Origin of the sequence: Streptomyces griseosporeus, assembly GCF_014656055.1 — a bacterium.
Taxonomy (GTDB): Bacteria; Actinomycetota; Actinomycetes; order Streptomycetales; family Streptomycetaceae; genus Streptomyces; species Streptomyces griseosporeus.
Genome location: NZ_BNBR01000009.1, coordinates 225,152 through 394,651, shown reverse-complemented (window position 1 = coordinate 394,651; position 169,500 = coordinate 225,152). Strand labels below are relative to the sequence as shown.

At 72.4% G+C, this 169,500-nt stretch carries 148 protein-coding genes and 1 tRNA gene (1 of these 149 running past the window's edge); 88 read left to right on the top strand and 61 right to left on the bottom strand.

Going from position 1 to position 169,500, the window contains the following annotated elements; genetic code table 11:
- The 14 genes from IE308_RS35150 to IE308_RS35085 all read left to right on the top strand — a co-directional run.
- The coding region (locus tag IE308_RS35150) for a peptidoglycan D,D-transpeptidase FtsI family protein (protein WP_190220980.1) at positions 1-1,900 on the top strand (1,900 nt) is incomplete at its 5' end.
- 199 nt (positions 1,901-2,099) lie between these two features.
- Positions 2,100-3,620: a UDP-N-acetylmuramoyl-L-alanyl-D-glutamate--2,6-diaminopimelate ligase gene (locus tag IE308_RS35145; protein ID WP_190220979.1), complete on the top strand. Its 1,521-nt coding sequence runs from the start codon at positions 2,100-2,102 to the stop codon at positions 3,618-3,620.
- A 4-nt stretch (positions 3,621-3,624) separates the two neighbouring features.
- Positions 3,625-5,040, top strand: a complete 1,416-nt coding sequence (locus tag IE308_RS35140; RefSeq protein WP_110627616.1) for a UDP-N-acetylmuramoyl-tripeptide--D-alanyl-D-alanine ligase — start codon at positions 3,625-3,627, stop codon at positions 5,038-5,040.
- Positions 5,040-6,110 (top strand): phospho-N-acetylmuramoyl-pentapeptide-transferase, encoded by a 1,071-nt coding sequence (gene mraY / locus IE308_RS35135; RefSeq protein WP_110636312.1) that lies wholly within the window; start codon positions 5,040-5,042, stop codon positions 6,108-6,110. The genes IE308_RS35140 and mraY overlap by 1 nt, the downstream gene beginning before the upstream one ends.
- Positions 6,092-7,525, top strand: a complete 1,434-nt coding sequence (murD, locus tag IE308_RS35130; RefSeq protein WP_190220978.1) for a UDP-N-acetylmuramoyl-L-alanine--D-glutamate ligase — start codon at positions 6,092-6,094, stop codon at positions 7,523-7,525. Before mraY ends, murD begins: the two co-directional genes overlap by 19 nt.
- A 20-nt stretch (positions 7,526-7,545) precedes the next feature.
- Positions 7,546-8,904 (top strand): putative lipid II flippase FtsW, encoded by a 1,359-nt coding sequence (gene ftsW / locus IE308_RS35125; protein ID WP_190220995.1) that lies wholly within the window; start codon positions 7,546-7,548, stop codon positions 8,902-8,904.
- A gap of 6 nt (positions 8,905-8,910) precedes the next feature.
- Positions 8,911-9,999 carry an undecaprenyldiphospho-muramoylpentapeptide beta-N-acetylglucosaminyltransferase gene (gene murG, locus IE308_RS35120; protein ID WP_110627614.1) on the top strand — a complete coding sequence of 363 codons (1,089 nt, stop codon included), beginning with the start codon at positions 8,911-8,913 and terminating at the stop codon, positions 9,997-9,999.
- Positions 10,000-10,025: 26 nt separating this feature from the next.
- Positions 10,026-10,829, top strand: a complete 804-nt coding sequence (locus tag IE308_RS35115; protein WP_190220977.1) for a cell division protein FtsQ/DivIB — start codon at positions 10,026-10,028, stop codon at positions 10,827-10,829.
- A gap of 289 nt (positions 10,830-11,118) precedes the next feature.
- Positions 11,119-12,321, top strand: coding sequence for a cell division protein FtsZ (gene ftsZ, locus IE308_RS35110; protein WP_110627612.1), 1,203 nt, complete (start codon positions 11,119-11,121; stop codon positions 12,319-12,321).
- A gap of 10 nt (positions 12,322-12,331) precedes the next feature.
- Positions 12,332-13,060, top strand: coding sequence for a peptidoglycan editing factor PgeF (gene pgeF, locus IE308_RS35105; RefSeq protein WP_110627611.1), 729 nt, complete (start codon positions 12,332-12,334; stop codon positions 13,058-13,060).
- 6 nt (positions 13,061-13,066) lie between these two features.
- Positions 13,067-13,786, top strand: a complete 720-nt coding sequence (locus IE308_RS35100; RefSeq protein ID WP_190220976.1) for a YggS family pyridoxal phosphate-dependent enzyme — start codon at positions 13,067-13,069, stop codon at positions 13,784-13,786.
- A 129-nt stretch (positions 13,787-13,915) separates the two neighbouring features.
- A complete protein-coding gene (locus tag IE308_RS35095) occupies positions 13,916-14,557 on the top strand; it encodes a cell division protein SepF (protein WP_110627609.1) in 642 nt (213 codons plus the stop codon).
- 50 nt (positions 14,558-14,607) lie between these two features.
- Positions 14,608-14,895: a YggT family protein gene (locus tag IE308_RS35090; protein ID WP_110627608.1), complete on the top strand. Its 288-nt coding sequence runs from the start codon at positions 14,608-14,610 to the stop codon at positions 14,893-14,895.
- A gap of 55 nt (positions 14,896-14,950) precedes the next feature.
- Positions 14,951-16,063, top strand: a complete 1,113-nt coding sequence (locus tag IE308_RS35085; protein ID WP_110627607.1) for a DivIVA domain-containing protein — start codon at positions 14,951-14,953, stop codon at positions 16,061-16,063.
- A gap of 164 nt (positions 16,064-16,227) precedes the next feature.
- On the opposite strand, the gene ileS is transcribed toward IE308_RS35085, so the two are convergent.
- Complete coding sequence (gene ileS, locus IE308_RS35080) at positions 16,228-19,374, bottom strand: isoleucine--tRNA ligase (protein WP_190220975.1); 3,147 nt, start codon at positions 19,372-19,374, stop codon at positions 16,228-16,230.
- Between the two features lie 607 nt (positions 19,375-19,981).
- On the opposite strand from ileS, the gene IE308_RS35075 reads away from it, so the two are divergent.
- From IE308_RS35075 to IE308_RS35050, 6 genes are all read left to right on the top strand, one after another.
- Positions 19,982-21,157 (top strand): TraR/DksA family transcriptional regulator, encoded by a 1,176-nt coding sequence (locus tag IE308_RS35075; protein WP_190220974.1) that lies wholly within the window; start codon positions 19,982-19,984, stop codon positions 21,155-21,157.
- A 67-nt stretch (positions 21,158-21,224) separates the two neighbouring features.
- On the top strand, positions 21,225-21,815 hold the full coding sequence (gene lspA / locus IE308_RS35070; RefSeq protein WP_110627604.1) for a signal peptidase II: 591 nt from the start codon (positions 21,225-21,227) through the stop codon (positions 21,813-21,815).
- Between the two features lie 76 nt (positions 21,816-21,891).
- Positions 21,892-22,836 (top strand): RluA family pseudouridine synthase, encoded by a 945-nt coding sequence (locus IE308_RS35065; protein WP_110627603.1) that lies wholly within the window; start codon positions 21,892-21,894, stop codon positions 22,834-22,836.
- Positions 22,833-23,303 carry a GNAT family N-acetyltransferase gene (locus IE308_RS35060; protein WP_110627602.1) on the top strand — a complete coding sequence of 157 codons (471 nt, stop codon included), beginning with the start codon at positions 22,833-22,835 and terminating at the stop codon, positions 23,301-23,303. The genes IE308_RS35065 and IE308_RS35060 overlap by 4 nt, the downstream gene beginning before the upstream one ends.
- Before the next feature lie 111 nt (positions 23,304-23,414).
- Positions 23,415-25,001 (top strand): Na+/H+ antiporter, encoded by a 1,587-nt coding sequence (locus IE308_RS35055; RefSeq protein ID WP_190220973.1) that lies wholly within the window; start codon positions 23,415-23,417, stop codon positions 24,999-25,001.
- A 41-nt stretch (positions 25,002-25,042) separates the two neighbouring features.
- Positions 25,043-25,783: an SDR family NAD(P)-dependent oxidoreductase gene (locus IE308_RS35050; RefSeq protein ID WP_190220972.1), complete on the top strand. Its 741-nt coding sequence runs from the start codon at positions 25,043-25,045 to the stop codon at positions 25,781-25,783.
- 11 nt (positions 25,784-25,794) lie between these two features.
- Here the strand turns inward: IE308_RS35050 and IE308_RS35045 are convergent, their stop codons facing one another.
- A complete protein-coding gene (locus IE308_RS35045; RefSeq protein WP_190220971.1) occupies positions 25,795-26,913 on the bottom strand; it encodes a mechanosensitive ion channel family protein in 1,119 nt (372 codons plus the stop codon).
- Between the two features lie 77 nt (positions 26,914-26,990).
- Here IE308_RS35045 and IE308_RS35040 point away from each other — a divergent pair, with 77 nt between their 5' ends.
- Positions 26,991-27,563 (top strand): dienelactone hydrolase family protein, encoded by a 573-nt coding sequence (locus IE308_RS35040; protein ID WP_110627598.1) that lies wholly within the window; start codon positions 26,991-26,993, stop codon positions 27,561-27,563.
- Between the two features lies 1 nt (position 27,564).
- Here IE308_RS35040 and IE308_RS35035 read toward each other — a convergent pair whose 3' ends face one another.
- From IE308_RS35035 to IE308_RS35015, 5 genes are all read right to left on the bottom strand, one after another.
- The gene (locus IE308_RS35035) at positions 27,565-28,521 is read right to left on the bottom strand and encodes a zinc metalloprotease (protein WP_229909361.1); all 957 of its coding nucleotides are present in this window, start codon (positions 28,519-28,521) and stop codon (positions 27,565-27,567) included.
- Between the two features lie 286 nt (positions 28,522-28,807).
- Positions 28,808-30,478 carry an alkaline phosphatase D family protein gene (locus tag IE308_RS35030; protein WP_190220970.1) on the bottom strand — a complete coding sequence of 557 codons (1,671 nt, stop codon included), beginning with the start codon at positions 30,476-30,478 and terminating at the stop codon, positions 28,808-28,810.
- A 91-nt stretch (positions 30,479-30,569) separates the two neighbouring features.
- Positions 30,570-31,382: a DsbA family protein gene (locus IE308_RS35025; RefSeq protein ID WP_110636309.1), complete on the bottom strand. Its 813-nt coding sequence runs from the start codon at positions 31,380-31,382 to the stop codon at positions 30,570-30,572.
- A gap of 110 nt (positions 31,383-31,492) precedes the next feature.
- On the bottom strand, positions 31,493-32,188 hold the full coding sequence (locus IE308_RS35020) for a hypothetical protein (protein WP_190220969.1): 696 nt from the start codon (positions 32,186-32,188) through the stop codon (positions 31,493-31,495).
- 69 nt (positions 32,189-32,257) lie between these two features.
- A complete protein-coding gene (locus tag IE308_RS35015; protein WP_190220968.1) occupies positions 32,258-33,592 on the bottom strand; it encodes a DUF2252 domain-containing protein in 1,335 nt (444 codons plus the stop codon).
- Positions 33,593-33,762: 170 nt separating this feature from the next.
- On the opposite strand from IE308_RS35015, the gene dnaE reads away from it, so the two are divergent.
- Positions 33,763-37,302 (top strand): DNA polymerase III subunit alpha, encoded by a 3,540-nt coding sequence (gene dnaE / locus IE308_RS35010; protein WP_110627593.1) that lies wholly within the window; start codon positions 33,763-33,765, stop codon positions 37,300-37,302.
- Positions 37,303-37,395: 93 nt separating this feature from the next.
- Here the strand turns inward: dnaE and IE308_RS35005 are convergent, their stop codons facing one another.
- The gene (locus IE308_RS35005) at positions 37,396-37,563 is read right to left on the bottom strand and encodes a hypothetical protein (RefSeq protein WP_190220967.1); all 168 of its coding nucleotides are present in this window, start codon (positions 37,561-37,563) and stop codon (positions 37,396-37,398) included.
- A 223-nt stretch (positions 37,564-37,786) separates the two neighbouring features.
- On the opposite strand from IE308_RS35005, the gene IE308_RS35000 reads away from it, so the two are divergent.
- The 4 genes from IE308_RS35000 to IE308_RS34985 all read left to right on the top strand — a co-directional run bounded on the left by IE308_RS35000 (position 37,787) and on the right by IE308_RS34985 (position 41,629).
- Positions 37,787-39,004, top strand: a complete 1,218-nt coding sequence (locus IE308_RS35000; RefSeq protein ID WP_190220966.1) for an NYN domain-containing protein — start codon at positions 37,787-37,789, stop codon at positions 39,002-39,004.
- Positions 39,005-39,134: 130 nt separating this feature from the next.
- Entirely contained in the window at positions 39,135-40,109 is a 975-nt protein-coding gene (locus IE308_RS34995; RefSeq protein ID WP_190220994.1) for an ABC transporter ATP-binding protein, read from the top strand.
- 31 nt (positions 40,110-40,140) lie between these two features.
- The gene (locus IE308_RS34990) at positions 40,141-40,962 is read left to right on the top strand and encodes an ABC transporter permease (RefSeq protein ID WP_190220965.1); all 822 of its coding nucleotides are present in this window, start codon (positions 40,141-40,143) and stop codon (positions 40,960-40,962) included.
- 34 nt (positions 40,963-40,996) lie between these two features.
- On the top strand, positions 40,997-41,629 hold the full coding sequence (locus tag IE308_RS34985; protein ID WP_162655488.1) for an AAA family ATPase: 633 nt from the start codon (positions 40,997-40,999) through the stop codon (positions 41,627-41,629).
- 510 nt (positions 41,630-42,139) lie between these two features.
- Here IE308_RS34985 and ybaK read toward each other — a convergent pair.
- The 4 genes from ybaK to IE308_RS34965 all read right to left on the bottom strand — a co-directional run bounded on the left by ybaK (position 42,140) and on the right by IE308_RS34965 (position 46,206).
- Complete coding sequence (ybaK, locus tag IE308_RS34980; RefSeq protein WP_190220964.1) at positions 42,140-42,655, bottom strand: Cys-tRNA(Pro) deacylase; 516 nt, start codon at positions 42,653-42,655, stop codon at positions 42,140-42,142.
- 16 nt (positions 42,656-42,671) lie between these two features.
- Complete coding sequence (locus tag IE308_RS34975) at positions 42,672-43,412, bottom strand: LON peptidase substrate-binding domain-containing protein (protein WP_190220963.1); 741 nt, start codon at positions 43,410-43,412, stop codon at positions 42,672-42,674.
- A gap of 11 nt (positions 43,413-43,423) precedes the next feature.
- Positions 43,424-44,518 (bottom strand): hypothetical protein, encoded by a 1,095-nt coding sequence (locus IE308_RS34970; RefSeq protein ID WP_190220962.1) that lies wholly within the window; start codon positions 44,516-44,518, stop codon positions 43,424-43,426.
- Positions 44,519-44,628: 110 nt separating this feature from the next.
- Positions 44,629-46,206: an oxidoreductase gene (locus IE308_RS34965; RefSeq protein ID WP_190220961.1), complete on the bottom strand. Its 1,578-nt coding sequence runs from the start codon at positions 46,204-46,206 to the stop codon at positions 44,629-44,631.
- A gap of 181 nt (positions 46,207-46,387) precedes the next feature.
- Here IE308_RS34965 and hisD point away from each other — a divergent pair, with 181 nt between their 5' ends.
- The 8 genes from hisD to hisF are packed head-to-tail and all read left to right on the top strand — an operon-like array spanning position 46,388 to position 52,112.
- Positions 46,388-47,713, top strand: a complete 1,326-nt coding sequence (gene hisD, locus IE308_RS34960) for a histidinol dehydrogenase (RefSeq protein ID WP_190220960.1) — start codon at positions 46,388-46,390, stop codon at positions 47,711-47,713.
- Complete coding sequence (locus IE308_RS34955) at positions 47,710-48,819, top strand: histidinol-phosphate transaminase (RefSeq protein ID WP_110627584.1); 1,110 nt, start codon at positions 47,710-47,712, stop codon at positions 48,817-48,819. The genes hisD and IE308_RS34955 overlap by 4 nt, the downstream gene beginning before the upstream one ends.
- Positions 48,816-49,409 (top strand): imidazoleglycerol-phosphate dehydratase HisB, encoded by a 594-nt coding sequence (hisB, locus tag IE308_RS34950; RefSeq protein ID WP_110627583.1) that lies wholly within the window; start codon positions 48,816-48,818, stop codon positions 49,407-49,409. The genes IE308_RS34955 and hisB overlap by 4 nt, the downstream gene beginning before the upstream one ends.
- A gap of 3 nt (positions 49,410-49,412) precedes the next feature.
- Positions 49,413-49,577 carry a CG2302 family histidine operon protein gene (locus IE308_RS34945; RefSeq protein WP_190220959.1) on the top strand — a complete coding sequence of 55 codons (165 nt, stop codon included), beginning with the start codon at positions 49,413-49,415 and terminating at the stop codon, positions 49,575-49,577.
- Positions 49,577-50,218, top strand: coding sequence for an imidazole glycerol phosphate synthase subunit HisH (gene hisH, locus IE308_RS34940; RefSeq protein ID WP_110627582.1), 642 nt, complete (start codon positions 49,577-49,579; stop codon positions 50,216-50,218). Before IE308_RS34945 ends, hisH begins: the two co-directional genes overlap by 1 nt.
- A complete protein-coding gene (gene priA, locus IE308_RS34935; protein ID WP_110627581.1) occupies positions 50,215-50,940 on the top strand; it encodes a bifunctional 1-(5-phosphoribosyl)-5-((5-phosphoribosylamino)methylideneamino)imidazole-4-carboxamide isomerase/phosphoribosylanthranilate isomerase PriA in 726 nt (241 codons plus the stop codon). Before hisH ends, priA begins: the two co-directional genes overlap by 4 nt.
- Positions 50,937-51,341: a RidA family protein gene (locus IE308_RS34930; protein ID WP_110627580.1), complete on the top strand. Its 405-nt coding sequence runs from the start codon at positions 50,937-50,939 to the stop codon at positions 51,339-51,341. The genes priA and IE308_RS34930 overlap by 4 nt, the downstream gene beginning before the upstream one ends.
- A 15-nt stretch (positions 51,342-51,356) precedes the next feature.
- Positions 51,357-52,112 (top strand): imidazole glycerol phosphate synthase subunit HisF, encoded by a 756-nt coding sequence (hisF, locus tag IE308_RS34925; protein ID WP_110627579.1) that lies wholly within the window; start codon positions 51,357-51,359, stop codon positions 52,110-52,112.
- Between the two features lie 16 nt (positions 52,113-52,128).
- On the opposite strand, the gene IE308_RS34920 is transcribed toward hisF, so the two are convergent.
- Positions 52,129-52,764: a TIGR03085 family metal-binding protein gene (locus IE308_RS34920; RefSeq protein WP_110627578.1), complete on the bottom strand. Its 636-nt coding sequence runs from the start codon at positions 52,762-52,764 to the stop codon at positions 52,129-52,131.
- Positions 52,765-52,882: 118 nt separating this feature from the next.
- Here IE308_RS34920 and hisI point away from each other — a divergent pair, with 118 nt between their 5' ends.
- The 11 genes from hisI to lgt all read left to right on the top strand — a co-directional run bounded on the left by hisI (position 52,883) and on the right by lgt (position 61,744).
- The gene (gene hisI / locus IE308_RS34915) at positions 52,883-53,284 is read left to right on the top strand and encodes a phosphoribosyl-AMP cyclohydrolase (RefSeq protein ID WP_110636303.1); all 402 of its coding nucleotides are present in this window, start codon (positions 52,883-52,885) and stop codon (positions 53,282-53,284) included.
- 11 nt (positions 53,285-53,295) lie between these two features.
- Positions 53,296-54,774 carry an anthranilate synthase component I gene (locus tag IE308_RS34910; RefSeq protein WP_190220957.1) on the top strand — a complete coding sequence of 493 codons (1,479 nt, stop codon included), beginning with the start codon at positions 53,296-53,298 and terminating at the stop codon, positions 54,772-54,774.
- A 79-nt stretch (positions 54,775-54,853) separates the two neighbouring features.
- Complete coding sequence (locus IE308_RS34905) at positions 54,854-55,498, top strand: TIGR02234 family membrane protein (protein ID WP_110627576.1); 645 nt, start codon at positions 54,854-54,856, stop codon at positions 55,496-55,498.
- A 135-nt stretch (positions 55,499-55,633) separates the two neighbouring features.
- Positions 55,634-55,894 (top strand): HGxxPAAW family protein, encoded by a 261-nt coding sequence (locus IE308_RS34900; protein WP_110627575.1) that lies wholly within the window; start codon positions 55,634-55,636, stop codon positions 55,892-55,894.
- Between the two features lie 80 nt (positions 55,895-55,974).
- Positions 55,975-56,421: a DUF2752 domain-containing protein gene (locus IE308_RS34895; RefSeq protein WP_190220956.1), complete on the top strand. Its 447-nt coding sequence runs from the start codon at positions 55,975-55,977 to the stop codon at positions 56,419-56,421.
- 120 nt (positions 56,422-56,541) lie between these two features.
- Positions 56,542-57,351 (top strand): indole-3-glycerol phosphate synthase TrpC, encoded by an 810-nt coding sequence (gene trpC / locus IE308_RS34890; protein WP_110627573.1) that lies wholly within the window; start codon positions 56,542-56,544, stop codon positions 57,349-57,351.
- A gap of 21 nt (positions 57,352-57,372) precedes the next feature.
- The gene (trpM, locus tag IE308_RS37525) at positions 57,373-57,585 is read left to right on the top strand and encodes a tryptophan biosynthesis modulator TrpM (RefSeq protein WP_373314667.1); all 213 of its coding nucleotides are present in this window, start codon (positions 57,373-57,375) and stop codon (positions 57,583-57,585) included.
- A 69-nt stretch (positions 57,586-57,654) separates the two neighbouring features.
- Positions 57,655-58,938: a tryptophan synthase subunit beta gene (trpB, locus tag IE308_RS34885; RefSeq protein WP_110627571.1), complete on the top strand. Its 1,284-nt coding sequence runs from the start codon at positions 57,655-57,657 to the stop codon at positions 58,936-58,938.
- On the top strand, positions 58,935-59,753 hold the full coding sequence (gene trpA, locus IE308_RS34880; protein WP_190220955.1) for a tryptophan synthase subunit alpha: 819 nt from the start codon (positions 58,935-58,937) through the stop codon (positions 59,751-59,753). The genes trpB and trpA overlap by 4 nt, the downstream gene beginning before the upstream one ends.
- A gap of 99 nt (positions 59,754-59,852) precedes the next feature.
- A complete protein-coding gene (locus IE308_RS34875) occupies positions 59,853-60,626 on the top strand; it encodes a DsbA family protein (RefSeq protein WP_110627569.1) in 774 nt (257 codons plus the stop codon).
- 95 nt (positions 60,627-60,721) lie between these two features.
- Complete coding sequence (gene lgt, locus IE308_RS34870; RefSeq protein WP_190220954.1) at positions 60,722-61,744, top strand: prolipoprotein diacylglyceryl transferase; 1,023 nt, start codon at positions 60,722-60,724, stop codon at positions 61,742-61,744.
- A gap of 86 nt (positions 61,745-61,830) precedes the next feature.
- On the opposite strand, the gene IE308_RS34865 is transcribed toward lgt, so the two are convergent.
- The 7 genes from IE308_RS34865 to IE308_RS34835 form a co-directional block, all read right to left on the bottom strand.
- The gene (locus IE308_RS34865) at positions 61,831-62,691 is read right to left on the bottom strand and encodes an HpcH/HpaI aldolase/citrate lyase family protein (RefSeq protein ID WP_229909359.1); all 861 of its coding nucleotides are present in this window, start codon (positions 62,689-62,691) and stop codon (positions 61,831-61,833) included.
- 140 nt (positions 62,692-62,831) lie between these two features.
- Positions 62,832-64,022 (bottom strand): CaiB/BaiF CoA transferase family protein, encoded by a 1,191-nt coding sequence (locus IE308_RS34860; protein WP_190220953.1) that lies wholly within the window; start codon positions 64,020-64,022, stop codon positions 62,832-62,834.
- Positions 64,019-64,912 (bottom strand): ribokinase, encoded by an 894-nt coding sequence (gene rbsK, locus IE308_RS34855; RefSeq protein WP_110627565.1) that lies wholly within the window; start codon positions 64,910-64,912, stop codon positions 64,019-64,021. Before rbsK ends, IE308_RS34860 begins: the two co-directional genes overlap by 4 nt.
- Positions 64,909-66,270 (bottom strand): ADP-ribosylglycohydrolase family protein, encoded by a 1,362-nt coding sequence (locus IE308_RS34850; RefSeq protein WP_190220952.1) that lies wholly within the window; start codon positions 66,268-66,270, stop codon positions 64,909-64,911. Before IE308_RS34850 ends, rbsK begins: the two co-directional genes overlap by 4 nt.
- Positions 66,258-67,421 (bottom strand): ADP-ribosylglycohydrolase family protein, encoded by a 1,164-nt coding sequence (locus IE308_RS34845; protein ID WP_190220951.1) that lies wholly within the window; start codon positions 67,419-67,421, stop codon positions 66,258-66,260. The genes IE308_RS34850 and IE308_RS34845 overlap by 13 nt, the downstream gene beginning before the upstream one ends.
- Positions 67,422-67,429: 8 nt before the next feature.
- On the bottom strand, positions 67,430-68,545 hold the full coding sequence (locus tag IE308_RS34840) for an ADP-ribosylglycohydrolase family protein (RefSeq protein ID WP_190220950.1): 1,116 nt from the start codon (positions 68,543-68,545) through the stop codon (positions 67,430-67,432).
- Positions 68,542-69,726, bottom strand: coding sequence for an ADP-ribosylglycohydrolase family protein (locus IE308_RS34835; protein WP_229909358.1), 1,185 nt, complete (start codon positions 69,724-69,726; stop codon positions 68,542-68,544). Before IE308_RS34835 ends, IE308_RS34840 begins: the two co-directional genes overlap by 4 nt.
- Positions 69,727-69,985: 259 nt before the next feature.
- Here IE308_RS34835 and IE308_RS34830 point away from each other — a divergent pair, with 259 nt between their 5' ends.
- The 3 genes from IE308_RS34830 (at position 69,986) to IE308_RS34820 (ending at position 77,168) form a co-directional block, all read left to right on the top strand.
- Entirely contained in the window at positions 69,986-70,717 is a 732-nt protein-coding gene (locus IE308_RS34830) for a VIT1/CCC1 transporter family protein (protein WP_110627561.1), read from the top strand.
- Between the two features lie 402 nt (positions 70,718-71,119).
- Positions 71,120-75,712, top strand: a complete 4,593-nt coding sequence (gltB, locus tag IE308_RS34825) for a glutamate synthase large subunit (protein WP_190220992.1) — start codon at positions 71,120-71,122, stop codon at positions 75,710-75,712.
- Complete coding sequence (locus IE308_RS34820; RefSeq protein WP_110627559.1) at positions 75,705-77,168, top strand: glutamate synthase subunit beta; 1,464 nt, start codon at positions 75,705-75,707, stop codon at positions 77,166-77,168. Before gltB ends, IE308_RS34820 begins: the two co-directional genes overlap by 8 nt.
- 103 nt (positions 77,169-77,271) lie before the next feature.
- Here the strand turns inward: IE308_RS34820 and IE308_RS34815 are convergent, their stop codons facing one another.
- Together IE308_RS34815 and IE308_RS34810 are read right to left on the bottom strand one after the other, a co-directional pair.
- Positions 77,272-78,177, bottom strand: coding sequence for a chitosanase (locus tag IE308_RS34815; protein WP_190220949.1), 906 nt, complete (start codon positions 78,175-78,177; stop codon positions 77,272-77,274).
- 19 nt (positions 78,178-78,196) lie between these two features.
- Positions 78,197-79,159, bottom strand: a complete 963-nt coding sequence (locus tag IE308_RS34810; protein ID WP_229909356.1) for a rhomboid family intramembrane serine protease — start codon at positions 79,157-79,159, stop codon at positions 78,197-78,199.
- A gap of 151 nt (positions 79,160-79,310) precedes the next feature.
- Between IE308_RS34810 and IE308_RS34805 the strand changes: the two genes are divergently transcribed.
- Both IE308_RS34805 and qcrB read left to right on the top strand, forming a co-directional pair.
- Positions 79,311-80,036, top strand: a complete 726-nt coding sequence (locus tag IE308_RS34805) for a vWA domain-containing protein (RefSeq protein WP_190220947.1) — start codon at positions 79,311-79,313, stop codon at positions 80,034-80,036.
- 90 nt (positions 80,037-80,126) lie between these two features.
- Positions 80,127-81,776: a cytochrome bc1 complex cytochrome b subunit gene (gene qcrB / locus IE308_RS34800; RefSeq protein ID WP_190220946.1), complete on the top strand. Its 1,650-nt coding sequence runs from the start codon at positions 80,127-80,129 to the stop codon at positions 81,774-81,776.
- A gap of 28 nt (positions 81,777-81,804) precedes the next feature.
- Here the strand turns inward: qcrB and IE308_RS34795 are convergent, their stop codons facing one another.
- Entirely contained in the window at positions 81,805-82,275 is a 471-nt protein-coding gene (locus IE308_RS34795; RefSeq protein WP_190220945.1) for a MarR family winged helix-turn-helix transcriptional regulator, read from the bottom strand.
- 143 nt (positions 82,276-82,418) lie between these two features.
- Here IE308_RS34795 and IE308_RS34790 point away from each other — a divergent pair, with 143 nt between their 5' ends.
- A complete protein-coding gene (locus tag IE308_RS34790) occupies positions 82,419-83,858 on the top strand; it encodes an MFS transporter (RefSeq protein WP_190220944.1) in 1,440 nt (479 codons plus the stop codon).
- Between the two features lie 57 nt (positions 83,859-83,915).
- Here the strand turns inward: IE308_RS34790 and IE308_RS34785 are convergent, their stop codons facing one another.
- The 6 genes from IE308_RS34785 to IE308_RS34760 form a co-directional block, all read right to left on the bottom strand.
- Positions 83,916-84,896, bottom strand: a complete 981-nt coding sequence (locus IE308_RS34785; RefSeq protein WP_190220943.1) for a hydroxyacid dehydrogenase — start codon at positions 84,894-84,896, stop codon at positions 83,916-83,918.
- 35 nt (positions 84,897-84,931) lie between these two features.
- Positions 84,932-85,843, bottom strand: coding sequence for a carbohydrate ABC transporter permease (locus IE308_RS34780; protein ID WP_190220942.1), 912 nt, complete (start codon positions 85,841-85,843; stop codon positions 84,932-84,934).
- A gap of 2 nt (positions 85,844-85,845) precedes the next feature.
- A complete protein-coding gene (locus tag IE308_RS34775) occupies positions 85,846-86,757 on the bottom strand; it encodes a carbohydrate ABC transporter permease (RefSeq protein ID WP_190220941.1) in 912 nt (303 codons plus the stop codon).
- Between the two features lie 81 nt (positions 86,758-86,838).
- On the bottom strand, positions 86,839-88,149 hold the full coding sequence (locus IE308_RS34770; RefSeq protein ID WP_190220940.1) for an ABC transporter substrate-binding protein: 1,311 nt from the start codon (positions 88,147-88,149) through the stop codon (positions 86,839-86,841).
- Between the two features lie 153 nt (positions 88,150-88,302).
- Positions 88,303-90,081 (bottom strand): glycoside hydrolase family 35 protein, encoded by a 1,779-nt coding sequence (locus IE308_RS34765; protein ID WP_190220939.1) that lies wholly within the window; start codon positions 90,079-90,081, stop codon positions 88,303-88,305.
- Positions 90,082-90,140: 59 nt separating this feature from the next.
- The gene (locus IE308_RS34760; RefSeq protein ID WP_190220938.1) at positions 90,141-91,199 is read right to left on the bottom strand and encodes a LacI family DNA-binding transcriptional regulator; all 1,059 of its coding nucleotides are present in this window, start codon (positions 91,197-91,199) and stop codon (positions 90,141-90,143) included.
- A gap of 250 nt (positions 91,200-91,449) precedes the next feature.
- Here IE308_RS34760 and IE308_RS34755 point away from each other — a divergent pair, with 250 nt between their 5' ends.
- Positions 91,450-93,846, top strand: coding sequence for a polysaccharide lyase 8 family protein (locus IE308_RS34755; protein ID WP_229909353.1), 2,397 nt, complete (start codon positions 91,450-91,452; stop codon positions 93,844-93,846).
- A gap of 129 nt (positions 93,847-93,975) precedes the next feature.
- Here IE308_RS34755 and IE308_RS34750 read toward each other — a convergent pair whose 3' ends face one another.
- Positions 93,976-94,872 carry a hypothetical protein gene (locus IE308_RS34750; RefSeq protein WP_110627545.1) on the bottom strand — a complete coding sequence of 299 codons (897 nt, stop codon included), beginning with the start codon at positions 94,870-94,872 and terminating at the stop codon, positions 93,976-93,978.
- 143 nt (positions 94,873-95,015) lie between these two features.
- Here IE308_RS34750 and IE308_RS34745 point away from each other — a divergent pair, with 143 nt between their 5' ends.
- From IE308_RS34745 to IE308_RS34725, 5 genes are all read left to right on the top strand, one after another.
- Positions 95,016-95,456, top strand: coding sequence for a chorismate mutase (locus IE308_RS34745; RefSeq protein WP_229909352.1), 441 nt, complete (start codon positions 95,016-95,018; stop codon positions 95,454-95,456).
- Positions 95,457-95,597: 141 nt separating this feature from the next.
- Positions 95,598-96,134, top strand: coding sequence for a response regulator (locus IE308_RS34740; protein WP_110627452.1), 537 nt, complete (start codon positions 95,598-95,600; stop codon positions 96,132-96,134).
- A gap of 47 nt (positions 96,135-96,181) precedes the next feature.
- Entirely contained in the window at positions 96,182-98,674 is a 2,493-nt protein-coding gene (gene pepN / locus IE308_RS34735) for an aminopeptidase N (protein ID WP_190220936.1), read from the top strand.
- Between the two features lie 426 nt (positions 98,675-99,100).
- Positions 99,101-100,471 (top strand): pyridoxal phosphate-dependent decarboxylase family protein, encoded by a 1,371-nt coding sequence (locus IE308_RS34730; protein WP_190220935.1) that lies wholly within the window; start codon positions 99,101-99,103, stop codon positions 100,469-100,471.
- Positions 100,468-101,877, top strand: coding sequence for a lysine N(6)-hydroxylase/L-ornithine N(5)-oxygenase family protein (locus IE308_RS34725; RefSeq protein WP_190220934.1), 1,410 nt, complete (start codon positions 100,468-100,470; stop codon positions 101,875-101,877). The genes IE308_RS34730 and IE308_RS34725 overlap by 4 nt, the downstream gene beginning before the upstream one ends.
- 53 nt (positions 101,878-101,930) lie before the next feature.
- Here IE308_RS34725 and IE308_RS34720 read toward each other — a convergent pair whose 3' ends face one another.
- A complete protein-coding gene (locus IE308_RS34720; RefSeq protein ID WP_190220933.1) occupies positions 101,931-103,739 on the bottom strand; it encodes a bifunctional metallophosphatase/5'-nucleotidase in 1,809 nt (602 codons plus the stop codon).
- Positions 103,740-103,890: 151 nt separating this feature from the next.
- On the opposite strand from IE308_RS34720, the gene IE308_RS34715 reads away from it, so the two are divergent.
- Entirely contained in the window at positions 103,891-104,592 is a 702-nt protein-coding gene (locus IE308_RS34715; RefSeq protein WP_190220932.1) for an SIMPL domain-containing protein, read from the top strand.
- Positions 104,593-104,747: 155 nt separating this feature from the next.
- A complete protein-coding gene (pyk, locus tag IE308_RS34710) occupies positions 104,748-106,184 on the top strand; it encodes a pyruvate kinase (protein WP_190220931.1) in 1,437 nt (478 codons plus the stop codon).
- Between the two features lie 3 nt (positions 106,185-106,187).
- Here pyk and IE308_RS34705 read toward each other — a convergent pair whose 3' ends face one another.
- Positions 106,188-106,967 (bottom strand): helix-turn-helix domain-containing protein, encoded by a 780-nt coding sequence (locus IE308_RS34705; protein ID WP_190220930.1) that lies wholly within the window; start codon positions 106,965-106,967, stop codon positions 106,188-106,190.
- Between the two features lie 105 nt (positions 106,968-107,072).
- Positions 107,073-107,145 (bottom strand) — tRNA-Leu (locus IE308_RS34700).
- A gap of 100 nt (positions 107,146-107,245) precedes the next feature.
- Here IE308_RS34700 and IE308_RS34695 point away from each other — a divergent pair.
- The 5 genes from IE308_RS34695 (at position 107,246) to IE308_RS34675 (ending at position 114,161) form a co-directional block, all read left to right on the top strand.
- A complete protein-coding gene (locus IE308_RS34695; protein ID WP_110627444.1) occupies positions 107,246-107,902 on the top strand; it encodes an ANTAR domain-containing response regulator in 657 nt (218 codons plus the stop codon).
- A 114-nt stretch (positions 107,903-108,016) separates the two neighbouring features.
- On the top strand, positions 108,017-108,433 hold the full coding sequence (locus tag IE308_RS34690) for an SseB family protein (protein ID WP_110627443.1): 417 nt from the start codon (positions 108,017-108,019) through the stop codon (positions 108,431-108,433).
- On the top strand, positions 108,430-109,083 hold the full coding sequence (locus tag IE308_RS34685) for a hypothetical protein (RefSeq protein WP_110627442.1): 654 nt from the start codon (positions 108,430-108,432) through the stop codon (positions 109,081-109,083). Before IE308_RS34690 ends, IE308_RS34685 begins: the two co-directional genes overlap by 4 nt.
- A gap of 2 nt (positions 109,084-109,085) precedes the next feature.
- Entirely contained in the window at positions 109,086-113,804 is a 4,719-nt protein-coding gene (locus tag IE308_RS34680; protein ID WP_190220929.1) for a putative T7SS-secreted protein, read from the top strand.
- Between the two features lie 21 nt (positions 113,805-113,825).
- Positions 113,826-114,161: a hypothetical protein gene (locus IE308_RS34675; protein WP_110627440.1), complete on the top strand. Its 336-nt coding sequence runs from the start codon at positions 113,826-113,828 to the stop codon at positions 114,159-114,161.
- A gap of 77 nt (positions 114,162-114,238) precedes the next feature.
- On the opposite strand, the gene IE308_RS34670 is transcribed toward IE308_RS34675, so the two are convergent.
- From IE308_RS34670 to IE308_RS34635, 8 genes are all read right to left on the bottom strand, one after another.
- Positions 114,239-114,955 (bottom strand): ABC transporter ATP-binding protein, encoded by a 717-nt coding sequence (locus IE308_RS34670; protein ID WP_190220928.1) that lies wholly within the window; start codon positions 114,953-114,955, stop codon positions 114,239-114,241.
- Entirely contained in the window at positions 114,952-115,818 is an 867-nt protein-coding gene (locus tag IE308_RS34665; protein WP_110627438.1) for an ABC transporter ATP-binding protein, read from the bottom strand. Before IE308_RS34665 ends, IE308_RS34670 begins: the two co-directional genes overlap by 4 nt.
- Positions 115,819-115,824: 6 nt before the next feature.
- Positions 115,825-117,621: a branched-chain amino acid ABC transporter permease gene (locus IE308_RS34660; RefSeq protein ID WP_110636280.1), complete on the bottom strand. Its 1,797-nt coding sequence runs from the start codon at positions 117,619-117,621 to the stop codon at positions 115,825-115,827.
- Positions 117,622-117,626: 5 nt separating this feature from the next.
- Complete coding sequence (locus tag IE308_RS34655) at positions 117,627-118,556, bottom strand: branched-chain amino acid ABC transporter permease (RefSeq protein WP_110627437.1); 930 nt, start codon at positions 118,554-118,556, stop codon at positions 117,627-117,629.
- A gap of 127 nt (positions 118,557-118,683) precedes the next feature.
- On the bottom strand, positions 118,684-119,907 hold the full coding sequence (locus IE308_RS34650; protein WP_190220927.1) for a branched-chain amino acid ABC transporter substrate-binding protein: 1,224 nt from the start codon (positions 119,905-119,907) through the stop codon (positions 118,684-118,686).
- A 282-nt stretch (positions 119,908-120,189) separates the two neighbouring features.
- Entirely contained in the window at positions 120,190-120,807 is a 618-nt protein-coding gene (locus tag IE308_RS34645) for a Tat pathway signal sequence domain protein (protein ID WP_190220926.1), read from the bottom strand.
- Between the two features lie 332 nt (positions 120,808-121,139).
- Positions 121,140-121,628: a PaaI family thioesterase gene (locus IE308_RS34640; RefSeq protein ID WP_190220925.1), complete on the bottom strand. Its 489-nt coding sequence runs from the start codon at positions 121,626-121,628 to the stop codon at positions 121,140-121,142.
- Positions 121,629-121,727: 99 nt separating this feature from the next.
- Entirely contained in the window at positions 121,728-124,007 is a 2,280-nt protein-coding gene (locus IE308_RS34635; RefSeq protein ID WP_190220924.1) for an FdhF/YdeP family oxidoreductase, read from the bottom strand.
- 354 nt (positions 124,008-124,361) lie between these two features.
- On the opposite strand from IE308_RS34635, the gene polA reads away from it, so the two are divergent.
- Positions 124,362-127,088: a DNA polymerase I gene (polA, locus tag IE308_RS34630; protein WP_190220923.1), complete on the top strand. Its 2,727-nt coding sequence runs from the start codon at positions 124,362-124,364 to the stop codon at positions 127,086-127,088.
- A gap of 383 nt (positions 127,089-127,471) precedes the next feature.
- Positions 127,472-127,894, top strand: coding sequence for a hypothetical protein (locus IE308_RS34625; protein ID WP_190220922.1), 423 nt, complete (start codon positions 127,472-127,474; stop codon positions 127,892-127,894).
- On the opposite strand, the gene IE308_RS34620 is transcribed toward IE308_RS34625, so the two are convergent.
- A complete protein-coding gene (locus tag IE308_RS34620; protein ID WP_190220921.1) occupies positions 127,854-128,717 on the bottom strand; it encodes a DUF4184 family protein in 864 nt (287 codons plus the stop codon). The genes IE308_RS34625 and IE308_RS34620 overlap by 41 nt on opposite strands.
- A gap of 417 nt (positions 128,718-129,134) precedes the next feature.
- On the opposite strand from IE308_RS34620, the gene IE308_RS34615 reads away from it, so the two are divergent.
- Entirely contained in the window at positions 129,135-130,910 is a 1,776-nt protein-coding gene (locus IE308_RS34615) for a lytic transglycosylase domain-containing protein (protein WP_190220920.1), read from the top strand.
- 101 nt (positions 130,911-131,011) lie between these two features.
- Here IE308_RS34615 and hrpB read toward each other — a convergent pair whose 3' ends face one another.
- Complete coding sequence (gene hrpB, locus IE308_RS34610; protein WP_190220919.1) at positions 131,012-133,588, bottom strand: ATP-dependent helicase HrpB; 2,577 nt, start codon at positions 133,586-133,588, stop codon at positions 131,012-131,014.
- 97 nt (positions 133,589-133,685) lie between these two features.
- Complete coding sequence (locus tag IE308_RS34605) at positions 133,686-134,657, bottom strand: class I SAM-dependent methyltransferase (RefSeq protein ID WP_308440135.1); 972 nt, start codon at positions 134,655-134,657, stop codon at positions 133,686-133,688.
- 231 nt (positions 134,658-134,888) lie between these two features.
- On the opposite strand from IE308_RS34605, the gene rpsA reads away from it, so the two are divergent.
- From rpsA to IE308_RS34585, 4 genes are all read left to right on the top strand, one after another.
- A complete protein-coding gene (rpsA, locus tag IE308_RS34600; protein ID WP_110627427.1) occupies positions 134,889-136,382 on the top strand; it encodes a 30S ribosomal protein S1 in 1,494 nt (497 codons plus the stop codon).
- A gap of 185 nt (positions 136,383-136,567) precedes the next feature.
- On the top strand, positions 136,568-137,506 hold the full coding sequence (locus tag IE308_RS34595) for a PAC2 family protein (RefSeq protein WP_110627426.1): 939 nt from the start codon (positions 136,568-136,570) through the stop codon (positions 137,504-137,506).
- Between the two features lie 63 nt (positions 137,507-137,569).
- Complete coding sequence (gene coaE, locus IE308_RS34590; RefSeq protein WP_110627425.1) at positions 137,570-138,202, top strand: dephospho-CoA kinase; 633 nt, start codon at positions 137,570-137,572, stop codon at positions 138,200-138,202.
- A 50-nt stretch (positions 138,203-138,252) separates the two neighbouring features.
- Entirely contained in the window at positions 138,253-138,633 is a 381-nt protein-coding gene (locus IE308_RS34585) for a tetratricopeptide repeat protein (protein ID WP_110627424.1), read from the top strand.
- 49 nt (positions 138,634-138,682) lie between these two features.
- Here IE308_RS34585 and IE308_RS34580 read toward each other — a convergent pair whose 3' ends face one another.
- Positions 138,683-138,955, bottom strand: a complete 273-nt coding sequence (locus IE308_RS34580; RefSeq protein WP_110636271.1) for a DUF6343 family protein — start codon at positions 138,953-138,955, stop codon at positions 138,683-138,685.
- A 110-nt stretch (positions 138,956-139,065) separates the two neighbouring features.
- Here IE308_RS34580 and IE308_RS34575 point away from each other — a divergent pair, with 110 nt between their 5' ends.
- From IE308_RS34575 to IE308_RS34565, 3 genes are all read left to right on the top strand, one after another.
- Positions 139,066-139,968 (top strand): acyltransferase domain-containing protein, encoded by a 903-nt coding sequence (locus IE308_RS34575; RefSeq protein ID WP_190220918.1) that lies wholly within the window; start codon positions 139,066-139,068, stop codon positions 139,966-139,968.
- 88 nt (positions 139,969-140,056) lie between these two features.
- Positions 140,057-140,752 carry a class I SAM-dependent methyltransferase gene (locus IE308_RS34570; protein WP_190220917.1) on the top strand — a complete coding sequence of 232 codons (696 nt, stop codon included), beginning with the start codon at positions 140,057-140,059 and terminating at the stop codon, positions 140,750-140,752.
- A gap of 123 nt (positions 140,753-140,875) precedes the next feature.
- Entirely contained in the window at positions 140,876-141,370 is a 495-nt protein-coding gene (locus IE308_RS34565) for a DoxX family protein (RefSeq protein WP_190220916.1), read from the top strand.
- A gap of 4 nt (positions 141,371-141,374) precedes the next feature.
- Here the strand turns inward: IE308_RS34565 and IE308_RS34560 are convergent, their stop codons facing one another.
- Positions 141,375-141,998: an RNA-binding S4 domain-containing protein gene (locus IE308_RS34560; RefSeq protein WP_373314671.1), complete on the bottom strand. Its 624-nt coding sequence runs from the start codon at positions 141,996-141,998 to the stop codon at positions 141,375-141,377.
- A 121-nt stretch (positions 141,999-142,119) separates the two neighbouring features.
- Between IE308_RS34560 and IE308_RS34555 the strand changes: the two genes are divergently transcribed.
- Entirely contained in the window at positions 142,120-142,854 is a 735-nt protein-coding gene (locus IE308_RS34555; protein WP_190220915.1) for a uracil-DNA glycosylase, read from the top strand.
- An 88-nt stretch (positions 142,855-142,942) separates the two neighbouring features.
- On the opposite strand, the gene IE308_RS34550 is transcribed toward IE308_RS34555, so the two are convergent.
- The 3 genes from IE308_RS34550 to IE308_RS34540 all read right to left on the bottom strand — a co-directional run bounded on the left by IE308_RS34550 (position 142,943) and on the right by IE308_RS34540 (position 144,705).
- The gene (locus IE308_RS34550; protein WP_110627421.1) at positions 142,943-143,425 is read right to left on the bottom strand and encodes a GNAT family N-acetyltransferase; all 483 of its coding nucleotides are present in this window, start codon (positions 143,423-143,425) and stop codon (positions 142,943-142,945) included.
- Complete coding sequence (locus tag IE308_RS34545) at positions 143,422-143,835, bottom strand: RidA family protein (protein ID WP_190220914.1); 414 nt, start codon at positions 143,833-143,835, stop codon at positions 143,422-143,424. Before IE308_RS34545 ends, IE308_RS34550 begins: the two co-directional genes overlap by 4 nt.
- A gap of 192 nt (positions 143,836-144,027) precedes the next feature.
- Positions 144,028-144,705: a hypothetical protein gene (locus IE308_RS34540; protein ID WP_229909346.1), complete on the bottom strand. Its 678-nt coding sequence runs from the start codon at positions 144,703-144,705 to the stop codon at positions 144,028-144,030.
- Positions 144,706-144,942: 237 nt separating this feature from the next.
- On the opposite strand from IE308_RS34540, the gene IE308_RS34535 reads away from it, so the two are divergent.
- A complete protein-coding gene (locus tag IE308_RS34535) occupies positions 144,943-146,841 on the top strand; it encodes an FUSC family protein (protein WP_190220913.1) in 1,899 nt (632 codons plus the stop codon).
- A gap of 59 nt (positions 146,842-146,900) precedes the next feature.
- Here IE308_RS34535 and IE308_RS34530 read toward each other — a convergent pair whose 3' ends face one another.
- Positions 146,901-147,869: an endonuclease/exonuclease/phosphatase family protein gene (locus IE308_RS34530; RefSeq protein ID WP_190220912.1), complete on the bottom strand. Its 969-nt coding sequence runs from the start codon at positions 147,867-147,869 to the stop codon at positions 146,901-146,903.
- Between the two features lie 165 nt (positions 147,870-148,034).
- Between IE308_RS34530 and IE308_RS34525 the strand changes: the two genes are divergently transcribed.
- From IE308_RS34525 to IE308_RS34515, 3 genes are all read left to right on the top strand, one after another.
- Complete coding sequence (locus IE308_RS34525) at positions 148,035-149,414, top strand: amidohydrolase (RefSeq protein WP_190220911.1); 1,380 nt, start codon at positions 148,035-148,037, stop codon at positions 149,412-149,414.
- 97 nt (positions 149,415-149,511) lie between these two features.
- Positions 149,512-150,201, top strand: a complete 690-nt coding sequence (locus IE308_RS34520) for a DUF899 domain-containing protein (RefSeq protein ID WP_110627416.1) — start codon at positions 149,512-149,514, stop codon at positions 150,199-150,201.
- Positions 150,202-150,358: 157 nt separating this feature from the next.
- Complete coding sequence (locus tag IE308_RS34515) at positions 150,359-150,532, top strand: DUF8839 family protein (RefSeq protein ID WP_190220910.1); 174 nt, start codon at positions 150,359-150,361, stop codon at positions 150,530-150,532.
- 253 nt (positions 150,533-150,785) lie between these two features.
- Here IE308_RS34515 and IE308_RS34510 read toward each other — a convergent pair whose 3' ends face one another.
- Together IE308_RS34510 and IE308_RS34505 are read right to left on the bottom strand one after the other, a co-directional pair.
- A complete protein-coding gene (locus IE308_RS34510) occupies positions 150,786-151,187 on the bottom strand; it encodes a hypothetical protein (protein ID WP_190220909.1) in 402 nt (133 codons plus the stop codon).
- Positions 151,188-151,219: 32 nt separating this feature from the next.
- On the bottom strand, positions 151,220-151,984 hold the full coding sequence (locus IE308_RS34505; RefSeq protein WP_373314665.1) for an ATP-binding protein: 765 nt from the start codon (positions 151,982-151,984) through the stop codon (positions 151,220-151,222).
- Positions 151,985-152,224: 240 nt separating this feature from the next.
- Between IE308_RS34505 and IE308_RS34500 the strand changes: the two genes are divergently transcribed.
- Together IE308_RS34500 and IE308_RS34495 are read left to right on the top strand one after the other, a co-directional pair.
- Complete coding sequence (locus IE308_RS34500) at positions 152,225-153,085, top strand: Sco1979 family transcriptional regulator (RefSeq protein WP_190220907.1); 861 nt, start codon at positions 152,225-152,227, stop codon at positions 153,083-153,085.
- The gene (locus IE308_RS34495; RefSeq protein WP_110627414.1) at positions 153,086-153,361 is read left to right on the top strand and encodes a DUF397 domain-containing protein; all 276 of its coding nucleotides are present in this window, start codon (positions 153,086-153,088) and stop codon (positions 153,359-153,361) included.
- Positions 153,362-153,417: 56 nt separating this feature from the next.
- Here the strand turns inward: IE308_RS34495 and pdxR are convergent, their stop codons facing one another.
- On the bottom strand, positions 153,418-154,887 hold the full coding sequence (gene pdxR / locus IE308_RS34490; RefSeq protein ID WP_190220906.1) for a MocR-like pyridoxine biosynthesis transcription factor PdxR: 1,470 nt from the start codon (positions 154,885-154,887) through the stop codon (positions 153,418-153,420).
- A 47-nt stretch (positions 154,888-154,934) separates the two neighbouring features.
- Between pdxR and IE308_RS34485 the strand changes: the two genes are divergently transcribed.
- Positions 154,935-155,486, top strand: a complete 552-nt coding sequence (locus IE308_RS34485; protein WP_190220905.1) for a carboxymuconolactone decarboxylase family protein — start codon at positions 154,935-154,937, stop codon at positions 155,484-155,486.
- A gap of 33 nt (positions 155,487-155,519) precedes the next feature.
- On the opposite strand, the gene IE308_RS34480 is transcribed toward IE308_RS34485, so the two are convergent.
- The 3 genes from IE308_RS34480 to IE308_RS34470 all read right to left on the bottom strand — a co-directional run bounded on the left by IE308_RS34480 (position 155,520) and on the right by IE308_RS34470 (position 158,508).
- Entirely contained in the window at positions 155,520-157,007 is a 1,488-nt protein-coding gene (locus IE308_RS34480; RefSeq protein WP_190220904.1) for a glutamate synthase subunit beta, read from the bottom strand.
- Positions 157,008-157,173: 166 nt separating this feature from the next.
- A complete protein-coding gene (locus tag IE308_RS34475; protein WP_190220903.1) occupies positions 157,174-157,653 on the bottom strand; it encodes an anthrone oxygenase family protein in 480 nt (159 codons plus the stop codon).
- A gap of 144 nt (positions 157,654-157,797) precedes the next feature.
- The gene (locus IE308_RS34470; RefSeq protein WP_190220902.1) at positions 157,798-158,508 is read right to left on the bottom strand and encodes a DUF2293 domain-containing protein; all 711 of its coding nucleotides are present in this window, start codon (positions 158,506-158,508) and stop codon (positions 157,798-157,800) included.
- A gap of 233 nt (positions 158,509-158,741) precedes the next feature.
- Here IE308_RS34470 and IE308_RS34465 point away from each other — a divergent pair, with 233 nt between their 5' ends.
- Together IE308_RS34465 and IE308_RS34460 are read left to right on the top strand one after the other, a co-directional pair.
- Positions 158,742-159,383: a nucleoside/nucleotide kinase family protein gene (locus IE308_RS34465; protein ID WP_190220901.1), complete on the top strand. Its 642-nt coding sequence runs from the start codon at positions 158,742-158,744 to the stop codon at positions 159,381-159,383.
- Positions 159,384-159,502: 119 nt separating this feature from the next.
- A complete protein-coding gene (locus IE308_RS34460; protein ID WP_110627407.1) occupies positions 159,503-159,937 on the top strand; it encodes a CBS domain-containing protein in 435 nt (144 codons plus the stop codon).
- Positions 159,938-159,965: 28 nt separating this feature from the next.
- On the opposite strand, the gene IE308_RS34455 is transcribed toward IE308_RS34460, so the two are convergent.
- The gene (locus tag IE308_RS34455) at positions 159,966-161,087 is read right to left on the bottom strand and encodes a magnesium and cobalt transport protein CorA (RefSeq protein WP_190220900.1); all 1,122 of its coding nucleotides are present in this window, start codon (positions 161,085-161,087) and stop codon (positions 159,966-159,968) included.
- A gap of 211 nt (positions 161,088-161,298) precedes the next feature.
- Here IE308_RS34455 and IE308_RS34450 point away from each other — a divergent pair, with 211 nt between their 5' ends.
- On the top strand, positions 161,299-162,093 hold the full coding sequence (locus IE308_RS34450) for a methyltransferase domain-containing protein (RefSeq protein ID WP_190220899.1): 795 nt from the start codon (positions 161,299-161,301) through the stop codon (positions 162,091-162,093).
- A 30-nt stretch (positions 162,094-162,123) separates the two neighbouring features.
- On the opposite strand, the gene IE308_RS34445 is transcribed toward IE308_RS34450, so the two are convergent.
- The 4 genes from IE308_RS34445 to IE308_RS34430 form a co-directional block, all read right to left on the bottom strand.
- The gene (locus IE308_RS34445; protein WP_190220989.1) at positions 162,124-163,050 is read right to left on the bottom strand and encodes a carbohydrate kinase family protein; all 927 of its coding nucleotides are present in this window, start codon (positions 163,048-163,050) and stop codon (positions 162,124-162,126) included.
- Entirely contained in the window at positions 163,035-163,943 is a 909-nt protein-coding gene (locus tag IE308_RS34440) for a pseudouridine-5'-phosphate glycosidase (protein WP_190220898.1), read from the bottom strand. The genes IE308_RS34445 and IE308_RS34440 overlap by 16 nt, the downstream gene beginning before the upstream one ends.
- Before the next feature lie 144 nt (positions 163,944-164,087).
- Positions 164,088-164,642: a methylated-DNA--[protein]-cysteine S-methyltransferase gene (locus IE308_RS34435; protein ID WP_190220897.1), complete on the bottom strand. Its 555-nt coding sequence runs from the start codon at positions 164,640-164,642 to the stop codon at positions 164,088-164,090.
- Positions 164,643-164,715: 73 nt separating this feature from the next.
- On the bottom strand, positions 164,716-165,591 hold the full coding sequence (locus tag IE308_RS34430) for a glycerophosphodiester phosphodiesterase (protein WP_190220896.1): 876 nt from the start codon (positions 165,589-165,591) through the stop codon (positions 164,716-164,718).
- 279 nt (positions 165,592-165,870) lie between these two features.
- On the opposite strand from IE308_RS34430, the gene IE308_RS34425 reads away from it, so the two are divergent.
- The 3 genes from IE308_RS34425 to IE308_RS34415 all read left to right on the top strand — a co-directional run.
- Entirely contained in the window at positions 165,871-166,734 is an 864-nt protein-coding gene (locus IE308_RS34425) for an MHYT domain-containing protein (protein ID WP_190220895.1), read from the top strand.
- 39 nt (positions 166,735-166,773) lie between these two features.
- Positions 166,774-168,927 carry an excinuclease ABC subunit UvrB gene (uvrB, locus tag IE308_RS34420; RefSeq protein ID WP_190220894.1) on the top strand — a complete coding sequence of 718 codons (2,154 nt, stop codon included), beginning with the start codon at positions 166,774-166,776 and terminating at the stop codon, positions 168,925-168,927.
- A gap of 163 nt (positions 168,928-169,090) precedes the next feature.
- Positions 169,091-169,500: the 5' portion of a TerD family protein gene (locus IE308_RS34415; RefSeq protein ID WP_110627398.1), read on the top strand. The gene runs 169 nt beyond the window's last position; the window shows 410 of its 579 coding nt (coding positions 1-410); it begins with the start codon at positions 169,091-169,093; the stop codon falls past the right edge of the window.

Here is a 169,500-nt window from a genome sequence, read left to right as displayed (position 1 = left end):
CCGCCCGCAGCGCCCGGGCCCCGGCGCCCGCCCGTCCCGCCGCCCCGCGCCGGCCCGGCCCGCCGCCTCCGGGCGCCCGCTGCGGCTCGGCAGCCCGCGGCCGCGGCTGCGCATGGTCGGCCTGGCGCTGACCCTGGTGATGTCCGCCTTCGTGGTCCGCCTGCTTCAGGTGCAGGCCGTCGACGCGAGCACGTACGCCGCCAAGGCCGAGCAGAACCGGTACGTCGTGCACACCCTGGCCGCCGAGCGCGGCGGGATCACCGACCGCACCGGCGTCGCCCTCGCGACCAGCGTGGACGCGTACGACATCACGGCCGACCCGACGATGTTCACCCGCAAGCAGCTGAAGATCGACGACGGTCCGGAGCAGGCCGCCGCGCTGCTCGCGCCCATCCTCGGCCAGGACCAGGCCGACCTTGTGGCGAAGCTGCGGCCCAAGGACAGGAACTTGCGCTACGTGCGCCTCGCGCTCAGCCGCACCCCGCAGGTGTGGACGCAGATCAAGGACCTCAAGCTCGCCCTCGCCACCAAGTCCGAGACCGACAAGAGCACGGTGAACGTGCTCGCCGGGGTCTTCGCCGACCCCAGCAGCAAGCGGGTCTACCCCAACGGCGACCTCGCCGCCGGGATACTGGGCTGGGTCAACGCCGAGGGCGTGGGCGGCGGCGGCATCGAGCAGCAGCTGAACAAGACCCTCGCCGGCAAGGACGGCAAGATCCGCTACGCCCAGTCCGGCGGCCGCCAGGTGCCCACCGCGGGCTCCACCGAGACGCCGGCCGTGCCCGGCAGCGACGTCGAGCTGACCATCGACCGCGACATCCAGTGGGCGGCGCAGAACGCCATCGCCGAGCAGGTGAAGAAGTCCAAGGCGGACCGCGGCTACGTCATCGTCCAGGACACCCGCACCGGCGAGATCCTCGCCATGGCCAACTCGCCCGGCTTCGACCCCGGCGACCTGGCCCACGCGGACCCCACGGCGCTGGGCAACGCGGCGCTCCAGGACGCCTACGAGCCCGGCTCCACCGCCAAGGTGATGTCGATGGCCGCCGTCCTGGAGGAGAACGCGGCGACCCCGCTGACCCACGTCGTCGTCCCCAACCGGCTGCACCGCGGCGACCGGCTCTTCCAGGACGACGTCGACCACGCCACCTGGTACCTCACGCTCAACGGCGTGCTCGCCAAGTCCTCGAACATCGGCACCATCCTGGCCACCGGCCAGCTCGGCAAGACGCAGTCCGAGGCGAACCGGGTCCTCTACTCCTACCTGCGCAAGTTCGGCATCGGCAGCTACACCGGCCTCGACTTCCCCGGCGAGACCAGGGGCATCCTGGCGGCGCCGGACAAGTGGTCGACCTCGCAGCAGTACACGATCCCTTTCGGCCAGGGCGTGTCCATCAACGCGATGCAGGCGGCGTCCGTGTACTCGACGATCGCCAACGGCGGCGTCCGCGTCGAACCCACCCTGGTGCGCGGCACGAAGGGGCCCGACGGCCGCTTCACGCCGGCCCCGACCCCCAAGAAGACGCGGGTGGTCAGCGCGAAGACCGCGAAGACGCTCGCCCAGATGCTGGAGTCGGTCGTCGACGACGAGGAGGGCACCGGCGCCAAGGCGCGCATCCCCGGCTACCGCGTCGCGGGCAAGACCGGTACGGCCAACCGTGTGGATCCGGCCACCGGCAAGTACCACGGCTACACCTCGTCGTTCGCCGGATTCGCCCCCGCCGACCAACCGCGCGTCACCGTCTACTGCGCCATCCAGAACGCCACCTCGGGCAGCTACTTCGGCGGTCAGATCTGTGGACCTGTCTACAAGCAGGTGATGGAGTTCGCCCTGAAGACGCTCCAGGTCCCGCCGACCGGGGCCAAGCCCGCGAACCTGCCCGTGGCCTACCAGCCCTGACCCGACCGTCCCGACCCCTCCGACCCGAACAAGCCCTGATCAGCGCGACCAGCCAGGAACACCCGTGACCATGATCACCCCCGAGCCCGGGAACCAGGGCACCCCCGGCCCCTCACTTCGCCCGCAGGCGGGTACGCCCGGTACGCTCACCGCCGTGCCACACGCTGATCAGTCCCAAACCACCCAGAAGGGCCAACCCGTGACATATCCGGGACCGCCCCGGCCGGTGCAGGTCTCCGCCACACCCCTCGCGGAGCTGGCCGACCAGCTGGGTGTCACCGCGCCGCAGAGCACCGCCGAGGTCACGGGCATCACCCATGACTCGCGCGCCGTCCGCCCCGGCGACCTGTACGCCGCGCTGCCGGGCGCCCGCGCGCACGGCGCCGACTTCGTCACCCAGGCCGCCGGCCTGGGCGCGGTCGCCGTGCTCACCGACCCCTCGGGCGCCGACCGCGCCGCCGCCACCGGCCTGCCGGTGCTGGTCGTGGACGACCCGCGCGGGCGGATGGGCGAGCTGGCGGCCACGATCTACGGTCACCCGGGCCGCGATCTGCTCCAGATCGGCATCACCGGCACCTCCGGCAAGACCACCACCGCCTACCTGGTGGAAGGCGGCCTGCGGACGGCACGGGCCACCGGCCTCATCGGCACGGTCGAGATGCGCATCGGCGACGAGCGCATCAAGTCCGAGCGCACCACGCCCGAAGCCACCGACCTGCAGGCCCTGTTCGCGGTCATGCGCGAACGCGGTGTCGAGGCGGTCGCCATGGAGGTCTCCAGCCACGCGCTGGTCCTCGGCCGCGTCGACGGCTGCGTCTTCGACATCGGCGTCTTCACCAACCTCAGCCCGGAACACATGGAGTTCCACTCCGACATGGAGGACTACTTCCGGGCCAAGGCGCAGCTGTTCACACCGCGGCGCAGCAAACGCGGCGTGGTCAACCTCGACGACGAGTACGGCCGCCGGCTCGCCCGCGAGGCGACCGTCCCGGTCGTCACCTACTCCGCCGAGGGCCACCCCGACGCCGACTGGCGCGCCGAGGACGTCGTGGTCGGCCCGATGGACTCGACGTTCACCGTGCTCGGCCCCGACAGGGTGCGGGTGCGCGCCAAGTCCCCGCTGCCCGGCCCGTTCAACGTGGCGAACACCCTCGCCGCGATCGTCGCCCTCGCCACGGCCGGCCTCGACCCGCAGGCCGCCGCCGACGGTGTCGCCGCCGTGCCGGGCGTGCCGGGCCGGCTGGAACGGGTGGACGCCGGGCAGCCGTACCTCGCGGTCGTCGACTACGCCCACAAGACCGACGCCGTCGAGTCGGTGCTCAAGGCCCTGCGCAAGGTCACCAAGGGCCGGCTGCACGTCGTCCTCGGCTGCGGCGGCGACCGGGACCAGACCAAGCGCGCCCCGATGGGCGCCGCCGTGGCGCGGCTCGCCGACACCGCCGTACTCACCTCCGACAACCCCCGCTCCGAGGACCCGCTCGCGATCCTCGCCACGATGCTCCAGGGCGCGGCGTCCGTGCCCGCGCACCAGCGCGGCGAGGTCGTCCTCTTCGAGGACCGGGCCGCCGCGATCGCCGCGGCCGTCGCCCGCGCGCACCCCGGGGACACCGTGCTCGTCGCGGGCAAGGGCCACGAGCAGGGCCAGGACATCGCCGGGGTGGTCCGTCCCTTCGACGACCGCCAGGTGCTTCGCGAAGCTATCCAGAAGACCCAGGGATGAACTTGTGATCGCCCTCTCCCTCGCCGAGATCGCAGCAGTCGTCGGCGGGCAGACGTACGACATACCGGATCCGTCGGTGCAGGTCACCGGGCCGGTCGTCCGGGACTCCCGTGAGGTGGTGCCCGGCAGCCTCTTCGTCGCGTTCCGCGGCGAGCGCGTGGACGGCCACGACTTCGCGCCGGCGGTCGTGGCGGCGGGCGCGGCGGCCGTGCTGGCCTCGCGACCGGTCGGCGTGCCCGCGATCGTCGTCGAGGACGTCCAGACGGCCCTCGGCGCGCTCGCCCGGCACGTCGTGACGAAGCTCGGCGCCACCCTCGTCGGCCTGACCGGCTCGGCCGGCAAGACCAGCACCAAGGACCTCATCGCCCAGGTGCTGCAGCGCAAGGCGCCGACCGTCTTCACGCCGGGCTCGCTCAACAACGAGATCGGGCTGCCGCTGACCGCCCTGTCCGCCACCGAGGAGACGAAGTTCCTCGTGCTGGAGATGGGCGCGCGCGGCATCGGGCACATCCGCTACCTCACCGAGCTGACCCCGCCGCGGATCGGCCTCGTCCTCAACGTCGGCTCCGCCCACATCGGCGAGTTCGGCGGCCGCGAGCAGATCGCGCAGGCCAAGGGCGAGCTGGTGGAGTCGCTGCCGTCCGCCGCGGAAGGGGGAGTCGCGGTCCTCAACGCCGACGACCCCTACGTGCGCGCCATGGCCTCCCGTACGAAGGCGAAGGTGGTCCTCTTCGGCGAGGCCGACGAAGCGGACGTACGCGCCGAGAACGTACGACTCACGGACAGCGGACAGCCCGCCTTCAGGCTTCACACACCCTCCGGTGCAAGCGATGTGACCATGCGCCTGTACGGTGAGCACCACGTGTCGAACGCGCTCGCCGCGGCCGCCGTCGCCCATGAGCTGGGCATGTCCGCGGAAGAGATCGCCACCGCGCTCTCCGAGGCGGGATCCCTCTCCCGGTGGCGCATGGAGGTCACCGAGCGCCCGGACGGCGTGACCATCGTCAACGACGCCTACAACGCCAACCCCGAGTCCATGAAGGCCGCTCTGCGCGCGCTGGTGGCCATGGGCAAGGGACGGCGGACCTGGGCGGTGCTCGGCAAGATGGCCGAGCTCGGGGACGAGGCGCTCGCCGAGCACGACGCGGTCGGACGGCTCGCCGTCCGGCTCAACGTCAGCAAGCTCGTCGCGGTCGGCGGCAGGGAAGCCGCATGGCTGCAACTGGGCGCATATAACGAGGGTTCGTGGGGTGAGGAGTCGGTGCACGTGTCCGACGCACAGGCGGCGGTCGACCTGTTGCGCAGCGAATTGCGCCCGGGAGACGTCGTACTCGTGAAGGCGTCCCGGTCGGTCGGGCTCGAGAGCGTGGCGCAGGCGCTGCTCGAGACCGGTGCCGAGGGTGAGGTCGCTGCCCGATGATGAAGCAGGTCCTGTTCTCAGGTGTCATCGGTCTGTTCCTGACCCTGGTCGGCACCCCGCTGCTGATCAAGCTGCTCGCGCGCAAGGGGTACGGCCAGTACATCCGCGACGACGGCCCGCGCGAGCACGCCAGCAAGCGCGGTACGCCGACCATGGGCGGTATCGCGTTCATCCTGGCGACGGTCGCCGCGTACTTCCTGAGCAAGGTCATCACCGGCTACCCGCCCACCTACTCGGGTGTGCTCGTGCTCGGCCTGATGGTGGGCATGGGCCTGGTCGGCTTCCTCGACGACTACATCAAGATCGTCAAGCGGCGTTCGCTCGGTCTGCGCGCCAAGGCGAAGATGGCCGGACAGCTGATCGTCGGCATCGCCTTCGCGGTGCTCGCCCTGCAGTTCCAGGACGCCCGCGGCAACACCCCGGCCTCCACCAAGCTGTCCTTCATCACCGACTTCGGCTGGACTATCGGCCCGGTGCTGTTCGTCGTCTGGGCGCTGTTCATGATCCTGGCGATGTCCAACGGCGTGAACCTCACCGACGGCCTGGACGGTCTGGCCACCGGCGCCTCCGTGCTCGTCTTCGGCGCCTACACCTTCATCGGCGTCTGGCAGTTCCAGGAGTCCTGCGCCAACGCGCTGACCCTGACCAACCCGGGCGCCTGCTACGAGGTGCGCGACCCGCTGGACCTCGCCGTCGTCGCCTCCGCGCTGATGGGTGCCTGCCTGGGCTTCCTGTGGTGGAACACCTCCCCGGCCAAGATCTTCATGGGCGACACCGGTTCGCTCGCGCTCGGCGGCGTTCTCACCGGCCTCGCGATCTGCTCGCGCACCGAGCTGCTGCTCGCCATCATGGGCGGCCTGTTCGTGCTGATCACCATGTCGGTGGTCATCCAGGTCGGCTCCTTCCGCCTGACCGGCAAGCGCGTCTTCCGGATGGCGCCGCTCCAGCACCACTTCGAACTCAAGGGCTGGTCCGAGGTCCTGGTCGTGGTCCGCTTCTGGATCATCCAGGGCATCTGCGTGATCGTCGGACTGGGCCTCTTCTACGCAGGATGGGCAGCGGACAAGTGACCTCCACGGTGTCCCCGGACTTCCAGGGCAAGCACGTCACCGTCGCCGGGCTCGGCGTCTCCGGCGTTCCGGCCGCGAAGGTGCTGCACGCGCGCGGGGCGGTCGTCACGGTCGTCAACGACGGCGACGACGCACGCGCGCGTGAGCAGGCGGCGGAACTGGAGGCGCTCGGCGTCACCGTCCGCCTCGGCGACGGCGACACCCTGCCCGAGGGCACCGAACTCATCGTCACCGCGCCCGGCTGGAAGCCGACGAAGCCGCTCTTCCAGGCGGCGGCGAAGGCCGGCATCGAGGTGTGGGGCGACGTCGAACTCGCCTGGCGGCTGCGCGGCCCGGACGCCGCGCCCTGGCTGTGCGTGACCGGCACCAACGGCAAGACGACCACCGTCCAGATGCTCGCCTCGATCCTGCGGGCCGCCGGACTGCGCACCGCCGCCGTCGGCAACATCGGCGTCTCCCTGCTGGACGCGGTCCTCGGCGACGAGCCGTACGACGTCCTCGCCGTCGAACTCTCCAGCTACCAGCTGCACTGGGCGCCCTCCCTGCGCGCCCACTCCGCGGCCGTGCTCAACCTCGCCCCGGACCACCTCGACTGGCACGGCTCCATGGAGGCCTACGCCGCCGACAAGGGCCGTATCTACGAGGGCAATCGCGTCGCCTGCGTCTACAACGTGGCCGACAAGGCCACCGAGGACCTGGTGCGCGAGGCCGACGTCGAGGAGGGCTGCCGGGCGATCGGCTTCACCCTCGGCACCCCGGGCCCGTCCCAACTCGGCGTCGTCGACGGCATCCTGGTCGACCGCGCCTTCGTCGAGAACCGGCAGAAGAACGCGCAGGAGCTGGCCGAGGTCTCCGACGTCAACCCGCCCGCCCCGCACAACATCGCCAACGCCCTTGCGGCGGCGGCCCTCGCGCGGGCCTTCGGCGTCCCGCCGCAGGCCGTGCGGGACGGGCTGCGGGCCTTCCGGCCGGACGCCCACCGCATCGCGCACGTCGCCGACGTCGACGGCGTGGCCTACGTCGACGACTCCAAGGCCACCAACACGCACGCCGCGGAAGCCTCGTTGGCGGCCTACGAGTCGATCGTGTGGATCGCCGGCGGCCTGGCCAAGGGCGCCACCTTCGACGAACTCGTCGCCAAGTCGGCGAAGCGGCTGCGCGGTGTGGTCCTGATCGGCGCCGACCGTGCCCTGATCCGGGAAGCCCTCGCGCGACACGCCCCGGAGGTACCCGTCGTCGACCTCGACCGGACCGACACTGGGGCGATGCTCCAGGCCGTCCAGGAGGCGCGGCGGCTGGCCGCCCCCGGCGACACGGTGCTGCTCGCCCCCGCCTGTGCCTCCATGGACATGTTCACCAACTACACCAAGCGCGGTGACGCGTTCGCGGAGGCGGTTCGCGAACTCGGCTCGTGACCGACGCAGCGGAGGCGCTGATGCCCAGTAGCCGTACCGGCCGGCCGCCCGTGCAGCAGCGGGCCGTCAGACGTCCCGCCGCCCCCCGGGCGCCGCGCGAGAACCCGGTCCGCCGGCTGCACACCCGGGCCCGCCGGGCCTGGGACCGGCCGCTGACCGCGTACTACCTGATCCTCGGCGGCAGCCTGCTGATCACCGTGCTCGGCCTGGTGATGGTCTACTCGGCCTCCCAGATCACCGCGCTGCAGATGTCGCTGCCCGGCTCCTACTTCTTCCGCAAGCAGCTGCTGGCCGCCGTCATCGGCGGCATCCTGCTGTACTCAGCCTCGCGGATGCCCGTGAAGCTGCACCGGGCGCTGGCCTACCCCATCCTCGCCGGTGCCGTCTTCCTGATGGCGCTGGTGCAGGTGCCGGGGATAGGGATGGCGGTCAACGGCAACCAGAACTGGATCTCGCTCGGCGGCTCCTTCCAGATCCAGCCCAGCGAGTTCGGCAAGCTCGCGCTCGTGCTGTGGGGCGCCGACCTGATGGCCCGCAAGCAGGACAAGAAGCTGCTGAACCAGTGGAAGCACATGCTGGTGCCGCTGGTGCCGGTCGCGTTCCTGCTGCTCGGGCTGATCATGCTCGGCGGCGACATGGGTACGGCGATCATCCTCACCGCTATCCTGTTCGGCCTGCTGTGGCTGGCGGGGGCGCCCACCCGGCTCTTCGTCGGCGTGCTGTCGGTCGCCTCCCTGATCGGTGTGATCCTGATCAAGACCAGCCCCAACCGGATGGCCCGGCTCGCCTGCATCGGCGCCACCGAGCCGCGCTCCGGGGGCGCCGACTGCTGGCAGGCCGTGCACGGCATCTACGCCCTCGCCTCCGGCGGAATCTTCGGATCCGGGCTCGGTGCGAGTGTGGAAAAATGGGGTGAACTCCCCGAAGCGCACACCGACTTCATCTTCGCCGTCACCGGTGAGGAACTGGGCCTGGCGGGGACGCTGTCGGTGCTCGCCCTGTTCGCGGCTCTAGGCTATGCGGGTATCCGCGTGGCCGGACGCACGGAGGACCCCTTCGTGAGGTATGCCGCGGGAGGCGTGACCACCTGGATCACCGCCCAGTCGGTGATCAACATCGGTGCGGTGCTCGGCCTGCTGCCGATCGCCGGTGTCCCGCTCCCGCTGTTCTCCTACGGAGGGTCCGCCCTGCTGCCGACCATGTTCGCCATCGGGCTGCTGATCGCCTTCGCGCGCGACGAGCCCGGTGCGCGGGCGGCGCTTGCGATGCGGCAACCGCGCTTTGGTAGAAAGCGGGGGGCCGGGGGCTCTGCGGGGCCCAGGAGATGGAACACGATGCGACGGCGCGTCTCGGCGGCGCGTTCGTCCGGAGAGCGGTGAATTTCGGTGCATGTCGTACTCGCCGGCGGGGGCACCGCGGGCCACATCGAGCCCGCGCTCGCCCTCGCGGACGCCCTGCGCAGGCAGGACCCCACCGTGGGGATCACGGCCCTGGGCACGGAGCGCGGTCTGGAGACCCGGCTCGTCCCGGAGCGCGGCTACGAGCTGGCGCTGATCCCGGCCGTACCGCTGCCGCGCAAGCCCACCCCCGAGCTGATCACCGTCCCGGGCCGGCTGCGCGGCACGATCAAGGCCGCCGAGCAGATCCTGGAGCGCACCAAGGCGGACGTCGTGGTCGGCTTCGGCGGTTACGTCGCCCTGCCCGGCTACCTGGCCGCCAAGCGCCTCGGTGTGCCCATCGTGATCCACGAGGCCAACGCCCGGCCGGGCCTGGCCAACAAGATCGGCTCGCGGTACGCGGCCCGGGTCGCCGTCTCCACCCCGGACAGCAAGCTGCGCGACGCCCGCTACATCGGCATCCCGCTGCGCCGTTCCATCGCCACGCTGGACCGGGCGGCGGTGCGTCCCGAGGCCCGCGCCGCCTTCGGGCTGGACCCCAACCTGCCCACGCTGCTGGTCACGGGCGGCTCACAGGGCGCCCGCCGGCTCAACGAGGTCGTCCAGCAGGTCGCGCCCTGGCTGCAGCAGGCCGGGATCCAGATCCTGCACGCGGTCGGCCCGAAGAACGAACTGCCGCAGGTCCACCAGATGCCGGGAATGCCCCCCTACATCCCGGTAAGTTACCTGGACCGGATGGACCTCGCGTACGCCGCGGCCGACATGATGCTCTGCCGCGCGGGCGCGATGACCGTCGCCGAACTCTCCGCCGTCGGACTCCCGGCCGCCTACGTCCCGCTGCCCATCGGCAACGGCGAACAGCGGCTGAACGCCCAGCCGGTGGTGAAGGCCGGCGGCGGCCTCCTCGTCGACGACGCGGACCTGACGCCGGAGTGGGTGCAGCAGAACGTCCTTCCCGTGCTGGCCGACCCGCACCGGCTGTACCAGATGTCCCGCGCCGCCGCCGAGTTCGGCCGCCGGGACGCCGACGAGCTGCTCGTCGGCATGGTGTACGAGGCGATCGCCTCGCGCCGCTAGGACCGTATGACGAAAGGGCAGGGGCTGTGGCCGGACCCACCACCGCCGAGCGCGGTGCACGCCAGCAGGAGTCGTCCGGCCCGCCCCTCGTCCGCCGGTTCCGGAGACTGGGGCCGCGACGGCTTCGTACGATCATCATCCTCGCGCTGGTCCTGCTGTTCCTCGGACCCGGCACCGTCTGGGCGTTGTACGGCTCGACGTGGCTGCGCGTGGAGCGGGTCTCGGTCTCCGGCACCCGCGTCCTCACCCCCGCCCAGGTGCGCGAGGCGGCCGACGTGCCCGTCGGCGCGCCGCTGATTTCCGTCGACACCGACGGGATCGAGGCACGACTGCGCCGGAAATTGCCCCGAATCGACACAGTTGATGTGGTCCGGTCCTGGCCGCACGGAATCGGGCTGAAAGTGGTCGAGCGCACTCCGGTTCTGCTGGTGGAAAAGGGCGGAAAGTTCGTGGAAGTGGACGACGAAGGCGTCCGTTTCGCCACGGTTTCTGACGCCCCGAAAGGTGTGCCGCTGCTCGAATTGGCCGTGACGCGCTCGGGATCGGCCGCCGCGAGCCTGCGCCGCTTCGGCATGGACCGGCTGGTGCGCGAGGCGGTCGCGGTCGCCGGCGCCCTCCCGCCCGCCGTGGCCCATCGGACCCGCCTGGTCAAGGTCCGTTCCTTCGACGACATCTCGCTGGAGTTGGGCGACGGCCGCACGGTGGAGTGGGGCAGCGCCGAGAAGGGCCGCGCCAAGGCCCGTACCCTCACCGCGCTGATGAAAGCGGCACCCGGTGCGGACCACTTCGACGTGAGCGTCCCCACCGCCCCCGCGTCATCGGGGAGTTGACGCACATCAGCGCAGGCCAGCACCCTGGTTGGGCACCGCTACGGCTGATCACATAGGGTGAAAAGAAAAACGGGAGGTTCGGCGTGTTCGTTGAACGTGCGCCACTTGTCGACTTAGTGTCCTGTTCAGAAGACTTCAGCGAACAGACACACTGGTAACCCTAAACTTCAGCGTTAGGGTTCGGGTCGGCGATTCGGACCGTCCCATTCGGCATCAGTCGACGGAGCGCGGGCGCGCAGCGCGCACCAGCGAACCGGCGACACGTAACTCGAGGCGAGAGGCCTTCGACGTGGCAGCACCGCAGAACTACCTCGCAGTCATCAAAGTCATCGGTGTCGGCGGCGGTGGTGTCAATGCCATCAACCGGATGATCGAGGTCGGTCTCAAGGGCGTCGAGTTCATCGCCATCAACACCGACGCACAGGCGCTGTTGATGAGCGACGCCGACGTCAAGCTCGACGTCGGCCGCGAACTCACCCGCGGACTCGGCGCCGGAGCCAATCCGGCCGTCGGCCGCAAGGCCGCCGAGGATCACCGCGAGGAGATCGAGGAGGTCCTCAAGGGGGCCGACATGGTCTTCGTGACGGCCGGTGAAGGCGGCGGCACCGGCACCGGCGGCGCGCCCGTCGTGGCCAACATCGCGCGCTCCCTCGGCGCCCTCACCATCGGCGTGGTCACGCGCCCGTTCACCTTCGAGGGGCGGCGCCGCGCGAACCAGGCGGAGGACGGCATCGCCGAGCTCCGCGAAGAGGTCGACACCCTCATCGTCATCCCCAACGACCGGCTGCTGTCCATCTCGGACCGCCAGGTCTCGGTCCTGGACGCCTTCAAGTCGGCTGACCAGGTCCTGCTCTCCGGTGTCCAGGGCATCACCGACCTCATCACCACCCCCGGCCTCATCAACCTCGACTTCGCCGACGTCAAGTCGGTCATGTCCGAGGCCGGTTCGGCCCTCATGGGCATCGGCTCGGCCCGCGGCGACGACCGCGCGGTGGCCGCGGCCGAAATGGCGATCTCCTCGCCGCTGCTGGAGGCGTCCATCGACGGCGCCCGCGGCGTCCTGCTCTCCATCTCCGGCGGCTCCGACCTCGGCCTGTTCGAGATCAACGAGGCCGCCCAGCTGGTCAGCGAGGCCGCCCACCCCGAGGCCAACATCATCTTCGGCGCGGTCATCGACGACGCCCTCGGCGACGAGGTCCGGGTCACCGTGATCGCGGCCGGCTTCGACGGCGGCCAGCCCCCGGCCCGCCGGGACACCGTCCTCGGCTCGGCCTCCTCCTCCGCGCCCCGCCGCGAGGAGCCCGCCCCGGTCCGGCAGCCCGAGACCCGCCCGACCTTCGGCTCGCTCGGCAGCGTGACCCCGAAGGAGGAGCCGGAGCCCGCGCCCGCTCCCGAGCCCGCGGCCGACATCCCGGTCGCCCCGCCCATCCCGCAGACGCGCTACTCGGACAGCGCGGCCGAGGAGCTGGACGTACCGGACTTCCTGAAGTGATCCTTCTGACGTGATAGGACAGCGCGAGAGCGTGAGCGGCGCGCACTTCGCCTTCACCGACCGGTGGGGCGGGGTGAGCGCCGCTCCGTATGAGGAGCTCAACCTCGGCGGGGCGGTCGGTGACGACCCCGGCGCCGTGACGGCCAACCGGGAGCTGGCGGCCAAGTCGCTCGGGCTCGACCCGGCCCGGGTGGTCTGGATGAACCAGGTGCACGGCAATGACGTCGCGGTGGTCGACGGGCCGTGGGGGGAGGACCCGGTACCGCGGGTCGACGCGATCGTCACCGCCCGGCGCGGTCTCGCCCTCGCCGTCCTCACCGCCGACTGCACCCCGGTCCTGCTCGCCGACCCGGTCGCCGGCGTCGCCGCCGCGGCCCACGCGGGCCGGCCCGGCATGGTCGCCGGGGTCGTCCCCGCCGCCGTACGCGCGATGATGGACCTGGGTGCCGACCCGTCCCGGATCGTCGCCCGCACCGGACCCGCGGTGTGCGGCCGGTGCTACGAGGTGCCCGGGGAGATGCGCGCCGAGGTCGCCGCCGTCGAGCCGGCGGCGCACGCCGAGACGAGCTGGGGCACGCCGGCGGTCGATGTGACTGCCGGGGTGCACGCGCAGCTCGCACGGCTCGGGGTGCACGACCGGGAGCAGTCGCCGGTGTGCACGCGGGAGTCGGGCGACCACTTCTCGTACCGCCGCGACCGCACCACGGGGCGGCTCGCAGGCTACGTCTGGCTGGACTGATAGGGCATGACGGACCGTAAGGACGAACTCGCCGGAAACCTGGCGAAGGTGGAACAGCGCATCGCCGACGCGTGCGCGGCCGCGGGGCGCGCCCGCGACGAGGTGACCCTGATCGTGGTCACCAAGACCTACCCGGCGAGCGATGTGCGGATCCTGTCGGAACTCGGTGTGCGGCACGTGGCCGAGAACCGGGACCAGGACGCCGCCCCCAAGGCCGCCGCGTGCGCGGATCTGCCCCTTGCCTGGCATTTCGTGGGTCAGTTGCAGACCAACAAGGTGCGCTCGGTGGTCGGTTATGCCGATGTCGTGCAGTCCGTCGACCGTTCCCGGCTGGTCACCGCCCTGTCCAAGGAGGCGGTGAAGGCCGGGCGCGAGATCGGCTGCCTCCTCCAGGTCGCGCTCGACGCGGGGGTGAGCGGCCGGGGCGAGCGGGGCGGGGTGGCCCCCGGGGGAATCGAAGAGTTGGCCGACCTCGTCGCCGGCTCGCCGGGGCTGCGGCTCGACGGTCTGATGACCGTCGCCCCCCTCACCGGTGAGTACGCGGGGCGCCAACGGGCTGCGTTCGAGCGGTTGATGGATTTGTCGACTGACCTGCGCCGGGCCCATCCGGCTGCGAACATGGTCTCGGCAGGGATGAGTGCGGACCTCGAGGACGCCGTGGCGGCCGGGGCGACACATGTGCGCGTCGGCACCGCGGTACTCGGAGTCCGCCCCAGGCTCGGGTAACGTCGCCAAGAAGTCGGACCACAGCAGAAAATATGGTCATTACCGCCGAAAGGCGCGCAGAAGGACCACGTGGATCGCAGGCACTTGGCAGTCGTCAGCCGATCCACCACAGAGCGGAGGACTCAGAGCATGGCCGGCGCGATGCGCAAGATGGCGGTCTACCTCGGCCTCGTGGAGGACGATGGGTACGACGGCCGGGGGTTCGACCCCGATGACGACTTCGAGCCCGAACTGGACCCGGAGCCCGAGCGGGACCACCGTCGCCACGAGGTGTCCCACCAGTCGCACGGCGCACATCAGTCCCAAAGGGACGAAGAGGTACGTATCGTGCAGCCGCCCGCGCCCCGGGAGCCGGTGGCCCGGTCCGCTTCGCTACCCGCGGAATCCGGACGCCCGGCGCGCATCGCGCCCGTGGCATCCATCACACAAGAACGTCAGTCCCTGGAGAAGAACGCACCGGTGATCATGCCCAAGGTCGTGTCCGAACGAGAGCCTTACCGGATCACCACGCTTCACCCGCGGACCTACAACGAGGCCCGTACCATCGGGGAACACTTCCGTGAGGGCACCCCGGTGATCATGAATCTGACTGAGATGGATGACACAGACGCGAAGCGACTTGTCGACTTTGCGGCCGGTTTGGTGTTTGGTCTTCACGGCAGCATCGAGCGGGTGACGCAGAAGGTGTTCCTGTTGTCGCCTGCTAACGTCGATGTCACGGCGGAGGACAAGGCCCGCATCGCAGAAGGCGGGTTCTTCAACCAGAGCTGAGACGCACGACCGGAACGCAGTACGAAACAGGGGAGAGGGAAGCACCAACCATGAGCGTGTTCGCGCAGGTGATCTACATCGCGCTGATGGTCTTCCTCATCGTGCTCATCTTCCGGTTGGTCATGGACTACGTGTTCCAGTTCGCCCGCTCGTGGCAACCCGGCAAGGCGATGGTGGTCGTCCTGGAGGCCACCTACACTGTCACCGATCCACCGCTGAAGCTTCTGCGGCGGTTCATCCCGCCGCTGCGTCTCGGGGGCGTGGCGCTCGACCTGTCCTTCTTCGTACTGATGATCATCGTCTACATCCTGATCTCGATCGCGCAGAGCTTCGTGTGATGAGGGTGGACGATACGGTCTTGCCGACTGCCGATGACTACGTTGAGGTGAAGAGATGCCGTTGACCCCCGAGGACGTGCGGAACAAGCAGTTCACGACCGTCCGCCTCCGAGAAGGCTATGACGAGGATGAGGTCGATGCCTTCCTCGACGAGGTCGAAGCCGAACTGACGCGCCTGCTCCGGGAGAACGAGGACCTGCGCGCCAAGCTGGCCGCGGCCACGCGCGCTGCTGCCCAGAACCAGCAGAACATGCGCAAGCCTCCGGAGCCTCAGGATCAGCAGCAGCAGGGCATGCGAGGTCCGGGCGCCCCGGTGCCCGCCGGGATATCGGGCCCGCCGCAGCAGCAGATGGGCGGCCCCATGGGAGGCCCGCCCCAGCTGCCGAGCGGTGCCCCGCAGCTGCCCGCCGGTCCCGGTGGTCAGGGCGGTCCGCAGGGTCCCGGCCCGATGGGTCAGGGTCCGATGGGCCAGGGCCCGATGGGCGGCCAGCCGCCCATGCAGCAGCAGATGGGTGGCCCGATGGGCGGCCCCATGGGCGGTCCGATGGGCGGCCCCGGTCAGGGCCCCGGCGGCGACAGCGCCGCCCGTGTCCTCTCGCTGGCCCAGCAGACCGCCGACCAGGCGATCGCCGAGGCCCGCTCCGAGGCCAACAAGATCGTGGGTGAGGCGCGTTCGCGTGCCGAGGGTCTGGAGCGGGACGCCCGCGCCAAGGCCGACGCGCTGGAGCGGGACGCGCAGGAGAAGCACCGCGTCGCCATGGGCTCCCTGGAGTCCGCGCGCGCCACGCTGGAGCGCAAGGTCGAGGACCTGCGCGGCTTCGAGCGCGAGTACCGCACGCGTCTGAAGTCGTACCTGGAGTCGCAGCTGCGTCAGCTGGAGACCCAGGCCGACGACTCCCTCGCCCCGCCGCGCACCCCCGCGACGGCCTCCCTCCCGCCGTCCCCGGCGCCCTCGATGGCCCCGGCCGGCGCGAGCAGCCCGTCGTACGGCGGCAACCAGACCATGGGCGGCTCGCCGGCCCCCTCTGCCCCGTCCTACGGCGGCCAGCAGCAGATGAGCCCGGCGATGACCCAGCCGATGGCGCCGGTGCGGCCGCAGGGTCCGTCCCCGATGGGCCAGGCGCCGTCCCCGATGCGCGGCTTCCTCATCGACGAGGACGACAACTGAGCACCGCGAGCGGTGTGTAGTACGCCATAGGCGTCGGCAGCGTCACAGGGCGGGGCCCCTGGACTTCGGTCCGGGGGCCCCGCCCTGTTTTACGCGGGTTGCGGACGAAAGAAGGGCCCGGCCTCCCCGCGGGGAGACCGGGCCCCTTCCCGGTTCTGCGGCGCTCAGACCTTCCGCAGCCGGAAGGTCAGCGACAGCCCCTCGTCGGTGAACGGCTCACCGAAGCCGTCGTCGCCCTCGCCCTGCGCGAAGTCCGTCGCCAGCACCTCGTCGGCGATCAGCGCGCTGTGCTCGGCCAGCGCGGCGACCGTCGCCGGGTCGGTGGCCGTCCACCGCAGGGCGATCCGGTCGGCCACGTCCAGGCCGCTGTTCTTGCGGGCCTCCTGGATCAGGCGGATCGCGTCACGGGCCAGGCCCGCCTGCCGCAGCTCCTCCGTGATCTCCAGGTCGAGCGCGACCGTCGCGCCGGAGTCGGAGGCGACCGACCAGCCCTCGCGCGGCGTCTCGGTGATGATCACCTCGTCCGGGGCCAGCTCGACCGTCTCGCCGTCGACCTCGACCGTCGCCCTGCCCTCGCGCAGCGCGAGGGACAGCGCGGCGGCGTCGGCGCCCGCGATGGCCTTGGCCACGTCCTGGACCCGCTTGCCGAACCGCTTGCCCAGCGCCCGGAAGTTGGCCTTCGCCGTGGTGTCGACCAGGCTGCCGCCGACCTCGCTCAGCGACGCCAGCGCCTCGACGTTCAGCTCCTCCGTGATCTGCGCGTGCAGCTCGGGGGAGAGGGTCTCGAAACCGGTGGCCGCGATGAGCGCGCGCCTGAGCGGCTGACGCGTCTTGACGCCGGACTCCGCGCGCGTGGCGCGGCCCAGCTCGACGAGCCGGCGCACCAGCACCATCTGCTTCGACAGCTCCGGGTCGATCGCGCCGAGGTCGGCCTCCGGCCAGGACGCCAGGTGCACCGACTCGGGCGCGCCCGGCGACACCGGCACGATCAGGTCCTGCCACACCCGCTCGGTGATGAACGGGGTGATCGGCGCCATCAGCTTGGTGACGGTCTCCAGCACCTCGTGCAGCGTGCGCAGCGCCGCCTTGTCGCCCTGCCAGAACCGGCGGCGCGAACGGCGCACGTACCAGTTCGACAGGTCGTCGACGAACGCCGACAGCAGCTTGCCGGCGCGCTGGGTGTCGTACGCCTCCAGCGCCTGCGTCACCTGGTCGGTGAGCGCGTGCAGCTCGCTCAGCAGCCAGCGGTCCAGCAGCGGGCGGTCGGCCGGGGCCGGGTCGGCCTCGCTCGGCGCCCACGCGGATGTGCGCGCGTACAGGGCCTGGAAGGCGACCGTGTTCCAGTAGGTGAGGAGCGTCTTGCGGACGACCTCCTGGATGGTGGTGTGGCCCACGCGGCGCGCCGCCCACGGGGAACCGCCGGCCGCCATGAACCAGCGGACCGCGTCCGCGCCGTGCTGGTCCATCAGCGGGATCGGCTGCAGGATGTTGCCCAGGTGCTTGGACATCTTGCGGCCGTCCTCGGCGAGGATGTGACCGAGGCAGACCACGTTCTCGTACGACGACTTGTCGAAGACGAGCGTGCCGACGGCCATCAGCGTGTAGAACCAGCCGCGGGTCTGGTCGATCGCCTCGGAGATGAACTGCGCCGGGTACCGGCTCTCGAACAGCTCCTTGTTTTTGTACGGGTAGCCCCACTGCGCGAACGGCATCGAACCGGAGTCGTACCAGGCGTCGATGACCTCCGGCACGCGCACCGCCTGAAGCGTGCAGCCTTCGTGGGTGCAGGTGAAGGTGACGTCGTCGATGTACGGGCGGTGCGGGTCGAGGCCGGACTGGTCGGTGCCGGTCAGCTCGGTCAGCTCCGTGCGGGAGCCGACGCAGGTGAGGTGGCCCTCCTCGCAGCGCCAGATCGGCAGCGGGGTGCCCCAGAAGCGGTTGCGGGACAGCGCCCAGTCGATGTTGTTGGTCAGCCAGTCGCCGTAGCGGCCGTGCTTGACCGTCTCCGGGAACCAGTTGGTCTTCTCGTTCTCCGCGAGGAGGCGGTCCTTGATCGCGGTGGTGCGGATGTACCAGGACGGCTGCGCGTAGTAGAGGAGCGCGGTGTGGCAGCGCCAGCAGTGCGGGTAGCTGTGCTCGTACGGCAGGTGCTTGAAGAGCAGGCCGCGCTCGCCGAGGTCCGCGGTGAGCTTCTCGTCGGCCTTCTTGAAGAAGATCCCGCCGACCAGCGGCACGTCCTCGGCGAAGGTGCCGTCCTGGCGGACCGGGTTGACCAGCGGCAGGTCGTACGCCTTGCAGACGCGCAGGTCGTCCTCACCGAAGGCGGGGGACTGGTGGACCAGACCCGTGCCGTCCTCGGTGGTCACGTACTCGGCGTTGACCACGAAGTGCGCCGGAGCCGGGAACTCCACCAGCTCGAACGGTCGTTGGTAGGTCCAGCGCTCCATCTCGGCGCCGGTGAAGGTCTGGCCCGTGGTCTCCCAGCCCTCGCCGAGCGCCTTGCCGACCAGCGGCTCGGCGACGACGAGCTTCTCCTCGCCGTTCGTCGCGACGACGTAGGTGACCTCGGGGTGCGCGGCGACGGCGGTGTTGGACACCAGGGTCCAGGGGGTGGTCGTCCACACCAGGAGGGCGGCCTCGCCCGCGAGCGGACCGGAGGTGAGCGGGAAACGGACGTAGACGGACGGGTCGACGACCGTCTCGTAGCCCTGCGCCAGCTCGTGGTCGGACAGGCCGGTGCCGCACCGCGGACACCAGGGCGCGACGCGGTGGTCCTGGACCAGCAGGCCCTTGTTGAAGATCTCCTTCAGCGACCACCACACGGACTCCACGTACTCGGGGTCCATGGTCCGGTAGGCGTCGTCGAGGTCGACCCAGTAGCCCATGCGGGTCGTCAGCTCGGCGAAGGCGTCGGTGTGCCGGGTCACGGACTCGCGGCACTTGGCGTTGAACTCGGCGATGCCGTACGCCTCGATGTCCTGCTTGCCGGAGAAGCCCAGCTCCTTCTCGACCGCCAGCTCCACCGGGAGGCCGTGGCAGTCCCAGCCGGCCTTGCGGCCCACGTGGTAGCCGCGCATGGTGCGGAAGCGGGGGAAGACGTCCTTGAAGACGCGCGCCTCGATGTGGTGGGCGCCGGGCATGCCGTTGGCGGTGGGCGGGCCCTCGTAGAACACCCACTCGGGGCGGCCCTGGGACTGCTCCAGGCTCTTGGCAAAGATCTTCTGCTCGCGCCAGAACTCGAGCACCGCGTGCTCGAGCGCGGGCAGGTCGACCTGGGCGGGCACCTGGCGGTACGTCGGCGCTGTCGTCATCAGCGATCTTCCTCCGGCGGACTTGCTGCCTTCCGTCGGAGGGACGAGAGCTGTGTCGTGCCTTGCGCCGGTCGGTTCGGCGCGCTCCCGCGGTACCACCCTCCTTGGCCCTCCGGTGTGCCGTACACACCGGTGAGCCCCCTCATTGGGGTCGCGATGCCGGTTCTACTCACCGGGGCGCTGGGCCCTGCGGCTTTCTTCCGGCGGCTCCGGGGTGATCTTCACGTCGCGCTCGCCCCCGGGCTCACACCGTCCCCGGGTCGCTCTGGGCTGCGTACGCCGCTACTCGTCCCCATCCACGCTTTTCGCTCCGCCCAGTGTACGGCGCCGCGGGGGCAGCGGCGGACCGGTTTTCCGGTGCCGGGGACCGGGCGGCGGGCGGGGCGGGGGATGCCCCGAATGGGCAGGTGCGCGGCTTCCGGTTCGGGGACGGCCGGCGGGGCGGCATACCCGGCGGGGAGCTGGGCACAACGCATGCAGGCTCTGCGCGTGTCGTGCGCGAGGCGGGCGAATCGGGCGGTGTGCCCCGTTGCCGCGGGACTCGAGTCGATTTATCGTCCCAGCACGATTCGCGAGCAAGATCACAATATGTGAAGGGGCCGCGGCCATGGTGGCGAAGAAGACCGCCGTACAGCAGTCGGCGTCCGGCAGTTCCACACGTGCCGGTGCCGCCGGCGGCGGTGGTGCGGCCAAGGATGCCGGCGCGAAGAAGAGCACGCGGGAGGGGGCGGCGGCGCGGGCGGCGAAGCCGGTGAAGACGGCGAGGACGGTGGGCAGGGCCGTTGGCGGGGCGGTCGCGAAGAAGACCGCCGCGGAGACTCCGGCTGACGCGGGCGGGACGAGGGCCCCCGCCAGGAAGTCGGCCGAAGCGGGGAAGAAGACGGCCGTGAAGAAGGCCCCGGCGAAGAAGAGCGCGGCGGAGAAGACCGCCGCAGCCGGGAAGAAGACGGCGGCCCCGGCCAAGAAGGCTCCGGCGGAGAAGGCCGTGGCCAAGAAGGCCGTGGCGAAGAAGGCACCGGCCAAGAAGGCTGTGGCCAAGAAGACCGCGGCCAAGAAGACCGCGGCCAAGAAGACCGCGGCCGAGACGGCTGCGGCCAAGGAGAGCACGGCCGGGCAGGTGGCCCCCGCCAAGAAGAGCGCGGCGGTGAGAACCGCCGCGAAGCGCGCCCCGGCGGGCGGCGTCGGGAAGGGCTCCGGCGGGAAGGCATCGGCGGAGAAGAGCGGCGCCGCGCAGGGCACCGGCGCGCAGGGCACGGTTGACACAGCGGGTGCGGCGCAGGCCGCCGAGCAGACGGGAGCCACGACGGTGGTTGCGAAGAAGACTCCTGGCACGGCCACGGCGGCCACCACCGCCGTGCCCAAGGCACGTGTCGCCGCGGCGGAGCCCGGCGAGCTCGCTGTGCGCCCCGGCGAGGATCCCTGGACCCCGGAGGAGGTCGAGGAGGCCCGCGCCGAGCTGCTGGCCGAGGCCACCCGCCTGCGGGACGAGATCGCCTCGTCGGAGGCGTCGCTGGTGGGGCTGATGCGGGACTCCGGGGACGGGGCCGGCGACGACCAGGCCGACACCGGGACCAAGAACATCACGCGTGAGCACGAGATGGCGCTCGCAGCCAACGCGCGCGAGATGCTGGAGCAGACCGAGCGCGCCCTGGAACGGCTGGACGCGGGTACCTACGGCCTGTGCGAGAACTGCGGCAACCCCATCGGCAAGGCCCGCATGCAGGCCTTCCCGCGGGCGACCCTGTGCGTGGAGTGCAAGCAGAAGCAGGAACGCCGGTACTGAGCAGGTGGGCGTGTCGGGGCGTGCCGTACTCTCGTCTCCAGTCAGGCACCTAGGTTGAGGGACTCACGTGGCAGAGGCGGAGCGCATCATCGGTACGCCGGACACCCCTGGTGACAGCGGCGCGACGGCGGCCGGAGCGGGGGAACAGGGCGCGGCGGCCGAGCGGCCGCGCGGCAGGCGGCGGATCGCCGTGCTGTTCGCGGTGGCCGCCTTCGCGTACGCCGTCGACCTGGTCAGCAAGATGCTCGTGGTGGCCCGGCTTGAGCACCACCAGCCGATCCAGCTCCTCGGGGACTGGCTGGAGCTGAACGCGCTGCGCAACCCGGGTGCCGCCTTCGGCTTCGGGCAGGCCTTCACGGTCATCTTCACGGTGATCGCGGCGGCCGTGATCGTGGTGATCGTCCGCCTCGCGCGCAAGCTGTACAGCCTGCCCTGGGCGATCGCGCTGGGCCTGCTGCTGGGCGGCGCGCTCGGCAACCTCACCGACCGGATCTTCCGCTCGCCCGGCATCTTCAAGGGCGAGGTCGTCGACTTCATCGCGCCCAAGCACTTCGCCGTGTTCAACCTCGCCGACTCGGCGATCGTGTGCGGCGGCATCCTGATCGTGCTGCTGTCCTTCCGGGGCCTCGACCCGGACGGCACCGTCCACAAGGACTGAGCCCGGGCCGAGCGCGGCCACCGGGTTTTCCACAGGCTCGTTCGGCCGCGTCTCACCCGTCCGGCATACTCGACGGGTGAGCACGATTCCCGAGATCCGTACCCTGCCCGTGCCCGACGGCCTGGAGGGCGAGCGCGTCGACGCCGCCATCTCCCGCATGTTCGGCTTCTCCCGTACCAAGGCAGCGGAGCTGGCCGCGGCGGGCAAGGTGCTGGTCGACGGCACGGTGGTCGGCAAGTCCGAGCGCGTGCACGGCGGGGCCTGGCTGGAGGTCGAGATGCCCCAGGCGCCCGCGCCGGTGCAGGTCGTCGCCGAGCCGGTCGAGGGCATGGAGATCGTGCACGACGACGAGGACGTGGTCGTGATCGTCAAGCCCGTCGGCGTCGCCGCCCACCCCAGCCCCGGCTGGACCGGCCCGACCGTCATCGGCGGACTGGCCGCCGCCGGCTACCGCATCTCCACCTCCGGCGCCGCCGAGCGCCAGGGCATCGTGCACCGCCTGGACGTCGGCACCTCGGGCCTGATGGTGGTCGCCAAGTCGGAGTACGCGTACACGTCGCTGAAGCGCCAGTTCAAGGAGCGCACGGTCGACAAGCGCTACCACACGCTGGTCCAGGGCCACCCCGACCCGACCAGCGGCACCATCGACGCGCCCATCGGCCGCCACCCCAACCACGACTACAAGTGGGCGGTCACCGCCGAGGGCAAGCCCTCCGTCACGCACTACGACCTCATCGAGGCCTTCCGCGCCGCGTCCCTGCTCGACGTGAAGCTGGAGACCGGCCGCACCCACCAGATCCGCGTCCACATGGCCGCCCACCGCCACCCGTGCGTGGGCGACCTCACCTACGGCGCCGACCCCACCCTCGCCAAGCGGCTGCGCATCACCCGCCAGTGGCTGCACGCCGTGCGGCTCGGCTTCGAGCACCCCGGCACCGGCGAGTGGGTCGAGTACGCCAGCGACTACCCCGAGGACCTCCAGAAGGCCCTGGACCAGGTGCGCGAGGAGACATACGGATGACCCCGCGCGCGTACACGGTGCGGGTCGCCGAGGACCCCGCCGACCGCGAGCTGTGCTTCGCGCTGCGCAAGGAGGTCTTCGTCGCCGAGCAGGGCGTCCCCGAGGACATCGAGTACGACGAGCACGACGCCGGCGCGGTCCATGTGCTGGCCGTCGCCGAGGACGGGGTACCGCTCGGCACCGGCCGGCTGCTGCACGGCGCGGCAGCGCTCGCGCAGGGCACCGGCGATCCGTCCGTGGGCTCGCTCGGCCGGCTCGCCGTGGCCCGCGAGGCGCGCGGGCTGGGCGTCGGCGCGGCCCTCGTGCGGGCCATCGAGGAGGCGGCCCGCGCCCGTGGCCTGACCGCGGTCGACCTGCACGCGCAGACCCACGCCCTCGGGTTCTACGAGCGGCTGGGGTACGCCCCGTACGGCGAGGAGTACCTGGAGGCGGGCATCCCGCACCAGGGCATGCGGCGCCCCCTGTAGGCGCCGACTGCGAGAGCCGGTGGCCGTCGGCGTCGCAGGCGTCGGCCGGGCCGGGCCCATGGCAGGCTGGAGGTCTGCCGTCGGACCGTCGACCCTCCCGGAGCGCTGACCGTGGACCAGCTGGCCCTGCTGTTCGTGCTGCTGCTCGGGGCCGTGGTGAGCGTCCCGGTCGGGGACCGGCTACGGCTGCCCGCGCCGGTGCTGATGACCCTGCTCGGCATCCTCCTCGCCGTCCTGGACTTCGTGCCGAACGTCGAGATCCCGCCCGACCTGATCCTGCCGCTGCTGCTGCCCCCGCTGCTCTACGCGGCGGTACGGCGCACGTCCTGGCGGCAGTTCGCGGCCAACGTCCGGCCGATCTTCCTGCTGGCCGTGGCGCTGGTGCTGGTCACCACCGCCTGCGTGGCCGCCGTCGCGCACGCGATCGTGCCGGGGCTGACCGTCGCCGCCGCCGTCGCGCTCGGCGCGCTGGTCGCGCCGCCCGACCCGGTCGCGGCGACCGCCGTCGCCGGACAGCTCGGACTGCCGCGCCGGCTGGTCTCCATCCTGGAGGGCGAGGGCCTGTTCAACGACGTGACGGCCATCGTGCTCTACAACGTCGCCATCGCCGCCGTGGTCAGCGGCACCTTCTCGCCCTGGGAGGCCGGCCTCGACCTGCTGCTGTCCGCGGTGGTCGCGCTGGGCGTGGGCCTCGCGCTCGGCTGGGGCGCCAACAAGCTGCTCGACCTGCTCGGCGACCCCACCCTGCAGATCGGCCTGACCCTGCTCGTGCCGTACGCCTCGTACGTCCTCAGCGAGGAGCTGCACGGCTCCGGGGTGCTCGCCGTGCTGGTCACCGCGCTGTTCCTGGCCGAGTACGCCACCGACCCCGACGACGTGATGACCCGGCTCGCCGGGCACACCTTCTGGGACATCGTCGACACGCTCGTCACCGGCGTCGCCTTCGGGCTGATCGGACTGGAGCTGCACAACGCGATCCGCACCGCTCGGGGACGCTGGGAGGAGATGCTCGGCTGGGCCGGCGCCATCGTCGCCACCGTGGTCGTCGTACGGCTGGTGTGGCTGCTGCCGGCGACCTGGCTGACCAAGCGGCTGCACGCCCGGCGGGACATCGACGAGGAGATCCCGACGAGCTGGCGGGAGACCGTGATCATGTGGTGGTCCGGGATGCGCGGGGTGGCCTCGGTGGCGCTGGCCCTGGCCGTGCCGCTCACCACCGAGGAGAACGCCCCGTTCCCCGACCGGAACGAGATCGTGTTCATCGCGTTCGGCGTGATCATGGCGACGCTGGTGCTGCAGGGGCTGACCCTGCCGACACTGGTGCACTGGCTCGGCGTGGAGGCCGACACCGAACGCGAGAAGGCCTTCGAGAAGGAGCTGGCGGTGCGGGCGGCCAAGGCGGCCAAGCGGCGCCTGAAGGAGATCGAGGAGGTCGAGGAACTGCCGGACGAGCTGTCCGAGCAGATGCTGCGCCGGGCCTTCGAGATCGGGGTGCGGATCAGCCCCGAGATCGGCGAGGACGAGCGCCGCGAGGCCCACGAGAAGCGGGTGCGCCGCCTGAAGCGGGTGCGGCGGATCCAGGGCGAGATGCTCAGCGCGGCCCGGCACGAGGTGCTGTCCGCGCGCAACGAGCCGGGCGCGGACCCCGAGGTGGTCGACCGGGTGCTGCGCCACCTGGACGTGCGCAGTCTGCGCTGAAAACCGCTGCCCGCACGGCCGTCCGACCGTAGGGTTGGATCATGGCTCGCAATGTGGTGATCAGTGGTGGCGGCACGGGCATCGGACTGGCGGCGGCGCACGCCTTCGCCGCGGACGGGGACCGGGTGCTGCTGCTCGGCCGCCGTGCCGAGGTCCTGGAGAAGGCGGGGGTGCCGGGCGCCCTCACCCGTGCCGCGGATCTCTCCGAACCCGATGACGTAAGGGGCGTGGCCCGGTTCGTCGCCCAGGAGCTGGGGACCGTGGACGTGCTGATCCACAGCGCGGGCGGTGCCGGGTACCTGGAGCCGGCGAGCGGCAGCGACGACCCGCTCGACACCGTCGCCTACGACTGGACCCTGAACTTCCGCATCAACACGCTCACCGCGGTGCTGCTCACCGAGGCCCTGAAGGCCCGGCTCGCCGAGCCCGGCGGCCGGGTGCTCTTCCTCAGCTCCATCGCCGCCTACCGCGGCTCGGGCAGCGGGGCGTACGCGGCCGCCAAGGCCGCCCTGCACCCGTACGCCCACGACCTGGCCCGCGAGCTGGGCCCGCGCGGCGTCACCGTGAACGTGGTCGCGCCCGGGTACATCGAGGACACCGAGTTCTTCGGGGACGCGATGACCGAGGAGCGGCGGGCGCAGCGCATCGCCGAGACCTCCACCGGACGCGCGGGGACGCCCGGGGACGTGGCCGCCACCCTGCACTGGCTGGCCTCCCCGGGCGCCGGGCACATCACCTCTCAGATCATCCAGGTCAACGGCGGCGCCGAGCGCGGCCACTGACCCGGCCGTGGCTACCCCCGTCCGGTGCGCGGCGTCTCATGGGCGCGGCGGGGCATGCCGTCCGGTGAGGTCCGCGCATGCGGCACACCGGGCGGCTGGGCCGCGTCGGCGGTGTTGACGCGGGGCAGCGCGTAGGGGTGCCGTTCGCACAGCCAGCGGATCATCTGCTCGCGCACCGTGACCCGTACCGTCCAGATGTCGTCGGCGTCCTTCGCCGTGACCAGGGCGCGCACCTGGACGGTGTTCGGGGTGGAGTCGGTGACCGCGAGGCCGTAGTCGCGGCCGTCCCAGGCCGGGCACTCGCGCAGGATGTCGCGCAGCTTCTCGCGCATCGCCTCGACGGGCGCCGAGTGGTCCAGGTGCCAGAAGACGGTGCCGGTCATCTGCGGGGTGCCGCGCGACCAATTCTCGAACGGCTTGGACGTGAAGTACGACACCGGCATGGTGATCCGGCGCTCGTCCCAGGTCCGCACGGTCAGGAAGGTCAGCGTGATCTCCTCGACGGTGCCCCACTCGCCGTCCACGACCACGGTGTCCCCGATGCGGACCATGTCCCCGAAGGCGATCTGCAGCCCCGCGAACATGTTGCTCAGCGTCGACTGGGCGGCCACACCGGCGACGATGCCGAGGATGCCGGCCGAGGCCAGCAGCGAGGCGCCGGCCGCGCGCATCTCGGGGAAGGTCAGCAGCATCGAGGCGACGGCGACCACCCCGACGACCGCCGAGACCACGCGCATGATCAGCGTGACCTGGGTGCGCACCCGGCGGACCCGGGCGGGGTCGCTGTGCATCCGGGCGTGGGCGTAGCGGCTGTAGGACGACTCGACGATCGCGGCCGCGATCCGGATCACCAGCCACGCCGCGGAGCCGATCAGCACCAGGGTCAGCGTCTGTGCGACGCCGACCCGGTGCTTCGGCAGCACCCCGGCCTCCACGTAGGAGCCTCTGAGCAGGGCGGCGCAGAGCACCAGCTGGTAAGGGATGCGGCCGCGGCGCAACAGCCCCCACAGCGGTGTGTGGGGGTTCCTGGCGTCGGCCTTCTGCAGCAGCTTGTCCGTGGCCCAGCCGATGGCGAGGGTGAGGACGACCGAGCCGCCGATGACGATCAGCGGGCGGAGTACGTTCTCCATGCCTCCGAACCTAACCGGCCCCGGCGGGTGACGAACATGTGAGTTATCGGACGCGGTGGGTACGGCACCATGGGCTCATGAACATCATGCTCTTTCACTCGACCTATGGACTGCGTCCCGCGGTGCGCGCCGCCGCCGACCGGCTGCGGGAGGCCGGGCACGAGGTGTGGACGCCGGACCTCTTCGAAGGTGAGACGTTCGACACGGTCGAGGCGGGCATGGCGTACAAGGAGGAGATCGGCAAGGACGAGCTGCTGAAGCGGGCCGTGCTGGCCGCCGCGCCCTACTCGGAGCGCGGCCTGGTCTACGCCGGGTTCTCGCTCGGCGCCTCGATCGCGCAGACCCTCGCCCTCGGCGACGACAAGGCGCGCGGGCTGCTGCTGCTCCACGGCACGTCCGACCTCGCGCCGAACGCGCGGGTGGACGAGCTGCCGGTGCAGCTGCACGTGGCCGAGCCGGACCCGTTCGAGACGGACGACTGGCTGAGCGCCTGGTACCTGCAGATGGGCCGCGCGGGCGCCGACGTGGAGGTGTACCGCTACGCCGGGGCCGGCCACCTCTACACCGACCCCGGCCTTCCCGACTACGACGCCGAGGCGGCCGAGGCCACCTGGCGGGTGGCGCTCGGCTTCCTCGACTCGCTCAGCTGACTCAGCCGGCGGCCCGGTAGGCGGCCCAGCTCTGCTGCATGCGCGTCACCTGGCCCGCGGTGAACTGGTACATGCAGGAGTCGTACGTGTAGTCCATGAAGTTGTGGATCGGGTCCACGCCCGGCTTGTTGGTGCAGGTGTCACGGCCGGTCGGGCACTGGTAGGCCGCGCTCTTCTCGGCCGGGGTGTCGTCGACGTAGTCGCCGTTGCCGCTGCAGCCGCCCTGGAAGGTGTGGTACAGGCCCATCCAGTGGCCGACCTCGTGGGTGGCGGTGTCGCCCTCGTTGTAGTTGGCGGCGGAGCCGCCCGGCAGCGAGGCGTCCAGGATGACGACGCCGTCCATGGACGGGCTGGACTTGTAGGAGCTGGGGAAGGTGGCCCAGCCGAGCAGGCCGCCGCCGAGGTTGGCGGTGTAGATGTTCAGGGCGTTCGCGCCGCCCTTGCGCAGGGCGGTCTTCATCGCCTTCTCCTCGGCGGAGCCGGAGGAGAGGTTGTACCAGGCGGCGTTGTCCGTGTAGTCGGTGCCGGCCAGCGTGAACTGGAAGCCGGAGTCGTTGTTGCCGGTGCCCTGGCCCGCGTAGGCCGCGTTCAGCACGTTCATCTGGGAGCTGATGGCGGAGGAGCTGAGCTGGCCCTTCGTACCGTCGTGGATGACGTGGAAGTAGACCGGGACGGTGGCGGAGGCCGCCAGTGAGGAAACGCTTCTGCCGTTGGAGCGCAGCTGGTCGAGCTTCTTCTTCAGGTCGGCGTCCATGGCCTGGGCGCGGGCCTCGGTGACCTCGTTGGGCTCGGCGATGTGCGCGCCGGCCGCCGGGCGGGCCTCGCGGGCGGTCGCGGGGGCGGTGTCGGCGCACGCGGTGTCGGCGGGAGCGGCCGTGGCGACGCCCGTGGGCGCCGACAGCGGGGAGAGCATCAGGGTTCCGGCCACGGCGGCGGCGCCGAGAAGGCGTCTGCGCATGAGGGGAGATATCCGGGCAAGCGCACGCATGCTTGTCTCCTGGTGGAGGCGGTGGGGAGAACGGCCGAGGGTTCTTCCTGGCCGTCGCCCGGAGATTACGTGGACATGCCCAGGCGGGAAGAGCAGTGATCAGGCCAGATCGGCTCATAGGGATACCCCTGTACCGGGGCGGGAGGTGTGTCCGGATTCGACCGCGGATCACACCTCCCCCACGGCGGCGTGACAAGAAGTCAGCCGTTCAATGAAGCCGTCGTGGTGGCCGAAAATCGACCCTCACGCACAGCTGTCACACAGGGTCGTACGTCCGCTCGACCTTCTGCGTGCCGCTGCGGGTGCGGTACGAACGCGCCCAGGACGAGGTCGCGTTGCGGTCGGCGCGGTCGGACAGGACGTAGAAGTCCATCTGCGCCCGCTCGGCGGTGATGTCGAGGACGCCGTAGCCGTGGCGGTCGGTGTCGACCCAGTGGACGTGCCGGTTGGCGGCGCGGATCACCGGCGAGGCGAGCGCCGAGATCGTGCCTTCCGGGGCCTTCACGTAGTCGTTGAGATTGTCCGAGGTCATCGAGGTGACCACGAACTCCGTGGCCGCCGAGGCCGACAGCGGGTACGTCCCCGCGTCCACCGGCACGTCGTTCGCCCACGCCATGTGGATGTCGCCGGTGAGGAAGACGGTGTTGCGGATGGCGTGGGAACGCAGGTGCGCCAGCAGTTCGCGCCGGTCGTCGGTGTAGCCGTCCCACTGGTCGGTGTTGATGGCCAGGCCCTCCTTGGGCAGGCCGAGCAGCTCCGCGAGCGGCCGCAGCAGCTCCGCCGAGAGCGAGCCGATCGCGAACGGCGCGATCATCACCGAGTTGCCGACCAGCCGCCAGGTGGTGTCCGAGGCCGCGAGCCCTGCCTTCAGCCAGTCGAGCTGGGCCCGCCCGGTCAGCGTGCGCTCCGGGTCGTCGACCGAGCCGCTGCCGGTCGAGGCCTGCTGCGAGCGGAAGGAGCGCAGGTCCAGCAGCGACAGGTCGGCCAGCTTGCCGAAGCGCAGCCGCCGGTAGGTGGTGCCGGCGATCGCCGGACGCACCGGCATCCACTCGAAGTAGGCCTGCTTGGCCGCGGCCTGACGGGCCGACCAGGCGCCCTCGGCACCCTCGGTGTGGTTGACCGCGCCGCCCGACCAGGCGTTGTCGGCGAACTCGTGGTCGTCCCAGATCGCGACGACGGGCGCCACGGCGTGCAGCGCCTGCAGGTCCGGGTCGGTCTTGTACTTCCCGTGCCGGGTCCGGTAGTCGGCGAGGGTGAGGATCTCGTGCGCGGGCGCGTGCGGCCGCACGACGGTGCCGCCCGCCGCGTACTCGCCGGACTTGTACTCGTAGATGTAGTCGCCGAGATGCAGCCACGCGTCCAGGTCGCCGCGGGCGGCGAGATGGCGGTACGGCGCGAAGTAGCCGGCCTCCCAGTTGGCGCAGGAGACCACGCCGAAGCGCAGGTTCGCCACGGCCGCGTCGCTCGCGGGCGCGGTGCGGGTGCGGCCGACGGGGGAGTCGGTGCCGCCGGCCGAGAAGCGGAAGAAGTAGTCGGTGGCCGGGGCGAGGCCGCGCACGTCCGCCTTGACGGTGTGGTCGGAGGCGGCCGTCGCGGTGACGGAGCCCTTGGCGACGATGTCCGTCAGCGCCCGGTCACGGGCGACGACCCACTCCACGGGGGTGTCCGGGCCGGCGCCCGAGCCGGGTATCGCCTCGGCGGTGGGCGTCACCCGGGTCCACAGCAGGATGCCGTCCGGCAGCGGGTCGCCCGAGGCGACACCGTGCAGGAAGGCGGGTGCCTGGTCGGCGGCGCGGGCCGGGATCGCGGCCGCGAGCGGTCCGGCCAGGACGGCACCCGCCGCCGCGGCCTTGACGACCGTACGGCGGCGGGGCGGAAGGGAGGTGGTGTCTCCCTGCGATGTGGTTGATCTGTATCGACTGGTCACGGCCGATCAGGTTACTGACCGGTATGGGCGTGGTGCGGGCGAACTCCGAAAGTTCGCCCGCTCTTTGACCGCCCGTCCGCGGCCGGCCGGTTCAGCCCTTGAGCGCCGCGTCCAGCGCCTTGGTGTACTCGGGCACCGTCATGGGGGCGTTCTTGCCATCCGAGCCGGTCAGCTTCTTGCCGTCCATCATCAGGGTGGGCGTGCCCCCCACACCGCTCTTGTCGAAGGTGGCGGACATGTCCAGCGCCCACTTGTCGTAGGTGCCGTTCTTCACGGCGTCCTGGAACTGCTTGTTGTTCTTCAGCGCGCCGACCGTGTTGGCGATCTCGATCAGGTAGTCGTCGCTCTTGAACTTGTCGTTCGTCTCCTCGGGGTGCCACTTCGCCGAGTACATCGCCGTCTTGTACTCCAGGAACGCCTCGGGGCTGACGTTCAGCGCCGCGCCCAGGGCGCTGAGGGCGTTCTTGGAGCCCTCGCCGGTCAGGTTGCCGTCGAGGAAGGTGGCGCCGACGTACTGGATCTTGAACTTGCCGGCGTCGAGGTCCTTCTTCACCGTCGTGCCGACGGTCTGCTCGAACTGGGCGCAGACCGGGCAGCGCGGGTCCTCGTACATGACCAGCGTCTTCTTGGCGGTGTCCTTGCCGATGACGACGGTGGTGCCGTTCTCGCCGGTGGTGTGGGCCGGCTTGACGAGCTTGTCGTCCTTCGCGGCCTCCCAGTAGCCGGGCTTGTTGGCCTGGACGACCAGGTAGCCGACGCCGCCGGCTATCGCGAGGACGCCCACGACCGAGCAGGCGACGATGACCTGCCGCTTGATCTTGGCGCGCTTGGCCTGCCGCTCGCGCTCGGCGCGCAGCCGCTCGCGGGCCGCCGTCTTGGCCGCCTGGCTGTTCCGCTTGCTCATGTCGGTGTTCTCCATGGGGACGCGCACACGGGGTGTGCGGGGATACGTGAGGGGGACTGCTGGTGCTCAGGGATGCCGGCACACGCGCACAGGGCACGCGCGCGTGCGGGTCAGGCGAAGGCGGCCGAGCGGGGCGGTCCGCGGCGTCCCGGGGAGTGCGCGAGGAGGGTGCCGCGGAGGGCGGCCGTACGGCGGACGGGCCGCGGCAGGCGGCGGGGCCGCCGAGGCGGCCGTACGGCCACGGAGGCGACCGCCAGCAGCAGCGGCCGGAACGCCGTGGCGCCCACCGCCCGCACCAGCTGCGCCAGTGCCCGTTCGCCCCGGCCCAGCCAGGCGGCGGCGAGCAGGCCCACGCTCACGTGCGCGGCGAGCAGCAGCCAGGCGGTGGCGGGGGAGGCGTGGGCCAGGACGGCCGTCGCGTCCGCGCCGGCGCCCGTGCCCGTCAGCCGGGCCAGCGGGGTGCCGACGCCGGTGCCGTCGCCGCACAGCACGTCCCAGCCGACCGAGCGCAGGGGCCCGGCGACGGGGCCGCCCGCCGGGCCGTAGCAGACGTGCTGACCGGTGGTGAAGACCGTGTCGGCCGCCAGTTCCAGCGGGATCAGCAGGGCGGCGATCCGGCCGAAGCCCCGCTCGCGGCCCGCGAGGGCGTACGCGAGGACGAAGACTCCGGTCGCGACGGCGGCCACCGTGTTCAGCGGCAGCGGGACCCGGGACAGCAGCACGTGCGACGCGGTGCTGAGCGTCACGACCAGTGCCGTGAACAGCGCCGCGCGAAGCGCTCTGAAAGGGGTCCCGGATATGTCCATAGCGAAAGGAGAGTGTGTCATGCGCGGTCGTAAGAGAGCCCTAAAGGGTCCCTGTGAGACCGCGGATCGTCACAGACCCGGAATGCGTCCGTTGCGGAACAGGTCCACGAAGATCTGGTGGTCGGCACGCGCGCGTGCGCCGTACGCGTGCGCGAAGTCCACCAGCAGGGGCGCGAAGCCCTCCTCGTCGGCCGCGATCGCCGCGTCGATGGCCCGCTCGGTGGAGAACGGCACCAGCGACTCGCCCGAGGTGTCGTCCGCCGCCGCGTGCATCGCGGCCGTCGCCCGGCCCAGGTCGGCGACGACCAGCGCGATCTCCTCCGGGTCGTCGATGTCGCCCCAGTCCAGGTCCACCGCGTACGGCGACACCTCGGCGACCAGCTGCCCCGCGCCGTCCAGCTCGGTCCAGCCCAGCCACGGGTCGGCGTGCGCCTGCAGGGCGCGCTGGGAGATCACCGTTCGGTGGCCCTCGTGCTGGAAGTAGTCACGGATCGCCGGGTCGGTCACATGCCGGGAGACGGCCGGGGTCTGGGCCTGCTTGATGTAGATCACCACATCGTTCTCCAGGGCGTCGCTGTGGCCCTCGAGAAGGATGTTGTACGACGGCAGGCCCGCCGAGCCGATGCCGATGCCGCGGCGGCCCACCACGTCCTTCACCCGGTAGGAGTCCGGGCGCGCCAGGGAGGTCTCCGGCAGCGTCTCCAGATAGCCGTCGAAGGCCGCCAGCACCTTGTACCGGGTGGCCGCGTCCAGCTCGATCGCGCCGCCGCCCGGCGCGAAGCGGCGCTCGAAGTCCCGGATCTCGGTCATCGAGTCCAGCAGCCCGAAGCGGGTCAGCGAACGGGCGTCGCGCAGCGCGTCCAGCAGCGGGCCCTGGGCGGTGTCCAGCGTGAACGGCGGCACCTCGTCGCTCTTGGCGCCGGTGGCCAGCAGGTGGATCCGCTCGCGGTACGCGCCCGCGTAGATCCGCACCAGCTCGCTGATCTGGTCGTCGCCGAGCGCCTTCGCGTACCCGATCAGGGCGATCGACGCCGAGAAGCGCTTCAGGTCCCAGGTGAAGGGGCCGACGTACGCCTCGTCGAAGTCGTTGACGTTGAAGATCAGGCGGCCGGTGGAGTCCATGTACGTGCCGAAGTTCTCCGCGTGCAGATCGCCGTGGATCCACACCCGCGAGGTGCGCTCGTCCAGGTAGGGGCCCCGCCCTATGCCGCCGCTGCCGCCGTCCAGGTCGTGGTAGAAGAGGCACGCCGTCCCCCGGTAGAAGGCGAACGCCGAGGCCGCCATCTTGCGGAACTTCACCCGGAACGCGGCCGGGTCGGCGGCCAGGAGCTCGCCGAAGGCGGTGTCGAAGACGGTGAGGATCTCCTCGCCGCGCTGCTCGTCGCTGAGCTGGGGTACCGACATCGCGGGGTGCCTCCTGGTGCAGTGCAAGTACGGCAGTGTCTCTGCCGTGTCCAACGCACGAAGGTACGCGCAGGTGCCCGCCCGGTGTCAGTGGTCCGGCATAGACTTCGACGCTGACCCCGGAACTGTCCCCCCACCCGTCGCCGAGTGTTTCCCCTGGAGGCCGCACCGTGTCGAAGCCGCCGTTCACGCACCTGCACGTCCACACCCAGTACTCGCTGCTGGACGGTGCCGCGCGGCTGAAGGACATGTTCAACGCCTGCAATGAGATGGGCATGACGCACATCGCCATGTCCGACCACGGCAACCTGCACGGCGCGTACGACTTCTTCCATACCGCGAAGAAGGCCGGAATCACCCCGATCATCGGGATCGAGGCGTATGTCGCCCCCGAGTCGCGGCGCAACAAGCGCAAGATCCTCTGGGGCCAGCCGCACCAGAAGCGCGACGACGTCTCCGGCTCCGGTGGCTACACCCACAAGACGATGTGGGCGGTGAACAGGACCGGCCTGCACAACCTCTTCCGGCTCTCCTCCGACGCCTACGCCGAGGGCTGGCTGCAGAAGTGGCCCCGGATGGACAAGGAGACCATCGCCCAGTGGTCCGAGGGCATCGTCGCCTCCACCGGCTGCCCCTCCGGCGAGGTGCAGACCCGGCTGCGCCTCGGCCACTTCGACGAGGCCCTCAAGGCCGCCGCCGACTACCAGGACATCTTCGGCAAGGACCGCTACTTCCTGGAGCTGATGGACCACGGCATCGAGATCGAGCGCCGGGTCCGCGACGGCCTGCTGGAGATCGGCAAGAAGCTCGGCATCCCCCCGCTGGTCACCAACGACTCCCACTACACCTACGCGCACGAGGCGGGCGCCCACGACGCCCTGCTGTGCATCCAGACCGGCAAGAACCTCTCCGACCCCGACCGCTTCAAGTTCGACGGCACGGGCTACTACCTGAAGTCCACGGACGAGATGTACGCCATCGACTCCTCGGACGCATGGCAGGAGGGCTGCGCCAACACGATCCTCGTCGCCGAGATGGTCGACACCGCCGGCATGTTCGAGAAGCGCGACCTCATGCCCAAGTTCGACATCCCCGAGGGCTACACCGAGGTCACCTGGTTCAAGGAAGAGGTCCGCCGCGGCATGGAGCGCCGCTACCCGGACGGCATCCCCGAGGACCGCCAGAAGCAGGCCGAGTACGAGATGGACACCATCATCTCGATGGGCTTCCCCGGGTACTTCCTCGTCGTCGCCGACTTCATCATGTGGGCCAAGAAGCAGGGCATCGCCGTCGGCCCCGGCCGAGGCTCCGCGGCCGGCTCGATCGTCGCCTACGCGCTCGGCATCACCGACCTCGACCCGATCCCGCACGGCCTGATCTTCGAGCGGTTCCTCAACCCCGAGCGCATCTCCATGCCCGATGTCGACATCGACTTCGACGAGCGCCGGCGCGTCGAGGTGATCCGGTACGTGACGGAGAAGTACGGCGCCGACAAGGTCGCCATGATCGGCACGTACGGCACCATCAAGGCGAAGAACGCCATCAAGGACTCCGCGCGCGTGCTGGGCTACCCGTACGCGATGGGCGACCGCATCACCAAGGCCATGCCCGCCGACGTCCTCGGCAAGGGCATCCCGCTCTCCGGCATCACCGACCCCAGCCACCCCCGCTACAGCGAGGCGGGCGAGGTCCGGGCGATGTACGAGAACGAGCCCGACGTGAAGAAGGTCATCGACACCGCGCGCGGCGTCGAGGGCCTGGTCCGGCAGATGGGTGTGCACGCCGCCGGCGTGATCATGTCCAGCGAGACCATCACCGAGCACGTCCCGGTCTGGGTCAGGCACACCGACGGCGTGACCATCACGCAGTGGGACTACCCGAGCTGTGAGTCGCTCGGCCTGCTGAAGATGGACTTCCTGGGCCTGCGCAACCTCACGATCATGGACGACGCCGTCAAGATGGTGAAGGCCAACAAGGGGATCGACATCGATCTCCTGGCCCTCCCGCTCGACGACCCCACGACCTTCGAACTGCTCCAGCGCGGCGACACCCTCGGCGTCTTCCAGTTCGACGGCGGGCCCATGCGTTCGCTGCTGCGGCTGATGAAGCCCGACAACTTCGAAGACATCTCCGCCGTGTCGGCCCTGTACCGGCCGGGCCCGATGGGCATGAACTCCCACACGAACTACGCGCTGCGCAAGAACGGGCAGCAGGAGATCACGCCGATCCACCCCGAGCTGGAGGAGCCGCTCAAGGAGGTCCTGGACGTCACCTACGGCCTGATCGTCTACCAGGAGCAGGTGCAGAAGGCCGCCCAGATCATCGCGGGCTACTCGCTCGGCGAGGCCGACATCCTCCGCCGCGTGATGGGCAAGAAGAAGCCCGAGGAGCTGGCGAAGAACTTCACCATCTTCCAGGCCGGCGCCCGCAAGAACGGCTACAGCGACGAGGCCATCCAGGCGCTGTGGGACGTGCTGGTCCCGTTCGCCGGCTACGCGTTCAACAAGGCCCACTCCGCCGCGTACGGCCTGGTCTCCTACTGGACGGCCTACCTCAAGGCGAACCACCCCGCCGAGTACATGGCCGCCCTGCTGACCTCCGTCAAGGACGACAAGGACAAGTCGGCGGTCTACCTCAACGAGTGCCGCCGCATGGGCATCCGCGTCCTGCCGCCGAACGTCAACGAGTCCGAGGCGAACTTCGCCGCCCAGGGCGACGACGTGATCCTCTTCGGCCTCTCCGCCGTGCGCAACGTCGGCACCAACGTCGTCGAGTCGATCATCAAGTGCCGCAAGGCCAAGGGGAAGTACACCTCCTTCCCCGACTACCTCGACAAGGTCGAGGCGGTCGTCTGCAACAAGCGCACCACGGAATCGCTCATCAAGGCCGGCGCGTTCGACTCCATGGGCCACACCCGCAAGGGCCTCATGGCGCAGTACGAACCGATGATCGACAACGTGGTCGCGGTCAAGCGCAAGGAGGCCGAGGGCCAGTTCGACCTCTTCGGCGGGATGGGCGAGGAGACCAGCAGCGAGCCCGGCTTCGGACTCGACGTCGAGTTCTCCACCGACGAATGGGACAAGACCTACCTCCTCGCCCAGGAGCGGGAGATGCTCGGCCTGTACGTCTCCGACCACCCGCTCTTCGGCCTGGAGCACGTCCTGTCCGACAAGGCCGACGCGGGCATCGCTCAGCTCACCGGCGGCGAGCACGCCGACGGCGCGGTCGTCACCATCGGCGGCATCATCTCGGGCCTGCAGCGCAAGATGACCAAGCAGGGCAACGCCTGGGCCATCGCCACCGTGGAGGACCTCGCGGGCTCCATCGAGTGCATGTTCTTCCCGGCGACCTACCAGCTGGTCTCCACCCAACTCGTCGAGGACGCGGTCGTGTTCGTCAAGGGCCGCCTCGACAAGCGGGAGGACGTGCCGCGGCTCGTCGCCATGGAGCTGATGGTCCCCGACCTGTCCAACGCGGGCACCAACGCGCCCGTGGTGCTCACCATCCCGGCCGTGAAGGTGACCCCGCCGATGGTCAGCCGCCTCGGCGAGATCCTCAGCCACCACAAGGGCGACAGCGAGGTCCGGATCAAGCTCCAGGGCCCGACGAAGACGACCGTGCTGCGCCTGGACCGGCACCGGGTCAAGCCCGACCCGGCCCTCTTCGGCGACCTCAAGGTGCTGCTCGGCCCGTCCTGCCTGGCGGGCTGACCCGAGGGGCCCGGTGACAGACGCGAGGGGCGCGACCCGGTACGGGCGCGCCCCTCGTGTGTGCCTGGGCCGCAACGGCCCCGTGTGCAGATGTCAGTTGTGGCCGAAGCGCTTCTGCCGGCCCTTGCGGGCTATCTCGGCGGGCGACACCGGCGCGCTGTGCTCTTCGGCCGGCGGCTCCATCGTCATCGTCTGCTCGGCGCCGCGCGACGCCCGCTGGGACTGCGACTGCTTACGGTCACGGTTCTTGTTCTTGGCCATGGGACTGCCTCCTGTGGGGGTTCTAGGGGCCAGGGCCGCGACCAGATTCACATAGGCTGCCACACAGCGCATTTCGGATAATTACCGTGTGTGACAGGGGTGGTCGGCACCCGCCGGACCGAAACGCCACGCCGAAGATCGAGTTCCGGCCGTTAACCTCCGCGCTGTCGGGCAGACTCGAAGGAAGCCCGAAGCCAAACCTCCCGGAAAGAGGGTGGATCGCGTGGACCGCTGCATCGTCCTGGTGGACGCCGGGTATCTGCTGGGGGCCGCCGCGAGTCTCCTCGCCGGGGAGCCCTCCCGGTCCCGGATCACCGTCGACCACACCGCCCTCATCCAGGGCCTGCGGGAACGCGCCGAATCGGACACCCAGCAGCCCCTGCTGCGCATCTACTGGTTCGACGGCGCCCCCGACCGCGTCCCGCAGCCCGAGCACCGCAGGCTGCGCGTGATGCCCCGGGTCACCGTCCGGCTCGGCGCCCTGACCCGCAGCGACGGCCGCTGGGCACAGAAGGGCGTGGACGCCGCCATGCACGCCGAGCTGACCGAGCTGGCCCGCAACCGCGCCTGCTCCGACATCGTCCTCGTCACGGGCGACGGCGACCTGCTGCCCGGCATGATGGCCGCCAAGGAACACGGCGTCGCCGTCCACCTGTGGGCCGTCCAGGCCGCCGACGGCGACTACAACCAGTCCGAGGACCTCGTCGCCGAGGCCGACGAGCGGCGCGTGCTGGACCGGGCGTGGATCACCAAGGCCGTACGCGCCAAGGAGACCTCCGGCGCCTGCGCACCCCCGCCCGCGCCCCGCCCCGAGATCGCCGCGATCCTCTCCGCCCCGCTCCCGGAGTCCGCGCTCGCCCCGAGCGCCCCCGAGCGGCCCGCCGAGGAACCCCGGCACCCGGTCCCGGCCGCCGCGCGGAACGGCTCGGCGGAGCGCGTCACCGTGGCCAAGGGCGTCCCGACCCCCAAGGACCTCGCCGAGCTGCGGGCCGGGGCGCAGCCCGTCCAGCAGCCCGCCACCGCCACCCTGCGCTGGTCCTCCGACAAGGGCTGGGTGGACCGGCCCGGCGTCCCCGCCGAGCCGCCCGAAGTGGCCGCCATGCCGACGCTCGCCCAGCTCACCACGGCCGAGCAGCGGTGGGCCGACCGCGAGGAGGACATCACCACCGTCGGCGGCGACCCCTACGAGGTCGGCCAGGTCTTCGCCCGCCGCTGGATGTCCCGACTGGGCGACCAGGGCCACCTCCAGCGGCTGTCCGGCATGTACCCGCGCATCCCGCACCGCATCGACGGCGAGCTGCTGCGCTACGCCGCCCGCTTCGGCCTGCTCGCCCACAAGGACGACCAGATCGACGAGCACGACCGCTACGCCATCCGGGCGGGCTTCTGGCGCGAGATCGACGTACGCACCGCGGCGGAGCACGCGCCCGCGGCGGAATGACGGGCGGGGGAGCGGGGACGGAAGCGGGGGCGGAAAGCCGCCCCAAAGGCGAGCAAAGCTTCCCGACCCCGTAGTCTCGTCCCTTGTGAGTACGCGCCCGGCCCCGACGATCCACACCCTGGACGATGTCGTGTGCGCCGTGCGCGGACTGACCAAGACCTACCCGGCCGTCCGCGCCCGCCGCGGAGCCCCCGGCACCCCCGCGGTCCGCGCCACGGACGACGTACGGCTGGACATCCGCCGGGGTGAGATCTTCGGCCTCCTCGGCCCGAACGGGGCCGGCAAGTCCACCCTGGTCCGCCAGCTGACCGGCCTCATGCGCCCCGACTCCGGCAGCGTGGAGATCCTCGGCCACGACATCGTCCGCCACCCTGAGCGGGCCGCCCGCATCCTCGCCTACCTGGGCCAGGAGTCCACCGCGCTGGACGAGCTGACCGTCTCCCTCGCCGCCGAGACCACCGGCCGGCTGCGCGGCCTGGACGCCCGGCGGGCCCGCGCGGAACGGGACGCCGTTCTCGACGAACTCGGCCTCACCCCGATCGCCGGCCGCCCGCTGAAGAAGCTCTCCGGCGGCCAGCGCCGCCTCGCCTGCTTCGCCACCGCGCTCGTCGGGGAGCGCCCCCTGCTGGTCCTGGACGAACCCACGACCGGCATGGACCCGGTGGCCCGCAGGGCCGTCTGGTCGGCGGTCGACCGCCGCCGGGCCGAACGCGGCACCACCGTCCTGCTCGTCACCCACAACGTCATCGAGGCCGAGACCGTCCTCGACCGCGTCGCCGTCCTCGACCAGGGCCGCGTCATCGCCTGCGACACTCCCGCCGGACTGAAGGAACAGGTCGCCGGCGAGGTCCGGGTGGAACTGGTCTGGCGCGAGAAGGCCCCCCTGGACGTCCCGGAAGTCGCCGCGCTGCGCGACCGCGCGACCGAGTCCGGCCGCCGCTGGACGCTCCGCCTGGCCCCCGAGGAGGCGCGTACGGTGGTCGCCACCGTCACCGGCGGTGCCGCCTTCGCCGCCCTCGACGACTTCACGCTGGCCACGCCCAGCCTGGAGGACGTGTACCTGGCCCTCGGGGGCGCCGCACGGCAGGGACTGGTCAAGGCATGAGCGCAGCCGTAGGGAAGAGGAGCAGCTCCAGGTGAGTGTCGTACCCGCCGAGGTCCTGCAGAGCAGCACCCGGGGCGTGCCGGAGCAGGCCCGCGGCGAGGCCGAGCTGGGCCCGCGCACGCGCCTGTGGCCCGCGCTCGGCGCCGTCTACCGGGCCCAGCTGTCCCGGGCCCGGGTGGCGAGGATCCCGCTCCTGTTCGTGGCGACGTTCCAGTCCATCGGCATCCTGATCATGATGCGCGGGGTGGTGGACGGCGGCAGCGAGGCCGAGTCGGTGGTGGCCGGCTCGGCGGTCCTGGTCGTGGCCTTCGTGGCACTGAACCTCCTCGCCCAGTACTTCGGCCAGCTCCGCGCGAGCGGCGGCCTCGACCACTACGCCACGCTGCCGGTGCCGCCCGCGGCGGTCGTGCTGGGCGCGGCGGCGGCCTACGCCTCCTTCACCGTGCCCGGCACGGTGATCACGGCGGTCTTCGGCTGCGTCCTCTTCGGCCTCCCCCTCACCCACCTGTGGGTGCTGGCGGCGGTGATCCCGCTGGCGGGCGCCGCGCTGTCCGGCCTCGGAGCGGCCTGCGGCCTGCTCGCCCCCCGCCCCGAACTGGCGACACTCCTCGGCCAGTTGGGCATGTCCGCGGCGCTGCTGCTGGGCGTCCTGCCGGCCGACCGCATGCCGGAGGCCGTCCGGCTGGCCCGCGACCTGCTGCCCTCGACGTACGGTGTCGAGGCGCTCGCCCGCACCTTCGGGGCACACCCGCACTGGGGGTACGTCCTCGGCGACCTGGCCGTCTGCGCCGGGGTCGGGGTGGCCTCGCTGGCCGTCGCGACCTGGGCCTACCGCCGGGCCGCCGTCCGGTGACGCGCCGCCGGGACGCACCTGGCACGATGTGGGGGTGACCGCACCGCTGACTCCGCCTCCGCATGACCAGTCCCAGCAGCCGGCGTCCGACGGATACGGATATCCGGCGCCGCACGTCGTCACGTACGGACAGGACGGGCCCGGGATGAAGACCGAACTGCGGGAGGCCGCCGTCGTGACGGTGGCCGTGACCGTGCTCGGGGCGCTGCTCGGGGTGCTGTGGTGGTGGCTGGCGCCGCACGTGCCGCGGGTCGGGGACGAGATGGACGGCAGCTGGGTCGTCTACGCCAAGGATCCCGAGGGCGAGCAGGCGATCGGGGTGGACGGAACGTTCACGCTGCTCGCGCTGGCATTCGGTGTGGTCAGCGCGGCGGCGGTCTTCGCGTGGCGGCGCCGGGGCGGGGTTCCGCTGGTGGTGGGGCTGGGCCTCGGCGGGCTGCTCGGCGCGGTGGTGGCGTGGCGGGTGGGCATGTGGCTCGGCCCGACGTCCGACCTGATCGCCCACGCGAAGGAGGTGGGCAAGGGGGTGACGTTCTCCGGCCCCCTGGAGCTGGGCGCGAAGGGCGCCCTCCTGGCCTGGCCCCTGGCGGCCCTCCTGGCCCACCTGGGCCTGACGGCCCTCTTCGGCCCCCGCGACCCGGACCTCTACGGCCCACCCCAGCCCTGACGCTGCCACTGCGCCCGACGCTACGGGTGTGACACGACCCGGAGCTGCAGCCGCCCCCGGCGCTGGTGCGGGCCGGGGGTGGGTCGCGCAGCCCGGCGCGACGGGGTGCCGCTGCGCCCACCCGTGCCGCCCCAGCGGCACGACTGCCCGCAGCTACGTCGGAGGGGCGTCCATGCGTGCGGCCGCCCGCAGCTAGGTCGGCGTGCGGCCCGCCGCTGCCGGGTGGGCGCCGGCCCAGCGGGGCGGCCTGCCGCAGCCACGGCGGGCGGTAGACGCGTACGGCGGGAAGGGGACGTGTCGGGGGGTGTCCGCCCGCAGCGGGCGCCGGAAAGAAGCGGCACGAATTTGACCGTACCCAGCGGCGCACCGAGGACGGACACCCCCCGGCGCGGCCCCGACCCACCCACCACCAGAGCGCGCTACATCAGCCACCCACAGCCCCGCGCGGGCCGCCGCAGGCATTCAGGGGCGCGGGGAACTGCGCGAGCAACCGCCCACCCACCCGCAGCGTCACCCGCGGCCGATCGGTGCCAGTGTCGCCGACGTGAGCTTTGCCAGGTCCTCCGGCGACAGTTCGACCTCCAGGCCCCGGCGGCCCGCCGAGACGCAGATCGTGGGGTGGGCCTTCGCCGAGTCGTCCAGGACCGTCGGCAGCTTCTTGCGCTGGCCCAGCGGGGAGATCCCGCCCCGCACGTACCCCGTCGTGCGTTCCGCGAGCGCCGGATCCGCCATCGCCGCCCGCTTACCCCCGACCGCCGCCGCCAGCGCCTTGAGGTCCAGCGACCCCGCCACCGGCACGACCGCCACGGTCAGCGTCCCGTCCACATCGGCGACCAGGGTCTTGAACACCCGCTCGGGGGACACCCCCATCGCCTCGGCCGCCTCCTCGCCGTACGAGGGGTGGTTCGGGTCGTGGTCGTAGGCGTGGACCGTATACGTCACGCCCGCCGCCGTCAGTGCCACCGTCGCGGGCGTACCCCCGGCCCCGGACCCGGCTTCACCCTGCTTCTTCGCCTTCTTCGCCATCCGAAATCCCCGAGCTTCAGTTCAGACTCGTCGGGCCGCGCGTCAGCTCCGACGCCGGCAGCGACGGCAGACTACGGATGATCGCCGTCTCCGCGCGAAGCAGTTTCAGCTCGTCCCGCAGCCGCGACGCCGTGTCCGGCGCCTGCAGCAGCCGCTGCTTCGTCGGCGTGTCCAGCATCATCGCCGCGGCGACGAGGTACGACACCACCGACGGCTCGTCCGGGAGCTCCGCCCCGGTCGACAGCGACCGCTCCCGCGCCCCGGCCAGCCGCTTCTGGTACTGGCGGAACGCCCGCAGCACCCCCTCGGCCAGCGCGGCAGCCTCCTCGCCGGGCTCCTCCTCCAGCGGTTCCAGCTCGGCGACCAGGAACGGCCCGCTCGCGTCGACCGACTTCAGGCGCACCCGCGTCGTCCCGGTCGCCAGCACCTCGAACGTGCCGTCGCTCCGCTCCCGTACCGTCGCCGCGTCGGCCACACAGCCCACGGCGTGGAAGGCCCGCACCGGATCCGGCCCGAACCCGGCCGTCGGCCCGCGCTGCGGCAGCGCGGTCGGCTCGGGCATCCCGGGCTCGCTCGGCGCGACCTCGTGGCCGTCGCGGATCGCCACGACGGCGAACCGGCGGGGCTCGTCCTCCGGGGTCTTCAGCAGCTCGCGCATCATGGCGCGATATCGCTCCTCGAAGACGTTCAGAGGGAGTACGAGCCCCGGGAACAGCACCGTGTTCAGGGGGAAGAGGGGCAGCCGGACGGTGGTCACGACGCAGAAGCCTAATGGCCGAGGGAGCGCACGGGTCCGCCGTGCCCCCTCAGCGGACGTTCCTCGGGCTCCCCGGACGCCCCGCGCAGCGCCTCCCGCACCCGCAGGAAGTGCCCGAGCGGATCCTCCGACACCCGCTCCCACGGGAAGGACGTCGCGTACGGCCCGGTCAGCCGCAGCTGCTCCAGCGCCTCCGCCCGGCGGGCCAGCCGCAGCAGCACGTACGCCAGCAGGTTGCGGATCTGCGCGGGCCACGGGTCGGCCGCCGGCAGCCGGGACGACAGCGCGACCGCCCGGTCGGCCGCCGCGTCGAGCCGCGCCCGGGGCACCTCGGGACCGCAGCCGTCGGTGAGGTAGGCGAAGACGGCCCGCACGGGCAGTGCCTGGACCAAAGCGTCCGCCGGCGCGTCCTGCGCGGCCGGCTCGGCGAAGTCGAGGCACTCGCGGTGGGCGCCGTGCCAGGAGGCGGCCAGGTACCGCAGGGCGGCCACATGGCAGCCGTAGTGGTGCGGGGCACGCCGTACCGCCGCCTCCCACAGCTCCTCGAAGTACCGGTGCCCGGCCCGTGCGCCGCGCGCGTGGTCCAGGGCCAGGCGCCAGGGCACCGGGTCGCGGTGGTCGCCGCCCGCCGCGGCGGTGATCAGCGGGCTGACCTGACGCAGCAGCTCGGCACGGGCGGGGGAGTCCCAGGCCCGGTCGACGGCCAGCTGCGCGCCGACGAGCAGGGCGCCCGGGTCGTCGGGCGCGGTGGCCGACCAGGTCCGGAACCAGTCGGGGCGGGAGCGGGCGAACGCGGCGAGGCGGCGTACGTACCGGTCGCGGTGCTCCCACTCGGCGTGCTCCGCGGTGGCGGCGAGCAGGGCCGCGGCCGGAGCGTGCTCTCCGCGGGCGGCCGCGACGAGCACCGGCCCGAGCCGGGCGTCGGGCGCGTCGAGCAGCACGTCGCCGTCGAAAGCACCCGATGCACCGGCAGCACCGGGGGCAACGGCAGCGCCAGACACACCGGCAGCACCGGAAGCACCGACCGCACCGGCGCCGCGCGCAGCGGTCCTGGCCGGTCGGCCCGAGCGGAGGAACGGGAGCAGCAGAGCCATGGTGTCGACCATTGAAAAGCCGCAGGTCGGGCGGGCGCCAGGGACTTCACCCAACCTGTGGAAAGTTGTACGACCTTGGGTCAAGGGACGGTAAAACCTCCCCACCCGCACACATATGCGCCTCAGTTCCGCCGCAACAGCCGCGTCGCCCCCGCCGCCACGGTCGTCGCCAGCACCCACCCCAGCATGATCATCACCGCGGCCAGCCACTGCCACCCGCCCCGCAGCTGCCACTGCCCGGCCTGCCCGAGGTCGATGACGGGCAGGAGCAGATCCAGGGTGAACAGAGCCGGATCCCACGCCGGATGCTCGCCGGGCTTGACCGGCGGATGCTCGGCGTGGGCGAAGGCCCAGGCGCCGGCCGCCCACAGCACCGCCATCCACACCGCGGCCCGCCCCGGCCGGTAGCCGTAGGCGACCGTCACGTCCTGGGCGTACCCCCACAGCTTGGCGGCGAGCGGCAGTGTCTCGCGGCGGCGCCGCTGCTTGGCGAGCAGCACCTCGCGCGCGTCCTCGTCCTCGCCCGCCGACCGCAGCACCGCGGCCAGCCGCTCGTACGGCTCCGGGTTGTACTCGGCGGTGGCCGCCGCGACCCACTCCAGCCGCGTGTCCAGCGGGAACGGGCCCTGCGGCACCAGGCTCTCGTAGGCGAAACCGCCCATGTGCAGGCTGCCGGGCCCCGGCCAGGCGCCGGCCCGGTCGACGAGGGTGCCGATCCGCGCCCCGGACAGCACGACCCGGCCGCGCTGCGGCCGCTCCCCGAGGAAGCGCAGCTCGGGCGTCTGCACCCGGCGCAGCGACAGCTCCTGCTCGTCGGTGAGCACGAACCCGGCCTGCTCGAAGTCGACGGCGTCCCCGAACCGCCCGTCGTCCAGCCGCACCCCGCCCCGGCACTCGAACCGCTGGATGCGCGTGCCCTGCGCCGGAGTGGTCCCGCTGAGCGCCTGCCCGCCGACGCCCGCCGGGGTCAGGTACAGGGTCCGCTCGACGGTCAGCTGGGGCGCGTTCAGTGCGAGCCGCGCGTACGGGTTGGCCAGCCGCGCCCCGCGCAGACTCAGCGACACGCCGACCGTCGCGCTGCGCAGGCTCACCTCGCCGTGCGACTCCAGCATCTCCGCCTGGAGGTCCTGCCCGACCGTCATGCCGTCGGCGGCGATCGACCGCCCGCTGCGGTCGCGGTGGACGACTGCCTGGTTGAGCATCAGGTCGGTGCCGATGTGCGCGTCGGTGAGCCGGATGCCGCCGAGGAACCGGCAGCGCGGCAGATGCAGGTCGCCCTCGGTGCGCACCCGGGCGGCCTCCAGCCGGGGCACCGAGCAGTCCACCAGCCGTACCGTCGTGAAGTGCGCCTCCGGCACCCGGATCTCCCGCTCGAAGCGGCAGCCGCGCATCTCGACGTACGGCGCGACCGTGCCGCCCGCCAGGTCCAGGGTGCCGCTGATCTGCACGCCGGCCAGCTTCAGCGAGGAGACCCGGCCGGCCAGCGCGGGCGGGCCGTCCAGCAGCAGCCAGGCGACGATCCGCGCCCGCACCGTCCGCTCGGGCCCCCAGGGGTGCCCGCCGTGCGGATCGTCCACCACCGGGTCCCCGGCGCTCAGGTCGTACAGGCTGCCGTTGCGGAACGCCTGCCACATGCCGGCCTCCGCCGCCGTCAGGTCGTCCGGCAGGTCCCCGGCGCGCAGGCCGGCCCCCTCGGTCACGTGCTTCCCTGCCTCCTCCGCTGCTCCCGGGTGCAACCGGTGTTCGTACACGTGTTCATGCCCGTTCTGTGACGCCCGGAACACCAGGGGTGAACGGGATCGTCCGCGGATCGTCCACGGCGTGTATCAGCCATTGATACGGCGGGACGGCCGCGGCCGAGGGTCTGAGAGAATTGAGACCGTGATCTCCCGAATCGATCTGCGCGGCGACGCCCTTCCCGAGGGCCCCGCCCTGCGCGACCTGCTGCCCCGAGCCGACTTCGACGTTCAGGCCGCACTGGAGAAGGTGCGTCCGATCTGCGAGGCCGTGCATCATCGTGGCGACGCGGCGCTGATCGACTTCGCGGAGAAGTTCGACGGGGTCAGGCTGGAGCAGGTGCGGGTCCCGGCCGAGGCGATCACCAAGGCCCTCGACGAGCTGGACCCGGCCGTGCGCGCGGCCCTGGAGGAGTCCGTCCGCCGCGCCCGCCTCGTCCACCGCGAGCAGCGCCGTACCACCCACACCACCCAGGTCGTGCTGGGCGGCACCGTGACCGAGAAGTGGGTACCGGTCGACCGCGTCGGGCTGTACGCGCCGGGCGGCCGGTCGGTCTACCCGTCGTCCGTCGTGATGAACGTCGTCCCCGCCCAGGAGGCGGGGGTCGGCTCCCTCGCGCTCGCCTCGCCCGCGCAGGCCGAGTTCGGCGGCCTGCCGCACCCCACGATCCTCGCGGCGTGCGCCCTCCTCGGCGTGGACGAGGTGTACGCCGCCGGCGGCGCCACGGCCGTCGCGATGTTCGCGTACGGCACCGAGTCATGCCCGCCCGCCAACATGGTCACCGGTCCCGGCAACATCTGGGTCGCCGCCGCCAAGCGCTACTTCACCGGCAAGATCGGCATCGACGCCGAGGCCGGCCCGACCGAGATCGCGATCCTCGCGGACGCCACGGCCGACCCGGCGCACGTCGCCGCCGACCTGATCAGCCAGGCCGAGCACGACCCGCTGGCCGCCGCCGTCCTCGTCACCGACTCCCCGGAGCTGGCCGACGCGGTCGAGCGCGAGCTGGAGCCGCAGGTCGCCGCGACCAAGCACATCGACGACCGCATCGTCCCCGCCCTGAAGGGCAAGCAGTCCGCGATCGTCCTGGTCGACGGCGTCGACGAGGGCCTGCGGGTGGTCGACGCGTACGGCGCCGAGCACCTGGAGATCCAGACCGCCGACGCGGCGGCCGTCGCCGACCGGGTCCGCAACGCGGGCGCGATCTTCATCGGCCCCTGGGCACCCGTCTCCCTCGGCGACTACGCGGCCGGCTCCAACCACGTTCTGCCCACCGGCGGCTGCGCCTGCCACTCCTCGGGCCTGTCCGTGCAGTCCTTCCTGCGCGGCATCCACATCGTCGACTACACCAGGGACGCCCTCGCCGAGGTCGCGCACCACGTGGTGACGCTGGCGGAGGCCGAGGACCTGCCCGCGCACGGCGCGGCGATCAAGGCGAGGTTCGACTGGAAGGTGCCGGAGAGCAAGTGAACACCCGGATCGACGATCTCCCCGTACGGGACGAGCTGCGCGGCAAGTCCCCCTACGGAGCGCCCCAGCTGGACGTCCCCGTACGGCTGAACACCAACGAGAACCCCTACCCGCTGCCCGAGCCGCTGGTCGAGCGGATCGCCGAGCGGGTCCGTGAGGCGGCCCGCCACCTCAACCGCTACCCGGACCGCGACGCCGTCGAGCTGCGCACCAGGCTCGCCGAGTACCTGACCCGCACCTCCGGGTACGAGGTCGCCCTGGCGAACGTATGGGCGGCCAACGGCTCCAACGAGGTCATCCAGCAGCTGCTGCAGACCTTCGGCGGCCCCGGCCGCACCGCGATCGGCTTCGAGCCGTCGTACTCGATGCACGCGCTCATCGCGCGCGGCACCGGCACCGGCTGGATCTCCGGGCCGCGCAACGACGACTTCACCATCGACCTCGCCGCCGCCCGGCGGGCGATCGCCGAGCAGCAGCCGGACGTCGTCTTCATCACCACCCCCAACAACCCCACCGGCACGGCCGTCCCGCCGGAGACCGTCGTCGCGCTGTACGAGGCCGCGCAGGCGGCCAAGCCGTCGATCGTGATCGCGGACGAGGCGTACATCGAGTTCAGCCACGGCGACTCGCTGCTGCCGCTGCTCCAGGGCCGGCCGCACCTGGTGATCTCCCGCACGATGTCCAAGGCGTTCGGCGCGGCCGGCCTGCGCCTCGGCTACCTCGCCGCGCACCCGGCCGTCGTCGACGCCGTCCAGCTGGTGCGGCTGCCGTACCACCTGTCGGCCGTCACCCAGGCGACCGCGCTGGCCGCCCTGGAGCACACCGACACCCTGCTCGGCTACGTCGAGCAGCTGAAGGCCGAACGGGACCGGCTGGTCGCCGAACTGCGGGCGATCGGCTACGAGGTGACCGCCTCGGACGCCAACTTCGTGCAGTTCGGCCGCTTCGCCGACGCCCACGAGGTCTGGCAGAAGATCCTCGACCGGGGCGTCCTGGTCCGGGACAACGGCGTACCGGGGTGGCTCAGGGTCACCGCCGGCACCCCGGAGGAGAACGACGCGTTCCTCGACGCGGTCCGTGAACTGAAGAAGGAGCAGAGCGCATGAACCGCGTGGGACGCATAGAGCGCACGACCAAGGAGACCTCGGTCCTGGTCGAGATCGACCTCGACGGCACCGGGAAGACCGACATCGCCACCGGCGTCGGCTTCTACGACCACATGCTCGACCAGCTCGGCCGGCACGGCCTGTTCGACCTGACCGTGAAGACCGACGGCGACCTGCACATCGACTCCCACCACACCATCGAGGACACCGCCCTCGCGCTGGGCGCCGCCTTCAAGCAGGCGCTCGGCGACAAGGTGGGCATCTACCGCTTCGGCAACTGCACGGTCCCGCTGGACGAGTCCCTCGCCCAGGTCACCGTCGACCTCTCCGGCCGCCCCTACCTCGTGCACACCGAGCCCGAGAACATGGCGCCGATGATCGGCGAGTACGACACCACGATGACCCGTCACATTCTGGAGTCCTTCGTCGCCCAGGCGCAGATCGCGCTGCACGTGCACGTGCCCTACGGGCGCAACGCCCACCACATCGTGGAGTGCCAGTTCAAGGCGCTGGCCCGGGCCCTGAGGTACGCCAGCGAGCGCGACCCGCGCGCCGCCGGCATCCTCCCCTCCACGAAGGGCGCCCTGTAACCGATGAACGGACTGTCCACGATCCTGATCGTCGTCGGCCTGTTCCTGGTCGGCGGGATCATCTCCTTCGTCAAGCAGCAGATGCCCCGCAGCCTCATCGTGCTGCTCTCCATCGGCGCGGCCATGTGCCTCGTCGCGGGCGTCATGCGGCTGGAGGTGTGGAACTGATGAGCACGCAGAAGAAGGTCGTCGTCTTCGACTACGGCTTCGGCAACGTGCGCTCCGCCGAGCGCGCCCTCGCCCGCACCGGCGCCGACGTCGAGATCACCCGCGACTTCGACACGGCCATGAACGCGGACGGCCTGCTCGTGCCGGGCGTCGGCGCCTTCGCCGCCTGCATGAAGGGCCTGAAGGACGCCCGCGGCGACTGGATCATCGACCGCCGCCTGTCCGGCGGCCGCCCGGTGATGGGCATCTGCGTCGGCATGCAGATCCTCTTCGCCCGCGGCATCGAGCACGGCGTCGAGGCCGAGGGCCTGGACGAGTGGCCCGGCACGGTCGAACCGCTCCAGGCCGAGATCGTGCCCCACATGGGCTGGAACACCGTCGAGGCCCCGGCCGGCTCGGAGCTGTTCGCCGGCCTGGACGCCGACGCCCGCTTCTACTTCGTGCACTCCTACGCCGTCCACGACTGGGCGCTGGAGGTGCACAACCCGGCGATGACCGCGCCCAAGGTCACCTGGTCGACGCACGGCAAGCCGTTCGTGGCCGCCGTGGAGAACGGCGCCCTGTGGGCCACGCAGTTCCACCCCGAGAAGTCCGGCGACGCCGGAGCCCAGCTCCTCACCAACTGGATCGGAACACTGTGAGCAAGCTCGAACTCCTCCCCGCCGTCGACGTCCGCGACGGCCAGGCCGTCCGCCTGGTGCACGGCGAGTCCGGCACGGAGACCTCCTACGGCTCCCCGCTGGAGGCCGCCCTCGCCTGGCAGCGCGCGGGCGCCGAGTGGCTGCACCTGGTCGACCTCGACGCCGCCTTCGGCACCGGCGACAACCGCGAGCTGATCGCCGAGGTCACCCGGGCCATGGACATCAAGGTGGAGCTGTCCGGCGGCATCCGCGACGACGCCTCCCTCGCCGCCGCGCTCGCCACCGGCTGCACCCGCGTCAACCTCGGCACGGCCGCCCTGGAGAGCCCCGAGTGGGTCGCCAAGGTCATCGCCGAGCACGGCGACAAGATCGCCGTCGGTCTCGACGTCCGCGGCACGACCCTGCGCGGCCGCGGCTGGACCCGCGACGGCGGCGACCTGTACGAGACGCTGGAGCGCCTCAACCAGGAGGGCTGCGCCCGCTACGTCGTCACCGACATCGCCAAGGACGGCACCCTCCAGGGCCCCAACCTGGAGCTGCTGAAGAACGTGTGCGCGGCGACCGACCGCCCGGTCGTGGCCTCCGGCGGGGTCTCCTCCCTGGACGACCTGCGCGCCATCGCCGGCCTCGTGCCGCTCGGTGTCGAGGGCGCCATCGTAGGGAAGGCGCTGTACGCGAAGGCGTTCACCCTGGAAGAGGCCTTGGAGGCTGTGTCGTCATGATGTCCGATGCCGTGCGGCGCGTGCAGAGCGGAAATCCCTGGGAAGAGACGTTCGGATTCGCGCGCGCCGTCGCGGCGGGCGACCGTGTGCTGGTGGCCGGCACGACCGCCTTCAAGGGCGACGTGCTGTACGGCGAGGGCGACCCGTACGAACAGGCCAAGGTGGCCTACACCAGCGCGCTGGAGGCGATCGCCGAGTTCGGTCTGGCACCGGAGTCGGTGGTCAGGACCAGGACGTATCTGACCCACGCGCGCGATGTCGACGCGGTGGGCCGGGCCCACAAGGAGCTGTTCGACTCCGTCCGCCCCGTCGCGACCGTGCTGGTCGTGGAGGGGTTCGTCGACCCGCGCATCCTGGTCTCGGTGGAACTGGAAGCGTACACAAGCGCTGAGAAGGTGTAGAGGAGCCGTGGATTCATGACCCTGGCGGTCCGAGTCATCCCCTGCCTGGACGTGGACAACGGCCGGGTCGTCAAGGGTGTCAACTTCCAGAACCTGCGCGACGCGGGCGACCCCGTCGAGATGGCCAAGGTGTACGACGCCGAGGGCGCCGACGAGCTGACGTTCCTGGACATCACCGCCTCGTCGGGCAACCGCGAGACGACGTACGACGTGGTGCGCCGCACCGCCGAGCAGGTGTTCATCCCGCTCACCGTCGGCGGCGGCGTCCGCACGGCCGAGGACGTGGACAAGCTGCTGCGCGCGGGCGCCGACAAGGTCGGCGTCAACACCGCGGCGATCGCCCGCCCCGACCTGATCCGCGAGATCGCCGAGCGGTTCGGCCGCCAGGTGCTGGTGCTGTCGGTGGACGCCCGCCGCACCGAGGCCGGCACCTTCGAGGTGACCACCCACGGCGGCCGCCGCGGCACCGGCATCGACGCCGTGGAGTGGGCGCACCGGGCGGCCGAGCTGGGCGCGGGCGAGATCCTGCTGAACTCCATGGACGCCGACGGCACCAAGGACGGCTACGACCTGGAGATGATCGCCGCCGTCCGCAAGCACGTCACGGTCCCGGTCATCGCCTCGGGCGGCGCCGGCAAGCTCGCCGACTTCCCGCCCGCTATCGAGGCGGGCGCGGACGCCGTCCTCGCGGCGTCCGTCTTCCACTTCGGCGACCTGCGCATCGGCCAGGTCAAGCAGACCCTGCGCGAGGCGGGCCACCCCGTACGGTGACGGCGGCGGCCGCCCCTCAGATGCCGAGCGCCTTCGCCTCGTGCAGCTTGGTGATGGCCTCCTCCTCGCCGTCCAGGTCCACCTTCGCGGCGCTCTGCCGGCCGTAGGAGAACAGCAGCAGTTCCGACGGCTCGCCGGTCACCGTGACGACCGGCGTGCCGCGGTGCGCGACCACCGTCTGGCCGTCCGGGCGGCGCAGCACCAGGCCCGTGGGGGCGCCGCGGCCCATCAGCCGGGCCGTGCGCTCCAGCCGCGACCACAGGGCGTCCTGGAAGACCGGGTCCAGCTCCCGCGGCGACCAGTCCTCCTGGGCGCGGCGCACGTCCTCCGTGTGGACGTAGAACTCGATCGTGTTCGACGCCTCGTCGAGCTGCTTCAGCTGGAACGGCGAGAAACGCGGCGGGCCCGTACGGATCAGCTGGATCAGCTCCTCGTACGGCTTGGCGGTGAACTCGTCCATCGCCTTGTCGAGACGGGAGGAGAGCTGCTTGATCAGCAGCCCGCCGGCGGCGTCCGGGCGGCGCTCGCGCACCACCACGTGCGCCGCGAGATCACGGGTCAGCCACCCCTCGCACAGCGTCGGGGCGTCCGGACCCGCGGTCTCCAGCAGGTCGGCGAGGAGCAGTCGTTCACGCTTGGCGAAGGTCGACATGGAGTCAGCCTACGACCGCGCCCCGGGTCCGCCCAGCGGCGCCGAGGAGCGGTCGGCGGCGGTCCGGCCTGTGGACACCGCCCCCTCGCCGCCCGTCCCGCGCGGCACAATGGCACCCATGACCACCAGCACGCCCCGTCAGCCCAGCCGGCTGGACCCCGAGATCGCCGCGCGCCTGAAGCGCAGCGCCGACGGGCTCCTCCCCGCCATCGCCCAGCAGTACGACACCGGCGAGGTGCTCATGCTCGGCTGGATGGACGACGAGGCGCTGCACCGCACCCTGACCACGGGCCGCTGCACCTACTGGTCCCGCAGCCGCCAGGAGTACTGGGTCAAGGGCGACACCTCCGGCCACTACCAGTGGGTGAAGTCCGTCGCCCTGGACTGCGACGCCGACACCGTGCTCGTGCGGGTCGACCAGGTCGGCGCCGCCTGCCACACCGGCGCGCGCACCTGCTTCGACGCCGACGTGCTGCTCAAGGACGGCGGGGATTCCGGCCCGGCCGCCGACGGTCAGTAAGGTCTGCCGCCATGGACCTCGAGACGTTCCGCAAGCTGGCCGGCGACCGCCGCGTCATTCCGGTCACCCGCAAGCTCCTCGCCGACGGCGACACCCCGGTGGGGCTCTACCGCAAGCTCGCCGCCGAGCGCCCCGGCACGTTCCTGCTGGAGTCCGCGGAGAACGGCCGCTCCTGGTCCCGCTACTCCTTCGTCGGCGTCCGCTCCGCCGCCACCCTCACCGTGCGCGACGGCGAGGCGCACTGGCTCGGCACCCCGCCCGTCGGCGTCCCCACGGCCGGCGACCCGCTCGCCGCCCTGCGCGCCACCCTCCAGGCCCTGCACACCCCCCACCAGGAGGGCCTGCCGCCCTTCACCGGCGGCATGGTCGGCTACCTCGGCTACGACATCGTCCGCCGCCTGGAGAAGATCGGCCCCGGCGAGCGCGACGACCTCAAGCTGCCCGAGCTGACCATGCTGCTCACCAGCGACCTCGCCGTCATGGACCACTGGGAGGGCTCGGTCCTGCTGATCGCCAACGCGATCAACCACAACGACCTCGACACCGGCGTCGACGAGGCCTGGGCCGACGCCGTCGCCCGCCTCGACGCCATGGAGGCCGACCTCACCCGGGCCGTCGCCCAGCCCCCGGCCGTCCTGCCGCCCTCCGAACTGCCCGAGTACACCGCCCTGTGGGGCGGTCCCGACTACCAGCGGGCCGTCGAGGACATCAAGGAACGCATCCGGGCCGGCGAGGCCTTCCAGGTCGTCCCCTCCCAGCGCTTCGAGACGCCGTGCACGGCGAGCGCGCTGGACGTCTACCGGGTCCTGCGGGCCACCAACCCCTCGCCGTACATGTACCTCTTCCGCTTCGAGGGGTTCGACGTCGTCGGCTCCTCACCCGAGGCGCTGGTCAAGGTCGAGGACGGGCGGGCCATGGTGCACCCCATCGCCGGCACCCGCTGGCGCGGCGCCACCCCGCAGGAGGACCAGGCCCTCGCCGACGAACTGCTCGCCGACCCCAAGGAGCGCGCCGAGCACCTCATGCTCGTCGACCTCGGCCGCAACGACCTGGGCCGGGTCTGCGAGCCGGGCTCCGTCGAGGTCGTCGACTTCATGTCCATCGAGCGGTACTCGCACGTCATGCACATCGTCTCCACGGTCACCGGCAAGGTCGCCGAGGGCCGCACCGCCTTCGACGTGCTGACGGCCTGCTTCCCCGCGGGCACCCTCTCCGGCGCGCCCAAGCCGCGCGCCATGCAGATCATCGACGAACTCGAACCCTCCCGCCGCGGCCTGTACGGCGGCTGCGTCGGCTACCTCGACTTCGCCGGCGACTCCGACACCGCCATCGCCATCCGCACCGCCCTGCTGCGCGACGGCACCGCCTACGTGCAGGCCGGCGCGGGCGTCGTCGCCGACTCCGACCCGGTCGCCGAGGACACCGAGTGCCGCAACAAGGCGGCGGCCGTCCTGCGCGCCGTCCACACCGCCAACCGCCTCGGCCGGTAGCCGCCGGCCGGGTCCCGCCGGGCAGTGGGGCGCGGATCACGTGGCCCCGGGTGACGGAACGCCCGGGGTTCGGGCGATAGTGGAGTACGTGACCGCCGTACCGCACCCCCGATCCGAAGCCGCCGCCCGGCCGGGCCGCCGCAGCCTCGCCGTCGCCCTGCTCTGCGGAGCGCTCGGCGCGGCCGTGGCGCTGCTCGCCACCCGCCAGCTCTGGGCGGAGGGCACCGCGACCGTGGCCGGCGGCGCCTTCCCCCTGACCGCCAAGGGAAGCGACGTCACCGGCGTCCCCGCGGCGCTCGCCATAGTGGGACTCGCCGCGCTCGTCGCCGTCTTCGCCGTCCGCCGGGCCGGCCGCTTCCTCGTCGCCGCCCTCCTCGCCCTCTCCGGCGCCGGCACCATCGCCGCCGCCCTGATCGGCGCCACCGACAGCGGCGCCCTCGACGACAAGGCCGCCGAGGCCTCCGGCGACACCTCCGCCACCGTCGGCGCCCTCACCCACACGGCCTGGCCGTACGTCGCCGCCGCCGGCGGCCTGCTGATCCTCCTGGCCGGCCTGCTCGCCCTGCGCTACGGCCGCCTGTGGCCCGCCATGTCCGGCCGGTACGAACGCTCCGGCGCTCCCCGTCGGCGCCGTACCGCACAGCCCGCCGACCCCGACCGGCCCGAGGAGCTGTGGAAGGCCCTGGACCGCGGCGAGGACCCCACCCGCCCCGATCCGGCGTGACCGACGCGCGGGAACCCCACCCCCGCGTCCCGCACGCGCGCGCGTACGGGACAATGGAGGCGGACTGAGCGTCGGGCTCGGACCCGTACGACACGTACACGCGTGACACGCGTACACGGCAATGAGGAGCAAGCAATGGCGGGCAGCAGCCACGGACACACCCCGGCCGCCTGGACCGGTGTCATCATCTCCTTCATCGGTTTCTGCGTCGCGGGCGCCTTCGTGGTGATGGCCGAGCCGGTGGGCTTCTGGGCCGGCATGGCCGTCGTCGTCCTCGGCGGCGTGGTCGGCGGCATCATGCGCACCATGGGCCTGGGCGCCCCGAAGGCCGAGCCGCTCGTGCGCTCCGAGCGGCCCACCGCCAACCGCGAGGCCGCCGTCTCCTCCCAGAGCTGACCGCGACGCCCGTGAGGGGCGGCCGGGCACGAGCGTGCCGGGCCGCCCCTCACGCGCGTCCGGGGCCCCGCACGGGCACAATGCCAGACGTGAACGCCGACAGCGGGACCACAGGGACCCACCCACCGGGCACCGTCCGGACACGGCTCGCCGCGCCGGTGACCGTCCTCGCGGCCGTCGCGGCCGCCTTCGCCTACGTCGGGGCGGTCGACCCCAACGAACCCGGCCACTACCCCGTCTGCCCGCTGCTGCGCACCACCGGCCTGTACTGCCCCGGCTGCGGCGGCCTGCGCAGCGCCCACGCCTTCGTCCACGGCGACCTGCTCACCGCGCTGCACGCCAACGCGGTCGCCGTCGCCGGCTACCTCGTCTTCGCCCTCGTGTGGACCGTCTGGGTGGTCCGCGCGGTCCGCGGCCGCCCGCTGCGGATCGACCTGCGCCCGGCGCCGCTGTGGACGCTCGGGGCGTTGCTGCTGGTCTTCACGGTCGTGCGGAACCTGCCGTTCGGCGGCTGGCTCCATCCGTGAGGCGGGACGGAATGTCCAGGTAGTGGGACCGGCGTCAACCGGATGCGAGGCCTGCGCCCTCCTCCGGATACCATCGCAGTGACCATTGGGTTTCCAACCGTCCGGAAGGGGGCCGCTCGCGTGAGTGTGCTCGACGAGATCATCGACGGAGTCCGTGCCGACCTCTCGGAGCGGCAGGCACGCGTCAGCCTCGACGAGCTCAAGGAGCGCGCGGCCAAGGCTCCCGCGGCCAAGGACGGCGTCGCCGCGCTGCGCGGCGACGGCGTGCGGGTGATCTGCGAGGTCAAGCGCTCCAGCCCGTCCAAGGGCGCCCTCGCCGCGATCGCCGACCCGGCCGGCCTCGCCGCCGACTACGAGGCGGGCGGCGCCGCCGTCATCTCCGTGCTGACCGAACAGCGCCGCTTCGGCGGCTCCCTCGCCGACCTGGAGGCCGTGCGCTCCCGGGTGGACATCCCGGTGCTGCGCAAGGACTTCATCGTCACGTCGTACCAGCTGTGGGAGGCCCGGGCGTACGGCGCCGACCTCGCGCTGCTGATCGTCGCCGCCCTCGACCAGCCGGCCCTGGAGTCGCTGATCGAGCGGGCCGTCTCCATCGGCCTGACCCCGCTCGTCGAGGTGCACGACGAGGACGAGGTCGAGCGTGCCGTCGACGCGGGCGCCAAGGTCATCGGCGTCAACGCGCGCAACCTCAAGACGCTGGAGGTCGACCGCGGCACCTTCGAGCGCGTCGCGCCGGAGATCCCCGACCACATCGTCAAGATCGCCGAGTCCGGCGTCCGCGGCCCGCACGACCTGATCGCCTACGCCAACGCCGGCGCCGACGCCGTCCTGGTCGGCGAGTCCCTGGTCACCGGCAAGGACCCCAAGGCGGCGGTGGCCGACCTGGTGGCCGCAGGCGAACACCCGGCACTGCGCCACGGCCGGGGCTGATCACCCGCTAGGCTGAGTGCGATGACTTTCCGGACCACTCTGACAGCCCGGGACCCGTACGCCCGCCTCGCGCGCGGCTGCCGGCCCCGGGGCTGCCGCGCGCCCGCCCGCAGGGTGCACGGCCGCAGGGTCCGTTACGTCATCGGAGACGAGCCCGGGCAGGTCAACGGCCGTCGATGGCAGCGCGCCCCCCAGGGGCGCGGGGAACTGCGCGACCAGCCACATCCGGCCTGAGGTCGCACGACAGGCTCCGCCCCCACGGCGATCAGTGTTTTCTCCACGCACTCACCGTGAGGTTCTGGCATGCCCAGCAATTTCTTCATCCCTGACCCGGAGGGTCAGGTCCCCAGCGCCGAGGGCTACTTCGGCGCCTTCGGCGGCAAGTTCATCCCGGAGGCCCTCGTCGCCGCCGTGGACGAGGTGGCCGTCGAGTACGACAAGGCCAAGAACGACCCCGAGTTCGCCAGGGAACTCGACGACCTCCTGGTCAACTACACCGGCCGCCCGTCAGCCCTGACAGAGGTCCCCCGCTTCGCCGAACACGCCGGAGGCTGCCGCGTGTTCCTCAAGCGCGAGGACCTCAACCACACCGGCTCCCACAAGATCAACAACGTGCTCGGCCAGGCCCTGCTCACCAAGCGCATGGGCAAGACCCGCGTCATCGCGGAGACCGGCGCCGGCCAGCACGGCGTCGCCACCGCCACCGCCTGCGCGCTGTTCGGCCTCGACTGCACGATCTACATGGGTGAGATCGACACCCAGCGGCAGGCCCTCAACGTCGCCCGCATGCGCATGCTGGGCGCCGAGGTCGTCGCCGTGAAGTCCGGCAGCCGCACCCTGAAGGACGCCATCAACGAGGCGTTCCGCGACTGGGTCGCCAACGTCGACCACACCCACTACCTGTTCGGCACCGTCGCCGGCCCGCACCCCTTCCCGGCGATGGTCCGCGACTTCCACCGCGTCATCGGCGTGGAGGCCCGCCGCCAGCTGCTGGAGCGGGCGGGCCGGCTGCCCGACGCGGCGATCGCCTGTGTCGGCGGCGGCTCCAACGCCATCGGCCTCTTCCACGCCTTCATCCCCGACGAGGGCGTCCGCCTCATCGGCTGCGAGCCGGCCGGCCACGGCATCGAGACCGGCGAGCACGCGGCCACCCTGACCGCGGGCGAGCCCGGCATCCTGCACGGCTCGCGCTCCTACGTCCTCCAGGACGACGAGGGCCAGATCACCGAGCCTTACTCCATCTCCGCCGGACTGGACTACCCCGGCATCGGCCCGGAGCACTCCTACCTCAAGGACTCCGGCCGCGGCGAGTACCGCGCGGTCACCGACGACGCCGCGATGCAGGCGCTGCGCCTGCTGTCGCGCACCGAGGGCATCATCCCGGCCATCGAGAGCGCGCACGCGCTGGCCGGCGCCCTGGAGGTCGGCCGGGAACTCGGCGAGGACGGGCTGATCGTGGTCAACCTGTCCGGCCGCGGCGACAAGGACATGGACACCGCCGCGCGCTACTTCGGGCTGTACGACACCGACGCGGAGGTGGCGGCGAACGAGGCCGACACGGCGGAGATCGAGGGGGACGCCAAGTGAGCGGGAACATCCAGCTGCTGTCGGACACGCTCGCCGCGGCGAAGGCCGAGGGCCGCTCCGCCCTCATCGCCTACCTGCCGGCCGGCTTCCCGACCGTCGACGGCGGCATCGACGCGATCAAGGCCGCCTTCGACGGCGGCGCCGACGTCGTCGAGGTCGGCCTGCCGCACAGCGACCCCGTCCTCGACGGCCCGGTCATCCAGACCGCCGACGACATCGCGCTGCGCGGCGGCGTGCGGATCGCCGACGTCATGCGGACGGTGCGCGAGGCCCACACGGCCACCGGCAAGCCCGTCCTCGTCATGACGTACTGGAACCCCATCGACCGCTACGGCGTCGAGCGGTTCACCGCCGAGCTGGCCGAGGCGGGCGGCGCGGGCTGCATCCTGCCCGACCTGCCCGTGCAGGAGTCCGCGCTGTGGCGGGAGCACGCCGAGAAGCACGGCCTGGCGACCGTGTTCGTCGTGGCGCCCAGCAGCAAGAACGCACGGCTCGCCGAGATCACCGCGGCGGGCAGCGGCTTCGTCTACGCCGCCTCGCTGATGGGCGTCACCGGCACCCGTGAGTCGGTCGGCGCGCAGGCCCAGGACCTCGTCGAGCGCACCCGGGCCACCGGCACCGCCCTGCCCGTCTGCGTCGGCCTCGGCGTCTCCAACGCGGCCCAGGCCGCCGAGGTCGCCGGCTTCGCCGACGGCGTGATCGTCGGCTCGGCCTTCGTCAAGCGGATGCTGGACGCGCCCGACCACGCGGCCGGCCTCGAAGCCGTCCGCGAGCTCGCGGGCGAGCTGGCGAAGGGCGTGCGCGGACAGGCCTGACGGACCGGAACCTTCCGGGGCATTTCCTGGCAGGTCACTCGAACGGGTGGACCTGTCGCCGGGGAGGCGCGCCGCGCCTCCCCGGTTCGTTTCCGGGGTGTGAGCGAGAAGAACCGAGAGGGAAAGCGCAGCGCCCGGGAGCGGCTGGCGGCGGAGCGCGAGAAGCAGAAGGCCGCCGAGAAGCGGCGGCGGGCACTGATCGTGGGCGCGACCGTCGTGTGCGTCCTCGGCCTGGCCGCGGTGATCGGCATCGTCGCCGCGAACTCCGGCAAGGACAGCGGTGACTCCGCGGGCAAGGTCGTCGCGCCCTCCGGGGCCGCCGGGCAGGATGCCCTGGCCATCCCGGTCGGCAAGGACAGCGCCAAGTCCACCCTGGTCATCTGGGAGGACTTCCGCTGCCCGGCCTGCAAGGCCTTCGAGACGGCGTACCGCAGCACCATCCACGAGCTGACCGGCGCGGGCCTGCTGAAGGCCGAGTACCACCTGGCCACGATCATCGACGGCAATATGCGCGGCTCCGGCTCCCGCACGGCGGCCAACGCGGCCGCGTGCGCCCAGGACGCCGGGAAGTTCACCCCGTACCACGACGTGCTGTACGAGAACCAGCCGGAGGAGACGGACGACGCCTTCGCCGACACCAAGACCCTGCTGGACCTGGCCAAGAAGGTCGACGGCCTCGACACGCCCGCCTTCCGCGCTTGCGTCGAGGACGGCAAGCACGACAGCTGGGTCGCCAAGTCCGCGCAGGCCTTCACCAAGAGCGGCTTCGGCGGCACGCCCACGGTCCTGCTCAACGGCAAGAACCTCCAGGACGTCCCGTCGATGACCCCGGCGAAGCTGAAGCAGATGGTGCAGGAGACGGCCAAGGGGTAAGGCGCCGGGCCGGGGTTTTCTCACCGCCCCGTTATGGACCCGTAGCCGGGCTGCCCGCCGTGGGTCCGGCCCGGCACGGTAGCGTCGACCTTGCCATGGAACTTGCCTACATTCCCAGCCCGTCGCGCGGGGTGCTGTACCTCGGGCCCATTCCGCTGCGCGGCTATGCCTTCTGCATCATCATCGGCGTCTTCGTTGCCGTCTGGCTCGGCAACAAGCGCTGGATCGCCCGGGGCGGGCGGGCCGGCACGGTGGCCGACATCGCGGTCTGGGCCGTCCCCTTCGGCCTGGTCGGCGGCCGGCTCTACCACGTGATCACGGACTACGAGCTGTACTTCAGCGAGGGCCGTGACTGGGTGGACGCCTTCAAGATCTGGGAGGGCGGCCTCGGCATCTGGGGCGCCATCGCGCTCGGCGCGCTGGGTGCCTGGATCGGCTGCCGGCGCCGCGGCATCCCGATGCCGGCGTACGCCGACGCCGTCGCGCCCGGCATCGCCTTCGCGCAGGCGATCGGCCGCTGGGGCAACTGGTTCAACCAGGAGCTGTACGGCCGGGAGACGGACCTGCCCTGGGCACTGCGCATCACCTCGTCCGCGGACGGCCGGGTGCCCGGCTTCTACCACCCGACGTTCCTGTACGAGTCGCTGTGGTGCGTCGGCGTCGCCCTGCTCGTCATCTGGGCCGACCGCCGCTTCAAGCTGGGCCACGGCCGGGCGTTCGCGCTGTACGTCGCGGCGTACTGCGCGGGCCGCTTCTGGATCGAGTACATGCGCGTCGACGACGCCCACCACATCCTCGGCCTGCGGCTGAACAACTGGACCGCGCTGGTCGTGTTCCTGCTGGCGGTGCTGTACATGGTGGTGTCGGCGAAGAAGCGGCCCGGCCGCGAGGCCGTGGTCGAGCCCGGCGCCTCCGACGACGCGACCGGCACGGAGCCCGCCGAGGCTGCCTCCGAGGCTTCCGACGCGCGCGGGGCCGACGGTGCCGAGGACGCCGAGGACAAGCCCGCCGGCAAGGCCGGGTCCGAGCCCGACGAGGCCGGAGCCGGCACCGCGGACGCGGTCGCGGCCGGCAGCGGTGAGGCGCGGGACGAGGCCGAGTCGGCCAAGAAGAGCTGACCGCCGGATCCACCGCCGGATCCACGGTGACGAAGGGCGCCCGGGGCTTTCCGGGCGCCCTTCGCCGTGCGCGGGGCGGGGCCGGCTCAGCGGCGGTGGGCCAGCGACAGCGTCCGCCGGGCCGCCACCACCACCGCCTCGTCCACGAAGCGGCCGTCCGCCAGGGCCTGGGCGCCCTGCTCGGCGGCAGCCGCCGCCACCACCGTCTCCGCCTGCTCGATCTCCTCCCGGGTGGGGAGGTAGGCGCGCTCGATCACCGGCAGCTGGCGCGGGTGGATCGCCGCGCGGCCCAGGAAGCCCAGGGCGCGGCCCCGCGCACAGCTCGCCGCCAGCCCCACCAGGTCGCGGGTGTCGGGGTGCACCGACTGCGGGGGAGGGGCCAGCCCGGCCGCCCGCGCCGCGACGACCACCCGGGAGCGCGGCCAGTCCAGCCCGGCGTCGTCCCGCACGCCCAGGTCGGCCCGCAGATCGGCCTCGCCGAGGGCGATCCCGCGCAGCGCCGGATGGGCGGTGGCGATGGCGTGGGCCAGCTCCACACCCAGGGCGGATTCCAGCAGCGCGTACAGGGCGGGCACCCCGCCGCCGACGGGGGCCGTGCGCTCGGCGACGCGGACGATCTGCGCGGGCGAGGTGACCTTCGGCAGCCGCAGCCCGGACACACCGGGCAGGGCGGCCACCGCGGCCAGGTCGGCGGCGGCGAGCGGGCCGTCCAGGTCGTTGACGCGGACGTGGACGGGCACCGGCTGCGGCTCGCCGAGCAGTTCGGCGGTGGCGGCGCGGGCGTACTCCTTGCGGTCCGGCGCGACCGCGTCCTCCAGGTCGACCACCACCACGTCGGCGCCGGCCCCCAGCGCCTTCACCACCGTGCGCGGCCGGTCCCCGGGGACGTACAACCAGGTCAGCGGGGGCGTGGCGGACCCGGTCGGCACATCGGCCGCCGTCGGCACACGGGACGCTCCCGGCGCCCCGGCCGCCGTCGGCCCACCGCATGTCCCCGGCACACCGGTCGCCGGGGGCACACCCGTCGCCCCCGGCACACCCGTCGCCCCCGGCACACCGGACGCCCCCTGCGCCCCGGACCCCCGTGTCATACCGCGCCCTCCGCGCGCAGTGCCGCCACGTCCGCCGCGCTCAGGCCCAGCTCGGCCAGGACGGCCTCGGTGTCCGCGCCGTGCGCCCGGCCGGCCCAGCGGATCGCGCCGGGGGTGTCGGAGAGCCGGAAGAGGACGTTCTGCATGCGCAGCGGGCCGAGGTCGGGGTCGTCGACGGTGGCGACGGTGCCGAGCGCCCGGTACTGCGGGTCGGCCACCACGTCCCGTACGTCCTGCACGGGTGCGATCGCGGCCTCCGCCTTGTCGAACTCGGCCAGCACCTCGTCCCGGCCGCGCGCGGCGATCCAGTCGCCGACCGCCGGGTCGAGGACGTCGGCGTGACGGGCGCGCTCGGCGCCGGTGGCGAACCAGGGTTCGTCGATCAGGTCGGGCCGGCCGACCAGCCGCATCACGCGCTCGGCCACGGACTGGGCCGAGGTGGAGACGGCCACCCAGGTGCCGTCGGCGGTGCGGTAGGTGTTGCGCGGGGCGTTGTTGGCGGAGCGGTTGCCGGTGCGTTCCTGGACGTGACCGAGCTGGTCGTACCAGGTGAGCTGGGGGCCGAGGACGGCCAGGATCGGCTCGATGAGGGCGAGGTCGACGACCTGGCCGCGCCCGGTGTGCGCGCGGGCCGTGAGCGCGGTCAGCACGGCGTACGCCGTCGCGAGGCCCGCGATGGAGTCGGCCAGCCCGAACGGCGGCAGCGTCGGGGGCGCGTCGGGTTCCCCGGTGACCGCGGCGAAGCCGCTCAGCGCCTCGGCGAGGGTGCCGAAGCCGGGGCGGTGGGCGCACGGCCCGAACTGGCCGAAGCCGGTGACACGGGCGAGGACGAGGCCCGGGTTGGCCGCGGACAGCTGCGGCCAGCCCAGGCCCCACTTCTCCAGGGTGCCGGGGCGGAAGTTCTCGATGACGACGTCGGCGCCGGCCGCCAGCCGCAGCAGGGTGTCCCGGCCGCCGGGCCGGGACAGGTCCAGGGTGATGGCGCGCTTGTTGCGGCCGAGGACCTTCCACCACAGGCCGATGCCGTCCTTGGCCGGGCCGTGCCCGCGTGAGGGGTCGGGTCTGGACGGGTGCTCGACCTTGACGACCTCCGCGCCGAAGTCGCCGAGCAGCGTGGCGGCCATGGGCCCGGCGAACAGCGTGGCGAGGTCGAGGACACGCAGTCCGGTGAGGGGGGCGGCGGTCATGCGGTGTACCTCGCCTCGATCTCGGAGCGGTACGGCATCGACGCCGACGCGCCCTCCCGCTGCACCGACAGGGCGGCCGCGGCGGCGGCCCAGGTCAGCGCCTCCCGTACGGGCCGCTCCTCGGCGAGTGCCACCGCGAGCGCGCCGACGAACGTGTCGCCCGCGCCGGTCGAGTCGACGGCGGTGACCCGCGGCGCGGGCACGGCGAGCGGCTCGGCGCCGCGGGTGACGTACAGGCAGCCGGCCGGGCCGAGGGTGACGACCACTTCCGGCACCTGCGCCAGCAGGGCGTCGGCCGCCGCGAACGGGTCGGGGACGCCGGTCAGGGCGGCGGCCTCGTGCTCGTTGGGCACCAGCAGGTCGACGCCGGAGAGCAGTTCGGGCGGCAGCGGGCGGGCCGGGGCCGGGGTGAGGACCGTCCGGACGCCGTGCGCGCGGGCGGTGCGGGCGCCGGCCAGGACGGCCGCCATGGGGATCTCCAGTTGGAGCAGCAGCGCGTCGGCGGAGGCGATCAGGCCCTCGTCGCCGGGGACGAGGTGGTCGACGGTGCCGTTGGCGCCGGGGATGACGACGATGGAGTTGCCGCCCTCGTCGTCGACGACGATGTGGGCCGTGCCGGACGGGCCCTCGACCGTGCGCAGGTGGTCGGTGTTCACGCCCGAGTGCTCCAGGCCGGTGCGCAGCCGGGTGCCGAAGGCGTCGTTGCCGACGGCGCCGATCATCGAGACGGTGGCGCCCGCGCGGGCCGCGGCGACGGCCTGGTTGGCGCCCTTGCCGCCGGGGATCGTGCGGAACTCCCGGCCCGTCACGGTCTCGCCGCGCTGCGGCGCCTTCTCGACGTAGGCGACGAGGTCCATGTTCGTGCTGCCGAGCACGACGATGTGCGTCATGGGCGGGACGCCTCCAGATGGGTCAGCTGGGCCAGGGTGTCGAAGCCGGTGCCGTCGAAGTCGCCGACGGATGTGGCGAGCCGGTTCTTCAGCGGGGCCGTCCAGCGGTCGGGGAGCGCGGCGGGCCGGCCGGCGAGGAGCCCGGCGACGCTGCCGGCGGTGGCGCCGTTGGAGTCGGTGTCCCAGCCGCCGGAGACGGCACGGCAGACGGAGCCGGTGAAGTCGCCGTCGGCGTGGGTGAGGGCGGCGGCGGTCAGGGCCGTGTTGGGGACGGCGTGGACCCAGTGGTGGGTGGGGGAGTAGGCGGTGTGCAGCGCGTCGACGACGGCGTCGAAGTCCGGGGTCGTCCGGGCGAGTTCGACGGCGTGGCGCACGGCCCGGGCCAGCCGGGAGCGGGGCGGGACCACCGTGAGGCCGGTGCGCAGGCAGGCGTGGACGTCGTGGGTGCCGCCGGCGGCGGCCGCGATGACGGCGGCGGCGAACATCGCCGCGTACACGCCGTTGGCGGTGTGGGTCAGGACGGCGTCGCGGTGCGCCTGTTCGGCGGCGGCGGCCGGGTCGCCCGGGTTGGTCCAGCCGTGCAGGTCGACGCGGATCAGCGCGCCGATCCACTCGCGGAAGGGGTTGCGGTGGCGGGCCGTGTGCGGGGGTTCGATGCCGGACAGCAGGTTGCGGTAGGCGACGCGTTCGGCGGTGAAGGTACGGCCGGCGGGCAGTTCGTCGAGCCATACGCGGGCGACGTCGGCGGTGGTGAAGTGCCGGCCGTGGCGTTGCAGGAGGAGCAGGTTGAGCAGCGGGTAGTTGAGGTCGTCGTCCTCGGGCATGCCGTCGATGGTCTCGGCGAGGGAGGTGGCGGCCGAGCGGCGGTTCCAGGGGTGGGCGTCGAGGAGGTCCTGCGGGACGCCCTTGGCGGTGAAGTACGTGGTGAGCGGCCAGTTGCCGGTGGCGGCGGCGAGCCGGCGGATGCCGTCCAGGGGCAGCTTCTCCACGGGCTTGCCCAGCAGGCATCCGACCGCCCGGCCGAGCCAGGCGGCCTCCAGCCGGGCGGCCGTGGTGGCGCGCGCGGGCGCGGGGGCCGGCCAGTCGGGGCACAGGGCCTTGATCCGCTCCAGCCCGGTCGGCTCGTCGTCCGCCAGCCGGCTGGGCAGGTCGGCCAGTTCGTCCAGCAGGTCCTCGGCGAGCTGCCGCAGGTAGCGGGAGGCCGGCCGCGCCGAGGCACCCGCGCGGGCCGGGGCGTCCGGGCCGCCCGCCGCCCGCCACCGCGCGGCGATCGCCTTCGGCTCGCGGCCGTCCAGCGCGGCCTGGCGCAGCTCGTGGCCGATCAGGTCCTCCGGCTGGACCCAGGTCAGTCGGAGCATCCGGCGCCTCCCAGGGCGGTGAAGGCCTGCTCGTGGGCGCGGCGCCGCCGCACGTCCCGTTCGAACACCTCCCGGGCCACCGCGGTCAGTGTGCGGCCCGGCTCCCACAGGTCGAGGCGGCTGGCCTCGGCGACCCGCTTGGACCAGTCGTCGGGGACCGGGGAGCCGAGGGCGCCGGTCAGGGCGCCGGCCATGGTGGCGATGGAGTCGCAGTCCCGGCCGTAGTTCACCGCGCCCAGCACGGCGTGGCGCAGATCGCCCCCCGCGATCAGCATCATGGCCAGCGCGACGGGCAGTTCCTCGATGGCGTGCAGCCGGGAGGGGCGGCGGGCGCCGAGGGAGGGGGCGCGGTAGTCGGGGCCGACCGTGTCGTACGGCGCGACCGCCTCCCGCAGCGGGACCAGCGCGGACTCGAAGTCGCCGTATTGTGCGGCCACTTCACAGGTCCGTTCGATCGCGGCGCGGGTGCCGTCCTTGGCCAGCGACAGGCAGGCGCCCACGACCGAGTCGGGGGTGGCGCCGGGCGTGGCCGCCGCCGCCACCGCCGCGGCGAACACGCCCGCCGCCTCACGGCCGTACGACGACTGGTGGGCGCCCGCGACGTCCAGTGCCTCGGTGTAGGCGGCGGCCGGGTGGGCCGCGTTGACCAGGCCGACCGGGGCCATGTACATCGCCGCACCGCAGTTGACGATGTTGCCGACGCCGGCCTCGCGGGGGTCGACATGGCCGTAGTGGATCCGGGCCACCAGCCATTTCTCGGCGAGGAAGACCCGCTGCAGGGGGAGAGCCTCCGCCTCCAGCTCCGGGATCCAGCGCGGGTTCGTCATCAGGTCCGGGACCAGGTGCTCGGCGATCGCGTACGCGTCGAGGTGGTCGCGGACCCGGTCGTAGACCCGGATCAGGGCGTGCGTCATCAAGGTGTCGTCGGTGACGTGGCCGTCGCCCTTGTGGTACGGCGCGAGGGGGCGGGCGGTGCGCCAGGCGTCGCCGTTCCACGGGCCGACGATGCCGTGGATCCGGCCGCCGTGGCGCTGGAGGATCTGGTCGGGGCTGTAGCCCTCCACGGGGCCGCCCAGGGCGTCGCCGACCGCCGCGCCGACCAGGGCACCGGTGATCCGGGCCTCCAGGGTTTCATCTCCTTTGGGCGTCATGCCCCGAATCATCCTCCTGGAAGGGCCGGTTGTACGGCTTCCAGGAGTCCGGCGAGTTCCACCAGGTCGGTGCCGGTGAGGCGGGGCAGGACGCAGCCGGAGAGGGTGCGGCAGGTCTCCCGCCAGGACGCGGGGATCGCGGCGCCGCCGCCGAGCGCGCCGGTCAGGGCGCCGGCCAGGGCGGGCGCCGAGTCCGCGACCCGGGACAGGCAGGCCGCCGCGGGGACCGCCTCCGCGATACGGCCCCGGGCGGCGGTGGCGAGGGCGAGGGCCACGGGGACGGTCTCGGCGGCGGCGATGCCGTAGCTGTAGACGTGGTCGACGATCTGGTGTTCCAGGGGCGGGACCAGGGCGAAGGCGCCCTCGGCGGTGCGGGCGAGGTGCAGGGCGTGGCGGGCGTTGCGGCCGATCTCCGTCTCCTCGGGGAGTTCGGCGAGGGCGGCGGTGACGCAGGCGTCCGGGTCCGCGCCGGTCAGGGCGAGGGACAGGGCCGCCGCCATGGCGCGGGCGCCGTGCACGCCGTCGCCGTCCTGGGTGTAGCGGGCGTCGAACTCGGCCAGGTCCGCGGCCTGTTCGGGGTCGCCGGGGTGGGCGATCGCGAGGACGCAGGCGCGGACGCAGGCCGCGTCGTCGAAGTAGTGCGGGTTGTCGTGGCCGGTCGCCGGCGGGCGCAGGCCGGTGGCGAGGTTGCCGAGGCCGGCGCGGACGGAGATGCGGGCGCGCAGGGGGAGGACCGCCGACTCCACCTCCGGGGCGCGGTCCGCGGCTGCGGAGACCTCGCTGGCTACGGCGTTCCAGGTCAGGTCGATCGCGGCGCGCATACGGCGGGCGCGGCTGAGGTCGCCGAGGGCGGTGTCGTCGCCGGCCCGCAGGACCGCCTCCGCGGCGAAGACCGCCCACTCGGCGTCGTCGGAGGGGCCGAGGCGGAGGGGTTCGGGGGGCTGGTTGAGGGCGATCGGGACGGGGAGGGTGGTGGTGGCGTTCTGCTCGGCGAAGGTGTCCAGCTCGCGGGTGAGGCGGCGGGTCCAGTCGGGCAGCCTCGCCGCGCGGTGCCGGGCGGCGGGCCATCCGGCGGCGTCGCCGGCGGCGAGCCCGAGGAGGAGTCCCTCGATACGGCGGCTCATGGGCGGGCCTCGGCTTCGGTGCCGGCGTCCACTGCGGCCACGACGGAGGTCGGCCCCACGGCACCGGCATCTGCCGCAGCCACCAGAGGGGTCGGCGCCACGGCACCGCCGTCTCCCGCAGCCACCAGGGGGCTCCGCCCCCTGGATTCCCGGTCCTTCGCCCACCCACCACCCGACACTGTCGGGAGAGAGGGCACCGCCACAAGCTCTGTCACCGCATCCGGCACCGTCGCCTCCCCCACCAGCAGATCCGCCACCTCCAGCACATGCCGGCCCCGCATCGCCGGCAGGCAGCTGCCCCGGCACGGGCCGATGGGCTCGGTCCAGTCGGCGGGGATGGCCGAGATGCCCTGGGTCGCTCCGGCGAGCGCGCCCGCCACCGCGGCCGTCGTGTCGGCGTCGCGGCCCATGTTGACGGCCGTCAGCACCGCCTCGCGGAAGTCACCGTCGGCCGCCGCGTACGCGCCGAAGGCCAGGGCGACGGCCTCCGGGGCGAGGTCGGTCCAGGGGTAGCCGCCGATGACGACGGCGGAGCGGACCGCGCGTTCGCCGCGGTGGGCGGCGGTCACCGCGCGGCGCAGGGAGCGCGCCGTCCAGGAGTCGTCCGGCACGACCGCGAGGGCCGCCGCGACCACCGAGGTCGGCGGGGCGCCCGCCATCGCCGCGGCGACCCCGGCCGCGACCGCCTGACCGCCGTAGATGCCCTCCCCGTCGTGGCTGACGGAGCCGTCGATCGCGACGAGCCGGGCCGCCTCGGCCGGGCGGCCCGCGGCGAAGACGCCGAAGGGGGCGGCCCGCATGGCGAGGCCGTCGCTCCAGGCGTGCCGGTGCTGCGCCGAGATGGGCGCGGCCAGGCCACGGCGCAGGTTCTCCAGGGTGCCGCGTTCGCTGAAGCCGGCCCCGCGGAAGCGGCCCTCGTCGCGGTCGGCGATCCACTCGTGCCAGGCCGCCTCCACCAGGGCGGGGGTGAGCGCGGCGCCGTACCGGGCGAGCAGCAGGCCCGAGAAGATCGCGTACTCGGTGTCGTCGGTACCGGCCGGCTTCTCGGCGACGTATCCGGTGATGCGGCCCCAGCGGGCGCGGATCTCGGAGGGCTTCAGGTTCTCGGCGGGGGCGCCGAGCGCGTCCCCCACGGCCAGGCCGAGCAGCGCGCCGCGGGCCCGCTCACGGATCGATGCCATGCGCCACCTCTCCTTCCAGGGCAGGCAGCCCTTTGCGGAACTGTCCCCGGTGCGGAGTGCCGCGCAGCCTCAGAGGTCCCAGCGTCACCCGTCCTGCATATGTGCAGTCAGGAACTCGGATGAGCGTCGGAGGGGAAAGTCGCAGGTTAGCCCAGCCTTTCCTTGCTGGCGAACGGGAATGCGGCGGCGTACATTTAGCGTTGTCGAAAGATAGAACGCGTCCAAACTTAGCTTTGCCTTAGCTTCCTGGGGGACTCCCGTGGCCATCATCGAGACCGAAGCCGCACTCCATGTCGCGCACCGCGACAACCACACGCACCGCGACGTCAACGGGGGCTGGCTGCGCCCCGCCGTCTTCGGTGCGATGGACGGCCTCGTCTCCAACCTCGCCCTCATGACGGGTGTGGCCGGTGGCTCCGTGGCCCAGCAGACCATCGTGCTGACCGGGCTCGCGGGTCTCGCCGCCGGCGCCTTCTCCATGGCCGCCGGCGAGTACACGTCCGTCGCCTCCCAGCGCGAGCTGGTCGAGGCGGAACTCGACGTGGAGCGGCGCGAACTGCGCAAGCACCCCGCGGACGAGGAGGCCGAACTCGCCGCGCTGTACGAGGCCCGGGGTGTCGAGCCGGAACTCGCCCGGGAAGTGGCCCGGCAGCTGTCCAAGGACCCCGAGCAGGCGCTGGAGATCCACGCCCGCGAGGAACTGGGCATCGACCCCGGCGACCTGCCCTCCCCGCTGGTCGCGGCCGTGTCGTCGTTCGGTTCGTTCGCGCTCGGCGCGCTGCTGCCGGTGCTGCCCTACCTGCTGGGGGCCACCGCGCTGTGGCCGGCCCTGCTGCTCGCCCTGTTCGGTCTCTTCGCCTGCGGTGCCGTCGTCGCCAAGGTGACCGCGCGGACCTGGTGGTACAGCGGTTTGCGTCAGCTTGCCCTGGGTGGTGCCGCCGCCGGTGTGACGTACGTCCTGGGCAGCCTGTTCGGAACGGCCGTAGGATGACGCGGCTGGTACTTATGCGATGGGCCGCATAAGTACCCCGTTACCCGTTGGTTTCGACTGGATGACCACCGGGCATGAGCCGTAAGCGCTGTGGGCAATGAGGCCTGCGGCGCACCCACGGGACGGGCGACGGCGCCCGCCCCGCTTTCGGGCCGACGGACATCGATCTGTCCGCGACGGCCCCCACATACTTTCCGCCACGGGGAAACGGGGTCACATCACCCCGCCACACCCCCCGCGGCGTCCGCATGCTGGAACGGAGTATCCGGTTCCCGAGAACCGCTCCATCATGTAACCTGCACGAAATTTTGCGCCCGGTTCATTCCGGGTGCTTCACATCGCAGAGGGCCAACGTCGTCCCTCGGCACTTGCACATGCCACATGACGACGACGGGAGAGCCGATGCGTACGCCGCGCCAGCCGTCCCAGCATTCCGCGAATGGCCAGAACTGGTCCTTCATGGATGCTCGCCCTGCTGCGCAGGGTATGTACGACCCCCGCAACGAGCGCGACGCCTGCGGCGTCGGCTTCGTCGCCACCCTCACCGGCGAGGCGTCCCACGCGCTGGTCGAGCAGGCCCTGACGGTCCTGCGCAACCTGGAGCACCGCGGTGCCACCGGCTCCGAGCCGGACTCCGGCGACGGCGCGGGCATCCTCTCCCAGGTCCCGGACGCCTTCTTCCGCGAGGTGGCCGGATTCGAGCTGCCCGCGGCCGGCGGTTACGCCGTCGGTATCGCCTTCCTGCCGGAGGAGGGCACCGAGGAGACCGTCGCGCAGATCGAGGCGATCGCCGCCGACGAGGGCCTGACCGTCCTCGGCTGGCGCGAGGTGCCCGTCGCGCCCGAACTGCTGGGCGCCACCGCCCGCTCGACGATGCCGGCCTTCCGCCAGATCTTCGTCACCGACGGCGCCAGCACCGGCATCGACCTGGACCGCAAGGCGTTCGTGCTGCGCAAGCGCGCCGAGCGCGAGGCGGGCGTGTACTTCCCGTCGCTGTCCGCGCGGACCATCGTCTACAAGGGCATGCTGACCACCGGCCAGCTGGAGCCCTTCTTCCCCGACCTGTCCGACCGCCGCTTCGCCTCCGCGATCGCGCTCGTGCACTCCCGGTTCTCCACGAACACCTTCCCGTCGTGGCCGCTCGCGCACCCCTACCGCTTCGTCGCCCACAACGGTGAGATCAACACCGTCAAGGGCAACCGCAACTGGATGCGCGCCCGCGAGTCCCAGCTCGTCTCCGACCTGTTCGGGGACAAGGAGCTGGACCGCCTCTTCCCCGTCTGTACGCCGGACGCCTCCGACTCCGCCTCCTTCGACGAGGTCCTGGAGCTGCTGCACCTCGGCGGCCGTTCGCTGCCGCACTCCGTGCTGATGATGATCCCGGAGGCGTGGGAGAACCACGACTCCATGGACCCGGCCCGGCGCGCCTTCTACCAGTACCACTCCACGATGATGGAGCCCTGGGACGGCCCGGCCTGCGTCACCTTCACCGACGGCACCCAGGTCGGCGCCGTCCTCGACCGCAACGGCCTGCGCCCCGGCCGCTACTGGGTCACCGACGACGGCCTCGTCGTCCTCGGCTCCGAGGTCGGCGTCCTCGACATCGACCCCGCGAAGGTCGTCCGCAAGGGCCGCCTGCAGCCCGGCAAGATGTTCCTCGTCGACACCGCCGAGCACCGCATCATCGAGGACGACGAGATCAAGGCGCAGCTCGCCGCCGCCGCTCCCTACGCCGAGTGGCTGGAGGCCGGCGAGATCGAGCTGAGCGACCTGCCCGAGCGCGAGCACATCGTCCACACCCACGCCTCGGTCACCCGCCGCCAGCAGACCTTCGGGTACACCGAGGAGGAGCTGCGCGTCATCCTCGCCCCGATGGCCCGCACCGGCGCCGAGCCGATCGGCTCCATGGGCACCGACTCGCCGATCGCCGCGCTCTCCGAGCGCCCCCGGCTGCTGTTCGACTACTTCACCCAGCTGTTCGCGCAGGTCACCAACCCGCCGCTGGACGCGATCCGCGAGGAGCTGGTCACCTCCCTGCGCTCGTCGCTGGGCCCCGAGGGCAACCTGCTGGAGCCGAACGCGGCCTCCTGCCGCTCGGTCACCCTGCCCTTCCCGGTCATCGACAACGACGAGCTGGCCAAGCTCATCCACATCAACGCAGACGGCGACATGCCCGGCTTCAAGGCCGCGACCCTGTCCGGCCTGTACCGGGTGCACGGCGGCGGCGACGCCCTGGCCGCCCGCATCGACGAGATCTGCGCCGAGGCCGACGCCGCCATCGAGAACGGCGCCCGCCTGATCGTCCTGTCGGACCGCCACTCCGACGCCGAGCACGCGCCGATCCCCTCGCTGCTGCTCACCGCGGCCGTACACCACCACCTCATCCGCACCAAGCAGCGCACCCAGGTGGGCCTGCTGGTCGAGGCCGGCGACGTCCGCGAGGTCCACCACGTGGCCCTGCTCATCGGCTACGGCGCCGCCGCGGTCAACCCGTACCTGGCCATGGAGTCGGTCGAGGACCTGCTGCGCGCGGGCACCTTCCTCGACGGCCTGGAGCCCGAGAAGGCCCTCAAGAACCTGATCTACGCCCTCGGCAAGGGCGTGCTGAAGGTCATGTCCAAGATGGGCATCTCCACCGTCGCCTCCTACCGCGGCGCCCAGGTCTTCGAGGCCGTCGGCCTGGACGAGGCCTTCGTCGAGAAGTACTTCAACGGCACCGCCACCAAGATCGGCGGCGTCGGCATCGACGTCATCGCCCAGGAGGTCGCCGCCCGCCACGCCAAGGCCTACCCGGCCTCCGGCATCGCTCCCGCGCACCGCGCGCTGGAGATCGGCGGCGAGTACCAGTGGCGCCGCGAGGGCGAGCCGCACCTGTTCGACCCGGAGACGGTCTTCCGCCTCCAGCACTCCACGCGCACCGGCCGCTACGACATCTTCAAGAAGTACACCGAGCGCGTGAACGAGCAGTCCGAGCGCCTGATGACGCTGCGCGGCCTGTTCGGCTTCAAGACCGGCCGCGGCCCCATCCCGATCGACGAGGTCGAGCCGGTCTCCGAGATCGTCAAGCGCTTCTCCACCGGCGCCATGTCGTACGGCTCCATCTCGCAGGAGGCGCACGAGACCCTCGCCATCGCCATGAACCAGCTGGGCGGCAAGTCCAACACCGGTGAGGGCGGCGAGGACCCGGAGCGCCTGTACGACCCGAAGCGGCGCAGCGCCATCAAGCAGGTCGCCTCCGGCCGCTTCGGCGTCACCTCCGAGTACCTGGTCAACGCGGACGACATTCAGATCAAGATGGCCCAGGGCGCCAAGCCCGGCGAGGGCGGCCAGCTGCCCGGCCACAAGGTCTACCCGTGGGTCGCCAAGACCCGTCACTCGACGCCGGGTGTCGGTCTGATCTCCCCGCCGCCGCACCACGACATCTACTCCATCGAGGACCTCGCCCAGCTCATCCACGACCTGAAGAACGCCAACCCGCAGGCCCGCATCCACGTGAAGCTGGTCTCCGAGGTCGGCGTCGGCACGGTCGCGGCGGGCGTGTCCAAGGCGCACGCGGACGTCGTGCTCATCTCCGGCCACGACGGCGGCACCGGCGCCTCCCCGCTGACCTCGCTCAAGCACGCGGGCGGCCCCTGGGAGCTGGGCCTCGCCGAGACCCAGCAGACGCTGCTGCTCAACGGCCTGCGCGACCGCATCGTCGTGCAGACCGACGGCCAGCTGAAGACCGGCCGTGACGTCGTCATCGCCGCGCTGCTCGGCGCCGAGGAGTTCGGTTTCGCGACCGCGCCGCTCGTCGTCTCCGGCTGCGTCATGATGCGCGTCTGCCACCTGGACACCTGCCCGGTCGGCATCGCCACCCAGAACCCGGTCCTGCGCGACCGCTTCTCCGGCAAGGCCGAGTACGTGGTGAACTTCTTCGAGTTCATCGCGCAGGAGGTCCGCGAGCTGCTGGCCGAGCTGGGCTTCCGCTCCATCGAGGAGGCCGTCGGCCACGCCGAGGTGCTGGACGTCGAGCGCGCGGTGGACCACTGGAAGGCGCAGGGCCTGGACCTGGAGCCGCTGTTCCACGTGCCCGAGCTGCCCGAGGGCGCGGTCCGCCACCAGGTCATCGCCCAGGACCACGGCCTGGAGAAGGCCCTGGACAACGAGCTGATCAAGCTGGCCGCGGACGCGCTGGCCGCCGAGAGCGCGACGGACGCACAGCCGGTCCGCGCCCAGGTCGCCATCCGCAACATCAACCGCACGGTCGGCACCATGCTCGGCCACGAGGTGACGAAGAAGTTCGGTGGCGCGGGCCTGCCCGACGACACCATCGACATCACCTTCACCGGCTCCGCCGGCCAGTCCTTCGGCGCCTTCGTCCCGCGCGGTGTCACGCTGCGCCTGGAGGGCGACGCGAACGACTACGTCGGCAAGGGCCTCTCCGGCGGCCGGATCGTGGTCCGCCCGGACCGGGCCGCCGACCACCTCGCCGAGTACAGCGTCATCGCCGGCAACACCATCGGCTACGGCGCCACCGGCGGCGAGATGTTCCTGCGCGGCAAGGTCGGCGAGCGCTTCTGCGTCCGCAACTCCGGCGCGCTGGTCGTCTCCGAGGGCGTGGGCGACCACGGCTGCGAGTACATGACCGGCGGTCACGCGGTCGTCCTCGGCGAGACCGGCCGCAACTTCGCGGCCGGCATGTCGGGCGGCGCCGCCTACGTGATCGACCTGGACCGCGACAACGTCAACGTCGGCAACCTGGACGCCGTACAGGCGCTGGACGAGGCCGACAAGCAGTGGCTGCACGATGTCGTCCGCCGCCACCAGGAGGAGACCGGCTCGACCGTGGCCGCGAAGCTCCTGGCCGAGTGGGACACGGCCGTCGAGCGCTTCAGCAAGATCATCCCCAGCACGTACAAGGCAGTGCTCGCCGCCAAGGACGCCGCCGAGCGAGCCGGTCTCTCCGAGTCCGAGACCCACGAGAAGATGATGGAGGCGGCGATCAATGGCTGACCCGAAGGGCTTCCTGAACCACGGGCGCGAGGTCGCCAAGTCCCGCCCCGTCGAGGAGCGCGTCAAGGACTGGAACGAGGTCTACGTCCCCGGCTCCCTGCTGCCGATCATCAGCAAGCAGGCCAGCCGCTGCATGGACTGCGGCATCCCGTTCTGCCACAACGGCTGTCCGCTCGGGAACCTCATCCCCGAGTGGAACGACTACGCCTACCGCGAGGACTGGTCGGCCGCGCAGGAGCGCCTGCACGCCACCAACAACTTCCCGGAGTTCACCGGCCGCCTGTGCCCGGCGCCCTGTGAGTCGGCGTGCGTGCTCGGCATCAACCAGCCGCCGGTGACCATCAAGAACGTCGAGGTCTCCATCATCGACAAGGCGTGGGAGACCGGGGACGTCGCCCCGCAGATCCCCGAGCGCCTGTCCGGCAAGACCGTCGCGGTCGTCGGCTCGGGCCCCGCGGGCCTGGCCGCCGCCCAGCAGCTGACCCGGGCCGGCCACACCGTCGCCGTCTACGAGCGCGCGGACCGCATCGGAGGCCTCCTCCGCTACGGCATCCCCGAGTTCAAGATGGAGAAGCGGCACATCAACCGCCGTATCGAGCAGATGCGCGCGGAGGGCACCCGCTTCCGCACCGGCATCGAGATCGGCCGCGACCTGAAGGCGACGGACCTGAAGAAGCGGTACGACGCCGTGGTCCTGGCCGTCGGCGCCACCACCGCCCGCGACCTGCCGGTCCCCGGCCGCGAGCTCAAGGGCATCTACCAGGCGATGGAGTACCTGCCCCTGGCGAACAAGGTCCAGGAGGGCGACTTCGTGGCGCCCCCGATCTCGGCCGAGGGCAAGCACGTCGTCGTCATCGGCGGCGGCGACACCGGCGCCGACTGCGTGGGCACCGCCCACCGCCAGGGCGCGGCCTCGGTGACGCAGCTGGAGATCATGCCCCGCCCGAACGACGACCGGGACAACGTCACCCAGCCGTGGCCGACCTTCCCGATGCTCTACAAGGTCACCAGCGCGCACGAGGAGGGCGGCGAGCGGGTCTACTCCGTCTCCACCACCCACTTCGAGGGCGACGAGGACGGCAACGTCCAGTGGCTGCACCTGACCGAGGTCGAGTTCGTCGGCGGCAAGCTCACCCCGAAGCCGGGCACCGAGCGCAAGATCCCCGCCCAGCTGGTCACCCTCGCCATGGGCTTCACCGGCACCGACCGGGAGAACGGCCTGGTGGAGCAGTTCGGCCTGGACCTCGACGAGCGCGGTAACATCGCCCGCGACGCCGACTTCCAGACGAACGTGCCGGGCGTGTTCGTCGCCGGTGACGCCGGCCGCGGCCAGTCCCTCATCGTGTGGGCGATCGCGGAGGGCCGCTCGGCCGCCCGCGGCGTCGACCGCTTCCTGACCGGGGCCAGCGACCTGCCGGCCCCGATCCGCCCGACGGACCGCGCGCTGGCGGTCTGACGGACAACCCAAGAACGTCCCGTACAAAGGCGTACGGAACACTGACGGCGCCTGCCACTGTCCCCGACCGGACCTGGCAGGCGCCGCCGCATGTCCCCGGTGCCTACGGCAAGCGGTACGTCTCCCCGTACACCGACCACACCAGCGGGGTGCGCAGGTCCAGGTTGCCGTCGGCCAGGAAGCGCCGCTGGGCCGTGTCGATGCGGGACGTGTCCAGGGTGGCCCGGCGCTGCTTCATCGCGGTGCGGCGCACGTCCAGGAACGCGTCGAGGTAGGCCTTCTCGTCGCCGCCCTCGGCCGGGGGCTTCGCCTTCTCCCGCGCGCGGTCGCGCAGCACGTAGAAGCCGTCCGCCTCGATGCCGGGGCCGTGGAAGACCATCGCGTCGTAGTACACGAACTGGCCCAGCGTGCCGAGGCCGTCGAGCTTGGCGAGGCGGACGGCCGGGTCGAAGTAGACCCGGTCGCGCTCGGTGTCCTGCGCCTCGCGGAACGCGGGCAGTCGCGCCTCGGCCTTCCACGCGGCCGGGAAGCCCGGGTCCAGGCCCTCGTGCGAGTCGCTGCCGTCGACCTTGCGCAGCGCGGGCAGGTACTTCTCCAGGCCGTTGCCCGGGTGGGCCCTGGTGTAGTTCTCCACCAGGGCGAGCAGATCGTGCGTGCCCGTGCAGAAGCCGATGATGCCGGCCGTGTAGCCGCAGCCGTCGCCGATGTCCTCCACCGAGCCGTAGGCGCCGCGCCAGTCCAGCGTGGAGTTCTCCGCGCTGGAGACGATCTTCTGGGCCAGTTCCTTCGCGGCGGGGGCGGCGAGCCCGGGCGGGGCGTCGGCGATCACCTGCTCGTCCTCGGACCGCTTCGAGGCGCCCGAGGCGCGCGCCTTGGCGTCCTTCAGCTCCTGGGAGACGGACGGGCCGTTCGCGGCGCCGGAGTCGGCGTCGTCGGGGCCGAGGACGTAGAACACCCCCATCGCCACGACGGGCACGGCGGCGAGGACCAGACAACCGATACGTTTCATCGCAGTCACCGCGGCCCGGTCAGGCCGCTCCTCCCGTCAGTCCGACAACCTTGCCCCACGCGCACAGCACGAGCAGCGCCAGCAGCGTTGCACAGGCCGCGGCCTGCACCAGCGCGCGCCGGCCGCTGCGGGGAGCGTACGCGTACGCCGCCGTGACCACGCCGCCGGCCAGCAGACCACCGAGGTGGCCCTGCCAGGAGGCGAAGCCCGCGGAGACCACCATCCACAGCAGCAGGCCCGCCATGTACCGGTTGACCGAGGCCATGTCCGCGCCGAGCCGGCGCGCCATCACGTAGTAGGCGGCACCCAGGCCGAACACGGCCCCCGAGGCGCCGACCGTGAGCTGCTCGGGGGCGATGAGCAGCACGAACACGGAGCTGCCGAGCGCCGACAGCAGATACAGCGCCAGATAGCGGACCCGGCCGAGCTGCGCCTCGACGACCCGGCCGAGGTTCCACAGCGCCACCATGTTCATCACGATGTGGACCACGCCGAACGGGGTGTCCGTCGCCGGCAGGTGCAGGAAGGCGCCGGTCAGCAGCCGGTACCACTCGCCGGCGACGACACCCTCGGGGCGCAGCAGGTCGGTGAGCGCCGGGTCGTAGAGGTAGTGCGTCCCGTCGGTGTCGACCAGATGGGCGCCCAGCATGCCGAACCGGTCCACGACGGCGGGCCGTACCAGCTCCGCCAGATACGCCAGCACGTTCAGGGCGATGAGCGTGTACGTCACCGCGGGCACCGCCGAGATACGGCCGCCGAAGGCCGTACGGGCCTGCCGCACCGAGCGCATGCCCTCCTTCACGCACTCCACGCACTGGTGGCCGACGGCCGCCTCGCGCATGCAGTCCGGGCAGATGTAGCGGTCGCAGCGGATGCAGCGGACGTATGTCTCCGCCTTGGGGTGGCGGTAGCAGGTCGTGACGGCGGGCGCGGGCGTCCCGGTGGACGCGGAGGGTTCAGCGGTGGACTCGGACGGTTCCACGGAGGCCGGCTCCTTGGCAGGTGGGGCGGGGGACGGTGAGCCGGTGGGGACGGCGGCGAACAAAATAGCGAACACCTGTGGAGTCGCTGAGCGCTGGGGTCCGTGTGCCGTAGTCTCGGCTGCCGGTGACGTGTGCGAAGGGGGAGGCCGCATGGCCGCGATCAGTCTGACCAAGGTGGAGGAGACCGCGCCCGCGCTGGTCAGCCTGTACAAGAGCGCCGGGGTCTCGCTGACCAAGCACGGGCTGGACGGCCTGCGGGCCGCCGTCTACCTCGTCGTCGACTACTCCGGCTCCATGAAGCCGTACTACGGCGACGGCAGTGTGCAGGCGCTCGCCGACCGGGTGCTCGGTCTGGCCGCGCACCTCGACGACGACGGGAGCGTGCCGGTCGTCTTCTTCTCCACCGACGTCGACGCGGTCACCGAGATCGCCCTCGCCGACCACCGGGGCAGCGTCGAGCGGATCGCCGCCGGTCTCGGCCACATGGGCAAGACCAGCTACCACCTCGCCATGGACGCCGTGATCGACCACTACCTCGACAGCGGCGCCAAGGAACCGGCCCTGGTCGTCTTCCAGACCGACGGCGGCCCGATCAACAAGCTCGCCGCCGAGCGGTACCTGTGCAAGGCGGCACCGCTCCCGCTGTTCTGGCAGTTCATCGGCTTCGGCGACCCGCACAGCAAGCAGTTCGACTTCCTGCGCAGGCTCGACGAGCTGGCCGTACCGGACAAGCGGGTCGTCGACAACGCCGGCTTCTTTCACGCGGGCGCCGACCCCGGGAAGGTCTCCGACGCCGAACTGTACGACCGCCTCGTGGGCGAGTTCCCGCAGTGGCTGGCGACGGCGCGGGCCCGGGGGATCGTCCGGCCGGCCTGAGCGGCGGTCACTCGCCCGGCCGCCTAGACCGTTGGCCCGGGCGCGTCCGCGTGCCACCCTGAGGGAGACCCCACGGGGAGGCGACGACGGATGGACGACGGCGCACGGCCGGTGGACGGACGCTCCGCGCGCCGGGGCGCGCCCGGACGCGGGGAACGGCTCGCCGACTGGGCGGACGGCCGGCTCGGCGTCTACGCCCTGGCCAAGTCCCAGATGCGCAAGGTGTTCCCGGACCACTGGTCCTTCATGCTGGGCGAGATCTGCCTCTACAGCTTCCTCGTCCTCATCCTCACCGGCGTCTGGCTCACCCTCTTCTTCGAGCCGAGCGCGGTCGACGTCACGTACCACGGCTCCTACGAGCCCCTCAACGGCGTGATCATGACCCGGGCGTACGAGTCGACGCTCGACATCAGCTTCGAGGTGCGCGGCGGGCTGCTCATCCGGCAGATCCACCACTGGGCGGCGCTGGTCTTCGTCACCGGCATGCTCGTGCACATGATGCGGGTGTTCTTCACCGGCGCCTTCCGCAAGCCCCGCGAGATGAACTGGCTGTTCGGCTGGACGCTGCTGATGCTCGGCATCATCACCGGCCTGACCGGCTACTCGCTCCCCGACGACCTGCTGTCCGGCACCGGCCTGCGCTTCGCCCACGGCGCGGTGCTGTCCGTGCCGATCGTCGGGACGTACCTGGACTTCTTCCTCTTCGGCGGCCAGTTCCCCGGAGAGGGCTTCATCTCGCGGCTCTACCCGGTCCACGTCCTGCTGCTGCCGGGGATCATGCTCGGCCTGGTGGTGGCCCATCTGATCCTGGTCTTCTACCACAAGCACACCCAGTACCCCGGCCCCGGCCGCGACCAGCGGACCGTGGTGGGCATGCCGTTCATGCCGGTCTACATGGCGAAGGCCGGCGGGTTCTTCTTCCTCGTCTTCGGCGTGCTGACGATCATGGGCGCCGTCGCGAGCATCAACCCGGTGTGGGCGTTCGGCCCCTACCGGCCGGACCTCGTCACCACCGGCGCCCAGCCCGACTGGTACCTCGGCTTCTCCGAGGGCCTGATCCGGGTGATGCCCGGCTGGGAGATCAACGCCTTCGGACACACCCTGGTCCTCGGGGTCTTCATCCCCTTCGCGCTGTTCCCGCTGGTCATGCTCGCCATCGGCGTCTACCCCTTCGTCGAGGCCTGGGTCACCGGCGACAAACGCGAGCACCACGTCCTCGACCGGCCGCGCAACGCCCCCGTGCGCACCGGGCTCGGCGTGGCCTGGCTGACGCTGTACGTGGTCCTGCTGATCGGCGGCGGCAACGACATCGTCGCCACCCATCTGCACCTGTCCATCAACCTGATCACCTGGTTCGTGCGGATCGCCGTGTTCGTCGCGCCGCCGCTCGCCTTCTTCGTCACCAAGCGGATGTGCCTCGGCCTGCAGCGCCGCGACCGTGACAAGGTGCTGCACGGCAGGGAGACCGGCACCATCAAGCGGCTGCCGAGCGGCGAGTACGTCGAGATCCACGAGCCCCTGACGCAGGCGCAGCTGTTCACCCTCACCCAGCACGAGCAGAGCCGGCCGTACGAGATCGGGCCGCTCGTCGACGCCAACGGGGTACGCCGGACGGTACGCCCCTCCCAGCGGGTGCGGGCCCGGCTGGCCCGGGTCATGTTCGGCGACCACAGCCACATCCCGAAGGTCACGCCCGAGGAGTACCGGGAGCAGCTGACCGCAGGGGAGGACCGGCACTGACGGCCGGGTCGCCTCCGTCGGCCCCGCCTCAGTCGGCGAGGCGGGCCGCGGCCTTGCGCTGGGCCTCGGCCATCACGGTCAGGAAGCGGATCACCGTCTCCAGTTCGTCCGTGCCGAACTGCTCGCACGTCTCGACGATGTCGCGCGCCCAGTCCTCGAAGAACACGGCGAGTTCCCCGATCCTCTCCCGGTTCAGCTCGACCAGGACGCGGCGCTTGTCGGTGGGGTGCGCGACGCGCCGTACGAACCCCTTGGCCTGGAGGCGGTCCACGAGGCCGGTGACGGACGCCGGTGCCAGTCCGGTCAGCCGCGCGAGGTCCTTGGCGGTGAGCGGCCCCTGCCGCTCCAGGTAGTCGAGCGTCTTCTCCTCGGTGGCGTTCAGGCCCTGCTTGGCCGCGACCGCCGAATGGAACATCACCGTGACGGCGCTGTGGGCGCGCCCCACCTCCATCAGCCGGGCCAGGGTCGCGGCCCGCCGTTCTTCCTCGCCCGTGGTCATGCGGCTCAGGCTAGCAAAAATTTCGTTCGGTCGAACTAACTACTTGCGGGCGCGGTCGTCCGAGTGCAACTATTTCGTTCGGTCGAACGAAATAAATCCACCTCTCTCCGATCGACCCCTCTCCGAGCCCTGGGGGACCTCCCATGACCACGCCTCTGACCGCCTCCCGCCCGCCCGCCGCACCGCGGCCCCACCCGCGCCGCTGGGCCGCCGCCGCCGTGATGATGGTGGCCGCCCTGATGGACCTGCTGGACGTCACCATCGTCAACGTGGCGATCCCGTCCGTCGGCCGCGACCTGCACGCCTCGCCCAGCGACCTGCAGTGGCTGGTCTCCGCCTACCTGCTCGGCTTCGGCGCCGCGCTGATCGTCTCCGGGCACCTCGGCGACCGCCTCGGCCGCCGCGCCCTCTTCCTCACCGGCACCGCCGGCTTCGGCCTGGCCAGCCTCGCCTGCGGCGTCGCCCAGACACCGGGCCAGCTGATCGCCGCCCGCGCCGTGCAGGGCGTCATGGCGGCCGTCCTGGTACCGCAGGTGCTCGGCTCCTTCCGCACCCTCTTCCACGGCAAGGAACGGGGCGCCGCCTTCGGGATGTACGGCGCCGTCGCCGGCTTCGCCTCCGCAGTGGGGCTGCTGCTGGGCGGCGTCCTGACCGACGCCGACCTGTTCGGCTGGGGCTGGCGGTCGGTGTTCCTGGTGAACGTGCCGGTCGCGGCCGCGACCTTCGCCGCGGGCCTGCTGCTCGTCCCCGCCACGAGGGAACGCTCCGCCGGCCGGCCCGACCTGCCGGGCAGCCTGCTGCTCGCCGCGGGTCTCGTCGCGATCGTGCTGCCACTGGTCCAGGGCCGGGAGAACGGCTGGCCGGTGTGGGGCTGGGCGTGCCTGACCGCCGGCGTGTGCGCGGTCGTCGCCCTCGGGGTCTACGAGGCACGGCGGCCCGCGGCCGGTACGACCCCGCTGCTGCCCGCCCGCGCCTTCCGCCTGCCCGCGTTCTCCGTCGGCGCCCTGGTCCAGCTGCTCTTCTCGGTCGGCATGCAGGGCTTCTTCCTGGTCTTCACCATCTGGCTGCAGGGCAGCGAGGGATACACGCCGATGCAGGCCGGCGTGCTGATGGTGGCCTTCTCCGCGGGCGGCTTCCTCACCGCCCCCGTCGCCGACACCCTCGCCGTCAGGTACGGCCGTACGGTCCTCGCCGCGGGGGCGCTGCTGATGGCCGGCGGGTTCGGCTGGGTGTGGGCCGCCGTCGAGGGCGCCGCCGCCGCGCACACCGGGGCCTGGCCGCTGGTGCCCGGTCTGCTGGTCGCCGGCGCCGGCCTCGGCTTCCTCGTCGTGCCGCTGGTCAACGTCGTCCTGTCCGCCGTGCCCGCCGACCTGGCCGGCGGGGCGTCAGGCATCTTCTCCACCGCCCAGCAGTTCGGCGGGGCGCTCGGCGCGGCCGTCTTCGGCACCCTGTTCTTCGGCCACGCCGACCAGGGGCTGACCGACGCGCTCACCTCGGTGATGCCGTGGGTGACGGCCGCCTTCCTGGTCTGCGCGGGGCTGTGCGTGGCGCTGCCGCGGCGGGCGGTGGCCCACCAGGAGTGAGCCGGCGCGGGGGAGGGGCGCGACCCCAGCGGGGCCCGCCCCTCCCTCTGCACGTGCTCAGGCCGAGCGGCCCAGGTGGTCCGCGTGCACCGGGTCGGCGTACGGCAGCCCGCGCGCGTATCGCTCCAGCTCGTCCAGCGCCGCCTGCGCCATCCGCCCCAGCTCGTTGCCGAGGGAGCCCGCGATGTGCGGGGTGAGCAGCACGTTGGGCAGGTCGTACAGGGGTGAGCCGGGCGGCAGGACCTCAGGGTCGGTGACGTCAAGGACCGCGTACAGGCGGCCCGAGACCAGCTCCTCGGTCAGCGCGGCCGTGTCGACGAGGGAGCCGCGCGCGGTGTTGACCAGCGTCGACCCGTCCGGCATGAGGGCGAGCCGGGCACGGTCGAACAGGTGCCGTGTCTCGGGCAGTTCGGGGGCGTGCACGGTGACCGTGTCGCTGGAGCGGGCCAGCGTGTCCAGGTCGACGCGGCGCACGCCGAGCCGCTCCGCCTCCGCGGCGTCCACGTACGGGTCGTACAGCAGCACCGTCAGGTCGTACGGCCGCAGCAGCTCGATGACCCGGCGGCCGATCCGGGAGGCACCCACCACGCCGACCGTACGGCGGTGGTTGCCGCCGTCGCCGATCACGTCCAGGGCGTTCACCCAGGCCCGCTTCTCCCGGTAGACGTGTGCCGCGTGCAGGACGCGCTTGCCGGAGAAGAGGATCGCGGCGACCGTGTACTCGGCCACCGGCAGGGCGTTGGCGCCGGCCGCCGAGGCGACCGTGAGGCCGCGTTCCCAGCACGCGCGCGTGATGTGGTGCTTCACCGAGCCCGCCGCGTGCACCACCGTCCGCAGCCGCGGCATCCGCGCCAGCGCCTTGCCCGTCAGCGGCGGGCAGCCCCAGCCCGTGAGCAGCACCTCGGCGGCCGCCAGCGGCCCGGCCGCCGCCGGGTCGGCGAAGTCCGCTACGGCCAGGGCGGGATCGGTGTCGGCGAGCGTGGTGAGCCGGTCGAGCGCGGCCCGGTCGAACAGGGCGTCACGGACCGGCGGATCCATGGCCAGCACGGTGCGCGGACGACGAGGCACAGGGGTCACTTGACGGCTCCCGCGGTCAGGCCGGAGCGCCAGTGGCGCTGCAGCGTGAGGAAGGCGACGGCGAGCGGCACGACCGACAGCAGGGAGCCCGTGACGACGAGCGCGTACAGCTGCGGCTCCTGCGGCAGCACGGCGTTCCAGCCGTACAGGCCGAGGCCCACCGGGTACAGGGACGAGTCGTTCAGCATCACCAGCGGCAGGAAGAAGTTGTTCCAGCTGCCGGTGAACGTGAACAGGAAGATCGTGACGAACGCCGGTGAGAGCATCGGCAGCGCCACCGACCGGAACACCCGCAGCTCACCCGCCCCGTCCATGCGGGCCGCCTCCAGCGTCTCCGCGGGCAGGTACGCCTCGGCGAACACCCGCGCCAGATAGACCCCGAACGGGTTGACCAGGCCCGGGATCAGCACCGCCCAGTAGGTGTTGACCAGCCCGGCCTCGGAGGCCAGCAGGTACATCGGCAGCGCGATCACGGTGGGCGGCACCAGGATGCCCAGCAGGACCAGGCCGTAGACCTTCTCCCGGCCGGGGAAGCCGTACACGGCGAACGCGTACCCCGCGAGCAGCGACACCAGGGTGGACGCCAGCGCGCCGGCGACCGAGTACAGCAGGCTGTTGAGCAGCCAGCGCCCGAACAGGCCGTCCTGGTACGCGAACAGGTCGGCGATGTTGGCGAACAGGCTGAAGGCGCCGAGCCGGAAGCCGGGCCGGCCGAACAGGTCGCCGTTGTTCTTCGTGGCGTTGACCAGCAGCCAGCTCAGCGGCATCAGCGTGTACAGCGCGACGATCGCCAGGACGGTGTTGACGGCCGCGCGGGAGGCCCAGGGGGCGGGCGCGGGCGCGGACGCGGTGGCCGGGGTCTTCGGGCGCACGGGTGCCGTGGGCGCGGCGGTGGTCTCGACGGCCATGCTCACGCCTCCTTCCAGCGGTTGCCGAGCCGGGTGATCACGAAGGACAGGGCGGCGCCCAGCACCGCGAGCAGCAGGGAGGCCGCGGCGGCCAGCCCGTAGTCGTGCCGGGTGAAGGCGGCCTGGTAGATGAACATCACCGGGCTCCAGTCGGGGGAGATCGCGGCGGAGCGGCTGCGCAGCACCTCCGGCTCGTTGAACAGCTGGATCGCGCCCACGGCCGTGAACAGGGTGGTCAGCACCACCGAGGAACGGATCATCGGCAGCTTCACCGACACCGCGGTGCGCAGCTGCCCGGCGCCGTCGACGACCGCGGCCTCCAGCGTCTCGCGCGGTACGGCCTGCAGCGCGGCGTAGAAGATCACCATGTTGTAGCCGATCCACTGCCAGGTCGCCGCGTTGGCCATGGCGAAGACGGCTCCGTCGGCGCCGAGGACGTCCCAGTCGGCGCCGAACGCGGACAGCAGGTCCAGGACGGGGCTGAGCCCGGGCGTGTAGAGGAAGCCCCAGATGATCGCGGCGATCAGGCCGGGTACGGCGTGCGGCAGGAAGTAGGCCAGCTGGAAGAACCGCTTGGCGCGGGCGAGGGCGGAGTCCAGCAGCAGGGCGAGGGCGAGCGCGCCGCCCACCATCACCGGGATGTAGACCGCGCAGTACAGCGCGATGTGCGCGAAGCCGCGGCGGAAGCCCGGGTCGTCCAGGGCGCGCAGGTAGTTGCCGGCACCGACGAAGAGGGTCTTCGTACCGCCGAAACCGAGTCCGGAGGCGGCCTGTTCACGGAACAGGCTCATCCAGAGCGCGTAGCCGATCGGCGCGAGCAGGGTGGCGGAGAAGAGGAGGAGGAACGGGGCGAGGAAGAGCACGGGAGCGGCGGTGTGCCGCCTGCGGCCGGGCCGGGGCGTCGCCGTGGCCATGGTCAGCTCCTGGGGGCCGGGCCCGGCCCCCTTCGGGAGCCGGACGGTCGGGGCGGGCGCTTCGCGGGCGTGGGCCCGCGGTCAGTCGGCGAGCTTGAGCCCGCGGTCGGTGACCGACTTCTCGGCGGCCCGCTGCGCCGCCTGGAACGCCGGCCAGAAGTCGCCGCTCTTCTGGGCCGTGCCGAGACCGCTCTGCAGGGACAGCGAGGTGGAGTTGTGCACCGGGCTCCACACCCAGTCCTTCGCGATCGTCGGCACCTGCGCGCCGGCCACCTGGTAGATGTCCTGGCCGCCGAAGAAGGAGGCGTCGAAGGAGTCCTTGGCGGTGGCGCGCAGCGTCTCGGCGGCGGGCAGGGCGCTGGAGGTGCCGGCCGCGAGGCGGGCCTTGACGGCCGCCGCGTCGGTGGTGGCCCAGGTGACGAACTCGGCGGCGGCCTTCGCCTTCTCCGTGTCCTTGGTGAGCGCGAAGGAGGAGCCGCCGACCGCGCCGGTGACGGGCGTGCCCCAGTTCGGCAGCGGTGCCTCGGCCCACTGGCCGGCCTGCTTCGGGTACGTCGTCCTGATGCCGCCCGCGCTCCAGGAGGCGCCGATCAGCGCGATCGCCCGGGAGTCGGTGACGGCCTTGGTGGCCTCGGGGCTCCACGCCTTGTGGTTGAGCACCAGATCGCCCGCGACGAGGTCCTTCCAGTAGTCGGCGACCTTCTTGGTGGCCGGGTCGGCGATGTCCACCGTCCAGGCGTCGCCGGTGGAGCCGTACCAGCGGGCGCCCGCCTGCTGGGCGAGGCCGGCCCAGGTGGCGACGTCGTCGCCCCAGAAGTCGAGGATGCGTGCCTCGCCGTGCGAGGCGGTCTTCACCCGCTGTGCGGCCCTCTTGAACTCGTCCCAGGTGGTGGGGACCGCGATGCCGTACTTCGCGAACAGGTCCTTGCGGTAGTACAGGGTCTGCGGGCCGACGTCGTAGGGCGCGGCCCAGGTTCTGCCGCCGAGGGTGACCAGGGTGCGCACGGCGTCGGGGGCGTAACCCTCGACGGTCTTGGCCAGTTCGTCGGTCGAGTCGCGCAGCAGGCCCTGGGTGACCAGGTCGGGCAGGGCCTGGTACTCGACGTTGACGACGTCGGGCGCGTTGCCCGCGGTGACGGCCTTGGCGAGCTTGTCGTAGCCGCCGTTCAGGCCGGCCGGGATCTCGGAGAAGCGCACCTGGACGGTCTTGTGCGTGCGGTTGAACTCGGCGGCCATCTCCTTGGTGCCCGGCATCCAGGACCAGTAGGTGATCTGCACGGGCTGTGCGGCGGTGCCGGTGCCCGCGTCGCCGCCGGAGCCGGAGCCGCCGCACGCGGTGGCGAGGAGAGCGAGGCCGGCCGCGGCGGCGGCGAGGGCGGGGGAGGACTTCATGGCTGACTCCTACGGAGCTGAGGGCCCGGCACGGGGCTCAGTGCGAATGACGCACATCTTTCGGCCACGAACGATCGGAGTCAATAGGAAACGAACAAGCAATCATCGTTGAGCGGATTTCGATCTGATCCTTGTTCGTTTGATGTTCGTTTCTCAGCCCAGATCCGGCTCCCGGCGTGTCTCCACGACCGCCGGGACCGTGCCGGTGTCCGCGTCCAGCTCCAGCACCACGATCTCGTTGCGGCCCGCCCGCAGCAGTGGCCAGGGCAGGTAGAGGGTGCGCTGCGGGCCCCGGGAGGACCAGTGGCGGCCCAGGCAGAAGCCGTTGACCCACACATAGCCCTTGCCCGCGCCGGGCAGCGCCAGATGGGCGTCGGCGGGCTCCGCGACGTCGAGGAACCCGCGCAGGAACACCGGGCCGCGCCCCGCCCCGCCCGCGCGCCCCCAGTCGAGCCGGCCGGGCGTGCCGTGTCCCAGCTCCACCGCCCGCGCCCGCCAGCCGTGCAGCAGCTGCTGGGTGTGCAGCACGCGCGCGACGCCCTTGCGTTCGCCGAGCCCGGCACCGTAGTTCACCCGGCCCATCGACTCCACCAGCAGCTCCACCCGCGCCCCCGCCTCCGGCACGGGGACGTCCGGGATCCGCTCAACGGCGTCCCGCTCCAGGGTGCCGGCGTGCACCCCGTCGACGTAGACGTGGGCCCGGTCGGCCAGCCCCCGCACCGACAGCGGATACGGCTGCCGGGGCCCCGGGATCCGCCCGGTGTACAGCACCAGCCCCTGTCCGATGCCCAGCTCCTCGAAGGACGGCGGCAGCGGGGCCCGGCGCTCGGGGCCTGCCGCCAGGTCGTCCAGCACGTCGAACAGCCGCAGCGACTCGGTCAGTTCCACCCGGGCCGGTGGCAGCAGCGGCGCGGGCGGCTCCGGCTCTGGCAGCGGACCGTCCGCGTAAGGCCTCAGCACCTCGCGGAAGGCGCGGAACTTCTCGGTGGCGGCGCCGCGTTCGTCGATCGGCGCGTCGTAGTCGTAGGAGGTCACCGTCGGCAGATAGTGCTCACCGGTCGCCGGGTCCTTGGTGTTGGCGCCCGCCCAGGTGGAGAAGTTCGTGCCGCCGTGCGCCATGTAGACGTTGACGGAGGCGCCCTCGGCGAGGATCTCCGCCAGCGTCCGCGCCGCGTCCCGCGGTTCCCGCACGACGTGCCCGGTGCCCCAGTGGTCGAACCAGCCGCACCAGAACTCCATGCACATCGCGGGATCCTTCGGCCGCAGCCGCTTGAGCGAGGCGAACGCCTCCCCGGCCCGGCTGCCGAAGTTCACGGTCGCCAGGCTGCCCGGCAGGGTGCCGCCGGTCAGGAAGAAGTCGTCCGGCCCGTCGGAGGTGAACAGCGGCACGTCGACGCCGCGCGAGCGCAGCCCCGCCGCCAGGTGCTCCAGATGGCCGGTGTCCGTGCCGTAGGAGCCGTACTCGTTCTCCACCTGCACCATCAGCACATTGCCGCCCCGCGTGACCTGGTGCGGGACGAGGACCGGAAGGAGCCGGTCGTACCAGCGGTCCACGTGCGCGAGATAGGCCTCGTCGGCGCAGCGCAGCGCCTTCACCTCGGGGTCGGCGAGCAGCCACCAGGGCAGCCCGCCGTTGTCCCACTCGGCGCAGATGTACGGCGACGGCCGCACGATCGCGTGCAGGCCCGCCTCGCGCGTGGCGTGCAGGAAGCGGTCCAGGTCGGCGATGCCGGTGAAGTCGTACGCACCGGGCCGGGGTTCGTGCAGGTTCCACGGCACGTACGTCTCCACCGTGTTCAGGCCCATGGCGCGCAGCATGCGCAGCCGGTGCGGCCACTGCTCGGGCAGCACCCGGAAGTAGTGCAGGGCGCCCGAGAGCAGGCGCAGCGGACGGCCGCCGAGGGAGAAGCCCTCGGACGTGATCTCGAACATGAGGGTTCTCCGGTGTCGGTGTGCGGAAAACGAGCAGCCAAGGGCGGGCCGGTGGCCGGCTACGAACTGGAGGCGCGCACATGCAGCTCCGGCAGGATCGCGATCCGGTGCCGGGGGCGGCCGGGGTCGGCCAGCCGGCGGGCGAGCAGCTCGACCGCGGCGGCGCCGACCGCGTGCTTGGGCGGGGCGACCGCGGTGAGCGGGATGTCGGCGAGGGCGGCGACCTCGTCGTCGTAGGCGACGAGCGCCATGCTGCCGGGCACCTCGACCCCGCGGGCGCGCAGCCGCTGCAGGACGACGATCGCGTCGTGGTCGTTGTGCACGATCGCCGCCTCAAGGCGGCCGGACGCCGCCGCGTCGGTGAACTCCGCCAGCACCTGCTCACGCCGCTTCGCGTCCCCGCCGGGGGGCGGCAGCCGGAACACCGGGGGCTCGGCGTCGAGCAGCCCCGCCGCCGCGAGACCGCTCCGGTAGCCCTCCAGGACCAGGGCGCTGTGCGGGCTGTCCTCCCGCAGCAGCAGCCCGATCAGCTCCCGGTCGGCGTCCGCGAGATGCCGTACGGCGATCCGCGCGCCGTAGACGTGGTCGGTGACGACCCGTTCGGCGCCGGTGACGTCGTCCTCCGGGCGCCGCTCCACCAGGACGTACGGCACCTGGAGGCCGGCCGGCCAGCCGCGCTCGCCGACCGGGCCGCACGGCGTGACGATCAGCCCGTCGATGCCGTCGGCGAGCATCCGCTCCGCCTGGGCGCGCTCCTCCTCGGGCTGGTACTGCGAGATGCCGAGGACCAGGCGGATCCCGCGCTCGGCCGCCGCCTCCCGGGCCCCCTTGATCACCTCGGGGTAGTAGTAGTCGGCGGCCGGGACGATCAGGCCGAACACCAGCTCGCGCCCGGCGGGGACGGCACGCTCCCGGTCCCGGGACGCCTCGGGTGCCGTCTCCGGCAGCACGGCCCCGCCGTGCACGCGCTCGACGAGCCCCCGCTCGGCCAGCGTCTCCACGTCACGGCGGACCGTGATGGGGGAGACGCCCAGCTCCGCGGCCAGGTCGCTGACGCGGACCGACCCGTGCTCGCGCAGGCTGTGGAGAATTTCCTGGTGCCTTTCCTCGGCGTGCACGTCGCCCGGCTCCCCTCGTCGGCGGTCCTGTTGCTGACCTGGAGTGTAGCGCTCGGCTGATCGGACGTGAACGTTTCTGCTCGAACAATCAAATGGACGAGTGAATGCGCGGATCGTTGCCGGTGTGTGTGCGCTCGTGCTAGAAACCGCTCACCACAGCGCGGAACCAGGCCTGACGACGCACCCCTTCCCCCTCCCCGGGAGCCTCCGCATGCGCTTTCCCCGCCCCCCGAGAACGAGCCCCCTGAGCATGACCCGCCGCACCCTCCTCCTCGCGGCCCTCGCCACCAGCGCCCCCCTCTCGCTCACCGCGACCGGCCCCGCCCACGCCGCCGACGCCTACGACACCCTCCGCCTGAAGTGGCGCGACCTCATCCTCGGCACCGGCTACGACGCCACCGCCGAGCCGTACGCGAGCCGCCTCACCACCCTCGGCGCCACCGCCGCCGACCTGCGCGCCGGCATGCGCCCGGCCACCGGATCCCTGTGGCCCGACCTGCCCTACGCCGACCCGGAACCCGACACCGACAGCGAGTCGTACACCTACTCCGGAAACCTCGGCACCAGCTACAACCGGCTGCGCACCCTCGCCGAGGCCTACGCCCAGCCCGGCACCGGCCTGACCGGAGACAGCGGCCTGCTCACCGACCTGCTCACCGGCCTCGACCACCTCCACACCGAGGCCTACAACGCCGGCCAGGCCCGCTACGGCAACTGGTGGAACTGGCAGATCGGCATCCCCCAGGCCCTGCTCGACATGAGCACCCTGCTGTACGACCACCTCGGCGCCACGCGCATCGCCGACTGGACCGCCGCCGTCGACCACTTCGTCCCCGACAGCGCCGTCTCCGCCTACTCGGGCACCTCCACCGGCGCCAACCGCGTCGACCTGTGCCGCGTCCTCGCCCTGCGCGGCGTCCTCGGCAAGAGCGCCGCCAAGACCGCCCTCGCCCGTGACGCGCTCAGCCCCGTCTTCCCGTACGTCACCAGCGGCGACGGCCTCTACGCCGACGGCAGCTTCATCCAGCACACCTACGTCCCCTACCCCGGCACCTACGGCGCCGTGATGCTCGGCGGGCTGTCCCTGCTCTTCGCCCTGCTGAACGGCTCCGAGTGGGAGGTCACCGACCCCGGCCGGCAGATCATCCTCGACTCGGTCGAGAAGGCCTACGCGCCGTTCCTGTTCAACGGCCTCGCCATGGACGGCGTGTCGGGGCGGGCGATCAGCCGCGGCGTGCAGAAGACCGACACCCGCGCGATCCTCCAGGACGACCATCTGCGCGGACACGCGATCATCGCCTGCGTCGCCCTGCTCGCCCAGAGCGCCTCGACGAGCGAACGCACACGCTGGGAGAGCATGATCAAGGGCTGGATCGCCCGCGCCTCCTACCGGCCCGTCCTCACCAGCGACGCCCTCTCCGTCGCCCAGCTCGCCCGCCTGAAGGCCATCGCCGACGGGCCGGCAACCGCCGCCCCCGAACCGACCGGCCACCGCCTCTTCCCCTGCATGGACCGCGCCGTGCACCGCAGGCCCGGCTGGGCCGCCGCCGTGTCCATGGCCTCGAACCGCATCACCCACTACGAGAACGGCAACGGCGAGAACCTGCGCGGCTGGCACACCGGCTCCGGAATGCTCTACTGGTGGGGCGCCGGCTTCGGCAACGGCCAGTACAGCGACAGCTTCTGGGCCACCGTCGACCCGATGCGGCTGCCCGGCACCACCGCCTCCCGCAAGCCCCTCACCGACGGCGAGGGCGGCGCCTGGGGCGCGCCCCGCCCCGACGTGCGCTGGGTCGGCGGCGCCACCGACGGCACGTACGCCGCCGTCGGCCAGTACCTCAAGGGCCTGTCCTCCACCCTGCTGGCGAAGAAGTCCTGGTTCTTCCTCGACGACGCGATCGTCTGCCTCGGCGCGGGCATCCACGGCCGCGACGGCACCGGCGTCGAGACGATCCTCGACAACCGCAACCTCGGCGCGAGCGGCACCCACGCCCTCACCGTCGACGGCACCGCCCAGCCCACCGCCCTCGGCACGAACGCCGTCCACCCCGGCGCCCGCTGGGCCCACATCGCCGGATTCGGCGGCTACGTCCTGCCCGGCGGCGCCGACCTGCACACCCTGCGCGAGGCCCGTACCGGCGCCTGGTCCGACATCAACACCGGCGGCACCACCACCCCCGTCACCCGCCGCTACCTCACCCTCTGGCTCGACCACGGCACCGACCCCACCTGGGCCGGCTACGCCTACGCCGTCCTGCCCGGGGCGAGCGCCGCGCAGACCGCCGCCCGCGCCGTCGACACCGGCCGGCTCACGATCCTCGCCAACACGAACGAGCAGCAGGGCGTGTATGTCCCCGCCCTCGGCCTCACCGGCGTCAACTTCTGGCTCGCCGGCACCGTCGGCGACGTCACCGTGAGCGCACCGGCGAGCGTGCTGATCCGGCAGAGCGGCGGCACGGCCACCGTCTGCGTCTCCGGCCCGCTGCGCGACGGCGCGAGCATCGACCTGACCTGGGACCGCGCGGTGTCCGCGGTGACGTCGTACGACCCGGCCGTGCAGGTGCTGGCGACCGGCGCGCGGCTCACCCTGCGGATCACCCCGGGCACCCTGGGCGCCGTACACACGGCGCAGGTCACGCTCGGCTGACGCACCTCACCGGTCGCACTCCGGCGCCGGCCGGCCGAGGCCCGGGCTCAGGTGTCGCACTCCAGCGCCGGCCGGCCGAGGCCCGGGCTCAGGTGTCGCACTCCAGCGCCGGCCGGCCGAGGCCCGGGCTCAGGTGTCGCACTCCAGCACCGTCCGGCACAGCCCGCACCGCGCCCGCACCCGGCCCCGCACCGGCACCCTGATCCGCTGGTGGCAGGTCGGGCACGGGAACGTCACCCGCAGCGGGCCGGGGCCCTCCGGCACGAAGGAGTACGGGGCGCCGTCCGCGACCGGCACACGCGCGTGGTCCTGCGCGTGCCGCCGGTCGCGCGCGTACCGGCGGCGCCCCGCCCACCCGGCCGCCGTCAGCGGCGGCTGCTGCCCGTCCCGCCGCGCCCGCTCCAGCCCGCGCGTGTACGCCGTGTACGCCTGCGGGCTGGTGAACCACGTCGACGGGTCCTCACCGAACGCCAGCGCCCGCTTCGCCAGCACGTACCCGAACTCCTCCGGCGTGAGGTACCCCAGCTTCTGCGAGGAGACCGCGTCCTCCCGGTAGGCGTCCAGCAGCAGCCAGCCCGCGCCCAGATACGTCGTCGCCGTGTCGGTGAGGATCTCGTTGTCCCGCGTCCCGGTGAACGCCAGGTCCAGCCGGTGCAGATACACATGCGTGATCTCGTGCGCCAGCGCCGCGCCGATGTCCCGCCGGTGCGTACGGAACCGGTCGTTCAGCTCCACGAAGTACTCCGGCCCCGCCGCGAGTTCGATGTTCGCCGCATGGGTCATCTCCCGGAACGACACGATCATCCGCGCGTCCGGCAACCGGAAGTGCCGCACCAGTTCCCGCGCCACCCGCTGGGCGCCCAGATAGAGATCGTCGGTGTCGCAGAACGCCACGTCGGCCGGCGCCACGCTCGTCGCGAACGTCCGCACGGTGTCGTACGACAGACGCCGGTACAGCGCCGTGACGGCGGCCCGCACCGTCTCCAGATGCGGGTACCCGTGCTCGACCGGTCCGCCGTTCGCCACGCCTGTACCCCCAAGACGCTCCGAGCCCGCTTCCACTGTACGCAGCCGTACCCGGCCCCGGGACGCCCGCCGCAGGTCATGTCCGGTTCCGGCCCGCGGACACGGAACGCCCGCCGACCGGCGACGCACTAGGGTGAACGGCCATGACCACCAGCAACACCGGTACCGGTGACGTCGACCCGGCCGTCCGCGCCGAGCTCGCCCGGCTCCGCGAGAGCATCGACAACATCGACGCCGCCGTCGTCCACATGCTCGCCGAGCGCTTCAAGTGCACCCAGCAGGTCGGCCACCTCAAGGCCGCCCACCAGCTGCCGCCGGCCGACCCCGAGCGCGAGGCCCGCCAGATCGCCCGGCTGCGCGCCCTGGCCGAAAGCGCCCACCTCGACCCGGCGTTCGCCGAGAAGTTCCTGAACTTCATCATCGCGGAGGTCATCCGCCACCACGAGCACATCGCCGACACCGCCGCCAACGGAACGCCCCCGGCCGACGGGCCCGCCCCGGCGGACGGCCCCGCCCCGGCGGACGGCTCCGCCCCGGCCGGCGGAACGACCCCCTCCGGCGACCGCACCCCCGCCACCGGCTGACCTGCGTGTACGCCAAAAGGGCGTGACAGCGCGGCTCCGGCGGGGCATGCTGCGACGTGCACAGCCGGTGAAAGTCGCGCCACACGCAGTCAGTGCGGCGGACCCGGCCGGCTGCCCCACCGCGGGAGGGACGGGCGGGCCATGCCGTCGGATGCCGAGATCCTCATCGTCGACGACCACCAGGGCACCCTGTACGCCCTGGAGAGCGCCCTCGCCCCGCTCGGCTACCCGCTGGGCCGCGCCACCAGCGGCGACGAGGCGCTCAAGCAGGTCCTGCGCGGCCGCGTCGGCCTCCTCGTGCTGGACCTGCGCGCCCCCGGCGCCGACGGCCTGGAGGTCGTCCGCTACCTGCGGCGCCTGGAACAGACCCAGCACATCCCCGTCGTCCTGCTCACCGGCTTCGGCGCCGACCAGGACCTCGCCGGCGCCGCCTACCGCCTCGGCGTCGCCGACCTGATCACCAAACCCGTCGACCCGTGGATCCTGCGCACCAAGATCCGCTACCTCTACGACGCGCACCGGCACCGCCTCGCCCTGGAGGCCGAGATCCGCGAACTGCGCGCCCTCGTCAAGGACCCCGGCCCCGCCGACCCGCCCGGCACCGCCGCCGCCCCGCCCACGCGGGTGCCGCTCCAGCGCGACCCCGGCACACCGGCGCCCGCGCACGAGGCGACATAGCGCACGTACCGATCCGCCCCTGTGCGACGCCGGGGCCATCAGGCAGCATGTCCTGCATGTCCGTACTGACGCGCGACGAAGCGCACACCCGTGCCCGGCTCCTCGACGTCCACCGCTACACGATCGACCTCGATCTGACCGGCGGCGACGACACCTTCGACTCCCGCACCACCATCCGGTTCACCGCACGGGCCGACGCTGACACGTTCGTCGAACTCAAGCCCGCCGAGCTGCACTCCGCCACCCTCGACGGCCGGCCCCTCGACCCCGACAGCCTCGACGGCAACCGCCTCCCGCTGAAGAACCTCACCGCCGGCGAGCACGAGCTGCAGCTGCACGCCACCATGCGCTACTCCCGCACCGGCGAGGGCATGCACCGCTTCACCGACCCCACCGACGGCGAGACCTACCTCTACACCCAGCTGTTCATGGAGGACGTCCAGCGCGTCTTCGCCGCCTTCGACCAGCCCGACCTCAAGGCCGTCTTCGACCTCACCGTCACCGCCCCCGACGGCTGGACCGTCCTCGCCAACGGCGTCACCGAACACCTCGGCGAGGGCCGCTGGAAGGCCGCGACCACCCCGCCCATCTCCACCTACCTCGTCGCCGTCGCCGCCGGCCCCTGGCACTCCGTGCGCACCGAACACCGCGGTCTGCCCTTCGGCATCCACTGCCGCCGCTCCCTCGCGCCCTACCTCGACGCCGACGCCGAGGAGATCCTCGGCATCACGCGCGCGTGCTACGACCGCTACCACGAGAAGTTCGAGGAGCCCTACCCCTTCGACTCCTACGACCAGGCCTTCGTGCCCGAGTTCAACGCGGGCGCCATGGAGAACCCCGGACTGGTCACCTTCCGCGACGAGTTCGTCTACCGCTCCGCCGTCACCGACACCGAACGCCAGACCCGCGCCATGGTCATCGCCCACGAGATGGCCCACATGTGGTTCGGCGACCTCGTCACCCTCAAGTGGTGGGACGACATCTGGCTGAACGAGTCCTTCGCCGAGTACATGGGCTACCAGACCCTCACCGAGGCCACCCGCTTCACCGACACCTGGACCGACTTCGGCGTCGTCCGCAAGGCCTGGGGCTACGACGCCGACCAGCGCCCCTCCACCCACCCCGTCGCCCCCGAACAGGTCGACGACACCGCCTCCGCGATGCTCAACTTCGACGGCATCTCCTACGCCAAGGGCGCCTCCGCCCTGCGGCAGCTCGTCACCTGGCTCGGCGAGAAGGACTTCCTCGCCGGCATCAACACCCACTTCGCCCGGCACAAGTTCGCCAACGCCACCCTCGCCGACTTCATCGACTCCCTCGCCGCGCACACCGAACGCGACGTGCACGCCTGGGCGGACGCGTGGCTGCGCACGACCGGCGTCGACACGCTCACCGCCTCCGTCGACGCCCGCCCCGGCACCTGGACCCTGGCCCTGCACCGCGAGGGCAGCCGCCCGCACCGCGCCACCATCGGCGTCTACGACCGCGACCTCAACGACGGCCGCACCCTGGTCCTGCGCGAGCAGTACGAGGCGGACGTCCCCCAGGACGCCCCCGAGGCCCGCCCCGGCGCCCGCCCCGCCCTCGTCGTCCCCAACGACCTCGACCACACCTACGCCAAGATCCGCCTGGACGAGCACTCCCTGGAGACCGCCCTGCGCGGCCTGTCCGGCATCCCCACACCACTCACCCGCGCGGTCGTCTGGAACAGCCTGCGCGACATGGTCCGCGACGGCGACCTCGCCCCCGCCGACTACCTGGCCACGGCCGGCGCCCACCTCCCCGAGGAGACCGACCTCGCCCTCGTCCAGGGCGTCCTCGGCTTCGCCCGCGCCCAGGTCGCCGACCGCTACGTCAGCCCCGAGGCGCGGCCCGCCGCCCTCGCCGGGCTGGCCGCCCTGTGCCGCGCCCTCATCCGCCGCACCGAGGACGGCGACCACCCCGGCCTGCGGCTGATCGCCGTACGCCACTACATCGACACCGCGGCCCAGCCGGACACCATCGCCGCCTGGCTCGCCGACGGCACCGTCCCCGGCGGTCCCGAACTCGACCCCGAGCTGCGCTGGCGCATCCTCGCCCGGCTCGCCGTCCTCGGCGCCACCGACGAGGCCGCCATCGCCGCCGAACTCGACCGCGACCCCAGCGCCTCCGGCCAGGAGGGCGCCGCCCGCTGCCGGGCCGCGCTGCCCGACGCGGACGCCAAGGCCCGCGCCTGGGAGGCGATGTTCGCCCGCGACGAGCTGTCCAACTACCTGTTCACCGCCACCGCCCAGGGCTTCTGGCAGCCCGAACAGGCCGGCCTCCTCGGCGACTACGTGCCCCGCTACTACCGGGACGCCGTCGCCCTCGCCGCCCGCCGCGGCCCCGCCATCGCCGAGGCCGCCGGACGCTGGGCCTTCCCCGCCCACGCCGTCGACGAGACCACCCTCCGCCTCGGCGAGGAGTGCCTGCGCGACGCCGACCCCATCCCCGCCCTGCGTCGCAAGCTCGCCGACCAACTCGACGACCTGGCCCGCGCGTTGCGCGTCCGGCAGGCGTGACACCCGGGGGCCGGCCGCCGCCCTGACCGTTCACGGCGACCGGCCCCCGTCCCCTCAACGCCCCACCCGGATGCGCAGCGTGAAGGTGACCACGCCCGGCATCACCCTGCGCGCACCGGCCGGGAGACCGTGATCCGGCCCGCAGCCCGCCCGTGACCGGCACCCGCCCCCCGCCGCGGCGGGCTGCGCCGAGAACGGCGCGGTTGTCATGGCACCGCTCATCCCCGTGCGCCCGTCTGCACATCGCGCCACCCGCCGGGCCCCCACACTCCGGTCGCCCATAGCCCCCAACCACACCCCCGCCCCAGCACCCCCCGCCGCCCCACCCCCGTACCCCTTTCGGGTTCCGTTCGTGCACTTTCCGGACGCGCCGCCGCAACCAGGGACAACCTGGAAACCCCGCCCCGCGCCGCCCCGGAGGCCCCGATGAGCACGCCGCCCCTCGCCTCAGGACCCCACGGTCCGAGCGCCCTGCGGCCCCTGCTCCACACCGTCCTCGACGCCCTCGCCGACGGCACCCGCGCCCGCGGCGGCCCCCTGCCCCCCGGCGGCCCCGAGCAGGTCACCGCACGGCTGCGGGACGCGGTGGGCGACCTCCTGCCCGAACAGGGCGACCCCGATGCCCTGCGCACGCTCGTCACCGCCCTCGCCGAGGGCGCCGCCGACCCCGCCGACCCGCTGTGCGCCGCGCACCTGCACTGCCCGCCCCTCGCCGTGGCCGTCGCCGCCGACCTCGCCGCCTCCGCCCTCAACCCCTCCCTCGACTCCTGGGACCAGGCCCCCGCCGCCTCCGCGCTGGAGGCCCTGCTCACCCGCACCCTCGCCCGGCAGGCCGGCCTCGCCGACGCCCTCGTCACCACCGGCGGCACCGAGTCCAACCAGCTCGCCCTCCTCCTCGCCCGCGAGATCCACGGCGCCGGCCTGCGCCTCGTGCACGGCGCGAACGCCCACCACTCCCTGCCCCGCGCCGCCTGGCTGCTCGGCCTGCCCGACCCCGTCGCCGTACCCACCCCCGCCGGCACCCTCGACCCGGTCGCCCTCGACGAGGCCCTGACCCGCCTGCCCGGGCCGCACCTCGTCGCCGCCACCGCCGGCACCACCGACGCCGGCCTCATCGACCCCCTCCCCGACATCGCCGCCCTGTGCGCCGCCCACGGCGCCCGCCTGCACATCGACGCCGCCTACGCCGGGCCCCTCCTCTTCAGCGACACCCACCGGGCCCGGCTGACCGGCCTCGACGCCGCCCACACCGTCACCCTCGACCTGCACAAACTCGGCTGGCAGCCCGTCGCCGCCGGCCTCCTCGCCGTCCGCGACCCCGCCGACCTCACCCCGCTCCAGCAGCGCGCCGACTACCTCAACGCCGACGACGACACCGACGCCGGCCTGCCCGACCTCCTCGGCCGCTCCCCGCGCACCAGCCGCCGCCCCGACGCCCTCAAGATCGCCGTCACCCTCAAGGCCCTCGGCCGCACCGGCCTCGGCGCCCTCGTCGACCAGGTCCTCGACCACGCCCGGCACCTCGCCGACCTCGTCGCCGCCGACCCCGCCCTGGACCTCTACGACCGGCCCGCCCTCAGCACCGTCCTCTTCCGCCCCGCCGGCGCCCCCGACACCACCGTCGCCGCGATACGCCTCCGCCTGCTCACCGACGGCCGCGCCGTCCTCGGCCGCGCCCGCCCCGACGGCCGCCTCTGGCTCAAGGCCACCCTCCTCAACCCCCACACCCGGCCCGCCGACCTCACCCGGCTCCTCGCCCACGTCACCGCACTCGCCGAAGGACACACCCCCGCATGACCACGCCCCCACGCCCCGAACCCGACGCCCCCCGCGACCTCGTCGGCATCGGCATCGGCCCCTTCAACCTCTCCCTCGCCGCCCTCGCCCACCCCCTCACCGAACTCGACACCGTCTTCTACGACCAGCGCCCCGGCTTCGACTGGCACCCCGGCCTCCTCATCGACGGCGCCACCGTCCAGGTCCCCTTCCTCGCCGACCTCGTCACCCTCGCCGACCCCACCAGCCGCTGGTCCTTCCTCAACTACCTCAGGACCCGCGACCGCCTCTTCCCCTTCTACTTCGCCGAGCGCTTCCACACCCACCGCGCCGAGTACGACGCCTACTGCCGCTGGGTCGCCGGCCACCTCCCCGCCCTGCACTTCCGCCACCAGGTCGACGCCGTCCGCTGGAACCCCGAACGCGACCTCTTCGAGGTCGACTACACCCAGCTCGACACCGACGGCGAGGCCGAGGCCCTCGGCCGCACCTACGCCCGCAACGTCGTCCTCGGCATCGGCACCGAACCCCACGTCCCCGACCCGCTGCGCCCCCTCGTCGACGCACCCGGCGTCCCCGTCCTGCACGCCGCCGACTACCTCGACCACCGCACCGCCCTCCTCGCCGCGGGCCACGTCACCGTCGTCGGCTCCGGACAGTCCGGCGCCGAGGTCTTCCTCGACCTGCTGCGCCACCGCCCCGCCGGCCGCGAAGGCCTCCACTGGATCGGCCGCACCCCCGCCTTCGCCCCCATGGAGTACTCCAAGCTCGGCCTGGAGCACTTCACCCCCGACTACACCCGCTACTTCCACGGCCTCACCGAGCCCGTGCGCGACCAGCTCGTCACCGCCCAGTGGCAGCTCCACAAGGGCATCGACGCCGGCACCCTCGCCGCCATCCACGACGAGCTGTACCGCCGCACCCTGCACGGCGGCTGGCCCGACGCCGTCCTCACCCCCGGCGTCCGCGTCCGCACCGCCGGACGCCTCGCCGCCACCCGGCTCGAACTCCACCTCGAACACATCGAGCAGGGCACCCGCTCCCGCCTCACCACCGACGCCGTCGTCCTCGCCACCGGCTACCGCGAACGCCCCCTCGGCCGCCTCCTCGCCGGACTCGACCCCTACCTGCGCCGCGACAGCGCCGACCGCCCGCGCGTCGACGAGCAGTTCCGCCTCGTCACCGACCCCGCCGTGACCGGAGCCGTGTACGTCCAGAACGCCGAACGCCACACCCACGGCGTCGGCGCCCCCGACCTCGGACTCGCCGCCTGGCGCAGCGCCACCATCCTCAACTCCCTCACCGGCAAGGACCCCTACCCCCTGCCCGACCGCACCGCCTTCACCACCTTCGGCCTGCAGGAGCAGCACCGGGTCCCCCCGGCCCGGCAGCCCCGCGCCCTCACCCCCCTCGTCGAAGGCCGCTGAAGCGCGAAAGGGCGGGCCGGCACCCGCCGACCCGCCCCCGGAGGACCGAAGTCCTAGAACACCGGCGTACCGTTCCGCGTCAGCTTCCAGTCCACCGACGCGAAGTCCTTCGGGTCCAGCACACCCTTCGCCGTCACCCACTCCGCGATCCGCGTCCGGATCTCCGTCGACTCCGACCACAGCTCCTTCGCCGACGCCACGAACGGGAAGGCACCGCCGCCGTTGGCGCGGTAGTTGTTCACCGCGAACACGAACTGCTGCGCGTCGTCCAGCGGAGCACCCTGGAACGTCAGGTTCTTGATCCGCGCACCGGGCGCCTGCGCGATGTCGATGTCGTACGACAGGCCCGACACATAGTCGTAGTTGTAGTCCGGACGGCCGTTCGCGTTCGTCAGCTTCTCCACGTCGACCACCGCGTCCGGCGCCGTCTGCACGAAGTACTCCGCCGAGTACTCCAGGTACGCCCGCAGCTGCGCACCCGTCATCAACTTCGCCACCAGCGTGTTGTCGTACACGTACAGGCTCGACAGATCCCGGATCGTCACCTCGCCCGCCGGGATCTCCGAGGTCCGCGAGAACGGCGACGCCTGCGCGATCACCGGCAGCGACGCGTACTCCGTCCCCGCCAGCGCCGCCTTCACGACGTCCTCCTGCACCTTGGTGATCAGATCGATGATCGGCGCGTCCTTGTACCGCGCCTCGACCGTCGTCAGCGTCGCCGTCGCCTTGCCGACCACCTGGTTGACGTACGCCACCACCTGCGCGTGCGCGTCCCCCAGCAGCCGCGTGATCGCCGGGTCGTCCGCCACCGCGTTGGAGTTCCGCAGCGACGCCGCCACCGACTCCACCTCCCAGCGGCCCCGCCGGAACACCAGCTCGATGTCGAACAGCGTCAGCCGCTCCGCGTAGCACAGCGGCTCCGACAGCACGACCGTCTTGCCCGTCTGCTCGTTGACGACCTTCAGCTCCGGGATCTCCACGTGCGCGTGCCCCACCAGGATCGCGTCGATCCCCGGCACCTGCCGCGCCACGTTCGCCGCCGCGTTCTCCACGTACGGCACCTGGTCACCGTACGACGACGTGCCCGAGGAACCCGAGTGCGCCGACACGATCACCACGTCCGCGCCCATCGACCGCAGCTTCGGCACCCACTTCGCCGCCTGCTCCTCCAGGCCCGGGAACGCCAGCTTGCCCTGCACGTACGCCTTGTCCCAGATCGCGATGCCCGGGTTCGTCAGCCCCAGCACCGCCACCTTCACCGGCCGGCCGCACCCCGGCACATGGAACGACTTCATGAAGTACGGCGGGAACGCCGGCCGCAGCGTCTTCGCGTCCACCGCGTTCGCGCCCAGCAGCGGGAAGTCGCACTGCGCCTCGAACTTGCGCAGCGTCTCGATGCCGTAGTTGAACTCGTGGTTCCCGAGCGCCACCGCGTCGTACCCGATCGCGTTCATCGCCTGCGCCATCGGGTGCACCGGACCGCCCTCGGCGGTGATCGGGTCCACCTTCGCGTAGTAGTACGTCAGCGGCGTGCCCTGGATCGTGTCACCCGCGTCCAGCAGCAGCGTGTTGCGCCGCCCCTTCTCCGCCCGGACCTGGTTCACCAGCGTCGAGATACGCGCCAGACCCTGCGCGTTGCCCGCCTTGTCCGCGTACTCCGCGTCCTTGAAGTAGTCCCAGTTGAAGACGTGCCCGTGCAGGTCCGTCGTCCCCATGACGGTCAGCGAGTACCGCTTCTCGGGCCGTCCCGGCCCCGTGGCCTCCGCGGCCTGCGCCACCGGAGCCGCCGCCGCACCCGCGACCGCCACCCCCGCCCCCGTCACGGCCGACTTCTTCAGGAACTTCCGGCGGTTCAACGGCATCTCTGCATCTCCTCACTGACGCGCGTAGATAACGCGCGTAGATTCTGGCCCGGCCACGGCCGACGGCAACAGGTCCCGCAGGTTGCGATTGAGTGACCCGTACGGCAATCTGACGGACCCTAACCACGCAACCCGTGACAGAGTGACCCGTATGGCCCCAGCCGACGACACTCCCGCGCCCCCCGCCCCCCACGGCACCCCCGAGGCCCCGCGCCTCGCCGTCCGCGGTGAGGCCCACCTCGACGCCGAACCCGAGATCGCCCGCATCGGCATCACGGTCACCGCCCGCGGCCGCGACCGCCGCGCCACCCTCGACGACCTCACCCGCCGCAACGCCACCGTGCTGGACCTCGTCAAGAGCTACGGCGAAGCAGTCGACCGCGTCGAGACCGGCGCCCTCACCGTCACCCCCCAGCTCACCCCGCACGGCCGCGGCGAACGCGTCCGCGCCCACCACGGCACGGTCCACCTCACCGCCGACCTCACCGACTTCACCGCGCTCGGCGAACTCACCGCACGCCTCGCCGACCTCGACCTCACCCGCGTCGACGGCCCCTGGTGGTCCCTGCGCCCCGACTCGCCCGCCCACCGCCTGGCCCGGCAACAGGCCGTCCACGAAGCCGTCCGGCGCGCCCGCGAATACGCCGAAGCCCTCGGCACCAGCCTCGCCTCCCTCGTGGAACTGGCCGACATCGGCGCCGAGGCCCCGGCCCACGCCCCCCGTATGCGCTCGATGGCGTACGCGGCCCCCGCCGAGGGCGCCGAGGCCGCCCCCCTCGACCTGGAACCGCAGCGCCAGCACGTCTACGCCGCGGTCAACGCGCGCTTCACGATGAGACCGCCGGTTCTCTAGAACACCCTGAACGGAAATTCGAAATTCCCGCCCGCATGCTCATCGGAGCACCCCTCCGCACAATTCAACACTTGTCAATAACCCTTCATCGAAAGGTTGTTGAGTAGTCACCCGGCACCAATTCGCTACCGATGGGTAAGCCATAGGCTCGGACCATGCGCCGAGCGAAAATCGTCTGCACCCTGGGCCCCGCCACCGACTCGTACGACCAGATCAAGGCCCTGGTCGACGCCGGAATGGACGTCGCCCGCTTCAACCTCAGCCACGGCACCCACGCCGAGCACGAGGAGCGCTACCACCGCGTACGCAAGGCGGCCGACGAAACCGGCCGCAGCGTCGGCATCCTCGCGGACCTTCAGGGCCCGAAGATCCGGCTCGGCCGCTTCACCGAAGGACCCGTACTCCTCGAACGCGGCGACACCTTCACCATCAGCGTGGAAGCGGACGCCGAAGGCAACCACGACCAGTGCGGTACGACCTACAGCGGCCTCGCCGCCGACGTCACCCCCGGCGAACGCATCCTCGTCGACGACGGCAAGGTCTGCCTGGAGGTCACCGAGATCGACGGCCCCCGCGTCCACACCCGCGTCGTCGAAGGCGGCATGGTCTCCGACCACAAGGGCCTCAACCTCCCCGGCGTCGCCGTCTCCGTCCCCGCCCTCTCCGACAAGGACGAGGACGACCTCCGCTGGGCCCTGCGCACCGGCTTCGACGTCATCGCCCTGTCCTTCGTCCGCTCCGGCCGCGACATCCAGGACGTCCACCGCATCATGGACGAGGAGGGCCGCCGCCTCCCCGTCATCGCCAAGGTCGAGAAACCGCAGGCCGTCGACGCCATCGACGACATCGTCGCCGCCTTCGACGGCATCATGGTCGCCCGCGGCGACCTCGGCGTCGAAATGCCGCTCGAACAGGTCCCCGTCGTCCAGAAACGCGCCATCAAACTGGCCCGGCGCAACGCCAAGCCCGTGATCGTGGCCACCCAGATGCTCGACTCCATGATCGAGAACTCCCGCCCCACCCGCGCCGAGGCGAGCGACGTGGCCAACGCGGTCCTCGACGGCACGGACGCGGTGATGCTCTCCGGCGAGACCAGCGTCGGCAAGTACGCCATCGAAACCGTCCGCACCATGTCCAAGATCGTCGAAGCGGCCGAGGAGGACATGCTCGCCAAGGGCCTCCCCGCCCTCACCGAGAACAACAAGCCCCGCACCCAGGGCGGCGCCGTCGCCCGCGCCGCGGCCGAGATGGGCGACTTCCTCGGCGCCCGGTTCCTCGTCGCCTTCACCCAGTCCGGCGACACGGCCCGCCGCCTCTCCCGCTACCGCTCCCCGATCCCCGTCCTCGCCTTCACCCCCGACCCCGCCACCCGCTCCCAGCTCAGCCTCACCTGGGGCGTGGAAACCTTCCTCGGCCCCCACGTCGACTCCACCGACGCGATGGTCGACCAGGTCGACGAGCTGCTCCTGAAATACGGCCGCTGCGCCCAGGGCGACACGGTCGTCATCACCGCCGGCTCACCCCCCGGAGTCTCCGGCTCCACGAACCTGGTCCGCGTCCACCACATCGGCGAGGACGACAGCCCGAAGTGACGGTCAGTACTTCGGCCCGACGTGGGCGTCCATGAGCGCGACGGAGGCCTTACGGGCGACGGACACATTCCACGGCGTCCCGTTGCGCGCGCAGTACGTCCACTCGACGCCCAGCTTGTCGAGCGTGCTGGTGTAGAGACCCCGGATGTCGGCCGACTTGTTGGTGAAGAGGTACCGCGGATACTCGTACCGCTTCCGCTCACCCCCGACGAGCCGGGTCGTCCAGTTGGTCACCCGGCACCCGTCGGAGTGGATCAGCCCACGGACGAACTCCCAGGGATGGGCGTCGACGATGTCCTGCTGCCAGGGTTCGAGGACGATGGGGCGCTCATGCTTCTTGCCGGGGCCGTGCTGGGGGAACATGCACGTCCAGTGCATGGTGTACGACTTCACCTCGACGCAGCCTTGTTTCCGGCGCTGCGACAGTCTGGGCAGCGGCATCACCTTCCGCATAGCGTCCTCGGCAGTGGCGATGAGCCCGGTCTGGGCGGCGTTGCAGAAGATGGAGAGGTGGTGCTGTTTGCGCTTCGAGATGATGTGGCCATCACCGAGGTAGGAGCCGAGCAGGTAGGCGTATGCAGGGCTGTCGAAGACACGCCCGGTGCACCTGGGGCAGTCCGTGGGCTGGGTATATGTCTCGCCACGCGCTCTGCGGTCCTCGCTGCGCCACCATCCGACGGTTCCACGCGGCACGTTCAGTTGCTCGGCGACCAAGCGATTGGGGACACCTTGGCGTAGCAATGCGATGGCATGGGCACGAATTGAGGGGCTGTGCTGCTCCATGGCAACACCGTGCGTTACTGCTCTTCCCTTTGCGCAGAGAAAAGCGGAAGATCACGCGAACGTGATCCTCCGTTTCACATACTGACCTTGGAATCCAAGGAAAAGTGCCCCGGGTCGGATTCGAACCGACGCTGAATGGGTTTTGAATCCATGGCCTCTACCGCTGGGCTACCGGGGCCCCTTCGAAATGAAGGTCAGCGGTCACCCGCCGTGTCACTACCTTACCGCAGCTAGGTAGGCTCTTGTCAGCAGCACCCTGCCCCGAACAAGGAGCCTCAGTGACCGCCCCCGAGTCGCCCCAGCCCGCAGACGTGACCGACGACGACAAGTCGCACGTTCCCCCGCTGACGACCCGTGTCGTCATCGCCGAGGACGAGGCCCTGATCCGGCTCGATCTCAAAGAGATGCTGGAGGAGGAGGGCTACTCCGTCGTCGGTGAGGCCGGGGACGGCGAGCAGGCCGTGGAGCTGGCCCGGGAGCACAAGCCGGACCTCGTGATCCTCGACGTGAAGATGCCCAAGCTCGACGGCATCTCCGCGGCGGAGAAGATCGCCGAGGAGCGTATCGCCCCGGTGCTGATGCTGACCGCCTTCTCGCAGCGCGACCTGGTGGAGCGGGCGAGGGACGCGGGCGCGATGGCGTACCTCGTGAAGCCGTTCAGCAAGAGTGACGTCGTACCGGCGATCGAGATGGCCGTGTCGCGGTTCACGGAGCTGAAGGAGCTGGAGAAGGAGGTCGCCGACCTCAGCCAGCGCCTGGAGACCCGCAAGCTCGTCGACCGGGCGAAGTCGATCCTGCAGACGGAGTACGGGCTGACGGAGCCGGCCGCGTTCCGGTGGATCCAGAAGACGTCGATGGACCGCCGTATGTCGATGCAGCAGGTCGCGGAGGCGGTCATCCAGGACGCGGAGGAGAAGAAGGCCGCCAAGGGCTGACCCCTGGCTCGCGCGCCCCGGCGTCCCTCACAGTTTCCGCACCAGAACCGACTGCCGCCTTCCGTACGTCCTGTCCTACGGTTTGACCTGTTACCGGACGGACGGGGAGGGACCGTGGGGCAGTCGGGGACGGCGCTTGCCGAGCAGATCGCGCGGCGGCGGGCGGGAGTGGGGGACGCTCGCGCGTTGGTGGGGGAGATGCGCAGGACGGTCCTGCTGGTGCCGTTGGCCGGCGGGGGCCTATGGACGGCGCATTCGGGCGGCGTGCGCTGGATCTGCGCGTTCACCGACGAGGCGGCGCTGGCCCGGTTCGCCGAGAGCCGTGCGCCGGGCGGCGGGCCCGTGGAGTACGCGGCGCTGCTGGGTGCCCGTCTGGTCGACGAGATCGTGCCGTCGCTGGGTGAGCCGGCGGGTGTGGCGGTGGACATCGCGACCGAGGGCGGTGCGATGTTCTTTCCGCCGGTGTCCGGGATCGTGCCGGATGCCGTGGCCGTCGGTGCGGGTCGCGGTGCGGAAGGGGGACGTGCGTGACGGGGGGCGGACCGGAGCTGCAGTTCGGCAAGGATGCCGTCGCGCAGTTCACGAAGGGCCTGGGCAGCACCATCGACCAGTTGGGCGAGGTCGGTGACAGTACGGGCTCCATCATGGGCAAGGGGTTCTCGGAGCTGGCGATGACCGGTATGGAGGCCGGGCATCACGGGCTGTCGACGGATTTCGAGGACTTCTGCGAGCGCTGGGAGTGGGGGGTGCGTGCCCTGGTCCACGACGCGAGTGAGATCGCGAACCGGCTGGGGCTCGCGGCGGGGACGCAGTGGGAGCACGACCAGTACGTCGAGGGCGCGTTGAAGGTGGGCGTGAACTCCGTGATGGGCGGCAACCCGCACGCGTCGGAGGAGGAGATCGCCCGGCAGGGCTGGGGCGAGGTGTTCACGCCGGACGCGCTGAATCCGGACTGGAGCGCGGAGTCGTTCGAGCGAGCCGGTGACGAGATGGCGCAGACGTGGAAGGACACGGGCCGGACGGTCCTCACCGAAGGGGAGGGCGGCCTGCGGTCGCAGGTGGTGCGGGACGCGCTCGGGATCTCCGACGGGGAGTGGAACCAGGCACTGGACGACACGTTCGGTCCGTCGCCCGAGGAGCGGGCGCGGCAGGAGCGGCAGGGCGGGGCCGGGGGTAACTGAGCGTGGGTATCGGGGATTTCCTCAGCGACATCACGCCCGACTCGGTGGAGGACGCCGTCGAGAAGGGCGTCGAGTGGGCGGGCAACCGGATCGAGGACGCGGGGAACTGGACCGCGGACCGGCTGGACGACGTCGGGTGGGAGTCGGGGGCCGACTGGGTGCGGGAGCAGTCCCGTTCGGTCGCGAACCGGATGGGCGCCGAGGTCGACGAGCTGGATCTGGGGCAGACCGAGGACAAGACGAAGCTCGTCTACGGCAGTGCGTCGAAGCTGCGGGAGACGGCGGAGCGACTGCGGGGTTTCCAGGGGGCGTTCGACAGCGTCGGTGACGGTCTGAAGGGTCTGGACTCCTCGCGGCTGAAGGGCGTGGCGGCGGAGACGCTGCGGACGGTGGTGGGGGACCAGCCGCGCAAGTGGTTCAACGGCGCCGACGCCTGTGAGGAGGCGGCCGCCGCGCTGGAGGCGTTCGCGGGCACGGTGGAGTGGGCGCAGGGGCAGGCGCAGGCGGCGATCGACCTGTGGAAGAAGGGCGTCAAGGCGTCCGAGGAGGCGGCGGACGCGCACCGCAGGAAGGTCGACGACTACAACAAGGCCGTCGACCGGTACAACGCGCAGCCGGCGGACCAGCGTGATCCGTCGTCGTTGCCGCCGCGTCCGGCGTCGACGTTCGACGATCCCGGCAAGGCGCTGATGGAGGAGGCGCAGGAGCTGCTGGCGCAGGCGCGCAAGCAGCGCAACGCGGCGGCTGAGGCCGCGCGGGGGAAGGTGCGCGCGGCGCGGGACCGGGCGCCGGAGAAGCCGTCGTACGCCGATCAGGTGGGGGACGGTTTCCAGGAGCTGCAGATCATGGGTGACCATGTCGGCGGTGGTCTGATCAAGGGCACGGCCGGCCTGGTGAACTTCGTGCGGAGTGTCAATCCGCTGGACCCGTACAACATCACGCACCCGGCGGAGTACGCCATGTCGCTGAACAGTCTGGCGGCCGGGCTGGTGGTGGCGGCGAACGACCCGCTGGGCACGGGCCGTCAGATGGTCAGTGACTTCATGAAGGACCCGGCGGAGGGGTTCGGCCGGCTGCTGCCGGATCTGGCGCTGACCGCGGCGACGGCCGGCGGGGGTGCCGCGGTGAAGGGGGTGCGGGTCGCCGAGGAGGCGGCGGACGCGGCGCGGGTGCGGCGGTTGCTCGACGACGTTCCGGAGGGGACGCACGGCCGTCCGGACTTCGAGCGGACGACGAAGGGGACGGACCCGGTCGACCTGGCGTCGGGGCGGATGTTCCTGGCGCAGACGGATGTGGAGCTGCCGGGCATCCTGCCGCTGCTGTTCACGCGGCGTACGGAGTCGGGGTGCGCGGTGGGCCGTTTCCTCGGGCCGTCGTGGGTGTCCACGGTGGACGAGCGGCTGGAGGTGGACGCGTGCGGGGTCGTGCATGTGACCGCGGACGGTCTGCTGGTGCCGTATCCGCATCCGGTGCCGGGGGTGGCGACGGGTCCGGGGTCGGGGACGGCGCGTGCGGTGCTGGCCCGGGACGTGGAGGGTGACTACACGCTGACGGACCCGGACTCGGGTGTGGTGCGTCGTTTCGCGGCGCCGGCGGGTGCGGAGCCGGGTGGGGACGGTACGGCCTGGCTGGTGGAGGTGGCCGACCGCAACGGCCACAGTGTGTCGGTGGACCGTGCGGAGGCGGGTCTGCCGCTGGCGCTGGTCCATTCGTCGGGGCGCCGGGTGGCGGTGACGACGGCCGGCGGTCGTATCACGGCGTTGTCGCTGGCGGGGGCCGGTGCGGGCGGTGCGGATGTGCCGTTGATGGCGTACGGCTACGAGGGCGGCGATCTGACGGCCGTGGTGAAGCCGTCGGGGGCGACGACGGCGTTCGTGTACGACGAGCGGCGGCGGGTCGTGGCGTGGGTCGACTCCAACGGGAGCCGGTACGACTACGTGTACGACGAGCGGGACCGGGTCGTCGCCGAGGGCGGTGAGGCCGGGCATGTGCAGATCACGCTGGCGTACACCGAGCCGGACGCGGTGACGGGGCTGCGCACGACGACGCTGACGACGGCCGAGGGCGCGGTGACGCGGCATGTGATCGGGCGTGGCTGCCGGGTGGTGGCGACGACGGATCCGCTGGGGAACACGACGCGGTTCTCGCACGACGCGCGGGGCAATCCGCTGACGCGGACGGATCCGCTGGGCCGTACCACGTCGTTCGGGTACGACGGGGAGGGCCGGCTGGTCCTGGTGCGGTATCCGGACGGCGCGGAGGTGCGGGCCGTGCGGGACGCGGCGGGCCGGCCGGTGGAGCTGTACGGGCCGGACGGGGCGCGGTGGCTGCAGGAGTTCGACGAGCGCGGCAACCGGGTCGCGTTGACCGACCCGGCGGGGCAGACGGTGCGCTGGTCGTACGACGGGGCCGGGCGGGTGACGTCGGTGACCGACGCGCTGGGCGCGGTGACGCGGGTGCGGTGCGACGCGGCGGGGCTGCCGGTGGAGGTCACGGATCCGGCCGGGGGTGTGACGCGGCTGGTGCGGGACGGGCTGGGCCGGCTGGTGGCGGTCACCGATCCGGTGGGCGGGGTGACGCGGCTGGCGTGGACGGCGGACGGGCGGCTGGCGCGGCGGGAGGCGCCGGGCGGGGTCACGGAGTCGTGGACGTACGACGGTGAGGGCAACTGTCTCAGCCACACCGATCCGGCCGGCGGGGTCTCGCGGTACGAGTACACGCACTTCGACCTGGTCAGCGCGCGGATCCGGCCGGACGGGGCGCGGTTCGAGTTCGCGTACGACGCCGGTCTGCGGCTCACGCGGGTCACCGATCCGCGGGGTCTGACGTGGTCGTACGCGTACGACGCGGCGGGCCGGCCGGTGGCGGAGACGGACTTCGACGGCCGTACCGTGCGGTGCCGTTTCGACGCGGCGGGACAGCTGGTGGAGCGGGTCGACGCCGGTGGCGGCACGGTGTCGTACGCGCACGACGAGCGGGGCCGGGTGGTCCGCAAGGAGGCCGGCGGGCGGGTCACCACGTATGTGTACGACCGGGCGGGGCGGCTGCTGCAGGCGTCGGGTCCGGACGGTGAGCTGGTGCGCCGGTACGACCGGGCGGGCCGGCTGAAGACGGAGCTGGTCGACGGGCGGGCGATGGACTTCGCGTACGACGCGGCCGGCCGGCGGGTGCGGCGTACGACGCCGTCCGGGCTGGTCACCACGTACGCCTATGACGCGGTGGGCCGGCCGGTGCGGATGGTCACGGGTGGTCGTGAGGTCGCGTTCGCCCATGACGCGGCGGGCCGGGAGCTGGAGCGGGTCTTCGGTGCGGGGCTGCGGCTGACGTCCGCGTGGGACGAGGCGGGTCGGCTGGCGGAGCAGCGGCTGGTGGCGGGCGAGCGTGAGGTGAACAGCCGGTCCTACGGGTACCGTGCGGACGGTCATCTGACGGAGGTGCTGGACGGGCTGTCCGGGGCGCGGACGTTCGATCTGGACCCGGTGGGCCGGGTCACCGCGGTGCACGGCCGGGGCTGGAGCGAGCGGTACGCGTACGACGGGTCGGGGAACCAGACGCGGGCGTCGTGGCCGGCGGCGCATCCCGGGCACGAGGCGGCCGGTGCGCGCGCGTACGAGGGCACCGTGCTGACGCGGGCCGGGGGTGTGCGGTTAGAGTACGACGCGGTGGGGCGGGTGGTGCTGCGGCAGCGGACGCGGCTGTCCCGCAAGCCCGACACGTGGCGGTACGAGTGGGACGCCGAGGACCGGCTGACGGGGGTGACGACGCCGGACGGCACGCGGTGGCGTTATGCCTACGATCCGCTGGGCCGCCGTACGGCGAAGCAGCGCCTCGGCGGTGACGGCGAGAGCGTCGTGGAGGAGGTCCGCTTCTCCTGGGACGGTACGACGCTGTGCGAGCAGACCACGGTGTCCGCGGAGCTGCCGAACCCGGTGGTGCTGACGTGGGACCACCGCGGGCTGGTGCCGCTGGCGCAGACGGAGCGGATCCTGGCGTCGGACCTGACGCAGGAGGAGGTCGACCGGCGGTTCTTCGCCATCGCGACGGACCTGGTGGGCGCGCCGACGGAGCTGGTGGACGAGGCAGGTGACATCGCCTGGCGGTCGCGGTCGACGCTGTGGGGGACCACGGCGTGGGCCCGGTCGAGCACGGCGTACACCCCGCTGCGTTTCCCGGGTCAGTACTACGACGCCGAGAGCGGGCTGCACTACAACCTGCACCGGCACTACGACCCGGAGACCGGCCGCTACACCTCGCCCGACCCGCTGGGGCTGGCGCCGGCGCCGAACCCGGTGGGGTACGTGCACAACCCGCACACCATGAGCGACCCGCTGGGCCTGTCGCCGTACCCGCAGGGCGGGGACGGGCCCAAGATCGGCGAGTACACGTCCAAGGGCGAGGGCCAGGACCTCAAGCGGTCGGCCATGGTCGGCGACGACCAGTGGCACTTCAACACCGGTCACGGCTACGACCGCGCGCACACGGGGCCGGGCGGGGTGCAGAACGACCTGCGGACGACCAACCTCAACCCGGATCAGATCGAGCAGGAGATCGTCTCGGACGTGTACCGGTACATGGACAACGGCGGGACCGTGCCGACGCCGGGGCCGGGGTTCTCGGGGCCGTTGGAGCGGTCGGTGCATATCGACGGGCACGATGTGGGGTACCGCGTCATCAAACGGCCCGACGGGGCCTATCAGCTCTCCACCTACTGGCTCAACTGATCACTGCTCGAGAAGGAAGTCATGTCCGATCTGATTGCCGCGTCCAGGGACCTCGGCCGGGTGCTCGACGAAGCCGGTGCCGAGAGCCGGCAGGTCCGGGACGCCGTCAGGGATTTCGTCGAGAAGGTCACGTTCGCGACCGCCGACGAGATCGTCGCGATGCTGCGGGAGGTGCTCGCCGAGGACTGGATGGCGCTGCCGCCGTGGGCGCGCAATCTCGCCTACCGGCTGGCCTGTCTGCAGCGTCCGGACGACGCTGAGCTGCTGCGGGAGGCCGCCGCGGACCTGCTGTGCTTCGGGCCGGACTGGGACGAGCAGGCGGAGGAGCTGAAGCGGAGGGCGGCGGAGCTGGAGTAGCCGCCTCCCGCACCCGGGAACGACACGGCCGCCGCCTCCCGTGGCCGGGAGGCGGCGGTCCGTGTGTGTGCGGTGGGTCAGTCCTCGCCGAGGTACGCCTTGCGGACGGACTCGTCGTGGAGGAGGTCCTGGCCGGTGCCGGACAGGACGATGTTGCCGACCTCCATGACATGGCCGCGGTCGGCGAGGGAGAGGGCCGCCTGGGCGTTCTGCTCGACCAGCAGAATCGTTGTGCCCTGCGACTTCAGCTCGGCGATGGTGGCCATGATCTTCTGCATCATGATCGGCGAGAGACCCATGGAGGGCTCGTCGAGCATGAGCAGCTTCGGCTGGGACATCAGCGCGCGCCCCATGGCGAGCATCTGCTGCTCACCGCCGGAGAGGGTGCCGGCGGCCTGGTTGCGGCGTTCGCCCAGGATGGGGAAGAGGTCGTAGGCCCGCTGGATGTCCTTCTCGATGCCTTCCTTGTCCTTGCGGAGGAACGCGCCGAGCTGGAGGTTCTCGAAGATCGTCAGGCGGGGGAAGATGTGCCGGCCCTCGGGGGAGTGGGCGAGGCCCAGAGCGACGATCTTGTGCGCGGGGACCCCGGTGAGCGGCTTGCCCTCGAAAAGGATCTTCCCGGAGGTGGGCTTCAGCAGACCGGAGAGCGTGCGCAGGGTGGTCGTCTTGCCGGCGCCGTTGGTGCCGATGAGGGTGACGACCTGGCCGGCCTCGACGCTGAAGGAGATGCCCTTGACGGCTTCGATCTTGCCGTAGGAGACCCGGAGGTCTTCGACCTCGAGGAGTGCGGTCACTTGGCCTCTCCCTTGGTGCTGGTGGTGCTGGGTGCGTCGCCGGACGTGCCGGTCCCGGCCTCGGTCACCTCGGTGGCCTCGGCCTCTCCGGGCTCGCCCTGGAAGGGCTCGCCCAGGTAGGCGGCGACGACACGCTCGTCGGCCTGGACGACGTCGGAGGTGCCCTCGACGAGCTTCTCGCCCTGGACGAGGACGGCGACGCGGTCGCAGAGGTTGAAGACGAAGCGCATGTCGTGCTCGATGAGCAGGACGGCGATGCCCTTGTCCCGGATGGCGAAGACGAGGTCCTCGGTGGCCCGGGTCTCCTGCGGGTTCATGCCGGCGGTGGGCTCGTCCAGCAGGAGCAGGCCCGGCTCGCTGGCGAGGGCACGGGCGATCTCCAGCTTGCGCTGCTCACCGTAGGGCAGGTTGCGGGCGAGGTGGTCGCGCTTGTCCGCGAGGCCGATGAACTCCAGGAGTTCCATCGCCCGTTCCTCGCTCGCCTTCTCGGCCTTCTTGAAGCCGGGGCCGCGCAGCAGGGCGGACCAGAGGCCTTCCTTGGTGCGGGTGTGCCGGCCGACGAGGACGTTCTCCAGGACCGTCATGTTGGCGAACAGGCGGATGTTCTGGAAGGTGCGCGCGATGCCGGCCTTGGTGACGAGGTGCGGCTTGGGCGGCAGGACCGTGCCCTTGTAGGAGACGGTGCCCTCGGTCGGGACGTACAGGCCGGTCAGGCAGTTGAAGAAGGTCGTCTTGCCGGCGCCGTTGGGCCCGATGAGGCCGACGATCTCGCCGGAGTTGACGGTGAAGTCGACCGAGCGGACGGCGGTCAGGCCGCCGAAGCGCATGGTGACGTCGCGTGCTTCGAGTACGGGTGTGGTCATGGTCGGTTACGCCCCCGCCTTGGTGACGGCCGGTTCGTCGGTCAGCGTCGTGGTTTCTGGTACGTCGAGTTGGCCGGTCTCGTGGAACTCCAGCTGGCGGCGGCGGTTGGCCACGATGCCCTCGGGGCGGAAGCGCATCAGCAGGATGAGCGCGATGCCGAAGGCGAGGAGCGACTTGTCCTGGAGGAAGACGAGCTTCTCCGGGATCAGGTAGAGCAGTGCCGCGCCGAGCAGGGGGCCCGCGACCGTGCCCATGCCGCCGAGGACGACCGCGGCGAGCAGGAACGCGGAGTTGGGCGGGGTGGAGCCGGCGAACTGGTACGGCGTCGGTACGACGCTGTAGGTGACGTGGGCGCTGACGGTGCCGGCGAGGCCGGCGAGGGAGGCGCCGAGGGCGAAGGCGATGAGCTTCACGCGGAAGCCGTTGATGCCCATGGCGGTGGCGGCGGTCTCGTCCTCGCGGATGGCGATCCAGGAGCGGCCGATGCGGGAGTCCGCGGCGCGGGTGTAGACGAGGACCACGATGGCCATGATCAGGACCATCAGCAGGTAGTAGTTGGCGAACCGGCCGAGGGTGAGGCCGCCGACGTCGTGCGCCTCGCCGAGGTTGAAGCCGAAGAGGCTCAGGTCGGGGATGGCGGCGATGCCGTTGGGGCCGTTGGTGATGTCCGGGCCGGAGGCGCCGTCCATGTTGTTGACGGCGATCCGGAAGATCTCTCCGAAGCCCAGGGTGACGATGGCCAGGTAGTCGCCGCGCAGCCGGAGCGTCGGGGCGCCGATGAGGACGCCGAAGACGAGGGAGGCGGCGGCGCCGGCCAGGGCGGCGGCCCAGAAGGGGAACTGGACGCCGGAGAAGCGGGAGAACTCGGACCCGGACACGAGGGCGGCGGTGTAGGCGCCGACGCCGAGGAAGGCGACGTAACCGAGGTCGAGGAGGCCGGCGAGGCCGACGACGATGTTCAGGCCGAGGGCGACGGTGCCGAAGATGAGGATGTTGACGCCGATGTTGGCGTAGTGGTCGTCGCTCTGCGTGAAGGGGAACGCGATCGCGGCGAGGAAGCCCATGGCCAGCGTGAAGCTGCGGTTGCGGGCGACGATCCGCGAGAAGCGGTCGAGGATTCCGGCGGTGTGCAGTGCCCACATGGCGAACGCGACGACGATGAGGTAGCCGACGAACAGCTCGCCGTACTCGGTGTCGATGCCGTAGGTGAAGACGCCGAGGCCGACGGCGGTCACGACGGTGATGACGGCGCGTTCGAGCCAGGGGGCGAGGGGCGCGGGGGCCGGGATGTGCTCGGCCTTGGCGACGTAGGCCTTCAGGTCGCTCTTGGTGCCGCCGGTGCGCTCCTGGGGGAGGGCGAGGGCGCCGAGGAGCGGCACGAGGGAGGCCACGGCGGCGATCCAGCCGCCCGGTTCCAGGTTGACGACGCCGCCCAGTTCCGCGCAGATCGCGATGACGGTGAACCAGGTGACGGCGAAGCCGCCGAGCGCGGTGAGGACCTGCGGCGCGTTGTTGCCGGCGGGCAGCAGCCAGCGCAGCCCGCGCACGCCGTACCCGGCCAGGGCGTACAGCGCGGTGAGGACACCGGCGACGAAGGTCAGCCACTGCAGGCCACCGGGGTAGCCGCTGATGGTGAGGTCGCCGGGGAACTCGGAGGTCCACGTCCAGGCCAGGAAGGCCGAGGCCGCGGTGGCGATGCCGCCGGCGAGCAGCAGGGCGCGGGCGGCCGCGAGGGGCAGCGGCAGCAGTCCGCGCGCGGGGGCGGCGGCCGGGGTCTCGGGTGTGGTCTTGGTCTCGGTCATGTGGATCACGCCCTGTCCGCGACGCGTTCGCCGAGCAGGCCCTGTGGCCTGACGAGCAGCACGATGATGAGCAGGCAGAAGGCCCAGACGTCCTTCCAGGAGCCGCCGCCGAAGAGGTGCATGCCGGGGATGTCGTCGATGTAGGCGGAGGCGAGGGTCTCGGCGATGCCGAGGACGACGCCGCCGAGCATGGCGCCGTAGATGTTGCCGATACCGCCGAGGACGGCCGCTGTGAAGGCCTTCAGGCCCATCAGGAAGCCCATGCGGTAGTCGACGTTGCCGTACTTCATGCCGTAGGCGAGGGCCGCGACGGCGGCGAAGAGGCCGCCGATGGCGAACGCGATGACGATGATGCGGTTGGTGTCGATGCCCATGAGCTGGGCGGTGTCCGGGTCCTGCGCGGTGGCCTGCATGGCGCGGCCGGTGCGGCTCTTGCGGACGAAGATCGCGAGGGCGGCCATGCAGATGACGGCGGCGCAGATGAGGAAGATGTCGGCGTCCTTGATGGTGACGGAGCCGATGTCGTGGGTGGTGTCGAGGCCGGGGAAGGCGCGCGCCTTGTCCGCCTCGGGGTAGAAGTTGCGGACGACTTCCTGCAGGGCCAGGGAGAGGCCGATGGCGGTGATGAGCGGTGCCAGGCGGGGTGCTCCGCGCAGCGGCCGGTAGGCGAAGCGTTCGGCTCCGACCGCGATGAGAACGGCGACGATGGCGCCGCCCAGCAGCATCAGCGGGACTGCGGCTGCCATGGGGGTGCCGTCGGGAAGTATGTAGAAGTAGACCGTGAGGGCGCCGAACGCTCCGGTCATGAAGATCTCGCCGTGCGCGAAGTTGATGAGCTGGACGATGCCGTACACCATCGTGTAGCCGATGGCGATCAGCCCGTACATCGAGCCTAGGAGCAGCCCGTTGGCCAGCTGCTGCGGCAGGGTGTTCACCGCGTGGCCTCCATGTCGCTATTGGTTGGGGTGTGCACTGTGGGTGCTGGTCTGTCCGGGTGTGGAAACGGGCCGCGCGGTCGGGGTCCTCCTGCCGCGCGGCCCGTGAGCGGTGGTGCGGGGTCGGTCAGTCGGCGGTGCCGGTCTTGGCGGCCTTCCACTTGCCCTTCTCGACCGCGTACACGGTGAGCTGCTTGTTGGTCGTGTCGCCGTACTCGTCGAAGGAGACCTTGCCGGTGAGGCCGTCGAAGTTGGACTTCTGGACCTCGTCGACGACCTTCGAGCGCAGGTCGTTGTTGTCGGTCGGCAGCTTGCCGCCGTTGGCGTCCTTGACGGCCTTCACAGCGCGGATGATGGCGCTGGCGGCGTCGTAGGAGTACGCGCCGTAGGCGCCGTAGTCGCCCTTGTAGCCCTTGGCCTTGTAGGTGGCGATGAAGTTCTTGGCCGCGGGCAGGGTGTCGGCGGGGACACCGATCGCGGTGGCGAGGTCGCCCTCGGAGGCCGCGCCGGCCGTCTCGATGTAGGTGCTGGCGAACATGCCGTCACCGCCGAACAGCGGGATCTTGACGCCGGCGCCCTTGAGCTGCTTCGTGATCAGCGACGACTCGTCGTACTGACCGCCGTAGTAGAGGATGTCGGCGCCGGAGTTCTTGATCTTGGTGACGAGGGAGCCGAAGTCCTTGTCGCCGGTGTTGATGTGGTCGGTCTGGACGACCGTGCCGCCCAGCTTCTTGAACTGTTCGGCGAAGATCTTGGCCAGACCCGCGCCGTAGGTCTGCTTGTCGTCGACGACGAAGGCCTTCTTCTTCTTGAGGTCGTTGAAGGCGTAGCCGGCGGCGAAGCTGCCCTGCAGTTCGTCGGTCGTGGCGGTGCGGAAGTACGTCTTGTACGGCCGCTTCTTGTCCGTCTGCCAGTTCTTGCCCTGGGTCAGCTCCGGGTTGGTGTTCGAGGGGGAGATCTGGACCATGTTGGCCGAGGCGAACACCTGCTGCATGGTCTGAGCGACGCCGGAGTTCAGCGGGCCGACGACGCCGACGACGCTCTTGTCGCCGGTCAGGGCCGTGGCGTTGGACTGTCCGGTGGCGGGCTGGGCCTTGTCGTCCAGGGCCTTGAGCTTGAATTTCACGCCCGGCACGAGGTTGTTCTTGTTGGCGTCGTCGACGGCGATCTGAGCGCCGTACTGGATGCCGAGACCGGTGGTGGAGTTCTCGCCGGACAGAGGGGCGTCGACGCCGATCGTCAGTGTGGTGGTGTTACCGCCGTCGCTCGAACCACCGCCGTTGTCGTCTCGGGAGCCGCAGGCGGTGAGAGTCAGAGCTCCGGTCGTGAGAACGGAGGTAAGAATCACCATGGAACGCTGTCGCACAATCAGTCCTTTCCGCAGGCTCGGCCGCCCTCTGCAGGGGCGGCGGGAGCCGCGCCGGTACCGAACTCCCGATGGAGCGGTGACTGGGCGTGACTCTAAGCGCGAGGAAGAACGTGGAGGAGGGTCTGACCAAGGCTGTGACGCTCTTGTTATGACACGAGGTAATGCAGAGCGGTACAGCGTGGGGGGTACAGCGGAATTCAGGCCGATTCGCCCGGTCCGCATAGTGAGAACCTGCAGGACTCGCGGCAGGTGCGTTCAGGTGTCTCAGCGGTTTTGGTGATGACCACTTTCGTTGCTGCAGGCGACTTGTAGGGCTTCCGAGAGGTCGCGCGCATAGCGCTCGCCCAGGATGAAACTGTGATCCTGTATTGCTTGCGGATTACGCAGGGTTACGTCCAGGAAAGGGAATCCGGCGTTCCTCGGTACTTTTCCGCATTCCGTGACATGCATGGTGATGGTGATCTTGCGGGGGGAACCTGCCCTTGTCCGGAAAGGGGGAGCCGGGCTCGCCGTCACCGTCAGGCCCGCGTAGGGCTGGGACACCCGGGTCACGCTGACCGGCGGCCCGGACCGCACGCTCACCAGCACGGAGAACCGGAACGCGTGGCTGCCGGCCGGGCGCGGGGCGGGCTGGTCGGCGGGGTAGGTCAGGGCGACGACCTGGATGGGATACGGCACCGGAGGGGGCGCCGGTGGCCGGGGCCGCGTGGCGTAGAGGTAACCGGCGCCGGCGAGGAGCAGGAGGGCGGCGAGGGTGAGGCGGAGGGGGCGAGAGTGGGGGAGGAGGTGTGTGGGGTGCGGGCGGCGCAAGATGCCGTCGGGACGGCGGCTCTCCGGGGCGAGGGTGCCGTCGCCCGGCTCGACCGGGCCGATCCCGCTCATGGCCCTGGCCCTGGCCCTGGCTCCGCGCCGGGCGAGGCCGGTTGCGGCGAGGCTGAGGGCTGCGGGGCTGCTGCCCATCCCATGTCCCGACGCTACGGCGGCAGGGGCGAGCGCACAACGGGCGGGACGGGGAAGGGCAGTTGGCGTCCGGCGGCGTCGGGTGCGCCCCGGGGCGGCCGGGCACGTTCGGCGATGGAGTCGGCCTGGGGCCGTTCAGTGCACGCGAGGTCGGCCGGGGCCGTTCGGCGCGCGGGAGGTCGCCCGGGCCCGTTCGGCGCGCGCCGGGGCGGGATCCGCTCGGCGCGCGCCGCGAGGGCGGAGGTGCGGTGCGGTCAGCCGGAGGCGCCGGCCTGCGCCGCGTCGCCGGGGTTGACGTCCCGCAGCAGGCAGGTCAGGCGGGCCGTGCACACGCGGCGGTCCTGCTCGTCGCTGATGACGATCTCGTACGTCGCCGTGGACCGTCCCCGGTGCACCGGCGTGGCGACGCCGGTGACCAGGCCGGAGCGGACCCCGCGGTGATGGGTGCAGTTCAGGTCGACACCCACGGCGATCTTGGTGCTGCCGCCGTGCAGCATGGAGCCGACCGAGCCGAGGGTCTCGGCCAGCACGGCGGAGGCCCCGCCGTGCAGCAGGCCGTAGGGCTGGGTGTTGCCCTCGACCGGCATGGTGCCGACGACGCGGTCCGGCGAGGCCTCCAGGATCTGCACGCCCATGCGCGTGCCGAGGTGGCCCGCGGAGAACAGGGCCTGCAGGTCGATGCCCAGGGCGGCGTACTCGTCGATGACCTCTTGCGGGAACTTCACGTGCTGCTGCTCGCCCATGGGGCCCGGCTCCGTTCGTCGAATCCGTCGATCTTTCGATCTGTCGGTCAGTCGGTCGTCCCGCGGGCACAGGGGCCGGCGGGTGACATAAGCAAACGCTCAGTCGGTGGCCGATTGTTCCAGACGGACGACGACGGACTTGCTGGCCGGGGTGTTGCTGGTGTCCGCGGTGGCGTCGAGCGGCACCAGCACGTTCGTCTCCGGGTAGTACGCCGCCGCGCAGCCCCGCGCGGTCGGGTAGTGCACGACACGGAAGCCGGGCGCCCGCCGCTCCACGCCGTCCTTCCACTCGCTGACCAGGTCGACGTACGACCCGTCGGCCACGCCCAGCGCCCGCGCGTCCTCGGGATGCACCAGCACCACCCGGCGCCCGCCCGTGATGCCCCGGTAGCGGTCGTCGAGGCCGTAGATCGTGGTGTTGTACTGGTCGTGCGAGCGCAGCGTCTGCAGCAGCAGCCGGCCCTCGGGCAGCTCCGGGTACTCCACGGGCGCCGCCGTGAAGTTGGCCTTGCCGGTGGCGGTGGGGAAGCGGCGCTCGTCGCGCGGGGCGTGCGGCAGGGTGAATCCGCCCGGCCGCGTCACGCGCGCGTTGAAGTCCTCGAAACCGGGGACCACCCGCGCGATGCGGTCCCTGATCGTGGCGTAGTCCTTCTCGAACTCCTCCCATGGCACCACGCTGCGCTCCCCGAGCACCCGGCGGGCCAGCCGGCACACGATCGCCGGCTCGGACAGCAGGTGCGGGCTCGCCGGCTCCAGCCGGCCGCGGGAGGCGTGCACCATGCCCATGGAGTCCTCGACGGTCACGAACTGCTCCCCGCTGCTCCGCACGTCGCGCTCGGTGCGCCCGAGGGTCGGCAGGATCAGCGCACGCGCGCCCGTGACGACGTGCGAGCGGTTCAGCTTCGTCGACACGTGCACGGTCAGGCGGGCGCGGCGCACCGCCGCCTCGGTGACCTCCGTGTCGGGGGTGGCGGAGACGAAGTTGCCGCCCATGGCGAAGAACACCTTCGCCTCGCCGTCCCGCAGCGCGCGGATCGCCCGGACCACGTCGTAGCCGTGCTCGCGCGGCGGGGCGAAGCCGAACTCCTTCTCCAGCGCGTCCAGGAAGGCGGGCGCGGGGCGTTCGAAGATGCCCATCGTCCGGTCGCCCTGCACGTTGGAGTGGCCGCGCACCGGGCACACACCCGCGCCCGGCCGGCCGACGTTGCCGCGCAGCAGCAGGAAGTTGACGACCTCGCGGATGGTCGGCACGGAGTGCTTGTGCTGGGTGAGCCCCATGGCCCAGCACACGATGGTCCGCTGCGAGGCGAGCACCATCTCCAGGGCCCGCTCGATCTCCGCGCGCGTGAGGCCGGTCGCGGTGAGCGTCTCGTCCCAGTCGGCGGCTCGGGCGACCCGCGCGAACTCCTCGTACCCGTGCGTGTGCTCGCGGACGAAGGTCTCGTCGACCGCGCCCTCGGTCTCGACGATCCTCTTGTTGAGGAGGCGGAAGAGGGCCTGGTCGCCGCCGATGCGGATCTGCAGGAACAGATCGGTGAGCGCGGCGCCGGCCGTGAGGCCCTTGGGGGTCTGCGGGTTCTTGAACCGCTCCAGGCCGGCCTCGGGCAGCGGGTTCACGCTGATGATCTTCGCGCCGTTCGCCTTCGCCTTCTCCAGGGCGGTGAGCATGCGCGGATGGTTGGTGCCGGGGTTCTGCCCGGCCACGATGATCAGGTCGGCCTTGTACAGGTCCTCCAGCAAAACGCTGCCCTTGCCGACGCCGATCGTCTCCGACAGCGCCGAGCCCGACGACTCGTGGCACATGTTGGAGCAGTCGGGCAGGTTGTTGGTGCCCAGCTCGCGCGCGAAGAGCTGGTAGAGGAACGCGGCCTCGTTGCTGGTGCGGCCGGAGGTGTAGAAGACGGCCTCGTCGGGGGAGCCGAGCGCGGCGATCTCCTCGGCGACGATGTCGAAGGCGCGCTCCCAGGTGACCGGCTCGTAGTGGTCGGAGCCCTCCGGCAGGTACATGGGGTGCGTCAGCCGGCCCTGCTGCCCCAGCCAGTAGCCGCTGCGGCCGGCGAGGTCGGTGACCGGGTGCGCGGCGAAGAACTCCGGGGTGACCCGGCGCAGGGTGGCCTCCTCGGCGACCGCCTTCGCGCCGTTCTCGCAGAACTCCGCCGTGTGCCGGTGCTCCGGCTCGGGCCAGGCGCAGCCCGGGCAGTCGAAGCCGTCCTTCTGGTTCACCCTGAGCAGGGTGAGCGCGGTGCGCTTCACGCCCATCTGCTGCCGGGCCATCCGCAGGGAGTGCGTGATGGCGGGCAGGCCGGCCGCCGCGTGCTGGGGCGCGCCGACCTCGGGCGCGTCCTGAACCGGATCGGCCTTCGGCGGCTTCGTCGCCATCGCAGCACTCCTTCGTCCGCATCTGTGAGGTACGTCTCCGATCCTCGCACGCGGCACTGACAGCCATCAGCCCCGGGCCTCCGCGGCCGGCGGCGGTGAGGGGCGCGCGTCCCCGCAGGTTCCGGCGGCGGGGCCCGCGGGTCCCTTCCCCCGGCCCGCACCTCCCCTCCTCCGTGCCCGCACTTCCCCTCCTCCCGTGCCGCTCCTCCCTCCTCCGTGCCCGCGCCTCCCTCCTCCGTGCCCGCTCCCCCCTCCTCCGTGCCCGCTCCCCCCTCCTCCCGTGCCGGCGCCTCCCCTCGCTCCGCGACCGGCGGTGGGGCTCGACTGTCAGTGGGCCGTGGCAGGATCGGGGGCGTGGCAGAGACAGCATCGAAGAAGACCGACAGCACCCCCGGCGCCGGCCGCCCGCGCCTGATGCTCATGGACGGGCACTCCCTGGCCTACCGCGCGTTCTTCGCGCTGCCCGCGGAGAACTTCACCACCGCGACGGGCCAGCCGACGAACGCGATCTACGGCTTCGCGTCGATGCTGGCCAACACCCTGCGTGACGAGGCGCCCACGCACTTCGCGGTGGCGTTCGACGTCTCCCGCAAGACCTGGCGGTCCGAGGAGTTCACCGAGTACAAGGCGAACCGCTCCAAGACCCCCGACGAGTTCAAGGGCCAGGTCGAGCTGATCGGCGAGCTGCTCGACGCCATGCACGCCCAGCGCTTCGCCGTCGACGGCTTCGAGGCCGACGACATCATCGCCACGCTCGCCACCCAGGCCGAGGCCGAGGGCTTCGAGGTGCTGATCGTCACCGGCGACCGGGACAACTTCCAGTTGATCACCGACAACGTCACGGTGCTGTACCCGACGAAGGGCGTCTCGGAGCTGACCCGGTTCACCCCGGAGAAGGTCTTCGAGAAGTACGGCTTGACGCCTGCCCAGTACCCGGACTTCGCGGCCCTGCGCGGCGACCCGTCCGACAACCTGCCCGGCATCCCCGGCGTCGGCGAGAAGACGGCCGCGAAGTGGATCAACCAGTTCGGCTCCTTCGCCGAGCTGGTCGAGCGGGTCGACGAGGTCAAGGGCAAGGCCGGACAGAACCTGCGCGACCACCTGGAAGCGGTCAAGCTCAACCGCCGCCTCACGGAGATGGTGCGCACGGTCGAACTGGACCGCACCGTCGCCGACCTGGAGCGCGCGCCGTACGACCGCAAGGCCGTCGCGATGATCCTGGACACCCTGGAGATCCGCAACCCGTCGCTGCGCGAGCGCCTGATGGCCGTCGACCCCGGCGCCGAGCAGGCCGAGACGACCCCGGTCGTCGCCGACGGCGTGACCGTCGACGGCACCGTCCTCGGCACGGGCGAGCTGGCCCCGTGGCTCGCCGAGCACGCGGGCGAGCCCCTGGGCGTGGCCACCGTCGACACCTGGGGCCTGGGCACCGGCTCCGTCGCCGAGGTCGCGCTCGCCGCGGCCGGCGGCGCCGCGGCCTGGTTCGACCCGGCGCAGCTGGACGAGGCCGACGAGACGGCGTTCGCGGCGTGGCTGGCCGACCCGGCGCGGCCCAAGGTCTTCCACAACGCCAAGGGCGCCATGCGCGTCTTCGCCGAGCACGGCTGGAGCGTCGACGGCGTCACCATGGACACCGCGCTCGCCGCCTACCTGGTCAAGCCGGGCCGCCGCTCCTTCGACCTGGACGCCCTGTCGATGGAGTACCTGCACCGCGAGCTGGCCCCCGCCGCCGCGGCCGACGGCCAGCTCGCCTTCGGCGCCGACGACGGCGCTGAGGCGGAGGCCCTGATGATCCAGGCCCGCGCGGTGCTCGACCTCGGCCAGGCCTTCGAGAGCAAGCTTGAAGAGGTCGGCGCCGCCGACCTGCTGCGCGACATGGAGCTGCCCACCTCCGCTCTGCTGGCCCGCATGGAGCGGCACGGCATCGCCGCCGACCGCACCCACCTGGAGGCCATGGAGCAGATGTTCGCGGGCGCCGTCCAGCAGGCGGTGAAGGAGGCCCACGCCGCGGCCGGGCACGAGTTCAACCTGGGCTCGCCCAAGCAGCTCCAGGAAGTCCTCTTCGGCGAGCTGGGCCTGCCCAAGACGAAGAAGACCAAGACGGGCTACACCACCGACGCCGACGCCCTGGCCTGGCTGGCCACGCAGACGGACAACGAACTGCCGGTGATCATGCTCCGGCACCGCGAGCAGGCCAAGCTGCGCGTCACCGTCGAGGGCCTGATCAAGACGATCGCGACGGACGGCCGTATCCACACGACGTTCAACCAGACCGTCGCGGCGACCGGCCGCCTGTCCTCCACCGACCCGAACCTGCAGAACATCCCGGTCCGCACCGACGAGGGCCGCGCCATCCGCCGCGGCTTCGTCGTCGGCGAGGGCTACGAGTCGCTGATGACCGCCGACTACAGCCAGATCGAGCTGCGCGTGATGGCCCACCTGTCGGAGGACGCGGGCCTGATCGAGGCGTTCACCTCCGGCGAGGACCTGCACACCACCGCCGCCTCCCAGGTGTTCGGCGTCGAACCCGCAGCCGTCGACGCCGAGATGCGCCGCAAGATCAAGGCGATGTCGTACGGCCTGGCCTACGGCCTGTCCGCGTTCGGCCTCTCCCAGCAGCTGAACATCGAGGCCGCCGAGGCGCGCGCGCTGATGGACGCCTACTTCGACCGCTTCGGCGGCGTGCGGGACTATCTGCGCCGGGTCGTCGACGAGGCGCGGGCCACGGGCTACACGGCGACGATCTTCGGCCGCCGCCGCTACCTGCCCGACCTCAACAGCGACAACCGGCAGCGCCGGGAGGCCGCCGAGCGCATGGCCCTCAACGCGCCGATCCAGGGCACGGCCGCCGACATCGTCAAGATCGCCATGCTCAAGGTCGACGCCGCGCTGCGGGAGGCGGACCTGAAGTCGCGCATGCTGCTCCAGGTGCACGACGAAATCGTCCTGGAGATCGCGCCCGGCGAGCGCGAGAAGGCCGAGGAACTGGTCCGCCGCGAGATGTCCAACGCCGTCGACCTCAGTGTCCCCCTGGGCGTCTCGGTCGGCGCGGGCCCGGACTGGGAGTCGGCGGCGCACTGACCCGCGCTGCCTGCGGCCAGGGGCTCCTCCGGCACGGAGTGCGCGGGGGAGCCCTCGGCGTGGGGGCGGGGCTGGTGTCGTTGCCCGAGTCGAGGTGGGTGCCGCTGCCGGTGCCCCTGCCGCCCCTGCCGGTGCCGGTGCTGGTGCTGGTGCCGGAGTCGAGGCGGCTGCCGCTGCCGCTGCCGCTGCCGGTGCCGGTGCCGGAGCCGAGGTCGAGGCCCATGCCCGTGCCGGTGATGGTGCGGGGCTGCGCGTCCGTGCGGTGGCGGGCTCCGCGTCCGCCGGCTGCGGTCTGCCGTGCCCGCCCAAGCCCCGCAAGGCCCGTCACCCGCCCGGCCCCCGCAGAAAGGCCCCCCGCGCCGCGCGCCCGCGAAGATGCGGGCATGGGTATACGCATGCTCCACCGCCGGACGGCACGAGCTCAGGCCCAGGAACCGGCTACGGCCCGCGCCGCCGCCGAAGCGGCCCTCTCCGCGTCGCTCCCCACAGTCCCGCCCTTCGCGGCGACCGCCAGTACCGCCCGCATCCCCGCCGACCCCGCCAGGGCCCTGGCCCGCCGGGCCGCCCGCCTGGGCCGCCGTATCGCCCGGCACGGACGCACCGTCCGCGGGGTCGTACGGCTCCCCGACGCCACCGCCTGGCGGGCCCGGGCGGACGTCGCCCTCGGGTACCTGGCCCTCCTGCTGGCCCGGCTGCCCCGGCCCCGCCCCACCCGCACCGTCACCGTGTTCGTGGCGACGCCCGCCACAGCGGCCGGCCCGGGGCTCAGTGAACGCCCGGACGGCTCCGGCCGGCCCCGGCACTGACCGCACTGACCGCGGCCCGCTCCCGCGGGGCGGGACGCCACAGCCGGACCCCCACGGCATACAGCAGCAGGCCGACGACCAGGCCCGCGCCCGCCCCGAAACACAGCGTCGGGATCAGTTCCCACGGCTTGGCGCTCGCGCCCCGGTAGTCCCACCAGCGCGAGGCCCGCTGCGCCGCCCCGGCCAGCGCACAACCCCCGACGACGGCCACCGCCAGCCACCGGTCGCGCGGCGTCAGCCAGGGCACCCCCACCGGCTCGGCCACGGGTGCCCGGCGCACCGCGCGGGTCACGAACACCGCGATGACGACGGCGGCGACGGCCGAACCGCCGTACTGCAGGTACCAGTACAGCGGTGAGCCCGCCACCTGACGGCCCAGCACGGGGAACAGCCGCATGCCCCACCGGTCGAGGTGGGTGAACGCGTCCCACACGACATGCGTCAGCGCGCCCAGCGCCGCCGAGACGTACCACCACAGCACTCCGGCCGGCCGGACCCGCGGGCGGGGCGCCCCGCACCGCAGCAGCGCCGCCCACCGCCCCTGCCGGGCCCGCGGCAGCAGCGCCACCAGCGGCTCGCGCACCAGCAGCCACAGCCCGACCAGCGCCCAGGCGATCACCACGTCGACGGTGAACACACCCGGGAAGGAGTGCGTGACGTCGCCGAACTCCATCGCCCCGGACACCGCGCTCGCCGCGTAGTACGTCATGTCGGGCGAGAACGACCCGGCGACGAGCACGGCCGGCACCAGCCGGCCGCGTCCGCTCCCGTCGGTGCGCACGGCGGGCAGCACGGCTGCCGCATGGCTCAGCGTGAACGGCAACAGGGCCCCCCGGGACGGACACCGGCCGGACCTCCCGGCCGTTGATCGGCGCCGTCCAGTATGCGCGACGCGGTTTCGCCCGCGGTTGCCCGAACACCATGTGGCCAACCGGTAAAAATCGGGCATGAACGGGTGTCCGGGCAAAGGAAGTTGTCGTAGGGTCACTGGGCGCCGTGCGAGGCAGCGCCGAAGGGACACGACCAGACCGGGGCGAACCGCGCAAGGCGCACGCGAACGAGCAACGTGCACAAGAACGTACATCGTGCACGAGAACGCACAACGCACAAGAGAAGAACGTAAACCCGTCACGAGGGCAACCAGCACGGCGGGTCGATCGTCACACCATGGCGAGCACGGCACACCGGGCACGGCAGACAACAGACGGACGCTCGGGCGTTCACGGGAGGGGTTCACTTCATGACGGCGCACTTCGGCAGCCGGCTGCGCAAGGGAGCGGTCACCACCACCGTGGCCGCACTGGCCGTGGCAGCGCTCACGGCGTCCCAGGCACCCGACGTCCTCGTCGAGGAGCAGGGCAGACCGACCACCACCGGCGCCCAGCCCACCCCGGACCTCCCCGCCGACGACACCGCCACCGGCAACTCGCGGTACTACACCGACCTGCCGCCGCTGAAGAGCCCCAACCCCGCGCCGACCACCGGCACCACACCGCCCGCGGCCGGGCAGACCGCCGGCGAGGCGGGCGTCCCCGCCACCGTCCTGGACGCCTACCAGAAGGCCGCGGCCGAACTCGCGCGCAGCAAGCCCGGCTGCAACATGCCCTGGGAACTCCTCGCGGCCATCGGCCAGGTGGAGTCCGGGCAGGCCCGCGGCGGCAAGGTCGACGCCAACGGCACCACGATCGGCAAGATCCTCGGCCCCAAGCTCAACGGCAACGGCTTCGCCCACATCCAGGACACCGACCACGGCGCCTACGACGGCGACACCACCGTCGACCGCGCCGTCGGCCCCATGCAGTTCATCCCGTCCACCTGGGCCTGGGCCGGCCGCGACGGCAACGGCGACGGCGTCGAGGACCCCAACAACATCTACGACGCCGCCCTCGCAGCCGGCCACTACCTGTGCCGCAACGACTGGGACATGGCCACCGACGGCGGCCTGCACGCGGCAATCCTCAGCTACAACAACTCCACCGAGTACCTGAACCTGGTCCTCACGTGGCTGGACTACTACCGCAAGGGCGCCCACGAGATCCCGGACGGCACCGGCCCCGTGCCCTCCCACCCCAGCGACGAGACCCCGTCCGGCGGCAGCACCCCGCCCGCGACTCCCTCCCCGTCGACATCGCCCCGGCCCGGCACGCCGCCCGCCGGCAACGGCAGCGCCTCGCCGAACCCGGGCACGCCCACGCCGCAGAAGCCGACCACCCCGGCCACCCCGAGCCCCACGCCCACGCCTCCCACCCCCACCGACACGGTGGACCACCTGGAGAACGCGGGCCCGGCCAAGCTCAGCGCGATGGCCGGCGACGCCTTCGCCCCGCGGATCAGCACCCGCGCCGAGACCGCCTCCGGAAGCCCCGTCGCCAAGGTGCGCATCCGCTTCACCATCGCCGGAGACACCGACACCACCTTCGCCGGGGGCGAGACGGTCGCCACGGTCATCACCAACAGCGCCGGCGTCGCGGTCGCGCCCGTCCTCCAGGCGGGCGAGAAGACCGGCGCCTTCACCGTCCGTGCCACCGTCGTGGGCCGGATCCTGCCGGGCGTGTCCTACGCGGCCGCCGTGACCGCGCGCGCCGCCGACACCCTCACCCGCACCGGCGACACGGCCCTGACCTGCACGCCCGGCGGCGAGTTCGCCGACCAGATCGAGGTGAAGGCCACCTACAAGGGCGCCGCCGCGGACCGGGTCGCCGCCACCGCCACCCTGATCAAGTCGGCCGACGACCCGACCGCCAACGACAAGGGCCCCTACTTCAAGGACGCCGACGGCAAGCCCGTCCGCACCCTCACCGCGCTGGAGACGGACGCCAACGGCCTGCTGAAGCTGCCCAAGCTGTACGCGGACGACACCACCGGCACCTTCCTGCTGCGCATCACCACCACCGGCGGTGCGACCCTCACCGTCGAACTGACCGTGGCCGCGGCGCAGACGTCCCCGAGCCCGAGCCCGTCGACCAGCCCCACGGAGTCGACCAGCCCGAGCCCGTCGGCTAGCCAGTCCGCCTGACACACCGTCGGCCTGACACCCCGTCCGGCCCGCCGAGCGCCCCTGCCGCCACCCGCCGGAGGGGCGCTCGCCGTCCGGCGCGGAGCGGGGCGCCCGCCGGCTCAGCGTCTGAGCCGCGCGTTGGTGTGCCGGGTCGGCTCCGCTGCCGCGGGGTCCTCCGGCCACGGATGCTTCGGATAGCGGCCCCGCAGATCCGCCCGCACGCCCCGGTAGCCGTCCCGCCAGAAAGAGGCCAGATCGGCCGTCACCGCCACGGGCCGCCCGGCGGGGGAGAGCAGATGGACCAGCACGGGCACGCCGGCCACCGACGGCGACTCGTGCAGACCGAACATCTCCTGCAACTTCACCGCCAGCACGGGCTGTTCCGGATCGCCGTAGTCGACGCGGATCCTGGACCCGCTCGGCACGGTGATCCGCTCCGGCGCCAGCTCGTCGAGCCGCCCCGCCTCCCCGGACGCCCAGGGCAGCAGCCGTCCGAGAGCCGCACCGGCGTCGATCCGCGCGAGATCGGCCCGCCGCCGCGCCCGGCCCAGCTCCGGCTCCAGCCACTCGTCCACGCGCGCGTACAGCGCCTCGTCCGACACGTCCGGCCACGGATCGCCGAGGTGCAGCCGCAGGAACGCCAGCCGCTGCCGCAGCGCCACCGCCTCCGGCGACCACCGCAGCATCCCGAGCCCTTCCTGCCGCAGCCCCTCCAGCAGCGCCTGCCGTACGAGCGCCGGGTCGGCGTCCGTGAGGGGCCGCACCGTCAGCTCGATCGCCCCCAGCCGCTCCACGCGCCGCGCCACCACGTCCCCGTCGGCCCAGCGCACCTCCTCCCGCTCCTCTGCCAGGGGCCCGGCGGCCGTGCGCGCGAGATCCTCGTCGATCGCCGCGGCGAGCCGCACCCGCGCGTGCCGGCTGCCCACCGGCCGGTCGGCCACGGCGACGGCGATCCACGGCGCGCCGCGCAGGACCGACCCCTCACCCAGGTCGGCCCGGGTCCCGGAAGCCAGCAGATACGACCCGCCGTCCAGCCGGGCGACCCGCTCGGGAAAGGCGAGCGCGGCGACGAGCCCCGCGACCCGGTCGACGGATCCCCCACCGTGCCCGTCCGGCCGACCGGCGGTGCCGGCCCCCTCCGGCCGACCTGTGCTGCCCGCCCCAGCGGCGGCGCGTCCCTCCGGCCTGCCGGCGCCCCCGGCCCCCACCTCCCCGAGAGCGGCCCGCAGACGCCGCACCTCGGCGCGCCACCGAGCGGAGTAGGCGTCACCCCCGCGCCGGGCGGCCCGCAGAGCGGCGGCCAGATCGTCGCCGTACTCCCGCGGGACCTCCTCCGACAGCAGCGCGACGACCTCGGCCCCCTCGCCGGAGGTGTCCAGCAGGGCCCGCCCCAGCCGGGGGTGCAGTCCCAGCCGCGTCAGACGCCTGCCCCGCTCCGTCGCCCGCCCGGCCGCGTCCACCGCCCCCACCGCCGTCAGCGCGGAGCGCGCCGCCGCCATCGCCCCGCCCGGCGGCGGGTCGAGCAGCGCCAGCCCGGCCGCGTCCGGGTCGCCCCAGCAGGCGGCCTGCAGGGCGAACGCGGTGAGGTCGGCCACCTTGATCTCCGGCGCCGGATACCGCGGCAGCCGCGCCTCCTCGGCCTGGTCCCAGCACCGGTACACCGTGCCCGGCGCCTCACGCCCGGCCCGCCCCGCCCGCTGGCGCCCCGCCGCCTGCGAGGCCCGTACCGTCGTCAGCGCGCTCAGCCCGCGCGCGTGGTCGACCCGCGGCTCCCGTGCCAGCCCCGCGTCGACGACCACCCGCACCCCCGGAACCGTCAGCGAGGACTCCGCCACCGACGTCGCCAGCACCACCCGGCGGCGCCCACCCGGCACCAGCACCGCGTCCTGCACCGCGGCCGGAGCCCGCCCGTGCACCTGGAGCACGTCCACGTCGCCCAGGTCCCCGAGCTGCCCCGCCACCCGCGCGATCTCGCCCACGCCCGGCAGGAAACACAGCACGTCCCCGGACCGCTCGGCCAGCGCCCGCCGCACCACCGACACCACATGCGCGAGCAGCGCCGGATCCACCCGCATCCCGTGCGGCGGCCGTACCGGACGCGCGGGCGGCGCCCACACCACCTCAACCGGATGCGACACGCCCCGCGCCTCGACCACCGGCGCCCCGCCCAGCAGCTCCGCCCAGCCCTCAGCGTCGGTCGTCGCCGACGCGGCCACCAGGCGCAGCTCCGGACGCAGCGCCTCACGCACGTCCCACAGGAACGCCGCCGCCGTGTCCGCGTCCAGATGCCGCTCGTGGCACTCGTCGAGCACCACCACGTCGACCCCCGCCAGCTCCTGGTCCCGCTGGAGCCGCTGGAGCAGGACACCGGTGGTCACGACCTCCACGCGCGTGTGCCGCCCCACCACGCGCTCGCCGCGGACGGTGTAGCCGATCCGGTCCCCGGCCTGCTCGCCCAGCAGCCAGGCCATCCGCCGGGCCGCCGCCCGCGCCGCGATCCGCCGTGGCTCGGCCACGACCACCCGCCGCGCCGGCCGCTCGTCCAGCAGCCCGGCCAGCGCCAGCGGCACCAGCGTCGTCTTGCCGGTGCCGGGCGGCGCGACCAGCACCGCGGCGCCGGGCGAGTCCAGGGCGTCGTACAGAGCGGGCAGGGCACTGCGCACCGGCAGCGCGTCCAGGGCGTCGTAACGGATCACGTCACCAGTGTCGTACGAGGGCACTCCGCCCCCGCCGGGCCTGTGGACAACCCCGAATCGAACGCCGCTCGCACGGAACGTCCCCTGGGCGCGCGCCTCAGTCCCGCTCGCACACGAAGATCGCCGTACCCGGGATGAGGTGCCCGCGCAGCGGCGACCAGCCGCCCCACTCCGAGGTGTTCCAGGCCGGCCACTCCGGCTCGACCAGGTCCACCAGCCGGAAGCCCGACGCCACCACGTCCCGGACGCGGTCGCCGAGCGTGCGGTGGTGTTCCACGTACACCGCGCGGCCCTCCTCGTCCTGCTCGACGTAGGGCGTGCGGTCGAAGTAGGAGGCCGAGACGCTCAGCCCCTCCGGGCCCGGCTCGTCCGGGAACGCCCAGCGGATCGGGTGGGTCACCGAGAAGACGAACCGCCCCCCGGGCCGCATCACCCGGCGCACCTCCCGCAGCACCTGCCGCGGATCGGCGACGAAGGGCAGCGCCCCGTACGCCGAGCACGCCAGGTCGAAGGAGGCGTCCGCGAAGGGCAGCGCGCCAGCGTCCGCGCACACCAGCGGGAAGCCGGCGCCGATGCGCAGCGCGTGCTGCAGCTGCCGGTGCGAGATGTCCAGGGCGACCGGGCGGGCACCCTGGGCGGCCAGCCAGCGCGCGCATTGGGCGGCGCCGGCGCCGATCTCCAGCACCTCCCGGCCCTTCAGCTCCTCCGCCGGGCCGAGCAGCTCGGCCTCCACCTCGTCCAGCCCCTCGGGGCCCCAGACGAACCGGTCGTCGCCGAGGAAGGTGCCGTGCTCGACCTGGTACTCGTCGGCGTTGCGGTCCCACCAGCCCCGGTTGGCCCGGACGCTCTCCGCGACGCCGGCCTCCCGCCGGGTCGCCTCGGGCTCGGCGTCCTGCTCGGCCGCTGTGAACGCTTCGGGCTCTTGGATGATCGGCTCCCTCGTCGTACTCTTCCGTCCAGCCGGCCCCGGTCGTGTCGGAGAAGGGACGCGGCAGGCCCGCGTGGCCTCAGAAGACACGATTTGTGCCGGGAATGCGGCGATCCGCCCCGGGTGTGCGGCTTCGCGCATTGACCCTGTCCGGCTGCCCCCGTATGCTACAAGTTGCGCTGCGGGCCTGCGCACCTCAGACGTAGCAGGCTGCGCTCGCATCTGTTGTATGTCCCCTCGGTTGTCGAGGCGCCACCGGGCACCCGGTGTCTGGATTGGCGCTTCCTTGGCTGTCCGGCTTCTGCAGAGCGAAACGGGCTCCGGCGTAGCAGTACCTACGACTTCAATGTCCGTACCGGAGCCCTTTCCCACATGACGAGCAGCACCGAGACCACCGCCACCACCCCGCAGGTAGCGGTCAACGACATCGGTAACGAGGAAGCCTTCCTCGCCGCGATCGACGAGACGATCAAGTACTTCAACGACGGCGACATCGTCGACGGCGTCATCGTGAAGGTCGACCGGGACGAGGTCCTGCTCGACATCGGTTACAAGACCGAAGGCGTTATCCCGAGCCGCGAGCTCTCGATCAAGCACGACGTCGACCCCAACGAGGTCGTCGCCGTCGGTGACGAGATCGAGGCCCTGGTCCTCCAGAAGGAGGACAAGGAAGGCCGCCTGATCCTCTCGAAGAAGCGCGCCCAGTACGAGCGTGCCTGGGGCACCATCGAGAAGATCAAGGAAGAGGACGGGATCGTCACCGGTACCGTCATCGAGGTCGTCAAGGGTGGTCTCATCCTCGACATCGGCCTCCGCGGCTTCCTCCCGGCCTCCCTGGTCGAGATGCGCCGTGTCCGCGACCTCCAGCCCTACGTGGGCAAGGAGCTCGAGGCCAAGATCATCGAGCTGGACAAGAACCGCAACAACGTGGTCCTGTCCCGCCGTGCCTGGCTGGAGCAGACCCAGTCCGAGGTCCGCCAGACGTTCCTCACGACCCTCCAGAAGGGTCAGGTCCGCTCCGGTGTGGTCTCCTCGATCGTCAACTTCGGTGCCTTCGTGGACCTGGGTGGCGTCGACGGTCTGGTCCACGTCTCCGAGCTGTCCTGGAAGCACATCGACCACCCCTCCGAGGTCGTCGAGGTCGGCCAGGAGGTCACCGTCGAGGTCCTCGACGTCGACATGGACCGCGAGCGCGTCTCCCTGTCGCTGAAGGCGACCCAGGAAGACCCGTGGCAGCAGTTCGCCCGCACCCACCAGATCGGCCAGGTCGTGCCCGGTAAGGTCACGAAGCTGGTTCCGTTCGGTGCGTTCGTCCGCGTGGACGAGGGCATCGAGGGTCTGGTCCACATCTCCGAGCTGGCCGAGCGCCACGTGGAGATCCCGGAGCAGGTCGTCCAGGTCAACGACGAGATCTTCGTCAAGGTCATCGACATCGACCTCGAGCGCCGCCGCATCAGCCTCTCGCTGAAGCAGGCCAACGAGTCCTTCGGTGCCGACCCGTCCGCGGTCGAGTTCGACCCGACCCTGTACGGCATGGCCGCGTCCTACGACGACCAGGGCAACTACATCTACCCCGAGGGCTTCGACCCGGAGACCAACGACTGGCTGCCGGGCTACGAGAAGCAGCGCGAGGAGTGGGAGCGCCAGTACGCCGAGGCGCAGTCCCGCTTCGAGCAGCACCAGCAGCAGGTCATCAAGTCCCGCGAGGCGGACGCCCAGGCCGCTGCCGAGGGTGGCGAGGCTGCCGCTCCGGCCGCCTCCGGTGGCGGTTCGTACTCCTCCGAGGGTGGCGACACCTCCGGCGCCCTGGCGTCGGACGAGGCGCTGGCTGCCCTGCGCGAGAAGCTGGCCGGCGGCCAGAGCTGACGCTCAACCGCTGAGGCCTAGCCGACCGCTTGGTCCATAGCCGAGGGACCGCACCCTTCCCGGGTGCGGTCCCTCGGTGTTTTCCGGCCCGGCCCCTCGACGTCTCCTGATCAAGAGCGCGGACCCGGGAATGCCCACGCCGCGCGCCTCGTTGTTCACTGTGAACACGAGGAGGAGCGGTCCAAGTGCTTGATCCGCAGGGTTTGTACGCATGGGAGCCGAAGGGCCTGGCTGTCGTCGACATGGCGCTCGCCCAGGAATCGGCCGGACTTGTCATGCTCTACCACTTCGACGGATACATCGACGCGGGCGAGACCGGCGACCAGATCGTCGACCGGCTCCTCGACTCGCTGCCCCACCAGGTCGTCGCCCGCTTCGACCACGACCGGCTCGTGGACTACCGCGCCCGCCGGCCGCTGCTGACCTTCCGCCGTGACCGCTGGACGGCGTACGACGAACCCGAGATCACCGTCCGGCTCGTCCAGGACGCCACCGGCGCGCCGTTCCTGCTGCTGTCCGGGCCCGAGCCGGACGTGGAGTGGGAGCGCTTCGCCGCCGCCGTGCGGCAGATCGTGGAGCGGCTCGGCGTGCGCCTGTCGGTCAACTTCCACGGCATCCCCATGGGCGTGCCGCACACCCGCCCGGTCGGCCTCACCCCGCACGGCAACCGTACGGACCTCGTCCCCGGGCACCGCAGCCCCTTCGACGAGGCCCAGGTGCCCGGCAGCGCCGAGGCGCTCGTCGAGTACCGCCTGATGGAGGCCGGCCACGACGTGCTGGGCGTCGCCGCGCACGTCCCGCACTACATCGCCCGGTCCCCGTACCCGGACGCGGCGCTGACCGTCCTGGAGGCCATCACCGCGGCCACCGGTCTGGTGCTGCCGTCCGTCGCGCACTCCCTGCGCACGGACGCCCACCGCACGCAGAACGAGATCGAACGCCAGATCCGCGAGGGCGACGAGGAGCTGACCGCCCTGGTGCAGGGCCTTGAGCACCAGTACGACGCCGCCGCGGGCGCCGAGAGCCGCGGCAACATGCTCGCCGAGCCCGTCGACATCCCGTCCGCGGACGAGATCGGGCGCGAGTTCGAGAAGTTCCTGGCGGAACGCGAGGGCGACAACTGAGCCCGCGCGAGCTCCCCGGCCCTGCCCCCGCCGCTGTCGGTGGCAGGGCCTAAGCTTCCGGTCATGCTGAAGGTGGGCCTGACCGGCGGGATCGGCGCCGGCAAGAGCGAGGTGTCCCGGCTGCTCGTCGAGTGCGGGGCCGTACTGATCGACGCGGACCGCATCGCGCGCGAGGTCGTCGCGCCCGGCACGCCCGGTCTCGCCGCCGTCGTCGACGCCTTCGGCGAGGAGATCCTCACCGAGGACGGCAGCCTGGACCGCCCCAGGCTGGGCTCCATCGTCTTCGCCGACCCGGACAAGCTCGCCGTCCTCAACGCGATCGTGCACCCCCTGGTGGGCGCCCGCTCCCGCGAACTGGAACAGGCCGCCGCCGAGGACGCCGTCGTCGTCCACGACGTCCCGCTCCTCACCGAGAACGGCCTCGCCCCGCTCTACGACGTCGTGGTCGTCGTCGACGCCGCCCCGCAGACCCAGCTCGACCGGCTGGTCCGGCTGCGCGGCATGACCGAGGAGGACGCACGCGCGCGGATGGCCGCGCAGGCCGACCGGGAGAAGCGCCGCGCGATCGCCGACATCGTGATCGACAACGACGTACCCCTGGAGCAGCTCCGGCAGCGGGTCCGCGAGGTGTGGGCGGAACTGCGGCGCAGAGCGCACGGTCAGGGCGCCGCCGCGCCGGCGCCCGGCGAGGAATAGGGGTACTCGGTCCAAGCGTTGAACCCCTGCAGCAAGGGAAGGATTTTTCCGTGCCCGAAATCAGCGGTTCGACCGGAGGTACTCCGGAGACACACGTCATCGACTACCGCGCGGCCGAACAACTGCTCGCCGCGCGCGACCCGCGGGGTGCGGTGAAGCTGCTCGACTCCGTCATCGCCGCGCACCCGGAGAACACCGCCGCCCGTCTGCTGCGCGCCCGCGCCTTCTTCGCCGCCGCGCAGCTGCGCCCCGCCGAGTTGGAGTTCTCCATCGTGCTGGAGCGCGAACCGGACAACGCGTACGCGCACTTCGCGCTCGCCCGCACCTACCAGCGCCAGGGCCGCGAGGACCAGGCCAGGCGCCATTTCCGTCTGGCGGCGGCGCTGGACCCGAACCCGCAGTACCTGAGGGCCGCCCGTTTCGACGACTGAGGTCCGGCTCCACAAGGACGTGCGACCCAACGGCCCGGGGTAGCGAGCGCTACGGGTAGCGATGGCGGTGCTCCGGCGGGCGGTACGGCGGGACGTCCGGCCCAGGCTGGAAGTGCGGGCCCTGCCGGATGTGCTTGAGGATCACCGCCAGGTCGACCGTGATCACCAGCCACAGCGCCCCGCACGCGGCAGCCCAGCCCGGCCGCCCGACCAGCGCGAACACGGCCGTGCCGAAGATCGCCCAGACCAGACCCCACAGGCTCAGCCACAACCTCATCCGCAGCGCGCTGCGCGCTGTCGTCGGCTCACTGCCCGTCCGCATCTCGACCACCCGCTCCTCTTTTGAACGTACTCTTCGCCGGAGACGTTCTCCACACCGGAAGAGCGGGCGCCCGACGGGCGTCCGGCACCGTCAGGCAGGGGGCTGTGCGCGTGTTCGGGGACGACGACGAACTGGCCGAGACGCTCTGCGATCTCGCCGTGCCGCACGAGGACATCAACACCGTCGTGCGGATGAGCCGGCGGGTGACCGACGACCCGGAGCTGCGGGCCGCCGTGGAGCGGTCGCTGGCGGTGCTCGTCGAGGGCATGGGGGAGATCCGGGACGGAGCCGAGCTGCCCGAGCTGGACTGGCCCTCGGGCCCGCTGCAGCGGTACTTCCCGCTGTACGTCCTGCTGGCGGCCCTGCCCGCCGTACGCGCCCACCACCGTGACCGGGCGATCCCGCCGGAGGTCGGCCGGCGCACCCTCGCGGACACCGGCCGCTGCCTGGCCGCCCACCGCAGGCGGTACGGCACGGGAGGCGTCCTGGCACCGCGCTGGCTGACCCTGCACTTCCGCGGCGAGCTGTACCAGCTGGGCCGGCTGCAGTTCCAGCGCGGCCGGATCGGCTCCTGGACCGGCGACTCCATCGCGGCGGCCGGCCTCCCGGTCGGCACCGGGTACTTCGGCCTCGGCCTGCACATCCCCGACTTCCTCGGGCCGCTGACGCCGCGGGCCGTGGACCGGTCCCTGGAGCTGGCCCGGGCCTTCTTCGCCCGCCACTACCCCGACGAGCCGTACCAGGTGGTGACGTGCGGCTCGTGGCTGCTCGACCCGCAGCTGAAGCGGTACCTGCCCGAGGGCTCCAACATCGTCCGCTTCCAGGAACGCTTCCACATCAGCCGGCTGCCCGACGAGCCGGAGGACGACGTGCCGGTCCGTTTCGTCTTCGGCGGTGCCCCGGACGCCGACGTGGAACGGCTGCCGCGCCGGACGGCTCTCGAACGGGCGGTGGTCGACCATCTGCGGGGCGGCGGGCACTGGTATGTCGGCCACGGGTGGTTCCGGCTGTGACGCCCCGACCACTGACGCCCCGACCACTCGAACGGGTGAACCCGTGGCGAGGGGGAACGGCCGTGCGGAAGCGGGCCGTTGGACGGGCATGGAGCTGAAGACGCGAGCGGGACATCAGGGGACGGGACCCGGGGCGATCACCCCGGACGGCTGCGCGGTCGAGCTGTACTCCCGGCTGCCGGCCGGGCCGGAGCCGGACATCATCGAGGCCGCCGTGCCGGCAGGCGCGAGCATGCTCGAACTGGGCAGCGGGGTGGGCCGCATGACCCATCCGCTGCTGGAGCGGGGCTTCACGGTCACCGCGGTCGACGAGTCCCCGGAGATGCTGGCCCGGGTGCGCGGGGCACGCACGATATGCAGTCCCATCGAGGACCTCGACCTGGGCGAGAGGTTCGACGTGGTGCTGCTTGCGTCGTTCCTCGTGCACGCCGCCGACCTGGACGTCCGACGCGGCCTGCTGCGCACGTGCGTTCGGCATGTGGCCGAGGACGGCTGTGTCCTGATCCAGCGGGAGGGCGAGGACTACCACAGCCGTGTACCGCGGGAGCGCCGCGACCCCCACGGCTTCACGGTACGGATCCTCTCCTCCGAGCCGGTCAACGAAGGCGTGCGCTCGGTCCACGCCGAGTACGTCTTTCCGGACGCCACCTGGACCCAGACGTTCCGTGCCCGGCCGCTGACGAAGGAACAGTTCGAGGAGGCGCTCGCCGAAGCGGGGCTGAGGGTCGACCGGTATCTCACGGAGGACCGGATATGGGTGCGGGCGGTGCCTGCGGCGGCATAGCGCGGCGGGGGCGGCGGACGGCCCGTCGGAGGCGATGACTTGGGCCGGCCGCGATGAGTTTCGGGGCGAGTGCCGGTCTACCTCTGTGACACCAGCATGGACCGCTTCCCGCAGGAGACCCCCATGTCCGAGACCACCGCTCCCGTCACCGCCTCTCCCGCCGCCACGGCTCCGGTCACGAGCGCTTCCGCCGCCTCGTCCCGTACGGCCGTCGCCGAGGCCGCCCCCACGCGGGGGCGCCGCGCCCGGGCCGCGCTGCGCGCAGTGCAGGTGCTGCTCGCTCTGTTCTTCGGGCTCGCGAGCGCTCTGCCGAAGCTGATCGCGCACCCGACCGCGGCGGAGGCCTTCGACAAGATCGGCTGGGGCAGCGCGGGCATGTACACCATCGGCGCACTGGAACTGGCCGGGGCGGTGGCGCTGCTCGTCCCGGTGCTCCAGTCCCTGGCGGCGACGGCCCTCAGCGGGCTGATGGTGGGCGCGTTCGTCGTCCAGCTCAGCGTCTTCGACGGGGAGAACGCGGCGACGCCGCTGATCCTGATGGTCCCGCTCGTCCTCATCGCCTGGGCCCGCCGGGGGCACAACGCGGAGCTGGTGGCGTGGCTGCGGCGGCAGGGGTGACCGGTCAGCGCCCTCCGGCCCGTCCCCGGCCACCGCTCGCCGGCCCCGGCCCCGGCCCAGCGCCGGGGCCGCCCGGCCAGCCGGGTGCGCCCAGGCCGCGCAGCCGTTCCAGCTCGCGGCGGTCGCGCTTGGTGGGGCGGCCCGCGCCGCGGTCGCGGATGCCGGCCGGGGCGACGGCCTCGCGCGGCGGGGGCGGCGGGCTGTTGTCGATGTAGCACTGGGCGGCCACGGGAGCGCCCACCCGCTTGCGGATCAGCCGCTTCACGACGACGACCCGCTCGCGGCCCTCGTTCCGCAGCCGTACCTCGTCGCCGATCCGGACCGAGTGCGCTGGCTTCACCCGCTCGCCGTTCACACGGACATGACCGCCCTTGCAGGCGGCGGAGCCGAGGGAGCGGGTCTTGACCAGGCGTACGGACCAGATCCAGCTGTCGATACGGACCGACTCGCCGTTCGCCGGAGCCGCGGCCTCGGCGGCGGCCACCGCGGCGGCGATCTTCGCGTCGTCGGGCTGACCGGCGTCCGTTCCAATGGTGCGAGTGCCCGTGCCGGCGTCGGTGCTGGTGGCAGTGCCCGTACCGGTGGTGGCGTCCCGGGCGGTGGAGGCGGCCGTGCCGGGCAGGTCCATGCCGGTGCGCTCGGGCTCGGGCGTGTCGTCCGTCGGGGGGTGGTCCGTACCTTCAGCAACCATGTCCCCGACCTTAGCTCCCCGCGCGGCACGCATCCGAGCGGTTTCCTACGGTGGAGACATGAGTGCCGCCCGTCCTTCCCCCGCAGGTCTTCCCGAGCTCGACCGGCGGGTCGCCGGATGCCGGGCCTGTCCCCGGCTCGTCGACTGGCGGGAGGAGGTGGCGCGCACGAAGCGGGCCGCGTTCGCCGACTGGACGTACTGGGGGCGGCCGGTGCCCGGGTTCGGGCCGGCGGACGCCCGGCTGCTGATCGTCGGCCTCGCCCCGGCGGCGCACGGCGGCAACCGGACCGGCCGGATGTTCACCGGAGACCGTTCCGGCGACGTGCTCTACCAGGCGCTGTACGACGTGGGGCTCGCCTCCCAGCCGACGTCGGTGAGCGCGGGTGACGGGCTGGAGCTGTACGGGGTCCGGGTCACGGCCCCGGTGCACTGCGCACCCCCGGCCAACCGGCCCACGCCCGAGGAGCGGGACACCTGCCGGCCGTGGCTCGTGCAGGAGCTGCGGCTGCTGCGGCCGACGCTGCGGGCGGTGGTGGTGCTCGGGGCGTTCGGCTGGCAGGCCGCGTTGCCCGCGTTCGCCGAGGCGGGCTGGGCGGTGCCCCGGCCCCGTCCGGCCTTCGCGCACGGCGCCCGGGCGGTGCTGGAGGGCCACGACGGCCTGGAGCTGTTCGGCTGCTTCCATGTGAGTCAGCGCAACACCTTCACCGGCCGGCTCACCCCCGACATGCTCCGGGACGTGCTGCGCACGGCGGCGCAAGCCGCGGGGCTGCCCCATCGCGAGGAGGGGCGGTGACAGGAGGGGCGGTGACAGTCACGGCGCTCACCGGAGGGCCCCGCTCCCGCGTCCCCGTCGTCCCGCCACCCCGCGCGATGGCGTGGCCTCACGGCGTCCAGACGTACCGCACGTCCGGTTCCCGTTCCTCGTTCCCGCTGCCGTCGGTGGACTCGACGGCGACGAAGCCGTGCCGCTCGTAGAACCGGTGGGCGGGTGTGTTCACCTGGAACGTCCACAACTCCAGGCCGCCGGGCCGGCGTTCCTTGGCGAGGGTGACGAAGCGGTCCCCGATGCCACGCCCCCGCCAGTCGGGGTCGAGGTACAGCTGGGAGAGCAGGGCGCCGTCGCCGAGCACCATCAGACCCACGATCCGCCGCCCGCCGCCGTCGGCTGCCTCGGCCACCCACGTCTCCCGGTGCGGCACGACCACGTCCCGCAGGTAGGCCCGCACCTCGTCGTCGGACCGGGGCCGGACGACCGTGGGCAGCGCGGCGGTGAACGACCGCAGATAGACATCGGCGAGGGCACCGGCGTCCGCGGGTACGGCCCGGCGCAGCGTGACGCCCGACGGCGCCTGTCCCGAACTCACCGGCTGTCACCCTCCGGTACGACGGCCGTGGCCGTGATCTCCACGAGCTGCCCGGGGTAGCCGAGGCAGGCCACCCCGAGCAGCGTCGAAGAGTGCGGCCCGGCGCTCAGCCCGGACGCCTCGACGACGTCCCACACGGCGGAGAGCACCGCGGTGTCGGCACTCACGACGTGCACGTCGGTCACCACGACGTGCTCCAAGTCGCTGCCGACGGCGCGCAGTTGCTCCCGCAGGTTGCGCAGCACCTGCTCGGCCTGCCGTACGGGGTCGCCGTCGCCGACCAGCTTCCCGTCGGCGTCGAGGGGCACCGAACCGGCGAGGAAGGCCAGCTTCGTGCCGGCCTCGACGACCGAGGCGTGCGAGTAGACGGGGGGTGGGAAGAGGCCGGGGACGGTGACGCGCCGGATCATGCGGGCGGCTCCTTGCGAGCGACGGATCGAGGGACGGCGGATCGATGGACGACTCATCGACTCATCGACTCAATGGCTCATCGACGGATCGATGGATCGGCGGCACAGCGTGCGCCGACCCCCGATCGTCCGTGAGAACCCGGCTCGCCCGCACCCGGTTTTCCGGGCCGCCGGGCCGAACGGCCCCCGGTCTCACGCGGGGTCCGACACCTGGCGCGCGCACTCCTCCGCGAGATCGGGGTACGTCTGCCGGATGGCCTCGTACACGCGCCGCCGCAGCAGCGCCTCGGCGCCCGCGCGGCCGGTGCCGCCGTCGAGCCCGTCCAGCAGCTCGTCGTAGCGAGTCAGCTGGTGGCGCAGGTAGGCCACCTTCCATCGGTCCAGCGTGCGGCGATCCAGGTCCTCGACGCCGGCCGGCTCCGCCGTCCGGTCCGGCCGCTCGTGCCTCTCCTCCTCCAGCGTCCGTTTCCGGTGCTCGACGGCCAGTGCCGTCAGCCGGTCGGGTGTCAGCCGGGGCACCTCGATCGGCTCGGCGACGATCCGGATCAGGACCTCGCGCCGCCTGCGGTAGGCCGCTGCCTTGGCCGTGACCGACCGGCGCGCCGCGGCCGCCGAAACGGCCCGGAACTCCTCACCGCGCTCCACCGCCTCCACCCGCTCCAGGCGGTACAGCCGGGTCCGCGGGGCCGCCGGGGAGACCGGGTTGGGGCGCAGCAGATCCGGTTCGCCGAGCAGCCGCCGCACCATGCCGGGCGTCCAGCCCCGGGCCCGCAGCCCGGCGACCGACACATGCCCCCGCGCCGTCTCGTCGCCCGCAGTAGTGCCGTACTCCGTCACAATGACCTCCCCCGTGATTACGCTGAGTGACACCTCCTTGATACAGCGCCCCACTGACAATCACCCCGGACGGCCCGACGCTGCCGGGCGCCCCGCCCCGCGCAGTGGCCTTGTGTTCATAAAGAACGCGCCCTCCCGCCCGACTGTCACACGCCTGAAATACGACCGTCCCTTCGCCTCCGTGTTCGTGATCTACGGTGGAACACACACCCCACCGCCCGGCCACCGTCGCCCGAAGGCACACCCCGCCCTCGTCCGGACAGGAGCCCCGTGTCGCGCCGCCCCCTTCTCGACCTTCCGCCCTGGCTCGCTCACGCGTTGCGCGCGCAGCGCGGGCCCGTGCCCTGGAGTGCGGTGGTGCGCGGTGCTCTGGCCGCCGGGCCGTTGCTGCTCGCCGCGCTGGTCCTCGGGCGGGTGTCGCTCGGTGTCGTCGCCGCCATCGCCGCCATGCTGGCCGGGATCAACGACCGGCCCGGCAGCCGGCGGGCGTCCGTCAAGCGGATCGGCGTGCCGGCGCTGGCCGGGGCCGTGGGCCTGTGCGCGGGGACGTATGCCGGGCAGTACGCCGGTCCCGTCCCGCTCACCCTCCTCCTCACCGCGCTCGGGCTGCTCGCGGGCGGGGTCAGCGCCGTCGGGCCCGTCGCCTCCGCGGCCGGTACGCAGGTGCTGGTCGCCGCCGCCATCGGGGCCGGGATGCCGTTGCCGGAGAGCGGCTGGCAGCGCGGGCTGGCCTTCCTCGCCGGTGCCGGCTGGCTGCTGGCGCTGCGGCTCGCGCTGCCGACGCCCGGGTCGGTCGGCGGCGACTTCCGGTTCGACGGCGAACGGGCGGCCGTCGCCCGCGTGTACGACGCGATCGCCGACCTGCTCGACGCCGCCGGCTCCGCGCACGCCGAGGACCGCCGCGCCGCCCTCACCGCCGCGCTCGATCAGGCGCAGGACGCCCTCACCGGGCCCCGGCTGCGCCGCTACGCCTCCTCCGCGGCCGAACGGCGCCTGCACGCCCAGTACGCCGCCGCCCTGCCGCTCGCCGAGGCGGCCACCGCCCTCGCCTGGGCCGGGGAGGCCGTCTCGCCGAGGGCGGCGGCCGGGCCCCGTCGGCTCGCCGCCGCCGTACGCGCGCAGTCGCCCACCGGGCCGCTGCCCGCGCCGGACCGTTCCGCCCCCGCGCTGCGCGCCCTCGACGACGCCCTGCTGCACGCCGCCGAGACCTTCGACCGTGGGGACGGCCGGCGGGACCTGCACACCCGGCGGCGTACCGCCCGGCAGCTGCTCGCGGCCGTCCTCGGTCGGGGCGGGCGCGAGTACGGGCTGCGGGTCGCCCTCTGCTTCGGCGCCGGAGTCGCCGCGGCTCAGGCGCTCCACCATGCCCGCTGGTACGGCCACCACAGCCACTGGTACTGGCTGCCCGCCACCGTCGTCTTCCTCGTCAAGCCCGACCTCGGGCCGCTCGCCTCCCGGGTGCTGTGCCGGGCCGCCGGGACCGTGCTGGGCGCACTCGTGTTCGCCGGGTTCGCCGCCGTACTGCCGCGGCCCGAGGGCCTCGTCGTCCTCGTCGCGGTGTGCGGGGCGCTGGTGCCGGTCGCCACGCGGCACTTCGCCGCGCAGACCGCCGTCGTCACCGTCCTCGTCCTCGCCCTGGTCATGGTGGGCGGCGAACCGCAGGCGTCCGCCGGACGCATCGGCGAGACCCTGCTGGCGTGCGCGATCGTGCTCGTCGTCGGGCATCTGCCGCTGCCCGGGCAGCGGGGCGGGGGAGTGCGCCAGCGGCTCACGGAGGCGGCGTCCGCCGCGTACGCCTACCTCACGCATGTACTCGGCGAGGCGGAGGCCGGGGCCGAGGCCGAGACCCAGGGCGGGGACCGTGCCCCGCGCTGGACCCTGCGCCGTGAGGCCTACCGGGCCCTCGCCGAGGCCCGTACGGCGATCGCGCTCTCCGCCGCCGAACTGCCCGCTCTCGCCCGGCACACGGCGGGCACCGACGAGGTCGCCACCCTGCTCGAACGCCTCGTCGACACGACGACCGCGTGCGCCGTCCACCTCGACGACACCGGACGGCTCACTCCCCGGCACACGCGGCACCTCGGCGAACTCCTCGACCAGTTGGAGGAGGCGCGGGAGCTGCTCGGGCCGACCGTCCCGGCCGCGCCCCGCCTGCCCGTCGCCGCATAGGGCCACGCCGGACCTTCGGATACCCCCACCCGGCAGACCGGAGCGGCCGCTGACGCCGCTCAGCCCCCCACCCGCACCCACACGGGCGCGTGGTCCGAGCCCGGCGCGCCTCTGCGCTCCGCCGGATCGGGGCCCACCGACGGCAGGACGGACGGGCCGGAGCCCGGCAGTCCCGTGCCCGCCCCGGTCAGCCGGTGGACCAGCCGGTGGCTGACCAGCACGTGGTCGATCAGCTCGCGGCGGCCGGAGTCGATCCGCGAGAACCGCTGTGCGGCGGGGATCAGCGGGGCGGTGTCCCACAGGCGCGCCGCGTCACCCCGGTCCGGCGTAGGGAAGCCGGGCGTGCCGATCTCCGAGCCGGGCGGGCCGAGCAGGATCTGCGTGGTGGCGGCCTGCACCTCGTCGTTCAGGTCGCCGAGCACCGCCACGTCCCGTTGCCGCCCGTCCCCGGCGAGCAGCTCGTCGGCGAGGGCCCGCAGCGCCGCGGCCTCGGCGGCCCGCCGGAACAGGGCGTAGGCGCCGTACCGCGCACGCTCGCCCTCGTCGTGCGGGAAGAACCGGGCGCCGCCGCCGGGGCCGTCCGGGTAGGACAGCAGCTTCGACTTCAGGTGCGCCACCGCCACCCGCAGCGGACCGGCCGCCGTCGCCGTCTCCACCGCGAGGAAACCGCGGCCCGCGCCGTCCTCGGTGAGCCCCGCGTCGTCCGCCTGCACCGGCCGCAGCAGGGCCGGGTACGCGCGCGTGTCGGCCAGCACCCGCAGCGGTGTACGGCTGAGGACGCCGACGCGGATGCCGCGGCTGTCCGCGTGCGCCGACAGCGTGACGTGCCAGCTCCCGTCGACCAGGCCCACCAGGTCGTCCAGCGCCTCGGGATCGCCGACCTCCTGCACGCCGAGGACCGCCGGGTCGAGTTCGGTGACCACCGCGGCGAGCCGGGCGAGTTTCGTGCCGTACGCCGCCTCGTCCTTCGGGCCGAACGGCCCGCCCGGCCGGTACAGGTTCTCGAGGTTCCAGGTGCCGAGGATCATGCCGGGCTCCTTCCAGAAGCCGAACGTCCCTGTGGACCCCGGAACCGGATGCGGGGACGCGTGTGGTGCGCTCAGGGTGCCCCCGCCTCGGGCCGTACGACAGAGACGTGACCGGATCCGCGGTTCGGCTCACCCGGAGCGACGACACCGCCGTACGTTGGGCCGATGACGACCTCTCCGCGGCCGGATGCAGGGACGACCGCCGACGCCGATCTTCTCGTCACCGGGTGCACCGTCCTCGTCCACGACGAGGAGGAACGGGTCGGCTTCCGCGAGGACGCCGCCGTGGTCGTCCGCGACGGGACGATCGAGGCCGTCGTGGCGGCCTCCAAGGCGGCCGGGATCACCGCCGCCGAGCGCATCGACGGCCGCGGCCAGGTCGCCCTGCCCGGACTGGTCAACTGCCACACTCACGCCCCGATGGTGGCCCTGCGCGGCATCGCCGAGGACCTGCCCACCGAGGAGTGGTTCAACGACGTCGTCTGGCCCGTCGAGTCCAACCTCACCCCGCGCGACATCGCCCTGGGCGCCCGGCTGGCCTGCGCGGAGATGATCCGCGGCGGCGTCACCTGCTTCGCCGACCACTACTTCGCCATGGACGCGGTCGCCGAGGCCGTGGCGGAGAGCGGGCTGCGCGCCCAGCTGGGCCAGGCCTACTTCTCCTCGCAGGGGCCGGGCGGCCGGGCGGAGTCCCTGGCGTTCGCGCTGCGGCACCGAGGCGGCGCGCGGGGCCGTATCACCACCGCCCTCGCTCCGCACGCCCCGTACACGGTGAACGACGCCGACCTCGCCGCCACCGCCGACCTCGCCCGCGCCCACGGCCTGCCCGTGCATCTGCACGCCGCCGAGAACCGCGCCCAGACCGAGGCGAGCCTGGAGCGGTACGGCCGCACCCCGATCGAGGTCCTCGACCGTGCCGGGCTGCTCGACACCGACCTGCTCATCGCCCACGGCACCGGCATCCTCGACCGCGACTTGCCGCTGCTGGAGCGCGCGTCCGGCCGGATCGCCGTGGCCACCGCGCCGCGCGGCTACCTCAAGTTCGCCTGGCCCACCACCACGCCCGTGCGCGCCCTGAACGCCATCGGGGTGCCGGTCGGGCTCGCCACGGACGGCGCCGCCTCCAACAACTCCCTCGACATGTGGGAGGCGATGGCCCTCACCGCGCTCGTCCAGAAGGCCGACCAGGGCGACCCCCGCTGGCTGACCTCCCGTCAGGCGCTGCACCACGCTACCGTGCAGAGCGCCCTCGCCGTCGGCCTCGGCGACAGCATCGGCCGTATCGCGCCCGGGCGGCGGGCCGACCTCGTCCTGGTCGACCTGACCGGGCCGCACACCCAGCCCGTCCACGACCTCGCCGCGACCCTCGTGCACAGCGCCCGCGCGTCGGACGTGCGGACGACGATCGTCGACGGCCGCGTCCTCATGCGCGACCGCGAGCTGCTCACCGTCGACGTGCCCGCCGTCGTACGGGAGTTGGCGGAGCGGCTGCCCGCCCTCGTCGACCGGGGGCACGGCCGCCGCATCCAGCGGTACGACACCTGAGGCGCGGAAGAGGCGGAAAAAATTTCCGCGCGGCAGCGATGAGTTCCGCTCCGCACTCCGGTCCACCCCCCGACGGACCGTTGCACAGGAGGGGCCGATGTCGCTTCCGGAGATCGTCTCGCGCGAACAGTGGCGCGCGGCGCGCGAGGCACTGCTGGAGAAGGAAAAGGCGGTGACACGCGCGCGTGACGCGCTCAACGCGGAGCGGCGCAGACTGCCCATGGTGGAGATCGAGGAGGAGTACGTCTTCGAGGGCGGCGACGGCAAGGCCACCCTGCTCGACCTGTTCGAGGGGCGGGACCAGCTGGTCGTCTACCACTTCATGTTCGCCCCCGAAGGGGACGCCGGCTGCCCCAGCTGTTCGGCCTTCCTCGACCAGATCGGACATCTCGCCCATCTCCACGCGCGCGGTACGTCGTTCGCCGCCGTCTCCCGGGCGCCGTACCCGAAGATCCTGCCGTTCAAGGCGCGGATGGGCTGGACGCTGCCCTGGTACTCCTCCTGCGGCAGCGACTTCAACCGGGACTTCGGCGTGACGCTGGAGCGTGAGGGAGCGCTGGTCGAACGGCCGGGACTGAGCTGCTTCCTGCGGGAGGGCGACCGGGTCTTCCACACCTACTCCACCTACGAGCGCGGCCTCGACGGACTCGGTTCGACCACCAGCCTGCTCGACCTCACCGCGCTGGGCCGGCAGGAGGAGTGGGAGGAACCCAAGGGGCGCTCGTCGGCTCTCGGGGCACCTGCGGGCAGTGAGCGGATCCGGTATCACGACGAGTACGACTTCTGACACGCCACGTGATCGTGATCTGCGTACGGTGATCGCCTCCTCACCTTGCGCAGTGAACGCGTGTCAACAATGTCTCAGTACCGTCACCGAGCGAGCCGTACGGCCTCCGGAGGGCGTTAACTCCTACCAGTACGACGCTTTCTGGAGGTGCAGGGTGGTGAACGGGCGAACAGTGCTCGAACGCTTTCCCGCAGGCGGGCCGCGTGGGTCGTGGCCGGCGGAGGAGTTCGCGCAGGCGCGGCGCCTGGAAGGGCTGCCCGCCGAGGTTGTCATGGACCTCGCGACGGACACGTTCCTGGTGATCGTCCGCGGCGGCGACGCCACGGAGTGATCGGGTCGCCCCTCGGCCATGAGGGGCGACAGTTCCTCCGCTGAGAGGGGCGACAGCGCCCAGGGCCTAGGCCGTGTCTTTCGGATCACCCCGGGGCCGCGGGGCTTGGCACGCACATCTGCCGCGTTGTCGTCGGTCGCCGACGCGCCGCGTCGACTCCCTCCTCCGCCTTGCAGCTGCACGCACCAAGCCCCGCTCACCGGCACCACGAAGGCACCGCGCCCCGGAGTCGGGCTGATCCGAAAGACACGGCCTAGGCGCTCACCGGCCGGGACCAGGTCGGGGCCGTCCCCGTCAGCCGGCACAGGGCCAGATAGAGCGGGATCGGGGGCGTGTACGGCACCGTGTCCTCCGGCCGGTGGATGAGACCGGGGACGTCCGGGGCGTCCGGGACCACGGCACCGATGGCATAGCGCGCGGGGGCGGGCCAGTCCAGCGCGTAGTCCGAGTCGGACGGGACGATCCACCACCAGTGCGCGGCGTCCGCGTACACACATCCCACGCGCGGCAGCCGGGGCAGCACCTGCTGTCCGAGCAGGGACGGCACCGCCACGGCATCGCAGCCCAGCGGGGCGGTCATGCCCTCGGGCACGGTGAGCCGGCGAGGGGAGTGCGCCGGATGCAGCCCGCGCCCGAGGCGTACGAGAGTGTTCATGCTGATCACCTGAGGGCGGCCGGGTTCGGCGCTCACGCCCGCTCGCCCCCTGCCGTGTGCCGCTGGTCCGTGTGGTGCCGGTTCGCCTGTTCCGCGGTGCCGGAGCTGCCGTCCTCGCCGGACTGTCCGGGCTGTCCGGACGGGCCGGATTGCCCGGACGTGCCGGAGTTCCCGTCGCCGTCCGAGCCGTCGCTGTCGTCGGTGCCGTCGTCCGCCGGGCCCGGCTTGGGGCGGGCGCCCCATCCCAGGTCGTTGCGCGGCTCCGCCGGCACGCCGGGTGTGTCGGCCTGGCGCGGCAGCTCCGCCCAGACGAGCAGCCCGGGCCCGTTCTCGTGCGCGCCCCAGGCGTGACAGAGGGCGTCGACGAGAAGCAGTCCCCTCCCGTGCTCCTCCTCGCCCCGCTGTCCCGCCGCGGTCGGCTGACCCGGCGCGCACCCCTCGTCACGCACGGCTATGCGCACCAGGTCGTCGTGGTCGTGCAGCTCGCACACCACCCTGCTGCTCGCGGTGTGCACGATCGCGTTGGTGACCAGCTCGGATATGACCAGAGCCGCCGTGTCGCAGGTGTCCTCGCACACCTCCCAGCCGGTCAGCCGGGCCCGCGTCAGGCGTCTGGCCTGCGCGGGAGAACCCGGATGGGCGGCCAGCTCGAAACGGAACCGGCGCCGGGTGGCGGCCCCGAAGGGCTCCGCTTCCGTGGGGGCACCGAGACCGAGGCGGTCTGCGGCGGCGTCTGTTCCTAAGGGCGCGGACGGAATCACGCTTGCCACTATCTCCCCGCCGTGAACACTTGGCAAGCGTCACTCTGAAAATTGCAGAGTGCTGTATGACGTAGTGAACGAGCGTGGCACACTGCTCGCACCAGCGTGTCGAGCGGCGCCAGTTGAGCCGTCGAGGATCCCCCAGGTCTTCGAACGAGTCTTCGAATGGCGCCGCTGGGCTGTCAGGATTCCCTTGTACGTCGCCCTGTTGCCCGGACGATGACCGGACAGGAGCAGGAAACCGCCCGGACCCCGGGCCCTTGGTGGAGGTGGAGCGTGAGCGAGCCGCGGTCCGCGCCGACGGTCGGCCAGGTCGTCCTCGGCCGGCGCCTGCTGGACCTGCGGGAACGTGCCGGGCTCAAGCGCGAGGAGGCGGCGAGGATCCTGCGCGTCGCCCCCGCCACCGTCCGCCGCATGGAGATGGCCGAGGTCGGGCTCAAGATCCCGTACCTCCAGCTGCTGCTGAAGGCCTACGGCGTCTCCGACGAGGAGGCCGAAGCCTTCGTGCAGCTCGCCGAGGAGGCCAACCGGCCGGGCTGGTGGCAGCGCTTCCACGACATCCTGCCCGGCTGGTTCTCCATGCACGTCAGCCTGGAGGGCGCGGCCGCCCTGATCCGCCAGTACGAGCCGCACTTCGTGCCCGGCCTGCTCCAGACCGAGGACTACGCGCGTGCCGTTCTGCGGTCCGGCGCCGTCGGCCAGACCAGCCCCGACGACATCGAGCGGCATGTCGCGCTGCGCATGCAGCGCCAGGAACTGCTCACCCGTCAGGACGCGCCACGCCTCTGGGTCGTCATGGACGAGACCGCGCTGCGCCGCCCGGCGGGCGGCCCCGAGGTGATGCGGGCCCAGATCGACAAGCTGCTCGACGCCATCGAACTGCCCCATGTCACCCTGCAGGTCGCCGAGTTCTCCGCGGGCCCGCACCCCGGGACGTACGGGCCGTTCGTCCTCTTCCGGTTCGCCATGCCGGAACTGCCGGACATGGTCTACAGCGAGTACCTGACCGGCGCCGTCTACCTCGACGCGCGCTCCGAGGTGGCGGCCCACCTGGAGGTCATGGACCGCATGGCGGCTCAGGCCGCCACGGCACACCGCACGAAGGAGATCCTGAAGGATCTCCGCAAGGAGTTGTGAATGGATCGCATCACGCCCCAGCCCAAGCCGAGGATCCGCGCCGAGCGGATCTACAACGGCATGCCTGCCCGGGAGCTGGGCAGCGAAGGCTGGCACAAGCCGTGGAGCGGCGGGAACGGAGGCAACTGCCTGGAGGCGATGAAGCTCGCCGACGGCCGGATCGCCGTCCGCCAGTCCACCGACCCCGACGGGCCGGCGCTGATCTACACCTCCGACGAGATGACCGCGTTCATCGAGGGTGCCAAGGCCGGGGAGGCCGACTTCCTGCTGTCCTGAGTCCACGCCCCTGCGTCGTGTTCAAGAACCTTGCCATGATGCTCAGTTGACCGATCTCACCTAAGGGGGCCGCCGGGAGGCTCCGGAGCGGGCGCGAATGCCGGGGCGTCCGGGGGCAGTACCCCGCACAGGGCGTCGACCGCCGCCGCGTACGCGTGCTCCGAGGGTGTCGCGTAGCCGACGACCAGCCCGTCCCGGGCCGGCATGACGGTGTCCGGGTGCCGGAACGCCGCCAGTCCGTCCAGGGCGACGCCCTGCCAGGCGGCCGCCTTGACCGCGGACCGCTCGGTGCCGGGCGGCAGCCGCAGCACCGCGTGGAGTCCGGCCGCAATGCCGGTGACCTCGATGTGCGGGGCGTGCGCGGCGAGCGCCGCGACCAGCCGGTCCCGGCGGGCGCGGTACCGCTGCCGCATACGCCGCACATGACGGTCGTACGCCCCGCACGACAGGAAGTCGGCCAGCGCCAGCTGGTCGAGGACGCTCGCCCAGGCCTCCCGCTCGCCCTTGGCCTCGACCACCGCGTCGGCGTACCGCCGCGGCAGCACCATCCAGCCCAGCCGCAGCGCGGGCGACAGGCTCTTGCTGACCGAGCCGATGTGGATCACGTGCTCCGGGTCGAGGCCCTGGAGCGCGCCGACGGGCTTGCGGTCGTAACGGAACTCGCCGTCGTAGTCGTCCTCCAGCACCACACCGCCACGCGCGCGTGCCCAGTCGATCACGGCGGTCCGCCGCGCGGCCTGGAGCGGGCCGCCGGTCGGGAACTGGTGCGCCGGCGTGAGCAGGACGGCCCGTTCACGCCCGAGGACATCCACGCGCGCCCCGTGCTCGTCCAGCGGCAGCGGCACCGTACGCACCCCGGCCGCGGCCAGCAGCCCGCGGTGGAAACCCAGGCCGTACGCCTCCACGGCCAGCGGCCCCCGCAGCACACCGCCCGCGCCCTGCCCGAACAGCAGCCGCAGCGCGTGCGCGAAACCGGAGCAGATCACGATCCGGTCCGGCTCCGCCCGCACCCCACGCGCGCGTGCCAGGTACTCGGCGAGCGCCTCCCGCAGCTCCCGCCGCCCGGCCGGATCCCCGGGCCCGAACACCTCGTTCGGCGCCCCCTGCAGCGCCCTCCGGTAGGAGGCGAGCCAGGCCGCCCGGGGGAACGCCGACGCGTCCGGGGTGCCCTGCCGCAGATCGTGCCGCGGTCCACGCGCGCGTGGAGGTGCCTTTACGGGCACCCGCTCGGCGTGTCGCGGCGGCGCCCCGCGCTCCGCCACGCGCGTGCCCGAGCCCTGACGCGCGGTCAGCCAGCCCTCCGCCACCAGCTCCGCGTACGCGTCGGCGACCGTGTTGCGGGCCACCCCGAGGTCCGCCGCGAGCGAGCGGTACGGCGGCAGGCGGGTGCCGGGAGCGAGCCGCCCGCCGCGTACGGCCTCCCGCAGCGCCCGGGTCAGCGCGGCCCGCCGCCCGCCCTGCCCGGACAGCTCCAGATGCAGGTCGGCGCCGATCGCCTCCGCCGAATTGACCCACGAATCCGCCATGGAATTGCACCCTACAGGCGGTCTTTCCGGCCCGTAGGTTGAAGGACATGACGACGCAGACCACGCAGACGACGCACGCGACGACCACGACCGGCACCTCGGCCGCCGCCTCCCCCTCTTCCTCCTCCGCGATCGCGGCCGCCGAGGCCGCGCGGACCCGACTGGACTTCGCCAAGTCCGCCCGGCCGGCCTTCCGCGCCCTGATCGGCTTCGACGCGGCCGCCCGCGAGGGCCTCGACCCCGCGCTCGTCGAGCTGATCCAGATCCGTGCCTCGCTCCTCAACCACTGCGCCTACTGCCTGCACATGCACACCAACGACGCCCGCAAGGCCGGCGAGAGCGAGGACCGGCTGCACCTGGTCGCCGCGTGGCGCGAGGCCCGGCATTTCTTCACCGCCAAGGAGCAGGCGGCCCTCGCCCTCACCGAGGCGGTGACCCTGGTCTCCGACGGCGGCGTCCCCGACTCCGTCTACGCCGAGGCCGCCGCCCACTTCGACGACCACGAACTGGCCCAGGTCCTCGCCCTCGTCTGCGCCATCAACACGTGGAACCGGGTGGCCCTGGCGACGGGGAAGGTGGCGGGGACCGACGAGAGGTGACCCGGAGGCGGCACGGTCCGCCGGGGGAGGGCGCTACACGGTCATCGGGCGGTCGTACGGCGAGATCGGCGCCGGCAGGCGTGAACGGCCCGTCAGATACCGGTCGACGGCCGCCGCCACCGCCCGTCCCTCCGCGATGGCCCACACGATCAGCGACTGCCCCCGGGCCGCGTCACCCGCGGCGAACACACCGGGCACGTTCGTGGCGAAGCCGGCGTCCCGGGCGAGCGTGCCGCGGGGTTCGAGCTCCAGGCCCAGCTGGTCGACGAGCCCGTCCGAGCGGTCCGGCCCCGAGAAGCCGAGGGCGATCAGCACGAGGTCGGCGGGGAGCGTCCGCTCGGTGCCCGGCACCGGCCGGCGCCCCGCGTCCACCTCCACCAGGTGCAGCCGGCGCACACGGCCCTCCGCGTCGCCGCCGAAGCGGAGCGTCGACGCCGCGAACAGGCGCGCGTCGGCGTCCGCGGCAGGCGCCGTCCCCAGGTCGCGCGCCTCCTCGTGCGCCGCCGACAGCCGGTAGAGCTTCGGGTACGTCGGCCAGGGCTCGGCGTCCTCGTCGCGCTCGGTGCCCGGCTGGGCGTAGATGTCCAGCTGGGTCACGGAGGCGGCGCCCTCGCGCACCGCGGTGCCCAGACAGTCGGCGCCGGTGTCACCGCCGCCCACGATGACGACGTGCTTCCCGGCGGCGGACAGCGGCGAGACCTCCAGGTCTCCCTCGCACACCCGGTTGGCCTGCGGCAGGTACTCCATGGCCTGGTGGACGCCTGCCAGCTCGCGGCCCGGCACGGGCAGTTCGCGCCAGGCGGTGGCCCCGGTGGCGACCACCACGGCGTCGTAGCGCGACCGCAGCTCCGCCGCGCCGATGTCCCGCCCGACCGCCGTCGAGGGACGGAACTTGGTGCCCTCGGCGCGCATCTGCTCCAGCCGCCGCTCCAGATGGTGCTTCTCCATCTTGAACGCGGGGATGCCGTACCGCATCAGCCCGCCCAGCCGGTCGTCCCTCTCGTACACGGCGACCGTGTGGCCGGCCCGGGTCAGCTGCTGGGCCGCCGCCAGCCCGGTGGGGCCGGAGCCGATCACCGCGACCGTCCGCCCGGACAGCCGCTCCGGCGGCCGGGGGGAGGTGAAACCTTCCTCCCAAGCCCGGTCGGCGATCGCGCACTCCACGTTCTTGATCGTCACGGCCGGCTGGTTGATCGCGAGCACACAGCCCGCCTCGCACGGCGCGGGGCACAGCCGCCCGGTGAACTCCGGGAAGTTGTTCGTCGCGTGCAGCCGGTCGCTCGCCGCCCGCCAGTCCTCCCGCGAGACCAGGTCGTTCCACTCGGGGATCAGATTGCCCAGCGGGCAGGCGTGGTGGCAGAAGGGGATGCCGCAGTCCATGCACCGGTCGGCCTGCTTGCTGACGATGGGCAGCAGCGCGCCGGGGACGTACACCTCGTGCCAGTCCCGGACCCGTTCCTCGACGGGCCGGCGCGGCCATTCCTGGCGGGGCGTCGTCATGAATCCCTTGGGATCGGCCATGGCCGTCTTCCTTGCGTCGCGAACGACAGGCCGTGCGTCATCGGGGGGGGGGGTGCGTATCCCGGGGAGTGCGTCATCGGTGGGCAGTGCGTCATCGGCGGGCAGTGCGTCATCGGGCGGCACACTCTTCCGGCCACGATACGTCCGGTCGTCCGGGCGTGCCGCCTCAGACGAGGGCGAGCAGGTAGGCGAGGGCCGCCGCGGCCGAGGCGAGCGCGCGGACGTGGTTCCACCGCGTCCACTCCCGGAGGTACAACGGCCATGACCGCACGGCCTCCGGGCTGCCCGCCTCCAGCCTCAGCAGGGCGTCGTTGCGCGGCACGTTCGCCACGACCGTCACGCCGAACGCCCCCGCCAGGTACAGCCCGCTGCCCACCAGCAGCTCGACCGTCCCCTCGTCCGGCCACATCACGAAGGTGACCACGGCGATCACCACGCACGCCAGCGCCGCCCCGCCGAACACCACCATGAACGCCGGCCGCATCGCCGTCCGGTTGATCGCGTTCATCGCGGCGACGCCCTGCGCCGGCGGCAGCGCCGCCAGGCCGCGCATCACCAGCACCGAGAAGGCACAGAAGACACCGGCCATCAGCCCCGTCGCCAGCACCCCCAGCACGGCCAGCACCAGGTACGGTCCCTCGATCATCTCAGCGTCCACTCCCACCCCTCACGACCACGGCTGCCGCCGTGGACCCCGATCCCTCATCCCCCAGTGAAACCGGCCCGGAACCTGGCGACCATGGGGGAGGGGCGCGGGGGCATGTGGGAGCGTCCAGGCGGGGCCCTCCCCTTACGCGCCCGGACCGGCGCCCCGCCACCCCCACTCCCGCAGCACCGCCGCCACGCCCGGCGCGATCCGTCGCCGTGCCTCGTGCCGCGCTGTCCCGTTCATCAGCAACGCGTCGTAGGGCGTCTCCAGATGCCGTACGGAGGCCACCACCGCCGAGACCACCGCCCGCTCGGACAGGGCCCGCCCCTCCGCGCTGCGGCCCACCCGGCCGCTGCCCCGCACCGAGGCGTGCGCGGCGATCGCGCGGGCCCGGTCGGCCGGACAGTGCGGGAACAGCCGGAGGATCTCCGTCGCGAACGCCTCCGCGAACCGCACGTCCTCCGCCGCCCGGCGCCTTGCGTCCCGGGCCCGGCGCCGTCGCCGGGCCTCCGCGTCGGCCAGGCACCGCTGCTCGGCCCGCGCCAGCCCCGCCTCCTCGACGAGGACGCCCTGCCGCTCGTACCGCCCCTTGCGCCGGTTGAACCGCACGACCACAGCCGACAGCCCGCTCTCCTCCCGTGACCTGCGGGTGAGCGCGGTGTCGCCGCGCGGCAGGAACACCAGATGCCCGAGGTCGACGCAGTCCAGGCAGTGCGGCACCCCTTCCTCCAGCAGCAGGAACCGCAGCGGACCGCGCCGGCAGGCGGCGCAGTGCTTGCGCCGGAGCGGCTGCACGACGACAAGTCGGGTACGGGGCACGGGCGTAGCGGCGGGACCAGCGGTGACGGCCATATCCGCTTCATGCCCGCCACGCGGAGGGCTCCACCGGTTGGGTACCTGGCCGGGGCACCGCGATCAGGGTGCTCAGGGCGATCAGCGATCAGGCGATCAGGCGCCGGAGTATCGGGCGCCGAGGTGGCGGGGCTGCCGGGCCGCGGGGCTCCGGGGTTGCGGGACGGCGAGGCGGGGGCCCGGCCTCGGGCCAGGCCCCCGCGCCCGGGCACTACTGGCGCATGATGGGCCCTGTGCGACTCGAAGCGATCACCTGGGAGCGGCTTGCCGACCGTCTCGCCGAGCGGCTGCTCGACCTGAAGCCCGCCGACGGCGGCCCCTGGCCCCGCGTCGCCCTCGACGGCGCCACGGCCGCCCGCCCCCAGGACCTCGCCGAGCTGCTCGCCGAGGCCCTGCGGATACGCGGCCGTCCCTCCCGCGTCGTCGGCACGCACGGCTTCCTGCGCCCCGCCTCGCTCCGCCTGGAGTACGGGCGCGAGGACGTGGAGGCCTACTACAACGGCTGGTTCGACACCAACGCGCTGTGGCGTGAGGTGTTCGGCCCGCTCGAACCCGGCGGCGACGGACGCATCCTGCCCGACCTGCGCGACCCCGTCACCGACCGGGCCACCCGCAGTCCCTACGTCCACCTCCCGCCCGGCGGCGTCCTGTTGCTCCACGGCCCCCTCCTGCTGCGGCACTGGTTCCCCTTCGATCTCTCCGTGCACGTCCTCCTCTCCCCGGCGGCCCTGCGACGCCGTACCCCCGAGACCGACCACTGGACGCTCCCCGCCTACGCCCGCTACGAGCAGGAGACCGACCCCGCCGGCACGGCCGACGTCCTGGTCCGCGCCGACGATCCCCGGCACCCGGCCTGGAGCGGCTTCCGGGGCTGAGCTGGGTCGTGTCCCGGGCGCGAGGTGCGGGCGGGACACGGCGCGGTGAGAATTGAGGGCGCCGGGACAGCGGTGCGTCCCCGCGCCGCGCCGGCCGCCCGGCTCAGGGAGGTACGTCCATGACCACCGCCGGAGACATCATGCACCGGGGCGCCCAGTGGATCCCCGCGCACGAGACCCTGGACCGCGCCGCCCAGCTGATGCGCGAGCTGGGCGTCGGGGCCCTGCCCATCAGCGACGCGAACGAGCGGCTCTGCGGCATCCTCACCGACCGGGACATCGTCGTCGGCTGTGTCGCGCTGGGCCACGACCCGTCCCGGGTCACCGCCGGCGACCTCGCCCAGGGCACCCCGCGCTGGATCGACGCGAGCGCCGACATCAGCGAGGTGCTGCGGGAGATGCAGGACCACCAGATCCGCCGGCTGCCCGTCATCGAGGACAAGCGCCTGGTCGGCATGATCAGCGAGGCCGATCTCGCCCGGCACCTGACGGAGGAACAGGTCGGCTCCTGGGCCGAGCACGTCTACGCGAGTACCGGGCGCTCCGCCCACTGAGGCCCGGGGTGGCCCCCGGGGCGCCCGCTCAGAGCCAGCCGTTGCGCCGGAACCCGCGGTACAGGACCACGCACGCCGCGGCTATCACGCCGATCACCAGGCCGTAGCCGAACCTCCAGTGCAGCTCCGGCATGTGATCGAAGTTCATGCCGTACACGCCGCACACCATCGTCGGCACGGCGATCACCGCGGCCCACGCCGTGATCTTCCGCATGTCCTCGTTCTGCGCCACCGTGACCTGCGCCAGATGCGCCTGCAGGATGGAGTTGAGCAGTTCGTCGAAGGCGGCTATCTGCTCCGTGGCCCGCAGCAGATGGTCGGAGACGTCACGGAAGTAGGCCTGTATCTCGGGTTCGACCGCCCGCGTCGGCCGGTCCGCGAGATCGAGCAGCGGCCGGCCGAGCGGGACCACGGCCCGCTTCAGCTCCAGCAGTTCCCGCTTGAGCTGGTAGATCCGCCCCGGGTCGGCCCGGGCGCCGGTCTCCGCGAAGACATCCGTCTCCACCTGCTCGATGTCCGCCTGCACGGCGTCGATGACATTGAGGTACTCGTCGACGACATGGTCCGCGATCGCGTGCAGCACCGCCGAGGGCCCCTTGCCCAGCTGCCCCGGATCCGACTCCAGCTCCTCGCGCAGCGGACCCAGCGAACCGTGCCGGCCGTGCCGCACGGTGACGACGAAGTCCTGGCCGACGAAGACCATGATCTCGCCGGTGTTCACCACCTCGCTCGTCGCCGTCAGCTCCTCGTGCTCGACATAGCAGACCGTCTTGAACACCGCGAACAGCGTCTCGCCGTACCGCTCGACCTTCGGGCGCTGGTGGGCCTCGACGGCGTCCTCCACCGCCAGCGGATGCAGGTCGAACAGCTCGGCGATGCCCGCGAACTCCTCGTTCGTCGGCTCGTGCAGTCCCAGCCAGACGAAGCCGTCCCCGCTCTTGCGGACCCGCCGCACCGACTCGACCAGATCCTCGCCGCCGGGGGTGCGTACGCCCTCCCGGTAGGTCACGCAGTTCACCACGGAGGAGCCCAGCGGGGAGCGCGCGGGGTGGCTGAGGTCGACACGGGGGCGCTGCCGGGCCAGCCGCGCCACTCTGCGCAGACCGCCGACCCGGCCCGTGACCTTCCGCAGATTCCCTGCCATCGACATACGGATCTCCTCGTGTGGATCTCCTCGCGCCGCACCGCTGTTGCCGCGCTCTGGTCGCGCCAGTGTGCCAGGACGGCCGAAGGCGCGGGCGGGCCTGTGGAAAGGGCGGATTCCGCTTTGTTCCCGCCTGTGGACGGACTCGCCGAGCCCCCGCGCGGACACCGGAGCGTCGCCCCCTCAGGATGATCCGGGCAACTGGGAGTATCGGAACATGACGCGAACCGACGGGTATCTCCTCGACAACCGCCAGAGCGAGGCGGCGGAGCGCTTCAACGCCTTCGCCGACCTCTTCGACCCCACGACCTTCCGGCACCTGGCGGCTCTGGGCATCGGACCGGGCTGGCGCTGCTGGGAGGTCGGCGCCGGCGGCACCTCGGTGGTGTCCTGGCTGGCCAAGAAGGTCGGGCCCACGGGCAAGGTCCTCGCCACCGACATCGACACCAGCCGGCTCGCCGCCGCGGCCCGCCCGCCCGTCGAGGTGCGCGTCCACGACGTGGGCGCCCAGGAGCCGCCCGCGGAGGGCTTCGACCTGGTCCACGCCCGGCTGGTGCTCGTCCATGTGCCGGACCGGGAGCGGGCCTTGGCCTCCATGGTCAGGGCGCTGCGCCCCGGCGGACGGCTGCTGGTGGAGGACGCCGATCCCGCCCTGCAGCCGCTCGTGTGCCCCGACGAGTCCGGTCCGGAGCAGCAGCTGGCCAACCGGCTGCGGCACGGCTTCCGCACCCTGCTCGCCCAGCGCGGCGCCGACCTCTCCTACGGCCGCCGGCTGCCGCGTCTGCTGCGCGAGGCCGGGCTGCGCCGGGTGGAGGCCGACGCCTACTTCCCGCTGGCGTCGCCCGCCTGCGTCGCCCTGGAGTCCGCGACGATCCGTCAGGTCCGTGCCCGGCTGGTCACCGCGGGCCTCGCCACGGACGAGGAGATCGACCGCCACCTGTCCAACATCGCCTCCGGCAGCATGGACCTGGCGACCGCCCCGATGATCTCGGCGTGGGGACGGAAGGGGTAGCGAGCGCCGGACGTCCCTGTGTCCTCCTCCTCACTCCTTCAGCGCCGGTCGGCCCCCCACCCGTTCGACGGCCTCCGCCCCCGCCCGGCAGCCCTCCGCCGCCGCGGCCTCAGGGGCGGCGCCGGCGAGGAGCGCCGCGAGGAACGCGCCGGTGAAGGCGTCCCCGGCGCCGGTGGTGTCGCGGGGCTTCGCCGGCACGGCCGGGACCCGGGCCGTGACGGCGCCGCCGCGCGCGACCAGCGCCCCCCGCGGGCCCAGCTTGGTGACGACCAGCGGGATACGGCGGCTGAGCGCCGCGGCCGCGTCGGCGGCATCCGGCAACCCGGTGAGCAGGCACGCCTCGTCGCGGCTCGGCAGCAGGACCTCCACCCCGTCGACGAGCGCGAGGAACCGTGCGGCCCCCAGGTCCGTCAGGAAGCCGGCCGACGCCGGATCGAGGCTCACCGGCACGCCCCGCGCGCGTGCCGCCGCGAGGGCCGCCGCCAGCAGCGCCCGGCTCGACTCGGAGAACAGCAGATAGCCCGACAGGTGCAGCCGGTCCACCCCGTCCAGCAGCCCGTCCGACCAGTCACCGGTCGTCAGCCGCAGCGAGGCGCCGCTGTCGGTGAGGAACGTCCGCTCGGCCGCTGACCCCGCGTCGACCAGACAGATCACGGTGCCCGTCGGTGCCTCCGGGTCGACGACGAGCCGCGGCCGTACACCGCAGGCCCGCAGCTCCCGCTCGTGCCAGGCCGCCGCGTCCGCGCCGACCCGGCCGAGCAGCCGTACGTCCCCGCACCCGTTGTGGGCGGCCCAGCAGGCCACGTTGGCGCCCGCGCCACCGGGCAGGGTGCGGATCGCCGCGGCCGTGTCCGTCCCCGCGGCGAGCGGCCCCCGGTGCAGGGCCACGACGTCGGTGACCACGTCACCGACGACCAGCAGCGCGCCGTGCGACCCGGCCGTCACGCCCCCGCCCAGGCCGCCGCGATCCGCCCGGCCAGCCGCACGTTCCCCCGCACCGCGGCCAGGTTGGCGCTCAGCGAGGCCCCGTCGGTGTGCCGCACCAGATGGTCGAGCAGGAACGGCGTGACGGCCTGCCCCCTCACGCCCTGCTCCTCGCAGGCCCGCAGCGCGTCCGCGAGCACGCGTGCGTGCACCTCGGGATCCAGCTGCTCCGCCTCGGGCACCGGATTGGCGACGATCAGCGCCGACTCGGCCCCGCCGAGCGCGTCCTGGGCCCGCATGACCTCCGCCACCTGCTCGGGCGTGTCGAGCCGCCAGTCCACGGGGTGCCCCGAGTCGGACAGATAGAAGCCGGGGAAGCGGTCCGTGCCGTACCCGGCCACCGCCACCCCCAGCGTCTCCAGCCGCTGCAGCGTCGCCGGAACGTCCAGGATCGACTTCACGCCCGCGCACACCACCGTGACCCGGGTGCGCGCCAGCAGCCCGAGGTCGGCCGACTCGTCCTGCGTCACCGTCCACTGCCGGTGCACCCCGCCGAGGCCGCCCGTCGCGAAGACCCGCACCCCGGCCAGCGCCGCGAGCTGCGCGGTCGCCGACACCGTCGTCGCCCCGCTCGCCCCGGACGCCACCGCGAGCGGCAGATCGCGGTGGCCCAGTTTGCGGATCCCCTCCTCGTTGGCGACCCGCTCCAGCTGCTCCTTGTCCAGGCCGATGTGCGGCCGCCCGTCCAGCACGGAGATCGTGGCCGGTACGGCGCCCTCGCCCCGTACCGCGGCCTCCAGCTCCTGCGCCACCTGGAGGTTGCGCGGGCGTGGCAGCCCGTGCGCGATGATCGTGGACTCCAGCGCCACCACGGGGCGACCCGCCTCGATCGCCTCGCGCACCTCTTGGGACACCTTCAGCACCACGAGCCTGCCTCCTGTCTGTCGGTCCTCCCTGATCTCTGGCGGGCGGCATGGCCGGTCAAACCCTCACGGCCCCGCGGGCCCGCACCGGCCCGGAGGCATCACGGACATGTCGATGCGTCTCGCCCACGTCGTCCCGAGCGGCCGTCAGAACAGCGGTTCCGGCAGGACCCCCTCCAGGGCGAGCAGCTTCCTCTTGGTCTCCAGGCCGCCGCCGAACCCGCCGATGCCGCCGTCGCTCTCCACGACGCGATGGCAGGGCACCACCACCGGCAGCGGATTGGCGCCCATCGCCAGCCCCACCGCCTGCGCAGCGCCCGGCTGGCCGACCCGCCGCGCCAGATCGCCGTACCCCACGACCGTGCCGAACGGCACACCGGCGGCCAGCTCGCGCAGCACCTGGCGGTTGAAGCCCGAGATCAGCGACCAGTCCAGCGGCAGCTCGAAGGAGTGCCGCTCACCGGCGAAGTACGCCTCCACCTGGCGTATCGCCTCGGCCAGCAGGGGGGAGTCCGGCGCCTCCACGGGCTCGGTGCCCAGGCGCTCCGCGAGCCGGCGCAGCGCGCGCTCGCGCACCACGTCCGTCGCGTGGAACACGACATTGACCAGGCCGTCGCCGGTGGCGGCCAGCAGCAGCGGACCGATGCCGGTGCCGACGACCGCCCACACGACCCGCTGTTCGTACTGCCCCTCGCTGCTCATGCGACCCACCGTACGGCCCGCCACTGACGACGCCCCGTGGAGCGGGCCGTACGCCGCTCCACGGGACGGCCGGTCAGTCGCCGGAGACCGCGTCCCGGACCACGTCCGGCTTGTTGGTGATGATGCCGTCGACGCCGTAGCCGGCCACCCGCTGCGCGGTCGCCGCGTCGTTGACGGTCCAGGTGAAGACCTCCAGAGCTTTCCCGTGCACCCCGCTGAAGGCGTGCACCGCGGCCACGTAGCCCGCGGAGATCGACCCGTAGGACGGGTTGATCTGATCGGCGAAGGCGGCGTACGCGGGCAGGTCGGCGACGGCCGGCGTCCCGAGGAAGCCCGTCTTCACCGCGGGCTTCAGGTCGTGCACCGTGCGGAGGGTGTCCGTGCTGAAGCTCTGCACGATCAGCCGGCTCTTCACATGCAGCTGGTCGAGCCAGCCCTGGTTGGCGAGCACCTTGAGGGTCTGCTGCTCGATGCCCGGATACAGCTCCGGGTTCTTGATCTCCAGCAGCAGCTTCTGGCGGTTGTGCTCCACCCGCCGCAGATACTGCGTCAGCGTCGGCACGCGCGCGCCCGCATAGGCGGGTCCGAACCAGCTCCCGGCGTCCAGCCGGGCGATCTCGGCGGCGGTGAAGTCCTTCACCTTCCAGGGGGCACGGTCGGGGAAGACCTCCTCGGCGTCGGTGGTGCGCTTGAGGTTGTCGTCGTGGATCACCACGAGTTCGCCGTCCTTGGTGCGCTGGACGTCGTTCTCCACCCAGCGGATGCCGAGTTCGGCCGCCTTGTCGATGGCGGCCAGGGTGTTCTCGGGAGCGTAGGCGGAGGCGCCCCGGTGGGCGATGACCGTCGGCGGCCCGCCGAGGTCGTCGGCCCAGGCGCCGGGCGCGGCGACCAGGAGGCAGGTGGTGGCCAGGAGCGCGGTGGTCGTGGCGGCAACTGCGCGCGCGTGCATGCGTACTCCTCGCGTCGAGCGATCACGGACAGCTCAACTGTGACAGCAGAGAGTCAACGACGGAGGGGCGCAGGATGGCCACAGGTTGAATGGAGTTGCTCAAGTCCGCTCACTGGTGCCGCACATCTGCGGCAGGGGCGTGTTTCTTTGCCGGAAAATCGTTCGACCATTCCGGTGGGGGTCATACTCTTCGCACTCGACCCTGACCGCTCGCGCGGCGCTGGGAGGGGTGCGTTTCAGGAGATTCCGGGACGGAACAGGGCGGAAGGGCAACCGCGCATGCAGGGCACGGTCGACGGTTTCACCTACGGACTCGTCACACCGCTGGTGGCCTATCTCATGGCCTGCCTCGGCGGCGCCCTCGGTCTGCGCTGCACCACCAGAGCCGGGCGTGTCGCCCGCTCCTGGCGGCCCGGCTGGCTCGCCCTCGCCTCCGCCGCCATCGGCTCCGGCATCTGGACGATGCACTTCATCGCGATGATGGGCTTCACCGTCGCCGAGGCGCCGATCCACTACGACAAGCCCACGACGTTCGCCAGCCTCGGCCTCGCCATCGTCATGGTCGGCGTCGGCATCTTCATCGTCGGCTACCAGGGGCCCCGGGGCACCGCCCTGTTCACCGGCGGCACCATCACCGGCCTCGGGATCGCCTCGATGCACTACCTCGGCATGGCCGGAATGCGTCTGGACGGACGGCTGGAGTACGACACGCTCAGCGTCGCCGCCTCCGTCGTTATAGGCATGGCCGCGGCCACCGCCGCCCTGTGGGCCGCCGGCCAGGTCAGGGGATTCCTCTGGAGCGTCGGCGCCAGCCTGATCATGGGCATCGCCGTCAGCGGCATGCACTACACGGCCATGGCCGGCGTGAGCGTCCACCTCCACGGCACGTCGGCGCCCACCACCGGCGACTCGCCCGCCACGCTGCTCGCCCCCATGCTGATCGGCCCGCTCGCCTTCCTCTGCCTCGCCGGCGTCGTCGTCCTCTTCGACCCGCTGACCGTCATGGGCCGCCCCGACGCCGCCCCCGCCGAGCCCCAGCCCGGCGTCCCCGCCCACGCCGTCGCGCACAACGCCCGCCGCCCCGCACTCCGGCCCCGCCGTGACCTGGCACGACAGCGCACCCGCACCCCGCAGAACCGCTGACCGCGCCGCGATGTCAGTGGTGGGTCGTACGGTGGTTGCATGCGGCCCGTTTCCCACATCGAACGCACGGTGGCGCCCTTCGAGGTCGTCAGCCCCTACCAGCCCAGCGGCGACCAGCCGGCGGCCATCGCCGAGCTCGCCCGCCGTATCGAGGCCGGTGAGAAGGACGTCGTCCTGCTGGGCGCGACCGGCACCGGCAAGTCCGCCACCACCGCGTGGATGATCGAGAAGCTCCAGCGCCCCACCCTCGTGATGGCGCCGAACAAGACGCTGGCCGCCCAGCTGGCCAACGAGTTCCGGGAGCTGCTGCCCAACAACGCCGTCGAGTACTTCGTCTCGTACTACGACTACTACCAGCCCGAGGCCTACGTCCCGCAGTCGGACACCTACATCGAGAAGGACTCCTCGATCAACGAGGAGGTGGAGCGGCTGCGGCACTCCGCGACCAACTCGCTCCTCACCCGGCGCGACGTCGTCGTGGTCGCCTCCGTCTCCTGCATCTACGGCCTGGGCACCCCGCAGGAGTACGTCGACCGGATGGTCCCCCTCAGGGTCGGCGACGAGATCGACCGGGACGAGCTGCTGCGCCGCTTCGTGGACATCCAGTACGCGCGCAACGACATGGCGTTCAGCCGTGGCACCTTCCGGGTGCGCGGCGACACCATCGAGATCTTCCCGGTCTACGAGGAGCTCGCCGTCCGCATCGAGATGTTCGGCGACGAGATCGAGGCGCTCACCACCCTCCACCCGCTCACCGGCGAGATCATCAGCGACGAGCAGCTGCTGTACGTCTTCCCCGCCTCCCACTACGTCGCCGGCCCCGAGCGCATGGAGCGGGCGGTCAACGACATCGAGAAGGAGCTGACCGAGCGCCTGGCCGAGCTGGAGAAGCAGGGCAGGCTGCTGGAGGCCCAGCGCCTGCGCATGCGGACGACGTACGACATCGAGATGCTCCGCCAGATCGGCACCTGCTCCGGCGTCGAGAACTACTCGATGCACTTCGACGGCCGCGCCCCCGGCACCCCGCCGAACACCCTGCTCGACTACTTCCCCGAGGACTTCCTCCTCGTCATCGACGAGTCGCACGTCACGGTGCCGCAGATCGGCGCGATGTACGAGGGCGACGCCTCCCGCAAGCGCACCCTCGTCGACCACGGCTTCCGGCTTCCCTCGGCCCTGGACAACCGGCCGCTGAAGTGGGAGGAGTTCCAGGAGCGCATCGGCCAGACGGTCTACCTGTCGGCCACCCCCGGCACCTACGAGCTGTCGCGTTCCCAGGGCGTCGTCGAGCAGATCATCCGCCCGACCGGCCTGGTCGACCCCGAGGTCGTCGTCAAGCCCACCGAGGGCCAGATCGACGACCTGGTGCACGAGATCCGCAAGCGCACCGAGAAGGACGAGCGCGTCCTGGTCACCACGCTCACCAAGAAGATGGCCGAGGACCTCACCGACTACTTCCTGGAGCTGGGCATCCAGGTGCGCTACCTGCACAGCGACGTCGACACCCTGCGCCGCGTGGAGCTGCTGCGCGAACTGCGCTCCGGCGAGTTCGACGTCCTGGTCGGCATCAACCTCCTGCGCGAGGGCCTCGACCTGCCCGAGGTGTCCCTGGTGGCGATCCTCGACGCCGACAAGGAGGGCTTCCTGCGCTCGGGCACCTCGCTGATCCAGACCATCGGCCGTGCCGCGCGGAACGTCTCCGGCGAGGTCCATATGTACGCCGACAAGATCACCCCGGCGATGGAGCGGGCCATCGACGAGACCAACCGGCGCCGGGAGAAGCAGGTCGCCTACAACAAGGCCAACGGCATCGACCCGCAGCCGCTGCGCAAGAAGATCAACGACATCGTCGCGCAGATCGCCCGCGAGGAGGTCGACACCGAGCAGCTGCTGGGCAGCGGCTACCGGGCCAAGAAGGACGGCCGCCCCACCAAGGCCCCCGTGCCCTCGCTCGGCGACAAGACGAAGGCCGGCAAGGGCGCGAAGACCGCCAAGCAGGCCAAGGGCAAGGCCGGGGAGACCGCGCCCACCACCACGCCCGCCGCGGAACTCGCCGAGCAGATCGAGGAGCTGACGGAGCGCATGCGCGCCGCCGCCGCCGACCTCCAGTTCGAGATCGCGGCCCGGCTGCGCGACGAGGTCTCCGAGATGAAGAAGGAACTGCGCCAGATGAAGGAGGCGGGCCTGGCCTGACCCCCGTTCACCCCCGCGCCGGGCCCCGGACGTCGCGCGCTGTGTTGCAAGACCGACACAAACAGTGCACCGGGGTTCGGCACGGTCGGTGGTCCTGCGTAGGGTGCTGGTCAACCGCGGACGTTGCGGCTAACAGGGGACTGTTCGAGAGGGGAATCAGCGCGTGACCGTCAACATGACCAAGGGTCAGGCCATCAGTCTGCAGAAGAACGACGGGGGCAGCCTGACCGCGGTCCGCATGGGTCTCGGCTGGCAGGCAGCCCCCCGGCGCGGCCTCTTCGGCTCCCGCACCCGGGAGATCGACCTCGACGCCTCGGCCGTGCTCTTCGCCGACAAGCAGCCCGTGGACGTCGTCTTCTTCCGGCACCTGGTGAGCGACGACGGCTCCGTGCGCCACACCGGTGACAACCTCGTCGGCGGTGTCGGCCAGGGCGGCGACGACGAGGCCATCCTCGTCGACCTCCAGCGCATCCCGGTCCACATCGACCAGATCGTCTTCACCGTGAACTCCTTCACGGGCCAGACCTTCCAGGAGGTGCAGAACGCGTTCTGCCGCCTGGTCGACGAGACCAA

Excerpts from the sequence above, each read along its gene's own strand:
- IE308_RS34715 (WP_190220932.1), top strand. The coding sequence starts at position 103,891 with ATGGCCCCAGCCGACGACACTCCCGCGCCCCCCGCCCCCCACGGCACC.
- IE308_RS35020 (WP_190220969.1), bottom strand. The coding sequence starts at position 32,188 with ATGGACATATCCGGGACCCCTTTCAGAGCGCTTCGCGCGGCGCTGTTC.
- IE308_RS34920 (WP_110627578.1), bottom strand. The coding sequence starts at position 52,764 with ATGTCGACCTTCGCCAAGCGTGAACGACTGCTCCTCGCCGACCTGCTG.
- IE308_RS34495 (WP_110627414.1), top strand. The coding sequence starts at position 153,086 with ATGGATCGCATCACGCCCCAGCCCAAGCCGAGGATCCGCGCCGAGCGG.
- IE308_RS34565 (WP_190220916.1), top strand. The coding sequence starts at position 140,876 with ATGTCCGAGACCACCGCTCCCGTCACCGCCTCTCCCGCCGCCACGGCT.
- IE308_RS35100 (WP_190220976.1), top strand. The coding sequence starts at position 13,067 with ATGACGGACCGTAAGGACGAACTCGCCGGAAACCTGGCGAAGGTGGAA.
- IE308_RS34425 (WP_190220895.1), top strand. The coding sequence starts at position 165,871 with ATGCAGGGCACGGTCGACGGTTTCACCTACGGACTCGTCACACCGCTG.
- IE308_RS35060 (WP_110627602.1), top strand. The coding sequence starts at position 22,833 with ATGACCCCGCGCGCGTACACGGTGCGGGTCGCCGAGGACCCCGCCGAC.
- ybaK (WP_190220964.1), bottom strand. The coding sequence starts at position 42,655 with ATGGCGAAGAAGGCGAAGAAGCAGGGTGAAGCCGGGTCCGGGGCCGGG.
- rpsA (WP_110627427.1), top strand. The coding sequence starts at position 134,889 with ATGACGAGCAGCACCGAGACCACCGCCACCACCCCGCAGGTAGCGGTC.
- hisB (WP_110627583.1), top strand. The coding sequence starts at position 48,816 with ATGAACCGCGTGGGACGCATAGAGCGCACGACCAAGGAGACCTCGGTC.
- IE308_RS34765 (WP_190220939.1), bottom strand. The coding sequence starts at position 90,081 with ATGTTCGAGATCACGTCCGAGGGCTTCTCCCTCGGCGGCCGTCCGCTG.
- gltB (WP_190220992.1), top strand. The coding sequence starts at position 71,120 with ATGCGTACGCCGCGCCAGCCGTCCCAGCATTCCGCGAATGGCCAGAAC.
- IE308_RS35075 (WP_190220974.1), top strand. The coding sequence starts at position 19,982 with ATGGTGGCGAAGAAGACCGCCGTACAGCAGTCGGCGTCCGGCAGTTCC.
- IE308_RS34530 (WP_190220912.1), bottom strand. The coding sequence starts at position 147,869 with ATGATCCTCGGCACCTGGAACCTCGAGAACCTGTACCGGCCGGGCGGG.
- IE308_RS34460 (WP_110627407.1), top strand. The coding sequence starts at position 159,503 with ATGACCACCGCCGGAGACATCATGCACCGGGGCGCCCAGTGGATCCCC.
- IE308_RS34785 (WP_190220943.1), bottom strand. The coding sequence starts at position 84,896 with ATGGATCCGCCGGTCCGTGACGCCCTGTTCGACCGGGCCGCGCTCGAC.
- IE308_RS34835 (WP_229909358.1), bottom strand. The coding sequence starts at position 69,726 with ATGGCATCGATCCGTGAGCGGGCCCGCGGCGCGCTGCTCGGCCTGGCC.
- IE308_RS34705 (WP_190220930.1), bottom strand. The coding sequence starts at position 106,967 with ATGGAGCAGCACAGCCCCTCAATTCGTGCCCATGCCATCGCATTGCTA.
- IE308_RS34930 (WP_110627580.1), top strand. The coding sequence starts at position 50,937 with ATGATGTCCGATGCCGTGCGGCGCGTGCAGAGCGGAAATCCCTGGGAA.
- ftsW (WP_190220995.1), top strand. The coding sequence starts at position 7,546 with ATGCCCAGTAGCCGTACCGGCCGGCCGCCCGTGCAGCAGCGGGCCGTC.
- murD (WP_190220978.1), top strand. The coding sequence starts at position 6,092 with ATGGGCAGCGGACAAGTGACCTCCACGGTGTCCCCGGACTTCCAGGGC.
- IE308_RS34615 (WP_190220920.1), top strand. The coding sequence starts at position 129,135 with ATGACGGCGCACTTCGGCAGCCGGCTGCGCAAGGGAGCGGTCACCACC.
- IE308_RS34780 (WP_190220942.1), bottom strand. The coding sequence starts at position 85,843 with ATGGCCGTCGAGACCACCGCCGCGCCCACGGCACCCGTGCGCCCGAAG.
- IE308_RS34555 (WP_190220915.1), top strand. The coding sequence starts at position 142,120 with ATGAGTGCCGCCCGTCCTTCCCCCGCAGGTCTTCCCGAGCTCGACCGG.
- IE308_RS34570 (WP_190220917.1), top strand. The coding sequence starts at position 140,057 with ATGGAGCTGAAGACGCGAGCGGGACATCAGGGGACGGGACCCGGGGCG.
- hisI (WP_110636303.1), top strand. The coding sequence starts at position 52,883 with ATGACCACCAGCACGCCCCGTCAGCCCAGCCGGCTGGACCCCGAGATC.
- IE308_RS34450 (WP_190220899.1), top strand. The coding sequence starts at position 161,299 with ATGACGCGAACCGACGGGTATCTCCTCGACAACCGCCAGAGCGAGGCG.
- mraY (WP_110636312.1), top strand. The coding sequence starts at position 5,040 with ATGAAGCAGGTCCTGTTCTCAGGTGTCATCGGTCTGTTCCTGACCCTG.
- IE308_RS34740 (WP_110627452.1), top strand. The coding sequence starts at position 95,598 with ATGCCGTCGGATGCCGAGATCCTCATCGTCGACGACCACCAGGGCACC.
- trpB (WP_110627571.1), top strand. The coding sequence starts at position 57,655 with ATGCCCAGCAATTTCTTCATCCCTGACCCGGAGGGTCAGGTCCCCAGC.
- IE308_RS34560 (WP_373314671.1), bottom strand. The coding sequence starts at position 141,998 with ATGGACCTGCCCGGCACGGCCGCCTCCACCGCCCGGGACGCCACCACC.
- IE308_RS34795 (WP_190220945.1), bottom strand. The coding sequence starts at position 82,275 with ATGACCACGGGCGAGGAAGAACGGCGGGCCGCGACCCTGGCCCGGCTG.
- IE308_RS34805 (WP_190220947.1), top strand. The coding sequence starts at position 79,311 with ATGGCCGCGATCAGTCTGACCAAGGTGGAGGAGACCGCGCCCGCGCTG.
- coaE (WP_110627425.1), top strand. The coding sequence starts at position 137,570 with ATGCTGAAGGTGGGCCTGACCGGCGGGATCGGCGCCGGCAAGAGCGAG.
- IE308_RS34675 (WP_110627440.1), top strand. The coding sequence starts at position 113,826 with ATGTCCGATCTGATTGCCGCGTCCAGGGACCTCGGCCGGGTGCTCGAC.
- IE308_RS34730 (WP_190220935.1), top strand. The coding sequence starts at position 99,101 with ATGAGCACGCCGCCCCTCGCCTCAGGACCCCACGGTCCGAGCGCCCTG.
- IE308_RS35085 (WP_110627607.1), top strand. The coding sequence starts at position 14,951 with ATGCCGTTGACCCCCGAGGACGTGCGGAACAAGCAGTTCACGACCGTC.
- IE308_RS34840 (WP_190220950.1), bottom strand. The coding sequence starts at position 68,545 with ATGAGCCGCCGTATCGAGGGACTCCTCCTCGGGCTCGCCGCCGGCGAC.
- rbsK (WP_110627565.1), bottom strand. The coding sequence starts at position 64,912 with ATGACGCACATCGTCGTGCTCGGCAGCACGAACATGGACCTCGTCGCC.
- IE308_RS34635 (WP_190220924.1), bottom strand. The coding sequence starts at position 124,007 with ATGGCGACGAAGCCGCCGAAGGCCGATCCGGTTCAGGACGCGCCCGAG.
- IE308_RS34640 (WP_190220925.1), bottom strand. The coding sequence starts at position 121,628 with ATGGGCGAGCAGCAGCACGTGAAGTTCCCGCAAGAGGTCATCGACGAG.
- IE308_RS34485 (WP_190220905.1), top strand. The coding sequence starts at position 154,935 with ATGACGACGCAGACCACGCAGACGACGCACGCGACGACCACGACCGGC.
- IE308_RS34650 (WP_190220927.1), bottom strand. The coding sequence starts at position 119,907 with ATGGTGATTCTTACCTCCGTTCTCACGACCGGAGCTCTGACTCTCACC.
- IE308_RS34720 (WP_190220933.1), bottom strand. The coding sequence starts at position 103,739 with ATGCCGTTGAACCGCCGGAAGTTCCTGAAGAAGTCGGCCGTGACGGGG.
- IE308_RS34820 (WP_110627559.1), top strand. The coding sequence starts at position 75,705 with ATGGCTGACCCGAAGGGCTTCCTGAACCACGGGCGCGAGGTCGCCAAG.
- IE308_RS34945 (WP_190220959.1), top strand. The coding sequence starts at position 49,413 with ATGAACGGACTGTCCACGATCCTGATCGTCGTCGGCCTGTTCCTGGTC.
- IE308_RS35025 (WP_110636309.1), bottom strand. The coding sequence starts at position 31,382 with ATGAGCAAGCGGAACAGCCAGGCGGCCAAGACGGCGGCCCGCGAGCGG.
- IE308_RS34725 (WP_190220934.1), top strand. The coding sequence starts at position 100,468 with ATGACCACGCCCCCACGCCCCGAACCCGACGCCCCCCGCGACCTCGTC.
- IE308_RS35050 (WP_190220972.1), top strand. The coding sequence starts at position 25,043 with ATGGCTCGCAATGTGGTGATCAGTGGTGGCGGCACGGGCATCGGACTG.
- IE308_RS34745 (WP_229909352.1), top strand. The coding sequence starts at position 95,016 with ATGACCACCAGCAACACCGGTACCGGTGACGTCGACCCGGCCGTCCGC.
- pdxR (WP_190220906.1), bottom strand. The coding sequence starts at position 154,887 with ATGGCGGATTCGTGGGTCAATTCGGCGGAGGCGATCGGCGCCGACCTG.
- IE308_RS34770 (WP_190220940.1), bottom strand. The coding sequence starts at position 88,149 with ATGAAGTCCTCCCCCGCCCTCGCCGCCGCCGCGGCCGGCCTCGCTCTC.
- trpM (WP_373314667.1), top strand. The coding sequence starts at position 57,373 with ATGACTTTCCGGACCACTCTGACAGCCCGGGACCCGTACGCCCGCCTC.
- IE308_RS34605 (WP_308440135.1), bottom strand. The coding sequence starts at position 134,657 with ATGCGCGAAGCCGCACACCCGGGGCGGATCGCCGCATTCCCGGCACAA.
- IE308_RS35040 (WP_110627598.1), top strand. The coding sequence starts at position 26,991 with ATGAACATCATGCTCTTTCACTCGACCTATGGACTGCGTCCCGCGGTG.
- hisF (WP_110627579.1), top strand. The coding sequence starts at position 51,357 with ATGACCCTGGCGGTCCGAGTCATCCCCTGCCTGGACGTGGACAACGGC.
- IE308_RS34665 (WP_110627438.1), bottom strand. The coding sequence starts at position 115,818 with ATGACCACACCCGTACTCGAAGCACGCGACGTCACCATGCGCTTCGGC.
- IE308_RS34525 (WP_190220911.1), top strand. The coding sequence starts at position 148,035 with ATGACGACCTCTCCGCGGCCGGATGCAGGGACGACCGCCGACGCCGAT.
- IE308_RS34430 (WP_190220896.1), bottom strand. The coding sequence starts at position 165,591 with ATGCACGCGCGCGCAGTTGCCGCCACGACCACCGCGCTCCTGGCCACC.
- IE308_RS35045 (WP_190220971.1), bottom strand. The coding sequence starts at position 26,913 with ATGGAGAACGTACTCCGCCCGCTGATCGTCATCGGCGGCTCGGTCGTC.
- IE308_RS34455 (WP_190220900.1), bottom strand. The coding sequence starts at position 161,087 with ATGTCGATGGCAGGGAATCTGCGGAAGGTCACGGGCCGGGTCGGCGGT.
- IE308_RS34895 (WP_190220956.1), top strand. The coding sequence starts at position 55,975 with ATGCCAGACGTGAACGCCGACAGCGGGACCACAGGGACCCACCCACCG.
- pepN (WP_190220936.1), top strand. The coding sequence starts at position 96,182 with ATGTCCTGCATGTCCGTACTGACGCGCGACGAAGCGCACACCCGTGCC.
- pyk (WP_190220931.1), top strand. The coding sequence starts at position 104,748 with ATGCGCCGAGCGAAAATCGTCTGCACCCTGGGCCCCGCCACCGACTCG.
- IE308_RS34625 (WP_190220922.1), top strand. The coding sequence starts at position 127,472 with ATGGGTATACGCATGCTCCACCGCCGGACGGCACGAGCTCAGGCCCAG.
- IE308_RS34900 (WP_110627575.1), top strand. The coding sequence starts at position 55,634 with ATGGCGGGCAGCAGCCACGGACACACCCCGGCCGCCTGGACCGGTGTC.
- IE308_RS34845 (WP_190220951.1), bottom strand. The coding sequence starts at position 67,421 with ATGACGCCCAAAGGAGATGAAACCCTGGAGGCCCGGATCACCGGTGCC.
- IE308_RS34510 (WP_190220909.1), bottom strand. The coding sequence starts at position 151,187 with ATGAACACTCTCGTACGCCTCGGGCGCGGGCTGCATCCGGCGCACTCC.
- IE308_RS34775 (WP_190220941.1), bottom strand. The coding sequence starts at position 86,757 with ATGGCCACGGCGACGCCCCGGCCCGGCCGCAGGCGGCACACCGCCGCT.
- hisH (WP_110627582.1), top strand. The coding sequence starts at position 49,577 with ATGAGCACGCAGAAGAAGGTCGTCGTCTTCGACTACGGCTTCGGCAAC.
- IE308_RS34660 (WP_110636280.1), bottom strand. The coding sequence starts at position 117,621 with ATGACCGAGACCAAGACCACACCCGAGACCCCGGCCGCCGCCCCCGCG.
- qcrB (WP_190220946.1), top strand. The coding sequence starts at position 80,127 with ATGGACGACGGCGCACGGCCGGTGGACGGACGCTCCGCGCGCCGGGGC.
- IE308_RS34790 (WP_190220944.1), top strand. The coding sequence starts at position 82,419 with ATGACCACGCCTCTGACCGCCTCCCGCCCGCCCGCCGCACCGCGGCCC.
- IE308_RS35090 (WP_110627608.1), top strand. The coding sequence starts at position 14,608 with ATGAGCGTGTTCGCGCAGGTGATCTACATCGCGCTGATGGTCTTCCTC.
- IE308_RS34850 (WP_190220952.1), bottom strand. The coding sequence starts at position 66,270 with ATGCTCCGACTGACCTGGGTCCAGCCGGAGGACCTGATCGGCCACGAG.
- IE308_RS34755 (WP_229909353.1), top strand. The coding sequence starts at position 91,450 with ATGACCCGCCGCACCCTCCTCCTCGCGGCCCTCGCCACCAGCGCCCCC.
- IE308_RS35005 (WP_190220967.1), bottom strand. The coding sequence starts at position 37,563 with ATGGCCAAGAACAAGAACCGTGACCGTAAGCAGTCGCAGTCCCAGCGG.
- IE308_RS35035 (WP_229909361.1), bottom strand. The coding sequence starts at position 28,521 with ATGCGCAGACGCCTTCTCGGCGCCGCCGCCGTGGCCGGAACCCTGATG.
- IE308_RS34580 (WP_110636271.1), bottom strand. The coding sequence starts at position 138,955 with ATGCGGACGGGCAGTGAGCCGACGACAGCGCGCAGCGCGCTGCGGATG.
- IE308_RS34520 (WP_110627416.1), top strand. The coding sequence starts at position 149,512 with ATGTCGCTTCCGGAGATCGTCTCGCGCGAACAGTGGCGCGCGGCGCGC.
- IE308_RS34860 (WP_190220953.1), bottom strand. The coding sequence starts at position 64,022 with ATGACCGCCGCCCCCCTCACCGGACTGCGTGTCCTCGACCTCGCCACG.
- lgt (WP_190220954.1), top strand. The coding sequence starts at position 60,722 with ATGGAACTTGCCTACATTCCCAGCCCGTCGCGCGGGGTGCTGTACCTC.
- ileS (WP_190220975.1), bottom strand. The coding sequence starts at position 19,374 with ATGACGACAGCGCCGACGTACCGCCAGGTGCCCGCCCAGGTCGACCTG.
- IE308_RS34470 (WP_190220902.1), bottom strand. The coding sequence starts at position 158,508 with ATGGCCGTCACCGCTGGTCCCGCCGCTACGCCCGTGCCCCGTACCCGA.
- IE308_RS34435 (WP_190220897.1), bottom strand. The coding sequence starts at position 164,642 with ATGAGCAGCGAGGGGCAGTACGAACAGCGGGTCGTGTGGGCGGTCGTC.
- IE308_RS35015 (WP_190220968.1), bottom strand. The coding sequence starts at position 33,592 with ATGTCGGTACCCCAGCTCAGCGACGAGCAGCGCGGCGAGGAGATCCTC.
- IE308_RS34815 (WP_190220949.1), bottom strand. The coding sequence starts at position 78,177 with ATGAAACGTATCGGTTGTCTGGTCCTCGCCGCCGTGCCCGTCGTGGCG.
- IE308_RS34480 (WP_190220904.1), bottom strand. The coding sequence starts at position 157,007 with ATGGCCGATCCCAAGGGATTCATGACGACGCCCCGCCAGGAATGGCCG.
- IE308_RS35095 (WP_110627609.1), top strand. The coding sequence starts at position 13,916 with ATGGCCGGCGCGATGCGCAAGATGGCGGTCTACCTCGGCCTCGTGGAG.
- IE308_RS34645 (WP_190220926.1), bottom strand. The coding sequence starts at position 120,807 with ATGAGCGGGATCGGCCCGGTCGAGCCGGGCGACGGCACCCTCGCCCCG.
- IE308_RS34970 (WP_190220962.1), bottom strand. The coding sequence starts at position 44,518 with ATGGTCGACACCATGGCTCTGCTGCTCCCGTTCCTCCGCTCGGGCCGA.
- IE308_RS34475 (WP_190220903.1), bottom strand. The coding sequence starts at position 157,653 with ATGATCGAGGGACCGTACCTGGTGCTGGCCGTGCTGGGGGTGCTGGCG.
- IE308_RS34910 (WP_190220957.1), top strand. The coding sequence starts at position 53,296 with ATGGACCTCGAGACGTTCCGCAAGCTGGCCGGCGACCGCCGCGTCATT.
- uvrB (WP_190220894.1), top strand. The coding sequence starts at position 166,774 with ATGCGGCCCGTTTCCCACATCGAACGCACGGTGGCGCCCTTCGAGGTC.
- IE308_RS34545 (WP_190220914.1), bottom strand. The coding sequence starts at position 143,835 with ATGATCCGGCGCGTCACCGTCCCCGGCCTCTTCCCACCCCCCGTCTAC.